Origin of the sequence: Devosia sp. 2618, from assembly GCF_040546815.1 — a bacterium.
Lineage (GTDB): Bacteria > Pseudomonadota > Alphaproteobacteria > Rhizobiales > Devosiaceae > Devosia.
In genome coordinates, this window is sequence record NZ_JBEPOO010000001.1 from 2579065 (window position 1) to 2805950 (window position 226886).

General features: G+C 61.6%; 213 protein-coding genes, 4 tRNA genes, 1 pseudogene and 1 riboswitch (2 of these 219 only partly in view). Of the genes and pseudogenes, 98 read left to right on the plus strand and 120 right to left on the minus strand.

The window, feature by feature from the left end; translation table 11 throughout:
• Together ABIE28_RS12950 and cobA are read right to left on the minus strand one after the other, a co-directional pair.
• A protein-coding gene (locus ABIE28_RS12950) for a cobyrinic acid a,c-diamide synthase CobB (protein WP_354063551.1) crosses the window boundary here: on the minus strand, window positions 1-463 show its 5' end (the start). 839 nt of this gene lie to the left of the window's left edge; 463 of the gene's 1302 nt are visible here — the first part of the coding sequence; its start codon is at window positions 461-463; the stop codon falls past the left edge of the window.
• Window positions 450-1286, minus strand: coding sequence for a uroporphyrinogen-III C-methyltransferase (gene cobA, locus ABIE28_RS12955; protein WP_354063553.1), 837 nt, complete (start codon window positions 1284-1286; stop codon window positions 450-452). The genes ABIE28_RS12950 and cobA overlap by 14 nt, the downstream gene beginning before the upstream one ends.
• A 68-nt stretch (window positions 1287-1354) precedes the next feature.
• On the opposite strand from cobA, the gene ABIE28_RS12960 reads away from it, so the two are divergent.
• Window positions 1355-2080 (plus strand): cobalt-precorrin-6A reductase, encoded by a 726-nt coding sequence (locus ABIE28_RS12960; RefSeq protein WP_354063555.1) that lies wholly within the window; start codon window positions 1355-1357, stop codon window positions 2078-2080.
• Here the strand turns inward: ABIE28_RS12960 and ABIE28_RS12965 are convergent.
• Window positions 2017-2514: a cobalamin biosynthesis protein gene (locus ABIE28_RS12965; protein ID WP_354063557.1), complete on the minus strand. Its 498-nt coding sequence runs from the start codon at window positions 2512-2514 to the stop codon at window positions 2017-2019. The two genes, ABIE28_RS12960 and ABIE28_RS12965, sit on opposite strands and share 64 nt — an antisense overlap.
• Before the next feature lie 286 nt (window positions 2515-2800).
• Here ABIE28_RS12965 and ABIE28_RS12970 point away from each other — a divergent pair, with 286 nt between their 5' ends.
• Together ABIE28_RS12970 and ABIE28_RS12975 are read left to right on the plus strand one after the other, a co-directional pair.
• Entirely contained in the window at window positions 2801-3694 is an 894-nt protein-coding gene (locus ABIE28_RS12970; RefSeq protein WP_502913436.1) for a cation diffusion facilitator family transporter, read from the plus strand.
• 211 nt (window positions 3695-3905) lie between these two features.
• On the plus strand, window positions 3906-4376 hold the full coding sequence (locus ABIE28_RS12975; RefSeq protein ID WP_354063561.1) for a hypothetical protein: 471 nt from the start codon (window positions 3906-3908) through the stop codon (window positions 4374-4376).
• 213 nt (window positions 4377-4589) lie between these two features.
• Here the strand turns inward: ABIE28_RS12975 and cobO are convergent, their stop codons facing one another.
• From cobO to ABIE28_RS13020, 9 genes are all read right to left on the minus strand, one after another.
• On the minus strand, window positions 4590-5231 hold the full coding sequence (gene cobO, locus ABIE28_RS12980; RefSeq protein ID WP_354063563.1) for a cob(I)yrinic acid a,c-diamide adenosyltransferase: 642 nt from the start codon (window positions 5229-5231) through the stop codon (window positions 4590-4592).
• Window positions 5228-5794 (minus strand): P-loop nucleotide/nucleoside kinase family protein, encoded by a 567-nt coding sequence (locus ABIE28_RS12985; RefSeq protein WP_354063565.1) that lies wholly within the window; start codon window positions 5792-5794, stop codon window positions 5228-5230. Before ABIE28_RS12985 ends, cobO begins: the two co-directional genes overlap by 4 nt.
• The gene (locus tag ABIE28_RS12990) at window positions 5791-9753 is read right to left on the minus strand and encodes a cobaltochelatase subunit CobN (protein WP_354063567.1); all 3963 of its coding nucleotides are present in this window, start codon (window positions 9751-9753) and stop codon (window positions 5791-5793) included. Before ABIE28_RS12990 ends, ABIE28_RS12985 begins: the two co-directional genes overlap by 4 nt.
• Window positions 9753-10199 (minus strand): hypothetical protein, encoded by a 447-nt coding sequence (locus ABIE28_RS12995; RefSeq protein ID WP_354063569.1) that lies wholly within the window; start codon window positions 10197-10199, stop codon window positions 9753-9755. Before ABIE28_RS12995 ends, ABIE28_RS12990 begins: the two co-directional genes overlap by 1 nt.
• Entirely contained in the window at window positions 10199-10417 is a 219-nt protein-coding gene (locus tag ABIE28_RS13000) for an alkylphosphonate utilization protein (protein WP_354063571.1), read from the minus strand. Before ABIE28_RS13000 ends, ABIE28_RS12995 begins: the two co-directional genes overlap by 1 nt.
• A gap of 198 nt (window positions 10418-10615) precedes the next feature.
• Entirely contained in the window at window positions 10616-11674 is a 1059-nt protein-coding gene (gene cobW, locus ABIE28_RS13005; protein ID WP_354063573.1) for a cobalamin biosynthesis protein CobW, read from the minus strand.
• Window positions 11671-12414 (minus strand): CbtA family protein, encoded by a 744-nt coding sequence (locus ABIE28_RS13010; protein WP_354063575.1) that lies wholly within the window; start codon window positions 12412-12414, stop codon window positions 11671-11673. The genes cobW and ABIE28_RS13010 overlap by 4 nt, the downstream gene beginning before the upstream one ends.
• A gap of 102 nt (window positions 12415-12516) precedes the next feature.
• On the minus strand, window positions 12517-12702 hold the full coding sequence (locus ABIE28_RS13015; RefSeq protein WP_354063577.1) for a CbtB domain-containing protein: 186 nt from the start codon (window positions 12700-12702) through the stop codon (window positions 12517-12519).
• A gap of 36 nt (window positions 12703-12738) precedes the next feature.
• A riboswitch (cobalamin riboswitch) is annotated at window positions 12739-12985 on the minus strand.
• A 35-nt stretch (window positions 12986-13020) separates the two neighbouring features.
• A complete protein-coding gene (locus ABIE28_RS13020; protein WP_354063579.1) occupies window positions 13021-13716 on the minus strand; it encodes a hypothetical protein in 696 nt (231 codons plus the stop codon).
• 146 nt (window positions 13717-13862) lie between these two features.
• Here ABIE28_RS13020 and ABIE28_RS13025 point away from each other — a divergent pair, with 146 nt between their 5' ends.
• Window positions 13863-14117 (plus strand): DUF2164 domain-containing protein, encoded by a 255-nt coding sequence (locus tag ABIE28_RS13025; protein ID WP_354063581.1) that lies wholly within the window; start codon window positions 13863-13865, stop codon window positions 14115-14117.
• Window positions 14118-14243: 126 nt separating this feature from the next.
• The gene (locus ABIE28_RS13030) at window positions 14244-14600 is read left to right on the plus strand and encodes a DMT family protein (RefSeq protein ID WP_354063583.1); all 357 of its coding nucleotides are present in this window, start codon (window positions 14244-14246) and stop codon (window positions 14598-14600) included.
• 174 nt (window positions 14601-14774) lie between these two features.
• On the opposite strand, the gene aztD is transcribed toward ABIE28_RS13030, so the two are convergent.
• Window positions 14775-15947, minus strand: coding sequence for a zinc metallochaperone AztD (gene aztD, locus ABIE28_RS13035; protein WP_354063585.1), 1173 nt, complete (start codon window positions 15945-15947; stop codon window positions 14775-14777).
• Between the two features lie 203 nt (window positions 15948-16150).
• A complete protein-coding gene (znuA, locus tag ABIE28_RS13040; RefSeq protein WP_354063587.1) occupies window positions 16151-17098 on the minus strand; it encodes a zinc ABC transporter substrate-binding protein ZnuA in 948 nt (315 codons plus the stop codon).
• A gap of 166 nt (window positions 17099-17264) precedes the next feature.
• On the opposite strand from znuA, the gene ABIE28_RS13045 reads away from it, so the two are divergent.
• From ABIE28_RS13045 to ABIE28_RS13055, 3 genes are all read left to right on the plus strand, one after another.
• Window positions 17265-18095, plus strand: coding sequence for an ATP-binding cassette domain-containing protein (locus tag ABIE28_RS13045; RefSeq protein ID WP_354066450.1), 831 nt, complete (start codon window positions 17265-17267; stop codon window positions 18093-18095).
• 104 nt (window positions 18096-18199) lie between these two features.
• Window positions 18200-19018 (plus strand): metal ABC transporter permease, encoded by an 819-nt coding sequence (locus ABIE28_RS13050; protein ID WP_354063589.1) that lies wholly within the window; start codon window positions 18200-18202, stop codon window positions 19016-19018.
• Window positions 19008-19421: a Fur family transcriptional regulator gene (locus ABIE28_RS13055; protein ID WP_354063591.1), complete on the plus strand. Its 414-nt coding sequence runs from the start codon at window positions 19008-19010 to the stop codon at window positions 19419-19421. Before ABIE28_RS13050 ends, ABIE28_RS13055 begins: the two co-directional genes overlap by 11 nt.
• Before the next feature lie 201 nt (window positions 19422-19622).
• On the opposite strand, the gene rsmD is transcribed toward ABIE28_RS13055, so the two are convergent.
• The 6 genes from rsmD to ABIE28_RS13085 all read right to left on the minus strand — a co-directional run bounded on the left by rsmD (window position 19623) and on the right by ABIE28_RS13085 (window position 27500).
• On the minus strand, window positions 19623-20180 hold the full coding sequence (rsmD, locus tag ABIE28_RS13060) for a 16S rRNA (guanine(966)-N(2))-methyltransferase RsmD (RefSeq protein WP_354063593.1): 558 nt from the start codon (window positions 20178-20180) through the stop codon (window positions 19623-19625).
• Between the two features lie 148 nt (window positions 20181-20328).
• Window positions 20329-22311, minus strand: a complete 1983-nt coding sequence (locus ABIE28_RS13065) for a pseudouridine synthase (RefSeq protein WP_354063594.1) — start codon at window positions 22309-22311, stop codon at window positions 20329-20331.
• Between the two features lie 128 nt (window positions 22312-22439).
• Window positions 22440-23069, minus strand: a complete 630-nt coding sequence (locus tag ABIE28_RS13070) for a hypothetical protein (RefSeq protein WP_354063596.1) — start codon at window positions 23067-23069, stop codon at window positions 22440-22442.
• A 205-nt stretch (window positions 23070-23274) separates the two neighbouring features.
• A complete protein-coding gene (lspA, locus tag ABIE28_RS13075) occupies window positions 23275-23850 on the minus strand; it encodes a signal peptidase II (protein ID WP_354063598.1) in 576 nt (191 codons plus the stop codon).
• Window positions 23851-23913: 63 nt separating this feature from the next.
• Window positions 23914-26880, minus strand: a complete 2967-nt coding sequence (gene ileS, locus ABIE28_RS13080) for an isoleucine--tRNA ligase (protein ID WP_354063600.1) — start codon at window positions 26878-26880, stop codon at window positions 23914-23916.
• Window positions 26881-27092: 212 nt separating this feature from the next.
• Window positions 27093-27500, minus strand: a complete 408-nt coding sequence (locus ABIE28_RS13085; RefSeq protein WP_354063602.1) for a hypothetical protein — start codon at window positions 27498-27500, stop codon at window positions 27093-27095.
• 173 nt (window positions 27501-27673) lie between these two features.
• Here ABIE28_RS13085 and ABIE28_RS13090 point away from each other — a divergent pair, with 173 nt between their 5' ends.
• Window positions 27674-28792, plus strand: a complete 1119-nt coding sequence (locus ABIE28_RS13090) for a helix-turn-helix transcriptional regulator (protein ID WP_354063604.1) — start codon at window positions 27674-27676, stop codon at window positions 28790-28792.
• Here ABIE28_RS13090 and ABIE28_RS13095 read toward each other — a convergent pair.
• The 3 genes from ABIE28_RS13095 to ABIE28_RS13105 all read right to left on the minus strand — a co-directional run bounded on the left by ABIE28_RS13095 (window position 28770) and on the right by ABIE28_RS13105 (window position 31946).
• Window positions 28770-29744 (minus strand): bifunctional riboflavin kinase/FAD synthetase, encoded by a 975-nt coding sequence (locus tag ABIE28_RS13095; RefSeq protein ID WP_354063606.1) that lies wholly within the window; start codon window positions 29742-29744, stop codon window positions 28770-28772. The genes ABIE28_RS13090 and ABIE28_RS13095 overlap by 23 nt on opposite strands.
• A 5-nt stretch (window positions 29745-29749) precedes the next feature.
• The gene (locus ABIE28_RS13100) at window positions 29750-30616 is read right to left on the minus strand and encodes a TIGR01459 family HAD-type hydrolase (protein ID WP_354063608.1); all 867 of its coding nucleotides are present in this window, start codon (window positions 30614-30616) and stop codon (window positions 29750-29752) included.
• 118 nt (window positions 30617-30734) lie between these two features.
• Entirely contained in the window at window positions 30735-31946 is a 1212-nt protein-coding gene (locus ABIE28_RS13105) for an EAL domain-containing protein (protein WP_354063610.1), read from the minus strand.
• 243 nt (window positions 31947-32189) lie between these two features.
• On the opposite strand from ABIE28_RS13105, the gene ABIE28_RS13110 reads away from it, so the two are divergent.
• Entirely contained in the window at window positions 32190-33614 is a 1425-nt protein-coding gene (locus ABIE28_RS13110) for a sigma-54 interaction domain-containing protein (RefSeq protein WP_354063612.1), read from the plus strand.
• Here the strand turns inward: ABIE28_RS13110 and ABIE28_RS13115 are convergent.
• The 3 genes from ABIE28_RS13115 to ABIE28_RS13125 form a co-directional block, all read right to left on the minus strand.
• Window positions 33611-34519, minus strand: coding sequence for a DMT family transporter (locus ABIE28_RS13115; protein WP_354066451.1), 909 nt, complete (start codon window positions 34517-34519; stop codon window positions 33611-33613). The two genes, ABIE28_RS13110 and ABIE28_RS13115, sit on opposite strands and share 4 nt — an antisense overlap.
• Window positions 34520-34604: 85 nt before the next feature.
• Window positions 34605-34799, minus strand: coding sequence for a hypothetical protein (locus ABIE28_RS13120; protein ID WP_354063613.1), 195 nt, complete (start codon window positions 34797-34799; stop codon window positions 34605-34607).
• Window positions 34800-34984: 185 nt separating this feature from the next.
• The gene (locus tag ABIE28_RS13125) at window positions 34985-35347 is read right to left on the minus strand and encodes a DUF427 domain-containing protein (RefSeq protein ID WP_354063614.1); all 363 of its coding nucleotides are present in this window, start codon (window positions 35345-35347) and stop codon (window positions 34985-34987) included.
• Between the two features lie 182 nt (window positions 35348-35529).
• Here ABIE28_RS13125 and ABIE28_RS13130 point away from each other — a divergent pair, with 182 nt between their 5' ends.
• The 3 genes from ABIE28_RS13130 (at window position 35530) to ABIE28_RS13140 (ending at window position 38049) form a co-directional block, all read left to right on the plus strand.
• The gene (locus ABIE28_RS13130; RefSeq protein ID WP_354063616.1) at window positions 35530-35820 is read left to right on the plus strand and encodes a co-chaperone GroES; all 291 of its coding nucleotides are present in this window, start codon (window positions 35530-35532) and stop codon (window positions 35818-35820) included.
• A 145-nt stretch (window positions 35821-35965) separates the two neighbouring features.
• The gene (gene groL, locus ABIE28_RS13135) at window positions 35966-37606 is read left to right on the plus strand and encodes a chaperonin GroEL (RefSeq protein WP_354063618.1); all 1641 of its coding nucleotides are present in this window, start codon (window positions 35966-35968) and stop codon (window positions 37604-37606) included.
• A gap of 212 nt (window positions 37607-37818) precedes the next feature.
• Complete coding sequence (locus ABIE28_RS13140) at window positions 37819-38049, plus strand: BrnA antitoxin family protein (RefSeq protein ID WP_354063619.1); 231 nt, start codon at window positions 37819-37821, stop codon at window positions 38047-38049.
• A 189-nt stretch (window positions 38050-38238) separates the two neighbouring features.
• Here ABIE28_RS13140 and ABIE28_RS13145 read toward each other — a convergent pair whose 3' ends face one another.
• The 8 genes from ABIE28_RS13145 to ABIE28_RS13180 form a co-directional block, all read right to left on the minus strand.
• Entirely contained in the window at window positions 38239-38988 is a 750-nt protein-coding gene (locus ABIE28_RS13145) for a TSUP family transporter (protein ID WP_354063621.1), read from the minus strand.
• A 14-nt stretch (window positions 38989-39002) separates the two neighbouring features.
• Complete coding sequence (locus ABIE28_RS13150; RefSeq protein ID WP_354063623.1) at window positions 39003-40214, minus strand: glycosyltransferase family 2 protein; 1212 nt, start codon at window positions 40212-40214, stop codon at window positions 39003-39005.
• Between the two features lie 100 nt (window positions 40215-40314).
• Window positions 40315-40566, minus strand: coding sequence for a hypothetical protein (locus ABIE28_RS13155; protein ID WP_354063625.1), 252 nt, complete (start codon window positions 40564-40566; stop codon window positions 40315-40317).
• A gap of 2 nt (window positions 40567-40568) precedes the next feature.
• A complete protein-coding gene (hisG, locus tag ABIE28_RS13160; protein WP_354063627.1) occupies window positions 40569-41276 on the minus strand; it encodes an ATP phosphoribosyltransferase in 708 nt (235 codons plus the stop codon).
• Window positions 41273-42337 carry an ATP phosphoribosyltransferase regulatory subunit gene (locus ABIE28_RS13165; RefSeq protein ID WP_354063629.1) on the minus strand — a complete coding sequence of 355 codons (1065 nt, stop codon included), beginning with the start codon at window positions 42335-42337 and terminating at the stop codon, window positions 41273-41275. The genes hisG and ABIE28_RS13165 overlap by 4 nt, the downstream gene beginning before the upstream one ends.
• Window positions 42338-42506: 169 nt before the next feature.
• Window positions 42507-44003 carry a histidine--tRNA ligase gene (hisS, locus tag ABIE28_RS13170; RefSeq protein WP_354063631.1) on the minus strand — a complete coding sequence of 499 codons (1497 nt, stop codon included), beginning with the start codon at window positions 44001-44003 and terminating at the stop codon, window positions 42507-42509.
• A gap of 310 nt (window positions 44004-44313) precedes the next feature.
• Window positions 44314-44574, minus strand: a complete 261-nt coding sequence (locus ABIE28_RS13175) for a hypothetical protein (protein ID WP_354063633.1) — start codon at window positions 44572-44574, stop codon at window positions 44314-44316.
• A gap of 360 nt (window positions 44575-44934) precedes the next feature.
• Window positions 44935-45558: a DNA-3-methyladenine glycosylase I gene (locus ABIE28_RS13180; RefSeq protein WP_354063635.1), complete on the minus strand. Its 624-nt coding sequence runs from the start codon at window positions 45556-45558 to the stop codon at window positions 44935-44937.
• Between ABIE28_RS13180 and ABIE28_RS13185 the strand changes: the two genes are divergently transcribed.
• Both ABIE28_RS13185 and ABIE28_RS13190 read left to right on the plus strand, forming a co-directional pair.
• Window positions 45557-46426: a L,D-transpeptidase gene (locus ABIE28_RS13185; protein ID WP_354063637.1), complete on the plus strand. Its 870-nt coding sequence runs from the start codon at window positions 45557-45559 to the stop codon at window positions 46424-46426. The genes ABIE28_RS13180 and ABIE28_RS13185 overlap by 2 nt on opposite strands.
• A gap of 66 nt (window positions 46427-46492) precedes the next feature.
• Window positions 46493-48331 (plus strand): TadE/TadG family type IV pilus assembly protein, encoded by a 1839-nt coding sequence (locus ABIE28_RS13190; protein WP_354063638.1) that lies wholly within the window; start codon window positions 46493-46495, stop codon window positions 48329-48331.
• 24 nt (window positions 48332-48355) lie between these two features.
• Here the strand turns inward: ABIE28_RS13190 and ABIE28_RS13195 are convergent, their stop codons facing one another.
• The gene (locus ABIE28_RS13195; protein WP_354063640.1) at window positions 48356-49945 is read right to left on the minus strand and encodes a GMC oxidoreductase; all 1590 of its coding nucleotides are present in this window, start codon (window positions 49943-49945) and stop codon (window positions 48356-48358) included.
• Window positions 49946-50124: 179 nt separating this feature from the next.
• On the opposite strand from ABIE28_RS13195, the gene ABIE28_RS13200 reads away from it, so the two are divergent.
• Entirely contained in the window at window positions 50125-51045 is a 921-nt protein-coding gene (locus ABIE28_RS13200; protein ID WP_354063642.1) for a glycosyltransferase family 2 protein, read from the plus strand.
• Window positions 51046-51153: 108 nt separating this feature from the next.
• The gene (locus ABIE28_RS13205; protein ID WP_354063644.1) at window positions 51154-52428 is read left to right on the plus strand and encodes a hypothetical protein; all 1275 of its coding nucleotides are present in this window, start codon (window positions 51154-51156) and stop codon (window positions 52426-52428) included.
• A 12-nt stretch (window positions 52429-52440) separates the two neighbouring features.
• On the opposite strand, the gene rfbC is transcribed toward ABIE28_RS13205, so the two are convergent.
• The 4 genes from rfbC to rfbB are packed head-to-tail and all read right to left on the minus strand — an operon-like array spanning window position 52441 to window position 55827.
• Window positions 52441-53025 (minus strand): dTDP-4-dehydrorhamnose 3,5-epimerase, encoded by a 585-nt coding sequence (gene rfbC / locus ABIE28_RS13210; RefSeq protein ID WP_354063646.1) that lies wholly within the window; start codon window positions 53023-53025, stop codon window positions 52441-52443.
• Window positions 53022-53906 (minus strand): glucose-1-phosphate thymidylyltransferase RfbA, encoded by an 885-nt coding sequence (gene rfbA, locus ABIE28_RS13215; RefSeq protein WP_354063647.1) that lies wholly within the window; start codon window positions 53904-53906, stop codon window positions 53022-53024. The genes rfbC and rfbA overlap by 4 nt, the downstream gene beginning before the upstream one ends.
• Window positions 53903-54787 carry a dTDP-4-dehydrorhamnose reductase gene (rfbD, locus tag ABIE28_RS13220; RefSeq protein ID WP_354063649.1) on the minus strand — a complete coding sequence of 295 codons (885 nt, stop codon included), beginning with the start codon at window positions 54785-54787 and terminating at the stop codon, window positions 53903-53905. Before rfbD ends, rfbA begins: the two co-directional genes overlap by 4 nt.
• Entirely contained in the window at window positions 54784-55827 is a 1044-nt protein-coding gene (gene rfbB / locus ABIE28_RS13225) for a dTDP-glucose 4,6-dehydratase (RefSeq protein ID WP_354063651.1), read from the minus strand. The genes rfbD and rfbB overlap by 4 nt, the downstream gene beginning before the upstream one ends.
• A gap of 251 nt (window positions 55828-56078) precedes the next feature.
• Between rfbB and ABIE28_RS13230 the strand changes: the two genes are divergently transcribed.
• Window positions 56079-57500, plus strand: coding sequence for an O-antigen ligase family protein (locus ABIE28_RS13230; RefSeq protein WP_354063653.1), 1422 nt, complete (start codon window positions 56079-56081; stop codon window positions 57498-57500).
• On the opposite strand, the gene ABIE28_RS13235 is transcribed toward ABIE28_RS13230, so the two are convergent.
• The 3 genes from ABIE28_RS13235 to ABIE28_RS13245 are packed head-to-tail and all read right to left on the minus strand — an operon-like array spanning window position 57405 to window position 60605.
• Window positions 57405-58364 carry a glycosyltransferase family 2 protein gene (locus tag ABIE28_RS13235; RefSeq protein ID WP_354063655.1) on the minus strand — a complete coding sequence of 320 codons (960 nt, stop codon included), beginning with the start codon at window positions 58362-58364 and terminating at the stop codon, window positions 57405-57407. The two genes, ABIE28_RS13230 and ABIE28_RS13235, sit on opposite strands and share 96 nt — an antisense overlap.
• Entirely contained in the window at window positions 58358-59650 is a 1293-nt protein-coding gene (locus ABIE28_RS13240; RefSeq protein ID WP_354063657.1) for a rhamnosyltransferase WsaF family glycosyltransferase, read from the minus strand. Before ABIE28_RS13240 ends, ABIE28_RS13235 begins: the two co-directional genes overlap by 7 nt.
• On the minus strand, window positions 59643-60605 hold the full coding sequence (locus ABIE28_RS13245) for a glycosyltransferase (protein ID WP_354063659.1): 963 nt from the start codon (window positions 60603-60605) through the stop codon (window positions 59643-59645). Before ABIE28_RS13245 ends, ABIE28_RS13240 begins: the two co-directional genes overlap by 8 nt.
• Before the next feature lie 233 nt (window positions 60606-60838).
• Between ABIE28_RS13245 and ABIE28_RS13250 the strand changes: the two genes are divergently transcribed.
• Both ABIE28_RS13250 and wecC read left to right on the plus strand, forming a co-directional pair.
• Window positions 60839-61678, plus strand: a complete 840-nt coding sequence (locus ABIE28_RS13250; RefSeq protein WP_354063660.1) for a WecB/TagA/CpsF family glycosyltransferase — start codon at window positions 60839-60841, stop codon at window positions 61676-61678.
• Window positions 61679-61700: 22 nt separating this feature from the next.
• Complete coding sequence (gene wecC / locus ABIE28_RS13255) at window positions 61701-62960, plus strand: UDP-N-acetyl-D-mannosamine dehydrogenase (protein WP_354063662.1); 1260 nt, start codon at window positions 61701-61703, stop codon at window positions 62958-62960.
• Here the strand turns inward: wecC and wecB are convergent.
• On the minus strand, window positions 62933-64108 hold the full coding sequence (wecB, locus tag ABIE28_RS13260) for a non-hydrolyzing UDP-N-acetylglucosamine 2-epimerase (RefSeq protein ID WP_354063663.1): 1176 nt from the start codon (window positions 64106-64108) through the stop codon (window positions 62933-62935). The two genes, wecC and wecB, sit on opposite strands and share 28 nt — an antisense overlap.
• A gap of 502 nt (window positions 64109-64610) precedes the next feature.
• On the opposite strand from wecB, the gene ABIE28_RS13265 reads away from it, so the two are divergent.
• Window positions 64611-65198, plus strand: coding sequence for a sugar transferase (locus ABIE28_RS13265; protein WP_354063665.1), 588 nt, complete (start codon window positions 64611-64613; stop codon window positions 65196-65198).
• A 15-nt stretch (window positions 65199-65213) separates the two neighbouring features.
• Here ABIE28_RS13265 and ABIE28_RS13270 read toward each other — a convergent pair whose 3' ends face one another.
• A complete protein-coding gene (locus ABIE28_RS13270) occupies window positions 65214-66503 on the minus strand; it encodes an SLBB domain-containing protein (RefSeq protein ID WP_354063667.1) in 1290 nt (429 codons plus the stop codon).
• 211 nt (window positions 66504-66714) lie between these two features.
• Between ABIE28_RS13270 and ABIE28_RS13275 the strand changes: the two genes are divergently transcribed.
• Window positions 66715-68259 (plus strand): GumC family protein, encoded by a 1545-nt coding sequence (locus ABIE28_RS13275; RefSeq protein WP_354063669.1) that lies wholly within the window; start codon window positions 66715-66717, stop codon window positions 68257-68259.
• A complete protein-coding gene (locus tag ABIE28_RS13280; RefSeq protein WP_354063671.1) occupies window positions 68256-69035 on the plus strand; it encodes a CpsD/CapB family tyrosine-protein kinase in 780 nt (259 codons plus the stop codon). Before ABIE28_RS13275 ends, ABIE28_RS13280 begins: the two co-directional genes overlap by 4 nt.
• Before the next feature lie 7 nt (window positions 69036-69042).
• On the opposite strand, the gene ABIE28_RS13285 is transcribed toward ABIE28_RS13280, so the two are convergent.
• Both ABIE28_RS13285 and ABIE28_RS13290 read right to left on the minus strand, forming a co-directional pair.
• A complete protein-coding gene (locus ABIE28_RS13285; RefSeq protein WP_354063673.1) occupies window positions 69043-70392 on the minus strand; it encodes an HlyD family type I secretion periplasmic adaptor subunit in 1350 nt (449 codons plus the stop codon).
• Window positions 70385-72064 carry a type I secretion system permease/ATPase gene (locus ABIE28_RS13290; RefSeq protein ID WP_354063675.1) on the minus strand — a complete coding sequence of 560 codons (1680 nt, stop codon included), beginning with the start codon at window positions 72062-72064 and terminating at the stop codon, window positions 70385-70387. The genes ABIE28_RS13285 and ABIE28_RS13290 overlap by 8 nt, the downstream gene beginning before the upstream one ends.
• Before the next feature lie 417 nt (window positions 72065-72481).
• Between ABIE28_RS13290 and ABIE28_RS13295 the strand changes: the two genes are divergently transcribed.
• Genes ABIE28_RS13295 through ABIE28_RS13320 form a run of 6 tightly spaced genes read left to right on the plus strand, consistent with a single transcriptional unit; the run spans window position 72482 to window position 77981 of the window.
• Window positions 72482-72985 carry an acyltransferase gene (locus ABIE28_RS13295; protein WP_354063676.1) on the plus strand — a complete coding sequence of 168 codons (504 nt, stop codon included), beginning with the start codon at window positions 72482-72484 and terminating at the stop codon, window positions 72983-72985.
• A complete protein-coding gene (locus ABIE28_RS13300) occupies window positions 72982-74019 on the plus strand; it encodes a Gfo/Idh/MocA family protein (RefSeq protein WP_354063678.1) in 1038 nt (345 codons plus the stop codon). The genes ABIE28_RS13295 and ABIE28_RS13300 overlap by 4 nt, the downstream gene beginning before the upstream one ends.
• Complete coding sequence (locus ABIE28_RS13305) at window positions 74016-75119, plus strand: DegT/DnrJ/EryC1/StrS family aminotransferase (protein WP_354063680.1); 1104 nt, start codon at window positions 74016-74018, stop codon at window positions 75117-75119. The genes ABIE28_RS13300 and ABIE28_RS13305 overlap by 4 nt, the downstream gene beginning before the upstream one ends.
• Window positions 75109-75795 carry an acyltransferase gene (locus ABIE28_RS13310; RefSeq protein WP_354063682.1) on the plus strand — a complete coding sequence of 229 codons (687 nt, stop codon included), beginning with the start codon at window positions 75109-75111 and terminating at the stop codon, window positions 75793-75795. The genes ABIE28_RS13305 and ABIE28_RS13310 overlap by 11 nt, the downstream gene beginning before the upstream one ends.
• Before the next feature lie 30 nt (window positions 75796-75825).
• Window positions 75826-76800, plus strand: a complete 975-nt coding sequence (locus tag ABIE28_RS13315) for an NAD-dependent epimerase/dehydratase family protein (protein WP_354063684.1) — start codon at window positions 75826-75828, stop codon at window positions 76798-76800.
• Window positions 76797-77981, plus strand: coding sequence for a DegT/DnrJ/EryC1/StrS family aminotransferase (locus ABIE28_RS13320; protein ID WP_354063686.1), 1185 nt, complete (start codon window positions 76797-76799; stop codon window positions 77979-77981). Before ABIE28_RS13315 ends, ABIE28_RS13320 begins: the two co-directional genes overlap by 4 nt.
• Here ABIE28_RS13320 and ABIE28_RS13325 read toward each other — a convergent pair.
• A complete protein-coding gene (locus ABIE28_RS13325; protein WP_354063688.1) occupies window positions 77978-79519 on the minus strand; it encodes an O-antigen translocase in 1542 nt (513 codons plus the stop codon). The two genes, ABIE28_RS13320 and ABIE28_RS13325, sit on opposite strands and share 4 nt — an antisense overlap.
• Window positions 79520-79996: 477 nt before the next feature.
• On the opposite strand from ABIE28_RS13325, the gene ABIE28_RS13330 reads away from it, so the two are divergent.
• Window positions 79997-81775, plus strand: coding sequence for a M10 family metallopeptidase C-terminal domain-containing protein (locus ABIE28_RS13330; protein WP_354063690.1), 1779 nt, complete (start codon window positions 79997-79999; stop codon window positions 81773-81775).
• 11 nt (window positions 81776-81786) lie between these two features.
• Here ABIE28_RS13330 and ABIE28_RS13335 read toward each other — a convergent pair whose 3' ends face one another.
• Window positions 81787-82770 carry an FkbM family methyltransferase gene (locus tag ABIE28_RS13335; protein ID WP_354063692.1) on the minus strand — a complete coding sequence of 328 codons (984 nt, stop codon included), beginning with the start codon at window positions 82768-82770 and terminating at the stop codon, window positions 81787-81789.
• 247 nt (window positions 82771-83017) lie between these two features.
• On the opposite strand from ABIE28_RS13335, the gene ABIE28_RS13340 reads away from it, so the two are divergent.
• Both ABIE28_RS13340 and ABIE28_RS13345 read left to right on the plus strand, forming a co-directional pair.
• On the plus strand, window positions 83018-83815 hold the full coding sequence (locus tag ABIE28_RS13340; protein ID WP_354063693.1) for a response regulator transcription factor: 798 nt from the start codon (window positions 83018-83020) through the stop codon (window positions 83813-83815).
• A 436-nt stretch (window positions 83816-84251) separates the two neighbouring features.
• A complete protein-coding gene (locus ABIE28_RS13345) occupies window positions 84252-84860 on the plus strand; it encodes an AfsR/SARP family transcriptional regulator (RefSeq protein WP_354063695.1) in 609 nt (202 codons plus the stop codon).
• Here ABIE28_RS13345 and lhgD read toward each other — a convergent pair.
• Both lhgD and ABIE28_RS13355 read right to left on the minus strand, forming a co-directional pair.
• Window positions 84857-86053, minus strand: coding sequence for an L-2-hydroxyglutarate dehydrogenase (gene lhgD, locus ABIE28_RS13350; protein ID WP_354063697.1), 1197 nt, complete (start codon window positions 86051-86053; stop codon window positions 84857-84859). The two genes, ABIE28_RS13345 and lhgD, sit on opposite strands and share 4 nt — an antisense overlap.
• Before the next feature lie 252 nt (window positions 86054-86305).
• A tRNA-His gene (locus ABIE28_RS13355) sits at window positions 86306-86382 on the minus strand.
• 274 nt (window positions 86383-86656) lie between these two features.
• On the opposite strand from ABIE28_RS13355, the gene ABIE28_RS13360 reads away from it, so the two are divergent.
• The 7 genes from ABIE28_RS13360 to ABIE28_RS13390 all read left to right on the plus strand — a co-directional run bounded on the left by ABIE28_RS13360 (window position 86657) and on the right by ABIE28_RS13390 (window position 97282).
• Window positions 86657-89221 (plus strand): sensor histidine kinase, encoded by a 2565-nt coding sequence (locus ABIE28_RS13360; protein WP_354063699.1) that lies wholly within the window; start codon window positions 86657-86659, stop codon window positions 89219-89221.
• Between the two features lie 214 nt (window positions 89222-89435).
• Entirely contained in the window at window positions 89436-90482 is a 1047-nt protein-coding gene (locus tag ABIE28_RS13365; protein ID WP_354063701.1) for an extracellular solute-binding protein, read from the plus strand.
• 35 nt (window positions 90483-90517) lie between these two features.
• A complete protein-coding gene (locus ABIE28_RS13370; RefSeq protein ID WP_354063703.1) occupies window positions 90518-92152 on the plus strand; it encodes an ABC transporter permease in 1635 nt (544 codons plus the stop codon).
• A gap of 150 nt (window positions 92153-92302) precedes the next feature.
• The gene (locus tag ABIE28_RS13375; protein ID WP_354063705.1) at window positions 92303-93784 is read left to right on the plus strand and encodes an ABC transporter substrate-binding protein; all 1482 of its coding nucleotides are present in this window, start codon (window positions 92303-92305) and stop codon (window positions 93782-93784) included.
• A 162-nt stretch (window positions 93785-93946) separates the two neighbouring features.
• Window positions 93947-94900 (plus strand): ABC transporter permease, encoded by a 954-nt coding sequence (locus ABIE28_RS13380; protein ID WP_354063707.1) that lies wholly within the window; start codon window positions 93947-93949, stop codon window positions 94898-94900.
• A complete protein-coding gene (locus tag ABIE28_RS13385) occupies window positions 94897-95736 on the plus strand; it encodes an ABC transporter permease (RefSeq protein ID WP_354063709.1) in 840 nt (279 codons plus the stop codon). Before ABIE28_RS13380 ends, ABIE28_RS13385 begins: the two co-directional genes overlap by 4 nt.
• The gene (locus ABIE28_RS13390) at window positions 95723-97282 is read left to right on the plus strand and encodes a dipeptide ABC transporter ATP-binding protein (protein WP_354063711.1); all 1560 of its coding nucleotides are present in this window, start codon (window positions 95723-95725) and stop codon (window positions 97280-97282) included. Before ABIE28_RS13385 ends, ABIE28_RS13390 begins: the two co-directional genes overlap by 14 nt.
• A gap of 132 nt (window positions 97283-97414) precedes the next feature.
• On the opposite strand, the gene bglA is transcribed toward ABIE28_RS13390, so the two are convergent.
• The 8 genes from bglA to ABIE28_RS13430 form a co-directional block, all read right to left on the minus strand.
• On the minus strand, window positions 97415-99082 hold the full coding sequence (gene bglA, locus ABIE28_RS13395; RefSeq protein ID WP_354063713.1) for a beta-galactosidase BglA: 1668 nt from the start codon (window positions 99080-99082) through the stop codon (window positions 97415-97417).
• A gap of 103 nt (window positions 99083-99185) precedes the next feature.
• Complete coding sequence (locus ABIE28_RS13400; protein ID WP_354063714.1) at window positions 99186-100493, minus strand: GH1 family beta-glucosidase; 1308 nt, start codon at window positions 100491-100493, stop codon at window positions 99186-99188.
• A 96-nt stretch (window positions 100494-100589) separates the two neighbouring features.
• Complete coding sequence (locus tag ABIE28_RS13405) at window positions 100590-100820, minus strand: hypothetical protein (protein WP_354063715.1); 231 nt, start codon at window positions 100818-100820, stop codon at window positions 100590-100592.
• A gap of 30 nt (window positions 100821-100850) precedes the next feature.
• Window positions 100851-101924, minus strand: coding sequence for an Mrp/NBP35 family ATP-binding protein (locus ABIE28_RS13410; RefSeq protein ID WP_354063716.1), 1074 nt, complete (start codon window positions 101922-101924; stop codon window positions 100851-100853).
• A 169-nt stretch (window positions 101925-102093) separates the two neighbouring features.
• The gene (fsa, locus tag ABIE28_RS13415; protein ID WP_354063717.1) at window positions 102094-102747 is read right to left on the minus strand and encodes a fructose-6-phosphate aldolase; all 654 of its coding nucleotides are present in this window, start codon (window positions 102745-102747) and stop codon (window positions 102094-102096) included.
• A 70-nt stretch (window positions 102748-102817) separates the two neighbouring features.
• Complete coding sequence (locus ABIE28_RS13420; protein WP_354063719.1) at window positions 102818-104002, minus strand: amino acid aminotransferase; 1185 nt, start codon at window positions 104000-104002, stop codon at window positions 102818-102820.
• Window positions 104003-104147: 145 nt separating this feature from the next.
• A complete protein-coding gene (locus ABIE28_RS13425) occupies window positions 104148-105071 on the minus strand; it encodes an electron transfer flavoprotein subunit alpha/FixB family protein (RefSeq protein WP_354063721.1) in 924 nt (307 codons plus the stop codon).
• Window positions 105071-105829, minus strand: coding sequence for an electron transfer flavoprotein subunit beta/FixA family protein (locus ABIE28_RS13430; RefSeq protein ID WP_354063722.1), 759 nt, complete (start codon window positions 105827-105829; stop codon window positions 105071-105073). Before ABIE28_RS13430 ends, ABIE28_RS13425 begins: the two co-directional genes overlap by 1 nt.
• A gap of 270 nt (window positions 105830-106099) precedes the next feature.
• Between ABIE28_RS13430 and ABIE28_RS13435 the strand changes: the two genes are divergently transcribed.
• From ABIE28_RS13435 to ABIE28_RS13455, 5 genes are all read left to right on the plus strand, one after another.
• Window positions 106100-107269 carry a M20 aminoacylase family protein gene (locus tag ABIE28_RS13435; RefSeq protein WP_354063724.1) on the plus strand — a complete coding sequence of 390 codons (1170 nt, stop codon included), beginning with the start codon at window positions 106100-106102 and terminating at the stop codon, window positions 107267-107269.
• Window positions 107270-107465: 196 nt separating this feature from the next.
• The gene (locus tag ABIE28_RS13440) at window positions 107466-107837 is read left to right on the plus strand and encodes an endonuclease domain-containing protein (RefSeq protein WP_354063726.1); all 372 of its coding nucleotides are present in this window, start codon (window positions 107466-107468) and stop codon (window positions 107835-107837) included.
• Window positions 107838-107911: 74 nt separating this feature from the next.
• A complete protein-coding gene (locus tag ABIE28_RS13445) occupies window positions 107912-108964 on the plus strand; it encodes an AbrB family transcriptional regulator (protein WP_354063728.1) in 1053 nt (350 codons plus the stop codon).
• Window positions 108965-108985: 21 nt separating this feature from the next.
• Entirely contained in the window at window positions 108986-109288 is a 303-nt protein-coding gene (locus tag ABIE28_RS13450; protein ID WP_354063730.1) for a hypothetical protein, read from the plus strand.
• Window positions 109289-109438: 150 nt separating this feature from the next.
• A complete protein-coding gene (locus ABIE28_RS13455; protein ID WP_354063732.1) occupies window positions 109439-109717 on the plus strand; it encodes a PepSY domain-containing protein in 279 nt (92 codons plus the stop codon).
• A 41-nt stretch (window positions 109718-109758) separates the two neighbouring features.
• Here ABIE28_RS13455 and ABIE28_RS13460 read toward each other — a convergent pair whose 3' ends face one another.
• Window positions 109759-111396 (minus strand): alpha-glucosidase, encoded by a 1638-nt coding sequence (locus ABIE28_RS13460; protein ID WP_354063734.1) that lies wholly within the window; start codon window positions 111394-111396, stop codon window positions 109759-109761.
• A gap of 109 nt (window positions 111397-111505) precedes the next feature.
• On the opposite strand from ABIE28_RS13460, the gene ABIE28_RS13465 reads away from it, so the two are divergent.
• Window positions 111506-111967, plus strand: coding sequence for a GNAT family N-acetyltransferase (locus ABIE28_RS13465; protein WP_354063736.1), 462 nt, complete (start codon window positions 111506-111508; stop codon window positions 111965-111967).
• A gap of 259 nt (window positions 111968-112226) precedes the next feature.
• Here ABIE28_RS13465 and ABIE28_RS13470 read toward each other — a convergent pair whose 3' ends face one another.
• A complete protein-coding gene (locus ABIE28_RS13470; protein WP_354063737.1) occupies window positions 112227-113156 on the minus strand; it encodes a 2-hydroxyacid dehydrogenase in 930 nt (309 codons plus the stop codon).
• Window positions 113157-113330: 174 nt separating this feature from the next.
• On the opposite strand from ABIE28_RS13470, the gene ABIE28_RS13475 reads away from it, so the two are divergent.
• From ABIE28_RS13475 to ABIE28_RS13485, 3 genes are all read left to right on the plus strand, one after another.
• A complete protein-coding gene (locus ABIE28_RS13475; protein ID WP_354063739.1) occupies window positions 113331-114752 on the plus strand; it encodes a circularly permuted type 2 ATP-grasp protein in 1422 nt (473 codons plus the stop codon).
• 178 nt (window positions 114753-114930) lie between these two features.
• Window positions 114931-115881: an alpha-E domain-containing protein gene (locus ABIE28_RS13480; protein WP_354063741.1), complete on the plus strand. Its 951-nt coding sequence runs from the start codon at window positions 114931-114933 to the stop codon at window positions 115879-115881.
• Window positions 115881-116711 (plus strand): transglutaminase family protein, encoded by an 831-nt coding sequence (locus ABIE28_RS13485; protein WP_354063742.1) that lies wholly within the window; start codon window positions 115881-115883, stop codon window positions 116709-116711. Before ABIE28_RS13480 ends, ABIE28_RS13485 begins: the two co-directional genes overlap by 1 nt.
• Before the next feature lie 6 nt (window positions 116712-116717).
• On the opposite strand, the gene blaOXA is transcribed toward ABIE28_RS13485, so the two are convergent.
• The 4 genes from blaOXA to ABIE28_RS13505 all read right to left on the minus strand — a co-directional run bounded on the left by blaOXA (window position 116718) and on the right by ABIE28_RS13505 (window position 119967).
• Window positions 116718-117527 carry a class D beta-lactamase gene (gene blaOXA, locus ABIE28_RS13490; RefSeq protein ID WP_354063744.1) on the minus strand — a complete coding sequence of 270 codons (810 nt, stop codon included), beginning with the start codon at window positions 117525-117527 and terminating at the stop codon, window positions 116718-116720.
• A gap of 81 nt (window positions 117528-117608) precedes the next feature.
• Complete coding sequence (locus ABIE28_RS13495; RefSeq protein WP_354063746.1) at window positions 117609-118562, minus strand: ornithine cyclodeaminase family protein; 954 nt, start codon at window positions 118560-118562, stop codon at window positions 117609-117611.
• The gene (locus tag ABIE28_RS13500) at window positions 118559-119197 is read right to left on the minus strand and encodes a hypothetical protein (protein WP_354063748.1); all 639 of its coding nucleotides are present in this window, start codon (window positions 119195-119197) and stop codon (window positions 118559-118561) included. The genes ABIE28_RS13495 and ABIE28_RS13500 overlap by 4 nt, the downstream gene beginning before the upstream one ends.
• A gap of 71 nt (window positions 119198-119268) precedes the next feature.
• Entirely contained in the window at window positions 119269-119967 is a 699-nt protein-coding gene (locus ABIE28_RS13505) for a L,D-transpeptidase family protein (protein ID WP_502913389.1), read from the minus strand.
• A gap of 309 nt (window positions 119968-120276) precedes the next feature.
• Between ABIE28_RS13505 and ABIE28_RS13510 the strand changes: the two genes are divergently transcribed.
• Window positions 120277-120531: a phage head completion protein gene (locus ABIE28_RS13510; RefSeq protein ID WP_354063750.1), complete on the plus strand. Its 255-nt coding sequence runs from the start codon at window positions 120277-120279 to the stop codon at window positions 120529-120531.
• A gap of 71 nt (window positions 120532-120602) precedes the next feature.
• The gene (locus tag ABIE28_RS13515; RefSeq protein ID WP_354063752.1) at window positions 120603-121073 is read left to right on the plus strand and encodes an SRPBCC family protein; all 471 of its coding nucleotides are present in this window, start codon (window positions 120603-120605) and stop codon (window positions 121071-121073) included.
• A gap of 125 nt (window positions 121074-121198) precedes the next feature.
• Here the strand turns inward: ABIE28_RS13515 and ABIE28_RS13520 are convergent, their stop codons facing one another.
• Window positions 121199-122134 (minus strand): AEC family transporter, encoded by a 936-nt coding sequence (locus tag ABIE28_RS13520; RefSeq protein WP_354063754.1) that lies wholly within the window; start codon window positions 122132-122134, stop codon window positions 121199-121201.
• A 171-nt stretch (window positions 122135-122305) separates the two neighbouring features.
• Here ABIE28_RS13520 and glpD point away from each other — a divergent pair, with 171 nt between their 5' ends.
• Both glpD and glpK read left to right on the plus strand, forming a co-directional pair.
• Window positions 122306-123802, plus strand: a complete 1497-nt coding sequence (gene glpD / locus ABIE28_RS13525) for a glycerol-3-phosphate dehydrogenase (protein ID WP_354063756.1) — start codon at window positions 122306-122308, stop codon at window positions 123800-123802.
• A 201-nt stretch (window positions 123803-124003) separates the two neighbouring features.
• Window positions 124004-125491, plus strand: a complete 1488-nt coding sequence (gene glpK, locus ABIE28_RS13530; protein ID WP_354063758.1) for a glycerol kinase GlpK — start codon at window positions 124004-124006, stop codon at window positions 125489-125491.
• Between the two features lie 183 nt (window positions 125492-125674).
• Here the strand turns inward: glpK and ABIE28_RS13535 are convergent, their stop codons facing one another.
• Entirely contained in the window at window positions 125675-126178 is a 504-nt protein-coding gene (locus ABIE28_RS13535; RefSeq protein WP_354063759.1) for a CAP domain-containing protein, read from the minus strand.
• A 12-nt stretch (window positions 126179-126190) separates the two neighbouring features.
• On the minus strand, window positions 126191-127042 hold the full coding sequence (locus tag ABIE28_RS13540; protein ID WP_354063761.1) for an aminoglycoside phosphotransferase family protein: 852 nt from the start codon (window positions 127040-127042) through the stop codon (window positions 126191-126193).
• A 214-nt stretch (window positions 127043-127256) separates the two neighbouring features.
• Here ABIE28_RS13540 and ABIE28_RS13545 point away from each other — a divergent pair, with 214 nt between their 5' ends.
• Window positions 127257-127433, plus strand: coding sequence for a hypothetical protein (locus ABIE28_RS13545; protein ID WP_354063763.1), 177 nt, complete (start codon window positions 127257-127259; stop codon window positions 127431-127433).
• A gap of 173 nt (window positions 127434-127606) precedes the next feature.
• On the opposite strand, the gene uxaC is transcribed toward ABIE28_RS13545, so the two are convergent.
• Window positions 127607-129013, minus strand: coding sequence for a glucuronate isomerase (gene uxaC / locus ABIE28_RS13550; RefSeq protein ID WP_354063765.1), 1407 nt, complete (start codon window positions 129011-129013; stop codon window positions 127607-127609).
• 216 nt (window positions 129014-129229) lie between these two features.
• Between uxaC and ABIE28_RS13555 the strand changes: the two genes are divergently transcribed.
• The 4 genes from ABIE28_RS13555 (at window position 129230) to ABIE28_RS13570 (ending at window position 133199) form a co-directional block, all read left to right on the plus strand.
• Window positions 129230-129394 carry a hypothetical protein gene (locus tag ABIE28_RS13555; protein WP_354063767.1) on the plus strand — a complete coding sequence of 55 codons (165 nt, stop codon included), beginning with the start codon at window positions 129230-129232 and terminating at the stop codon, window positions 129392-129394.
• A gap of 94 nt (window positions 129395-129488) precedes the next feature.
• The gene (locus ABIE28_RS13560; protein ID WP_354063769.1) at window positions 129489-130160 is read left to right on the plus strand and encodes a response regulator transcription factor; all 672 of its coding nucleotides are present in this window, start codon (window positions 129489-129491) and stop codon (window positions 130158-130160) included.
• A gap of 192 nt (window positions 130161-130352) precedes the next feature.
• Window positions 130353-132821 (plus strand): sensor histidine kinase, encoded by a 2469-nt coding sequence (locus ABIE28_RS13565; protein WP_354063771.1) that lies wholly within the window; start codon window positions 130353-130355, stop codon window positions 132819-132821.
• A 207-nt stretch (window positions 132822-133028) separates the two neighbouring features.
• Window positions 133029-133199, plus strand: a complete 171-nt coding sequence (locus ABIE28_RS13570; RefSeq protein ID WP_354063772.1) for a hypothetical protein — start codon at window positions 133029-133031, stop codon at window positions 133197-133199.
• 322 nt (window positions 133200-133521) lie between these two features.
• On the opposite strand, the gene ABIE28_RS13575 is transcribed toward ABIE28_RS13570, so the two are convergent.
• The 3 genes from ABIE28_RS13575 to ABIE28_RS13585 are packed head-to-tail and all read right to left on the minus strand — an operon-like array spanning window position 133522 to window position 136511.
• Window positions 133522-135069, minus strand: coding sequence for a tripartite tricarboxylate transporter permease (locus ABIE28_RS13575; protein WP_354063773.1), 1548 nt, complete (start codon window positions 135067-135069; stop codon window positions 133522-133524).
• Window positions 135070-135084: 15 nt separating this feature from the next.
• Entirely contained in the window at window positions 135085-135570 is a 486-nt protein-coding gene (locus tag ABIE28_RS13580) for a tripartite tricarboxylate transporter TctB family protein (protein WP_354063774.1), read from the minus strand.
• Entirely contained in the window at window positions 135567-136511 is a 945-nt protein-coding gene (locus ABIE28_RS13585) for a Bug family tripartite tricarboxylate transporter substrate binding protein (RefSeq protein ID WP_354063776.1), read from the minus strand. Before ABIE28_RS13585 ends, ABIE28_RS13580 begins: the two co-directional genes overlap by 4 nt.
• A gap of 525 nt (window positions 136512-137036) precedes the next feature.
• On the opposite strand from ABIE28_RS13585, the gene ABIE28_RS13590 reads away from it, so the two are divergent.
• The 4 genes from ABIE28_RS13590 (at window position 137037) to ABIE28_RS13605 (ending at window position 140486) form a co-directional block, all read left to right on the plus strand.
• Complete coding sequence (locus ABIE28_RS13590; RefSeq protein WP_354063778.1) at window positions 137037-137480, plus strand: pseudoazurin; 444 nt, start codon at window positions 137037-137039, stop codon at window positions 137478-137480.
• Between the two features lie 347 nt (window positions 137481-137827).
• Complete coding sequence (locus ABIE28_RS13595; RefSeq protein ID WP_354063780.1) at window positions 137828-138580, plus strand: ABC transporter permease; 753 nt, start codon at window positions 137828-137830, stop codon at window positions 138578-138580.
• Between the two features lie 32 nt (window positions 138581-138612).
• Complete coding sequence (locus tag ABIE28_RS13600; RefSeq protein ID WP_354063782.1) at window positions 138613-139626, plus strand: ABC transporter substrate-binding protein; 1014 nt, start codon at window positions 138613-138615, stop codon at window positions 139624-139626.
• The gene (locus ABIE28_RS13605; protein ID WP_354063784.1) at window positions 139623-140486 is read left to right on the plus strand and encodes an ABC transporter ATP-binding protein; all 864 of its coding nucleotides are present in this window, start codon (window positions 139623-139625) and stop codon (window positions 140484-140486) included. The genes ABIE28_RS13600 and ABIE28_RS13605 overlap by 4 nt, the downstream gene beginning before the upstream one ends.
• On the opposite strand, the gene ABIE28_RS13610 is transcribed toward ABIE28_RS13605, so the two are convergent.
• From ABIE28_RS13610 to ABIE28_RS13660, 11 genes are all read right to left on the minus strand, one after another.
• Window positions 140478-141278, minus strand: coding sequence for a substrate-binding periplasmic protein (locus ABIE28_RS13610; protein WP_354063786.1), 801 nt, complete (start codon window positions 141276-141278; stop codon window positions 140478-140480). The two genes, ABIE28_RS13605 and ABIE28_RS13610, sit on opposite strands and share 9 nt — an antisense overlap.
• Before the next feature lie 3 nt (window positions 141279-141281).
• Window positions 141282-142148, minus strand: coding sequence for an ABC transporter permease (locus ABIE28_RS13615; protein ID WP_354063788.1), 867 nt, complete (start codon window positions 142146-142148; stop codon window positions 141282-141284).
• Complete coding sequence (locus tag ABIE28_RS13620) at window positions 142145-143140, minus strand: ABC transporter ATP-binding protein (RefSeq protein WP_354063790.1); 996 nt, start codon at window positions 143138-143140, stop codon at window positions 142145-142147. Before ABIE28_RS13620 ends, ABIE28_RS13615 begins: the two co-directional genes overlap by 4 nt.
• On the minus strand, window positions 143137-144069 hold the full coding sequence (locus ABIE28_RS13625) for a DUF58 domain-containing protein (protein WP_354063791.1): 933 nt from the start codon (window positions 144067-144069) through the stop codon (window positions 143137-143139). The genes ABIE28_RS13620 and ABIE28_RS13625 overlap by 4 nt, the downstream gene beginning before the upstream one ends.
• Window positions 144069-145067, minus strand: a complete 999-nt coding sequence (locus ABIE28_RS13630) for an AAA family ATPase (protein WP_354063792.1) — start codon at window positions 145065-145067, stop codon at window positions 144069-144071. Before ABIE28_RS13630 ends, ABIE28_RS13625 begins: the two co-directional genes overlap by 1 nt.
• Complete coding sequence (locus tag ABIE28_RS13635) at window positions 145064-149302, minus strand: VWA domain-containing protein (RefSeq protein ID WP_354063794.1); 4239 nt, start codon at window positions 149300-149302, stop codon at window positions 145064-145066. The genes ABIE28_RS13630 and ABIE28_RS13635 overlap by 4 nt, the downstream gene beginning before the upstream one ends.
• Window positions 149303-149369: 67 nt before the next feature.
• The gene (locus ABIE28_RS13640) at window positions 149370-150758 is read right to left on the minus strand and encodes a hypothetical protein (RefSeq protein WP_354063796.1); all 1389 of its coding nucleotides are present in this window, start codon (window positions 150756-150758) and stop codon (window positions 149370-149372) included.
• Window positions 150755-151327 carry a zinc metalloprotease gene (locus tag ABIE28_RS13645; protein WP_354063798.1) on the minus strand — a complete coding sequence of 191 codons (573 nt, stop codon included), beginning with the start codon at window positions 151325-151327 and terminating at the stop codon, window positions 150755-150757. The genes ABIE28_RS13640 and ABIE28_RS13645 overlap by 4 nt, the downstream gene beginning before the upstream one ends.
• Window positions 151324-152223, minus strand: coding sequence for a substrate-binding periplasmic protein (locus ABIE28_RS13650; protein WP_354063800.1), 900 nt, complete (start codon window positions 152221-152223; stop codon window positions 151324-151326). The genes ABIE28_RS13645 and ABIE28_RS13650 overlap by 4 nt, the downstream gene beginning before the upstream one ends.
• Before the next feature lie 134 nt (window positions 152224-152357).
• A complete protein-coding gene (locus tag ABIE28_RS13655) occupies window positions 152358-154118 on the minus strand; it encodes a pyrroloquinoline quinone-dependent dehydrogenase (protein ID WP_354063802.1) in 1761 nt (586 codons plus the stop codon).
• A gap of 106 nt (window positions 154119-154224) precedes the next feature.
• Complete coding sequence (locus tag ABIE28_RS13660) at window positions 154225-154773, minus strand: c-type cytochrome (protein ID WP_354063804.1); 549 nt, start codon at window positions 154771-154773, stop codon at window positions 154225-154227.
• Between the two features lie 498 nt (window positions 154774-155271).
• On the opposite strand from ABIE28_RS13660, the gene ABIE28_RS13665 reads away from it, so the two are divergent.
• Window positions 155272-157020, plus strand: coding sequence for a hypothetical protein (locus ABIE28_RS13665; protein ID WP_354063806.1), 1749 nt, complete (start codon window positions 155272-155274; stop codon window positions 157018-157020).
• A gap of 248 nt (window positions 157021-157268) precedes the next feature.
• Here ABIE28_RS13665 and ABIE28_RS13670 read toward each other — a convergent pair.
• From ABIE28_RS13670 to ABIE28_RS13680, 3 genes are all read right to left on the minus strand, one after another.
• A tRNA-Ser gene (locus ABIE28_RS13670) sits at window positions 157269-157341 on the minus strand.
• Between the two features lie 32 nt (window positions 157342-157373).
• Window positions 157374-158558, minus strand: a complete 1185-nt coding sequence (locus ABIE28_RS13675; RefSeq protein ID WP_354063808.1) for a tyrosine-type recombinase/integrase — start codon at window positions 158556-158558, stop codon at window positions 157374-157376.
• Window positions 158555-158962, minus strand: a complete 408-nt coding sequence (locus ABIE28_RS13680; protein WP_354063810.1) for an Arc family DNA-binding protein — start codon at window positions 158960-158962, stop codon at window positions 158555-158557. The genes ABIE28_RS13675 and ABIE28_RS13680 overlap by 4 nt, the downstream gene beginning before the upstream one ends.
• 115 nt (window positions 158963-159077) lie before the next feature.
• On the opposite strand from ABIE28_RS13680, the gene ABIE28_RS13685 reads away from it, so the two are divergent.
• From ABIE28_RS13685 to ABIE28_RS13760, 16 genes are all read left to right on the plus strand, one after another.
• Window positions 159078-159251 carry an Arc family DNA-binding protein gene (locus tag ABIE28_RS13685; RefSeq protein ID WP_354063812.1) on the plus strand — a complete coding sequence of 58 codons (174 nt, stop codon included), beginning with the start codon at window positions 159078-159080 and terminating at the stop codon, window positions 159249-159251.
• A gap of 71 nt (window positions 159252-159322) precedes the next feature.
• Window positions 159323-159733, plus strand: coding sequence for a hypothetical protein (locus ABIE28_RS13690; RefSeq protein ID WP_354063814.1), 411 nt, complete (start codon window positions 159323-159325; stop codon window positions 159731-159733).
• Between the two features lie 2 nt (window positions 159734-159735).
• Window positions 159736-159981, plus strand: a complete 246-nt coding sequence (locus tag ABIE28_RS13695; protein ID WP_354063816.1) for a hypothetical protein — start codon at window positions 159736-159738, stop codon at window positions 159979-159981.
• The gene (locus tag ABIE28_RS13700; RefSeq protein WP_354063817.1) at window positions 159974-160237 is read left to right on the plus strand and encodes a hypothetical protein; all 264 of its coding nucleotides are present in this window, start codon (window positions 159974-159976) and stop codon (window positions 160235-160237) included. Before ABIE28_RS13695 ends, ABIE28_RS13700 begins: the two co-directional genes overlap by 8 nt.
• Window positions 160234-160419: a DNA-binding protein gene (locus tag ABIE28_RS13705; RefSeq protein WP_354063819.1), complete on the plus strand. Its 186-nt coding sequence runs from the start codon at window positions 160234-160236 to the stop codon at window positions 160417-160419. Before ABIE28_RS13700 ends, ABIE28_RS13705 begins: the two co-directional genes overlap by 4 nt.
• Before the next feature lie 237 nt (window positions 160420-160656).
• Window positions 160657-161295, plus strand: coding sequence for a hypothetical protein (locus ABIE28_RS13710; protein WP_354063821.1), 639 nt, complete (start codon window positions 160657-160659; stop codon window positions 161293-161295).
• The gene (locus tag ABIE28_RS13715) at window positions 161288-161587 is read left to right on the plus strand and encodes a DUF6074 family protein (RefSeq protein ID WP_354063823.1); all 300 of its coding nucleotides are present in this window, start codon (window positions 161288-161290) and stop codon (window positions 161585-161587) included. Before ABIE28_RS13710 ends, ABIE28_RS13715 begins: the two co-directional genes overlap by 8 nt.
• A gap of 165 nt (window positions 161588-161752) precedes the next feature.
• Window positions 161753-161989, plus strand: coding sequence for a hypothetical protein (locus ABIE28_RS13720; protein WP_354063825.1), 237 nt, complete (start codon window positions 161753-161755; stop codon window positions 161987-161989).
• Window positions 161986-162192, plus strand: a complete 207-nt coding sequence (locus ABIE28_RS13725; protein ID WP_354063827.1) for a hypothetical protein — start codon at window positions 161986-161988, stop codon at window positions 162190-162192. The genes ABIE28_RS13720 and ABIE28_RS13725 overlap by 4 nt, the downstream gene beginning before the upstream one ends.
• A 68-nt stretch (window positions 162193-162260) precedes the next feature.
• Window positions 162261-162404: a hypothetical protein gene (locus ABIE28_RS13730; RefSeq protein ID WP_354063829.1), complete on the plus strand. Its 144-nt coding sequence runs from the start codon at window positions 162261-162263 to the stop codon at window positions 162402-162404.
• A gap of 297 nt (window positions 162405-162701) precedes the next feature.
• A complete protein-coding gene (locus tag ABIE28_RS13735; RefSeq protein ID WP_354063831.1) occupies window positions 162702-163139 on the plus strand; it encodes a DUF6950 family protein in 438 nt (145 codons plus the stop codon).
• A 201-nt stretch (window positions 163140-163340) separates the two neighbouring features.
• Window positions 163341-163934, plus strand: coding sequence for a hypothetical protein (locus ABIE28_RS13740; RefSeq protein ID WP_354063833.1), 594 nt, complete (start codon window positions 163341-163343; stop codon window positions 163932-163934).
• A complete protein-coding gene (locus tag ABIE28_RS13745; protein WP_354063835.1) occupies window positions 163931-164215 on the plus strand; it encodes a hypothetical protein in 285 nt (94 codons plus the stop codon). The genes ABIE28_RS13740 and ABIE28_RS13745 overlap by 4 nt, the downstream gene beginning before the upstream one ends.
• A complete protein-coding gene (locus tag ABIE28_RS13750; protein ID WP_354063837.1) occupies window positions 164212-164589 on the plus strand; it encodes an HNH endonuclease in 378 nt (125 codons plus the stop codon). Before ABIE28_RS13745 ends, ABIE28_RS13750 begins: the two co-directional genes overlap by 4 nt.
• A 304-nt stretch (window positions 164590-164893) precedes the next feature.
• Window positions 164894-165247 (plus strand): hypothetical protein, encoded by a 354-nt coding sequence (locus tag ABIE28_RS13755; RefSeq protein WP_354063839.1) that lies wholly within the window; start codon window positions 164894-164896, stop codon window positions 165245-165247.
• A 144-nt stretch (window positions 165248-165391) separates the two neighbouring features.
• Entirely contained in the window at window positions 165392-165766 is a 375-nt protein-coding gene (locus ABIE28_RS13760) for a VOC family protein (RefSeq protein WP_354063841.1), read from the plus strand.
• Between the two features lie 245 nt (window positions 165767-166011).
• On the opposite strand, the gene ABIE28_RS13765 is transcribed toward ABIE28_RS13760, so the two are convergent.
• The 6 genes from ABIE28_RS13765 to ABIE28_RS13790 all read right to left on the minus strand — a co-directional run bounded on the left by ABIE28_RS13765 (window position 166012) and on the right by ABIE28_RS13790 (window position 173126).
• The gene (locus tag ABIE28_RS13765; RefSeq protein WP_354063843.1) at window positions 166012-167487 is read right to left on the minus strand and encodes an amidohydrolase; all 1476 of its coding nucleotides are present in this window, start codon (window positions 167485-167487) and stop codon (window positions 166012-166014) included.
• Window positions 167488-167577: 90 nt separating this feature from the next.
• On the minus strand, window positions 167578-168597 hold the full coding sequence (locus ABIE28_RS13770) for an ABC transporter ATP-binding protein (RefSeq protein ID WP_354063845.1): 1020 nt from the start codon (window positions 168595-168597) through the stop codon (window positions 167578-167580).
• On the minus strand, window positions 168594-169604 hold the full coding sequence (locus ABIE28_RS13775) for an ABC transporter ATP-binding protein (RefSeq protein WP_354063847.1): 1011 nt from the start codon (window positions 169602-169604) through the stop codon (window positions 168594-168596). The genes ABIE28_RS13770 and ABIE28_RS13775 overlap by 4 nt, the downstream gene beginning before the upstream one ends.
• Window positions 169601-170515 (minus strand): ABC transporter permease, encoded by a 915-nt coding sequence (locus tag ABIE28_RS13780; protein WP_354063849.1) that lies wholly within the window; start codon window positions 170513-170515, stop codon window positions 169601-169603. The genes ABIE28_RS13775 and ABIE28_RS13780 overlap by 4 nt, the downstream gene beginning before the upstream one ends.
• Window positions 170515-171489, minus strand: coding sequence for an ABC transporter permease (locus ABIE28_RS13785; protein WP_354063851.1), 975 nt, complete (start codon window positions 171487-171489; stop codon window positions 170515-170517). Before ABIE28_RS13785 ends, ABIE28_RS13780 begins: the two co-directional genes overlap by 1 nt.
• 56 nt (window positions 171490-171545) lie before the next feature.
• Window positions 171546-173126 (minus strand): ABC transporter substrate-binding protein, encoded by a 1581-nt coding sequence (locus tag ABIE28_RS13790; protein ID WP_354063853.1) that lies wholly within the window; start codon window positions 173124-173126, stop codon window positions 171546-171548.
• A gap of 432 nt (window positions 173127-173558) precedes the next feature.
• Here ABIE28_RS13790 and ABIE28_RS13795 point away from each other — a divergent pair, with 432 nt between their 5' ends.
• Window positions 173559-174482 carry a LysR family transcriptional regulator gene (locus tag ABIE28_RS13795; protein ID WP_354063855.1) on the plus strand — a complete coding sequence of 308 codons (924 nt, stop codon included), beginning with the start codon at window positions 173559-173561 and terminating at the stop codon, window positions 174480-174482.
• Between the two features lie 676 nt (window positions 174483-175158).
• On the opposite strand, the gene ABIE28_RS13800 is transcribed toward ABIE28_RS13795, so the two are convergent.
• The 10 genes from ABIE28_RS13800 to ABIE28_RS13845 form a co-directional block, all read right to left on the minus strand.
• Window positions 175159-175623, minus strand: coding sequence for a nitrate reductase associated protein (locus tag ABIE28_RS13800; RefSeq protein WP_354063857.1), 465 nt, complete (start codon window positions 175621-175623; stop codon window positions 175159-175161).
• A 41-nt stretch (window positions 175624-175664) separates the two neighbouring features.
• Window positions 175665-176825, minus strand: a complete 1161-nt coding sequence (locus ABIE28_RS13805) for an amidohydrolase (RefSeq protein ID WP_354063859.1) — start codon at window positions 176823-176825, stop codon at window positions 175665-175667.
• Window positions 176826-176894: 69 nt separating this feature from the next.
• Complete coding sequence (locus tag ABIE28_RS13810) at window positions 176895-178487, minus strand: ABC transporter substrate-binding protein (protein WP_354063861.1); 1593 nt, start codon at window positions 178485-178487, stop codon at window positions 176895-176897.
• Complete coding sequence (locus ABIE28_RS13815) at window positions 178480-179919, minus strand: amidase (protein WP_354063863.1); 1440 nt, start codon at window positions 179917-179919, stop codon at window positions 178480-178482. The genes ABIE28_RS13810 and ABIE28_RS13815 overlap by 8 nt, the downstream gene beginning before the upstream one ends.
• A 297-nt stretch (window positions 179920-180216) precedes the next feature.
• Window positions 180217-181059, minus strand: coding sequence for a LysR family transcriptional regulator (locus ABIE28_RS13820; protein ID WP_354063865.1), 843 nt, complete (start codon window positions 181057-181059; stop codon window positions 180217-180219).
• A gap of 91 nt (window positions 181060-181150) precedes the next feature.
• The gene (locus ABIE28_RS13825) at window positions 181151-182176 is read right to left on the minus strand and encodes a M14 family metallopeptidase (protein WP_354063867.1); all 1026 of its coding nucleotides are present in this window, start codon (window positions 182174-182176) and stop codon (window positions 181151-181153) included.
• Window positions 182176-183345, minus strand: coding sequence for a cystathionine beta-lyase (gene metC, locus ABIE28_RS13830; RefSeq protein WP_354063869.1), 1170 nt, complete (start codon window positions 183343-183345; stop codon window positions 182176-182178). Before metC ends, ABIE28_RS13825 begins: the two co-directional genes overlap by 1 nt.
• A complete protein-coding gene (locus tag ABIE28_RS13835; RefSeq protein WP_354063871.1) occupies window positions 183342-184958 on the minus strand; it encodes a rhodanese-like domain-containing protein in 1617 nt (538 codons plus the stop codon). Before ABIE28_RS13835 ends, metC begins: the two co-directional genes overlap by 4 nt.
• Window positions 184959-185042: 84 nt before the next feature.
• Complete coding sequence (locus ABIE28_RS13840; protein ID WP_354063873.1) at window positions 185043-185651, minus strand: cysteine dioxygenase family protein; 609 nt, start codon at window positions 185649-185651, stop codon at window positions 185043-185045.
• Between the two features lie 139 nt (window positions 185652-185790).
• The gene (locus tag ABIE28_RS13845; RefSeq protein WP_354063875.1) at window positions 185791-186807 is read right to left on the minus strand and encodes a YeiH family protein; all 1017 of its coding nucleotides are present in this window, start codon (window positions 186805-186807) and stop codon (window positions 185791-185793) included.
• A 33-nt stretch (window positions 186808-186840) separates the two neighbouring features.
• On the opposite strand from ABIE28_RS13845, the gene ABIE28_RS13850 reads away from it, so the two are divergent.
• The 8 genes from ABIE28_RS13850 to ABIE28_RS13885 all read left to right on the plus strand — a co-directional run bounded on the left by ABIE28_RS13850 (window position 186841) and on the right by ABIE28_RS13885 (window position 196693).
• Window positions 186841-187821 (plus strand): LysR family transcriptional regulator, encoded by a 981-nt coding sequence (locus ABIE28_RS13850; protein WP_354063877.1) that lies wholly within the window; start codon window positions 186841-186843, stop codon window positions 187819-187821.
• A 142-nt stretch (window positions 187822-187963) separates the two neighbouring features.
• On the plus strand, window positions 187964-190276 hold the full coding sequence (locus tag ABIE28_RS13855) for a molybdopterin-dependent oxidoreductase (protein WP_354063879.1): 2313 nt from the start codon (window positions 187964-187966) through the stop codon (window positions 190274-190276).
• A 318-nt stretch (window positions 190277-190594) separates the two neighbouring features.
• Window positions 190595-192184, plus strand: a complete 1590-nt coding sequence (locus ABIE28_RS13860; protein ID WP_354063881.1) for an ABC transporter substrate-binding protein — start codon at window positions 190595-190597, stop codon at window positions 192182-192184.
• A 123-nt stretch (window positions 192185-192307) separates the two neighbouring features.
• A complete protein-coding gene (locus tag ABIE28_RS13865; protein WP_354063883.1) occupies window positions 192308-193288 on the plus strand; it encodes an ABC transporter permease in 981 nt (326 codons plus the stop codon).
• Complete coding sequence (locus ABIE28_RS13870) at window positions 193281-194108, plus strand: ABC transporter permease (protein ID WP_354063885.1); 828 nt, start codon at window positions 193281-193283, stop codon at window positions 194106-194108. The genes ABIE28_RS13865 and ABIE28_RS13870 overlap by 8 nt, the downstream gene beginning before the upstream one ends.
• Window positions 194105-195121 (plus strand): ABC transporter ATP-binding protein, encoded by a 1017-nt coding sequence (locus ABIE28_RS13875; protein ID WP_354063886.1) that lies wholly within the window; start codon window positions 194105-194107, stop codon window positions 195119-195121. Before ABIE28_RS13870 ends, ABIE28_RS13875 begins: the two co-directional genes overlap by 4 nt.
• Window positions 195114-195884: an ABC transporter ATP-binding protein gene (locus ABIE28_RS13880; protein WP_354063888.1), complete on the plus strand. Its 771-nt coding sequence runs from the start codon at window positions 195114-195116 to the stop codon at window positions 195882-195884. The genes ABIE28_RS13875 and ABIE28_RS13880 overlap by 8 nt, the downstream gene beginning before the upstream one ends.
• A gap of 2 nt (window positions 195885-195886) precedes the next feature.
• On the plus strand, window positions 195887-196693 hold the full coding sequence (locus ABIE28_RS13885) for a VOC family protein (RefSeq protein WP_354063890.1): 807 nt from the start codon (window positions 195887-195889) through the stop codon (window positions 196691-196693).
• 90 nt (window positions 196694-196783) lie between these two features.
• On the opposite strand, the gene ABIE28_RS13890 is transcribed toward ABIE28_RS13885, so the two are convergent.
• A complete protein-coding gene (locus tag ABIE28_RS13890; protein WP_354063892.1) occupies window positions 196784-197566 on the minus strand; it encodes an SDR family NAD(P)-dependent oxidoreductase in 783 nt (260 codons plus the stop codon).
• A gap of 421 nt (window positions 197567-197987) precedes the next feature.
• On the opposite strand from ABIE28_RS13890, the gene ABIE28_RS13895 reads away from it, so the two are divergent.
• A complete protein-coding gene (locus ABIE28_RS13895; protein ID WP_354063894.1) occupies window positions 197988-198443 on the plus strand; it encodes a hypothetical protein in 456 nt (151 codons plus the stop codon).
• Here the strand turns inward: ABIE28_RS13895 and ABIE28_RS13900 are convergent.
• The 12 genes and pseudogenes from ABIE28_RS13900 to ABIE28_RS13955 all read right to left on the minus strand — a co-directional run bounded on the left by ABIE28_RS13900 (window position 198394) and on the right by ABIE28_RS13955 (window position 206611).
• Window positions 198394-198648, minus strand: a complete 255-nt coding sequence (locus tag ABIE28_RS13900; protein ID WP_354063896.1) for a hypothetical protein — start codon at window positions 198646-198648, stop codon at window positions 198394-198396. The two genes, ABIE28_RS13895 and ABIE28_RS13900, sit on opposite strands and share 50 nt — an antisense overlap.
• Before the next feature lie 137 nt (window positions 198649-198785).
• A complete protein-coding gene (locus tag ABIE28_RS13905) occupies window positions 198786-199904 on the minus strand; it encodes a Fic family protein (RefSeq protein WP_354063897.1) in 1119 nt (372 codons plus the stop codon).
• A gap of 234 nt (window positions 199905-200138) precedes the next feature.
• On the minus strand, window positions 200139-200810 hold the full coding sequence (locus ABIE28_RS13910) for a type VI secretion system-associated protein TagO (protein WP_354063899.1): 672 nt from the start codon (window positions 200808-200810) through the stop codon (window positions 200139-200141).
• Window positions 200811-201046: 236 nt separating this feature from the next.
• Window positions 201047-201122, minus strand: a tRNA-Phe gene (locus tag ABIE28_RS13915).
• A 512-nt stretch (window positions 201123-201634) separates the two neighbouring features.
• Window positions 201635-202564, minus strand: coding sequence for an ABC transporter substrate-binding protein (locus ABIE28_RS13920; RefSeq protein ID WP_354063901.1), 930 nt, complete (start codon window positions 202562-202564; stop codon window positions 201635-201637).
• A 97-nt stretch (window positions 202565-202661) separates the two neighbouring features.
• Complete coding sequence (gene yacG / locus ABIE28_RS13925; RefSeq protein ID WP_354063902.1) at window positions 202662-202859, minus strand: DNA gyrase inhibitor YacG; 198 nt, start codon at window positions 202857-202859, stop codon at window positions 202662-202664.
• On the minus strand, window positions 202859-203497 hold the full coding sequence (locus ABIE28_RS13930) for a Maf-like protein (RefSeq protein WP_354063904.1): 639 nt from the start codon (window positions 203495-203497) through the stop codon (window positions 202859-202861). The genes yacG and ABIE28_RS13930 overlap by 1 nt, the downstream gene beginning before the upstream one ends.
• 9 nt (window positions 203498-203506) lie before the next feature.
• Window positions 203507-203725, minus strand: coding sequence for a translation initiation factor IF-1 (gene infA, locus ABIE28_RS13935; protein ID WP_035082742.1), 219 nt, complete (start codon window positions 203723-203725; stop codon window positions 203507-203509).
• A 181-nt stretch (window positions 203726-203906) separates the two neighbouring features.
• Entirely contained in the window at window positions 203907-204329 is a 423-nt protein-coding gene (locus tag ABIE28_RS13940; protein ID WP_354066453.1) for an arsenate reductase/protein-tyrosine-phosphatase family protein, read from the minus strand.
• Window positions 204330-204386: 57 nt separating this feature from the next.
• Window positions 204387-204860, minus strand: a pseudogene (locus ABIE28_RS13945) (UPF0262 family protein); the annotation flags it as partial.
• Window positions 204861-204868: 8 nt separating this feature from the next.
• Window positions 204869-206161 (minus strand): histidinol dehydrogenase, encoded by a 1293-nt coding sequence (gene hisD / locus ABIE28_RS13950; protein ID WP_354063907.1) that lies wholly within the window; start codon window positions 206159-206161, stop codon window positions 204869-204871.
• A gap of 15 nt (window positions 206162-206176) precedes the next feature.
• Complete coding sequence (locus ABIE28_RS13955; RefSeq protein WP_354063909.1) at window positions 206177-206611, minus strand: DUF2948 family protein; 435 nt, start codon at window positions 206609-206611, stop codon at window positions 206177-206179.
• A 177-nt stretch (window positions 206612-206788) separates the two neighbouring features.
• On the opposite strand from ABIE28_RS13955, the gene ABIE28_RS13960 reads away from it, so the two are divergent.
• Entirely contained in the window at window positions 206789-208291 is a 1503-nt protein-coding gene (locus ABIE28_RS13960; RefSeq protein WP_354063911.1) for an FAD-binding oxidoreductase, read from the plus strand.
• A gap of 63 nt (window positions 208292-208354) precedes the next feature.
• On the opposite strand, the gene murA is transcribed toward ABIE28_RS13960, so the two are convergent.
• The gene (gene murA / locus ABIE28_RS13965; protein ID WP_354063913.1) at window positions 208355-209647 is read right to left on the minus strand and encodes a UDP-N-acetylglucosamine 1-carboxyvinyltransferase; all 1293 of its coding nucleotides are present in this window, start codon (window positions 209645-209647) and stop codon (window positions 208355-208357) included.
• A gap of 269 nt (window positions 209648-209916) precedes the next feature.
• Window positions 209917-210081 carry a hypothetical protein gene (locus tag ABIE28_RS13970; protein ID WP_354063915.1) on the minus strand — a complete coding sequence of 55 codons (165 nt, stop codon included), beginning with the start codon at window positions 210079-210081 and terminating at the stop codon, window positions 209917-209919.
• A 156-nt stretch (window positions 210082-210237) separates the two neighbouring features.
• Here ABIE28_RS13970 and ABIE28_RS13975 point away from each other — a divergent pair.
• The 6 genes from ABIE28_RS13975 (at window position 210238) to ABIE28_RS14000 (ending at window position 214865) form a co-directional block, all read left to right on the plus strand.
• Window positions 210238-210312 (plus strand) — tRNA-Thr (locus ABIE28_RS13975).
• An 80-nt stretch (window positions 210313-210392) separates the two neighbouring features.
• A complete protein-coding gene (locus ABIE28_RS13980; RefSeq protein ID WP_354063916.1) occupies window positions 210393-212156 on the plus strand; it encodes a DUF6538 domain-containing protein in 1764 nt (587 codons plus the stop codon).
• A 137-nt stretch (window positions 212157-212293) separates the two neighbouring features.
• Window positions 212294-212551 (plus strand): hypothetical protein, encoded by a 258-nt coding sequence (locus ABIE28_RS13985; protein WP_354063918.1) that lies wholly within the window; start codon window positions 212294-212296, stop codon window positions 212549-212551.
• A 5-nt stretch (window positions 212552-212556) separates the two neighbouring features.
• A complete protein-coding gene (locus ABIE28_RS13990; protein ID WP_354063920.1) occupies window positions 212557-212754 on the plus strand; it encodes a hypothetical protein in 198 nt (65 codons plus the stop codon).
• 163 nt (window positions 212755-212917) lie between these two features.
• A complete protein-coding gene (locus ABIE28_RS13995; protein WP_354063921.1) occupies window positions 212918-213805 on the plus strand; it encodes a ParB/RepB/Spo0J family partition protein in 888 nt (295 codons plus the stop codon).
• Window positions 213806-214280: 475 nt separating this feature from the next.
• A complete protein-coding gene (locus ABIE28_RS14000; protein ID WP_354063923.1) occupies window positions 214281-214865 on the plus strand; it encodes a recombinase family protein in 585 nt (194 codons plus the stop codon).
• 75 nt (window positions 214866-214940) lie between these two features.
• On the opposite strand, the gene ABIE28_RS14005 is transcribed toward ABIE28_RS14000, so the two are convergent.
• Together ABIE28_RS14005 and ABIE28_RS14010 are read right to left on the minus strand one after the other, a co-directional pair.
• Window positions 214941-215537 (minus strand): Swt1 family HEPN domain-containing protein, encoded by a 597-nt coding sequence (locus tag ABIE28_RS14005; protein ID WP_354063925.1) that lies wholly within the window; start codon window positions 215535-215537, stop codon window positions 214941-214943.
• Window positions 215530-216165, minus strand: coding sequence for a DUF5343 domain-containing protein (locus tag ABIE28_RS14010; protein ID WP_354063927.1), 636 nt, complete (start codon window positions 216163-216165; stop codon window positions 215530-215532). The genes ABIE28_RS14005 and ABIE28_RS14010 overlap by 8 nt, the downstream gene beginning before the upstream one ends.
• A 318-nt stretch (window positions 216166-216483) precedes the next feature.
• Between ABIE28_RS14010 and ABIE28_RS14015 the strand changes: the two genes are divergently transcribed.
• Window positions 216484-219504, plus strand: coding sequence for a class I SAM-dependent DNA methyltransferase (locus ABIE28_RS14015; RefSeq protein WP_354063929.1), 3021 nt, complete (start codon window positions 216484-216486; stop codon window positions 219502-219504).
• A 269-nt stretch (window positions 219505-219773) separates the two neighbouring features.
• Here the strand turns inward: ABIE28_RS14015 and ABIE28_RS14020 are convergent, their stop codons facing one another.
• A complete protein-coding gene (locus tag ABIE28_RS14020; RefSeq protein WP_354063931.1) occupies window positions 219774-221039 on the minus strand; it encodes a D-amino acid dehydrogenase in 1266 nt (421 codons plus the stop codon).
• Between the two features lie 168 nt (window positions 221040-221207).
• Here ABIE28_RS14020 and ABIE28_RS14025 point away from each other — a divergent pair, with 168 nt between their 5' ends.
• Both ABIE28_RS14025 and ABIE28_RS14030 read left to right on the plus strand, forming a co-directional pair.
• Window positions 221208-222176: a TAXI family TRAP transporter solute-binding subunit gene (locus ABIE28_RS14025; RefSeq protein WP_354063933.1), complete on the plus strand. Its 969-nt coding sequence runs from the start codon at window positions 221208-221210 to the stop codon at window positions 222174-222176.
• Window positions 222177-222262: 86 nt separating this feature from the next.
• Window positions 222263-224890 (plus strand): TRAP transporter permease, encoded by a 2628-nt coding sequence (locus ABIE28_RS14030; RefSeq protein WP_354063935.1) that lies wholly within the window; start codon window positions 222263-222265, stop codon window positions 224888-224890.
• A gap of 95 nt (window positions 224891-224985) precedes the next feature.
• On the opposite strand, the gene ABIE28_RS14035 is transcribed toward ABIE28_RS14030, so the two are convergent.
• Window positions 224986-226886, minus strand: partial view of a prolyl oligopeptidase family serine peptidase gene (locus ABIE28_RS14035; protein WP_354063937.1) — the 3' portion only. Its footprint extends 169 nt past the window's final position; 1901 of the gene's 2070 nt are visible here — the last part of the coding sequence; the start codon falls outside the window, past its right edge; it ends in the stop codon at window positions 224986-224988.

Consider the following 226886-nt stretch of genomic DNA (forward strand, 5'->3'; position numbering starts at 1 on the left):
AGGCGACGCGATTGAGGATGACGCCCGCAATGCGCACACCGGGGCGCCAATTGGCGAAGCCCGCGACGAGGGGTGCGACGGACTGGCTCTGGCGTTCGGCATCGACGACGAGGATGACCGGGAGTTCGAGCAGTTCGGCAAGATCGGCGGTGGAGCCGGTATTGTCGGCGGCGCCATCGAACAGGCCCATGACGCCCTCGACCAGCAGCAGATCGGCGCCGGTGGCCTGGGTGGCGGCTAGGGATTTGAGGCGGGCAGCGCTCATCGACCACGGATCGAGATTGACCGCATCGCGCAGGGCGGCGCGGGAGAGAAAGGCCGGGTCGATGTAGTCGGGGCCGGTTTTGGCGGGCGCGACGACGGTGCCACGACGGCGGAGCGCCGCGAGCAGGCCGAGGGTGATGACGGTTTTGCCCGAGCCGGAACGTGGGGCAGCGATGACGAGGCCCTTAGCCAAAGACATGCCCTCGCGCTTGGTCGACGTACCAGTCGAGGGATTGGCGGTAGGCGCTGACGGGGCCGAGGACGACGATGGCGGGGGTGGGAACGTTGGTGAGCGTGGGCGCGTCCGCGAGGGTGGTTTCGATGACGGATTGGTTTGGTGTCGCCGCGTGGGACACTATGGCGACGCGGTCGGAGCCGTCGCGGCCGGCGGCTAGCAGTTTTTCGGCGATGGAGCCGAGATGTTTGACGGCCATGAACATGACGATGACCGGGGCGGCATTGGCCACGGCGTTCCAGTCGACGCCTTGCGGGACCGCGCCGGATTCGTCGTGGCCGGTGAGGAAAATCACGGCGTGGTTGGTGTCGCGGTGGGTGACGGGAATGCCGGCATAGGCAAGGCCACCAAGGCCCGAGGAAATGCCGGGGACGATGCGGAAGGGCACGCCTGCCCGCGCCAGGGCACCGGCTTCTTCGCCGCCGCGACCGAACATGAAGGGATCGCCGCCCTTGAGACGCAGGACGCGTTTGCCGGCTTTGGCGAGGTCGATCAATTGGAGGGAAATGTCGGCCTGCTTGGGCGATGGCTTGCCACCGCGCTTGCCGGCGAACAGCTTTTCGACCCGGCTGGGCGCCATGGCGAGGAGGTCGGGCGAGACGAGGGCGTCGTGGACGATGACATCGGCCTGAGCGAGCGCGTGATAGGCGAGCAGGGACACGAGACCAGGGCCGCCGGGCCCGGCGCCGACCAGCCAGACGCTGCCCGGTTCGAGCCTGGGGAAGTCGGCGTGATCGAGCGCGGCGAAGTGGCCGGGGCGCTTTGATTTTTTGATCCAGCCAAACATCAGTGCAACAACTCTTGAGACGGCGCTTTGAAATAGGCACAGTGGGTGGGTGGAGCACCGATAGGCCGATGAAGATATTGATCCTTGGAGGGACAGCCGAAGCGCGTCAACTGGCCAATCGGCTGGTGGCGCTGGGCCATGACGTGACGACCTCGCTGGCGGGGCGGACGCAGGACCCGATTTTGCCCGAGGGCGGGTTGCGCATGGGGCGGTTCGGCGGCATTCCGGGGCTGGCAGCTTATCTGCGGGCGGCGGGGATCGAGCGGCTGGTGGATGCGACGCATCCCTATGCGGGTCAGATTTCGATCAATGCCGTGGCGGCGGCCCGCGCGACCGGCGTTCCGCTGGTGCGGTATATGCGCCCGGCCTGGGAGCAGGCGGTTGGCGATGACTGGATGACTGTGGAGACGGCGGCCGAGGCGGCACGCGCCCTGCCCTGCAATGCCGATGTGCTGCTGACCACGGGCCATACCGGGCTGGAGCATTTTCTGGAGCGCGACGATTGCCAGTTTGTGGTGCGGACCATCGAGGCCCCGGCGGTGGAGATGCCGCGCCATGCGACGCTGCTGCGGACGCGACCACCCTATAGCGTCAGCGACGAAATGGCGCTGATGGAGCGCGAGGGGACCACTCATGTGGTGACCAAGAATTCGGGCGGCGCGCAGACGGCGGCCAAGCTGGAAGCCGCGCGGCGGCTTGGCGTAAAAGTGGTCATGATCGAACGGCCTGCCTATGGACCGGCACTGGAAGTAGCGAGCATCGACGCTGCCGTGGACGCACTAGTGCTGGGCTGACCGAAGGCAAGCGGCTCGAAATCGGGCGCGCAGCGCGACAGCGCGCAGGTGACATAAGCCGATTTTTGCTTGGCGAGGATGAGAGCACCGGCGGCACTGGCGGCGGCCTCGGCGACAGAGGTGAGGCCAATGGCGGCGACGACCTTTGCCGATGGGTTGGGGACGGCCAGCCCCAGGTCGGCATCGCCGAAGTAGCAGACCGGCACATCGAAATGGCGGGCGGTTGCGAGCAGGTTTGCGTCGCCGGCTTTGCGCTGGTGGGTGGCGATGGCGGCAAGGGACGTTTGATCCGCACCGAGGCAGGCAAGGCTCTGTTCGATCAGCGTGATGATTTCGGCAGCGGTGGCGGCGCTGGAATAGCCGATGCCGACCACAAGCCTTGGAAACTCAATACTGAATGAACCGGGAATGGACCCGGCCAGAACCATCGACATGATCGCCTCTCAACACCAAGAGGCAGGTTCGCTCAAGACCGTTGCAGCTCCGGAGTTGGTCCCCGATTTGGGTCGACCGCACCGAATTCTGTTTCAGTTCCATCACGGGAACTCTGCGCCCAACTGTTCTAGGCGGACAGAAGCGCGTGGTCAATCAACGGCTTGGCCGCAGCCTGCTCCAGATCAGAATGCTTCTGAAAATGATTTGCAAATTCAATGACTTGCGGGCTGGCGACGTTCGGTTTATGGCCAACCTATCCAAGATTTGAAAGATTCCCCCGTGAGCATTACCGCAAACAGAACGCTGGCAATCGCTGCGTGCAGCCTGCTCGTCGGCGTTATCGTGCTCGGGCTGAAGCTATTGGCCTGGTACATCACCGGTTCGGTGGCGCTCTATTCGGACGCGCTGGAATCGATCGTCAATGTGGTGACGGCCATCGTCGCGCTGATCGCGGTGAAGCTGGCGCAAAAGCCGGCCGACGCGGGCATGCCCTATGGCTATTACAAGGCCGAGTATTTTTCGGCGGTTATCGTCGGCGTGATGATCATCGTGGCGGCGATCCTGATCCTGCGCGAGGCCTATTTTGGTTTCATGTCGCCAGAATTGCCCGAAGCGCCGACGCAGGGCCTGTTGATCAGCGCGTTTGCGACCGTGATCAACCTGATCTGGGCGCGGGTGCTGGTGCGGCAGGGGCGCAAGCTCCGTTCGCCCGCCATTGAGGCCGACGGCAAGCATTTGATGACCGACGTGGTGTCGACCATCGGCGTGCTGATCGGGCTGGGACTGGTGATTTTGACCGGATGGGCGGTGATCGATCCGATTCTCGCGGCGCTGGTGGCGCTCAACATTTTGTGGTCGGGCTGGGGCGTGATCCGCGAAAGCGTGGGCGGGCTGATGGATGTGGCCGTGCCACCCGAAACCGGCAAGACCATCCGCGACATCATCGCCGGCAATGCCGATGGCGCGCTCGAAGCCCATGACATCCGCACCCGGCAGGCGGGGAAGATGACGTTCATCGACTTTCATCTGGTGGTGCCGGGGACGATGACGGTGGATGCGGCACATTCGATCTGCGATTCCCTCGAGGCGAAGCTGCGCGAGGCGGTGGAGGATGTGCAGATTACGATCCATGTCGAGCCTGAGGCTAAGGCCAAGCATAGTGGGATTGTGGTGCTGTAGGGGGCTTCCTTGCAGTGATTGCTAACCAGCGTCATTACCCGGCTTGGCCGGGTAATCCATCTTTTCACTCGCGCCGAGGGATGGATTGCCCGGACAAGCCGGGCAATGACGATTGGACGGCGGTATTGTGCCCGACCTCGTGGTTCGACAGGCTCACCATGAGGTCTCAAGACGGCTTGCGTGAAATCGGCGATGCAGGCAGATTCGGTTCATGCGCACCTTTCTCATCGTCATCTTCGCCCTGTTCGCAGCTCCAGCTTTTGCGCAGGAGTGGCAGCATTATAGCAATGCGCGGTTTGGCTATGAGGTCGACATTCCGCCAGGCTTTGACGGCAGCGGCGAGAGCGAGAATGGCGATGGGCAGAGCTTTTACAATCCGGACGGGGCCAAGGGGCTGCTGGTCTGGGGCGGTAATCTGCTGGGGAGCTTTGAGCAGGAAGTCATGGACCGGCAGGGCTATGCGCAGAGCGAAAACGGCGTGGCGATCACCTATCAGGCGACGACGCCACGCTGGGCCAGCTTTTCGGGCACTGGGGGCGGGCAGATCATCTATCAGCGCATGATCTTGCTGTGCGGCGGGACGAGCTATGCGGCGTTCCGGGCACAATATGCGGTGCGCGATGTGGCGAAAATGGACCCGGTGATCGCGCGGCTGGTGCAGAGCCTTGAGGGGAATTGCTAGCTTGTTCAGCAAATACACTGGGCTGTCCTCGGACTTGATCCGAGGACCTTTCGTAGTGCGCGCCGGGCCCTGAGTGGCCCTCGGGTCGAGCCCGAGGGCAGCGGCGGTGGGTTTTTCGAGATAGAAGACAGGCCCCCTCACCCGGCGTTGCACGCCGACCCTCGGGTCAGGCCCGAGGGCAAGCCCTCTCCCCCGACGGGAAACGTAGGGAAACTAAAACTCGATGCCCTTCTGGGCTTTCACGCCGGCGCGGAAGTGGTGTTTGATTTCGGTCATTTCGGTGACGAGGTCGGCGATTTCGATGAGTTCGTCCTTGGCGTTGCGGCCGGTGACGATGACGTGGGTGTCGACCGGCTTGTTGCGCAGGAATTCGACGACTTCATCGATGGGTAGGTAGTCGTAGCGCAGGACGATGTTGAGCTCGTCGAGCAGCACCAGCTTGTTGGACGGATCGGAGATCAGCGCCTTGGCCTGTTCCCAGGCGTTGCGGGCGGCGGCTAGATCGCGCTGGCGGTCGGCGACGTCCCAGGTGAAGCCCTCGCCCATGGCGTTGATGGTGACGAGCTCGGGAAATTTCATCAGCACATCGCGCTCGCCGGTTTCCCAGACGCCCTTGACGAACTGCACGACGCCGACCTTGTAGCCGTGGCCCAGCGCACGGAACACCATGCCGAAGGCGGCGGTGGATTTGCCCTTGCCCTTGCCGGTATGGACGATGAGCAGGCCCTTTTCCTCGGTCTTGGTGGCGAGGATCTTGTTGCGCGCCTCTTTTTTCTTTTTCATCTTTTCGGCGTGATAGGCGTCGCGTTCGGCCTCGCTCATCAGGTCGGTTTTCTTGACGGGCTTGTCGGTCATTGCAGGCGCTCCGCGTGTTCGATGATCGTGCGTGCCGCCTGATCGGGCGGCAAATGGGTGGTGTCGAGTTGCAACAGGTTTGGGTGGTCGATGGCCAGCAATGGCCGCGTCTGGCGCACGTGCGCGGCGCCGGTCACGTCGGTCATCTTCAGGCGCTGTTCGCGATCTTCCGAAGGGATGCGTTCGGCATGGGCAGCGTCGGATGCGGAGAGAATTACCGGCACGAAAACCCCGTTTCGGCGGGCAGCCATATCGGCGATCTGGGCATAGACTTTGTGGTCCAGCGGATCGTCCTCCATCAGCGCATTGGTCAGAACGAAGCTGGCGTCAGGGCGGGCGATTTCGGCGATGGCGGTGATGGCTTGATCGCGCACAGTCATGATGAGGTCCCAGGCGCGGTCGGGGATCGGCGCGCTGCCGTCTTCGCGGATCAGCGAGAAAATCACGTTATTGACCAGATGGTTGTCGAATAGCCGTGCGCCGCTGGTGGCGCAGAGTTGTTTGGCAATGGTCAGCTTGCCGACGCCATAATGGCCGATGAGATAGATGATGGTGTTATTCATTGTTCCCCCGTCAGCAGAGCGTAGGTGGAGTTGGACCGTGGGGTCCAGAGGCCGCGCTGGCGGGCATCGTTGAACTTGGCGATGAGCTCGTCATAGCCATAGGCATTGGCGGATTTGATGAAGTCGCGAATGGCGTCGTTTTCAACGAAGGCTTCGAAGGCCAGATCGAAATGGTGCGTCTTGACCGCGCCGGTGGTGGCGGCGAAGGCGAACATGAAATCGACCGTAGCGATGATTTCGAAGGCGCCGCGATAGCCGTGGCGCTGAATGCCGGCGATCCATTTTGGATTGACGACGCGCGAGCGCATGACGTGGGAGATTTCCTCTTCCAGCGTCTTGATCAGCGGGCGTTCGGGACGGGAATGATCGTTGTGATAGGCGGCGGGCTGTTGACCGGTCAGCGTTTCGGCGGCGGCGGAAAGGCCACCGGCGAACTGGTAGTAGTTGTCGCTATCGAGCAGGTCGTGCTCGCGATTGTCCTGATTGTGGATGATGGCGTCGATGTCGCTGAGGCGGGCGGCAAAGCGGGCGCGCTCGGGCGTGCCGGCGGACTTGGCGCCATAGGCGTATTGGCCCCAATCGAGGGCCTGATTGCCGAGGTCGGCCTTGGTGGACCAGGCGCCGGAATCGATAAGCGCATTAAGGCCGGTGCCATAGGTGCCAGGTTTTGAGCCGAAAATGCGGTGGCCGGCGCCTTGATCGGGCTGGCCGGCGGCGATGAGGCCGAGGGCATCGGTGCGCATGGTGGCGGCGATGGGATTGTCTTCGGTCGGTTCATCGAGCGCGCCGATAGCGCGGATGGCGCGGTCGAACAGGGCGATCTGGGCCGGGAAGGCATCGCGGAAAAAACCGGAAATGCGCAGGGTGACATCGACGCGGGGGCGGCCGAGCTTGGCCAGCGGAATGATTTCGTAGCCGGAGACGCGCAGGGAACCCGGGTCCCAGACGGGCTTGGCACCGATGAGGGCGAGGGCTTGCGCGATGTCGTCGCCGCCGGTGCGCATATTGGCCGTACCCCAGACGGAGAGCGCGACTGAGCGCAGGTGGTGGCCGTGATCCTGCAGGTGGCGGAGGACGAGGCTTTCGGCTGACTTTTTGCCCAGTTCCCAGGCCGTGGGCGTTGGGACGGCGCGGGCATCGACGGAATAGAAATTGCGGCCGGTGGGAAGGACATCGAGGCGGCCGCGTGAGGGGGCGCCGGATGGGCCTGGCGGCACGAATTTGCCATCGAGGCCGTCGATGAGGGCGGACAGTTCGGCAGGGCCGGAGGCGGCGAGGCGGGGGCGGATGGTGGTGCGCACGGTGTCGAGGACGGCGGCGGTGGCGTGCCAATCGGGCTCGGGGGTGCAGGTGCCGTCGACGAGGGTGGCGGCGATGGATTCGAGGTGTTCGACGACGTCGCCGTTGGTCCGAAGCATTGAGGCCGCCAACGTAACAGTCGTCCTCCCTCCCCCTTGCGGGGAGGGTTGGGGTGGGGGTTTGGAGCCATCCGCGACATTGAGGGCTTTGGAGGAACCGTCGCCCCCACCCTTGATCCCTCCCCGCAAGGGGGAGGGTGTCGACTGCGCGATTTGTGGTCCCGTCCAAGGCGCGCCGAGCTTTGCCGTCAGTGGATCAAAACCGAGCTTGAGATCATCCGCCAAGGCGCGGATCAGCGAGTTCTCCCCTGCCCCGTCGCCGCGGGGGACGCGGGCGAGGGCGACGATGAGGTCGCGTTCGAGATCCCCTTGCGGCGATTGGCCGAAGATGTGGAGGCCGTCGCGGATCTGGGCTTCCTTCAAATCGCAGAGGAAGTTGTCGATCTTGATGAGAGCTTCGGTTTCGTCTTCGGGCAGGCCGATGTCGCGATCGAGGCGGCTGTCGCGGGTGAAATCGAGAATGCGGCGCTTGAGGTCGGCTAGACGGCGGCGGTCCATGCCGGACGCGGCGTAATACTCATCGAGCAGCGCTTCGAGGTCCTTGAGGGGACCGTAGGTTTCGGCGCGGGTGAGCGGCGGCACGAGGTGATCGATGATGACGGCGCCAGTGCGGCGCTTGGCCTGCGTGCCCTCGCCGGGATCGTTGACGATGAACGGATAGAGGTGCGGCAGCTGGCCCCAGAGGGCGTCGGGGTAACAATCGGCATCGAGCGCCGTGGCCTTGCCGGGGAGCCATTCGAGCGTGCCGTGCTTGCCATTGTGGATCAGGGCGTGGGCGCCGAATTCGTGGCGCAGCCAGAGATAGGCGGCGATATAGGCGTGCGGCGGCACCAGCGCAGGGTCGTGATAGCTAAGGGTTTCGTCGAGGTGATAGCCGCGGGCGGGCTGGATCAGGATGGCGACGTTGCCGAAGATGAGCGCGGGGAGATGGAGGGTTTCGTCGCGCACGAATGGGTCAGTGGAGGGATCGCCCCAGCGGGCGGTGACGGCGGTGCGGATGTCTTCGTGCAGATTGGCGAAGAGGGCGCAGTAGCGGGCGAGCGAGAGTGTGGCGGGGGATGAGCCGCGGGATGGGTTGGCGTTGGTCGGGCCGGACTGGAGGGCGGCGATGAGGTCTGTGGAGGTTTGGGGAAAGGCCCCCTCACCCGTTGGCTGCGCCGCCGACCTCTCCCCCGAAGGGAGAGGTGAAGAAAGGTCGTAACCGGCCCTGTCCAGGGTCTGGAGCATGCGGACGGTGGATTCGGGGGCGTCGTAGCCGACGCCGTTGGCGAGGCGGCCGTCGCGGATGGGGTAGTTGGCGAGGACGAGCGCGATTTTGCGCTCGGCGCGGGGAGTGGCGCGAAGCGTGGCCCAGTTTTTGGCGAGGACGACGGCGCGGGCGATGCCGGAGTGGTCGGGGGTGTAGGCGGTAAGCGGGATCTGGCAGCGTTCGTGCCAGACGGCATCGGCCTTGTGGCCGACGATCAGGCCACCGAGGCGGCCGTCGACTTCGGGCATGACGAGGTACATCGCCATATCCTTGGAGGAGAGGCCCTGCGGATCGGCGGCCCATTGCGCTTCGGAGCGGCCGGACTGGATCAGCTGGATGACTGGTGCGTCCGAGCCGGAGAAGGGGTTGGACTTTTCGTCGAGCCCATCGATGCCGAGGGCGAAGGCGGTGAGGTTGAAAATGGCGGAGGGCGGGAAGGCGGCCAAGGCGTTTTGCACAAAGCGGACGCAGGGAGCTTCCTTGAGGGAGGAGACGAGCAAAGGCACGGGCGCGAGGCCCTGGGCTTCGAGCTCGGTGATGAGGGCGGCGATGGTGTCGGTGCCGGCGCCTTCGAGGGCGGCCCGGTAGAAGAGGATGGGGATGTTTGGTGCCATGCCCTCGTGGTTCGAGGGTCGCTGCGCTCCCGCCTCACCATGAGGGCCACTCGCGTGGATTGCGCGGAGGCCGGGTTCGTCGGTCATGCCGGTGGCGGGGTGCCAGAGGCCGAAGCGGGCGAAGGGTTTGGGGGAGAGGTCCGCTAAGGCCCCCTCACCCGGCCTCGATGCGGCCGACCTCTCCCCCGAAGGGAGAGGTGAAGAAAGGAGATTGAACGCCTGCAAGATCGTGTCGGCGTTGTCGGGGCCGCCGGCGATGAAGAGGCTGTGGAGGCGGGACCAGTCGTCGGGGTGGATGGTCGAGCGCGATTGCAGGATCGGGTCGGGGTTGGCGTCGCCGGGGATGAGGGCGAGCGGGATTCTGCGGTTGGTGCAGAGGGCGCTGATTTCATCGACGCCATACTGGAAATAGGCCGCGCCGCCGATAAGGCGGAGCACGACCAATCTCGCGTGCCCGACGGTGTCTTCGAGCCAGAGATCGACGGACATATTGTTGGAGAGGCGCAGCGTATTGGCGAGGCGGAGTTCGGCCTCCCCCGCCCGGTCGGCGGCACCGGCCAGCATGGCCAGTTCGCTATCGGCGGAGCTGGCAAAAATCAGCGCGCCGGGGCGCTGGGCGAGGTCGATAGCCTCGCCTTCCTGCTGGATGGCACCTGCCTGGGCGGAGAGAAGATGCATCAGCGGACGCTCCAGCGGACGCCGGTCACCAGCAGAGCCACGGCGCCGGAGAATGAGACAGCAAATGCGAAGCCCCAACCGAACTGCCCTCCACTCGTTAGAAGGATGATGCCGGGGATGCTGCTGACTATGTTCATTGTTGCGCCGATTGCGACACATGCCAATGCGCGCAACCCACGCGAGGGCAAGCGAGGGGACATGGCGTAGAGGCTTATGCCGGACAGCGCGGCAGGCAAGAGACCAAATACCCATCCAATGGCCAGGATGCCGGCGGCAAAATCTGGATGGTCCCAAAGTACGTCGACTACGCTACCAGGCGCAACCACCCTCATTGTCAGAACCAGCACTATTAGGCTGACCAAGGGCCATAGCAACGCGATGACGATCCAGTTCCCAAGAGGGTTGGGCTGTTCCGAAGGATACGGCGTAGTGTCGACTTCAGCCATCAGGCTCTCTTGAGGAACTCGGTGCGCAGGACCAGTCCCTTTACCTTTTCGGCGTTGCATTCGATTTCGGCGGTGTCGCCGGTGAGGCGGATGTTTTTGATCAGCGTGCCGCGCTTGAGGGTGACCGAGGTGCCCTTGACCTTGAGGTCCTTGATCAGGGTCACGGCATCGCCATCGTTGAGTTGGGTGCCGTTGGAATCCTTGGTGATCTCGGTCATGGCGAGTGCTCTTTCGTTAGGGGGATGCCCCCACCTGCCATTCGACCACAGGTCTCATGGCCTTCTCACCTAAAATCACGCCACTGGCGTGATTTTGCCTTCGGGCGGTTCGAAGTCCCCCTGATGAGGGGGAGGGACAGATCGGGGCCAACCCTACCAGGGTCAGTCAGTTCGAACTTTTAGCCGCTCACCAGCCGCTTAGGCGGCGACGGCTACGGCGCGTTGCAGGCTGGCGGTGATGGCGGCGTGGTCGAGCGGGCTTTCGCCGATGACGACGAGGGCCGTTTCGCGCTTTTCGCCGTCTTTCCAGGGGCGGTCGAAATAGGCGGTGACGCGGGGGCCGACGGCCTGGATGGCGAGGCGGGCGGCGGCGCCGGGAACGGCGGCGAAGCCCTTGAGGCGCAGCACGTCATGATCGCGGATCGTCGCTTCGATGACTGCGAGCAGCTCGTCCTTGCTGCCGATGGATGGCAGGCGGACCGAGAAGCTGTCGAAATCGTCGTGCTCGTGGGTTTCGCCGCCATGTTCCAGCTCATGATGGCTGGGGCGGTTGGCGATGTCGTCTTCGGAGGACATGCCCATGCCGAGGAGCGCGGCGATATCGACGTGACCGTTACGGGCATGGATGACGCCGACCCCGGGGCGCAGTTCGGCGCGGATATTGGCTTCAACCTTGGCGAGCGTGGCCGCGTCGACCAGATCGGCCTTGTTGATGATGACCAGATCGGCGACCGAAAGCTGATCTTCGAACAGTTCACCCAGCGGGGTTTCGTGATCGAGCATTTCGTCCTGGCGGCGCTGCGCATCGACGGCGGCTTCGTCAGAGGCGAAACGGCCTTCGGCGAGGGCTGCGGCATCAGCCACCGTCACGATGCCGTCGATGGTGACCTGGGCCTTGATCTCTGGCCAGTTGAAGGCGCGGATCAGTGGCTGTGGCAAAGCAAGGCCCGAAGTTTCGATAACGATGTGATCGAACTTGTCCGGGCGGGCGAGCAGCGCCTGCATGGTGGGGATGAACTCATCGGCCACGGTGCAGCAAATGCAGCCATTGGACAGCTCGACCATATCCTCTTCGCGGCAGGTTTCGTCGCCGCAACCGGCGAGAATGTCCTTGTCGACGCCCAGATCACCAAACTCGTTGATGATCAGCGCGATGCGCTTGCCCTTGGGGGCGTGCGCCAGAAGATGGCGCACGAGGGTGGTTTTACCGGCGCCGAGAAAGCCGGTGATGACGGTGGTTGGGATCTTGGCGGTCATGCGGGCACTCCGGCCGTTGCGGTGACGCGATTGCGCGCGAACACGTCGTTCAGTTTGCCGAACAGAGTGCCGAGCACCAGCCAGAACACGGCGGACGTGCCCAGGGTGATGGCGGCAAATTCGGTGGCGAGATGGGCTGGCACGGCGCTTGGCTCATCGGGGCCGATCGGTGCGCCGATGATGTGGGGCGCAATGACCAGTGCTGCAGCAACCGCAAAGGCCCAGCCGGCGCGGGTTTTGGCGAGCAGCAGGATGGCGCCACCCGTGGCGAGCGCCGTACCGACCCACCAGAGCTGGCGCGGGAAGACTTCGGCGGCCGGCATGCCCGGCAATTCGGGCGCGAGGCCATAGGCCGGGGCCAGCGAGAAGGCGAGGAAGCCGGCAATGCCCCAGAGGTAGCCGTTGGCGAAGGTGATCGGAATATTAGCGAACATCGAGACGGCGCCGATGACCAGCGCGAAGCCGGCGGCGGCGAGGACGGTGGCGAGCGTGGTATAAGCGGTGCGCTCAAAGCCATCGGCGGGGGCCCATTCTTCGGGCTCTTCCTCAAGGGTGGCGATGGCGTCGTGGGTGTGGTCCTGCGCGACGGCTTCTTCGCCGTGGCTATGACCGCCGCCTTCACCTTCAAAGGTTTCGGCGTGGAGAATGAGGGGCGTGACGCGGAAATGCTGGATGACGGCGGTCAAAAGGCCAGCCGATAGCGCTGCGATAAGCGCAGCGGCAAACAGATTGCGGATCATGATGTTTCTCTCGATTTCCTGGTGGTCGCGCTTCCGATCCTCGGATCAAGTCCGAGGAGCAAACCGGTTCCCACTTTTGCTGGAAGCGCTCCGGACCCTGCCTTAGTGGCAGGGAAAGCCCATGGCATGACGGGTGTCGTGTGCGCCATTATGCAGGCGGAAATCGCCAGCAAAGCCAGTGCCGACCAGCAGGGTCAGACCGAGCAGCAGCGCCAGCGAACCGGCAACAACGCGTTGGGAAATCGAGAGTGACTGAGTGGCAGTCGTCGCTTTAGTCGTTGCATTCATAGCAGCACCCTCCGTGCGCGGAACAGATGGGCTTTACGCCCGGCGTTTGTATTGGCAGGTCTCCTGGCTTGCGGTGGAGACAGCGCCCTCGCCTTCCCAGCAGCCTTTCGGCCACCAGTGGCATAGTGAGAGCGCGCACCGCATACAGTTGCGGGGGCAGCCACGGAGTTGGTCCCTAATGGGTACGCCTCACCGTGTTCCCTTTCCTTCCCAACGAAAAATCGTCGGTCCGGGTATCCCCTTGCCGCTACGGACGCGGGGAACCAATACAGTTTGACATGTACGCCGCCCCTTGAGGGCGGTCAATCCGCCCTGCGGTTACTCGTCGCCTTCGGGGCCTTCATAGCTGATGCTGAGCACCTGGACCTGAACGGCCAGATCCTTGAGCAGCGGCTCGCTGGTGGGGATGGAGACTTCCCCGGATACAGGGTTCACATCGAGATCATCGGTGTCTTCATTGGTGGGGGCGAAGCGCAGCGAAATGTAGCAATTGCCCTCGACGTGGGCGAGCGTGCCGTCTTCGATACTGGCGTAGCCGCCATAATCCCACCAGAAGCCGCCAATGGTGAAGGGCGCCTGGTTGATGGCAACCACATCCTCGACGCTCATGCCGACGCGCACGCCCTGCGGTCCTTCCATGGACGGCGACAGATCAGCGTAGCTCAGGTCGGTCAGATTGGTTTCGTCCCACCAGCCAAATTCCATGGTCTTTTGCGGATCATTGGGGAAGACGGTAGTGGCGAGAATGGTGGTGCCCTCAGGGCCATCGACATTGCCGGTGACGACGTTTTCCTTGCCATAGGTCTTGATCAGCAGCGCTTCGGAACTATCGCGGCCAAACACGCCATCGCAGGCAAAGGTCGATGGGTCCTGGGCAAAGGCCGGGGATGCAAGGGCAGCACAGACGACAATGGCAGACATACGCAGCAACATGGCCGAACTCCTTGAGGCGGGCGCTACATCGCCGACGCCATCGACCTGGCGCCAATGGCCGACGGCGGCGAAATCTGCCATCAAATGGTCGTTGCCGCAATCGGGCTCGGTAGGAAGAACCGGTTTTGGTCAAGCGCCTCGTTGGTGGGCTGAAGCAGATTTGCGCGCGGCGGGTGGATGCGACTCGCACTAGGCAGAGAGCACGCTCAAGAGCAGAGGACCCCAGGATGAAACCCATCAAGTTTGACCGCGACGAGACCAAGGCCATTGTTGGAGAAATTCAGGACTATTTCCGCAACGAGCTGGATCAGGATATCGGCGTCATCCCGTCCGAAATGCTGATGCAGTTTTTCGCCGACAAGATGGGCGCCTATTATTACAACCGCGGCGTTTATGACGCGCAGGCGGCGCTCAAGGCCCGCATGGACAGCCTGCACGACGACCTGTTTGCGCTCGAGCAGCGCACCAAGCATTTGCGCTAGACAGCAAGTGGGGCGGCGACCGGGCCACTCTTATTGTCGAGAGTGATGCAGTTTCGCGCTTTTCCAAAAATGGCGTGGTGATATCTGTGAGGCGCCGGGTTCGTCCGGTGTCTTCAGGAGGAAGCCTTGGGCTTCAATTTCCCTACGCTGGCCCCAATCGGGCTGTTGGTTGCATCCAATATCTTCATGACCTTTGCCTGGTACGGGCACCTGAAATGGCCAACCTCGGCGCTGTGGGCCGCGGTGCTGATCAGCTGGGGCATCGCGTTTTTCGAGTATTGGCTGGCCGTGCCCGCCAACCGGATCGGCGAGGCGGTCTATTCGCCATCCGAACTCAAGACCATCCAGGAAGTCATTTCGCTTTCGGTATTTGCGGTGTTCACCGTGTTTTACTTCGGCGAGAAGCTGACACTGAACCACGGTGTGGGGTTCGGGCTGATCGGGCTTGGGGCGTTCTTTATATTTAAGGGGCCGTTGAAGTAGGCGGCTGGGGCGGGTCTTTGGAGGGGATACCCCCACCCGCCGTTCGGGCATAGCCCTCACGGCCTTCTCACCTAAAATCACGCCACTGGCGTGATTTTGCCTTCGGCCGGATCGAAGTCCCCCTTTTCAGGGGAAGGTTAGGTGGGGGTATTCTTGCTTTAGTGCACGTTACCCCTAGTGCACCGTCCCCGAGCCCCCGACCGCGACGATATTGTATGGCGCTCCATCGACCGGCAACTCGCCCGTCTTGGCGAATGTCGCGATGTCGATGAGGTGTACCTTGCCCGCATTGGGATCGGTCACGGCAACCACGTTCCCTGCGACGGCGATGCGAGGACGTGGCAGGCTCCATTCGCCGTCCATCGAATATGGATCGGTGACGGAAAGCGACTGGACCAGTTTGCCGGAGACCACGTCGAGCTGATTGAGCTTGCCGTCTTCGGTAAAGACATAGGCAAACTTGGGCCGGATCGGATCGACCGCGAAATGCACGCGGCGGGTTGGCAGGTCGACGAGGCGGAATGCGGTTGTCTCCGCTGGGTCGATAATGGCGACGTTGTCGGCACCGTAATTGCCGAGGAAATACTGCAAGCCGACACCACCAAGAAAGGTGGTGGATTTGCCGTCTGGCAGGCCGGCATAGGGCAGTTTTTCGATCTTGGGCTCACCCGAACCGGAGACGATCAACACGCCGTCGCCACAACCGATGATCACCAGATTGCCTGAACTGGCTTCGCCATGGAGGTCTGGGCAGGCATGGATATCGCCGACCTGATTGCCGGCGCTGTCGAGAACTTTCAGGCCGATGCGGGGCTTCTTTTCATCATCGGCATTGGCGGCCGAGCTTAACGTGTAGTCGCCCCACGGGACAGCGACGCCGTGATGGGGTGTGCCGCTGTCGAGCTCGACAGGTTCGATCTTGCCGTCGTGCGCCCAGTCGTGGCTGCTGAACAGGTTGATCTTGCCGGAGCCGTCGAAGAACAGCGCAGTCTTGCCACCGTGCTCCACCACGTGGGCGGGCTTTTCGCCGTCAAGGGTCGCGCCGACAAGAACTGGATCGGTGATGGTGATGTCGCCGTGGTCACCATGGTCGTCGACGCTGATGCCGCTGTTGATGACAGCGACCTGGTTGGCCGCGCCCTGGACGGCGAAGACGGCACCGTCGATGGCGTAGAGTGAGGCCGGGCCGGTCAGGGGGAAGGTGGCGAGGTTTTCGCCGGTAGTTGCGTCGAGGGCGATGACGGTGGGGTCGGCGTGATCGGCGATGAACAGGCGCCAGGTTGTGATGTCATCGGCGAAGGTGGGGGTGACGAGGGCGGTGGCGGCGAGGAGGATGCGGGCGAGCATGTGAGGTCCGATATGTTAGCACGTTACGTTTGCGGAGAAGTTTGGGCGTGGGGACGGATTAAAGAGTCTTTGTCGGATACCCCACCCGGCCTCCCCCTGATAGGGGGAGGAGTTCGATCGAGTTTGGGCACTAATGGCGACAATCACCGGCCGGATTCCTCCCCCTTTTCAGGGGGAGGTTAGGTGGGGGTATTCTTGCTTTCTTAGCCCAGGCAATCGACCAGGCTGGTGGCGAGGCCACGCAGGAGGGTTGGGTAGAGGTCGGGCCCCTCAGTCAGCGCCCCACCCTCGGGGTCGAGGACGCCGGATTTGGCGGTGGAGCCTTCGGTGATGGCCGAGATGATGGTGGGTTCGAAATTGGGTTCGGCGAAGACGCAGGTGGCGCCGAGTTCGGCGACCTTGGCCTTGAGCTGGTCGATGCGGGCGGCGCCGGGCATGACGTCTGGGGTTACGGTGACCGAGCCAGCCAGTGACAGGCCGAAGCGCGCTTCAAAATACTGGTAGGCGTCGTGGAAGACGACGAAGGGCTTGTCCTTGATCGGAGCGAGGATCTGGGCGATCTGGTTTTCCAGCTCGTCCAGCTTTACCAGTTCGGCTTCGGCATTGGCCTGATAGGCGCTTGCGTTTTCCGGATCGGCTTCGGACAGGCTCGTCGCGATCTGGGTGACCATCAGCTTGGCATTTTCCGGATCGAGCCAGAAGTGCATGTCGCCTTCGCCATGTTCATCATGGGCGTGGTCATCGTGGCCTTCGTGATCGTGGTCGTGATCCTCGTCGCCATGCGAATGGGCTTCAAAGGCGCCGCCTTCGCGGACGGGGAGCAGCTTGATGCCGGGGGAATCGGCAAGTTCGACGACGGTCGCGTTCTTGGCGAGGGTATCGAGGGAATCGGCGAGGAATAGTTCCATGCCGTGGCCGGTCCAGAACACGATATCGGCGGATTCAATGGCGCCGGCATCGGAGGGACGCAGGGCATAAGTGTGGGGCGAGGCGGAGCCTTTGACGATGAGCGTGGGTTCGCCGACGCCCGCCATGACGGCGGCAACCAGCGAGTGAACGGGCTTGATGGAAGCGACCACATTGGGCGCGGCGAAGGCGGTGGAGGTGAGCAAAGCCGTGGACAGCAGGGCAAAAGGGGCGAGCAGCTTCATCGGCAGGAGCCTCGTATTGTTTCGGTGACGTCGCGTGATATGTTATGTTATTACGCTTGCGGTGATGTTATGCTATAACGTATTGAAGGGCGTCAAGGTCCGTTGCGCAGAAATTTTGCGGCAGCGTCGGACCCCACCCTGGCCTCATAGAGGGTGCGAAGGAGCGATAGTTTTGAATGCGATAGTTCCCAAGGAAACGCTGATCACGCTGCGCAATGCCGGCGTGTCGCGCGGCGGGCGGACGCTTGTGAGTGGCGTTGACCTGACCATTGCCCGCGGCGAAATCGTGACGCTGATCGGGCCGAATGGCTCTGGAAAATCGACGACAGCCAAGATGGCGACGGGCGTGTTGAAGCCATCCACCGGCACGGTTGTGCGCAAGCCGGGGCTCAAGATCGGCTATGTGCCGCAGAAGCTGACCATAGACTGGACGCTGCCGCTGACGGTGGAGCGACTGATGACGCTGACCGGACGGTTTTCGGCTGGCGAGATCGATGCGGCGCTCGAAGCTGTCGGCGCAAGGCGGTTGCTCAAGGCTGCGGTGCAGGAATTGTCGGGCGGAGAATTTCAGCGCGTGCTGTTTGCCCGGGCGATGATCCGCAAGCCAGACCTGCTGGTGCTGGACGAGCCGGTGCAGGGCGTCGATTTTTCCGGTGAGGTGGCACTTTACGAACTGGTGCGGCAGATCCGCGATGTGACGCAGAGCGGCATATTGATGATCAGCCACGACCTGCATGTGGTGATGGCAGAAACCGATACGGTGATCTGCCTTAATGGCCATGTGTGCTGCCGGGGCACGCCCTCGGCCGTGAAGCGGAGCCCGGAATATCTGCGGCTGTTCGGCGAGCGGGCCGCCGGGTCACTGGCGATTTATCAGCATCATCACGACCATGAGCATCATGACGATGGGTGTGTGGTGGCTGAAGGTGAGGCGCATGAGCATTCCCATGGGCATGATCATGCTCACGAGCATAAGGGGCATAGCCATGCGGATTGAGGTCCTGGCTGGCTCCGTCCCCCCCTCCCTGGCCCTCCCCTCGAGGGGGAGGGTGAGATCGGGTTTTGGGCGAAATTTTGTGCCGTCCCGCGTGGAGAATGCTGATGTTCGGTGATTATTTCTCTCGCGCGCTGGTTGCTGGTGTGGGCCTTGCCCTCGTGACAGGCCCACTGGGGTGTTTCGTCGTGTGGCGGCGGATGGCCTATTTTGGGGATACGATGGCCCATTCTGCGCTGCTGGGTGTGGCGCTGTCGATCATTTTGTCGATGAACATGACGCTAGGCGTGTTTGCAGTGGCGGCTTTGGTTGCCGGCGCGCTGATCGTTTTGCAGAAGCAGGCGACACTGTCGACCGATGCGCTTCTAGGGATATTGAGCCACTCGACGCTGGCCGTGGGGCTGGTGCTGGTGGGCTTTTTGACCACGGTGCGGATCGACCTGATGGGGTTCCTGTTTGGCGACATTCTGGCCGTCTCGATGCAGGATATTTACGTCATCTATGGCGGCGGCGTTGCCATCGTGGCGATACTCGTTCTGGCATGGCGACCGCTGTTGGCGTCGACCGTAAGCCCGGAACTGGCCGAGGCCGAAGGACTGCGGCCGGAGGCGAGTCGTCTGGTGCTGATGATCCTGATGGCCAGCGTTATCGCCATTGCCATGAAACTGGTCGGCGTCTTGCTGATTACCTCGTTGCTGATCATTCCGGCGGCGACGGCGCGGCGGCTGAGCGCGACGCCGGAGATGATGGCGATCGTCGCGGCGGTGTTGGGCGCCATTGCGGTGGTTGGCGGGTTGTTCGGATCAAGAACGTGGGATACGGCGTCTGGGCCCTCGATTGTGGTGATGGCGCTGATTATATTTCTGGTGTCGCTGACGGTTCCCGTTTCGCGGCTGTTCGGCAGGAGAGAGACCCATGGCGCATAGTCACGACGTACCGACCGATCTGACGCGCAATCAGGGGCTGGTGCTGGGCGCGCTCAACCATTCGGTGGGGCCGCTGAGCGCCTATGACATTCTCGACAAGCTGCGCGCCGATGGGCTGCGGGCGCCGTTGCAGGTTTATCGCGCGCTGGACAAGCTGGTGGAACGCGGGCTGGCGCATCGGCTGGAATCGCTCAATGCGTTCGTCGCGTGTGCGGACGAGCACTGCCATCGCAAGGGGCTGATTGCGTTTGCGATCTGCGAGGGGTGTGGGAAGGTGGATGAATTTGCCGACGCGGTGATCGAGGATCGGCTGGGCGACTGGGCAGGGGCCAAGGGCTTCAAGGTCGAGCGGACGACGATGGAAATCCGGGGCAAGTGCGCGGAGTGTGCGCTGGCGGCTTAGGGGCACGCTACCACTTCCTTCTCCCCTTGCGGGAGAAGGTGCCCCAAGGGCGGATGAGGGGCTCCTTCAGGATGTCTGGCATGGGATGGCTTACGCCATTCGAGCACAGCTCTCATGGCCTTCTCACCCTGTCATTTCTGCTGAACGCAGAAATGCCGTCGCTCTCCACAAGGGGAGAGGGGAAGAAGTGAGCGGAACGCGCTATTCCCCGAACGTCAAAAAATGCACGGCGGCGGAGCCGTATTCGCGGCGATCATCGAGGGTGAAGCCGGTCGGAATTTCGATCTCCGCATCGACGCTTTCTTCGAAGACGATGGTGGCTTCCGGGGCGAGCCAGCCGCTGGCGGCGATGCCGGCAAGGGCTTTTTCGCCCAGGCCGTGGCCGTAGGGCGGATCGAGAAACACCAGATCGAACTGACCGAAGGTGCCGGAAACGCCGAGATCAGTAGCGTCGCGGCGCAGAAGCTTGGTGATGCCCCCTGCCCCGAAGGCTTCGATGTGATCGCGGATCAGGCCACGCGCTTCGGCGCCCATATCGACGAAGGTGACGTGGCTGGCGCCGCGTGACAGGGCTTCAAAGCCCAGCGCGCCGGTGCCGGCGAACAGATCGAGGACGCGCACGCCGTCAAAGACCGGGCCGATGCGGCTGGAAAGGATGTTGAACATCGATTCACGGACGCGGTCGGCCGTGGGGCGGATGGACTCGTCGGATGGCGAGTTCAGCTGCTTGCCACGGAATTTGCCGGCAACGATGCGCATAACAAGACTTCCTCAGTAGCCCTCATGGTGAGCTTGTCGAACCACGAGGGCGTGACATCTTTGTGCCACGACCTCGTCCTTCGACAGGCTCAGGATGAGGTCTGTTGTTGCTTCAGGCTCAGCATGAGCTTCTCTGTTGCTTCAAGCCTTACTTTGGACGACGTGGGCCGCCCGAGGATGGACGACCACCGCCGGAGGGGCGACCGGCACCGCCGGAGGGACGACCACCACCAGATGGGCGGCCTGCCCCACCGGATGGACGACCTGCGCCACCAGTCGGACGACCACCGGGCTTGCCGAAGCCGCCTGGCTTACCGCCGAAACCACCGGGCTTGCCGCCGGCGCCGCCTGGGCGCGGACCGCGCTGAGGGGCTGCACCGTCACGCTTTGGCGCTGGCTTGCCATCGGCACGCATGCGGGGCTTGCCGTATGTCTTGGCCTCGGAGCCGAACTCGTCACGACCCGGACGGGCTGGACGGTCGCTGCGCTGCGGACGCTCACCGAAGGACGGGCGCTCGGAACGTTGTGGACGCTCACCGAACGATGGGCGTTCCGAACGCTGTGGGCGATCGCCAAAGGATGGACGCTCGCCGTCCTTGCGGAAGCGGACTGGCTTTTCGGAGAAGTTGCGGCCGGGACGCTTGGCTTCGCCCTTGAAGGCTGCGCCTTCGCCGCGCTCGCTATCGGGACGCAGACGCGGCTCGAATACGCGCTCGGCGCCAGCCTCTTCACGACGTGGACCGCGTGGCGTGCCGGTGAACTCGCGACCGCGTGGCGGACGTGCGCCGCCCTCTGGACGGGGCGAGCGTGGACGATCACCAAACGACTTGCCGCCGCTTGGGCGCTCGCTGCGATCGCCGGATGGACGACGATCATCGTCGCGACGCGGGCCGCGTGGCTTGTCGCCGAAGGACTTCTTCTCGAAGGGCTTCTTGTCGCCAAAGCTGGGCTTGGCACCGAATGGCTTTTTGCCGCCGGCTGGGCGCGGGGCGCTTTTGCCGAAGGTCAGTGCCGACTGATCGTCGCGATCGGGGCGCTGCACGATGCGGGTATTGCGCTTGGCGACGAACTCTTCGGGCGCGCGGCCATCTTCGTCAAAATGGATGTGACGGGGTGGTGGCGCGTATTCGTCGTCCTGCGACTCGTCGCGGCGTGCCATTGGCTTGCGGCTGTCGAAACGGCCGGGGCGATCCTGACGCGGACGCTCAGCGCGGAGTTCTTCTTCGGTCTTTTCGGCGTGATCGGTGAAGCGGAAACGCTGGCTGTCGATCTCGACGGTATTGGTGCCGCGACCGGTGAGACGGTCACGCGTTGGCTTGCCGACGAGGGCGTTGGCATTGATTTCGGACGGCATTTCGCTATCGAAATCGACGTCGGCAGCGTCGGCAAGCTTTTTGCCGAGCTGGTCGCGCAGCATCTTGGCCTTGACGGTTTCGACAGCGCCGACCGGAATATCGCCGAGCTGGAACGGGCCATAGCTGACGCGGATCAGGCGGTTCACTTCAAGGCCAAGCGCGCCGAGCACGTTCTTGACTTCACGGTTCTTGCCTTCGCGCAGCGACAGGACGAGCCAGACGTTGGACCCCTGCTCGCGCTCAAGCGTGGCTTCGATGGCGCCATACTTGATGCCGTCGATTTCGATGCCGTCCTTGAGCTTGTCGAGGGCAGCCTGGGTGACCGAACCGTGGGCGCGCACGCGGTAGCGGCGCAGCCAGCCGGTGGCAGGCAGTTCGAGAACGCGCTTGAGGCCGCCATCATTGGTCAGCAGCAGCAGGCCTTCGGTGTTTATATCGAGACGCCCAACCGTGACGACGCGCGGCAGGCCGTGGACTTCGAGGGCCTCGAAAATGGTCTCGCGACCTTCAGGGTCCTTCTCGGTGACCACGAGGCCAGCGGGCTTGTGATAGAGCCAGACGCGGGTGCCCTGACGGGCAGCAAGCGGGGCGCCATCGACGATGATCTTGTCGCGGTCGGTGACGTTAAAGGCTGGCGTCAGGACCTTCTTGCCGTTGACCACGACGCGGCCGGCGGCGATCCACACTTCGGCATCACGGCGGGAGCAAAGCCCCGAGCGGGCGATGACTTTGGCGAGACGGTCACCGGTATCGGGTTTGGCTGGAGCGTCGCTCATTGAGGCGTACTTTCATGTCATGCGGGACCCATATGCCGGAGACATCTCTGGCGGGCGGCGCGGAAAAGACTAAGCGGCCGGATCATCCGGCCGCTTGATATTTGGAGCCAGGCGAATGCCTAGCTGATCTAGTTTGTAATGTCGCTTTTGTTCAGGCGCGCGTCCTGCGAACCGATCATGCCCGAGCTGGTGACACCCGGTGCGGCAGCAGCGCGGAGCGCCTTGCGCACGGCTTCGGGGCACTTCGGATCGTTGATCGACACGACTTCGCCATTGCCGACGGCACAGACCAGATCGGCATTGCCGACGCGGGTGAAGTACTCTTCGGGTGGCAGGTAAAGCGGGCGGTTGCCATTGGTGCGAACGGCGATATTGGCGGCCTGCATGCGGGCGGTCAGGTGACGGGCTTCGGCCTCGGTCAGCGGGCGACCGGCGGTGGAGCGCAGATCGACGACCTTGGCATTGCGCAGGCGCTGCAGATCAGCCTCGGTCAGATTGCTGGTATCGATGCGGACGGTGTCGCTATTGGCAGGCAGCTGGGCGGATGCAACCTGGGTGGTTGGCGCAGGCAGAGCCTGACCCGACTGTGGCAGCACAAGCGGCGCACGCGCAGTGGTGAGATCTTCCTTAGGCGCACTGCCTGGTAGTAGCCCGATGCCGCGTGCCGTGCTCGACATGACTTCGCGCTCAAAGGTGCCCACATCGGTCAAGGCATTGGTGCCTTCGACGGTGGTGCATGCCCCAAGAGCCACAGCCATGACCAGGCCCAGAGCAAGCAAACCAGCCCGGGATACGGCCCGACGAGCAGAGTGCTGCCCGGTCAATCCATTACGCATGAAACGTCCTTCAAGATGTCGGCCGCGCTTATAGCGCATTCTGGCGACTAAGACCAGATTCTGGCAGGAACGTGTTGTTCAAGCCGATCCGGCGCAAACCGTTGCCCCGAGGCAACGATCTCTGGCCCTAGTCCTTGGCGGTTGATATGGCGCGCTTGGGCCTGCCGAGGCCGAGCAGATCGGCGATGAGCAGCACGACACCAATGGTGATGGCGACGTCGGCGACGTTGAAAATATAGAACGACCACTCGCCCCAGTGAAAATGGAAGAAGTCGGCCACGCCGCCATAAATCAGGCGATCCAGCGCATTGGACAGCGCGCCGCCGATGCAGAAAGCCAGACCCAGACGTACCAGCGCCGAATCGGCGCGGACCCACCAGATCGACAGCGCGATGATGGCGAGGACCATCACAGCGCCCAGCGTCCAGACCGGCAAGCCATCAAGCAGGCCGTAGGAAATGCCGGTGTTCCAGACGAGGACGTAATCGAAAAAATCGGTAACGCGGAGCACTTCGCCGCCGCGCCAGCCGGTCATCGAGAACGGAATGTAGCTGCTGAAGACTTCGATGCAGTTGGAGCCGCCGATGGAAATACAATCGGCCGAGACCTGATAGGCCTTGTGGGCACGATCCAGCCCGAACGCGAGAATGGCCGCCGTCAGGGAGACGTAGACGGAGGGGTCGGTCAGAGATTTCAGATTCATTTCGGGTACCCCCTCCTAACCTCCCCCTGATAGGGGGAGGAACATTGCTGTGGCTCTCAGACGTTACAGGCCGGCCGCAGCGCGTTCGCGCAGGGCCTGAGCGTCGCGGGGCGAGACGTCGGGGAATTCGGGGTCCGAGCCCACTTCCGGCAGGATTTTCCACGAGCGGGCGCAGCGGGTTCCCTTGGCCAGTTCTGGTACGACCGAGATGCCCGACACGTCGTCGAGGGTGAAGCCTTCGCCGGTGCCCGACACCACTTCGATATCCGAAGTGATGGCGATTTCGGCGAGGTCCTGGCCCTTAAGCGCCTCGATGTAGCGCGCATCGGCGATGAACACCTTTGGCGCGGCTTCGAGCGAGGAGCCGATACGCTTTTCGCGGCGTTCAACTTCGAGCGCCCCGGTGATGACGCGGCGCACCGAGCGGATCAGGTTCCACTTGGTGGCCAGCTCATCATTGAGCCATTCGGACGGCACTTCGGGGAAGAGGCGGAGGTGAACCGAGGAGCCCTCCTCGGGATGACGCTCAAGCCAGACTTCTTCCATGGTGAAGACCAGGATTGGCGCCAGCCAGGCGGTCAGGCAATCGAACAGGTGATTGAGCACCGTGAGCGAGGCGCGACGCTTTACCGACGAGATCGGGTCGCAGTAGAGCGCGTCCTTGCGGATGTCGAAGTAGAACGCCGACAGCTCGATGTTCATGAAGTTGGTGAGGAGCGAGACGATCTTGCGATAGTCGTATTCCTTGTAGGCCGCGCGGACCTGCATATCGAGTTGGGCCAGACGATGCAGCATCAGCTGCTCAAGCTCGGGCATTTCCGCAAAGGACACGGCATCCTTGGCATCGTAATGGGCAAGATTGCCGAGCAGCCAGCGCAGCGTGTTGCGCAGCTTGCGGTAGCCATCGACCGTGGTCTGGATGATTTCCTTGCCGAGGCGCAGGTCTTCCGAATAGTCGGAGGACGCGACCCAGAGGCGCAGGATATCGGCGCCGTACTGCTTGATGATGTCCTGCGGGGCAACCGTATTGCCCAGCGACTTGCTCATCTTCTTGCCGTCGCCGTCCATGGTGAAGCCATGCGTCAGCACGCCTTCATAGGGCGCGTGGCCATTGGTGGCGCAGCTTTCGAGCAGGCTGGAATGGAACCAGCCGCGGTGCTGATCCGAGCCTTCGAGATAGAGCGAGGCCGGGAACTTGAGGTGCGGCCACTTCTGCTTGTTGCGCAGAACGAAAGAGTGGGTTGAGCCACTGTCGAACCACACGTCGAGCACGTCCTTGACCATCTCGTAATCGGCCACGGCATAGTTGTCGCCCAGATAGCGCTCGGCAGCGCCAGGCTTGAACCATGCATCAGCGCCTTCTTCCTCGAAGGACTGTGCGATGCGGTGATTGACGACCTCGTCCTTGAGGATTTCGTTGGTCGCCTTGTTGACGAACACCGTGATCGGCACGCCCCAGGCGCGCTGACGCGACAGCACCCAATCGGGGCGGTCGGCGATCATCGAGCGCAGGCGGTTCTGGCCGGCAGCCGGGTAGAACTTGGTGGCGTCGATTGCATTGAGCGCGCGTTGACGCAGTGTATCGCCCGGTGCACCCATGATGTCGCGGTCCATATAGACGAACCACTGGGGCGTATTGCGGAAGATGACCGGCTTCTTGGACCGCCAGGAATGGGGGTACGAGTGCTTGACGCGGCCACGGGCGACCATGGCGTGACGCTCGGCAAGAGCGGTGATAACTCGGTTATTGGCGTCGCCCTTCTTGCCATTGTCATCGATGACGCGTGCGCCGTCGAGGCCGGGGGCTTCGTTGGTGTAGAAACCATCGTCGCCGACGACATACGGGATGGCGCTGTCGATGCCCTTTTCGGCCAGCAGTCGGCCGGAATTCATCCAGATTTCAAAGTCGTCGAGGCCGTGGCCGGGTGCGGTATGCACAAAGCCGGTGCCGGCGTCGTCGGTGACGTGTTCGCCATCGAGCAGCGGGACTTCGAAATTGTAGCCGTCGCCGAAGCCACGCAGCGGATGGTGACACTGGAGGCCCGACAAGACGGCTGGTGGCACGTCCTGCAGGCGCACGAAGGTTTCTACCTTGGCCTTGGCGAACGTTTCGGCGGCGAGCTTATCGGCCAGCACGTATTTTTCACCGACCGAAGCCCAATTGCCGTCTGGCGCGCCGGTGACCTCATAGAGGCCATAGGCAACCTTGGACGAGAAGGAGATCGCGCGGTTGGCGGGGATGGTCCAGGGCGTCGTGGTCCAGATGACCACCGACGCGCCGGTCAGGTGTTCGCGGCGTTCGAGATTGTCTTCGACGCCCGAGCCGGCGGTTGTGGCGATATGCGAGGTCGGGAACTTCACCCAGATGGTGTCGCTCTCGTAGTCGGCATATTCGATTTCGGCTTCGGCCAGCGCGGTGCGCTCGACCACCGACCACATGACGGGCTTGGAGCCGCGATAGAGCTGGCCGGAGTTCGAGACCTGCATCAGTTCGCGCGCGATCTGGGCTTCGGCATCAAAGCTCATGGTGAGGTAGGGATTGTCCCACTCGCCGAGCACGCCGAGGCGCTTGAATTCTTCGCGCTGGATATCGACCCACTGCTCGGCAAAGGTCCGGCATTCCTGACGGAATTCGACGATCGGAACGTCGTTCTTGTCCTTACCCTTGGCGCGGTACTGCTCTTCGATCTTCCATTCGATGGGCAGGCCGTGACAATCCCAGCCCGGCACATAGGCCGAGTTGAAGCCCAGCATCTGCATCGAGCGGGAGACTATATCTTTCAGCGTCTTGTTGAGCGCGTGACCGATATGGATGTTGCCATTGGCGTAGGGCGGGCCGTCATGGATGGTGAACAGCGGCCGCTGCGCAGCCTGATCGCGCTGCAGCTGGTAAATGTCCATGTCTTCCCAACGCTTGAGCCAGATCGGCTCGCGGTCCGGCAAGCCGGCGCGCATAGGAAAGTTGGTCTCTGGCAAAAACAGCGTGGCCGAATAGTCGGTTTCGGCGGCACCCGTGGCGGTATCGGTCATGAAAAGCGGCAATCGATAAGGAAGATTTGGCCGCCTTTTAGCAAGGCACGGGCGATGGGGCAAAGCTTGATTTTTGCCACCTGGCGAGCGGCCCCTTGCAAGGGAGGGCGCGAAGGGCCGGACCGGAGCATGGGAGCGGGCGATTTATGGCATCCAGCCCGTTCCCGATGCTCAACCAATCGTGTGTCGGTGGGCAGCCAATTGCTGTGCTTTCAAGCGAAGTCGAACTGACCGACGACGGCCAAAGAAGCGTCCACTGCCTGGACAGGAGGCTCGTCCTGCGCGGGCTGCTCTGGTTCTTCGACGGGCTCTTCAGGCTCTTCGACAGGTTCTTCGGGCTCCTCAACAGGCTCTTCGGGCTCCTCTTCGGCAACAACGGGATCGCCTGCCGAGCCGGTCATGGAACTGATGCTGCCATATTCGGTATGGACATTGTTGGGCAGGCATTGCTGCGCATGGACATCGGGTTTGCCGATCATCAGTCCGAAACAGTGGACGAAGTGCCGGGTGCCGATGACCACGGTTTCAAATGCATTGGCCTTTGGCATGGCAACGGCGACGGCGGATGCGCTGACCAGCAGAATCGCTGCCAGCCTCAGGCGCTTTTTCAAGGATTTCATGGTGTCTCCTGGCGTTAGATCCAGGGCAGCCTAGTGTTGGCGAGCGACGGCCACATCGAACACATGTCCGATTGGTGCGGGGCAGATTCCGTGGCAATCAGAGGTGGCTTGATATGCTCGAAGATTGAGTATCCACTGCCGTGGCGCGGTCAGGCATGCCGGGAGGCACATCCTTGGATCAGGTACTCTCGCTTATCGAGCATATCTATGAGGCCGGAGCGCACCCCGAGCATTGGAAAACGGCGCTGGTCTCGTTGGCCGATGTGACGGGCAGTCTTGACGCGACAATGGGCGGACAGACGGCGGCCCTGGTGCCGCTGCTGGTCAGTGCGCGGGCCGACCCCGAATATGTGCGCCAATATGCCGACCACTATCACCGGCGCAATCCGATGCAGCTGGCCATGCACAGCCTGCCGGTCGGGCAGCCGGTGGTCGATGCCGATATCATCGATGTCGAGGCATTCCGGGCGGGCGAGTTCTACAATGAATGGTGCGTGCCCCAGCAATATCTCAACGGCGCGGCGCTCAATATGGCAACCTCGCAGGGGTGGCGCGCAACGCTGATGATCTCGGGGCCGACTGAATATGGTCGCGACCAGCTGCGTATTCTGTCCATGGTCACGCCCCATCTGATCCGGGCGTTTCAGCTCAACCAGTTGCTGCATGAAACCAAATCCGTGGGCATGGGGATTTTCACCGCGCTCGAATATCTCGACCGCGGCGCGCTGCTGGTCGGGGTGAGCGGGACGGTGCGAACGGCCAATGGCATTGCCGAGCGTATTCTGGCGCAGGGCGATGGGTTGCGGCTCAACAATGGGCAACTCAGTTGCATGACGACCACTGAGACGGCGGCGCTGGACAAGCTGATCGGACGCTGTGCGCGCGGGCTGGTGACAGCCGACGAGGGGATTATGCAGGTTTCGCGTGGCGAGGGACGCAGTCCACTCTGGGTGCAGTGCCTGCCATTTCCGTCGAGCAATTGGTGGCCGGGCTTTACCCAGCAATTGGCGATGGTGTTCGTGACAGATCCCGATGCGCGGATGGAGCAGATGGTGCAGCGCCTGCGGCAGCGTTTCGGCCTGACACCTGCCGAGGCAAGTCTGGCGTGGGAGATCGTGCGCAGTGGCGGGCGCAAGACAGCCGCGTTGCAACGCGGCGTTTCGGTCGCGACGGCGCGCAGCCAACTCACCAGCATTTTCGACAAGACAGGCGTGCGGCGGCAGGCGGAACTGGTGCGGCTATTGCTCGATGATCAGGCCGACAAACCGATCACCCGACATAGCCCAATCTAGCGTCGAGGTCGCTCAGCGGGCGGGCTTCGGCCAGCGCGGCGCGGGCCTTCTTGCTGTCGCGGTCCATGGCGACGATCAGCTCGTCGAGGCCGGCGAAGACTTCCTGGCCGCGAATGTGGGCGACCAGAGCAACGCTGATGGTCTGGCCATAAATGTCTTCGTCGAAATCGAAGAGGTGGGTTTCAAAGGGCGGGCGTTGATTGTTGAACATCGGCTTGCCATAAGCGGCGACGCCGTCGAACAGCCGATCACCAAGTCGGGCGCGGACGGCGTAAACGCCCTGGGCCAGCTGGAAATTGGCATGGGTCATGGTGTTGGCGGTTGGGTAGCCAAGCTCCCTGCCCCGCTGGTCGCCTTTGACCACGCAGCCGTTGAAGAACCAGTGATAGCCGAGCAGGCGATTGGCGGCGGTGACCGCGCCTTCCGATAGTGCGGCGCGAATGCGCGAGGAGGAAATGACCTCGTCGCCTTCATCCATCAGGTCGAGCTTTTCGACGGCAAAGCCATAGGCCTCGCCGGAGGCCTGCAGGAAATTTGGCGTGCCGCGACGCTGGCGACCGAAGTGGAAATCGGAGCCGACGATAACTCCGGTGACGCCGAGCGCACCGACCAGGAAGCGCGAGACGAAATCCTCGGCTTCGATCTGGGAAAAATCGCGGTCGAAATTGAGGATGGCGATGGCATCGACGCCAAAGGCTTCGGCCAGCCGCGCCTTGGCATCGCCGTCGGTGAGACGGAACATGAAGGGCGCGGGCGCAAAAACGTCGCGCGGATGCGGCTCGAAGGTCAGGATAATGGCGGGCACACCGGCCTCGGCCGCGCGGGCCTTGAGCCGCGCGATGACGCGCTGGTGGCCGCGATGGAAGCCATCGAAATTGCCGATGGCAACAAAGGCGCCGCGCAGATCTGCGGGCACGGCATCGAGATTGGACAGACGCTGAAAACCGGTCACAGGGATCACCAGGCCAGACGGGGCAGGAAGCCGGCCATGTGGGCTCGGCTGGGCGCGACCAGATCGGCAATGGCTTGCGGATCGGGCTTGCCGAAGGCGTCGAGCTCGGCCGCGTGGATTGAGCCGGTGACGAACAGCAGGTCGATGCCGAACTGGGCGGCGCCGGTGGCGTCGGTGCGGACGCTGTCGCCAATGGCGAGGACGCGGGACTTATCGAGCGGGCGACCGGCAGCGACTTCGGCCAGACGGAAGGCTTCTTCGTAAATCGGCTGATAGGGCTTGCCGGCCATCAGCACCATGCCGCCCATGGCGGCGTAGAGATCGCCGAGCGCGCCGCCGCAATAGATGATCTGGTCGCCGTGTTCGACGACGCGATCGGGATTGGCGCAGATCATCGGCAGCTTGCGGGCCAGCCACTGCCTGGCGCGGTCGCGGTACATTTCGGGATTGTCGTGATCGGTATCGAGATCGGTGACGACGACGACTTCGGCATGATCGGCATCGGTGCGGTGCACGTCGAGACCTTCATAAAGCAGATCGTCTTCGGTTGCCGGGCCGACGTGGTGGATGTTCCTGCCGCGATATTTTTCGATCATCACGCGGGTCGCGTCGCCGGAGGAGACGATGGCATCATAGGCGTCGCGATGCACGCCAAGCCGGTCGAGCATTTCGACAATCGGGCCCGAGGGGCGCGGCGCATTGGTGATGAACACGGCCTTGCCGCCGGCTTTGCGGAACTCGGTCAGTGCCTCAACGGCAGTCGGGAAGGCCGCGACGCCATTGTGGACGACGCCCCAGACGTCGCTCAATACAGCGTCATAGCGGCCGGCGAGGTCGGAAAGGCCGGTGATTGAAGGTAGCGGGCTGGTCATCGCGATATTCCGATGCGGACAGGATGGGCGTTGTATGTGGCAGCTTGCCCCTCGGGATCAAGGGGAAACGGGAATGTGCTTTGGTATCATCAAAGCCAGCCTACGTGGATCGGGCGTTTTACCGGGCGGTCTGGCGCAGCGGCTCCATGCCCAGATCGGAGCGCACCGGACCGGCCGCGGCGATATAGGGCCCCTGGATCAGCACGATGCCATCTTCGAGCAGTTCAACGATCTGGCGCTCGCTGACGACACCGGTGCCGAGCAGCTTGATATCGAAGCGGGCGACGTAGTTGGCGATATCGGAGGCGTGGAAATCGGTGAAGACTTCGGGCTCGGCGATGAAGCGGGCCGCGTCGATGCGCAGCGAGCGAACGCCCTGCGCGGCGAGTTCGGCAATGTCGATCCGCAGCGAGCGAACGTCAGAAATTGAAAAGCCGGCGCCCTTTTTGGCGACGGCATCGGCGATGGCGCGTTCGCCGGTGGTGAGATCCTGCCAGTCGGCTTCGCTGATGGTGAAGGTGAGGCCCGAGGCGATGGCGCGATTGGCTTCGAGCGAAACCAGCAGCTGCTCGGAGGCGGTCGAATCACCAATGGTGGCGCGCGACAGCGGCGCATAGACGGTAACCTGCTGCGCATTGGCGCGGGCGCGGCGGCAGATGGTGACGGCTTCGAGCAGGCCGACGCCTTCGATATGGCGCAGCACATCTTCGCCACCACGGCGCGGCATGAAATCGGCGCGGTCAGCCAGATCGCCATTTTCAAGCATCAGGCGCGGCACAAGGTCGAAGCCCTGGGTCCGGCGCTGCGGTAGCGTAACCACGGGCTGCATGTGATAGATGAGGCGGTTTTCGGACACGGCCTGACGCAGCAGCGGCAGCGGAATGAGCGGCTCGGGCTCATAGACGACCGGCGCGGACGGGGCCGTAATCAAGCGGTCATTGCTGACCGGGGCAGGCTTTGCCTTGCGTTCTTCGAGATCGGCCACCGCTTCGGCGACCTGACGGATAACTGTTCCCAGAACCGAGATATCGGCTTCGACGCCTTCAAGGCGCGCACCGGCGTCAACTTCGGCAATCGAATTGATGCGCTGGCCGAGCACGGCACCGGCCTGCGCATCGGTTGCGAGCAGGCGCGACAGGTCTTCGATGGCGCGTTCGAGGCGGTTTTCGGCGCGCAGTCGCAGGGTGCGTTCCATCAGTACGACGCAGACGCAACCGAACACCAAAGCGGCCAGAATGGCATTGGCGGGGGTAAAGGTCAGGCCAAAATAAGCCGCCGCGCCGACGGCGACAGCAGCTATGGCGATGAACGTGTAGACCAATGCCTGCACGGGCGGACCTCAGAGACGCCGGGATTCGGCACTTCTCTCATAGCATCGCAGCCGAGCAGGAAAAAGCGCGCTGCGGCGGCTCTCCCAAGCCTATTTACGGCCGAAATACGTCGATTTACGCAAAATGCGAGTCAGCGGAACGGAATATTTACCCTGTTGCTGAACAATCGAAGGCCTGGCGGAGAACTTTGGCGTCAAGCCGAAGCGCATCGACCAGCGGATTAGAAGCGAGGACTGGGCTGCATGGCGATGCATACTCTTGGCGACGGCGAGCCCCATGGACAGCTGTTGCTCATCGACGAAGCCCATGCCCATGCGCAGCTGGTTGTCGAAACGCTGAACCAGAGCCTGAGCAATCTGCGCGTGACCATCGCCAATGGCGGCAAGCAGGCATGCGAGCTGCTGCGCGACAGCCGTTTCGATATCGTTCTGGCCGACCTTGCCAGCCTTAAGGATCTTGGCGCGCGCAGCGATGACGCGGTGGCGCGACTGGTGCGACTGGCCGATGGCGCGCTGCTGATCGCCGTATCCGATGGCGCTTCGGTGTCGGCATCGGTGGGCGCGATGCGGGCCGGGGCGCATGATTATGTGGTCAAGCCGATCAATGGCCCGGCGATGGCTGCGCGGATTGGCGAATTGGCACAGCGCCACGGCAAGGGGCGTTCGCTGAGCATTGAAGCCTGTGGCGAAGGGCTGGCCGATTTTGCCGGCTTTATCGGCTCATCGAGCGCCATGCAGTTTGTCTATGAGCAGATCGGGCGCATTGCCCCCTCCTCCGCGCCCGTGTTCATCACCGGCGAAAGCGGCACCGGCAAGGATGTGTGCGCCGAGGCGCTGCATGAAAAGGGTCCGCGCGCCGGCAAGCGGCTGGTGGCGATCAACTGCGCGGCGATCCCGCGTGACCTGATGGAAAGCGAATTGTTCGGCGTGGCGCGCGGGGCCTTTACCGGCGCGCATGACGACCGCAAGGGCGCCGCCGAACTGGCCGATGGCGGCACGCTGTTCCTCGATGAAATCGGGGAAATGGATTTGTCGCTCCAGAGCAAATTGCTCCGATTCCTGCAGACTGGAACGTTGAGCCGGGTTGGCGAGGCAGCGGTGCGGCGGGTGGATGTGCGGGTGATCTGCGCGACCAACCGCAACCCGATGCAGCTGATCACCGAAAAGAAGTTCCGCGAAGACCTGTTCTACCGCCTGCATGTGCTGCCGATCCATCTGCCGCCGCTGCGGCAGCGGCCGAGCGACATCATGGTGCTGGCCCGCCATTTCCTCGCGCGCTATGCCGCCGAGGAACACAAGCGGTTTGGCGGCTTTGCGCCCGATGTGGCGTCGCTGCTGACCTCGGCCGAATGGCCGGGCAATGTGCGCCAGTTGCAGAACCTGGTGCGGCGGATGGTGGTGATGGGCGATGGTGGCGAGATCACCATGCCCATGCTCAATGCCGCCGACATCGAGTCGCGTGGTGTGGTGGCGCCGGTAGAGGCGACGCCGAAAGCAGAACGTCGGCAAGTCATCTTGCCGATGTGGCAGCAGGAACAGCGCATTATCGAAGATGCCATTGCCAGCTTTGGCGGCAATGTTTCGCTGGCCGCCGCAGCGCTCGAAATCAGCCCATCGACGATCTATCGCAAGCGCCAGGGCTGGGCGGAAATGGCCGTCGCGAGCTAAGGCGTATTGGCTTCACGGGCCTTGACGCGGTCAAGGCCCAGATAGTGCTCGCGCAGGATGACGGCGATGCCGGAGCAGACGATGATGATGGCGCCAAAGATCATGGCGGCCGTTGGCACGTCGCCGAAAATGGTCATGCCGATGACCAGCGTCAGCAGCAGCGAGACATATTCGAACGGCGCGATCACTGACATATCGGCATAGCGATAGCATGAGGTCAGCAGCAGCTGGCCAATGCCACCGGCAAAGCCCGCGCCGACCAGCAAAGCGGCCTGTTGCGGCGTCGGCATGACCCAGCCGAAGGGCAGCGTCAGCAGTGACAGCACGCTGGCGCTGATGAAAAAGTAGATGACGATGGCTTCGGTGCGCTCGGTTTGCACCAGCTTGCGCACCTGCATCATGGCAAAAGCGGTGACGATGGCGCCGGCAAAGGCCGCAATGGCACCGATGGCTTCGCTATCGCCCGCGGGCTGACCGCTGGAGAACAGCGTCAGGCGCGGCCACAGAATGATGAGCACACCCACGAGCCCGACGATAACCGCCGTCCAGCGAAACAGATGTACCTGCTCCTTGAGCAGCAGGGCGCTGAACACGACGATGAGCAGCGGCGCGGCGTAACCGATGGCGGTGGATTCCGGCAGCGGCAGCCGGGTCAGCGCGAAAAAGCCCAGCCCCATCGATGTGGCGCCAACCAGCGCACGCACAACGTGACCGAACGGGTTCTTGGTGTGGAGGGCAACGCGCAACTGCCGCCGCCACAGCAAATAGGCGACGACGGGCAGAATGGCGAAAAAACAGCGGAAGAAAACCAGCTCGCCGGTCGGGATGGTCCCGGTGGCCTTGAGCATGGTGGCCATGACCACAAAGCAGCAGACGGAAAAGACCTTGAGCACGATGCCACGCATTGGCCCACCCCGATGTTGCGCGGGGCTATGGGACAGGGTGGGCTTGGAAACGGTCACGGCAGTCTCTTAAATCCGGCGGCCGGGATCAATTTCCGGAGGCTTGCTCCAGCTTTTCCTTGGCAATACGCGCGGTGGCGAATGCCTTGTGCTCAGGGCCGACAGCACTGCCGGTCTTGAGGATTTTGCCTTCGGCATCGTGGATTTCCCAATGCCAGTTAGCGTTCGGGCCGCTGCCGCCCTTGAGGCGCAGCTTGATCTGTAGAGTGTTATCCTGGGTCATGCTTGCCTTATGGCTCAGGTTGCGGTGGCTTGGAAGGGGGAAAGTGGGTTTGTGCCACGCCCTCGTGGTTCGAGGCTCGTGAAGAACTCGCACCTCACCATGAGGGCTACGAGGACATTGCGACTAGAGCAGCCCTCAAGGTGAGGCGGGAGCGCAGCGACCCTCGAACCACGAGGGCATGCCCTCTAAACCTCGGACGTCCGATACTCGATGCGGTCGCCCCAGAAGGCGAGGTGGTCGCGGATGGGTTCAACCAGGGGGCATGGGTCGGGGTAGTACCAGACCTGGTCGGGGCCGTCGGCGGTTAGGGTTTTGAGGGTGTAGTAGTGCGCCTCGCCCTTATAGGGGCATGTGGTGCGGATTTCGGAGCGCTCCAGCACGTCCTCGCGGATGTCTTCGCGCGGAATATATATGCGCAGCGGCGCGCCGGGCTCGTCGAGTTCGAGGGCGTTCAGCGAGCTGCCGATTTCGGCGTCGTCAAACAGCACATGGACCCGGCCTTTGGCGGGTGTGATCTTGATATCTTTGTCCAGACATTGACGCGTCATGATGACCTGCCATTTAGAGTTTTGAGAGTGTCCGAGATCAACGCACGAACACAAACTCGGTTCACCCGACCTTGACTCTAAAGGGGGTGCGCCATATATCCCCTGCACTGCATTAGCACTCTACAATCGTGAGTGCTAACAGCGCGAAATTGCATTTCAGTTTGATGCTAATAGGAGCAATCATGAGCTTCCGTCCCCTGCACGACCGCGTGGTCGTCCGTCGCCTCGACAGCGAAGAAAAGACCAAAGGCGGGATTATCATCCCAGACACCGCCAAGGAAAAGCCATCCGAAGGCGTGATCGTTTCCGTTGGCCCCGGCGCCCGCGACGATTCCGGCAAAGTAACCGCGCTTGACGTCAAGGCCGGCGACCGCGTGCTGTTCGGCAAGTGGAGCGGCACCGAGGTCAAGGTCGACGGTGAAGACCTGCTGATCATGAAAGAATCCGACATCATGGGCATCGTCGAAGCTTAAAAACGCGAAGTGTTCCGGAAATCCGGAACCGCGTTTTTATTTTTGAACGCGTCTGAATTTCCCAAAAACCGCTTTGCACTTTTTGGTCAGACGCTTCTGCTTCCTCATCCCTTTCTTTTTGTCTGCACTTTAAGGAGCGCCCTCCATGGCCGCTAAAGAAGTAAAGTTCTCCACTGACGCGCGCGACAAGATGCTGCGTGGCGTCAACATCCTGGCAAACGCAGTCAAGGTGACCCTCGGCCCAAAGGGTCGTAACGTCGTGATCGAAAAGTCCTTCGGTGCGCCACGCATCACCAAGGACGGCGTGTCGGTTGCCAAGGAAATCGAACTCGAAGACAAGTTCGAAAACCTCGGCGCACAGCTGCTGCGTTCGGTCGCTTCCAAGACCAACGACGTTGCTGGCGACGGCACCACCACTGCGACCGTTCTCGGTCAGGCCATCGTTGTTGAAGGCGTCAAGGCTGTTGCCGCCGGCTTCAACCCAATGGATCTGAAGCGCGGCATCGACCTCGCTGTTGAAGAAGTTGTGGCTTCGCTCAAGGCTTCGGCCAAGAAGATCACGTCGTCTTCGGAAGTTTCGCAGGTCGGCACTATTTCGGCCAACGGCGAAACCTCGATCGGCGAGATGATTTCGGAAGCCATGCAGAAGGTCGGCAACGAGGGTGTCATCACCGTCGAAGAAGCCAAGACTGCTGAGACCGAACTCGACGTCGTTGAAGGCATGCAGTTCGACCGTGGCTACCTGTCGCCATACTTCGTGACCAATGCCGAGAAGATGACCGCCGTTCTGGAAGATCCAGTGATCCTCCTGCACGAAAAGAAGCTGTCGAACCTTCAGGCTATCCTGCCGATCCTCGAGTCGGTTGTTCAGAGCCAGCGCCCACTGCTGATCATTGCTGAAGACATCGAAGGTGAGGCTCTTGCGACCCTCGTCGTCAACCGTCTGCGTGGCGGCCTCAAGGTTGCTGCCGTCAAGGCACCAGGCTTTGGCGATCGCCGCAAGGCAATGCTCGAAGACATCGCCATCCTGACCGGCGGCCAGGTGATCTCAGAAGATCTCGGCATCAAGCTCGAGAACGTGACCATCGACATGCTCGGCACTGCCAAGCGCGTTGAAATCACCAAGGAAAACACCACGATCGTCGACGGCGCCGGCACCCAGGAAGACATCCAGGGCCGCGTTGGTCAGATCAAGTCGCAGATCGAAGAAACCACTTCGGACTATGACAAGGAAAAGCTGCAGGAACGTCTGGCAAAGCTCGCCGGCGGTGTTGCCGTGATCCGCGTTGGCGGCTCGACTGAAGTTGAAGTCAAGGAGCGCAAGGACCGCGTCGACGACGCGCTGAACGCTACCCGTGCTGCTGTTGAAGAAGGCATCGTCCCCGGCGGCGGCGTCGCTCTGCTGCGCGCTGCACATGCCATCACCGTGACCGGCATCAATGCTGATCAGGCTGCTGGTATCGCGATCGTTCGTCGTGCCCTGCAGGAACCAGTGCGTACCATCGCCAACAATGCTGGCGCTGAAGGTTCGGTTGTGGTCGGCAAGATCCTCGAGAACAACTCGCCAAACTTCGGCTACAACGCTGCCACCGGTGAATATGGTGACCTCGTTGCACTCGGCGTTATCGACCCGGTGAAGGTCGTTCGTCATGCCCTGCAGGACGCAGCTTCGGTTGCATCGCTGCTGATCACGACGGAAGCCCTGATCGTTGAAGCCCCTAAGCATGACGCACCGGCAATGCCAGGCGGCGGCGGCATGGGCGGCATGGGTGGCATGGACTTCTAAATCGCTTAGCGATTTAGATTCTCCTTTTCGCTCACGGGCGGATACGTCCCACGGCCGGGCGGCATTGCCGCCTGGCAGAAATTACGACTTCAAGGTTCGTTTCTTCCCAGTCACGAACTTTGTGGAAAGGCGCTGTGGCAACACGGCGCCTTTTTTGTTGCGCCCTGCCCGCCGCCCGGCAATAGACTGCCCAAAATCACGAGGAAGATTCGATGCGGACACCCCGACGCGGCAGCGCCTTTGACCAGGCCGAAGCCGCTTTCAAGAGCGCCACCACCAAGCCAGTTGCGGCAGCGCCGGCCAAGCCAGCTACGCCGCCCGAGGGCAAGGAAATGGTGTCGCTGCGGCTCGACCGCGCTGTGCTAGAGCATTTTCAGGAAGATGGTCCGGGTTGGCAGGACCGGATCAATGCCGCGCTGCGTGGAGTGGCGGGGCTGGATTGAGGGGTTGGGTAGATCGTGCCACGACCTCGTCCTTCGACAGGCTCAGGATGGGTCTGTTGGGGGGATCGGGTTCGGGATGCGGTCGGTTGGGGTGTCAATCTCGGAGGCTCATCCTGAGGTATGCACTTAGAGCCGCCTAATCTCAGTAAGCCTCATCCTGAGCCTGTCGAAGGACGAGGCCGTGTCCGCTCAGCGGAAGAACAGCAGGCGTAGCGCCAGCGCAATCGACACCACCACAACCACCGGACGGATGATCTTGGCGCCGTAGCGGATGCCGGTTCGGGCTCCGAGATAACCGCCGACCACCTGCCCCACCGCCATGGCGATGGCTGCTGGCCAGACGACGTCGCCGGCCGGGATGAAGATGGTGAGCGCGGCCAGGTTAGACACCAGGTTCAATATCTTGGTGTTGCCCGAGGCGCGGGTCAGGCCCATGCCAAACAGCATGACAAAACCGATGGTGAAGAATGAGCCCGTGCCGGGCCCGAAAATTCCGTCGTAAAAGCCGATGGCAAAGCCCATGATCGGCACGAAGAGGCCAAACGGCAGGCGTGCCGACTTGTCGGCGTCGGAGAGGTTTGGCGCGAACAGGAAATAGAGCGCAATACCGATCAGCGCGACCGGCACGGCCGTATCGAGCAAACTGACATCGATTTGTTTGACCACCAGCGCGCCGATCAGGCTGCCGGCATAGGTGAGCGCGATAGCGGGGATCAGCGCTTTGAGCGAGACAAAGCCCCGCCGCCAGTAGGTGAGCGCTGCCATGCCGGTGCCCACCACCGATTGCAGTTTGTTGGTCGCCAGCGCCGAAACGGGCGGCAGACCAACCGACAGCAGCGCCGGCAGCGCGATCATCCCGCCTCCACCTGCAATCGCGTCAACAAAACCGGCCAACAGGCCGACACCGGCCAAGGCCAGCAGGATCAGGGGATCGAGCATAGTGCTCCGGGGCGTTATAGGGTGCGGATATGCGTCGTGCTGTCGGGCAAGGGTGCCTCGGCCACACGGCGCTCATAGATGGGAATGTTGATCATGGACGACATGAAGCCGCTCATCATCATCTGGAAACCGGACACGAGCGCGGTCATGGCCAGAATGACGGCGCGCATGGTGCTGGTCTGGTTGAGCGGTCCGAAATCGCGCTTGGCCCATTCGGACAGGCCCCAGCCCAATGCGCCGAGGCCGATCAGCATCAGGACAACGGCAACTAGCAGGATGCGTTCGAGCGTGAGGGCCTCGAGCAGGCGGTCGTGATTGCTGGAGCGCGGGATGAAGCCGTAGCGCGAGGCAAAGCGTCGGCCGATGACCGCAAAGGAAATCGACTGTAGCCCAACGATAATGCAGAGCGCGGCGACGAGGAACGTGTGGACGTCGAAGCTGACGTTGCCGACACGGAATGGACCGGGCAGGAGTAGCCCGCCGACCACGAGACCGACGGCGAGCAGCGCGAGGCCGGGATAGAGGAACAGCCAGCGCGGCGAGAACAGCAGCAGGAAGCGCAGGTGGCGCCAACCGTCGCGGAACGAGCGCAGATGCGGCGGGCGGGAGCGACCGTCCTTGGCGAGCGTCGTGGGCACTTCGCGCACGTCGAGTTGAGCCAGTGTTGCCTTGACCACCATTTCGGAGGCGAATTCCATGCCGGTGGTGCGCAGGTTGAGCGCCAGGATCGCCTCGCGCGAGAAGCCGCGCAGGCCGCAATGGAAGTCGCGAATGGGGGTGCGGAAGAACAGGCGTCCGAAGGCGCTGAGCACCGGATTGCCGATGTAGCGGTGATGCCAAGGCATGGCGCCGGGCGCGATGCCACCGGCAAAGCGATTGCCCATGACCAGATCGGCACCATCGCGCAATGCGGCGACGAAGGCGTCGAGCTTGGAGAAATCATAGCTGTCATCGGCATCGGCCATGATGATGTAGCGACCGCGCGCCGCCTGAATGCCGCCGCCCAGTGCTGCCCCATAGCCGCGTTCGGGCACCGGCACGACGCGGGCGCCGAGGCCTTCGGCGATCTCGCGCGAGCCATCGGTCGAGCCGTTATCGGCGATGACGACTTCGCCGGAAATGCCGGTGCGGTCGAGATACGATTGCGCCTTGTTGATGCAGGTCGCCAGCGTCTCAGCCTCATTGAGGCAGGGCATCAGGATGGTGAGTTCGATGCTATCAGTCAATTCCGCCCCGCCCCGCAATGCTGTCTAAGTCTTGTGCCGTGAATCGGGGCCTCAGGCAATGTTGCCGCAGTTTATGGGGAGCGCGGCTATCGAGGCGCCGTCAGTCACCTCCACCACCACCGCCATCTCCGCCGCCGCTATCGCTGGAGCTGTCGAAGCCAGTGTCATGGGTCGTGTCGTGACGTCCGCTTGAAGGGGTCGGGCCCGCGTCGCTGGATGATGCGGCACCGTCACCCGATGTCGGGTTGCGGCCACGGCCATTGATGCGGCCGCGCGGGGTGCCGATCAGCAGGATGAGCAGCCCGCTGACCAGCGTGATGGGAATGAGAAAGAGGAGCCATTGCCACTCCATGCTTATGCGCCCGCGTTTGCACCCAGCTTTGCCAGGACGGTGTAGAGCAACGCCTTGCGCTCTGCTGGCCAGTCGGCGGTGCGCGAGACGATGAGGCAGGCTTCGCTTTGCAGCATGACGCCATCTTCGAGCACGCGAAGGCCATTGGCCGCGAGGGTTGAACCGGTGGTGGTGATATCGACGACGATATCGGCCACGCCCGATGCCGGGGCTGCTTCGGTGGCGCCGAGGCTTTCCACCGTGCGGTATTCGGCAATGCCGGCCTTGGCGAAATGCTGGCGGGTGATGGTGATATATTTGGTGGCGATGCGCATCCAGCGGCCGTGACGGCTGCGGAAATCGGAGGCGACGTCGGCCAGATCGTGCATGTGGGTGACGTCGATCCAGCTATCGGGAACGGCGACGACGCAGTCGGCTTTGCCGAAGCCGAGTGGCTTGGCGATGTGAACGGCCGAGGGGCCAATTTCGCTGGTTTCGTGGATCAGATCGAGGCCGGTGACGCCGATATCGATCGTGCCGCGGATCAGTTCGCGGGCGATCTCGGAGGCGGGAAAGAACCGCACCGTAATATCGGGGTGGCCTTCAACCGCGCCAAGATAGGAGCGCGCGCCGCCGGGGCGGGTAATGGTCATGCCGTTCGCGGCAAACCAGTCACGGGTGAGTTCTTCAAGACGGCCCTTCGAGGGGACGGCGAGCGTAATGCCGGTCATGCGCGGACCTCCGCTTCGAGGCGATCGACCCAGACCGAACAGCCGGAAGCGGCGATGGGCGCGGTGGCCCCGAGGCGTTCGAGCAGGCGGTCATACTGGCCGCCAGAGGCCAGAACATCGCCGGATGGGCTGGTCATTTCAAAGACAATGCCGGTGTAATAATCGAGACGCGGCGAGAAACTGGCATCGAAGCTGACGCGGGCTTCGCCGAGGCCATTGAGATGGCGGCGGATGGCGCGAATCGGCGCGCCCAGCATCAGGCGGTGTTCGGCGGCGAGCTTTTCGACCTGAGTCAGTGCCTGCAACACCGGACCGGAAATCGCCAGGTATGAGCGCAGCAGCTTGAGCGTTTTGGCAGGAACGTGGGCCGCATCGAGCGCCTGCTGTTCGAGATAGCGCTCGGCGATCTCTTCGGGCGAGCGACCTTCGGAGAGGCTGAGGCCAGCGGCGACCATCTGTTCGGTGACCGACTGCACCAGTTCTTCGCGCGAGGGCTGCTGTTCGCGCGCGACATTCGGCGCAGCTTCGAGGCGGGTCAGCAGCCGGTCGAGCGCTTCCGTGTGGCCGAAGCGATTGCGGATACGCGGACGCCAGGCGTCGGGCATGTCTGCTTGCACCAGCAAAGCCTCGAACAGGCCGACGCCGCCGAGGCGGATGTCGGGGGCAACGCCGAAAATGGAGAGAGCCGCGCGGGCGAAGGTCAGAACCTGATCGAGCGCCACATCGCCATCATGCTGAGCGAGCAATTCGATGCCGGCCTGATCGAACTCGGCGGGGCCGGTTTCGCGCTGGCGGAAAATCGGGCCCAGATAGGAGAAGGCGGCCGGTTCGCCGACTCCATCATCGATGTAGGATTTAACGATGGGCAGGGTGAAATCGGGGCGCAGGCAGTATTCGGCGCCATTGCTGTCGGTGGTCAGCAACATGCGACGGCCGAACTCTTCGCCCGCGAGATCGAAATAGGGATCGGCGGAGAGCAGCAGGGGCGGGGTAGCGCGGCAGGCGCCCTGGGCCTCGACGAGGTCTTCGAGCTGTGTGCGTCGGAAAGCGGCGTTGGTCATGGGGTCGCCCTCTTCACCTCTCCCTGGGGGGAGAGGTCGGCGCAACGCGCCGGGTGAAGGGGCCTGCCCCGAGCACCGCATCCAGAAAAGGCCCCCTCACCCGACCCAAAAGGGTCGACCTCTCCCCCAAAGGGAGAGGTGAAGAAGCGGTGGGGGAGAAGCCGCACGCTCATTGCTCGCTCAGCAGTTTCTGCACGGCGGTGACGAGGTCTTCGCGCTTGATTTCGAACTGGCCGGGGCGGGCGGCTTTCCATTCGGCGTTGTCCGTGATGGCGGCGGCGGCCTGCTTGCCGGCGATCAGGTCCTTGATCTGGAGGATGCCCTGCTCGCGCTCCTGGCTGCCCTCGATGATGACGGCAGGCGCATTGCGCTTGTCGGCATAGGCGACCTGCTTGCCGAAATTCTTGGTGTTGCCCAGGAACATTTCGGCACGGATGCCGGCATTGCGCAGTTCGGCGACCATGGCCTGGTAGCCAGCCATTTGGTCCTTATCCATGACGAGGACGACGACCGGGCCGACGGGCTCGGCGGCGCCCAGATTGCCGGAGAGCTTGAGCGCATTGGCAAGGCGCGAGACGCCGATGGAGAAGCCGGTGGCCGGCACGGGCTCGCGACGGAACCGGGAGACGAGGCCGTCGTAACGACCGCCGCCGCCGACTGAACCGAACACGACGTCCTGGCCCTTTTCGTTCTGCACCTTGAAGGTCAGTTCGACTTCGAAAACGGCGCCAGTGTAATATTCGAGGCCACGCACGACGGAGGGATCGAGGATGACGCGACCGCCAAAACCGGCGGCGCTGACGAGACCAAAGATCGAGGCCAGTTCCTGCACACCGGCAAGGCCGGTTTCGGAACCGCCGATCAGGCCGGCCAGTGTGTTGATGGTCGAGACGACATGGGCGTTGCTGCCCTTTTCGACGCCTCCGGCGGGAACGCCGCTATCGACATAGGTGAGGATCGGTTCGATCTGTTCGGGGGTGAGGCCAGCGCCCTTGGTGAAGTCGCCGCTGTCGTCCTTGCGGCCCGCGCCGAGCAGCAGCTTGACGCCTTCGGCGCCGAACTTGTCGAGCTTGTCGATGGCGCGGAGAACAGTGAGCTTTTGCGCATCGGTGGTGACGCCGGCTGTCGCCAGCACGCCGTCGAGCACCTTGCGATTGTTGACGCGGACGACGTACTGCCCCTCAAGGCCCAGCGCATCCATGACGTCGGCCATCATCATGCACATTTCGGCGTCAGCTTCCGGCCCGCCTGCCCCGACGGTATCCGCGTCGAACTGCATAAACTGGCGGAAACGGCCCGGACCGGGCTTTTCATTGCGGAACACATAGCCCTGCCGATAGGAGCGGTAGGGCTTGGGCAGGCTCTCGAAATTCTCGGCAAAGTAACGGGCGAGCGGCGCGGTGAGATCGTAGCGCAGGCTCATCCACTGCTCGTCATCGTCCTGCAGCGAGAACACGCCGGCATTGGGCCGATCGGTGTCCGGCAGGAACTTGCCGAGCGTTTCGGTGAATTCGAAAAGCGGGGTTTCGACGGGGTCGAAGCCGTAGCGCTCATAGACTTTCCTGATCTTGTCGATCATGGCGCCCACGGCGGCGATTTCGCCGGGCGTGCGATCCTCGAAACCGCGTGGCAGGCGCGGGGCGATCAGCTTGGTTTTTTCGGTCATTTGAGTAGCCTCAGGAAGTCGCGCCGTTCCTAGCGGATCGGGGGGATGGAAACAACAGGCGGCTGGGGTGAGACGCAATCGTTCTGCACCACCAGATACGTAGTCGGCACCCTCCCCATTGCGGGGAGGGATCAAGGGTGGGGGTGATGTCTTCTCCATCGCGTATGCGGAGAGATACCCCCACCCGGCTCGATCACGGACTTAGCTAAGGGCTAAGTCCTACCTCGCTTCCCTCCCCGCAAGGGGGAGGGTGGACGACTGATAGCTTTGTGGTTGGGAGGGTTGGGTTTTCCCACTCCTCCCCCAGCTCTTACATCCCGGGTCTCCGCAGGGGGCCGGGTATGCTGGAGTTTGCCCTGATGTCCAGCCAATGGCTGGGGTTTGCGTCGGGCGGCAGCCCGATGTCCTCGCGCAGATAGCCGGGAACGTTGGATGGCAGGCGGGGTCGGTTCCACCAGGCGGAGATGGCTGCGCCCATGACGGCGAGCAGGCCACGTTGGTGTACGGCGTCGGCGATGTTGAATTCCAGGCGCAGGACAACGCTGCCCGGCGGAATGGGTTCGTACGACATGATGATTTCCGGGCGCGTCAAAACGCGGACCGGCCTCTGATGATGTGAATGGTGACGCAAGGAATCGCGGTCGCAGAACGACCCGGTTTCAAAACGTCACGGCATGGTGGCTAGAAAAATGTCCGCGGCTGGTGAGCCGAGGCGACGAAAGGGCGGAGCGTCAGGCTCGGCGCTGATGTCGCGAAGTAGGACCCTGATGGTGGCGTGTGAACATGTCTGTCATGTGCTGCCTCCCTCGGGTTGGCGTTATTGGACGAGGCGCTTCTAGCTCGCGCTTCCGTGATCGGCAAGCAATGATGTGGCGCCGTGTCGCAGAGCGCGCTGATTGTTGCGCGAAGGCAACAGCGAGGGCAGCCGGGCCTAAGCCGGCCGCACCAGTGCGTTGCGTTCTGCCTCGACCTCATCGCGGCAGAAACAGCCTTCCATATGGTCGTTGACCAGGCCCATGGCCTGCATGAAGGCATAGCAGGTGGTGGGGCCGACGAAGTTGAAGCCGCGCTTGCGCAGATCTTTGCTGAGGGCGCGCGAGGCGTCGGTCTGACCGAGCAGACGCAGCGAGGCCCAGCTCAGATCATCGGGGCGATGTTCGGCGCGGGTTTCGAAACGCCAGAAATAGGCGGCGAGGGAGCCGAACTCTTTTTGCAGTTCGAGCGCGCGCTTGGCGTTGTTGATGGTGGCGTTGATCTTGCCGCGATGGCGGATGATGCCGGTGTCCTGCAGCAGGCGCTCGACGTCCTCATCGGTCATGGCAGCGACCTTGGCGATGTCAAAGCCATGGAACACTTCGCGGAAGCGCTCGCGTTTGCGCAGGATGGTGATCCAGGAGAGGCCTGACTGGAAGCCTTCAAGACAAATCTTTTCGAATAGCCGCGTGTCATTGGTGACCGGGCGGCCCCATTCGCGGTCGTGATAGTGACGATACAGCGCGTCGTCGCCGGCCCAGGGGCAACGTGGCAGGCCATCGGCATCGGCGACAATCGACATGGCTGCTGCACCTTTGTTGCAAATCAAGCAGATGCTTAGACCGGCATCGCCTGCAATGGAATGCAAAGCCCAACATTTCGACAACACAATTGCTGGCCGCTACGCCGTGCTCGGTTTGCTTAGCGATGCGCTAACCATCAGTTCGATCAATGGCTTAACCATGCCAATTCACCCCATATTGGCCAATTATCGGCAACAATCACAGCAAGCTGACACCTCGTCGGCATGCAATGTGGATGTCGTCATGATCGGGACCAAGTCTATCGCCAAGGGTTTGATTGCTCTGTTGCTTACAAGCGCAATGCTGCTGCCGGCAGCAGCGCAGGGACTACAGCCGGGCTGGCGCTTCGCGCCGCCTCCAGGTGTCACGCTGACATCGGGCAAGCCGCAGCACGCGCTGATGCTGCAGGGTAATGGGCAGGTGAACCCGATCTATCTGCGGCAGGTCGTGAGCTACCCGACCAATGAACGCAGTGGTACCCTGGTGATCGATACCGGCGCGCATTTCCTCTATTTCGTGCTCGGCGATGGGCGCGCGCTGCGCTACGGCATCGGCGTTGCCAAGTCGGGATTTGAATGGAGCGGCACCCATCAGGTGAGCCGCAAGGCCGAATGGCCAAGTTGGACGCCGCCGGCAGAAATGCTGAAGCGCCGCCCCGAATTGCCGCGCTTTATGGAAGGTGGTACCAACAACCCGCTCGGCGCCCGCGCGCTTTATCTTGGATCAACGCTGTATCGCATCCACGGCACGACCGAGCCATGGACTATTGGGCAAAACGTTTCTTCAGGTTGCATTCGCATGACTAACGCGGACGTGATCGACCTTTATGAACGTGTCAAACTTTATACGAAGGTGGTGGTCCTTTAATAAGGATTTTCCCTGAGTATCGGCAGCGCCAACACTTTCTGCGCCCTCATCACGGATACTGCACTTATGAATCGCTTCCTCGCATTGGCCGCGCGTTTTGGACGCGATGAGCGCGGTGTCTTTGCGGTCCTGTTCGGACTAATGGCCATCGTCCTGATCGCTTTCGGCGGAGCCGTGGTCGATTATGTGCGGCTTGAGCAGACCAAGAACCAGGCACAGGTGGCGCTAGACGCTGCGACGCTGGCGCTGCAGCCCGACATTACCGTGGCCGGGTTCAACCAGGAAACGATCCGCAAGAAGGCGGAAGATCTGGTGCGCAATCGTATCGGCGATGCTTCCGTCGTCATGAAAGTCGCCAAGCCTGAAATCGACACGAAGGCCGGCTCGCTGACGTTGAGCGGCGAGCTGACGATCCCAACTTACTTTGTGAACCTGGTCGGCGTGCCCACCATGAGCGCGGGCTTCAGGTCGCAGGCCGTGCGCGGTGCGCTCGACATGGAAATATCGGTTGCGCTGGATATTACCGGTTCGATGAAAGGTCAACGCATCGCTGACCTCAAGGCATCGGTGCTTGAGCTGATCGATTCAGTGGTAGCCGACGACCAGAGCCTCAATTACTCGAAGATGGCCCTGGTGCCTTATGCGCAGGCCGTCAATGCCGGTGTTTACGCCGACGCTCTGCGTGGGCCCATTCGTGGTCCCAAGGGAATCAAGACAATCGCCTGGACAACAGGCAACACCAAAGCCATCACGGCTGTCGACAGAACGACGTCAACCAACAACCCAGCGATCGTCACAGCCAATGGACATGGCTTCTCCAACGGAGACTGGGTCTACATTTGGAATGTGTCGGGCATGTCGAGCATTAACAACCGGATCATCAAAGTCTCCAGTGTGACGACCAACACCTTCCAGTTGGCTGGGATCAATGGCAGAAACAATGGATTTTCCGGCAGCGCATCGGTGGTCAAATGCACGTACGATAACTGCGCGCTCCTTGTTACTTCGAATCTTCACGGCTACAAGAACAATGAGTATGTTCGGGTCACCAATGTTGGTGGTTTGACTGCCGCAAATGACGTGACATTCCAGGTCTCGGAAGCGCAGACCAATACGTTAAAACTGACCGGTGCGCTCAATGGCGCGGCTGGCGCATATGTCGCCAATACTGGCGATCTCCATTGCACCTGGCAGAGCGCCACGGAGGGGTGCACATACTACTATTTCAGTACGGCAGGTGGGGGAACCAATACGCTCGCCGGCTCGACCTGCGTCACAGAACGCGCCATAAACGGAACAAACGATGCGCCGCCGACAACAACTCTGGTCGGGCGGAATTATGCCGGTTCAAACAATCCATGCATTCCCAATGCCATTGTGCCGCTCACTGACAACAAAACGACGCTCCGTGCGACCGCAAACGCACTGACTGATGGCGGTTCGACCTCAGGATCGCTGGGTACCCTTTGGTCCTGGTATATGTTGTCGCCGGAATTTGGCTATGCTTGGCCATTTGATAGCCGGCCAGCGGCCTATAACCATGAGAACCTACTAAAGGCTGCCATCATCATGACGGATGGCGAATACAATACCGTGCACTGTGAAGGGGTCGTGGCCCGTAACTCTACATCGGGTAGCGGCGCCACCACGGATCAAACTAATTGTAACGCGCCCAACGGCGACGCCTATCAGCAGGCCCGCGCCTATTGCGATGCGATGAAAGCCAAGAATATCACGGTCTACACGGTGGCCTTCTATATTCCGGCAAATACTCCGGCCCGTGCGATCATGGATTACTGCGCTACGTCGCCCCAGCATGCCTTTACAGCGGACAACGGCGCTCAGCTCAGGGACGCCTTCCGCCAGATTGCCCGCATTCTGTCATCGCTCCGCATCGCGCAGTAGGGACGGCGGGACTATCATCTGCCTTCAGAGCAGCGGCATCTGGAGGTAGGAGTCGGCGAGCCATAGGGCCAGCTTCATGATAGTGAAGGTGGGGTTGGCGCTGCCGGCTGTGGGGAACACCGAGGCGCTGGCGACGGCGACGTTGGGCACGTTGTGGCAGCGCAGGTCGGGACCGACCACCGAGGTTGCCGGGTCGGTGCCCATGCGGGTTGAGCCGGATGGATGGGCGCAGGCTTCCGCCCGGTCGATGATCTGCACATTGGGGTCGCCAACGCCGGGCGCCCAGGTCAGCGGGCATAGACTGTCAAAGCCCGAGCGTTCCCAATAGCGCCGCAGGTGGCTGATGGTGGACTGGAAGGTGCGCTCATCGGGGGCGCGAGGTTTCCATTCAAACAGCGGTTTGCGCACGCCGAGGCGGTCGGTTTTGGCCGACAGGCGGATGCGGTTTTGTGGGTCGGGCAGTTGCTCGATCGAGGTCATCAGTCGGAAATTGATACCGGGCGGCACATAGAGCTGCTTGTGCCAGAGCCGCCAGAACGCGCCTTTGGCGATCAGGCCGACGTCTTTGGCGGCGGTCCGAATGTCCTCGGGGTTCACTTTTCGGCGCTGCAGTCCGTGGGCGATGTTTTTGACCGCCGCGAGGCCGCTATTGCCCAGATCCATCGAGACATAGACAAACGAGCTCGACACGGCATCGCCCTGCTGCGCGCCGTGCGACAGTTCCAGATGCAGGTCGCGGCGTGTACCCTTGATGAAACGGTAGCTGAACAGGTGATTGGTGAGGTCCGCTCGCTGGCGTTCGACGACGGCGATCTCGGCCTTGAGGTGATCCTGAAAATAGCGGCCCAAAGCGTCGGTGCGCTCGAAAGCGTGGTTACCGCTGGCTTCGTCGAGCAGCAATAGAAGCCGGGTCGATTCAATCGTTCCGGCGGCGATGGTGAAATCCCTGGCCCGGATGGTGATGCCCTGCCCCGTCAGGCTCAGCGCCTTGACCGCCTTGAGCCGACCCGTTTCGGTATCAAGTTCGAAGTCGCAGACGGTGGCGCCGAGCCAGACAGAAATGTTGGGGCTGGAGCGAATTTCATCGCCGAGCATGGTGACGATATTGCAGCGTTTAAAGGTTGGCACCTTGGCCCAGCGGGCCCTGAAATCGTCCTGATCGGCAAGCAACAGACCCGACGAGCCGGGCGCGATGTCCTCGATGCCTTCAAAGGAATCGTGGCCGACGGAAAACAGCTCTTCCAACTCGTTCTGATAGCGTCCGAGTGCCTGCGGGGCGTTGGGCCATTCGGGTTGGGAGACATGCTCGCGCAGACCTTGATCCTCGTCACTGATCGGGATCATGCGGCCGCCCCAGCGCGAGGATGAGCCGCCAAGGCCCCGGTAGCGACCGGTCAGCGCGCGGTCATAGCGCCCGCCGGGATCGTCAATTTCATTGAGCGCGTGGATGTCTGCGTCATGGCTCATGGTGCCGCTTTCGAGCACGATGACCTTGCGGTTCTGGCGGGCGAGGCGGGTGGCGAGCAGCAATCCGGCAATGCCACCGCCGACAATGCAATAAGCGGCCGCGTCAGTCTGGCCCTCGGCCGCCGTGGCAAGGTTGCGGATGGTCATCTGCTTGGCTCCACTCGTCGTTCAGCGGAAAACCCTAAGCCTGGGGCGCGTCAAAGGGTGCTGCACACAACGGCGCAAAACGACAGTCTTTAGAGCTAGTTGGGCGGGATGGTCGGGCTATTGCCGCCTGGGCCGGCAAAGTCGCAGTCTGACGGCTTGGCCGTGTGGAGTAGGTGGACATGGATGACCGTCCCAGTGTCAGCATCATCATTCCGAATCTGAACGAGCCCGATCTGCTGGTGTGTCTGCGGGCGCTGGATGTGCAGCGCATTCACGGGATTCCGTTCGAGATTTTGGTCGTCGATAACGGCTCGCGCGAAATGCCTGAAATGGCGGTGTCGCTGGTGTCTGGCGCGCGTCTGTTGCGGGAGACCACGCCCGGCCCCGGCCCGGCACGCAATCTGGGTGTGGCGCAGGCGCGCGCGCCCATTCTGGCATTCATCGACGCCGACTGCGTGGCATCGCCGAACTGGCTGCGGGTGATCGTTGAATATTTCGACGAGCATCCGGAGGTGGACTTTATCGGCGGCGACATCAGGATCAGGCCGGCGAACGCCGATCGGCTCACCGCGGTGGAGGCCTATGAAAATGTCTATAGCTACCGGGCGCGCTCCTATGTCGAACAGTATGGCTTTGCGGCTAGCGGCAATATGGCAGTGCGCGCCGAGGTGTTTCATTCGGTGGGGCCGTTCGGGGGGATCGGCACCATGGAGGACACCGAATGGGGCCAGCGCGCGACGGCAGCTGGATATCAGATCGGCTATCTCGAAGGTGCGCGGGTTTACACGCCATCCTGCAATTCTTTCCCCGAACTGGCGCGGCGCTGGGACCGGCATGTGGCACATGAATTTCGTCATGTGGGACACAAGCCGCTGGCATTGGCCAAATGGATCGGCAAGAGCGTGGCGATGGCTGGTTCCCCGGTTTTTGAGACGATCCGTATCTGGCGCTCGGACCGTGCGAATGGCACACGCGAGCGCCTGCTGGCGCTGAGCTGTGTCACCCGAATTCGGCTCTATCGCGCCCGCCGTATGCTGGGGCTTGCCTGGCATCATAACACGGCCGGCATGGTCGATATGTGGAACCGCGAAAGCAAGTAGTGTGGGCCATGCATCCATCGGCTTAGGCCGTTCCGACCACTACTTCTCCTGCAGGACCATGAGGCGCGCTGCTCCATCGCAAGAGCGAAGTGCGGCGCGAAAATCGCCATGCCAAGCTCGACAGATGCAGGCGATCTGCGCGATCTGACGTTAGAGCAAGGGACGAACATGCTGCAGGACTATGTTGGGCTTCCTGGCCCCGAAGACACCCCTGACGCCGAGATGGACCGCATTGTCCTGCTCGACCCGTTCTGCCCGCCTGTCGGCAATTGCGTGCCGGCACTTTGCGATCTGGCGGTGCGCGGGCTCAAGCGCATGGCAATGAGCGATCTACGGTTTCCGCATACGATGCGCAGCGTGGACAATCGCGATGGGTCGGGCACGCGAGCCGAGGGCGACAACCTGCGCTATACGATCAACGTGGCTCAGGGGCTGGCCTGGACGCCTGATGCCGTGCAACGCACGGTGCTCAAGGGCGCTACGGCGCGAGATGTCGCGCTCGATTGCATTGGTCGCGCGGCGCAGTCCCGTGAACCGGGTGCGGTGGCTTTGGCAGCCTGGGCGGCGGCGGAAACGGCTGGGGTCTTTGCGCCGCAGTTGTTCGAAATTCTCCGCGATGTGCTGCGCAATGATCCATCGGTTGAGACGGTATCCTGCGCCTGGGCGCTCACTGCTGCATTGGCCGCGCGGCATCTTGGTGACACGCACGAGGTGCTGCAGTTGGCCTATCGTCGACTACTCGATGGGCAGTCTGCCAGTGGCCTGTTTCCGCACGTGACGCCGACCAAAGCACTTGGCTGGGGGCGCAGCCATGTCGGGTGCTTTGCCGATCAGGTCTATCCGATACAGGCGCTGGCCCGGCTTGGCTTTGCCGATGGCGACAAGGTCGCGTTGCGGGCCTCCGAGGCTTGCGCGGCACGGATCGTGCACTTGCAGGGCACGTCCGGGCAATGGTGGTGGCACTACGATACGCGCGACGGCAGCGTGGTCGAGGGCTATCCGGTTTATAGTGTGCATCAGCACGCCATGGCGCCGATGGCCCTGCTCGATCTGCAGGAGGCCGGGGGCACCGATCATCGTGGCGCATTGGTAAAGGGGCTGGGATGGCTCGATAGCCGGCCAGAAACCAAGGAAGCGATGATCTCGGTCGATGATGGCGTCATCTGGCGCAAGGTTGGTCGCAACGAGCCACCCAAACTGGTGCGCCGGATTGCGGCGGTGACGACGGCGCTGAAGACGGGTTGGCACCTGCCGGGGCTGGACGCGCTGATGCCCGCCGGCAAAGTGGATAGGGAATGCCGGCCCTATGAATTTGGCTGGATGCTTTATGCGTGGCGTGCTCGCGGCGTGGTGCAGCACTTACGCGAGAACCGGCCCGTCTAAGCGGGCACCTTGTCAGAGGGCCAGGTGGGTGGCCTCTAACACCGGTGGAAATGTGGCCGGCGCCACCAGATCATGCAGTGCGCCGGCCGCCTGATCCTTTGGCGACAGACGCGGTTGGCCGCTGAGAGGCCAGGCGATGCCGACGTCGGGATCGTCCCATTGCAGCGACCGCTCACGCGACGGATCGTAATAGGCGTCGGCCTTGTAGAGCACTTCGCAATCGGTGAGCGCCAGAAAGCCATGCGCGAAGCCGGGTGGAATCCAGAGCTGCTTGTGGTTTTCGGCCGACAGCAGAATACCGGCCCAGCGCCCGAAGCTTGGCGAATGGTGGCGGACATCGACAGCAACATCAAAGATCGAGCCCCGGATGGCGCGCACCAGCTTGCCCTGTTCGCTGGGGGCCAGCTGGTAATGCAGGCCGCGCAGAACACCGTCGCGCGAGACCGAATGATTGTCCTGCACAAAGTCATGCTGCTGGCCGCTGAGATTGCGGAACAGCGCATTGTTGTAGCTCTCAAAGAAGGTGCCGCGCTCGTCGGTAAACAGGCGCGGCTCAAGCACCATCACGCCATCAAGATCGAGATAGGTGGTCTTCATGATAATTGCACCTCCATGGCCAGACTGCGCAGGTAGCGGCCATAGCCGCTGTTTTCGAGGGGCGCTGCCAGCGCCAACAAGTCGACCGTATCGATCCAGCCATTACGCCAGGCGATCTCTTCGGGGCAGGCGATTTTCTGGCCCTGCCGGTGTTCGACAGTGGCGATGAATTGTCCGGCTTCGAGCAGGGAGTCATGCGTGCCGGTATCGAGCCAGGCATAGCCACGTCCCATGACCTGCACATGCAGCTGGCCGCGTTCGAGGTACAGGCGGTTGAGATCGGTGATCTCGAGTTCGTTGCGCTTGGATGGCTTGAGGCACTTAGCGAGCGCCACCACGTCGGCGTCGTAAAAATAGAGCCCGGTGACGGCATAGTTGGACTTGGGCTGGGCCGGCTTCTCCTCGATGCCGATCACTACGCCGTTCTTGTCGAACTCGGCCACGCCGTACCGGCTGGCGTCATCGACGTGATAGACGAAGATTGTTGCGCCGTGGTTGCTGAGGTCTGCGCGGCGCAGCAGCGGCTGGAAGTCGTGGCCGAAGAAGAGATTATCCCCCAGCACCAGCGCGCTGGCCTCCTCGGCAATGAACTCTTCGCCAATAAGGAACGCTTGCGCCAGCCCGGCGGGGCTGGCCTGTTCGGCATAGCTGAACGAGACGCCCCATTGCTCGCCGCTGCCCAGCAGGCGCCGGAAGCGCGGCAGATCGTCCGGGGTCGAAATGACCAGCATTTCGCGGATGCCCGCGAGCATCAGCGTGGTCATCGAATAGTAGATCATCGGCTTGTCGTAGACCGGCAGCAATTGCTTGGACATGGCGAAGGTCGCCGGGTGCAGCCGCGTGCCATTGCCGCCGGCGAGGACGATGCCACGCCGGCTCATGCTGCCACCAGCCCGGCGACGGTGCGCTCAACTCCGTCGTGCCAGTCGGGCAAAGCCACATCGAAGGTGTGGCGAAACCTGGTGGTGTCCAGTCGCGAATTGAGCGGCCGCGCGGCGGGCAGCGGATAGTCTGCGGTGCCGATGGCGTCGATCGCTTCGGGTCGGAGGGTGAGCACTGCGCCGCGCTTGCGAGCTACAGTGACGGCGAATTGGGCCACCTCGTGCCAGCTCGTCTCGCCAGCTGCAGTGACGTGATAGGTGCCGGAGATCTCGTCGTTGGCCAGCGCCCGCCGCAACGCGATGGCGGTGACGTCGGCGATAAGCGCGGCGCTGGTCGGGGCGCCGTGCTGGTCGGCCACAACGCGCAGATGGTCGCGGTCAGCCGCGAGCTTGAGGATGGTGCTCACGAAGTTGCGCCCTCTCGGTGCGTGGACCCATGATGTGCGAAGGATCAGATGGCGGCATCCCGAGGCGACAATGGCCTCGTCGCCGGCCAGTTTGCTTCGGCCATAGATGTTGAGCGGTGCTTTCGGCGCGCTCTCATCGAACGGCTCGGCACCCTGTCCGTTGAACACGTAGTCGGTGGAGTAATGCACCAGCCAGCCGTGGTGGCGTTCGACCAGTTGCGCCAGAATGTCGACGGCGCGATGATTGATGGCATCGGCGTGATCAGAATGGGCCTCGGCGTCATCGACGGCGGTGTAGGCTCCGGCATTGACGACGGCATCGGGGCGATACTGCTCCCAGACCTGCGCGATGCTGTTCGGATCGGCTAGATCGAGGTGCGCTCGCGACGGCGCCATGATGTCGCCCAGTGGCTCCAGCGCACGCTGCAAGTCCCGGCCCACCTGCCCCGTGCCGCCCACGATCAGGATTTTCATGTGTATTGCTCGGCAACCCAGTCCCGGTAGCTGCCGCCAGTGACGGCCGCCGTCCAGGTGGGGTTTTCCAGATACCATTCGACAGTTTTGGTGATGCCCTCGTCAAAGCTCAGGAGCGGCGACCAACCGAGCTCTGAACGAAGTTTGGTATTGTCGATGGCATAGCGGCGATCGTGGCCGGGTCGATCGCGCACCAGCATGATCTGGCTGCTATAGGAGCCGCCATCGAGCAGGGGCAGATAGTCGTCGAGCATGGCGCAAATGGTGCGGGCCACCTCGATATTCTGCCGCTCGGCATTGCCGCCGATATTGTAGGTCTGGCCCGGCCGCCCATCGGCCAATACCATGCGCAGAGCCCGGCAATGATCGCCGACATAGAGCCAGTCGCGGACCTGCATTCCGTCGCCATAGAGCGGCAATTGCTTGCCGCTGGTGGCGTTGTGAATCAACAGCGGGATCAGCTTTTCGGGGAAGTGATACGGCCCGTAATTGTTCGAGCAATGGGTGATCAAGACCGGCAGTCCATAGGTCTCGCCATAGGCGCGCACCAGGTGATCCGACGCCGCTTTGCTGGCGGCATAGGGGCTATTGGGGCGGTACGGGCTGGACTCGACGAAGGGCGCATCCTCGGGTTCGAGCGAGCCGAACACTTCGTCGGTCGAGACATGGAGGAAGCGAAACGCGTTGCCGCGGTGCCAGTGTTCAAGCGCTGCCTGCAGCAAATGGGCGGTGCCGAGGATATTGGTTTCGACGAACCCCATCGGACCCGAGATCGACCGGTCGACATGGCTTTCGGCAGCGAAATGGACGAGTGCGCGGACCTTAAAATTGGTCAGCAGTGCGCGGATGCGGTCGACTTCGGCGATGTCTCCACGCACGAACATGTAGTTGGGCTCATGTTCGATGTCGCGCAGATTGCCGAGGTTGCCGGCATAGGTCAGTTTGTCGAGATTGATGACAGTCTCATCAGTGCTGGCCAGCCAGTCATGGATGAAATTGGACCCGATGAACCCAGCGCCGCCCGTCACGAGAATGGTCATCGAGGCACCCTATTCGGTGATGCATTGTGCCGGCCAGAAGCCGCTTAATGTTTGAAGTAAATCGGTAATTTCAGGGCGCCACAATTGCCGGAGTTGCTTAGGCCTATCGAGCTAGCGGCGTCGGAAGGCCTGTCAAATGCTGACCAGACGGGGCGGACTGATCCGCATTGGCTTGGGCCTAGCTCGTTTTAGCAAGCGTTGTGATCCGATGGGACCCAGTAGGTTTGACGCTCCTCCTTTGGAACGCGTCCATGTCGGCTTCCGCCACCAGTCGTCCCGTCAGGCCCAGCCGCATTGCGGCGCGGGACCGCGGCATGCGTCCGAGGACATTGAACATCGCCATCACGCGGCCACGGGTGCATTGGGCGGTGATCCTGCTGCTGGCGACCTGGGTGATGCCTTTCGTCATCTATCTCGGCGGCGTGCGGCTATCAGCCTACCGGTTCACGCTGATCATCCTGTTTGTGCCGTGCCTTGTGTGGCTGGTGCAGGGGCGCGCCGGGCGTGTGCGGCTGCCCGACATTCTGGTCGCCCTGTTTGCCCTGTGGTGCGTCATAAGCCTTACGGCGGTGAACGGGCTTGGCACCGGGGTGCAGACTGGCGGCATCCAGGTACTCGAAACCATCACGCCATACCTCATCGCGCGGTGCTGTATTCGCACGGCCGATGACTTTCGAGCGCTGGGGCGGCTGTTGACCGGCATCGCTCTCGTGCTGCTGCCGTTCGCGCTCTACGAGGCGATCAGCGGGCACAATATCTACCTTGAAATTGCGTCGCACATTTTCCCGAGCATCGAGATTGCCGACAAGGAGCCGCGCTGGGGTCTGCGGCGCGCCCAGCTGTTTTTCGAGCATCCCATTCTGATGGGGGTTTGCCTCGGGAGCATCGTGGCGCTGACCCATATGGTGGTGGGACGCGAGCTCAGTTTCGGCCGCCGGTGGATGCGCAGTGTGATGGTGGGACTAACCGGGGCGCTGTCGCTGTCGTCGGGGCCGATCAGCGGTATTCTGGTGCAGATCATGCTAATGGGCTGGAACTGGGTGCTGCACTGGTTCCGGGCGCGATGGATGTTACTGATCTCGCTTGCCGGTGCCTTCGTTCTGGCGGTGCAGCTGTTTGCCAAGCGGCCGCTGCCCAACATCCTGTTCTCGTTTGCCTTCGAGCAGGAGTCTGCATTTTTCCGCATCGTGATCTGGGACTTTGGCACTCAATCGGTGGCCAATCATCCGCTGTTTGGCGTCGGCATGGGCGATTGGGAGCGGCCATCATGGATGCCGCCGAGCATCGACATGTTCTGGCTCTACAATGCCATTGTCTACGGCATTCCCGGCGGCGCGCTGATGCTGGCGTTTTTCCTCGCCTCGGTCATCACCGTTGGTCGCGTCAAGGGCCTCGACCAGCGCCACTATGACTATCGGGCGGCCTATCTGATCTCGATGTGCTCGTTCTTTTTGACCGGCTGGATGGTGCACTTCTGGAACGGCACCTACGTGTTTTTCATGTTCATGGTGGGAGCCGGCATCTGGTTGCGCGACGCACCGTTTAGCGCGCCAGCGGTCGCGGTTCGGGTTGCTCCGTCAACGGATGGCGGTCAGCGATTGGCGGCGCATGGCCTGCTTGGCCAAAAGCCTCACCCAGCCCAGCGACAGGCGCGCGGTCGGCGAAACCGCTAGACCATAATCCCTGAACTGACGGGCCGTATTGGCTTCGCCACGGTTGAGCGCCATGCGCGCCTGGCGGAAGGCCTCACCCGAAAAGCGATGCAGGCACTCGCGCTGCAGGGCGCCCGACGGGTCCATTTTCTTGGCACCATCGGCAAAGAAAATGTTCAGCGCCTTGCGCCGCGCCTCTAGGTCGTCGATCCCCTCATAGGCAATCGACATATTGGTGCCGTGTAGCCGATAGACTGCCTGGTCGGCATCGATATAGCCAACCGATCCATAGGCCGCGAGCCGCAGCCACATTTCCATATCGCCGGTATGCGGCAGTTCGGGCCGATAGCCGCCGGCGGCCAGTTGGACGCTGGTACGCACCACCGCGGTCGGCGTCGGCACGATATTGAGGGCGCTGCTCAGCTCGACAAAGCGGCGGCCGGAAAGGACCGTGTCGCCATCGTGCACGATGCCACGCGTCAACGGTACCCAGGGTTGCAGCGGACGCTCGTTGGCCGAAAAGAAGGCTCGACCGAATACGAAGCTGATCTCCTTATGGGCCTCCATCAGCCGGACGGCGCGGCCCAATGAGCCGGGAAGCAGATAGTCGTCGGCGGAGAGCAGCAGGAAATAGTCGCCGGTCAGTTCGGCGATGCCTTCGTTGAAGGTCGCGACATGGCCCTTGTTTTCGGCATGCCGGCGGAAGGTGACCCCAGCGAATTCATGGGTCAGTTCCCGGCCGACATCGGGCGTCAGATCGGTGGAGCAATCATCGATGATGAGGACGCGAACCTCGACATCATCCTGATGCATGGCGCTTTCGACCGCATGGCGGAGAAATCGAGCGTAATTGTAGCACGGCACGACGATATCTACGCTTACCATTTGGCTGTGTCCGGTTGGGCCTGCAGCACATTGCGGAGGGCGGTATCGACCGCTTCGCCCGCCCCTTCCCAGCGCAGGCCATGCTGGCTTTGGGCGGCGGCATTTGAATAGGCGGTGAAGTCGGGCATCGAGACCACTGTCTCGAGGCTCCGGGCCAATGCCTGCGGGGTCGGCGCCGCGTAGTGCACATGCGGATCGTCGATCACCATGCGGTTGTGGACGGCATCGTTGAGTATGGGGATGCAGCCCGAGGCCAGCATTTCGAGCGGCACGAGCGACACATTGGTCAGCGATAGGCTGAGGCCGGCAAAGCAGATATTGTAGAGATCGTTCAATGCCTTGGGTGAGGACAGGCCGTGATCGGTGGCTTTGAAGGGTAAGGGGCCGACGGCTTCGCCGTAGAGGTGAATGTCGATATCGGGTCGTCTGGCTGCGAACAGTTGCAGCGCGAGAAGACCGAGCTCGTAGCCGCGGCGTGGTGTGCCAGGGCGCGCGTAAAAGGCGATGCCGGTGCGGGGTTCGTTGCGGTTGAAATAGCTGGTGGTGTCGCAGCCGAACTCAAAAGGATCGGCCGCCATGGCGAACTCGATGGAAAGCTTTTGCGCCAGCCAGCGTCCGGCGGTGATGGCATGGAAGCCCATGTGATAGGTGTTTTCGGCGAGGATGCGGTCGGCGCTGACGGCGTAAAAATCTGGTTCGAAGTCTTGCACGAAGTAGAACCGCTTGCCGAGGCTGGCGGTGGAATAGGCAGCGTAGGCAGTGGGCCAGCTGGTAGCGACGACGCCATTGGCATCAGCCATGGCGCCGTTGAAGCGCTCGACCGGGCCGTGAAAGCCATAGTAGTCGCGCAGCACGGCGACGTATGGCTCGATGCTGGCGAGGCGGGCGTCGTAGAAATAAACACGGTTGCGATAGCCGTTGGCTTCCAAGTGACGGATGATCCGGAAAATCGTCGTGTGACCGCCAGAGCCAGCATTGGGGGCGGTCATGATCCAGTTGAGGGTGATGATTTCATCGGGGCCGGGGCGCTCGAATGGCTGAGGCACGTGATTGTCGAAGTCGGCGCGGAGGATGTCCTCATCGCGGACAATGGGGCGTGGGGTGCGCGGCTCAAGGGCGGTGGCGGCTTTGGCGCGCAGACGGTCCACCGCGCCGGCCATGCCTTCGTGGCGGAGTATCCAGGCCATCTGCTGATAGCGCCGCCAGGCGGGTTGCTGGCGGATCGAGGTCAACAGCCGCGACTGGGTTTGGCTGGCCTCGCGCTTTGCGGCGAACTGGTCAAGCATTGTTGGCTTTCGGGATGAAGGAGGCAGGGCGGCGTTCGCGAAACTGCAGCGCTGCTTTGGCGCCCGCGCGATGGACGGGCGAGCCGCCGACACTGCGCAACGCTTCGCCGGTCAGGACTGCCAGCCGGAATTGCAGGGTTGAGAACGCGCTGTGATGGCGGGCATAGTCGCGGACGCGGTTGGCCGTGAGGATCGAGTAGAGCTGCGCGTTGCGGCTGTATTCGCCACCGATATGGACGACCCTGGCCTGTGGCACATAGACGATGTGAAAGCCGGCGGCCCGGGCGCGCCGCTGGTAGTCGACCTCCTCGCTATAGAGGAAGAAGCTTTCGTCCCAATCGCCGATTTCGGCGCGGGCGCGTGCGGACACGGCGAGGGCCGCGCCGCTGGCCCAGTCGACCACGTCGTTCGTCTCGTAGCGGCTATCGGCGCAAACGCATTCGCCGCGATCAAGGCCATAACCGAGCCTTGTGCCGAGCAGCGCATCGGCCCAGGCCGTCTGCAGCGAGGGCTCGCGGCGGAGGGAATGAAACAGCGTGCCATCCTCGTGCAGCATTTTGGGTACCGTGATGGCGACGCTGGCTTCTCGGAGGGGCGCGACCAGCAGGGCCGCAACGCCCGGCGAGAGGCGAATGTCAGGATTGAGAACCAGGAGGTCGGCATCATTGTCGATGGTTGCGACGGCCGCATTGATGCCTGCCGCGTAGCCACCATTGCGGCCGGTCTGCACCACGCGCGCGCCTACGGGATGTTTGCGCACGATGGCGACTGAGTTGTCGGCCGAGGCGTTATCGACGACGACGATTTCGGTTCGGGCGATGCCGCGCAACCCGTCTGCCAGCGTATCGAGCAGGCCGCACAGCGTGTTGGCGCTGTTATAGGTGACGATGACGACGGCCAAGGGGCGGTCGTTCACCCGGTCATGGTCCGTGTGATTTGCGGTAGCGAACCTCACCACTGCCTCCTGACAAATAGAGAGGGCAGCTAAGCTTTGCGGCACTGGCAGGTGAATTAGGGATTTAAGGCTAAGCGAGCGCCGTTCTGCTTAGTCGCTAGTCATCGCTAGTCACAACGCGCCCGTTTCCGGAGGGCCGAGCATCACTAGTATTCAACCCCGGCGCCTGTCCGATTGATTGTTGGCAGGCTGAACACGCTTCTAGTCTTTGCCCGGACAACCGGGAGGCTTGAATGGCATTCGAGCTTGAAAGACTGACATTATCGACGGCACCTCGACGGGCGGAACGGCCGGAACGCCGCCTGCTGTTCGGGCTGACGATCGACGGCATGCGGATGGAACAGGCGGTCGATCGCTGCCGCGAGGCGATCAGGACGCGCCAGCCGTTACTGGTCGGCGTGCTGAACGCGGCCAAGATCGTCAACATGCGGCACGACCCGGGCCTGCGCGATGCGCTGCTCGATTGCAACATGCTGTTGGCCGATGGGCAGTCGGTGGTGTGGGCGAGCTGGCTGCTGGGACGCCCCCTGCCCGAGCGCATTGCGGGCATCGACTTGTTCGAGCAATTGCTGGTGCTGGCGCATGGTCAGGGGCGCAGTATCTACCTGCTAGGTGCCAAAGCCGAAGTGTTGGCCGCGCTTGAGCGCACCATCGCCGAGCGCTGGCCAGGCCTGCGGATCGTCGGCAGCCATGATGGTTACTTCAACGACAGCGAAGCCGAACACATCGCGGCAGACATCGCCGGGTCCAACGCCGACATGCTGTTTTTGGGCATGGCGTCGCCCAAAAAGGAAATTTTCCTCCGCCGCTTCCAACGCGAGTTGAAGGTGCCGGTTTTGCACGGCGTCGGCGGCTCATTCGATGTGATGGCAGGCATCACAAAGCGTGCACCACGCCGCTGGCAGGCACTGGGGCTGGAGTGGGCCTATCGCCTGCTGCAGGAGCCGGGGCGGATGTGGAAACGCTACCTCGTCACCAACACCGCCTTCATCGCCCTCACGCTGCGCGAAGCGCTGCGCCCGAGCACGGCGCTGCAACCGGGCGAGACCGCCGACATCGCGTCCTCACACTAACACCCCTGACAGGAATAAACCCATGTTGAATGAAGTTTTTAGCGGCAAGCTGGCCGTGGTCGGTATGGGCTATATCGGCCTGCCGACGGCAACGGTGTTGGCCACGCGCGGCGTGCAGGTCATCGGTGTTGATGTTAATCCGCGCATCGTGGAAGCCATTTCGCGGGGCGAAACGCCGTTTATTGAACCTGATCTTGCCGTCGCGGTCAGCGGCGCGGTGGCGATGGGGCGGCTGTCGATGGCGCGCGACATGCCGGAGGCCGACGCGTTCATCATCGCGGTGCCGACGCCGTTCAATGCCGATCACACGGCCGATCTGTCCTATGTGAAGGCTGCGGCCGAACAGGTGGCACTCAAGCTCAAGCCGGGCAATATCGTGGTGCTGGAATCCACCAGCCCTCCCGGCACGACCGAAAAGGTCAGCCGCTGGATCGGGGCGGTGCGGCCTGATCTCAAAATGCCGCATGTGGTTGGGGGCAGCCCGGACGTTTTTGTCGCCCATTGTCCCGAGCGGGTTCTGCCGGGACGCATCATGATCGAGATGATCACCAACAACCGCGTCGTCGGCGGGCTCACCACCAACTGCGCCATCAAGGCGGCCAGTATTTACCGGGTGTTCGCGCAGGGGGAGATCCTGATTACCGACGCAGCCAGCGCGGAAATGGCCAAGCTGGTCGAGAACGCCTATCGCGACGTCAACATCGCCTTTGCCAACGAGCTGTCGCTGATCACGGAGTCGCTGCGGCTCGACGTGTGGGAGGTGATCCGCCTCGCCAACCAGCATCCACGTGTCAACGTGCTGTCACCCGGGCCGGGTGTGGGTGGCCACTGCATTCCGGTCGATCCGTGGTTCATCGTGGCGGCGGCGCCAGATCTGGCTAAGCTGATCCGCACGGCGCGCGAGGTGAACGATCATAAGCCCCATCACGTGGCCGATCAGGTTGTCGCCAAGGCGAAGCGGTTTGTGTCGCCGTCGATTGCGTGCCTGGGCCTGACCTTCAAGGCCAATGTCGATGACATTCGGGAAAGCCCTGCCGTCGATGTGGTGAGCCTGATCGCGGGCGCGCTGCCGGAGGTCGAGATCATGGTGGCCGACCCCTATGTCGATGTGCTGCCACCCAAGTTACAGAGCAATGCCAATCTCAAGCTGGTCAATGCCGGCGACGCGGTGGATCAGGCCGATATCATCGTGCTTCTGGTGGAGCACGATGCGTTCAAGGCGCTGCGCCACACCCGGCACAACGGCAAGGTGGTCTACGACACGCGCGGCGCGTGGGCCTGAACGCCGGCAAGGCTCGGCACAAAATCCATTGGCCGGGCCCCGTCGCCAAAGAAGTGCTCGATCGCCATGACGCAGCGATCCGATGCAAGGCCGTCGCCGTAAGGGTTGACGGCCTTTGCCATGGCATCATAGGCCGCCTTGTCGGTCAGCAAGGTGCTGACTTCGCTGACGATGCGGTCCTCGTCTGTCCCCACCAGCTTGACGGTTCCGGCCAGCACGGCCTCGGGGCGCTCGGTGGTTTCCCGCATGACCAGCACCGGCTTGCCGAGGCTTGGCGCCTCTTCCTGCACACCACCACTATCGGTCAAAACGATATCGGAAGCCTGCATGGCGGCGACGAAATCGCTGTAGCCGAGGGGTTCAGTGATCAGCACGTTTTCGAGGCCCTGCAGGTGCGGCAGCAGGATTTCGCGCACAGCCGGATTGAGGTGGGCTGGGAGCAACAGCTGCACATCAGGGAACATGCGGGCCAGACGCGCTATGGCCCGGGCGGCGTTGGCCATCGGTTCGCCCCAAGACTCTCGGCGATGGGCGGTGATCAGAATGGTGCGCCGACCGGCGAGTTTGAGCACATCAGGGTTGGTCGGTGGCTTCATCCGGGCAGCGACTTCGAGCAGGGCGTCGATGACCGTATTGCCGGTGACCGCGATGGCTTCGGGCGCGATTGCCTCGGCCAAGAGGTTTTGGCGCGACATGTCGGTGGGTGCCAGATGCAGCGCCGCGATGCGCGACACCATCCCGCGGTTCACTTCCTCGGGGAACGGATTGTAGGGGTTGCCAGTGCGCAGACCGGCCTCGAGATGGACGACCGGAACCTTGTGGTAGAAGGCGGCCAGCGCGGCGGCGAAGCAGGTGGTCGTGTCGCCCTGAACGAGCACCGCATCGGGCAGTTCCTGTTCGATGACGCCGGCGACACCCTCCAGCGCCCGGCAGGTGATGCCCGACAATTGCTGGCGTTCGGTGATGATGTTGAGATCGTGCTTGGGCACGATGCCGAACAGGGCATTGACCTGGTCCAGCATCTGCCGGTGCTGGCCAGTGACGGCTATGATCGGCTCGATCCGGTCGGAGAGCGCCATCGCGGCAATCAGCGGCGCCACCTTGATGGCCTCGGGACGGGTTCCATAGACGACAAGGATTCTGCGCATCGAAATTGTCCCCGTTCACGCCCGAACGCGGGCGACGGAGAAACGCTAGAGCGCTGGCTTTCCAACCAAAATACCTACATCGCCCTAGCCGATTGCGAGGCAAAGCGGCCTTGCGTCCTTGGGTCTAGCCCTGCGCAACTACTTAGATAGCCCGCTCAATCCGCGCTGACGCAGTATGAACTTGGCGGGCGAATTTCATAATTCGTTAAGATTATCGAAGCCGCGCCGCGCGTCCGAAAACACTATGCATGGAGCCCAATGGCCTAGATTTGCCATTGGCCGACCGGTCGCGCGGGCGACGGCTAAATCCCGTGGCCAGTTTTCAGCATTTGCCAAACGGCTAGCCTTTGTCCCCAGCGCGTCCGATGCCGCAGGCCGACGTGCTTCTGCAACAGGCGAGGCCACTATGTTTGAGAGCATACACGGCAGGCACACGAGCGCAGCTGACACACTGGCTCAGACAAGGCTCAGACTTGCGTCGTCGCATCGGGTCTATCCTTTGGTGAAACGGGCCATCGATCTCGCACTGGTTCTCATCGGCGGACCATTTTTCCTGCCGCTGATCTTACTGCTGGTTATTCTGATCAAGCTGGATGGTGGGCCGGCGTTTTACCTGCAGCCGCGCATTGGCCGAAACGGTCGCGTGTTTCGGCTGTGGAAGCTCCGCTCCATGGTTCCCAATGCTGATGCGGCACTGGCGAGTTATCTGCAAAGCGATGCCGAGGCGCGGGCTGAGTGGGAAACCAACCAGAAGCTTAGGCATGATCCGCGCCTGACGGCGATTGGCCGCCATATTCGTCGCTACTCGCTCGATGAGCTGCCCCAGCTGTGGAATGTGCTGGTGGGCGATATGAGTCTGGTGGGGCCGCGCCCGATGATGCCCAATCAGCGGACGCTCTATCCGGGCACCGCCTACTACGACCTGCGGCCTGGCCTGACCGGACTGTGGCAGATCAGCGAGCGCAACAATTGCACCTTTGCCGACCGCGCCGCCTACGACAATCTCTATGCCCAGACGATCTCGTTGCGCACCGATTTCCGCACGCTGATGTGCACGTTCAAAGTGGTGTTTACCGGGACGGGCTGCTAGGCCCGCCGTCTCGCCTCATGGCGTGGCCGTTGCCTGAGCAGCGGCGGCCGTCGTCGCCATTGGCATCTGCATTTGCATCGTCACCTTCACCAGATCGCCGGGCAGCAGAACGCTGTCCTCGGTGGCGGCGACGGTTGCGGGCTGACCATCCTGCTGGCGCAGGATCGAATAGCCCATGATCATCTGCGCGGTGCGGGCCAGCGTGGTGTTTTCGTCTGACTCGACCGACTGGCGCAACATGCGCATGGTGGTGGTCTGGTTGAGCGTCAGCTGCTCAAGATTGGCCTGCTCCTGCTGCAATTGCGCGGCGCCATCGGACTGTTGCTGGTCTTGCAGCTTCGCCAGATCGCGCTGCGCATTGCTGAGGTTTTCGCGGGCGCTCATGGTGGCGATGATGTTGTCGAGTTTGCTCGATTGCAGGTCGGACAGAATGCGCTGCGCATCGGTCAGGCGAGCAACGGTCGCCGAACCAGAACTGACCAGTCCAGTGATATTGGTCACCTGCTGGGTTGCACGCGTGATCTGATCGTCGATGGCCGTGGCCTTCTGCCCGAGCGCGTCGATCTCGGCTGTGAACAGATCGGCGAGCTGTTTGAGCCCATCTTGCTGCCGCGCGAACTCATTGGTGTGCGCCTCAAAGATACGGCGCTCCTGCTGCAGGATTTCAGCCGTTGTCGGATCGGTCGTATCGAGCACCGCCGGGAAGGTGATCTGGGTGCCGCGATCGAACTCAGTCTTCAGCCGTGCCAACCGCGCGGTGATGCGCAGGATGTCATTGCTGAACCCGTCGAGGTCCGATTGCAGCTTGATGGTCTCGGAGAGTCCGCCCGAACTGTCCAGCCGCCGTTCGCCACCGGCCAACGCCAAGGCCTGCGCCACGGTCATGCCGGGGCGGAAAGGATATTGGCCGGGCGTCGACACGCTGCCGACGACATAAACCGGCGGATATTCGAGCACCTGCACCGAGGCATCGGGCGCGTCAAGCAGGCCGAGCTTTGCCTGCAGCCGCGCGGAAATATCGGCACCCAGCGCATCGGCGCTGAGGCTGGAGACATCGATTGGCCCCAGCGTCGGCACGTTCAGCGTGCCGTCGGCCGCCACCTCGAAATCGCCGCCCAACGCGTCCCAACGTTTGTAGTCGCCAGTGGAGGCGATGAACTGGACCACGGTCAGCCGCAATTTGGTCAATGGGGCCAGTGGGGCTGGCGCCGCACTGGCGATGGTGGCGAACGAAACGGTGGTGAGCAGGGCCGCCCAGAACCTGGCCCGGTGCAGATGCGCCCCCGATAGCTGAAAGTGCGACATGGTCGTAGCCGTCCTGTGGTTTGGGAAACGCCCGGGCATCGTATCGCGCCAGGGGCACGGTAAGAACCGACTACAGCGGCTTAGCTCAACAGGCCTACTGCGCCGCCCGGCCTCACCCGTGTTGACGATGGAGCCCCCCTACGGCGCCGCATTATGGTTCGGTCACAAGACCTTGGCTGCGGCGACGGAAGGCCGCGAACGAGAGCGGGGGATGGATGTGGACGCACTGAGCAATATCGATTTCCGCTTCTACCTGTCGCTGTTTCGGCGGCGACTGCCGCTGCTGCTGAGCGTGGCCGCCCTCGTCGCGATCATTGGCGTGGCGGTGACCTTTCTGCGCCCAGCGGTTTATGAGGCTACGGCCAAAATCCTCGTTGAATCAGCGCAGATTCCGACCGAGCTGGCCAAGTCGACAGTGCCCACTGGTGCAGCTGAACAGTTCCAGATCATTCAGGAGGACGTGCTGTCGCGAGAGAGCCTGCTGGCTTTGGCGGATCATTATGGGATCTATGCCAGCCAGCCCAATCTGTCGCAGTCGGACAAGTTCGATGACATGGAACGCCGGGTTTCGATTGCGCCGATTTCGGTCGACAGTGCCGGTGGCACTGCGGCTACGGTGATCCAGATTGCCTTTAAGGCCGACGATCCCAATACCGCCGCCAATCTGGTCAATGACCTCGTGACTATGATCCTCAACAAGGATGTGCAGTTGCGCACGGCGCGGGCGACCGAAACGGTGACTTTCTTTGATGGCGAAACCAAGCGCCTCGACGACGAGATGAGCGCGCTGGACGCCAAGATACTGGCGTTCAAGAACGACCATATCAACGCCATGCCCGACAGCATGGATTTCCGTCGCAACCAGCAGACCGCCAGCCAGCAACGCCTTCTGGTCCTGTCTCAGGAAGAGGCGACGCTGCGCAAGCAGCAGACGGACCTGCAGACGCGGCCATTCGAGGGGACAGCAGCGCCGGTGACGCCCGAGGAACAGAACCTTGCGGCGCTGCGCCAATCGCTTGTGCAGCAACAGGATCTGTTCTCTGACACCAGCCCGACCATCATGACCTTACGCGCGCGCATTGCGGCGCAGGAGGCGGCAATGGCGGGGACCGGAGCCGATGACGCCAGTGGGAAGCCGATCACCAGTCGCGATTTCCAGATCGACGACATCAAGGATCGGCTGGCCGAAATTGCGTCGGAGCGGGCCAGCATCGTTCAGACCGTCGCTGACCTTGATACGTCTATCGCCGCTACGCCCGCCAATGAGACGGTGTTGAATGCGTTGCAACGGGACCACCAGAACGTGCAGGCACAGTATGACTCGGCCGTCGCACGCCTCGCCGAGGCTTCCACCGGCCAACAGATCGAGTTGCTGCTCAAGGGCGAGCGCCTGTCGCTGATCGAGCGCGCAGTGCCGCCCCAGACGGCGCAAGGTCCGAGCAAGAAAGTGCTGCTGGCGGGGAGCGCCATCGCCGCGCTATTGCTTGGCCTCCTGGCCGTGATCGCGCCAGAATTTCTCAACCGCCGCATTCGCCGGCCGGCCGAGCTGACCTCGCGGCTGCAGATCGTGCCCTTTATCACCGTGCCCTACATCGAAGCCAAGGGCCGCAACTGGGCTGGTCCGGCGCTGGGTCTTGGCGTGGTCGCCGCACTGACTCTGTTGATGGCGACGCAGAACAATGCCGTGCCGCTCAGTGAACTCAACAGCATGTCGATGGCCAGTTTCGCCTCCGCAGTTCCCAGGATCCAACCATGATCTACAGCACCGAGCCGACAGCACTCGATCAAGCCAGTGTCCATCTGCATCCCGCAGTCGGCCAGCAGGTGAACTGGTCGCAGCTAACGTCCTTGCCGGTTGATCCGGCATGGATGGAAAGCCAGCGGATCGTCTCGTTTCAGCGTCGCCACAAGGCGGCTCTGGCCTATGACATTATGCGCACCAAACTGCTCAAGGATGCGCGCGAGAACAATTGGCGGACCATTGGTATTACCGCGCCCACCGCCGGATGTGGCAAGGCAACGGTTGCGGCTAACCTGGCGATCAGCCTGACCAAGCATGACAAGCTCAAGGTCGCCATCATCGACCTCGACCTGCGGCGACCGCACATCGCGCAGATCTTTGCGCATAACGGGCACTTTACCACCGATGAGTTTTTGCGCGGGGAATGCCTGATGGAGGACTTTCTGGTGCGGATCGGCGACAACCTTGCCATCGGCGCCAGCCCCGACCCCATCAGTTATCCGGCCGAGCTGCTGCATGGTCAGGGCGCGGCGCATATTCTTGAGCGGCTGCGCGATCAGCTGGGCGCCGATATCATCATCTACAGCCTGCCCTCGCTGCTTGAGAGCGACGATTGCCTTGGCCTGCTGCCACTGATGGAGGCGTCATTGCTGGTGGTCGGCGCTGAATATAGCACCGTGGCCGACATCGATATTACCGAGCGCGAGTTGCAGGCGCAGACGCGCCTGATCGGGGTGGTGCTGAACAAATGCCGCTTCACGTCCGATCAGAACACCAATTTCCAGATCTGATTTTCGATCAGTTCTCGCGGAAGGTGTGGATGAAGCGATCTTCCAGCGGTCCCATCAGATAGGACCACACGGTACGCTCGCCCGTTTGGAAAAAGCTCTCCGCCGGCATGCCGGGAACAAGCGATGCTCCGGCCGGCAGTTTGTCCAGTTCGCTATCGGCCACGTCGACCCGCACCGAGAAATACTGCACGCCGGTGGAAGGGTCCTGCAGCAGATCGGGCGAGATGGTTTCGACCGCGCCCATCAGATCGGCGGTTTTCTTGGTGTCGAAATTGAGCAGCCGGATTTCGGCGGTCTGGCCGATATGCAGATTGCTGATCTGCATCGGACTGACGCGCATATCGACCATCAGGTGATCTTCCTGCGGCACGATCAGCATTAGCGTATCGCCCGGTGCGATCACGCCGCCGACGGTGCGCACGGTGGATTCGTGGACGGTGCCGGAGATCGGCGCGCGAATTTCCAGCCGCGCCAGGCGGGCCTCGGCAGCGATCTTTTTCTGCATCAGTTCGGCGACTTTTTGCGACACGACCTGAAGTTCGGTCAGCGCATCGGAACGGAAGTCGCTGACGGTCTGTTCGGACTGCATGCGCAGCTCGGAGATCGAGCTTTCGGTGCCGGTGATCGAGGCCTGGATGCTGGCCACCTGCCCGGCCAATTCGGCCTCGCTGCGCTTCATTTCGTTGAGCCGCTGGGCCGAGACGAGCTCCTTGCCGTGGAGGGTTTCGAGTTGGGCAAGTTCTTCGCGGACCACACTGATCTGGCTGTCATAGGCAGCCGCCTGCGCCTTGTAGCCCTCGATGACCGAGCCTTTTTCGGCGATCAGCTCGTTGAGCCGCGCCACCTTGCTCTCGAGCGACAGTTTGCGCGACTCGCGGAGGCCCTGTTGCACGGCCATGATGACAGATAGATCGGGATCGACGGGCCAGTCAGCGGCCAGCGGCGACAGATGGATCATGCTGGTGCCCGAGCTTTCGGCCGCGAGGCGCGCCTGTGTGCCGAGGGCCTCGCGCAATTGGGCCATTACCACCGCCAGTTCTGCGCGCACCGACACATCGTCGAGCGTCAGCAGGACCTGGCCGGCTTGGACATGGGCGTTATTCTCCACCAAAATCTGGCCGACAATGCCGCCTTCGGGATGCTGCACCTTGCGCGAGCCGCCTTCGGCCACAACGACGCCATTGGCGACGACGGCGCCCTGCACGCGCGTGGTTGCCGACCAGCCGCCGAGCCCCACAACCAGCGCTGCCATGACGCCAATGCCGAGCAGAGCGTGACGCCGCAAGCTTTTAAGATTGCGGTCGTGCGCCATGGCGGGCACGCCACCGCGACGGTTTACGTTGACGGCATTAGGCACTCTGTTTCCTGTCTATCGACTGCGGGAGAGAGATCTGGTGCAGCACGGCATCCTTGTTGCCAAAGGCAACCTGTCGGCCGTCGCGCATGAAAAGCAGTTTGTTGATGGCCGCGATGGCGCTGGGACGATGGGCCACGACGACAACGATGGCACCGCGCATGCGGGCGTCGGCAATAGCCTCGGTCAGCGCCTGATCGCCCTCCATATCGAGGTTAGAGTTCGGCTCATCGAGAACGATGAGGAACGGTTTGCCATAGAGCGCACGGGCCAGCCCGATGCGTTGACGCTGCCCGGCCGACAGGGCGGAGCCTTGCGTGCCGATATGGGTTTCGTAGCCATTGGGCAGCGTGACGATAAAATCATGCACCCGCGCAGCACGGGCGGCGGCGAGAATGGCGTCGGTGTCATGCGACGGGGTAAAGCGGCCGATGTTTTCGGCAATGGTGCCGTCAAGCAATTCCACCGTTTGCGGCAGATAGCCGATGGTGCCACCCAGCGCGGTCGGATCGAAATGGGCGAGTTCAGAACCATCGAGCCGAACCGCACCGCGCAGCACCGGCCAGACGCCGACCAGCGCCCTTGCAATAGAGGATTTGCCCGAGCCTGAGAGCCCGACAACGCCGAGGCCATCCCCGGCATCGAGTCGGAAATTGACATCCATCACCGCCGGACCACGCGAGGGATCAACGCCGGTGGCGAGGTTTTCAACGGCGAGGGTTTTCGTCGGCAGCGGCAGCTGCGTTGGGCGTTCGCGAACCTGTGTCAGCGGCAGCATTTCGGCCAGTCGACCGGCGGATTGCCGCGCATTCACAAAGCCGCGCCATTGGGACACGACCTGTTCGATGGGTGCCAAGGCGCGAGAGGTGAGAATGGACGCGGCGATCATGATGCCGCCCGTCGCCTGCCCCTGAATGACCAGATAGGCACCCACCGCCAGCACGGCCGACTGCAGCAGATAGCGCACGCCCTTGGTGATCGAACCATAGAACGCGGTGCGGTCCGAGGAGGTCTGCTGCGTCTGCATCAGATTATCCGCAGCCTTGCCCCAGCGCTGGGTGACCGCGTCCAGCATGCCCATGGCGACGATGGATTCCGCGTTCAGTTCCGCGTCGCTGGCTCGGGCGGAGCGTTCGCCTGTGGCGGCCATGGTTGCCATGGCGGGGCGGCGCGAGTGCTTTTCGTTGATCACCAGCAGGCCAACGATCACCAGCCCACCAGCCAGCGCAAAGGTGCCGAGCAGCGGATGGAGGAAAAATGCCAGCGCCAGATAGATCGGCACCCAGGGCACATCGAGCAGCGAAATTGCGCCAGGCCCGGACACGAACAATCGCACCACATCAAGATCGTGGATCGGGGTGGCACGATTTCCTTGCCCGCCGGCCAATTTCAATCGAACGGTCAGTGGAAAAAGCGCTGTGGCGAAGCGATCGTGGATCATTCCCCCGAGGCGAATCGCCATTCGTGCCCTGATCCACTCGATCATCGCGTAGAACCCGTAGAGCACCACGACGATCCCCGTCAGCGCCAGAAGCGTGTCGGTTGACCGACTGGGCAGCACCCGGTCGTAGACCTGCAGCATGTAAACGGATCCGGTCAGCATCAGTATGTTAGACGTAATACTGAGTGCGAACAGGACGGCGATCTGGCCCCGTGCCAGGCGGATAAGATCCACTACCGGCTTGGGTCCGATCGCATGATCAGATGACTTCAAAAATACGGCCCCTTGGCTTGCTCCGGCTCTAAGCAGTGCCGCGCCGGGCTTATGAAATGCCAAAAAATGTCCCAATTGAGGACAGTTCTGTGCACAGCAGTCATGCAGTAGTGCTTCGGACTATTAGGGGCCCAACCGCTCGGGAGCACCCCGATCAAAAGAGCATGGGGGCGGCGGGAGTACATCTTCCAGCCTATATTTCCGGGGTGCGGAAGCGCCCATTATCACAACTATAACCCGGCACTCCCCAAGCCGCGTAACTCTATAGCTCCATTGAGAAATTGCTGCAGACACGCAGCCTGCTAGCGTCTCTCAACGACGGGAAAAACCGCTGCTTAAAGCTGCGAAAAGACCCGCCTCCGTCGCTGGGGAATTCACATGTTGAAACGGGTTTTGCTGGGCAAAGAAGTGGTCATACACCAGCCCGATCTCGTCAATTTGTACGATTGCACAATTGGTGATGGCAGCCGCGTCGGTGCCTTCGTCGAAATCCAGAAAAACGCGGTCATCGGCCGCAACTGCAAGATTTCCAGCCACAGCTTCATCTGTGAAGGCGTGACGATTGAGGACGGCGTGTTCATCGGCCACGGCGTGATGTTCACCAACGATCTTCACCCGCGCGCCACCAATGACGCCGGCGAGGTTCAAGGCAGCGACGACTGGGCCGTGGTGCCCACCGTCGTTCGTCGCAATGCCTCGATCGGCAGCAACGCGACCATCCTGCCTGGCCTGACCATCGGCGAAGGTGCGCTGGTCGGCGCCGGCGCGGTCGTGACGCGCGACGTGGCGGCAGGGGCGACTGTGGCCGGCGTCCCTGCCCGCCCGCTTCTGGCGCAGGCAAAAAACGCCTCAACCCAGCACTACGGAAGGCTGCAGCAATGATCGGCGTTGGCGTTATCGGCTATGGCTATTGGGGCCCCAATCTCGTCCGCAATTTCGCCGACCTGTTATCGGTCGACCTGCGCTGGGTGTGCGATCTGCAGACCGAGCGACTGGCGCGGTTGCGCTCACGCTATCCGGCGGTGAGCATTACTGAAGACATCGCCCAGGTTTTCAACGACCCCAAGGTGGACGCGGTAGCCATCGCGACGCCGGTCTCGACCCATTTCGATCTCGCCATGCGGGCGCTTAAGGCCGGCAAGAGCGTGTTCGTTGAAAAGCCGATCACGGCCACCGCCGAACAGGCCGAACGGCTGATCGAGGAAGCGGATCGTCGTGGCCTTGTGGTCGCAGTCGATCACACATTCATCCATACCGGCGCGGTCAAGAAGCTGCGCGAGGTGATCCAGAGCGATCTGGGCGAGGTCTATTATTACGACTCCGTGCGGGTGAATCTGGGGCTGTTTCAGCACGATGTGAGCGTGATGTGGGACCTGGCGGTGCATGACCTGTCGATCATGGACTATGTGCTGGGCGCCCGGCCCCGCGCCGTTTCGGCCACCGGCATGTCGCACTTCGCGGGGTCGCCAGAGAACATCGCCTACCTGAACCTGCATTTTGACTGCAAGCTGATGGCCCATGTCCACGTCAATTGGCTGGCGCCGGTCAAGGTGCGCCGGACACTGGTTGGCGGCAGCAACAAGATGGTCGTCTATGACGATCTCGAGCCCAGCGAAAAGATCAAGGTTTACGACCGGGGCGTAACGCTCGACCCGATGGCCCCCAAGGCCGGCGAGCGCAAGAACCAGATGCGCATCGGCTACCGCGCCGGCGACATGTTTGCCCCCCAGCTCGACATTACCGAGGCGCTCGGCGCTGAACTGGCCGAGTTTATCGCCTGCGTGCAGCGCGGCACCAAGCCCACCGCCGACGGCGCTGCGGGCCTGCGGGTGGTGCGTATTCTCGAAGCAGCGACTGCATCGATGGCAAAGGGCGGCACGCTTGTCGAACTGCCACAGGAGCGCGTCTTCGCATGATCCCGTTTCTCAATATCAAGGCGCAGTATGCCAGCATCCAGCCGCAGATCGAGGCGGCGGCGCTGGGTGTGCTGCGGTCTGGCCGCTACGTGCTGGGCGAGGAAGTCGCGGCGCTTGAGGAAGAGTTCGCGGCCTATTGCGGCACGCGCCATGCGATTGCCGTCAATACCGGCACCAGCGCGCTCCACCTCGCGCTGCTGGCGGCGGGCGTCAAAGCGGGCGACGAGGTGATCACGTCGCCTTTCACCTTCGTCGCGACGGCGGCTGCCATCCGCTATATCGGCGCACGGCCTGTGTTCGTCGATATCGATCCTGCGACCTTCTGCATTGATCCGGCGCTGATCGAACGCGCCATCACGCCCCGCACCCGGGCCATCGTGCCGGTGCATCTTTATGGCCAGATGGCCGACATGACGCCGATCATGCAGATCGCCGAGCGGTATGGCCTGGCGGTGATCGAGGATGCCTGTCAGGCGCATGGTGCGCGCTATGAGAGCCAGCGCGCCGGTAGCATCGGGGTATCCGGATGCTTCAGCTTTTACCCCGGCAAGAACCTTGGCGCCTGTGGCGAGGGCGGCATGGTGGTGACCAGCAATGACGATCACGCCAAGCAAATCCGCATGCTGCGCGACTGGGGCCAGGACCGGCGCTATCACCACGTTGTCGAGGGTTACAACTACCGGATGGATGCCATTCAAGGCGCGATCCTGCGGGTGAAGCTGCGTGAGCTGGAGGGCTGGACCGAGGCGCGTCGTGCGCGGGCGCGGGACTATGCCCAGTTGCTCGGTGGCGGACCCGTCGCAGTCCCCCGTGAAGCGGCCGGTCGTCGCCATGTCTGGCATATTTTTGCCGTGCGAACGCGCGACCGCGACGCGTTGCAGCGCTTTTTGGATGGCGAGGGGGTCGAAACCGGACTGCATTATCCGGTGCCGGTGCACTTGCAGCCATCCTACGCCGACCTTGGCCACGTGGTGGGGGATTTCCCGGCCGCAGAAGCGGCGGCGGACAGCGTCTTGTCGCTTCCAATTTACCCAGAACTCAGCACGAGAGAGGTGGAAATCATCTCCGAACTCGTGCGGCAGGACGCCTATGTCAGTTGAGGATATTGAAACCGGCCGCCTGACCCGCTCGGTGCATGGACGCCGGGGCCTTGAGTTTGATCCGCCATTCGAGGACGGTTTTGCCGAATGGCTGCGCGAACACTATGGCGCCGTCGCGCTGCACGACGTCTATGCCCGCTTCTCCTTTGGCGATGGCATGCTCGATGCGCTGATGCGCAAGATGATCTGGAAAACTCATGCCAAAAGCTGTGGCTCGGGCCTCCATGTCGGCAGTCAGGCCGGCTTCAAGCACCTCGAGACCTTCGATATCGGCGCCAACGTCTTCATCGGTACCGGCGCCTATATTCAGGGCCGGTTCGATGGCACCTGCAAGATCGGCAACAACGTATGGATCGGGCCGCACGCCTATTTCGACGCGCGCAATATGATCCTCGGCGATCATGTCGGCTGGGGTCCGGGCGCCAAAATTTTGGGATCCCAGCATACCGGCTCGCCGATCCATGAACCGGTCATCGCAACCGACCTCGAAATCAAGCCGGTGCGGGTCGGCGCCGGTGCCGATATCGGCACCAATGCCACCATCCTGCCCGGCGTCACCATCGGCGAAGGCGCCATTATCGGCGCGGGCGCGGTCGTGACGGCGGACGTTCCGGCCTATGCGATCGCGGCCGGGGTGCCGGCGCGGATCATCCGGCTGCGCACCGATACCGACTGAACAAATCCACCATTACGCGAGGAGCACATCATGGACGGCAAACGGGTTCTCATCACCGGAGGCGCAGGCCTGGTCGGTTCCCATATCGCGGATCTGGTGGCCGCACAGTCCCCGGCCGAGATCGTCATCTACGACAATTTCGTGCGTGGCCGGATGGAGAACTTGGCGGAGGCGCAGGCCATCGCGCCGATCACCGTGATCATGGGCGACATTCGCGACACCGACCTGCTCGGCAAGGCGATGGACGGTATCGACGTGGTCTTCCATCAGGCCGCCATTCGCATCACCCAATGCGCCGAAGACCCGCGCCTCGCCCATGATGTGTTGGCGACTGGCACCTTCAACGTGCTGGAAGCGGCGGTCGCGGCCAAGGTGGAAAAGGTCGTTGCGGCATCGTCGGCGTCAGTGCTGGGCGCGGCGGAGGTTTTTCCGACCACCGAACAGCATCACCCCTATAATAACCGCACCATCTATGGCGCTGCCAAGACCTATAACGAGGCGCTGCTGCGCAGTTTCAATGAGATGTATGGCCTGCCCTATGTCGCGCTGCGCTACTTCAATGTTTATGGGCCGCGCATGGACGTTTATGGCGCCTATACCGAGGTGCTGATCCGCTGGATGGAGCGCATTGCCAGTGGGCTGCCACCCATCATCATGGGCGATGGCAGCCAGACCATGGATTTCGTGCATGTGCGCGATATTGCCCGGGCAAATGTGTTGGCCGCCAGAGGCACGGCGTCGGACACGGTGTTCAATGTGGCCAGCGGCACGGAGACCAACCTTAGCGAGCTGGCGCGCATCATGCTCAATGTCATGGGGTCGTCGCTGTCGCCCATCCACGAGCCTGCGCGCAAGGTGAACCCGGTGGCGCGTCGTTTGGCATCGACCGAAAAAGCATCGCGAGAGCTGGGGTTTAATGCCGAGATTTCGATGCAGGATGGTTTGCGTGACCTCGTCGCGTGGTGGCGGGCAAGCCGCGCGCAGGAGCGGAGTGATGTGGCATGAGTAACGGCACCCATCAGATCCCCGTCGCCAAGCCCGTGCTCGATGAGCGCGAGGTGGAGGCGGCGCGGCGGGTCATCCTATCGGGCTGGGTTACGCAGGGGCCCGAAGTCGCCCAGTTTGAAAAAGAGTTCGCCGCCTATGTCGACGCGCCGCATGCCTGCGCGGTTTCCAACTGCACCACGGCGCTGCATCTGGCCCTGATGGCGGTTGGGGTCGGGCCCGGCGACGAGGTGATTACCGTCAGCCATTCGTTCATCGCCACCGCCAATGCCGTGCGCTATTGCGGCGCAACGCCCGTGTTTGTCGATATCGAAGCCGATGGGTTCAACATCGACCCTGACAAGATCGTTGCGGCCATCACGCTGCGCACGCGAGCCATTTTGTGCGTGCATCAGCTTGGCATGCCCTGCGATCTGGCGCGCATTCTGCAGGTGGCGCAGCAATATGGCATCAAGGTCGTCGAAGACGCGGCCTGCGCGACGGGCAGTGAAATCCTGTGGGACGGCAATTGGGAACGCATCGGGCGACCGCATGCCGACGTCGCCTGCTTTTCATTTCATCCGCGTAAGGTCGTCACTACCGGCGACGGCGGCATGTTGACGACGCGCGACGCTGGTTATGACCAGTCTTTCCGCCTGTTGCGACAGCACGGGATGACCGTGCCGGATACGGTGCGGCACGGCTCGCGCAGTGTGATTTTCGAGAGCTATGACGAGGTTGGATACAACTACCGCATGACCGACCTGCAGGCCGCTATTGGTCGCGTGCAGCTTGAACGGTTGCCGGAGATCATTGCATCAAGGCGTCGGCTGGCAGCGCTTTATGCGAGCCTTCTTTCAGAGATCGACGGACTTCGCCCGCCTGCCGAACCCAGCTGGGCGCGCAGCAATTGGCAAAGCTATTGCGTCAGCCTGCCACCGCATGCCGATCAGGTTGAGGTGATGCAGAAGTTGCTCGATTGCGGTGTATCCACCCGGCGCGGTGTGATGAACACGCACCTTGAGCCCGCCTATCGGGGCAAGGCGCAGCACCGGATTGCTGAAACGCTGGACCACTCCGAATATGCCCAGAGCAGCTCGATCATGCTGCCGCTGTTTGTTCAGATGAACTCTGAGGATGTGCGCTACATCGTAGCCGCGCTCGAACTGGCGCTGGTCCGCGCCCCCGAACTCGTCCACTAGGCGGGTTTGACCGAAGGCTCGTGCCGCAGCACGAAATAGACGACGGGCCGGAGCGTCTTGGGTATCCAGTGCTCCGGCACAAGGCGGATCAACTGGGCCAGCGAAAACCAGCAGGCCAACGCAGTTCCTACCATTGCCACGACAAAGCCCGGCCAGAATGGCAGCAGTTCCACCGCCAGCAGCACCAGGCAGGTCAGCCCCACAAACATGGCGCCCAGGATGAAATTCTCGCGCGACCAGCGAAAGCCGCTGAGCCGACGCACCAGCACGTAGATGATCACTCCGTGCCAGACATAGAGCCCGACAAAGGCGATGCCGGCGCCCGCCAGGCCTATGACTTGCAGCAGGACCCAGGCCAGCCCCAACTGCACGGCTGCAGCGGCCATTTCGGTCCAGAAAAAGATGGTCTGATTGCCCTTGGCCAGAATGACGAAGCCCATCGGCCAAGCCACCACACGCAACAACATGCCGAGACAGAACCACCGCAAGAGCGGCACGGCAGCATCGAACTGGCTGGAATAAAACAGCGTCATCACCAGCGGTGAGAGGGCCAGAGTTGCCAATAGACCCGGGCCGGCAAGCAGGATGCTGATGCGGGTCTGTTCGTTGACCATCCGGTTGCAGGCGGCGTTATCATCGGCCACGGCCGACAGTCGCGGGTAGAAGTCTGTGCCCATCGCCTGCAAGATGAAGCCGACATAGATGCCGCCCAGCGCCCATGCTGCCTGATAATTGCCCGCGGCGTCGACGCCCAGTTGCTGGACAACCATGATGCGGATGACGAAAGCGGTGCCGGCAACCAGCAGGCCGCTGACCATGAAGGCAAAGCCCAGTTGCAGCAGCAGTCGCGTTTCGCTGGTGAACTCAGCCAGCGACAGGTGGACCTTGGGCAGGTCGATTTTGTGATAGTACCACTGCGCAGCGACCCAGGTGGTCAGCGCCACTGCGACCAGCGACGGCACGACGCCAGCCTCGCCGAAGAAATAGACCAGTGGAATGGCCGCCAGCGTGTTGAGCACGGCCCCGGCCACCGTCATGCGGGCGAGATCGCCGATGCGGCGGTTGCCCTGAATGATGGCAATCGGCGCGCCGGCCAGAACGCGCAGCAAAACCGCTGCCCCGATCAGCATAACCGCAGACGCCCGCGCCTCGGTGCCGAAGGACAGGGCCGAGATTGGAGCGGCGAAGGCCAACAATAGTAGTGCCCCTATCACGCCCAGCACCAGTGACGTCAAAGTCAGCACCTTGGCGACGCGGGCGATCTTGGCTCGATCACCGCTCGACATGGCGACGGCAACCTGGCGGACACCGCTCGATTGTACGCCGAAGCCGACAAAACTGGCCGCCAGATCGATGATTATGTTGAAAATGCCGAAGAGCCCTACGCCCGCAGGCCCCAGCAGAATGGCCAGCACCTTCAGGCGGACCATGGACATGACGATGTTGATGACCGAGGAGGCGCCGATCAGGGAGGTGGATTTGAGGATTTCGCCGTAACGGGAATCGGCTTTGTCAGGCTCGATTGTGTTCTCGCTCACCACATTCCCCGACGGTTTTGGGATCGAGAAACAGTGTAGGCGGCGCCCTGCCCTTCGCAATCGCACCAAAATGGCAAACCGCAATAATGACTTAGATCGAACGGACTATGACAATCTGCACCGTATATATCGAAAGATGTAGTGATGTAATCATTTCGATGTAGCGCCCCACAATTTGTTGCCGATTGATCACAGTTCCAGCCGGAATCCCATAAATCTTCACAATCCGTCGATTTATCCGATAATTAACCAATCGAATCGAATCTTCAGTTTTTTAGACTCTTCAATTGCTTAGATGCCGGGCAAAACGCGGGTCGCTTCGATTTGGGCGAAAACAGGGCTCAAATGCTCATATTTGGCCGCATCCCGTCGCTCGACAGCCCAATTCGCCCCTCAAGCAGGGAGGGTGAGAACAATTAGAAGGATCACCTAATGGCGACATGGCCAGATTCAACAAACACAGGCGTACCTGATGGCGTGAAGCTGCTGCCCTCGGGCGGGCTCGTCATCACCAAGCCGGGAACGGTAATTTCCGGGCTGAACATTACCGGCACCGTCTATATCGCTGCCGACAATGTCACGATCGAGAATTGCAAGATCACGGCAGCCAGCTTCTCCGTTGTCCAGATCAAGGTCGGGCAGACCGGCGTTGTAATCCAGGACTGCGAGATCAACGGCGTTGGCACCAACAATGCAGGCAGCAACGGCATTACCGGCGTAGGTACGTTCCTGCGTAACGACATCTACAATGTCGAAAACGGCATCAATGTTGCGGCTGGCAAGGGCACTCTGATCGAGGGAAACTACATCCACGATCTGAAGGCCTCCGGCGCTCCGCACTATGACGGCATCCAGATCGATGGCGGCCAGTCCGACGTGGTTATCCGTGGCAACACGGTGATCAACGACCACGACCAGACTGCGGCCGTGATGATCGACAACTACTTCGGCCCGGTTTCCAACGTGCTGGTCACCAACAACCTGTTGGTTGGCGGCGGCTACACGGTCTATTCCGATGCCCAGTTCAACAGCAGCCCCCTCAGCAACATCAAGATCACCGACAACCATGTCGGCGGTGGTCATTGGGGCGACCTCAACGCCAATAGCAACTCGCCCGTCTATACCGGCAATGTGAAGGACGGCGTCGCCCTGGCCGCGACGCTCGAACACCAGACCGGTTCGGGCGGCGGGACGCCAACTGAGCCTGCCAAGCCCAACCCATCGGAGTCCACGACAGCAACGGAAGGCAATGACAAGCTGACCGGCGATGCCAAGGACAATGTGATCGACGGCAAAGGTGGGAACGACGTTATCGATGGCCGTGGCGGCAACGACACCATCATCGGTGGCGCTGGTTTCGATACCTTGACCGGTGGTGCGGGCAACGATGTGTTCGTGTTCCGCAGCGCCAGCGAAATCGGCAACAAGCTTGGTGCGCGTGATATCATCACCGACTTCACGCCGGGGCAGGACAAGATCGACCTGTCAGCAATCGATGCCAACAGCAAGCTGGCCGGCGTTCAGGACTTTACGTTCCTGGCTGGCAACAATGCCGCCTTCACGAAGACCGCTGGCGAACTCGCCTGGCACACCGAAGCCGGCACGGGCAAGACCATCGTTCAGGGCGACACCAATGGCGATGGCGTGCATGACTTTGAAATCGAAGTCAGCGGGCTGTTGTCGCTGAAGGCGTCCGATTTCCTCGGCATCGCCAAAGCTCCGACCACCGGAGGCGGTACGCCACCGACGTCACCGTCCCTTGAGGGGCTCAACAAGGTTATCGGCACTGCTGGCGCCGACAAGCTGGTGGGCACGGCAGGGCATGACTATCTCGACGGCAAGGCTGGCAACGACACGCTCAGTGGCGGGGCTGGCAATGACGTTCTCTATGGCGGCGCAGGTCGCGATGTCATGACCGGCGGTGCCGGCAATGATGTCTTCCTGTTCAAGTCAGTTGCGGAGATGGGCTCCACCGGCGCTACCCGTGATGTCATCACAGACTTCACCAAGGGGCAGGACAAGATCGACCTATCGGGCGTGGACGCCAACACCAAGACCGCTGGCGATCAGGCCTTTACCTTCCTGACCGGCGACGGCCAGTCGTTCACGCACAAGGCTGGCGAATTGGCCTGGCATTACGAAGCGGCCCAAAACCGCACCGTTATCCAGGGCGACACCAATGGCGATGGCGTGCATGACTTTGAAATCCAGTTGACCGGGCATATCCAGCTCGGTGCTGGCGATCTGGTTCTCTAGACCTTTCGGCCTTACGACCCACCGGCGGCAGATTTCCCCATCTGCCGCCGACGGGGCTTTTCCGGCGCTGTTGTTTCCGTCAGCGGCCGCACGTCGATGACGCCAGCAACCAGTGAGCCCAATGCGGCATCCCGGATGGCGATGATATGGCGCGCCGGCCAGGGGCGATGCGAGAGCACTGAATCGGCATCGAACCGCGTCACCTCGAACAGCGTGCGCTGGCGAGGGTGATAGTAAAAGAAGCGGTAGCCCAGTGCCGCGATGGCTGCGTAGTGCGGCAGCGATGGCAGCCCCAAGAGCAGGATCATGATATCGACCCGGCCAGCCGCAAGGCTTTGCATGGCACCCTCAAGCACCGCGGGCTCGAACCCGGCCACGTTAATTTTCAGAACATCGACATGGTGCAGGCTCAGCGCATCGAGCATGGCGTCGAGTGTTTCCACCTGCACGATTTCAGTGCCGGACGCATCGGCCCCTTCGGGTGCGAGCTGGCTATTCCAGGAGTTGGGCGCTGTAACAAAGCGCGCTACGTCCTTGCGGTTCGACAGCGCGAGCTGATGCACGCTCACGCATGCTCCCACATTATTGCGCGAAATGTTGCGCCGCAGGGTCGCGACATTGGCGCTGCTAGGTTCAAATGCCTCAACTTTGACATCGCTCAGGGTGGTCGCAACGAAGATCGAAAAGTGCCCGATTGCCGCCCCGGCGTCGACCACACACCAATGTGTTCCCGCGACATCCCTAAGAAAATAAAATTCCGGGTCAATATAGTCGCCGAAAATGATAAACGCGGGCGGAAACTGGCTCGGAAAGTCGAATTCCAGTATCTGTCCGGACTTTAACAACACTTCGGCATTATCAGGACTTTTGAATACAAGAGCCGCATATCGAGCCATTCCCTGCAATGCAGCCATGAGGCCAACGACTTTTACGCCCCAGCTCAATTTCTCTGCTGCTGCGCGAAAGCGCCGGGTTGGCAAGGTGAAATATGTCATGCGGCGCCCCGAAGCAAAGCCTGCTTTTGCGCAGGATTTCCTACACTTAGCGAAGACGAAGGCGCAGATCGTTTGTCAGTTTGACCTAGCAACAAGCCGGGATGATGTAGGCAATCTAGCCCCGTTATAGGCGACCAGATCACCCGCCCTGCCGGGTGCCCGAGTCACGGCTCTGTCACGCGGTCTATGTTCTTTTGCATGGCGTCGGGAACAATAATGACTACGAGGCCGTCAATCGGGGAACGAAATGTCGGAAGTAAACAGCCTAATTACGGAGCAAGGCATATATGCCGTGTGGAACACTACACCCTCCCAGGACAGCGAGGGCCGCGACGGTATCCTGATTTTAGCGGACACGGGCGTCACCTTTCAGAGCCTGTTGAAAGCCGCCCAACAATGCTTTCCACGAGTTGGCGTCACGCTCGCCAACCAATTGCCGGATGATGACTCGGCCCTCTTTACGCCCCGCCTCATCCTGCTCGATGCGTTTGCATTTCGTAATATACCTGGGGTGATCTCGCAATGCCGTGATCGCTATCCCAATATTCCAATCGCATTGCTTGTCGAGAGCGGCTGGAACGAAGACCCAGCGCTTCGGGCAGTCGTTGCCGAGCGGGCGATTCAGGGACTGGTTCCTTTCAACCTGCAGATCAACGTCTGGCTCGCCACCATCTGGTTGCTCCTCAACGGCGGCGAATACTTCCCAAGCGCGTTGACGCCGCGATCAGCCGCGAGGGGGTTTCTCACGCGCCGCAACCAACATCTTGGCTCCGATCCCGGATCGGGCACTGACTCGGCTGGCATCCTGTCCAGCCGGGAAGCGGAGGTGCTGGAACTAATGTCAGATGGGCTGCAGAACAAAATAATCGCGGTAAAAATGGAACTGTCCGAGCACACGGTCAAAGTCCATGTGCACAATATCATTCGAAAACTCAAAGTGCATAATCGAACACAGGCAGCGGCGGTCTTCCGCTCTTTTGATCGGCGGCCCGGTTATGACGCCATTCAAACCAACAGCGTCCTGACGGCGGCTCACGTTAGCTAGACTATATCGCCAGATCGATCTGCATCTATTTCCAGATCGCGGCAAAGAGCGCCTCCAGAGGGAGATGCCAGCGCTCAAATTGTCGTGGCATCCACTACTTGGCGGAGCAAAGACGTCAGGCAAGAACGTCAAGCTTGCTGCCGAGAATAATTACCTATAAAATTGACACAGTTTTACTGCACAATGCGAATACAGTTCGGGGGAGCTGGCGAACTGATTATCTAACTGAAGAACAAAAAAGAATATTTTCTTGCAGAAGGATGATCGTTAACAAAGTTGGACTGCCATGTACGCAATAGACGGACAAACGGCTCAAGTATCCATCCTGACGTTCGGTGACTGTCATGTTCTGTCATCGGGGCGTTTGATAAGCCCGCCGTTCAGCTTTATGCGCATTCTTGCATATGTGCTGTTGGAGGGACGCGGAAAGCCGGTAATGCGCAGACGCATCGGCGATTTGATCTGGTCAGACAATGGCTCGGAACAGGCAAATGCCGATATTCGTCAAGCGGTATCCCGCATCAGGCGATTTCAGGAAGACCACCATTTTCAGATTTTGTCCGCCGACAATCATATGGTGTGGCTGAATCTCGATCAGAATATCTATTTCGATCTAGCCGAGTTCCTGGATCTGGTCGCGAACCCCGGCCCCAAGGCGTGGGTGCGGATGTGCGAGATCTATGTCGGCGATCTGCTAGCCTCGTCACGAACCGCCGGTGAGGGATTCGAAGAGTGGTTGAGCTATCAGCGCTCGGAACTGCAATACGAATTCGTCACCAACATATCGCAGGCAGTTTTGCCCACAAGCGGCTTGACGCCCCAGGAACGGCACTTCTGCGCTACGAGGCTACTGCAGGTCGACCCCTATCACGAGGGCGCGCAACGCGCGCTGATGTATGATGCCGCCGCCAATGGTCAATTCACCTTCCTGCGGCAGTTATATGAAGAAGGCAGTCGCAAGCTACGCACCGAGCTCGGCATCGATCCCGATGATGAGACGGTAGAGCTCTATCAACGCCTGATCAGCCGCGCCCCCGCGGCTTAGGCAGCATCGCCCAATAGTCTTCGGGCGATGTGCTCTCCTATCGGCAGAGCCGACGTCGCGGCCGGAGATGGCGCATTGCAGACATGCAGCATGCGCCCCGCCTCCAGCAGCAGAAAATCCTGCACCATTGACCCGTCCCGCCGCACCGCCTGCGCCCTGATGCCTGCGGGCATCGGCGTCAGGTCTTCCAGTTCCAGCGACGGGCAGTATTTGCGGCACGCTGCAAGATAACGGCGCCGGAACAGGCTATTGGCCATTTCATCGAGGCCGGATTTGAGGTTCTTGCCCAAGCTGCGCCAGAAGCCCGGAAAACGCGCGGCTTCGGCGAGATCGGCTATCGACAGCGCGCCCTTGGCATAGCCCTCGCGCGCCATGCCCAGCACGGCATTTGGCCCGACGCTGATGCCGCCGTCGATCATCGGCGTCAGGTGAATGCCGAGAAATGGCAGGTCAGGATCGGGTATGGGGTAGATCATGGCATTGACGATGCCGTGGCGGCGATTGGCCAGCCGATAATACTCACCGCGAAACGGCACGATGGCGAAGTCCACATCGAGCCCGGCGAGTCGGGCGACACGGTCCGATTGCAAGCCGGCGCAGGCCACCAGTCGGTCAACTGTGAAGGCGCCACTGGCAGTATCGACATCGACGCGCCCCTGGCGCTCTCGAATGGCCGTTGGCGTGGTGGAATAGAAGATTTCGGCGCCGCTACCGCCAAGCTCGCGCGCCAGTGCGGCGAGTATCTGCTTGTAGTCGACAATGGCCGCCGTCGCGACCAGTAGCCCGCGCAGACCTTCGATGTTCGGCTCACGCGCCGATATGTCGGCCGCCGTCAGAACCTCGGCCGCAATGCCGTTGTCAGCCGCCCGATTCTCTAATGCCGCGAGACGTTCGACTTCCAGTGGCGTCGTCGCGACGATGAGCTTGCCGCGTTCCTCAAACTTGATGCCGTGCTCGGTGCAGAATGCTTTGGTCCGCAGCATTCCCTCGGCACAAAGCCGCGCCTTGAGGCTGCCCGGCGTGTAGTAGATGCCGGAATGAATCACCCCGGAATTGCGCCCGGTCTGGTGCAGGCCGAGTTGGGCTTCCTTTTCGAGAATGACCAGACTCGCTCCCGGACGCGCGGCGAGCAGCGCACGCGCCGTGGCCAGGCCGACGATGCCGCCGCCAACCACGCAAAAATCGTAGTGCATGTATTTGCCCAGTCATGCCCGGAGTGACGCCCTACCATGCGCGCATTGGCGCAATCGGCAAAGCCATCCAAGCGGCTGAGCAAGTCATTGAGACAACGCGGCAAGAACGATGGGCACAGCCCAAAGGGCTAACGACCTAGCCCGAACATGTAGGGGGGCGCACGAGAATCAACCAGCCGGTGCCGCGAGCGACACGCATCGACTTCCCTCAACGCCGGGGTGGAGGAAAGCGCAATGATTTCAAGGAAAGAATGGTACCACCTCTCGGGATCGAACCGAGGACCTCTAGATCCACAATCTAGCGCTCTAACCAACTGAGCTAAGGCGGCAAATGCTCTGCGAGGGAGACCTTGGCTGGCTCCCGAAAGCGGGCGGAACATAGGTCGAGAAATCCGGGATGACAAGTCCCGATTTTCCTGTGGAAGAACCATGTTGCCTGAGGGCCGACTTAACCATCCCAGACGAAGGGTAGGCCCAGGCTTTGCGCTAGGCTGGACCCCGGCAAACGCACCCTATATTGAAGAAACCTTAAGGCCCCGGGCTTAGTTGTGCCGGAATGGTACATAATTACCTGTGTATCCGGACGGGAGAGTTTTATCGCAGATGGATGCTGACTGGATCACATCGCCGAGCGCTCGCCGCGTGCAGCAGCACGCAGCAGATTCGCGACCGGCCTGGCTGTGGTCTCAGGACGGGCAGCTCTTGCTGTGGCAGAATGACGCCGCCTCGCTGTTTTTGGCCAAGCTGAAAAAGCATGGTCTCAAGCTCGCGCCGGGTGCTATCCCCATAAAAGGCCAGATTGCGCGCAATATCCGGCTCGGTTCGGTTGGTCGCACAAGCCTGGCGCGCATCCAGTTTCTGGCCGGCGACAAGCCTGCATCGAGCACTTGCGCCACCACGCCCCTGACCTGGCAGGACGGCCAGAACGTTTTGCTGGTGGTCGGGGTCGACCCGATTGCGCCCGAGATTTTGGAAGCGGCCGGTGAGTCGAAGCAGCCTGGGCCCGCTCCGGTGGCAGAGGTGGCAACACCAGTTGTCGTTGCCGACGCTCCAACTGATTCTCCGCTGAGCGACGACATCCCTGAAGACAGCCTTGCCGCTGCGCAGGCCGCGCTCGATGAGGCGGACAATGAGGCGTCACAGCCTGACGAGGACCATGTCGCAGCGATCATCGTTGCCGACGAGGATGCCTATGCGCGTGAGCTGGAAAACTGGCGCGAGGCCGAACAAGATTCGCGGCCAGCGTTCGAACTGGTGCCGCAGGCTGCCCCAGAGGCGGAGATTGAGCCTGCCGCCGAGCTTGATGCCGATGTGCCCGCAGTCACGACAAGCAGCCGGCTGAGTCGGCTTGTCGATCGGCTGGCCGATGATGACGCGCTTTATTCGCCGCTGACGGATGAAGACGACGTGCCGCCGGTTCTCGCGCTGAAGGAAGATGCTGCGCCGAAACAGTTCTATCGCCTGACCGGAAGCGGCTTTGTGGCGGATGAGCCGGAGCAGACCGAGGCTGAAGCCGATCTCGATGATCTGGTGACGCTCGATGGGTCGGTGACCGAGGACGAAGTGCCGGTTGTCGAAGACATCCAGAACACCGCAGAAGAGACGCCGCAGCCGGATGTGGAATCGGTCGAGCGCGTATCGCGCTACAATTTCGATGAGCTGTCGCGCATTCTCAATGACCGGGTCGGCGATCCGCAGCAATCGGCTGTGATGACTGCCGCTCCCTCTGAGCCTGCCCGCACTGGCGCGCTGATCAATCTTGGTGGCGAGACGCTGGTGCTTAACCGACTGCCGCTGGGCATTCTGGTGTTCCGCGATCAGCAGATCCTGTTTGCCAACCGGGCCATCACCGAAATGGTGGGCTATGACTCGGTGGAAAATCTGCGCGCTGCAGGCCTCGCCGCCGTATTCCCCGCTGCCGGCAATGACAGCGCGGGGGCCGGACCGGTCAATCATCTGATGCAGCGCGATGGTACGCTGGTGCCCGTCACGGCGCGGCTGCAGTCGATTTCGTGGCAGGGGCGCCCTGCCCTGATGCTGTCGGCCAGCACCACCGAAGTGCGCACGGGCCATGAGGCTGCCGTCAACGCCTTCGCACAGAGCTTTGCAGAAGTGCGCGGCGACGGATTCCTGGAAGCGACGCGTGCGGGCGTGGTCAGCGCCATCACCCCGCTGGGCGCCACGCTGCTCGATACCGACGGCATGGTGGAAGGCAAGGCGCTATCAGCGCTGGTCGGTCCTAAGGACGTGCCGCATCTGCAGGAATTCCTTGAACGCCCGGCGCGCTTCGCTGAAACCGCCCGTCCCTGCCTCACACTGCGGTCAGCGTCAGGACGTGCGGAGATCATTCTGTTTGCCCAGGGCCAGGCGGGTGTCGTCACCGGCTATTTCGGGTTTGTGCGCACTCGCGAAGCGGCTCCCGTCCGGTTGTCGGCGCCATCTGATGTCGATCCGGCGCTGCTCGCGCGGATCAGCCGTGGCGTGCGGCGTCCGCTCAACACAATCATCGGTTTCTCCGACCTGATCCGCAGCGAAGCCTTCGGCAAGCTGCAGAACGAGCGCTACGAAATCTATGCGCAGGATATCACCACTGCCGGGCAGGAGATCGCCGCGCTGGTCGATGAACTCGACGACTATGCCCGCCTCCGCGATGGCCGTTACCTGCCACAGCGTGCCAGCATCGAATTGACGGCGCTGCTTGAAAGCTGCGTGCTGCGAATTCGCCAGCAGGCGAGCAATGCGCGCGTCATCGTGCGCAACGCGATTTCGGAAAGCCTGCCGCGCATCACGGCGGACCGCGCCTCGCTGGCTCAGGCGGTGCTCAATCTTTTGGCGAGCGCCATCGACCAGACGCCGACCGGTGCTGCCGTGGTGATTTCGGCGCAGCGCGAGGATGACGGCGGCATTGCTATTCATGTGCGCGACAGCTCCAACACCGTGGTCGACATGGCCGAGCGGTTTGTCGTGTTCCGCGATGGCGTGGGCAAGGACGGGCAGATGATGACGCCAGTTCGCTCTAGTGTCGGGCTGGCGCTGACCCGCTCGCTGCTGGCGGTCAACGCCTTCTCGCTATCGGTCGATCCAGCCGGCGAACGCGGCATGTTGTTTACGCTGATTATTCCGCCCGATCTGGTTGATCGACCGGCTTTGCCACCAGCAACAGAGTAAATCCGACGATCTGAACTATTTGTCGCACCTTGTGAAGCTGACTTTGACGATCAGCTAACAAGTTGAATCCGCTTGCTATTCAGGCTGGATGTTTGAACAGTTCTAAACTGTAAGTCATTGTAATTATTAAGTTTTATTGACACCCAGCGGCAAAATGTAAACAAGGACGCCATTCGGACGGGACCTTGAACCCCGTTCTCAATGGGAGAATGACATGAACAAGACCACGCGCCTTGCCCTTGCCCTGCTCAGCACGGTCGCTTTGACCGGGATTGCAGCCCCAGCTTTCGCCCAGAGCGGCGAAGTCAACATTTACAGCTATCGCGAGCAGAGCCTGTTGCAGCCACTGCTGGATAAGTTCAGCGCCGAAACCGGCATCAAGCCAAATGTGCTGTTCGCGGGCGACGGCCTGCTGGAACGCGTTGCGGCCGAGGGCGAACTGTCGCCAGCCGACGTCGTCCTCACCGTCGACATCGGCAATCTGGTCGGTGCTGAAGAGCAGGGCCTGACCCAGAAGATCACCACCCCAGTGCTCGACGAGCGCGTGCCACAGGCATTCCGCGCCACGGACGACAACTGGACCGCGCTGTCGCTGCGTTCGCGCGTGTTCTACGTGTCCAAAGATCGCGTCGACGCCACCGCGCTGACCTATGACGATCTGGCCACCCCAGAGTGGAAGGGCCGCATCTGCACCCGTTCGGGCAACCATGCCTACAATATCGGCCTGATCGCCCACTACATCGCCGAGCACGGCATTGACGCGGCCCGCGTGTGGCTCGGCAAGGTGCGTGACAATCTGGCCATGGCGCCGAGCGGCAATGACCGCATTCAGGTCAAGAACATCCTCGAAGGCACCTGCGATCTGGCCATCACCAACACCTATTACATGGGTGCGATGCTGCACAACGAAGCTGAGCCAGAGCAGAAGGACTGGGCCAATTCCGCCCGGATCATCTACCCGGACGCAGAGACCGATGGCACTCAGGTGAACGTGGCCGGCGGCTTCATTGCCAAGTATGCGCCAAACGTAGAAAACGCCAACACGCTGATCGCCTTCCTCCTCTCGGATGAAGCTCAGGCAATCTATGCCGACACCAACTACGAGTTCCCCGTCGTGCCAAGCGCACCAATCAACGAGCTGGTTGCCAGCTGGGGCACGCTGAAGCCATCGCAGGTTTCGCTGGTTGACGTCGCATCGCACCGCGCCGAAGCTGCCGCTCTGGTTGACGAGCTGAAGTTCGACGAAGGTCCGCAGAACTAAGGAACACGCGCATCGCGACCCAAGACAGCATCGCGGTGACGAAACAGACCGGCAGGGGATTTCCTCTGCCGGTCGCTTCGCTTTTTCTGGTGGCCGTGATGGGCCTGCCGGTTTTATGGCTGGCCTATAGCGGGCTGGTTGCCACCAGCAGCGGCAGCAACGGGCTCGCCGCCACCATGTTGCCCACCGCCCTGCGCGAGACCGGGCTGCTGATGGCCTCGGTCGGCATCATTACCGGCGTTACGGGCCTGTTGGCGGCGTGGCTGGTGTCACATTTCGAGTTTCCGCTGCGGCGCGTGTTTGACTGGGCACTGGTACTGCCGCTGGCGGTGCCGACCTATCTTGCCGCCTATAGCTACGTGGAATTTCTGGGCTTTACCGGCCCGATCCAGACCTTCATCCGCTCGATCAACGGCGCGACGACGCTCAAGGAATACTGGTTCCCCGACATCAAGAGCCAGTGGGGCGGCGCGCTGGTGCTGTCCAGCGTGCTGTACCCCTATGTCTATGTGGCGTGCCGCAGCTTTTTCCTGATGCAGTCCACGAGCCTGACCATTGCGGCACGCACGCTGGGTGCGGGTAGCCTGCGCACGTTTTTTACGGTGACGCTGCCCCTATCGCGGCCGCCTCTCGTGGTGGGCATGACGCTGGCCATGATGGAAGTGGTCAACGATCTGGGAGCGGTGCAGTATTTCGGCATCAACGCCATTACCGCGATCATCTATTCCACCTGGATCAACCGCTCGGACTTTGGCGGCGCGGCGCAGCTTGCCGTCACCGTCGTGCTGGTGATTGGCCTCCTGATCATCGCCGAGCAGCGGGCTCGACGTGACCGGGTTTATCTCGCCAATCGCGACAACCGCGTGCCGCCAGCGCGGGCGCAATTGCGGGGCGCGGGCAAATGGGTGGCATTTGGCTTCTGCCTCGTGCTGTTCGCGTTCGGATTCGGTATTCCGGCCGGTGAATTGTTCTATCTCGCCTTCCGGCTGGTGCTGCCCGAAACGGTCAGCATGACGCTGACGGCGCTGGTGCCGACTGTGATGCTGGCCACCAGCGGCGCTGTTCTGACCGTCATCATCGGGCTTTTTGCCGCCAAGCAGGGACGCCGTGGGTCGGTCAGCGGCGGCGCGATCCGGCTGGCGACGCTGGGCTATGCCATTCCCGGAACGGTGCTGGCTTTGGGTCTGCTGCAACCGCTGGGGCAGGCCGATCTGTGGTTCAACCGTATGACCATGGCGCTGTGGGACTGGCGGCCGGGATTGATCCTGTCGGGCTCGATTGCGGCGCTGCTCTATGTCTATTCGATCCGTTTCCTTGCGGTCAGCCACTCAACGCTCGATGCCGCGATGAAAAAGCGGGGCGATGGCATGCTCGACGCCGGGCGTGTGCTGGGTGCGGGACGGCTGGAACTGCTGTTCAAGATTGATCTGCCGACGCTCTCCCCTGCGATCCTGAGCGCAGCCACCTTGGTGTTTGTCGAGATCGTCAAGGAACTGCCCGCGACGCTACTATTGCGGCCGCTCGGAATCGATACGCTGGCGACGATGGTCTACTCCCGCGCCAATGTCGGGCTTTTTGCCCAGGCGGCCCTACCGGCGCTGTTCATTGTGCTGGCGGGGCTAATTCCGGTCGTTCTTGCTACGCGGCTGGGTGATCGTAGGAAAGTATAACAGGGCGACGTACTGCCATGTTAGTGACGATCCCTTATATGATCGGGCCACGGGAGCCGGAGCCTCATGCGCCGGCACGGTTATGTGGCTATACGGGGCAATCCGGCCAACAGATCGACGGCGGTTTCCGCCGAAAATGGGAGCTACCCTATGAACAAGACGACGAAGGCTTTCGGGCTGGCGCTGGCGCTGACTACGGCAATGGCCGGGGCGGCCATGGCGCAGCCGACCGAAGTGCGGATCGGCGTGGCGCTGGAGCCACCAATTCTCGATCCCACGGCAGGCGCCGCTGAGGCCATCGATATTGTCGTCTATCAAAACATTTTCGAGGGTCTGGTTCGTGTCGACCAGAACGGCGAAGTCGAGCCGTCACTGGCCAAGGAATGGACCATTTCCGACGATCAGCTGACCTATACGTTCAAGCTCAACGAAGGCGTGACCTTCCATGACGGAACCAGCTTTGATGCTGACGATGTCAAGTTCACCTTCGACCGCATCGTGGCTGAAGACAGCGCCAATGCGCACAAGGAATTCTACACCCCGATCACCTCGGTGACGGTGATCGACCCGCTGACGGTCGAGTTCAAGCTCGATGAAGTCATCGGCCGTTTCCTGTTCGATCTGGCGCGTGGTGACGCAGTGATCGTGGCGCCGGAAAGCGCCGACAACAATGCCAATGAACCCATCGGCACCGGCCCCTTTGCCTTCGTGCAATGGGACAAGGGCAGCCGCGTGATCCTTGAGGCCTACCAGCCCTATTGGGGCACACCTGTGCACCTGACCAAGGCGACTTATGTCTTTATCAGCGACACCGCGACGATGACCAATGCGTTGCTGGCCGGCGACATTGACGGCGTCAACAATTTTGCCCCCGAAGCGCTGGCGGTGTTTGAGAACAATCCGCAGTTCCATGTGCTGGTCGGCACGACGGAAGGCGAGACGATCCTCGCCACCAACAACAAGAAGCCGCCCTTCGACAACCTCAAGGTTCGCCAGGCCATGGCGCATGCCCTTAACCGGCAGGCGATCATCGACGGCGCAACCTATGGCTACGGCACCCCAATCGGCGCGCCGTTTGCACCGCACAACCCCTACTATGTCGACCTGACGGCGACCTATCCGTTCGACCCGGAAGCTGCCAAGGCGCTGCTGGCTGAAGCTGGTTATCCAGATGGTTTCAGCGCCACGCTCAAGCTGCCACCGGTCGCCTATGCGCGCCTTTCGGGGCAGATCATTGCCAGCCAGTTTGCCGCCGTCGGCATCAAGCTGGAGCTGATCAATGTGGAGTTCGCGCAGTGGCTTGAGGACGTGTACACCAACAAGGATTATGACCTGTCGATCATCAGCCATGTTGAACCCTTCGACATTGGAAATTACGCAAATCCCGACTATTACTTTAACTACGACAACCCCACATTCCAGGCGCTGATCAGGACTTTGAATGGCACGACTGACGAAGCCAAGCGCAAGGAACTGGCCATCGAGGCCCAGACCATCCTCGCCAAGGATGCCGTCAACGGCTACCTGTTCGAGCTCGCCCAGACCGGCGTGTGGAACGCCAAGCTCACCGGCATGTGGCAGAACTCGCCCATCGAAGGCCTGGTTCTCCGCGACATCCGGTGGACTGAATAGTCTTTCCAACATTGAACGCCTGACGCCCCCCCACCCAACCTCCCCCTTAAGGGGGGAGGTGCTGTTCAGAGTCTGGGGCGCGATGTTGCCCTACATGCGGACCGGCACCCTCCCCCTTGCGGGGAGGGCTGGGGTGGGGGTCGACGGGCCACAAACGAACGCATGATCCTCTTTACACTCCGCCGCTTTCTTGGCTTCGCCGCGACGCTGTTCGTTGCGGCGCTGGTTATTTTCTGGCTGCTCGATCAACTGCCGGGCGATCCCGCGCAGTTCATGCTCGGCATCAATGCGACGCCCGCTTCCGTCGCGAAACTCCGTATCCAGATGGGGCTCGACGCCCCGGCCTATGAGCGGTTCTTTGGCTGGATCTGGGGCATGCTGCAGGGCGACTTCGGCACGTCCTATTCGCAGCGTGCGCCTGTCGCCGGACTGATCTGGGGCCGCCTCGGCGTCACCCTGCCACTGTCGATTTTTGCCATGATTATTTCGATCGTGGTTGGTCTGCCACTGGGCATTCTTGCGGCCCGCCGTCGCGGCAAGGCGCTCGATACCATCGTCATGGTGACAGCCCAGACCGGCATCGCCGTTCCCAATTTCTGGTTCGGCATGTTGCTGACGCTGCTGTTTGCCGTGGTGCTGCGCTGGCTGCCGCCGGGCGGCTTTACGCCATGGCATGAAAATCCGGGCCTGGCGTTCCGCGGGCTGATCCTGCCCAGTCTGGCGCTTGCATTGCCGCAAGCCTCGATCCTGGCGCGTGTGATGCGCACTGCGCTCGTCGATGTCACCAATCAGGATTACATCCGCACCGCGCGGGCCAAGGGGCTCACCATGGGTGAGGCCGTGTGGCGGCATGGCGTGCGCAATGCGCTGCTGCCGGTCCTGACCATTCTGGGGCTGCAGTTTGCCTATCTGGTGGCGGGCACGGTCATCGTCGAGAACGTGTTTTACCTGCCCGGTATCGGGAAGCTGATCTTTACCGCGATCTCCGAGCGCGACCTGATCCTGGTGCGTGGCGCGACGATCATTCTCATCATCACGGTTACGGCGACTATGCTGCTGACCGATCTGGCCTATGCAGTGGTCGACCCCCGCCTGCGGGAAAGGAGCGCGCCATGAAGCGGTTTTTTGCGCATCCGAGCCTTGCCATTGGGCTGATTGCCACTGTGATTTTTCTCGCTATCGGGCTGATCTCTCTGGTCTGGACGCCCTACCCCATCGAGCAGATCGACATCCCGCGTCGTTTCCTTGCGCCGAGCGCGGCCCATTGGCTGGGCACGGATAATCTGGGCCGTGACATGGCATCGCTGATCATGTCGGGAACCTGGACCAGCTTTCTGGTTGCAGCGGTTGCCGTGGCGATTGGCGTGGGCATCGGCGTGCCGATGGGGCTTGCGGCTGCGGCATGGGGTGGGCCGGTCGAATGGGCGGTACTGCGGCTGTCCGATTTCGTGTTCGCCTTTCCATCGGTGATCGTTGCGATCCTCATCACCACGTTGGTCGGCCCCGGCGCCGTCAACGCCGTCGTTGCCATTGGCGTGTTCAACATCCCGGTGTTTGCCCGCGTGGCCCGTGGCGGCGCATTGAGTGTGGCAACGCTCGATTTCGTCGCGGCGGGCCGGCTGGCCGGGCTGGGCAGTGCCGCGATCGCCTATCGGCACCTACTGCCCAACATCATGAGCCTGATCATCGTGCAGGGCACCATCCAGATGTCGCTGGGCATTCTGGCTGAGGCGGGGCTCAGCTATATCGGATATGGCACGCAGCCGCCCGCGACCAGCCTTGGCCTGATGCTCAAAGACGCGCAAGGCCTGTTCCTGATCCACCCCTGGCTGACCCTGGCGCCGGGCATTGCCATCGTACTGATCGTCATTGCACTCAACATTGCCGGTGACGGTTTGCGCGACGCCATCGACCCACGCCTCAAGCAGGGAAATACCAATGTCCTTGCTTGAAGTTTCCGGCCTTTCGGTGCGCTTCGGCGCGAGCGAAGCGGTGGCCGATGTCAGCTTTTCGCTGGAGCGCGGCGAGCGCTTCGGCATCATCGGGGAAAGCGGCTCGGGCAAGACCCTGACCGCCATGGCCATCACTGGTCTTCTGCCCGAAGGCGCAGCCATGGGCGGCACGATCACGCTCGACGGCGCGCCGATGCCAACGAACGAGCGCGCCATGGCGCGGCTGCGCGGCAAGCGCATCGGCATGGTGTTTCAGGAGCCGATGACGGCGCTCAACCCGCTGATGCGGGTAACCGAGCAGATCGAGGAATCCATCCGCCTCAACACCCAGCATGGCGCGACCCATATCGAGGTTCCAAACCTGCTGACCGAAGTGGGGCTGGAGCAAAAGCACGGCGACCGCTATCCCCATCAACTGTCCGGTGGGCAGCGACAGCGCGTGATGATCGCCATGGCGCTGGCCAGTCGGCCCGACATTCTGATCGCCGACGAGCCGACATCAGCGCTCGACCTTATCACGCAGCGGCGCGTGCTCGATCTGATCGCCGAGATTTGCTCGCGGCGGCAGATGGCCTTGCTATTCATCAGCCATGACCTCAAGGCCGTTGGCGCGCTCTGTTCGCGTGTCGCGGTGATGCACAAGGGACGATTGGTTGAGAGTGGACCGGTCAGGACGGTGTTCGCGGCCCCGACCCAGCCCTATACGCAAAAGCTGGTGGCGGCCTCGCGGTTTGACGTGCCGACGCCGGCGCGTCCGCCCATCGGCGAGACGCTACTTGAGGTCGACGGCATCAGCCGCGACTACCATCAGGGCGGCACGTTTCTGTTCAGGCAAAAGCCGATACGAGCGGTCGATACCGCGCGCTTTAGTGTCGCGTCGGGGGAATGCCTGGCCCTGGTCGGCCCGTCGGGTTGCGGCAAGACGACCTTGGCAAAGATCATTGTCGGACTGGACAAAGCGACGTCCGGCGAGGTGCGGTTGGAGGGCGTGACCTATCACGGCTCCGACCTGCCCAAGACGCTGCGGCGCGATATTTCGCTGGTGTTTCAGGACCCGTTTGGCAGCTTCAATCCGCGCCTGACTGTGGCCAATTCGGTGAGCGAGCCGCTGCGACTGGTGCCGGGGCTAAGCCGGGAAACAGCGCGCGAGCGGCTGGTGGAATCGGTCGAGGCCGTGGGGCTGAGCGCGGCGATGCTGGAACGCTATCCGCATGAATTCTCCGGCGGGCAGCGGCAGCGGCTGGCGATTGCCCGGGCGCTGGTGACACGCCCTCGCCTGCTGGTGCTCGACGAGCCGGTCTCGGCGCTCGACGTGTCGGTGCGCGGCGAGGTGCTGGCGCTGCTGGCGCGGTTGCAGGCCGATTTCGGGCTGACTTATCTCATCATCAGCCACGACCTCGACATGGTGCGCGCCATGGCCGACCGGGTGCTGGTGATGGATGCCGGCAAGATCGTCGAAGAGGGCAAGCCCGAGCAGATCTTTGCCAATCCGCACCATAGACTGACGCGGGATCTGGTGAGCGCACGGCTGCCGGATATTGGGTGAGGGATCTCAGTACCCCCACCTAACCTCCCCCTGATAGGGGGAGGAACCCGGCCGGTGATAGGGTCGAGATTGGGCTTCAAGCTAGATCAATTCCTCCCCCTATCAGGGTGAGATTAGGTGGGGGTATCCCCGCTAGATCAAACCCAAATAAGCCGCAAACGGCCCCAGTGCGATCTTGCCGTTATTGGGCACTGCAGTCACGCCCGGGCATCCCGCATCGCGCGGGGAGAGACCGCCGGGCAGGCTATATTCAACCGGGTCGTGGCCCATGTTGAACACGCACAACATGCTTTCGTTGTCGTCTTCGCGGGTGAAGGCGAGGACATTGCCGGTGGTATCGAGCACGGTGATGGTGCCCTTGGCCAAAGCAGGGTGTTCGCGGCGGAAGCGCAGCATCGCGCGGTAGTATTCCAGCACCGAACCATCGACGCCGTCCTGCGTATCGACGGCATGGGTCAGGTGTTCGGCTGGGACTGGCAACCAGGTGCGGTTGGCGGTCGAGAAGGCGCCGTTGGAAGCGTGTGACTGCCAGACCATTGGTGTGCGGCAGCCGTCGCGGCCCTTGAATTCGGGCCAGAACTCTATGCCGTAGGGATCGACCAGATCGGCGAAGGAGAGCTCGGCTTCCTTTAGGCCCAACTCTTCGCCCTGATAGAGGCAGACCGAACCGCGCATCGACAGGATCAGCGTTGCGGTGAGTCGGGTGAACTCGGCTTCCTGCCCGTGCACACCCCAGCGGCTGATATGGCGCACCACGTCGTGGTTGGAGAAGGCGAGGCAAATCCAGCCATCCGGCGCATAGCGTTCGGTGGCCTCGATCGATTCCTTGAAGTGATCGGCCGAGAAGGCGCCGCCGAGATAATCGAAGGTGTAGGCCATGTGCAGGTGGTCATCGCCCGAGGTGTATTGGGCCATGATTTCAAGCTGATGCTGACTATCGCCGATTTCGCCGACCGTGGTGCGGCCGGGATATTCGTCCATCAGCGAACGCAAACGCTTGAGGAAACCAAGGTTTTCCGGTTGCGACTTGTCGTAGAGATGTTCCTGAAAATTGTAAGGGTTCACCGCCGGCGCGGTCGAGGCGTTGAAGTCTTCTGGCTTGACCACCGGATTGTTTTCAAAGGCCAGCGAGCAGAAGTAGAAATTGACCGTGTCGAGGCGGAAGCCGTCGACGCCGCGTTCGAGCCAGAAGCGCATTTCGCCCAGCAGCGCGTCCTGAACTTCGGGATTGTGGAAGTTGAGGTCGGGCTGGGAAACCAGGAAATTGTGCTGGTAATATTGCATGCGGCGGCTGTCCCACTGCCAGGCCGAGCCGCCAAATATTGAGAGCCAGTTATTGGGCGGCGTGCCATCGGGCTTGGGGTCAGCCCAGACATACCAATCGGACTTGGCATTGGTGCGCGACTGGCGGCTTTCCGAGAACCAGGCATGTTTGTCGGACGAGTGCGAAATCACCTGATCGATGATGACCTTGAGACCACGCGAATGGGCCTTCTGGACCAGATTGTCGAAGTCTTCGAGCGTGCCAAAGCTGGGATCGATGTCGCGATAGTTCGAGACGTCGTAGCCAAAGTCCTTCATCGGCGAGGTGAAAACAGGCGACAGCCAGATGGCGTCGACGCCGAGATCAGCCACGTAATCGAGGCGGCTGGTTATGCCCACCAGATCGCCGACACCGTCCCCATCCTGATCCTGAAACGAGCGCGGATAGATCTGGTAGATCACCGCGCCACGCCACCAATCGCTATCAATTGCGGCGTCTTCGATCGTCTTCTGCTCAGTCATCAATGGAGACGTCATAGTCTGCTCCAGCGCGCGGAATAACAGCAGTTAGCCCGGCTCGCTGGGCATAAGCAAGGCAGTGAAATACTTGCCTTTTTCTTTGACCAAGACGTCGCCTATTTTAGCGGGTGTTGTGAAGCATGCCCTGGAAGGCGCGGTAGCTGGATTTTGGGGTGCGGACCTGGGTTTGGTAGTCGACATGGACAATGCCGAAGCGCTTGTTGTAGCCCTCGGCCCATTCGAAATTGTCGAGCAGCGACCAGGCGAAGTATCCGCGCACATCCGCGCCCTGTTCGCGCGCTGCCAGCACGGCCTTGAGATGGTCGTCATAGTATGTGACGCGGCGTGGATCGTCGTCGCCCTCGACCTCGGCCATGCCGTTCTCGGTCACGTAGAGCGGGATCTTGGTGTATTCGTTGGAGACGCGGACCAACAGGTCGGTCAGGCCCTTAGGGTAGATTTCCCAGCCGATGTCGGTGCGCTCGAGCGGTCCATCGACCTTTTGCGGCAGGCCGGCGGGCGAGGCTTTGTAGATGCCGCGCGTGTAGTAATTGATGCCCAGCCAATCGAGCGGGCGAGACACGACTTCCATGTCGCGCTCGTAGCCGGACGGGAGGTGTTCGCCGAGCCAGTTGGTGACTTCCTCGGGATATTTGCCCTTGAGCACGCCGCCCAGATACCAGCGATTAGCCAGCGCATCGCCCATATTGGCCGCGGCAAGATCTCCCGGCGCGTCGCCGGCGGGTTCGGACTTTTCGAGATTGAGCACGATGCCGAGGTTCCTGGCGCCATTGGCGCGGAGCGCATCGACGGCGGTGCCGTGGGCGTAAAGCACGTGGTGCATGGCGCGGGCGGCGGCGCGAATATCGCGATAGCCCGGGGCGTGCGCGCCGATGAAGTGGCTGAGGAAAGCGACGCACCATGGCTCGTTGATGGTGGCGGTAGCTTCGAGGCGGTCGCCGAACTTGGTGGCGACAAGGGCCGCATAGTCGCCAAACCAGCCGGCAATGTCGCGGTTCATCCAGCCGCCGCGATCCTGCAGCGTCGATGGCAGGTCCCAGTGGTAGAGCGTGGCATAGGGCTTGATGCCGCGTTCGAGCATGCCGTCGATCAGACGATCATAAAAGTCGAGCCCAGCCTGATTGACGGCGCCCGTGCCTTCGGGGATCAGGCGCGGCCAGGCGAAGGAAAAACGGTAGCCGTCAAAGCCACCGTCGCGGATAAGATCGAGATCCTGCGGCCAGAGTTCATAGTGATCGCAGGCATTGCGGCCGGTATCACCGTTGTGGACGTTGCCGGGGGTGGCAGAAAAGCTGTCCCAGATCGAGGGGCCGCGTCCATCGCCCTGCCCGCCTTCAATCTGATAGGCGGCCGTGGCGACACCGAAGGTGAAACCGGGACCGAAATCCTTGCGATCAATGGAAAACACGGGCGCGCTCCTCAGGCTGCAATTGCCGATGAGCTAGCGGAATAGCGCAGCCGTGAGCGTTACGCAATCGATTGCATAGCAGAGTTGATAGCGCGGTCAGGCGGTCTTGTTGATCGCGTTGAGCTTGACCTTGGCGCTATCGGCGGATTTCGAGCGCAGCAATTGGGCGGTCAGATCGACCTGGCCCTGCACGGCCGAATTGATGTTGCCGACCATGGCTGAGCGCAGCGATTGCGACTGGGACAGGCCGTGCTGCGCCAGCTGACGGCGCTTGGCCGTCTGCTGCATATGGGCGCCATAGATCGATAGTTTTTGAACACCAGCCATCCCCAAGGGTGGCCGGTGATGCTTAAGATATCATGAATGCGGGCTGGGCGTGGATGCCAGGATGTTGCGGGCAATGGCGCGGAAGGCCTGGGCCTCCGGACCATCGGGGTTTGCCACCATGGGCGGCAGACCGGCATCGGAGTTCTCGCGGATCGACATCACCAGCGGCACCGCGCCCAGGAAGGCCAGCTTGAGTTCAGCCGCAGCAGCCTCGGCGCCGCCGCTACCGAAAATGTCGTAGCGAGTGCCGGTATCGGGGGCGATGAAATAGCTCATGTTCTCGACCATGCCGAACAGCGGCACATTGAGCCGGTGCAGCATGTCGATGGCCTTTTTGGCATCGATCAGCGCCAGTTGCTGGGGCGTCGACACGATGACGACGCCATCGACCTCGGCCTGCTGGAACAGCGAGATATGGATGTCGCCGGTGCCCGGTGGCAGGTCGACGACCAGAACGTCGATGCCGCCCCAATCGGTTTCGCGCAGCAGTTGGCGAAGGGCAGACGTGGCCATGGGACCGCGCCAGACGACGGCCTGATCGGGATTGAGCATGGAGCCAATCGACATGGCCTTGATACCAAAGGCTTCGTGCGGGGTGAAGATGCCATCTTCGCGGATGGCTGGGCGGCCTTCTATGCCCAGCAGCTTGGGAATGGATGGGCCATAGAGGTCAGCGTCGAGCATGCCAACCTTGAGGCCTTCGGCGGCAAGCGCCAGCGCGATATTGACCGCGACAGTGGACTTGCCGACGCCGCCCTTGCCCGAGCCAACCGCGATAATGCGCTTGATGCCGGGTACGGGGGTCTTGCCAGCTGGGACCGGTTTGCCGTGCGAGAAAGTGGGGCCGGCCGGTGGCTTGCCGCCGGTCAGCGAGACCATGACCTTGCGCGTGCCAGCAACCTTTTGGGTAACGGCAACGGCCTGTTCGCGGGCGGGGCCGAAAGCGGCCTCCATGCCTGTGGCGACAGCAATCGCGAAGGCGACGGCGCCGGGCGTGACGATGATTTCGGATAGGCCGGCATAGCCCGCCAGATCACCCCCGCCGGGGATTTCGACGGCGGAGAGTGCGGACTTGATGGCGGCGGCGAGTTCGGTATCGGCCATGGGCAGGGTCCCTATTGCTGGCCGTCGTCCCCTCTCCCCTTGTGGGAGAGGGTGGATCGGCCGCAGGCCGAGACGGGTGAGGGGCGGTTCAGCTCGCATATGGCGGCAGAAGACCCCTCATCCGCCCTACGGGCACCTTCTCCCACGAGGGGAGAAGGGAAGAGGAAGACTAGAGGATCGACTGACCCGTGGCTTTCCAGTCCTTGAGGAAGCCATCGATGCCCGAATTGGTCAGCGGGTGGTTAGCCAGCTTGCGGATCACGTCGGGTGGGATGGTGGCAACGTCGGCGCCGGCCAGCGCGACCTGGGTCACGTGGTTTGGCGAGCGGATCGAAGCGGCCAAGATTTCGGTCTCGTAGCCATAGTTGTCGTAGATCTGACGAATGTTTTCGATCAGTTCAACGCCATCGAGGTTGATGTCATCGAGACGGCCGAGGAATGGCGAGATGTAGGTCGCGCCGACCTTGGCAGCGAGCAGTGCCTGGTTGGCCGAGAAGCACAGCGTGACGTTGGTCTTGATGCCGCGTTCCTTGAACGACTTGGCAGCCTTGAGACCATTCAGCGTCAGCGGCAGCTTGACGACGACGTTGTCGGCGATCTTGGCGAGGTGCTCGCCTTCGGCGATCATGCCGTCATATTCGAGCGAGGCGACTTCGGCCGAAACCGGACCTGGCACCAGCGCGCAGATCTCTGCGATCACTTCCTTGAAGTCACGACCGGACTTGGCGATCAGCGATGGATTGGTGGTCACACCGTCGAGGAGACCGGTCTCGTAGAGCTCCTTGATGTCCTTGATTTCCGCAGTATCGACGAAGAACTTCATGGTTCCCTCCTAAATGGCTTTAATTGAGATGTAGCACGACCCGACCCCTCTGCAAGGGTCGGCGCCGGGCTTATTTGATGGCAGCAAGCATGGCATCGGCCAAATCGTCGATGCGATCTTCCGGGATGCCTGCGACATTGATGCGACTGTCGCCGATCATATACACGCCGTTGTTGGCCTTAAGATGTTCAACAACCGAATTTTCAAGGCCAAGCAGCGAGAACATGCCGCGATGGTCGGCGATGAAATCGAAGTCTTCCGAGTTCGATTTCTGGCGAATTGCTTCGCTGAGCTTTTCGCGCAGACGGATCATGCGGGCCCGCATGGCGTTGAGTTCGGTTTCCCACTCGGCACGCAGTTCGGCATCTTCGAGAATGGTGCGGATGATTTCCGCGCCATGATCGGGTGGCTGCGAATAGGCGCCACGGATAATGTTGAGCAGCTGCGAATTGGTGACGTCCGCTTCGGCCGCATCGCGGGCGACGAGGATGGCAGCACCAACGCGCTCACGATAGAGGCCGAAATTCTTGGAGCCCGAGAATGCTACCAGAGCTTCAGGCACCGAGGATAAGATTTTGCGCGTGCCATAGGCGTCTTCGAGCAGGCCATCGCCAAAGCCGAGATAAGCCAGGTCGATGAACGGCAGAGCGCCGGTGCGTGCAAGGCTGGCAGCAACCTTATCCCATTGATCGTTCGACAGATTTGCGCCGGTCGGGTTGTGGCAGCAGCCATGCAGCAGCACGACGTCGTCCTTGCCCAGCTTGTCGAGCGTGGCAAGCATTTCGGCAAATTTGACGCCGCGCGTCTCGGTGTCGAAATAGGGATAGGTTTTGACCGCAAGGCCGGAATTGATGGCGATCGGGTTGTGGTTTGGCCAGGTTGGGTCAGAGACCCAAACGGTGGCGCCGGGCTTGGCGCGGTTGATCAGCTGCATCAGGACCCAGAGCGAGCCGGTGCCGCCGGGAGCCTGTGCGATGCGCACGCGGCTGCGGTCGACGCTATCGGCCAGAGCAAGATCGAGCACGGCCGCGCCATAGCCCTTGTTGCCGGCGATGCCGAGGTAAGTCTTGGTCTTTTCGTTTTCCAGAATGCGCTGTTCGGCTTTGCGAACAGCCGACATGACGGCGGTAACGCCCTTTTCGTCTTTGTAGACGCCGACGCCGAGGTCGATCTTGGTGGGGCGCGGGTCGGCCGCGTATTCGCCCATCAGCGCCAAAATCTTGTCGCCGGGGGCCTTCGTGAGGGTCTCGAACATGTCAGGGTCGTTCCGAAAAGAGAGCGGGGTCTTTATAGGCGGCAGGCAGGAATTTGCAACGTTTTGCAGGGCCTCATCCTGAGTGTGTCGAAGGACCAAAGCCGGTGTGCCCGACCTCGCAGTTCGACAGGCTCACCATGAGGTCCTACGGGATGCGCTGATTCAATTCCGAGATCAATTGCGGGATGATTTCGAACAGGTCGCCGATCAGCGCGACATCGGCCAGCTTGACCAGCGGGGCTTCGGCGTCGGTGTTGATGGCGATGATTTTTTTGGCGCCCTGGATGCCGGCGAGATGCTGCAAAGCGCCGGAAATGCCGATGGCGATATAGAGATCGGGCGCGATGATCTTACCGGTCTGGCCGATTTGCCAGTCATTGGGGGCGTAGCCCGCATCGACCGCAGCGCGGGTGGCGCCGACCGCTGCACCGAGCTTTTTGGCAAGGTTTTCAATGAGCTGGAAGTTTTCGGCTGAGCCGAGTGCGACACCGCCGCCGACCACGATCTGTGCGGTTGCGAGGTCTGGCGTGTCGCTTTCGGTACGGTGTTCGGCGATCAGACGGGCGGCGGAGGCCACAGCGCCATCAATGGCTTCGATGGGTGCGGCGTTGCCGGTTGCGGCGGGGCGGAAGGCCGAGGCGCGCAGCGTGAGGATATGCCTGGCCTGATTGTCGGTAACGGTTTGCACCGCGTTGCCGGCATAGATCGGGCGCTCGAACCGGTTGGGGCCGAGAATGGCGACCACGTCAGTGACCGGCATCAGATCGAGTTTGGCGGCGAGGCGCGGGATGACATCCTTGCCAACACTTCCGGCGCTTGCGGCTACATAATGATAACGGACTGCTAACCCCGACAGTAGCACTTCGAGGCTATCTGCTAACACATTGCCCTTGGCAGTCAGCACTTTGGCGACGCCAGCAAGGGTCGAAACGGACTGTGCGATTGCGGTTGCATCGTCGGCGACGACCAGCACATCGACCGGGCCCAGTGCGCTGACGCCGGCAATGATGCGGGCAGTGGCGGGCGAGAGGACACCGAGGTCGTGATCGGCGAGGACGAGTACGCTCATCACAGCGCCTCCATCTGGGAAACTTCGGAGGCGATGTAGGCGGCGAGCTCGGAGACGGAGCCGACAGTCTTTCCTGCCACTCGCTCGGCGGGCGGGGATATCTTTTCGACGGTCAGGCGCGGCACCAGATCAACCCCGAACTCGGCGCCGGTGCGAACGGCCAGCGGCTTGGAGCGCGCCTTCATCACCATGGGGAGCGCAGCGTTGCGCGGGGTATTGAGGCGCAAATCGGCGGTGACGATGGCGGGTAGCGGCACGGAGATGGTCTCGCGGCCGGTATCGACTTCGCGGGTGACTTCGAGCGACTGGCCGGTGACCTTGATCTCGGAGGCGAAAGTGGCCTGCGGACGACTGGTCAACGCTGCCAGCATCTGGCCGACATGATTGCTGTCGTCGTCGACGGCCTGCTTGCCGAGCAGCACAATGTCCGGGTTTTCCTCGGCAACAACCTTGGCTAGCAGTTTGGCGATAGCGAGGGTTTCGAGCGCGGCATCGGTTTCGATCAGGATGCCGCGATGAGCGCCCATGGCGAGCGCTGTCAGGATCACATCATTGGCGACTTTGGGGCCGATCGAGACGATGACGATTTCATCGCCGTGCCCGGCTTCCGACAGCTGCACCGCAGCCTCGACCGCGTGCTTGCAGAACGGGTTCATCGACATGCGAACGCCAGTGGTTTCGACGCCACTGCCATCGGGACGAACCCGGATGCGAACGTTGTGATCGACGACGCGCTTGATGGCGACCAGGATTTTCATGGGCAGCTCCGCAAGTTGGGCGTGTCATGGCAAATATGGCCGATGCGGGCAAGCCGCGCGGGCAGAAATTTGGGCTAGTTGAGTCAGGTTTGTTGGAAAAGGGTACTGGGGGGGTATGGGGCACGCCCCCTCATGCGGCAAGTCTGCTGAACGCAGAATTGCATCCCTCTCTCACAAGGGGCGAGGGGAAGAACAGAAAACCATGCTAAGGTTGACGGCAACGATTGGGGCAGCGAAACTGACCCAGAATTGACCGCTTTGGACTATTTTATGCCCGTTCTTAACCGTATCGCCGAGTTCCACGAAGAGATCGCCGCCTGGCGACAGGACTTTCACGCCCATCCGGAAATTCTCTACGAGGTGGTGCGGACGGCCGGGATCGTCGAGCAGAAGTTGCGGGAGTTTGGCTGCGACGAGGTTGTTCCCGGAATCGGGCGGACGGGTGTCGTTGGCATCATCAACGGGCGCACAAATACCAGCGGCCGTACCATTGGCCTGCGCGCCGATATGGACGCCCTGCCCGTCACCGAAAAGACCGGCAAGGACTATGCCTCGACCGTCGACGGCAAAATGCATGCCTGTGGCCATGACGGGCACACCGCCATGCTGTTGGGCGCAGCGAAGTATCTCGCCGAGACGCGCAATTTCGATGGCCGGATCGCGGTGATTTTCCAGCCGGCGGAAGAAGGCGGCGCGGGCGGCAAGGCCATGCTCGATGACGGGCTGGTCGACCGGTTCGGCATTGAAGAATTTTACGGCATGCACAATTGGCCCGGCATGCCCGTCGGCCATTTCGGCATCCGCGCCGGCGGCATCATGGCGGCGACGGACAGGTTTTATATCGACATCACCGGTCTGGGCGGTCATGCGGCGCGGCCGCAGACCACGATTGATCCGATCGTGGTGGCGGCCAACATGATTGTCGGGCTGCAGTCGATCGTCTCGCGCAATGTGGACCCACTGGCCAATGCTGTGCTGTCGGTGACGATGGTTGAGGCTGGCGAGGCGGACAATGTGATTTCGCGCACGGCCAAGATCACCGGCACGGTGCGCACGCTTGATTTGGGCATCCAGGATCTGATCGAGCAGCGGCTGGTCGATTTCGTGCCGCAGTTTGCCAGGAGCTTTGGCGCTGAAGCCAGCGTTCGCTATGCGCGCGGCTATCCGGTGACGGTCAATGCCGTCGAGCAGACGGCGTTTGCCGCCAAGGTTGCCGCCGAAGTAGTGGGCGCGGACCGGGTGGACGCCGATGCGCCACCATCAATGGGCGGCGAGGATTTCTCGTTCATGCTCGAAGAGCGGCCGGGCGCGTATATTTTCATCGGCAATGGCGACAGTTCCGAGCTGCATACCAATACTTATGACTTCAATGATGACGCGATCCCGGTGGGCGCGAGCTATTGGGTGAAGCTGGCGGAGCGGGCATTGCCGGTGGGGTAGGTTTGCTCGGTTTGTGGGTGGTCCACAGGCCGGTGTTTTTGGCTCACCCCCTCCCTGCCCTCCCCTCAAGGGGGAGGGTCAGATCGAGTGTTTTGGACGATTGTGCCACATAGTGCATAGGCGTGAATTTGACTGGATAGTGCCGCTGAGTGGAGTTCACCCTCCCCCTTGAGGGGAGGGCCAGGGAGGGGGTGGGATGTCGACGCGGGCGCAGCGTTTGAGGAAGAACCCGACCCCTGCCGAAGTCCGGTTTTGGCGCCTCATCGAACCGCTTAGGCTTGGCGGTTATCACTTTCGCAAGCAGGTTCCGCTTGGGCCCTATGTTGCTGATTTCGCCTGCCATCGCGTCAAGCTGGTCATCGAGATCGATGGCGATACCCACTTTACTGAAACAGCGTTGGCCAAGGATCGTGAGCGCGAGGCGGCGTTAGCCAAGCATGGCTTTGCTGTTTTGCGGTTTACCAATGATGAGATCATGAGCAATGGCGAGGGTGTGTATGCCGTGCTGACCTCTGCGTTGGCGGAGCGAAGTCCCCCTCCCTGGCCCTCCCCTCAAGGGGGCGGGTGAGTTCGGTGGTGGTGGGACGATAGTGCCACTAGCAAGGGCTTGCGGATCACCGCGTCCGACGCCAAAACAATTTCATGTTCCTCACCACCCTCCTCCCCACGCTGCTGACCATTGCCATTTCTGCCATCGGCGGCGGGTTGGCGACGTTTGTTGGCATCCCGGCCGGGTGGTTGATGGGTGGGGCGGTGGCCGTGACGGTGGCGGCGATGATCGGGGTGCCGATTGCGCTGCCGGGGTGGCTGCGGGATGTGACCTTTGTTTTGATCGGCATGTCGATGGGCGCCAGCGTGGCGCCCGATAGTCTGACGCTGATTTCGAGCTGGCCGGTGAGTCTGGTGGCGCTGGCGCTTGAACTGGTGCTGATCATTACGCTGACCGGGTGGATGCTGGCCAAAGTGTTCAAGCTCGATGCGGGAACGGCCTATCTGAGCTCGTTTCCGGGGCATTTGTCGTTTGTGCTGGGCATTGCGGCGGCGGGGGTGGGTAATCCGCACCAGATCGTGATCATTCAGGTGATCCGGATTTTGATGCTGACGATCTGCGTGCCGATCGGGGCGGTGTTTTTGCCGATCGATCACTTTGCGCCAGCGGTGACGACTGAGTTTTTGAGCGTCTGGCAATTGCTGGCGCTGGCGGCAGGCTGTGTGGCGGTGGGGCTGGTGTTCATCCGCCTCAAGGTGCCGGCGGGTCTGGTGCTGGGCGCGATGGCGGCGGCAACGGTCGCCAAGCTGGGCGGGCTCTATGTCGAGGCGGTGCCGACCCCGCTGGTAACGGCGACCTTTATCTGCACCGGGGCGTTGATCGGATCGCGTTTTGTCGGCATCACGCGTGCCGAGTTTTTGACGGCGGCAAAGGGCGGGCTGATCGCCACGTTGATGACCGTCGCCATCGTGACGCTGATGGCCTATGGCGTCAGCCTTCTGGTAGACATGCCGTTTGGCCAGATCTGGCTGGGGCTGGCGCCCGGGGCGTTGGAGGGCATGGGCGCGCTGGGCATCGCGCTGGGTTATGATACGGCGTTCATTGCGGCGCATCACGTGATCCGGCTATTGTTGCTGAGTTTTGCTATTCCGGCGGTCGCATTGCTGCTGCGCCGGCGCGAGGCCGCCACAATCGCACGGCAGTAGATCGGCAAAGGAGATTCTCGAATGCTTAGAACTGCACTCCCCCTCGTCGTCGTCGGGCTGCTTGCCAGCGTTGCGCCCGCCATGGCCGGGCCGATGTGTTTTGGCAGCAGCAGCGGCGTTCAGGTCAGCGTCGGCGCAGCCTTTGGCGGCAAGTTTACCGAGGACGACCAGAACAAGTTCGACCAGATGCGCCTCAACCAGATGGGCATCGAGGCGACGCGTGTCGAGCGCTGGAACAATTGTATCCGCGCCTGGGTGCGGCAGGCCGATGGTCGCGAGACCATGGAATTTTATGATCCGCAGTCCTATGAGCGCGTGCAGTAAAGTCCGCGCCGAAATAAGATGAATATAACAGTCATCTAATTGACGAGCACGATCGGCTAGGTCGTTCCAACTGTTGCAGTTTTTGGAACCAAGTGGCGTGGCATTGAGTTACAGTGCCAACCACTGCAATCCAAACAAAGGATGGACGGAATGATCAAGATCATCATGGCAACTGCTGTTGCTGCAACCAGCCTTGCCTTCGTCACCCTGCCCGCGCAGGCCCAATCCGAGATGGCCTGCAATGCCAGCCATTCGATCGTGGGACGCGAGAACACCATTTCGCGCCAGCTTGAGCGCATGGGCTATGACGTGCAGAGCGTGGAGGCCTGGAACAATTGCGTCCGGGCCTATCTGGTGAACCCGGACGGGTCGCTTGAGATGGCGTTCTTCCAACCGGGCTCTCTAACCCGGATCAACATCAACGACTGATCATTGATCGCCCCGGCTAAAACCGGGGCGATTTTTTTGGCTTATGCAGAGGCGACCGTGACGCCAGCCGAGACCGGGATGAAGGCATAGCCATTGGCGGTGAGGGTCAGCGTGTCGTCGGCCAGTGCGGCGTTTTGCGAGACGGGCTCCAGCACTGTGGTCGGGCCCAAGCCGCCGATCTTGATCTGCTGCGGTTCGGCCGAGAGGTTGAACAGACAAAGCAGGCTCGCATTGCCCTCGGTGCGCAGGAATGAGAGCACCGGCTCGGCCGTGTCGTAGAACAGGATATCGCCGGTTTTGAGCACGGGCTGGGTTTTGCGCCAGGCAAGAATGGCGCGGTAAAAGGCGAGCGTCGAGCCTGCGTCAGTGTTCTGGGTGGCGACGTTAAGCACCGATTGGGCCGACTTGACCGGCAGCCATGGCGTGCCGGTGGTAAAGCCATTTGGGGCAGAGCCGCCATCCCATGGAATGGGCGTACGGCAGCCATCGCGGCCCTTGTCTTCGGGCCAGAAGCGGATGCCGCGCGGATCGGTCAGTTCTTCAAACAGCAGGTCGGTTTCGGGCAGTCCGAGCTCTTCGCCCTGATAGAGGCAGACCGAGCCCTTAAGCGACAGCACGAGCGCCGCCGACTGGCGGGCCAGCGCGTTTTGCGCCTCGGCATGGGGCGCCCAGCGGGTGACGTGACGCGGCACGTCGTGATTGGAAAAGCTCCAGCACGGCCAGCCATCGGGGCCTTCGCGGAAGAACTGTTCGATGCGGGTGCGAAAGTGGGCGGCGGTGAAATCGTCGCCAAGGAAATCAAAGCCGTAGCACATGTGCAGCGTGTCGCCGCCCGAGGTGTATTCGGCCATCAGCGCCACGGACTTATGGCTATCGCCGACCTCTCCGACCGAGGTGGCGCCGGGAAATTCGTTGAGCAGCGAACGGACGCGGCGCAGGAAATCGACATTTTCCGGCTGGCTCTTGGAATAGACATGCTCCTGCATGTCATAGGGGTTCACGGCATAGGCGAGGTGTTCGCTCTTGATCTTGTTGGGCGGATTGGAGCGCAGCTGCTTGTCGTGGAAGTAGTAGTTGACGGTATCGAGGCGGAAGCCATCGATGCCGCGCTCGAGCCAGAACCGCATGATATCGAGCACCGCGTCCTGCACGTCCGGATTGTGGAAGTTCAGGTCAGGCTGGCTGGCGAGGAAATTGTGCATGTAATATTGGCCGCGCGTCGGGTTCCATTCCCAGGCGCGGCCACCGAACACGGCGGGCCAATTGTTTGGTGGGGAGCCATCGGGCAGCGGATCGGCCCAGACATACCAGTCGGCTTTGTGATTGGTGCGGTTGAGGCGCGATTCCTGGAACCACGGATGCTGGTCGGAGCTGTGGCTCACCACCTGATCCATGATGACCTTGAGGCCGCGGGCATGGGCCTGGGCGACGAGGCTGTCGAAATCCTGCAGCGAGCCGAACAGCCGATCAACCTCGCGATAATCGGACACGTCATAGCCCATATCGGCCTGTGGCGACTGGGTGATCGGCGAGAGCCAGATGCAGTCGACACCAAGGCCGGCAATGTGATCGAGGCGCGCGATGATGCCCGGCAGATCGCCGATGCCGTCGCCATTGCTGTCCTGAAACGAGCGGGGGTAAACCTGATAGATCACTCCGCCGCGCCACCATTCGGTCATACCGGACTCCTGCCCCGATTCATTGCCACGTTGAGGCGACGCTATCTGGTTGCTGGTTCAGATGGAATCGCCGTCTGGTGCAGGTAAGCCGTGCGAGAGAGGCAGGACGATGGCGCTTGAAACAGGATTATTGATCGACCACGCAGAGACCATCGAGCGGCTGACGGCGCTGCTCGATGCGCAATGGCCCGATTGGTACAATCCCCGCGGGGCATCGGCGCGGACGGATCTAAGCGAACGAATGCGACGGGATGGATTGCCGCTGGGCATAGTGGCGCTGGTGGATGGCGAGGTGGCGGGCACCTGTGCGGTGACAGCCGGATCGGGTGGCGTGGTGACGGAACGGTCGCCGTGGCTCAGCGGGCTGGTAGTGGCGCCGGAAATGCGGCGACGGGGCGTGGGGCGGGCGATGCTGGGTCGGGCCCGGCAGGAGGCGCGGCGGCTGGGGCATCAGTGGATTTATGCACTGACAGCGGATGCGGCGGGGTTGTTTGAGGCCGAGGGGTGGGTGGAGGTCGATCGGATCGAGGTTGCCGGAGTGCCGCACCGGGTGTTTCGGGCGCGGGCTTGAGGGGCGGTGGTCCGCGAGGTTTACAGTGGGCGCGGGTGGGCCTTCACCCCTCACCCTAGCCCTCTCCCCTGAGGGGCGAGGGGATACGATCGGGGGGTGGGGCGGTATTGACGGTCGAATTGAACGGGCTGCTTCCGAGCTGCCCCCGGGTTAAGCCCGAAGGCAAGCCCGGGGATTTGGAATCGCGCGCCACCCTTGATCCCTCCCCGCAAGGGGGAGGGTGTTGACTGCTCTATCCAGCTACTTTCAAGAAAGCCCCTTACACCACCGCGCTGATCAGTGGTTCGCCCGCGAAATGGGCGTCGAGGTTGGCCACCAATAGGGCGCCCATGGCGTCGCGGGTTTGGACTGTGGCGCTGCCCTGGTGGGGGGAGAGGACGACGTTTTCGAGGGCGAAGAAGGCTTCGGGGACGTTGGGTTCGTCGTCGAAGACATCGAGCGCCGCGCCGCCGAGGGCGCCGGACTGGAGGAGTTCGAGCAGGACCGGTTCATCGACGAGGCTCCCGCGGGAGATGTTGACGAGGTTGCCCTTGGGGCCGAGCGCTTCGAGCACTTCGCGGTTGACGATGTGTTGGGTGCCTTTGCCGCCGGGGGCGATCAGGACCAGCCAGTCGCTGTCGCGGGCCATGTCGACCAGCTTGTCGTAAAAAACATGCGGTTCGTTGGGCTGGCGTTTGCGGCCGTGATAGACGACGCGCATTTTCATGGCCTGGGCACGGCTGGCGATTTCCTTGCCGATACGGCCGAGGCCGACAATGCCGACGGTCTTGCCGGTGAGTTCGCTGAACAGGCCAATCTGGCCCTTGGTCCATTTGCCCTGCCGCACGAACTGGTCGGCCTGGGGAATGCGGCGGGCCAGCGCGATCATCATGCCGATGGTCAACTCGGCGACGGCATCGTTGAGCACGTCCGGGGTATTGGTGACGCGGATGTTGCGGGCCTTGGCGGTCTTGGTGTCGATATTGTCGTAGCCGACGCCGAAACCGGCAATGATTTCAAGATTTGGCAAAGCATCCATCATATCGGCCTGCACGCCTGAACCGGCATGGGCGCGAATACGCGCACCGTTCTCGGCCAGCCAAGCCTTGGGGTCTGCCTGCTCAAAGAGTTTGTGCACTGTATAGCGCTCGGCCAATGCGGCTTCACAACTGGCAAGCAGCTTGCCGGTCTGGACAATCTCGATGGTCATGGGAACTCTCTACACAGGTCAGGAATTGAAAAGAAATAACCGTGACTTCCATTCAAGTCGACCCGCGCTACACAAAAAGCAAGTCTAACGCACAAGTCAGCGGCTGGACGCGGCTCTACAAATGTGTAGCAATGTGAAGGCGATGGGACGCGCCGCATTACCACTCGGAGCACAATGGCCGATAAACCGCCGTTCGACGAAATGTACAATCCGGATGGTTCCGTCCGAGAACCATATCGCGCTCTAGCGCAATGGCTTGAGGAGCAACCGGACAAGGCACTGACGCTGATGCAGTCCGATGCCGAGGCAATTTTCCGCAAACTGGGCATTACCTTTGCCGTTTACGGGTCTGAAGAAGGCACAGAGAAGGTCATTCCCTTCGACGTGATCCCCCGCATCATAGCGGCGCAGGAATGGCGCCGGCTGTCTAAGGGCATCGAGCAGCGCGTCAAAGCGCTCAATGCCTTTCTCTACGACATCTACCACCGCCAGGAGATCCTCAAGGCCGGTCGGGTGCCCGAGAAACTGATCCTGCAGAACTCCGCCTTTGCGCCGGAAATGATGGGGCTGGAGCCCGCCAAGGGCGTTTATGCCCACATTATCGGCGTCGATATCGTGCGGGTTGGGCCGGACGAATTCTATGTGCTGGAAGACAATCTGCGCACGCCGTCGGGCGTTTCCTACATGCTGGAAGACCGCGAGGCGATGATGATGCTGGCGCCGGACCTGTTCCAGCGCAGCAAGGTTGCTCCGGTCGAAAACTACCCAGAAAACCTGCGACGGACACTGGAAAGCGTGGCGCCGGCGGGTGCCGGAAGCTCGCCCAATATCGTGGTGCTGACCCCCGGCATCTATAACTCGGCCTATTTCGAGCACTCGTTTTTGGCCGACCAGATGGGCGCGACGCTATGCGAAGGGCCGGACCTGTTTGTCGATGGCGGCAAGGTTTACATGCGGACCACGATGGGCCCCGAGCGGGTCGACGTGATCTACCGCCGCATCGACGATGATTACATCGATCCACTGACCTTCCGGTCGGACTCGATGCTGGGCGTGCCGGGGCTGTTCAATGCCTATCGCGCTGGCAATGTGACGCTGGTCAATGCGCCGGGCACGGGCATTGCCGACGACAAGGCGGTCTATACCTATGTGCCGGAAATCATCGAGTTCTATCTCGGTGAAAAGGCGCTGTTGCAGAACGTACCGACCTATAATTGCACCGACGACGACCAGCGCAACTGGGTGCTGGAAAACATCGCCGATCTGGTGGTGAAGGAAGTGCACGGTTCGGGCGGCTACGGCATGATGGTGGGGCCGACTTCGACCAAGGCCATGCATGCCGAGTTCAAGAAAAAGATCGAGGCGCGGCCGGACAACTATATCGTCCAGCCAACCTTGGCGCTCTCCACCTGCCCCACGTACGTCAATGCCGGCATCGCGCCGCGTCACGTCGATCTGCGGCCTTATGTGCTGGTGGGTGACGAGGTGCGGATCACGCCGGGCGGCCTGACACGTGTGGCACTCAAGAAAGGCTCGCTGGTGGTCAATTCAAGCCAGGGCGGCGGCACGAAGGATACGTGGGTGCTGGAAGATTGATGATGGATCAGCACGCAACGACGTTAGACGCCACGCCCTCGTGGTTCGAGGCTCGCAAAGAGCTCGCACCTCACCATGAGGGCTACTTTGAACTCGATGCTCCAACAGCCCTCATGGTGAGGCGGGAGCGCAGCGACCCTCGAACCACGAGGGCGTGGCAAAGTGATCGGGTGTCGCCATGAGCATGCTCGGACGGACTGCACAGAACCTGTTCTGGCTCAGCCGCTATGTCGAGCGGGCGGAGAATATGGCGCGCCTGCTTGAGGTGGGCTATCGCATGAGCCTGACCAGCCGCCGTGAGGGTGGCTCGTCGGAGCATCTGATTTCGATGATGAAGGCCGCCGAGGTGGACGAGGACTTCGCCAAGAAGGACAAGCCCGCCGACGTCGATACCGTCGCCAATTTCATGATGTTCGACCCGACCAATCCGAGCTCGGTCTATTCGTGCCTGCAGGCGGCGCGGACCAATGCGCGCTCGGTGCGCACGGCCATCACCAGCGACATGTGGGAAAGCATCAACTCAGCCTGGCTGGAATTTTCCCAGATCAAGCCGCGCGATGTGCGGGGGGCAAAGCTGCTGGGCCTGCTTGAATGGGTCAAGCATACCAGCCACCAGTTTCGCGGGGCGCTGCTCGGCACCATTCTGCGCGACGATGGCTATGCGTTTTTGCAGGCGGGCAATTTCATCGAGCGGGCGGACAACACCGCGCGTATTCTCGACATGAAATATTACGTGCTGCTGCCGCGCGCAAAAATGGTGGGCGGGGATCTCGACATCCAGCAATGGACGCTGATCCTGCGGGCCGCTTCGGCGCATCGCAGCTACCGGCATGTTTATCATGACCGCTACAAGGCCCATAACATTGCCGATTTCCTGATCCTGCGGCCCGAAATGCCGCGCTCGCTGATCTCCTGTGCTCGCTTTGTCGAGCAGCAGGTGGACACGCTGGCCGACTTTTACGGCAAGAAGCAGGACTGCAACAATTCGGCCGGCAAGCTGCGCGCCATGGTCGAAAGCACCACGATGGATTCCATTTTCGCCAACGGCCTGCACGAGTTTTTGACCGAGTTCATGGCTCGAAACAATCGCGTGTCAGACAGCCTTTCGGAAAGCTACAACTTCTACTGATGCGTATTTCCATCCGACACCAATTGAGCGTTACGCCACCACCGGGCAGTGCCCATGCGGTGCTGCAACTGTTGCTGACCCCGCAGGGCGCATCCACGCAGAGCGTGGAAAGCTGGAGCGTGGAAAGCTGGAGCGTGGAAATGGCCGGCATTGGCAATGCCGGGCGTTTTCAGGATGCCTATGGCAATCAGGTGCATCTGGTGAACCAGACCAAGCCGGAAGGTGCGCTGCTGGTGACGGTCAAAGGCGTGGTGGAAACCACCGATAGGCACGGCGTGCTGGGCAAAGGCGGCGTCGGGCCGGTTCCGGCGCTGTTCCGGCGCGTGACGCCCCTGACCAAGGCGCCGGTGACGCTTTATGGCAAGTATCGCGGCAGCAAGGACAGCCGCCTCGATATCCTCCACGCGCTGATGGCGCGGGTGGGCGAAACGCTGGGCGTGATCGAGCAGGCCCAGACGCAAAGCCAGATGGGCGCCGACGGTTCGCAGTCGCAGTCGCAAAGCCAGGGTAGCGAGGCCAAGCCTTTGCCGCCGGCCAGCGACTACGCGCATGCCTTTATCGGTGCAGCGAGGGCACTCGAAATTCCGGCGCGCTATGTGACTGGCTATCTAGCCGGAGCCGAAGAGGGCCAAGCGCCATTTCACGCCTGGGCCGAAGCCTATGACGAGGGGCTAGGCTGGATCGGCTTTGATCCGCTGCTACAGCTGTGTCCGACTGACCGGCATGTCCGGCTGGCGGCGGGGCTCGATGGGCTGTCGACGGCGCCGATCCGCGTGGTTCCGGCCGGCGATGGCGTCAGCACGATTGAGGTCAGCGTCGAGGCCGAATAGCAGGCCTTAGGGGCCGACGAGTTTAGGCCATTCAGCCAGCAGTGCGTCGCGGGTGCGGAGGCCACCGGAGACGGATTGGCGGACTTCGTCTTGCGTGAGCCGCACGACGATCAGCGTACGGTCACCTTTGGTAGCCATGCCGACATACCAGCCCCAGCCGCGCGCCCGATCGAAATTACCGTCGGCTTTGCGCGGAAAGGCGGAGCCGGTCTTGCCGACGAACTGCCAGCCATTGCTGGTTTCCCGCCGCTGCATGATGGCGATTGTGGTGTCCATGGCCGTGCGCGACACTGGCAGCTGACGGGTGGCGAGCTTTGTCATGAAGGCCAGTTGCTGGCGCGGCGTGATCTTGAGCGAGGAGCTGATCCAGCTGCGTTCAAGACCGTTATTGGCGCCGGGATCGTCGGCAAAATCGGCATTGCCGTAGTCGAAGGAGCGGGCATATTGCGCCAATTGGTCGGCGCCCAGCGAGCGGGCGATCACCTGCGAATACCAGACGACGGAATAGTCCATCCAGCGTAGCGGGTCGGTGGTTTGGCGCCATTCGGCGCCTCCCCAATCGGCATAGCCTTCAACGAAAGGCAAGGCCGGGTTGTGCGCGTCAGCCAGCAGGCGCGCATCAAATCCCATCACCGCCAACGGCACTTTAAAGGTCGAGGCTGGGGTGGTGGGCATATCGCAACCACCGCCCTCTTCGATCAGAACCTGCCCCGTCGTCGCATCGGCCACCAGCGTGCAAAGCGTTGCCGCCTGCGCGGGGATGGTCAGCATCAGTGCGGCGAGGGCAAGGGAAATCAGGGTTTGGACTAGACGCATTGAGCCAACTCACGAATTTGGCCCTGAAACGCAGGTCCGACCAGAACATGAAGCGACGATGGCAAAGGAAAACGGCTGCCGTTAGGCAGAGCTCACCGCGTTGACGATGTAGTCGGCAATCATGAGATCGAGGTGTGCGCCGCCGCCGTTTTTGAACAGGGTAATCTGGTCGTCAGACTGACGGCTTGAGGCATTGGCGGCGACGAGGTCGTAGAGATCGCCCCGCACATGATCGCGCGTGATGACGCCGGCGGCGATTGGCTGCATTAGTTCGCCGATCTGGTCGACGACAGTGTCGACGTAGTCCACATAGACCAACGCTGACGCGATCAGGTCGTCGTCGGCCTCGCGCATGTCGGGGGTGAACGCGCCGATCAGGTCGATATGGGTGCCGGGGCGCACCCACTGGCCAAGGACGACGGGCTGTTGGGCCATGGTCGCGGCCGCAACGATGTCGGCCTCGGCGACGGCCTTGGGAAGATTGACCACGGCTGAGACATTGGACCGGAGTGTGTTGAGGCTGGCGGCCAACGCCTGCGCCTGTTCCGGGCGACGCGACCAGATCGAGATGCGCTCGATGCTCTGAAAGGCGGCGTCATAGGCCTTGGCCAGAGTGGACGCGACCATGCCGGCGCCGATAATGACCAGATGGCGACTATCAGGGCGGGCAAGGCATTGGGCGCCCAAAACGGAGTCTGCGGCCGTTTTGAACTGCGTCACCAACCGGCTTTCGATGATGGCGCGGAGCGAGCCGTTTTCTGGATCATAGAGCAAGACCGCGCCCTGTATGGATGGCAGGCCTTCCTGTGCATTTTGAGGGAAGACGCTTTCGCCCTTGATGGCAAAGCCGAGGCCGTCCACCTGTGCGGCGCGGTTGACCAGCCTGGCGTTGGGCGAGCCAAGGAACAGATCGCCCTGCTGGGGAGGCGTGAGCTTGTGTCCCTGGCGCAAAGCGTCGACAGCGCCAGCCCAGGTCAGCGACTTCACGCAGTCGTCATAGGTCAGGAGTTGCGGCAGTCCGGAATAAGGAGTCAACGCAGGGGGCCGTCTCGTTCGAACTCTTCCCAGCCGAGCAGTTTGGGACGGGGCGCGGTGTCGCTGTCTTCGGGCGTGGCTACCATCTTTTCGGCGGCCTTTTCTGACCGTTTCAGCTTTGCCTTCCAGGCGGCACGACGGCGGTTTTCGGCGGCGGTTTCAACGTCATCTTCGCGCCAGGTGGCAATCAGTTCGCCGTCGAGCATGTCCTCGACCTTGCGTGGATCAAAGACGTGGAACGTGATCTTTTTGGCGCGACCGCGCAGTTTGACGGTGCGCGTTCCGGCGCTTGGCAGACGGCCATCCTTGAGCCAGCGATGGCGCTCGGTGGTGGAGATGGTCAGGATGTCTTCGATCTCACGCGGGATCACGGGCAGGTTTTCGATGCCTTCAAGCGTTTTGACGACGGTTGTTGAGACGGCGCGAAACTCGTCGGCTGAGTTCTCCGGCAGCTTAAGGACGAGCACCCCGGCCTCGACATCGAGCGACTTCTTGAGCGGCGACGGCAGGCGCGCCCGGATTTCGAGCAAAATGCCTTTGATCCGCACCGACGAGCCGAGCGTGGCGGCGGCGGGCAATGTCCACTGCTGAACCAGCCACGCATCTGTATTCGGTTTTGGTTTGGGCTTAGCCATGAGCGCAAAGTAGTGACTTCGCGCTGCAGCTTCAACAGAGCGCTTGGGGTATCGGCTGTCGCGCCAAGAGTTTAGGCAGGCAGGACGATCACCTTCGTGTCGACCGGGGTCTTGCTGTAGAGATCGACCATGTCCTGCGTCAGCAGGCCAACGCAGCCGCTCGACACACCCTTGCCGATCGTTTCGGGCATGATGGTGCTGTAGATCGTATAGAGCGTGTATTTGCCATTTTGGTAGAGGTAGAGCGTGCGCGCGCCGAGTGGATTGTTGAGGCCGGGTGGCATGCCGCGCGCATAAGGGGCCGCTTCGGGCTGACGAAGGATCATTTCCCGCGGTGGCGTCCAGATCGGCCACTCCGCCTTGCGGCCGATATAGGCATCGCCGCTCCACAGGAAGCCAGCGCGGCCCACATTGGCCCCATAGCGCGTGGCCATGCCGTTGCCTTCGATGCGGTAAACGTAATAATGGCGCGGGTCGATAATGATGGTGCCGACGGCTTCCTTTGACGGGTAGCTCACTGTCCGGCGAAGATATTTCGGATCAACCTTGGCGATATTGACGGCGGGGACCGGGAAGCGCTCGTTGGGCAGCGCGCCGTAAACTCGCGCGGCTTCTGCCGGGCTCATACCGCCGGTGGTGGCGCAACCGGCCAGACCCACCGCGCCGAGAATAGCGGCAGAGCCGACGAGAAACGAGCGACGGTTCATCGGCCCGGGGCGAGCTGTTGAGTCCATCGCGCCCTCACCCAAAACATCACCGTTCATGCTCATGACGAATGCCCCTCCGGACTCGACAACCCAATGTCCTGCTGCTGCGAGATTGATCCAACACAGATCAATTGGCAAGCGGGGTTACCGCCGTCATTGTTCGGAATACAGCATCGATAAATGTTAACGGCCGGAGACTGTTTGGCTTACTCATGATGACAAAAGCTATGCTGGTGAGTTTGCGGTCCACGGCCTACTAGACCGCGTTTATCGAGGAATTTCTTCTCCAATAAGCTCTTACCCCTAGGCCATGGATGCACTACACAGGCGTGCCGCTGTTAACTATTCGCAGTGGTTGCACTGGGGGGACAAGTGCCGGGACTGAATAAGCTGATCAGCATCGAGGGGCGCGGAAAATTCCGGCTGCTGGAGCGCTCAATTTCAACGACCACCGACATCGACACCATGACCGAAAAGCACGTGTATCACTTTCGGGTGGCGTTCTCTCCCGGCATTTCGGTGGGCCATCGCGTGGTCTATATGGGGCGCCGCTATACGATCACGGCCGTGGACGACACCGACCAATCCAATGGCCTGACGCTGACGACCGCACTGCAAAAGGCGTAGGCTGGCGGCTGCGATCTGGGAAGCCCGCACCGATCGGCTGGAACAATTCGTCACCAATAGGGAGACGCAAAATGACGCTTGATGCAGAACGCGACCTCGAAATTACCCGTGTCATCAAGGCCCCGCGCAGCGCGATCTGGGCGGCCTGGACGACGCCGGAGCAGTTTGCAAAGTGGTGGATTCCCGCGCCCATGACCTGCAAGATCGTCGAACTGGATGTTCGGCCTGGCGGCGCGATGGTGACGGAGATGAGCGAGGACGGCACGACTTTTGGGCCGCATATGGACGCCTGCTACCTAGTGGTCGAGCCCGAGCGCCGGATCGTCTTCACCAACAATCTGGTGGGCGGCTGGCGGCCGGCGGACAATCCGTTTCTCGCCATGAGCGCGGAAATCACGCTGGAAGATCATCCCGACGGCACGCTCTATCGTGCCGTGGCCAAGCACGGATCAGCTGAAGCGCGCGACAAGCATGCGGAACTCGGTTTTTACGACGGCTGGGGCGCGGTGACGGAACAGCTTGCAGCGCTGGTGGAGAGATAAGGGTACGCCCTCGTGGTTCGACAAGCTCACCATGAGGGCTATTTGTGTGCCATACCAGGGCAGCCCTGAGGGTAAGGCGGGCGCGTGGCGACGTTTGAGTCACAAGGTCTTGGCACGGATAGCGGCTACAAGCTCAACACATATAACCAGCCAGACACCGTTATCGCCGAAGCAATCGTGCCGATGAGGATGGCGTTGGCGGCGACGCTGGTGCCGCGATTGTAGTAGGTGGCGAAAACGTAGACGTTGACGCCGGCGGGCATGGCGGCCAGCAGGATGCCGTAGCGGGCGATTTCCATGGGGACGTGGAACACCCAGATCATCAGCACATAGGCAATGGCCGGGTGGACGATCAGCTTGATGATGGCAGCGACCAGCGCCTGTTTCCAGTTGTCGGATAGCTTGAACTCGTTGAGCGCGCCGCCGATGCCGAACAGTGCTGCCGGAACGACGGCAGAACTCATCATGATGAAGAAGGCTTCGGCCGGCTCGATCAGGGTAAGGCCGGAGAAATAGCCGATCATGCCGGCGGCAATGCCCCAGATCAGCGGATTGGACGCGACGCGACGAACAGCGGTGAGCAGGGTCTTGCCGAGCGAGGCGCCATCGCGACGCATCAGCTCCATGGTGATCATGCCGATGGTGAGCAGGATCGCGCCATGAAGGCCGATGATCGAGAGCGTCACCGGCAGGGATTCCACGCCATAGGCGCGTTGCATGATGGGCAGGCCGACCAGCACCGTATTGGTGAAGGTGCCGGCAAAACCGACCGACACCCCCTCGCACCGCGTATTGCCGAACAGTTTAACGGCGATAACGATGCCGATGACGAAGCAGATCAGCGCGCCCAGATAGAACGGGCCGATAATGGCGGGGTTGAACGCGGCGCTGAAATCGCTGGTAATCAGCGAGTAGAACAGCAGGCACGGTGTCGCGAAATTGTTGACGAAAGCGATTAGGCTTTTGATGCCATCGGCGGGGAACAGGCGAAAGCGCACCGCGCCATATCCGAGTGCCATCAACGCGAAAATGGGCGCGATGACAGTAAGAATGGCAAGCATGGCCGCGAACTTCCCGGAAAGGACAGACCCCCTGCCCTAGCCTCCTGAGACGGAGCGGTCAATTGCGGTCTGGTATGGCAGTCTTCATGCTGGACAATCGCAATAAACGAAAGCCTGATGCTTGAAAACGAAAGCCAAGCGCGTATAAACGAAATGACTGGAGACCGCAGCATGGCCACGAGCGACAGCGTCGACATTTTCGTTATTGGCGGGGGCATAAACGGCGCGAGCATTGCCCGCGACGCAGTGGGGCGCGGCTATAGCGTGGCGCTGGCCGAGATGAACGATCTGGCCTCGGGCACCTCGTCGGCCGCCACCAAGTTGGTGCATGGCGGGCTGCGCTATCTCGAGCACTACGAATTCCGGCTGGTGCATGAGGCATTGGCCGAACGTGAAGTGCTGTGGGCCGAAGCGCCGCACATCATCAAGCCGCTGCGGTTTGTGCTGCCGCATCACAAGGGCCTGCGCCCTGCCCTGGTGCTGCGCGCGGGGCTGGCCATGTATGACTATATGGGCGGCCGTCGCCTGTTGCCGCCGACCAAGACGCTAGACCTGACCAAAGACATCACCGGCAAGCCGCTGAAACCCGGCTATCGGCTGGGCTTTGAATATTCGGACTGCTGGGTGGACGATGCGCGCTTTGTGGTGCTGAACGCGCGCGATGCCGCCGACAAGGGCGCGGCGGTGCATGTGCGCACCAAGGTGACCAGCGTGCGCCGCGATGCAGGCGGCTGGCTGATCGAGCTGGATGGAGAGGCCGGGCGGCAGAGTGTGCGGGCAAAGCTGGTCGTCAACGCGGCGGGGCCATGGGTCGACCACGTCATCACCGGGGCGATGGGCAGGAACGGCGCGCATAATGTGCGGCTGGTCAAAGGCAGCCATATCGTGGTGCGCAAGCTCTATGACCACGACCGCTGCTACATGTTCCAGAACGCTGACGGCCGCATCATTTTCTCCATCCCCTATGAGGATGATTTCACCCTGATCGGCACCACCGACGAGGATTATCCGGGCGATCCGAAGGACGTTAAAATCTCGGACGCCGAAACCGATTACCTGCTGGGCGCGGCCAGCGAATATTTCGCCAAGCCGGTGACGCGCGACCAGATCCACTGGACCTATTCGGGTGTGCGACCGCTGTTTGATGACGGCGCCAGCGCTGCGCAGGAAGCGACGCGCGATTATGTGCTCAAGGTGGATGGCGACGCGGAGGCCGGCGCCGCAATCAATGTGTTTGGCGGCAAGCTGACCACGTCGCGGCGGCTGGCGGAATCGGTGCTGGAAAAGATCGAGGGCGTGCTGGGCGCCAAGGGCAAGCCATGGACCAAGACCAGCCGTCTGCCGGGTGGCGGGTTTGAGCCGCTGGCGTTTGACGCCGAAGTGCGTCGGCTGGGCATGGAATATAGCGGGCTGCCGGGTACGCTATTGCGCCGGTTGATGCGGCAATATGGGACCAAGGCCAGGGACGTGCTTGGCGATGCCAAATCGGTGGACGATCTGGGGCGGCACTTCGGCTGGGATCTCTATGCACGCGAAGTGGTTTATCTGGTTGAACACGAGTGGGCACGCACGGCACAAGATGTGTTGTGGCGGCGAACCAAGGTTGGGCTGCGGGTGAGTGCCGAGGACGTGGCGGCGCTGGAGGCGTATCTGGCTAGCCGGAAGTAGCGCTGAAGCATCAGTCAATACCCTCCCCCTTGAGGGGAGGGATCAAGGGTGGGGGTGAGTCAGGACCACCGGACTCGCGGAGAGATACCCCTTCCCTGCTCGATTCAACGGACTTAGCTGAAGCTAAGTCCTATCTCACTTCCCTCCCCTCAAGGGGGAGGGTGGACGACTGAGAGACCGGGAAGCGGTCCTGGAGGAACTATGAGCGACTACATTCTGGCGATCGACCAGGGGACCACATCGAGCCGGGCTATTGTTTTCAACAAGGACCGCACGATTGCCGGCGTCGGCCAGAAGGAATTCACTCAGATTCTTCCGCGCGATGGCTGCGTGGAGCATGACCCGGAGGAAATCTGGGAGAGCGTGGTCTGGGCGGTGAAAAAGGCGCTCGCGGCGGCCAAGGTCGAGGGCAAGGACATTGCCGCGATCGGCATTACCAACCAACGCGAGACGACGCTGATCTGGGACCGCAAAACCGGCAAGGCGATCCACAATGCTATTGTGTGGCAGGATCGGCGGACGGCGTCCCATTGCGCCAAGCTCAAGAAGACCGGGCACGAAAAGGTCGTGACCAAAAAGACCGGGCTGCTGCTCGACCCCTATTTCAGTGGCACCAAGGTCAAATGGCTGCTCGACAATGTGAAGGGCGCGCGCAAGCGGGCCGAGAAGGGTGAGCTGGCTTTTGGGACGGTCGACAGCTTCCTGATCTGGCGGCTGACCGGTGGCAAGAGCCATGTGACCGACGCGACCAATGCCGGGCGGACGCTGCTGTTCGATATCGGCAAGAACGCTTGGGACAAGGGCCTTCTGGAGCTGTTCGAGGTGCCGGCCGCGCTGCTGCCCGAGGTCAAGGATTGTGCGGCCGATTTTGGCGTCACGGACGAGAGCCTGTTTGGCGCGGCTATTCCGATTTTGGGCGTTGCGGGCGATCAGCATGCGGCGACTATCGGGCAAGCGTGTTTTGAGCCGGGCATGTTGAAATCAACCTATGGCACGGGCTGCTTTGCGCTGCTCAATACCGGCAAGGACATGGTGCGCAGCAAGAACCGGCTGCTGACGACCATTGCGTACCGGCTCGATGGCAAGACGAGTTATGCGCTGGAAGGCTCGATCTTTATCGCGGGTGCGGCGGTGCAATGGATCCAGGATGGTCTGAAACTGGTGAAGAATGCCAGCGAAACCGGGCCTTTGGCGCAGACGGCCGACCCGAGCCAGAACGTTTATATGGTGCCCGCCTTTGTGGGTCTGGGCGCGCCGTGGTGGGATGCCGAGGCGCGGGGCGCAATCTATGGGCTGACGCGCAATTCGGGGCCGGCGGAAATCGCCAAGGCGGCGCTGGAAGCGGTTTGCTATCAGACGCGCGACCTGCTGGAGGCCATGCGCAAGGACTGGAAGGGCGGGCAGGACACGGTTTTGCGCGTCGATGGCGGCATGGTGGCTTCGGACTGGACCATGCAGTTTTTGGCAGATGTGCTGGATGCGCCGGTGGATCGACCGGTGATTTTGGAGACCACGGCGCTGGGGGCGGCTTGGCTGGCGGGATCGCGGGCCGGGGTGTGGCCGGGAATGGCAGAGTTTGCCAAGAGCTGGGCACGGGATCAGCGGTTTGAGCCGGTGATGGGGGCGAAGGAGCGCCGGGCGAAGATCAAGGGGTGGGATGTGGCGGTGCGGCGGACGTTGAGTGTTTGAGCGCTACTGATCGCAGGCTGGCGAACTACGCTTTAGGCTGAAAGTGGATACCCCCACCTAACCTCCCCCTGATAGGGGGAGGAATCTGGCTGGTGGTGAGAGATGATTTTGCCCCATGCACGATCTAGTTCCTCCCCTTTTCAGGAGGAGGCTAGGTGGGGGTATTCTTTCTAATCTAGCTTCCTACCCTCGCCACGCATCAAAGCTACCACCGGCAATCATCGTCCAATAGACCTTGCCACTCGACGCGCGGGCGCTGGCCAGGCCGAATTCGGTGAACTTGCTGCTGAGCAAAGTGGACCTGTGGCCGGAGGAGTTCATCCAGCCTTCGATAGCGCCCTGCAGGTTGGTGTAACCCTTGGCCACGTTTTCGCCGACGGCGCCGAGATAGCCAGCAGTCGTAACGCGCTGGCGAAGGGTGACGCCGAGGTCGTGGCTCATGGTGTCTTTTTGCGCCATCAGGCGGGCCTGTGATCTGGCAGCGTCTTCAAGACGTGGATTATAGGTCCAGTCTGGCGCGCCATTGGCTTTGCGGACGGTGTTGATCGCCGTCAGGATTTCGGACTGGGTCAGTTCTTCCGGGCGGCTGGCGGCGGCTTTGGGCAGCACCGGGACGGTGGTCGAGCAGGCAGCTAGAACGGCAGCGGCGCTGACAAAGAGAAAACCGCGTCGGGTCGGATTGAGCATTCTGGCTCCGGATTAGGCCTGATCGTAGGCGCTGAGCAGATGGGGCAGCACGGCAAGATCGGTGGTAATGGGATTGCCGGCGGCCAGATCCCAGCAGGCACTGAGCGCTGAGTGGGCGGCAGCATAGCCTAGGACGCGCTTGCGCGGAAAGCCCAGCCGGGTTTCGAAGGCTTCGACCAGCGCATTGATCCGCTTGGGATTGGCGGACAGTTGGATAGCGCCGGGCGGATTGCGGAACACGTTGGCCACTTCATAGAGCGGGTCGCCGATCAGCCCCTTGGGGTCGATGGCCAGCCAGCCGCGGTCGGAGCTGAGGATATTGTCGTGGTGCAGATCGCCATGCAGCGGGATTTGTGCGCTGGGGCGGTCGAAGAGTTTGAGCGCTATGCCGCTGGCGCGGGCATAGAGATCGCGGGCGGTGTGGGGCCAGGCGCGGACATCGGTATCAAACAGCGCCTTGAAGCGCTGTGGCAGCGGCATTAGGCCTTCGGGGGCATCGGCGCGGGGGCGGTGGAGATTTGTGACGACGGTGCAGATGGCGATAGTGCCTTCGTCATCATGGCCGGCGCGGACCGGTTCGCTCAACGTGCCGCCATCGAGCCATTCCATGAATATGGTGTCGCCATGCATGTCAAAGACAGTGGCGGCACCCTCCCCGCCATACCAGTTCATCAACTGGGCGCCGCGACGTTCTTCCTCGGCGGCGAGGGATTTGAGGATTTTGAGGGCGGCGAAATTGCGCCCGTTCTGTTCGACGCGGAAAATCCAGCTGGTCGCGGTTTCGGCCACGAGCGTCGACTTGGTCAGGGACCAACGGATCATGGCACGGTTGAGCGCGGTTTCGGCGGGCGACTGATTCATCATGGAGCCATTAGAGCAGAAGGAGCGGCGAGTTTCGACAGCCAGCCGCTTATGGACGGTAAAGTTGATGAGATGGTGGCGGTAGCGGTCGGTTAAGCCTATGCGTTGGCCGGATGGCAACCCTAATGACGGGAACAGCTCGGGGCGCAAGGTTTCATTACAATTGTAGGTTCAGCATGGCCTCAGGCGAAACGACGACCTGCAGGGAGGCATCTGGATGGCGCATCTACCTTATGACGACCAGCGTGGCGCGAGCCGGCTCGACGATATCATCGCGGCCGACGAGGCCCATCCTACACTGGGCAAGCAAATGCTCAACGGGCTGGGTGGCCTCGTGGTGCTGCTGGCGACCGGCGTGGTGATTGTGCTGCTGGTGCTGTGGAAGTCGCCGTAAGCGCATTCCGCTGGGCGCACCTGGCCCCATCCGGCATCGTCATCACCCGGCTTGTCCGGGTGATCCATTCTACCGCAGCGCAACAGCTGGATTGCCCGGACGAGCCGGGCAATGACGGCTGAACGATAACGCTGCGGAGCGGACATCCTCTCCCAAAAGGGAGAGGGGAAGAGTTACTTGATCCGATAGGCGTCTTTGGCGGCTTGGTAACTGAGGTGTTTGGCTATTTCCCGCGCGGTGGATTTGCTGAGGCGGTTTTCGCCGACCCAACGGCCGAGGAAGCCGCAGACTTCACGGCGCCAGACGTCGTGGCGGGCGGGGATGGACAGTAAAGCGCGGGTGTCGTCATTGAAGCCGGCGAGGTTGTAGAAGCCGGCGGATTCAACCACCTGATCGAGATAGCGACGAATACCCTGCGGGCTATCGTGGAACCACCAGGGCGGGCCAACCATCAGCGATGGCCAGTAGCCAGCCATGGGCGCGAGCTCGCGGGCATAAGTGGTTTCGTCGAGCACGAACATGATGATGCGCAGGTTCGGCTCGTTGCCGCAGCGCGACAGCAGGGCCTTGAGGCCGTTCACATAATCGGTGGTGCCGGGGATATCGGCGCCAAGGTCTGGGCCGCGTTCGCCAAACAAGAGCGGATCGGTGTTGCGGCGCGAACCGGCATGGATCTGCATGACCATGCCGTCTTCGACCGAGAGCAGCGCCATTTCGGTTAGCATCTGGGCACGGAACAGTTCGGCGTCCGCCGCGTCATGCTTGCCCGACAGCACCTTGTCGAGCAGGGCTTGCTTGTCGACCAGCGGCAGGTCGGCGGTGTTGGCGCTGGGCACGCCGTGGTCGGTGGCGACGGCGCCGAAGCGGCGGAAATATTCGCGGCGCTTGCGGTGCGCGTTGATCAGGCCATCCCAGGTGGTGATGTCTTCGCCGGTGATTTCGCCGAACTTTTTGAGGTTTTCGACGATTGCCGGGCGGCTCGGATCGGTCACGTCATCGGGGCGGTAGGTGGTACGAACGCGGCCTATGGTGCCGTTGGTTTCCATCTTCTGGTGGTGCACCAGCGGATCGAGCGCAAATTCGGTGGTGGCGATGACCTCGACGCGGGCGCGGTCGAGCAGGGCGTGCGGCAGCAGGTCGGGCGTGGCCAAAGCGGCGTCGATCTTGTCGTAAATGGCGTCGGCGGTATCGGGCGACGGTTCATCGGTTATGCCGAAGGCCCAATCGAGCGAGTGGTCGATCCAGGTTTTCGATGGGGTGCCGGCGAACAGGTAATAGTTGGCGGCAAACAGGCGCCAGGCCGCCCTGCCCTCGGCGACGGGCTTGCCATCCTTACGGGGCACGCCCAGATCGTCATAGCTCAGGCCCCGGCTGCGCAGCATACGCAACACGTAATGATCCGGCGTCAGGAACAGCGCGGCCGGATCGGAAAACCGGCCATTGTTAGCGAACCATGCCGGATCGGTATGCCCATGCGGGCAGATCAGCGGCAGGTCGGCCACATCGGGATAAAGCTCGCGCGCGATGGACTGGGCGGGCTCGGAAGCGGGGAACAGACGGTCTGGGTGCAGGTGGGTCATGCGATGTTTTTGCCATGAAGTGCGCGGCAGATCAATCATCTTCCATACAAGATAAGCGCCTGTGGTATTTTATGTAAATTAACTGCATTCCGAGGATCGAATTCGCTGAAATCCAATGCCGCGCTAGCTTCCTTGCAGCGGGTGAGAAACAGCGCAAAAGCGGCTGCCCAAATGTGAAGTCTGGCCATGATGGCCGGGGCAACGGAGGGCGATCCGATGGCACATATTTACGGCAGCGACGACACCGCAATCATGGCCGCGCGGCGTATAGCGCGCCAATCCACCCATGTGCAGCGCGCAAAGATGATGCTGGCGGCAGCAGGCATCGCCGCCTTCGGCATTGTGGTGGTTGCAGCAACCATGATGACGACGCTGTTTTAGAACACGACACTTGTTTGTCGGGGCGGGATCAAAAACCCAGTCCCACTTTGTTGCTGCTTGCTCTAGTGTGCGCCGGGGAGAACACCGGCCGCTCATGCGAATATTGCTCGTTGAAGACAATGAAGATCTGGGCGAGGCGATTGAAAAACGCCTGCGCAGCGCCGGTCATTCGGTGGAATGGGTGCGCGACGGCAATGACGTGGTTTCGGCCGCCGAGGGCGATGATTTCGATGCCGTAGCGCTCGACCTGATGCTGCCCAATCGGGATGGCATTTCGCTGATTGCCGAATTGCGGCGCCACAAGTTCAATGCGCCGATCCTGGTTATTACAGCCCGTTCGGAAATCGACGACAAGGTGAGCCTGCTCGATCTGGGCGCGGACGATTATCTGGTCAAGCCGTTCGACCTGCGCGAACTCGAAGCACGGCTGCGGGCGCTGATCCGGCGCACCGGCGGGCAGACCACAAGCACGCTGGGCGTGGGCAATCTCGAAATGGATCTGGCGGGGCTCAATGCGAGCGTCGAGGGACGCTCGCTGGAGCTGGGGCGGCGCGAATTCCGGCTGCTGGAAATCCTCGTCACCAATGCCGGCAAAGTGGTGCCCAAGGAGCGGCTGATGAACCAGTTGTTCAATTTCGATGAGGCGGTGTCGGTCAACGCGCTGGAGCTGCATATCTCGCGGCTGCGCAAGAAGCTGGAAGCGGCCAATATCGAGATCGGGACGGTGCGCGGGGTTGGCTATGTGGTGCGGGCGCCGAATGGGTAGCGGGATTTGGCCGCAACCACGAAGCGGTACCTCCCCCTTGATGGGGGAGGCTAGGTGGGGGTGGAGCCACAAGCGCCGGGTTCGCGGAGAGAGCCCCCCTTCCTGCTCGATCACGGACTTAGCTGAAGCTAAGTCCTATCTCGCTTCCCTCCCCTCAAGGGGGAGGGTGGGCCCTGTGGTTGGGGTGCGATAGTGGCAGTTCCGCAGAAATCTTTCTCCATCCGCCGTCGCATCCTCGCGCTGGCGCTTGCCTTGCTGCTCGCGGCGGCGGTCATCCTGATCGTCTTTATCCGCGACTATGCCGAGCGGGCGGCGGATCGGGCGTTTGATCGGTTACTGGCGGCTTCGGCGCTGACGATTGCGGGTGCGGTGCAGGTGGAGGACGACAATGTGATCGTCGAACTGCCGTTCGCATCCTTCGGCATGTTTTCGGGGCGGGACCGGGTGTTTTATGCGGTCGAGACGCCGAATGGTCGGGCGGTGACTGGGTATGAAGACCTGTCGGCGACGCTGCCGGAGCTGACATCGGCAGGACCGGTTTTTGCCGATACGATGTATCGCGGCGAATTAGTGCGGGTGGCCAGCGTTGGGCGCCTGACCTCGTCGGGCGGCGATGCGGATTGGGTGACGATCCATGTGGCCGAAACCCAGAATGAGCGCGAGGCGCTGGCGGCGGAGATTTTGGGCAATGCCATTGTGCCGGTGGTGGCACTAACGCTGCTGGCGATTGCACTGGTGTGGTTTGGCATCGGGCGCATGTTTGCGCCGCTTTATCAGCTGGAACGCGAATTGCGCGGGCGGGCGCCCGATGATCTGAGCCCGGTGGATGTGCCGGTGCCGACCGAGGTGCGGCAGCTGGTGGCGGGGCTAAACGCCTTCATGGCGCGGTTGGGCAGCGCGATGGAACGGGTGAGCGGGCTGGTGGCCGAGGCGGCCCATGAAGTGCGGACGCCGCTGGCCTCGTTACGCGCTCAAGCGGAAGTGGCGATGGATGAGCAGGACCCTGAGGCGCTGCGGCGACGGGTGGGGCGCATTCATCAGGGCGCGATCCAGGCGAGCCAGCTGGTCAGCCAGTTGCTGATGGAAGCGACGATTACCCATCGCCTCGAAAATCAGGAAACGGACGCCACTGTGTTTGGCACGGTGGTGGACGAGGTGGTGCAGCGGCTGGACCCCGATCAGGCTGGGCGCGTGACGGCCAGCTTGCCCGAGGGCGTGGCGACGGCGCTGATCCGGGGCGACAGGGTGGCGCTGCGCGAGATGGTGCGCAATGTGGTGGACAATGCGCTGGTCTATTCGGACGGCCCGGTGCAGATCGGCGGCAGCGTGGGAGATGGCACGATGATGCTGACCGTCAGCGACCGGGGGCCGGGCATTGCCGACGCGGAAAAGCCACTGGTGCTGGAGCGGTTCAAGCGCGGCGCGACGAGCGGGGCAAAGGCAGGGTCCGGGCTGGGACTATCCATCGTCAAGCGGGTGGCGGAGGCGCATGGTGGCGCGCTGCGGCTAACCGATCGCGCGGGTGGCGGGCTGGTGGTGGAGATTGACCTGCCGCTGGTGGGTCGCAATGCAAAGGTGGAGCAATTGCGCAAAGCCTTGGGGAGCCTCTCGGCGCTGGTGATCTGCGTGTTGCTGATCGATCCGCGTGGGGCGCAGGCGGCGACCTCGACCTATCCGGCACCCGATGGCAGCGCCGAAACGGTACTGACCATTGTGGGCACGACGGACACGCCGCTGTTTGCCGATTTCGTGGCCGGATTTCAGAGCCAGCGGCCCGACGTGACAGTGGAATATGACGAGCAGGATTCCCTGCCGATGTATGAGAATTTTCTGTCCGGCGTGATGGCGCCGCCAGACCTTTTGATCAGCTCGGCGGCGGACCTGCAGATCAAGCTGGCCAATGATGGCTATGCCACCGCCTATGACAGCCAGTGGCTGGGCGATCTGCCGGATTGGGCGCATTGGCGCAATGAGGTGTTTGGCTTCACCTTCGAGCCGGCGGTGATCATTTATAACCCCGACCGGATCAGCGCCGCCGAAGTGCCGCGCACGCATTTGACACTGGCGGAAATGCTGGAAACGCAGACCGAGCGGTTCCGGGGGCGGATTGCGACCTATGACATCGCGCTGAGTGGCGTAGGCTATCTGCTGGCGTCACAGGATCAGGTGATTTCGTCGAACTTCTGGCGGCTGGCGGCAGCTTTTGGGCGGGTCAATGCGCAGTTTTCGGGGTCGAGCCCGGCCATTCTCAACGGTGTGGCCGATGGATCGCTGTCACTGGGCTACAATGTGCTGGGCTCCTATGCCTTCGCGCGCAAATCGGCTGGGGCCAATATCGAAATCGTGGTTCCCGATGACTATGTTCTGGTGCTGACGCGCTCGATGCTGATCCCGCGAGACGCCAAATTCCCCGACCTCGGCCGGGCGTTTGTTGACTTTGCGCTGTCGCCCAGTGGACAGGCGATTGCGGCGGGGCGAACGGCGCTTGGGTCGGTGGTGCGGGGCGCTGACGGCGAATGGACCAGCGAGGCGATTTCGGCGCGGGGGCGCGGCGTGATCCAGCCCATTCCGCTCGGGCCGGCGCTGATGGTGTCGCTCGACCAGCAGCGGCGCAGCCGTTTCCTTGAAAGCTGGGGCGAGATCGTCTCGCCCAAGCCATGACACCCATGCACCCAACGCATGGATTAGCCCTTGGTCGTAGCGATTTTGCCCATTTGGGGTGAATATTGTGGTTAGCGCCGCGTTAATTGCATTGAGCGCATGGCTGCGATGAGGTTTGCGGCCTAGCAAAACAAAGGCATTGGCCCCATCTGTCTACTCATGAAAGCGGCCCGGCAATTCGGTTGGGCCTTTTGAGGACCTGGACAAATGAGCACCCCCCGCAAGTCGATCTTTGCGACCCTTGGCACCTTCGTTGAAGTGTTCGGCAGCGCTGCTGCCGTCTCCAACGCCGTCGAGGCTGGGCGTACTCCAAAGGCCAAGCACCTCAAGGCCCTCGGTATCGATGCCGACGCTTTCCGTTCGATCGGCAAGCGCTAAAGTCTCCTTGGCTTAGGGCGCCGCACCCTCCGCGACCTGAGCCGCGCTATCGATTGACGTGAGAAAGCCCGGATGCCCTGAACAGGGGCATCCGGGCTTTTGCTTTTTTGGAGTGTATGTCTGGTCGTCACTACCCGGCTTGTCCGGGTGATCCATCGTTCAGCGCGTGCTGCGATATGGATTGCCCGGACAAGCCGGGCAATGACGGGGGGTGGAGGCTTTGGTTGCCCGACCTCGCCCTTCGACGGACTGAGGATGAGGTCTACTGCTGAATCAACAGTAGACCTCATGGTGAGCTTGTCGAACCACGAGGGGGTGACCCCTAGTCTTCGTCGCTTGCGAGTTGGCCCAGGACCTGACCCTTGCCGCAGAGGCGGAAGTAGACGGGGACGAGGACTACGGCGGCGGCCAGCACATAGAGTGTGATGGCAATGGGCGAGTGGAACAGGATCAGCGGGTCACCCTGGCTGATTGCCAGTGCACGGCGGAGCTGTTGTTCGGCCATGGGGCCAAGGATCAGCCCGACCACCACCGGGGCAATCGGATAGCCGAAGCGGCGCAGCAGATAGCCCAGCACACCAAACACCAGCAGCAGCATCAACTCGAACGAAAAGCGGATGCCAAAGATATTGCCCGACATGGCGCCATTGGCACCCAGCGTGCCGAGCGTCGCGAACACCAGAATGCCGCCATAGAGCCATGGCTTTGGAATGGTCAGCAGCTTCACCCACAGCCCGATCAGCGGCAGATTGAGCACGATCAGCATGAAGTTGGCGACGAGCAGGCTGGCGATCAGCGCCCAGACGAGGCTTGCATTGTTGGTGAACAGCAATGGGCCGGGCTGAAGGCCAAACTGCTGGAAACCGGCCAGCATGATGGCGGCGGTTGCCGTGGTGGGCAGGCCCAGCGTCAGCAGCGGCACGAGCGTACCGGCAGCAGACGCGTTGTTGGCCGCTTCCGGCCCCGCGACACCTTCGATGGCGCCGTGGCCGAACTCTTCGGGACGCTTGGCGAAGGTCTTTTCGGCGCTGTAGGACAGGAAGCTCGAGACGTCGGCGCCGCCCGCCGGCATTGCGCCGATGGGGAAGCCGATGGCCGTGCCGCGCAGCCACGGAACCCAGCTGCGCTTCCAGTCTTCCTTGGTCATCCAGACCGAGCCCTTGACCGCCAGAACCCCTTCGTTGACCGCAGAACGGTCCGAAGCGATCTTGAGCGTTTCGCCGATGGCGAACAGCGCCACGGCAAGGGTGGTGACCTCGATGCCGTCGAGCAGATCGGGAATACCGAAGGACATGCGGGCCTGACCGGTCTGCAGGTCGATGCCAATAATGCCAAGACCCAGACCGATGAACAGTGCCGTCAGACCACGCAGCGCGCTATCGCCAAAGGCGGCGGATACGGTGACGAAGGCCAGCACCATCAGGGCGAAATATTCGGCTGGACCGAAGGCCAGCGCGAATTTGACGACCCATGGCGCGACGAAGGCCAGCGCCAGCGTCGCGATCAAACCAGCAACGAACGAGCCGATGGCGGCGGTAGCCAAAGCGGGTCCGCCCCTGCCCTTGCGGGCCATTTTGTTGCCTTCGAGCGCGGTAACGATCGAGGCGCTTTCGCCCGGCGTGTTGAGCAGGATGGAGGTGGTGGAGCCGCCATACATGCCGCCGTAGTAGATGCCGGCAAACATGATGAGCGAGCCGGCCGGATCGAGCTTGTAGGTAACCGGCAGCAGCAGCGCCACGGTGAGCGCGGGGCCAATGCCGGGCAGCACGCCAACGGCCGTGCCGAGCGTTACGCCGACCAGCGCATAGAGCAGGTTCTGCCACTGCAGTGCAGCGACAAGGCCCTGGGCCAGAAGTCCGAAAGTGTCCATGTCAGGGTCTTCCGATCAGGGAATGAGACGTTCGATGGGACCGGCTGGCAGCGACAGCTGCAGGCCCTTGGCAAAGGCGATCCAGACGATGAACGCAAACAGCGCACCGGCAGGAATGGTCTTCCACAGGGGGCCGCGCCCAAAACCCTTGGCGGTGAACGCAAACAGCACGCCCGTGGCGATGGAGAAGCCGGTCGTCGAGAGCAGCAGGATCTGGCCGATCAGCCCACCCAGAATCCACAGCATCGGGATGTAGTTGTCGTTGGTCCGCTCCGGAAAGCCATTGCGCAGGGCCGAAAACACCGTGCCGATGGCGAGCAGGATCAGGGCGCCCGCGATGATGTAAGGAAACACCGTGGGGCCGACGCGTGCCTGGATCGGGGGGACGCGCATCTGGCTGGTCTGCCAGATGATCACCGCCGCGATGCCAGCCAGAATGGCCGCTATGACAAGCGCCGCCCCATCGGGGCGGCGCGAGAGATTTGGTTGGCCGGAGCTCATTGGACGAGGCCAATGTCTTTCAGGATGGTTTCAGTGGCGGCGGTGTCAGCAGCGAGCTGAGCATCGAACGCGTCACCGGCGAGGTAGGTGTTGACCCAGCCCTTGGTCTCAAGCGTTGCCTTCCAGGCGTCGGAATTGACCATCTTTTCGATGTCGGCCGAGATCGCAGCCTTCTGCTCGGCAGTGATGCCGGGGGCAGCGGCAACCATGCGCCAGTTCTGCAGCGCCATATCGACGCCAGCTTCACGCAGGGTCGGTGCGTCAACGCCGGGGATGCGCTCGTCGCTGGAAACAGCGAGCAGACGCAGTTCGCCCGCAGCGATCTGGCTGGAGAACTCGGAGTAGCCCGAGATACCCACAGTCACCTGGCCGCCGAGAAGGGCTGCGAGAGCTTCGCCACCGCCCGAATAGGCGATGTAGTTGACGGTGGTTGGATCGACACCAACGGTCTTGGCGATGAGGCCAGCCGTGATGTGGTCGGCGCCACCAGCCGAGCCACCAGCCCACGAAACCGAACCGGCATCGGCCTTGAGCTTGGTGATCAGGTCGTCGAGGGTCTTGAGCTCGGACGCGGCTGGCACGACGATGACCACGGATTCACCGGTCAGACGAGCGATCGGGGTAACCTGCTCGAGGGTAACCGGGGATGCGTTGGTGAGGATTGCGCCGACCATCACGTAGCCGCCAACGATGAGTGCGTTTGGATTGCCTTCTTCCTGATTGACGAACTGGGCAAGGCCAATGGTGCCACCAGCGCCGGGAACGTTGGTGACCTGCACATTGCCCGAGATGCCGTCGGCCTGAAGGGCTTCCTGCATCGAGCGGGCCGTCTGGTCCCATCCGCCGCCGGGGGCAGCAGGCGCCATGATGGTATAGTCAGCGGCAAAAGCGGGGACAGCCATTGCGCCAGACAGCAGCGCAGCCAAGAACAGCTTATTCATAAGTCCTCCCATGTAAAATCCTGAACGTCGTTGCGTCCGTGGGAGGAACCATAGGCTCGGTCCCTGTCACCGTCCTGTCATGGGGGCGGGAGTTTTGAGGTGCGGATACTGCACGCGAAGCTGCGGGTTTCCGGTGGCGCCAAGGCTTGGGGAGCCCTTGCCGATCAACTTGTCGACAAGATCGCATTAGACTTTAGTCGGATCCCCCCTACCCCACACTGCCTAAAAGACAGGACCGTTGTCATAAAACCAAGCAATTTCCAGTGTCTGGCAGCGACTCCGTCAGCGGCGGGAATTGGCTTTATGTGTTTGACTGACCAAGAAAAACTACATCCGCGCGTCTTGCTAGCGGAGTTCGGGCGTCTTATCGTCCGGGCCGGAGGATAGCTGAAAGTTAGGCCAGCAGATTGCGACACTATATGTGTTGACGGACTGACGGCCTTTGGGCTTTCCACGGTGACCGCACGGGCGGGCGGCGTGTTGTCTATGTTGCGCGTGAAAGCGCATTAATCAGGAGTATTCAACTTGAAGTTTTTTGGTCTTCTTGCATTCGCGGTCGCCACGGCCGCATCGACCCTGTCGCTGTCGGCGGCTGAGTTCGAAGTGCACATGCTCAATAAAGATGCCGCTGGCAATACGATGGTGTTCGAGCCTGCGTTCCTGCAGATCGCTGTTGGCGACACCGTCAAGTTTATCCCGACCGACAAGGGCCACAATGCCGAGACCATCAAGGGCATGTTCCCTGAGGGCGGCAATGAGTTCAAGGGCAAGATCAACGAAGAGTTCAGCGTGACCTTCGACGTCGCCGGTGCATATGGCTACAAGTGCGCGCCGCACCTGGCCATGGGCATGGTTGGCCTGATCGTCGTTGGCGACGATCCAGCAAACCTGGCTGACATCGAAGCTGCCCGCGTGCCGCCAAAGGCCAAGGCAACCTTCGAAGAACTGGTCGCCCTGATCGGTCAGTAAGACTTTGCGCTTCATGCCGGGGCATTGATGGCCTCGGCATGAGCCTTATCATCGCGGCGCATGTTCAGCGTGGCCATCCGAAATCCCACATTCCCCGCAGCATTTGCACAACCGACCCGACGAGGTCGCGATTGCGGGGGTATTGTTCGTGACCTGCTGCGCTAAGGCGCGATGGTTCAGAAAACAGATTGTGCTGATCGGCTGGGGGCCGATGAAAACCTCGATTTCCGTGCCTGCGTCTATAAGGTGAGCGTCAACGAGCGCCGACATGGCATCAAAGCCAGACTGACGGGCACAGATCGCAGGCTAGGTGTTCGCGGGGCGGCGAACCGTAGAGGGGAGACTTCATGAGGATTGCGGTTTATCGCCTGCTGTTTCTGGCTGGCCTGATCGCACTGTGGTGGCTGGCGTCCACCATGGTGACGCGCAATCTGGTGCCTTCTCCCTGGGCGACGGTGGAAGCGGCGCAGCGGTTGATTGCCGAGGGGCGGCTGCTGACGGCGCTGGGCGATAGCCTGTCGATTTATCTGGGTGGCTATGCCATCGCCATTCTGGTCGGCGTGCCGCTGGGCCTGATCATGGGCACCATCAAGCCGCTGGGCAAAACGCTCGAGATTTTCGTCTATGCGCTGTCGGCAACGCCTCGCGTGGCGTTCATTCCGCTGATCATCGTTTTTCTGGGGCTTGGACCGCAGGCGAAAATCCTGATCATCTTCCTTGGCGCGGTGATGCCGATCCTGATCAATACCTATGCCGGTGCGCTCAATTCCGATCAGGAACTGGTGGAGATGGCCCGCTCGGTGGGCGCCAAGCAGAAGCGTATTTTTACCCAGATCATGCTGCCGGGTGCGGTGCCGTTCATCATTGTCGGCCTGCGCGTGGGCGCGACCATCGGGCTGATCAATACAGTGGTGGCCGAACTCTATACCGCCGTCAAAGGGCTGGGTGGGCTATTGGCGATTTACGGCAATACATTCCGCATGGCGGAGTATTTCGTCATCGTCCTGACGCTGGCGTTGATCGGCGTGCTGGTCACCGAAGCGCTGCGGTTCGTCGAAGTTCGGCTGGGACGCTGGCGTCGAAGTGAAGTAACTATCTGACAGACCAATAAATAACGCTTGAGGAGATTGTTATGAAGATCACATTGCTGAGCACTCTGGCCGCTGCGTTGATGGCTTCGACGATGGCCGCACAGGCCGCGCCGTTTCGACTGATCGTCACCGATCTGGAAACGCCGCTGGTGCCGAACTCCGTTATGGATCTGGCGCTGCAGGAAGGCTATTTCGAACGCGAAGGCGTGGATGTGGAACTGGTGCGCGTGCAGCAGACACCATCGGCGCTGGCCGCCATTCAGGCTGGCGATGGCGAGATGGCCAATATAGGCACCGACGCCCTGTTGTTGCTGGTGGCCGGTGGCGCGGACGATCTGCGCGCCGTGGTTTCGCCCAACAAGTCGCTGCCCTTCCTGATCGCCGCCAAGGATGCGGTCGCAACGCCGGCTGACCTGGCCGGCAAGAGCTTCGGCATTGGCCGGCCGGGGAGTCTCGATCAATCGCTCAGCACGCGCGTGATGATTGCGCAGGGTGTAGATCCCGAGACTGTCGAGTTCGTCGCGCTCGGCCAGCCCAATGTCCGCGCGCAGGCGCTGATGGCCAACCAGATCGACGCGACCACCATTTCCATCGGCGTATGGAGCTCCCTGCCCGACACGACGGGCCTGCATGTGCTGGTGTCGCAGGACGACTATTATGCGGCAGCGCCCTTGGTCAGCAAGGTCAACATCGTGACCGCCAAGGTGCTCGAAGAGCGCCGTGACGAGGTCAAGGGCGTGATCACCGCGCTGGTCAAGGCGTCGCGCGACTTCGCCGCCGATCCGGCCGTGTGGGTTGCCGCCATGGAAAAGGCGCGCCCCGATGTCGACAAGGCCACGCTTGAAACGCTGGGCGACAGCTTTGCCAAGAGCTGGAGCGTCAATGGCGGGCTGAACAAAGCCGAGCTCGATTACACGGCCGGCTCGCTCTATGAGGGCGAAGACTTCGCCAGCGTGCGCAAGGTGGAACTGTCCGAATGGGCCGATTTCAGCGTGCTCGATGAGGTGCTGGCCGAGCTTGGCACCGATGCCGCCGCGGACAGCGTTTCGCGATGATCGATGACGCCCCGCACCGGATCGGATCTGCCAAAGGCGCCGTAGAAGCGCCGCGCATCCTGTTGCAGGGCGTGTCCAAAACCTTCAAGGGCAAGAAAGAGGGCGACGGCACCGTCGCCCTCAAAAATGTTGACCTTGCGGTCAAGGACGGGGCCTTCGTGTCGTTGCTTGGCCCGTCGGGCTGCGGCAAGACTACCGTGCTGCGCATGGTCAACGGGCTGCTGACGCCCGATAGCGGCACCGTCACCGTGTCGGGGCGGACGCCGACACCGGGCCCTGAAATGGGCTTTGTGTTCCAGTCGTTCCGGCTCATTCCGTGGTCGACGGTGCGCGGCAACGTGGAATTTGCGCTGGTTGAATCCATTCCCGACAAGGCCGAGCGCCGCGAGCGCGCCGACCGCTATATCGAACTGGTCGGCCTGCGCCGCTTTGCCGATGCCTATCCGAGCGAGCTTTCGGGCGGCATGAAGCAGCGCGTCGCGCTGGCCCGCGCGCTGGCGTCCGAGCCCGATATCTTGCTGATGGACGAGCCGTTTGCCAGCATTGATGCGCAGACGCGCGAGCTGATGCAGATCGAGCTGATGCGGCTGTGGACCGTGCGCAAATCGGTGGCGCTATTTGTGACGCATAGCGTTGACGAGGCCATCCTGCTGGCCGACCAGATCGTGCTGATGGGCCCCCGCCCCGGCCGCGTGCTGGAGGTGATCGACGTCGGGCTGGAACGGCCGCGCTGGACCTATGACGTGCGCGCCGAACCGCGCTTCATCGAGCTCAGAAGCTATTTGTGGGATCGTATCAGGACCCTGGTTCTGACCGATCCAGAGTCCGATTTCTACGGCCGCGACCTTGGGTCAGCGTAGCAGGCTAACGGCGATGCCGTAGTCCTCGGCGAAGCGGGCGATGGTTCCGTCCTTGTCCATCTGATCGAGCACCTCGTCCATATGCAGACGGAGCGTCGTGTCGCCTTTCCAGAAGCCGAGCGAGATGCCGGTTGACGCTGGTCCGTCCGGTAGAGGCGCGATCTCGAGACCCGTGTCGCGGAACAGGAAGGCGGCCATGATGGAGTCGGTGATGGCGACGGGTGCTTTGCCCGCATCAATGGCCGTAGCGACGTCGGCCGGCGTCTGCTCGGGCAGGATGTGGATACCGGCTTTGCGCAGGTAGCTGCCAAGAGCAACCCGATCCAGTGCGAAGACGCCGGGGGTGAACACCACTTCGGCCGGTGGCCAGACTGTGCCGGGCGCGGCGACCTGAACCCAGGAACTGGTCAGATAGGGCTCGCCCAGTTCCATCAGGCTGCGGCTCCACGAATTGTCGCGGAGGCCACCGACGATCATGCGGCAGGTCGCGCGGGTGATCCGCCAGTTGGCAGGATTGAACTCACGGGCCATGGCGATATTGGCCGTGACGGTGGCGCGCCAGCCGGAGCGGCGCGCGGCTTCTTCGACCAGCGCGATCTCAAAGCCCGGGCGATCCCGATCGCGCGTCACCAACGGCCCCATTTCGCGCGGGGCGCAGACGGTCAGTCGCCCAGCCGCCTGCGTTTCCTCCAGCGCCGTATCGGGCGGCAAGAGGTTGACGGCCAGTACTACCGCGAAGGACACAGCCAGCGGCGCGATGGTCAGCAGAACGGCGCGGAGCGACAGGGCCATCGGCTAGAGCCTGCGGAATTCGTACATGGCGAAGAGGAACAACACGACGGCCATGCCCCCGGTGATCTGCCAGCCCAGGATTGCCGGGAATTGGTTGAAGCCGATCAGAATGCCGCGCAGGGTATCAACCGCATAAGTCACCGGATTGGCCTCAACGAGCGCCACCAGCCAACGCGGATAGGTCACCAGCGTTTGGGCGCGGGTCAGCGCGGGATCAAGCGGGAAAACCGAGGATGAGGTGAAGTAGAGCGGCAAGACCAGCGCGTTGGAGAACACGCCAAAGCCCTCAAAGCCCTTCACATAGTTGGCGATGACGATGCCGAGGGACGTCATGCCGAAGGCAAGCAGGAACATCAGCGCCATGGCGGCGCCGACATCGGGCAGGCTCATCTGGATATTGGCGAAGCGGGCGACGGCCAGCACCAAGAGACCGTGCACGACTGCCGTGGTGGCGCCACCCAGAACCTTACCCAGGAGGATGAAGTTACGCGGCAGCGGCGACACCAGCACTTCGCGCAGGAAGCCGAATTCCCGGTCCCAGATAAGCGACACCGCCGACTGGATCGAGGTGTAGAGGATGTTGAGGACGATCACGCCTGGGAAGATGTACTGGAGATAGGTGTAGGGCACGATGAAGCGCACATCGCCCATCACCTCGCCACGGAAGAACGGGTTGAGGCCGACGCCAAGGATCAGCACCCAGAGCAGCGGGCGCGATACGCCGCCGACCAGTTGGCCACGATCGGTCAGCGAGCGTTTTACTTCGCGCCACCAGATGGCCTGCACGCCGCAGGCGATGTCCCAAATGTCCTTGAACCCACCCGGAGCGGGGCGGCGGCGCATGCCGTTATTCGCCATCTCGTTGCTCATCTTCGTCCTCCGGCTGGGGGTCTTCCGCGACCCGACGTTGGAGCTTCTTCGCGCAGGGCGCGGCCCGTAAGGTTGAGGAAAACGCTTTCAAGGCTTGGCGGCTCAAGGGTCGCGAGCCCGATTTTGCCGCGCAGGGCAGCGAGCGCGGTTTCAGCTTCGGGCAGCGTGTCGAAGCGCACGAGGATATTGCCATCGGGCAAGGTCAGAGCATCAGGATGGACGGCAAGAATTGCGGCGCGGCCCTCGGTGCCTTCTGGCTGCAAGCGCAGGAGTGTTGTGCCATGCGCGGCCTTGAGGTCCGCTGGCGTGCCTTCAACGAGGATCTTGCCCTTTTCGATGACGCAGACCCGGTCGGCGCCGCCCACTTCGTCAATGTAATGGGTGGTGACGACGATGGTGAGGCCGGTCTTTTCGCGCAGGTCGGACAGGTATTGCCAGATATTGGCGCGCGACTGCGGATCGAGCCCGACGGTCGGTTCGTCCATGAAGAGAATTTCGGGGTCGTGCAGCAGACCGCGCGCGATCTCCAGGCGCCGTTTCATACCGGCAGAAAGCGTGCGCGCCGGGGCATTGCGCCACTCGGACAGTTGCACGAGTTCGAGCATTTCGTCGATCCGCTGCCGTCGTTCGGCGCGACCCATGGCGTGCACGCGACCGTGGAATTCGAGATTGTCGAACACCGACAGGCGGGTGTCCAAGGTGGAGTTTTGGAAGATCACGCCGATACGACGACGCACGCCGCGTGGATCGCGCGATACGTCCAACCCGGCCACCAGAGCGCGACCGGAGAGCGGCGCGCGGATGGTGCAGAGGATATCGATCAAGGTCGATTTTCCCGCGCCGTTCGGCCCGATCAGGGCAAACAGGCTGCCCATGGGCACGGTTAGGCTGACATCGTCGAGCGCGAGCATGCGGCCATAGCGTTGCGAGACGCCTTCGATGGAAATGGCGGAGAGGATTTCCCCGTTTTGCGGGGTCGCAGCTTGGCTCATGCAATCACTCCCGCCACAGGCAGCCGCTCGAGGCAGACATCGCTGAGCTGCGCTTCGGCGTCAACTGGAAGAAAAACGTTCCACCCCGACAGCGATTCGACAAGCGTATCGGTGTGGCGACCGAGCGCAGCGCGGTAGCCGGTCAGGGTGGTTTCGTCGATGGTCATATCGCGCTCGCGGCCAGTTTCGGCATCCACGAGCCGGATGATGCCCTGCCCCAGCGACGATGGATCGCGTTCGGACGCTGACAGAACATGGAGCGCCGTCACCGTGGCAGGGGTCGATGCAAGCGACGCCAGAGCTACCGCCACGTCGGCCTCCCAGAAGTCAGACACGATGAAAATCAGTGAGCCGGCGTCGCTGCTGGGGATGAGTTCGGTGAGGGCCGCCGCCAGCGATGCCGAGGCGTCGCGCTTGCTGGCGTCTTCCCGGTCACGGGGGGCCTCGATTTGTGGTTCGGCGAAGGCGAACATGTCGGGGGCACGGGTGCGGCCCTGCCATAGGGGCGAACGCCGGATGCCGTTTTCGCCTTCCAGCACGACCAGACGCACCTTGTCCTGTCCGGACAAAGCCACGAAACCCAGCGCCCGGGCAACGCCGGTGGCGAGCGCGGCTTTGGTGTCAGGCTGCACCATCATCGACGCCGTCAGATCCAGCACGATGGTGACAACGAACTGGCGACGTTGCACATATTTGCGGGTGAACGGATCGCCGCGCGCGATACTGCGCGGATCGACATGACGCAGATCATCGCCGGCCCGATAGGTCCGGAAATCGGCGAACTCCATGCCCGGCCCGCTGGTGCGCGACGCGCGTTCGCCAACGCCCGTCGTGGCGCGCGCGCCCGGCGGCACGAACCGCATTGTTGACAGTCGATCCATCAACTCGGGCGACGGCATTGCCCGCCCTGATGCGGCTGGTCTTGCCATCAGATGCTGCCCAGATGCTTGTCAAAGAGGCGCGTCAACAGCTTGGTGACGGCCTGTGGATCGGCACGCGCCTCAAAGCGTGGCTGCAGGCGGTGCAGTAGCGACGGCATCATGACGGCGCGGAGGTCTTCAATCGAGACATGATTGCGGCCAGCGATGAACGCGTGCGCCTTGGCACTGAGCAGCATCGACTGTGCGCCGCGCGGACTGATGCCATAGCGTAGAACGCGACCCGCTTCCGGATCGGCACCCGGAGCGCCGGGCTGTGTCGCGCTGGCCAGACGGGCAACGGCCAGCGGGATGGCGGACACAACCGGCATTTCACGCACGAGGTCGCGTACGGCCAGAATCTGTGCCGGGGTCAGAACCGGCGACAGCTGCGGGCGTTCCAGACCGGTGGTGGCAATCAGAATTTCGGCCAGAATTTCGGGCGTCGGGTAATCGACATCGATACGCAACATGAAGCGGTCGATCTGCGCTTCGGGCAGGCTATAGGTGCCTTCCATTTCGATCGGGTTCTGCGTCGCCAGTACGGTGAAGGGCTGGGGCAGCTGTTCGGTGCGACCATCGTGCGAAATCGCGCCGTCCTGCATCGCCTCAAGCAATGCCGACTGGGTGCGCGGGGTGGCGCGGTTGATTTCGTCGGCCAGCAGAAGCTGGGTGAAGATCGGGCCGCGACGGTATTCGACGCGCGGACGGCCTGTGCCGTCATCGACCAGCGTCATGCCGCCGGTAATGTCGGCCGGCATCAGGTCGGGCGTGAACTGGATGCGGGCGAAATCGAGCCCGGTTGCGGCGTGGACGCTCTGCACCATCAAGGTTTTGCCGGTGCCGGGCGGGCCTTCGAGCAGCACGTGACCGCCGCAGACGATGCCAATCAGGGTCAACAGGATCGCCCGGTCTTGCCCTCGGACGGCCTTGCCAATTTCGGTCCGCGCAGCCGCGATGGCGGCACGCACTTCCTCGGGGTCGATATTGATGCTTGCGGGTGCGTTCACGAGGCAATTCCTTCGTCTGAGCGGGTATGAGCGTCTGGCACGGTGCGACGAGAAGTTGGACGGGCGGGACGCATGTAAAAAACGAGAGCAGTCAAAAAGGCGAGCAGAGCCAGCACGAGCCAAGGGGCCGTAACGCCGGGAACCAGACGAACGCCCCAGCCCGTGGGCACGGACGCGGCGCCGCCCGCGACGAGCAGCGGCTGGTCGACCAAAGGCTCGGCCCAGAATGGCCGGGAGCGATAATAGGCGGTTTCAGCGATCTCTTCGGTCGGGGCGGTCTGGCCGCTGACGGGGCGGCGTGATTCGGCCGGCAGAGCGACGCGGGCGGCGATGCGACCGGCCTTTTCGGGAGCAAATGAAGCTTCGTAGATGCCGGGTTTGATTTCGGTCATCTGTAGATTGAGTGCGGCAGCGCCGTCGATCTCGATGGCTGCGATGGCGGCAAGACCTTCGCGGGGCGCGCCTTCGGAATCGAGGGCCTCAAGCGTGAGCAGCATCTGCTCGCCGGTGTCGGCGAGACGCAGCCATGGGCCATTTGCGGGGCGGGTGGGACGGATCTGGCGCAGGACATGTGGCCAGAGCGCCGCCAAAGACGGATCGGCCTGCCAGTTGCGGGTCCAGTTGCCGGTGACATCGCTGGAAAACGCAAGGACCTGACCATTGCCCTGACGCCAGGTGGCAAGGAGCGGCGCTTCTTCGCCATCCGGCGTGGTGGTGGTGAGGGCAACGCGCGCGTCGGGCTTGGCCGTGGTCAAGACAACGCCATCGACCGGCGGCAACCGGGTGGGCAGGCCGCGCAGGAGCGGGTCGGACAGATCGCCGAGTTGTGGCTGCCCCTGCCCTTCGCGAACCGGCGACGACAGCAGCATCGCTTCCTGCGAGAGGATGGACGGTAGCGTGGCGAAATCGTCGGAGGCATGCACGGAACCGCCGCCTGCCGCGGCGATTTCCGCAACGGCCTTTGCGTCGGCGCCGGTGCCGACGGCCACGGCGGAAACGGTGATCCCTTCGGCCCGCATAGCGGTCGCGATGCCGGTGAAGTCGCCCGGCGTGCTCAGACCATCAGTCATCACGATCATATGGCGGGCCTGCGCCTCTGAGCCACGGAGCAATTCCCAGCCGGCCAGAAGACCCGGCGCGATGGCGGTGCCGCCGCCGGTATCGACGGTGGCCAATGCGGCGCGCACTGCGTCGGCGTCGCTGGCAATGGTCAGTGGCAGGACAATGCGGGCTTCGGTGTCGAAGACCACGATGCCGACACGGCTTTCGGGATTGAGAAGGGCAATGGCGCCTTGCGTCGCCTGTCGCGCCATTTCGAGGCGCGTGCCGCCGGCGACCTGCTGGTTCATGCTGCCGGAGCGGTCGAGCACAAAAACCATCGTCACCTCGGGCGCTTCGCGCGGAACGCGGGCCGAAAGGGGGGACAACTTTTCAAACGGCGTGGCAAAATAGCCGCCGGGGCCGAAGGCGTTGCCGCCACCGAGCATGACCAGTCCAAGGCCGTGACGCGTTACGGCGCTTTCGATCAGTCCGGCTTCGCGGCTGGTGACGGCGCGGGCCGGCATGTTCAGCAGGACCACGGCGTCGAAATCGAGCCAGTCGCGCAGATAGTCCGGCGCATTGGCAGGGTTGACGACGGCAAGACCGGGCTGGCCGTCGGGAGGTATGCCGGGAACGGTGGCTGTCGCAAGCTGGGCGAAAGCCTCGCCATGCACAGCGTCGGATGCGAGCACGAGGACGGGACGACCGACACGAGCGATTGCGATGGCGGACAGCGACGAGGTTCGGCCGCCCGCGATGCTGACCGTGACGGTGAACAGGGTTTCGCCGACGGCCAGTGGCGGCAGTTCGGTTTCGATCCGGTTCATGCCGTGCTGGAGCGTCGCGTCTTCCACCACAAGCTGAGTGCCATTGGCATGGAAGGCGATCTGGACGGGGATCTCGATGTCGGACTGGACCAGTGCCGTCAGCCCGAGCCGGTCGCCGGGTGCGGCATCGGCAGGCAGGGCTAGCGCGGTGATCATCGGGCCAGTGGCGGGGCGAAGCGGCAGCGAGGCGGGCTCGAGATAGGCGTTGGCGGGCAGGTTTAGCTGGCTATTGCTGAAGGCGGGGATGGCGGAGCGGACAGGTGCGCCCGCAACGATGTCTGCCACCTGATGCGATGGGACCAGAGCTGATGCCAGATTCAGGGCAACGGCGGGATGGGTGATCGTGGTTGGCAGTGGTTCGGATAGGCCGCCGACCTGTGCGGGGGCGGTCGGCGCCTGCACTCCGTCTCGCAGGATACGTGGCGATGGGCCTGCGGCAATGGCGAGACCGGTGGCGGCCGCATTGCCGCCTTCGGGAACCAGTTCAACGCGCACGCTGCGCTCGAAGGGGAGCGGGAATGCGAGGCCAACGAGCGCTGCGGCAACAAGGATCAGTGCGCCAAGGGCAGGCAATGCGCGCTTGCCGCTGCTGCGGAACCGCAGGGCTGCATCGGCGGCCAGGAACAGGGCAGCGGCGAGCAGCAGGTACCACATGAGGCCGAGGGGGGGCGCATCGACCGGAGTGGTCGCGGGTGCCTCTGCCAGCGTGTTGCCGAAGCGGTCGGGCGCAGAGTTGATGGCCAACAGATCACCAGATGGAACGCGGAACAGGCCGGATACGAGCGGGGTGAAAACCGTTGCATCGGTATTGAACGTGGTGCCGTTCGCGACGGCAACATAGGTGCCCGTTTCGGCTGCGCAGGGCAGACCGACCTGGCAGTTGGCGCGGGGAAGGTCTGTCAGGCGCAGCCAGTCGGTTATTGCGCCGGTCAGAAGCGGCAGCACGTCGCCGCTGCTCCAGTTGACTCGGCGCGGGTCAAACTTGAGGTGGATGTCCTGAAATGCGCCGCGCGTACTGACAGCCAGCAGCGGATAGCTGGCACCAGCAACGAGGACCTCATGGCCATCGGGAAGCGGGCGGGTGGAGACGGAACTGAAGCTGGGCGTTTTCCAGTCTTCGGCACCAGTCAGCGGGTGAAACGGGTGCCAGAAATCTGCGTCGGCGACGACGGCCGTATCCCTTAAATCCTCGCCGACACCGGCGCTGCCGATCCACAGCGTGGGGGCTTTGGGGGCCTCAGGCAGGGTGATGCCATCGACAACCACCAGCGCATAGTCGGCGATATCTTGTGGCAGCGCGTCGGCGCGGAACACTTCGAGACCATCCTGGGCCATGATGGCACGGACAAGCGGCTGGTCAGATGCGGTGGTCGACGCAATGTAGAGGACACGTTGGGGCGCCAAGGACGCCGTGAGGAAACGGGCTTCGGCGCCGGGCCATGCCTGCCGATCTTCGGCTTGCGCGTTGACGGAGACGAGGCCGGGTTCCTTGAGGTCGAGCGTTTCGTCGATCCGGGCAGTCCCGTCAGTCAGCTTGAGATCTAGGCGCTTCCACGGCAGCGGCGGACGTGCGCCGATATCGGCGGTGACGGTGAAGCCAATCGAGACTGTGGCGTTGGTGAGGTGCTGATCGGCGCGCAAAGTGCCCTTCAGCGCCCATTTCTGCCCGTCTATCGGGACGAGGCGGAGATCTAGGCTTGGGGCCAGTGGTGGGACCAGGACAGGCAAGTGGGTGAAGGCAGGTAGTGCGCCGGTTTCCGTGGCGAAAACAGACGGCGTGGCACCGCCAACAATGAGGCCTGTCGCGGTTTCGGTGGGATCGAGCGTTTGGCGTACTAGGCTTGCGACGGCGGTCCAGTCGGTGGGGCCGTCGCTGGCGCTTGCTTGGTCGAGCAGCGGGACGAAGGCCTCGGGCTCATAGGCGTGGCGGGCGGCAAGAAGGCGTGGCTCAGGCCCGGCAAGGATCAGCGACACATGTTGTGGTGGAGCGCCTTTTTGGTCGGCCAAATTGCGCGCGAGTTCGGCACGGGCGACGTCGAACAGTGTCCCCTGCCCGCTTGCCGTGCGCATTTGCGCCGAGCCGTCGAGCACCACGACCAAATGGGCTGGCGGCGGAGCGCCCAAAAAGGGCTGCGCCAAAGCCAACACCAGCGCCGCGAGCGCTGCAAGTTGCAGCAGCAAAAGCGCGGAAAGCTTGGGGAGCTTGCGGCGGCGACGGGCGGCCCCCGGCAGGTCCGGCAGCGTCAGCCATATTTGGATGCTGGGCACGACCCGGCGCTCGGGGCGCGTTGTGTGCAACCAGATGACCAGCGCTGCAAATGCGAGCAGCCCAAGCATTGCGGGGGCAAGAAGGCCGAAACTCAACACGCATATACCCCGAAAAGACTTGCATTACCGGGACAGGCGTCCCGGCGGTCGGCCAAATAAAGTGCGATCATTCGCCCACCCTCTCGAAATAGCGCGCCAGCGACGGGCGGCTTCCGGCGGGGAGCGATGGGCGTTCGACGGTGCCATTCGTGGTCGATCCGGCGCCTGCGCCAGCCGCGCCGCCGGCGCCATTGGCAGCCTGTTCGGCTTCGGATGGCGGGAGGGTGACGCGGATGCGCCGACCGGTTTCCTGCGCGGATTGCGGCAGGGCCATCGGATCGTCACCGCCAACGCCATCGACCATGGAGTCGCCTTCAAGCGCGCTGGTGCCGGCGCCGGCCTGATCGGCAGGGCCTTTGCCGGACTCGGCGGCGGCGCCAACGGACTCGCGACCGGCGGCTTGCAATTGCTGGGGTTCGATCTTTTCGGGCGTCATGCCCGATCCTGCGGGCTTGTTGTCGCCCGGCACGATCTTGCCCAAAGCCTCGGTTTCTTCATCGGCGCTGCGGCCATCGGCTTCGAGCGTGGCGATTTCCTGATTGCGGCGGGCGCTTTCGATGTCTTCGAGGTTGATGGCGAAAACGTCGATTCCCTGTTGCACGTCTGGATTGCGCGGGCCTGAACCACCGGCAGTGGCGGTCGCGCCGTCTGGGAGTTGCGAGGCCTTGCCGCGTTGGTTCAGCCAGCTCGGCGCATTTTCGCCGAAGGCGTCGCGGGCCTGATCGGCGAGTGCGGACAGCTCGTTTTCCAGGTCCTCGGCGCTGACTTCTGGCGCTGCGTCGGCCACCCGTTCCTCGATGGCGCGGGCGATGGCGGCCAGCATCGGGTCCTGCCGCAATACGGCTTCGCGGTTCAACCGGTCGGCCAGATCTTGCGCATCGGTACGGATGCTCTCGGCGTCGGTGGACGCTTCCAGAGACGCAGAGGTTTCCAACAAGGGGGGCTGTGCAAGGGTGATACCCAGCGCCGCCGCTGCTGCAATGAGCCCGGCGATGAGCATGTTTCGCAGCGGCTTCACGCCGAGCGGCCATAGGCGGCGGAGATCGAGGTTCGCCGAGCGTTCGCGCGCGCTCGACAGGAGCGATTGGGCGACTGGCCCCTGCGTGGGCGCAGCGGCGACTTCGAGGGCGGTGGCATAGGCGAGGTCCATGCCGCCGCGTCGATCAATGGCCAGCGCCAGAGAGCCGGGTCGCAGGAGCGCACGGTTCCAGACACAATAGATGGCGGCAGCGAGCGCACCGAGAATGATGGCGGCGAGGGCTGCTTGCAGGACTGGCAGCGGAGCGGAAAGCGCAGTCCATCCCAAGCGTCGGGCGCCTTCCAGCGCGCCGATGCCGAGCCAGACGAGAGCGCCAGCCGCCAGGCCGGTGACGGCGACCAGCAGTGCGGCGCGGGTCAGCAATCGGCTGCGGCTGCCGTCCAAAACTGAGAAGAGTGGGTCTGAATGAACGCTCATCGCCAGATCCAGATCTTGATCGCGAGGGCCAGCACCAAGGTCAGGCCCGACACGACTGCACCCGTGCTGCGGAGGCGTTCGGGCAGGAATTCGCGCAGGGCATGGGCGGCGGTCAGCGAGAGAACGGGCAGCAGGTTGAATGCCGCGATGCGTTCGGACATGCGCGCGAAGGTGAACAGCCAGGCTTCGGCGATCTGAAGCAGATCGGGCGGCGTTATGGCGATGACTAGACCGCGCCCTGCCATCGCACCGCGACCGACGAGCCAAGTGCCAGCCAGCGCCAGAAGCACGACGAGGATCAAGCCGGCAATACCACCCTTCAATTCGCGTGAGCGGATATCCATCGGGCGGATCCAGCCGAACTGCGCGACGACAACGCCGATCAGCGCGAAGAGGTCGATATGGGCCATCGGGTTGAGCGTCTGGCGACCGTCATGGGACGGGCCGGCGTCGCCAAAAGCCTTGGCGAGCAGGGCCAGAAAAAAGCCATGGATCGCCAGAACCACGAGCCCGGCGCTGCCGTCGACCATCATGCGGACAGGGTTGAGTTCACTGAGCAGCGTATTCATGCCGGGTCGGGCCACACGATCTTGTGGCGCTCGGCCAATTGGGCAAGGGTTCCGTCGGCTTCAAGCGCAGCGATGGCTTCGTCGACCAAGGCACCGAGGACATTATCGCCAGCGCGAACGGCTGCGCTGATCTGGACGGTATCGACGGGGAAAGGCAGGCTTTCCATGGCGTAGTATCCAGCCGGGTTGCCCTCCGTGCCCGCCATCAGCGCGCCTTCCCACAGCAGCGCCGCATCGACCTGTTCGTTGGCGAATGCCTTGAACAGCGCCTCGTTGTCGCGGAAAATAACGCGCAGCGGCGCGGTGTCCGCCGGCACGGTGCGCAAATAGCTCGTCAGAGCCGAATCACCGGCGGCCATGGCCTGCGCGCCGATACGGGCGCCGGGCTTGAGATCGGACAATGTCTTGACCGATGGATCCCGGGAAATGCCGAGCATCCGCGCCACGATGTAGGGGCGCGACAGGCGCAGCCATTCGGGGGACGCCGACGACAGGTGCATGCCCAAAACGACGTCGCAATGCTCTGCCATCATGATGAACATCTGCTCGTCAGTCAGGCCGAACAGGTAATCGTAGATCGAGGGGCGAACGGGGAAGTTCTTTTCGCCGAGCGTATAGGTGCGCACATCGGTCAGCAGCACCTGGCCAATGGCTTCCGCTAATTCGCCTTCGTAGGCGGCCAAGGGACCGTTGGGGCGCAGGCAGAATGCGATGCTGTTTCCCTCGTTGCGGCGGCGCTCTTCGTACAGATCGCGCGGCACAACTTCTTCCTGCGCAATGGCAGCCGCGAACGGCAGCAGCAATGCAGCCGACAATAAAGTGAGCATGAATTTGGTGAGTGGCCGCGCATGGCCAAGTGGACGATGCGATGGCGTCAGGCAGGATGTCGAATACATAGGCCGAGCCTTTCGCATCGGGTGTCCAGTATCGCGCTGGACCCGGTGCGCGGGGGACAGGGCACGAAGGCCCTCGTTGATAGAACCGGCGCGGGGTGAGCCGCGCCGGTCCGTATTAGGTGTGCGAACTAAACTTAGTTCGGCAGAGCAAAGACCTGGATAGCAGCGCCGAGCGAGCTCAGATCAGCAGATTCAGGAACCAGACGGGTCATCAGCGTACCGCCGTAAGCAGGGTTGCCCGAAACGATGGCGATGTACTGCTTGCCGTCGACTTCGTAGCTGATTGGAACGCCCATGGCGCCAGCAGCAAGACGGGTCTGCCAGACCAGCTCACCAGTCTTCTGGTTGATGGCCTTGAGGTAACGATCAGCACCGCCCGAGAACAGCAGGTCCGACGCGGTCGCCAGAAGCGATGCGTAGTTCACTGCGGTCTGCTCGTAGCGCCACACGGTCTCGCCGGTTTCGACGTTCACAGCGTCGATACGGCCAGCATTGGTCATGCCATCTGGCAGGGAGTAGACCGATGTCTGGTTGTACGAGTTGGCTGGAATTGGAGCGTCCGGACGTGGAGTCATGGTCATGCAGGCGTTCGTCAGTGGGACGAACATGACCTTGGTCTCTGGGTTGTAGGCCGTACGGGGCTGGTCACGACCGCCGAGGAAGGTCGGGCAGTGCAGGATTGGCGCATCGCCTTCCTTGTGCACGACTTCTTCGTTGACCGTCACGATGCCCTTGTCGTCGATGCTTTCGATCAGGTTCTGGTGAGCCGTATCACGAGCATAGATGAACTCGCCGGTTGCGGCGTCGAACTGCCAGACGGTACCGGTCTTGCACGGCACGCCGGTCAGCACGCGACGCTCGCCCTTGGCAGCGTCAGGGTTGATCGACTGCAGGTCTTCCATCGTCGCGCTCGGGTTCACGTTCACCGTGTCCACGATCATTTCGAAGGTGCATTCCTGGTCCCAGTTATCGCGGGGCAGGGTCTGATGGCGCCAGACGATTTCACCGGTCGATGGCTTAACAGCGAAACGCGTGTTGGTGCCATACTGAGTGCCACCAACGGTGCCGCGCTGAACTTCGGAAGCTGGGCCCGTCGAGGACGAGCCGTAGAACACCAGATCCAGCTCAGGATTGTAGGTGAACTGGCCCCAAGCGCCGGTCATCCAGCGAGATTCATAGGCGCTGCCGCCCCACGTCTCGTCGCCTTCTTCACCTGGCTTTGGAATGAAGTAGTTGCGCCAGAGTTCTTCACCAGTCTTGGCGTCGTGGCCGGTCGCATAGCAGCCGAAACCCGAATACTGGCAGGACGAACCGAGCACGATGATGCCGTTGGCAACGATTGGACCCGAAGAGTTCGAGATACCTTCGTCGCCCTGGCCGCGGTCGATATCGAACGCAACCTGACCGTCGCGCATGTTGAGCGCGATGAGGTGGTTGTCCCATGTCGAGAAGTAGATGTTCTCGCCATAGATCGCGATGCCGCGCTTGCGGTCACGGGTAATCGAGTTGAGCAGTTCTGGCTCGATCTCGACGCGGTGACGGTACTGCCACAGCAGGGTGCCGGTGACGGCGTCGATCGCTTCAACCGTTTCGTTCGGGCTGGCGAGGAACATGATGCCATCATAGACCAGCGGAGCGGTCTGGGTCTGGCCGGACTCGATGCCACGGGCCCAAACGGACTGCAGCGTGCCGACGTTGTCGGGCGTGATGTCGGTCAGCGGGCTGAAGCCGAAATTGCGCACGTCGCGGCCGTAAGCAAGCCAGTTGCCGGGAGCAACGTTCTGAAGGTCCTCGTCGGTGACGGGCTTCAGATCGGCCAGGCCAGCGGCATAAGCCGGGGCCTGTGCCATCGCCAGCGTTGCTACGGTGAGCAACAGTAGACGTCTAAGTTTCATGCGTGTCGTCCTCCAGTCTAAAGATCAGAGCCAAGGCCCTGTTTACGCGGTCCGTATCCGGACCCGATTGCTGAGCCGGCCGAATGATCGGCCGGCCAGGTGATGATTAGTGCCCGTCGTTGGCAGGCTGAGGCGCAGCTTCTGCTGGCTTGGATGGAGCGGCAGGGGCCGCTGCTGGCGCGGCGGGAGCGTCTTCGCCTTCAGGCTTGGCGACGATCTCGATATCGTCGAGATCAGCCACCTTGGGGGGGAGCTCGGTGTCACCAGCTGGCGCGCCATGCAGCTTGAGGATGTATGCGAGCACATCGACATATTCGCGCGTACGCAGCTTGCCGGGGCTTTCTGGTGGCATGGCCGCGATCATGAATTCGACGCTGTCGGACAGCATCATCGTTTCCTTGGCGTCGAGTGCGCTGCCGGTCAGCGGGGGAGCTGCTGGACCGCCGCCGCCCTGAGAGCCGTGGCAGCTGGCGCAGTTTTCACCATATAGCTTCTTGCCGCGGTCTGCTTGCGCTTCGGTATAGACGCCGTCAAAAATGGTCTTGGGGCCTTCGGTCAGCGCCACTGCGGCCGGCTGCGACAGCACCACCGTCGTTGGTACCACAGTGGCCAAGAGGCCAGCTGCGAGCAACGTGACAACTTTCTGTCTGGTCAAATATTTCAACTTAGTGCCTCACATTCTTAGGTATTACGCACGCGGCAAGTTGCCACGCAGATTGCTCGGCAAGTGGCACTTTTCAGCGTCGGTAGCGGCCTCAGGACACCTCGTCCCTGCCGCGCCTGATCTACGGAAAGCGACGTAGCGTCGCACATTCGCTCCCCACAAAATCCCCCAAACGCATCTGCCAACGCTTGTTGCGCCATGCAGAAAATCCAATCGCAGGATTGGTTTACGCCTCCGAGCCGATATCCAAAGGAAACACAACTCCGCGTCAACCTCGACTAAAGTCTACTTGCCAGACATGTCGACCGATTCATGCGGGCAGCCATCCCAATGAGAGGATGCTGAGAGACGGTTGTGCTACTTGGCAGAGCCTTGTGGTTGCGAGCCGCCTCGCACGCACTGCCATGCAGCGCGTCTATCTGTAGCTCTCTTCAGCGCGGCTTAACCGGTCACGGCTAATTCTGTGTCCAGACAAAATCGGGTGCAGGCATGGGCTGGGTCGATCGGAAATGGGTTCAGATCATCCTGATTTGGGCCGTCATTGCGGTTGCGCTCGTTATCACAGCCCTGCGGGCCGGAGGCGCGCCTGTTGTCACCGGCGACGATGCCATGCGACTGGTCGGCGCAATCGATCTGTTCCATGGCCAAACCTGGTTCGACACGACGCAATACCGCGACAACACGCCCTTTGGCGCCCCGATGCACTGGTCGCGCCTTGTCGATGCGCCGCTCGTGTTGCTCATGGCCATATTCACGCCGTTCGCGCACGAAGCAGCGCCCTATTGGGCGGCGTTCGTCTGGCCGCTGTTGGTGCTGCTTGCTGTGGTGGCGCTATTGGCGGAACTGACCGAGCGTGTAGCAGGTCCCGCAGCGCGCTTTCCGGCACTCGCCCTCCTCGCACTGGCCGTCGCCGTCTACACCGAGTTTGCGCCCGGTCGGGTCGATCATCACAACGTCCAGATCGCCCTCACGTTGGCGCTGATCCTGGCCAGCATGGAAGGCCGCAATAGCGTGGTCTGGGCCGCCATTGCGGGCATCTTGGCGGCAACGGGCCTGGCCATCGGGACGGAGTTTCTGCCGTCAGCGGCTGCAGCGCTGATCTGCTTTCCGCTCTATTGGCTGGTGCAGCCGGTTCGCAATCGACCACAACTGCTGGCCTTTGTCGGCAGTTTTCCAGTTGCCCTCATCCTTCATCTAGTCGCAACAAGTCCTGTTCAAAACTGGTTTGTGCCGGCCTGCGATGCGCTTTCGTCAACCTACGTGGTGACGGGGATGCTTTACGGCGCCGCCATGCTGGTTGCCGCACTGATCGGGCCCGCCTTGCGCCATCCCGCGCTTAGGTTGCTGGCGCTGATGTTACTGGGCGTCGCCACGCTGTTTGTGGTGCTTTGGCTGTTTCCGCAATGTCGCGGCGGCCCTTACGGCGATGTCGATGCAGATCTCGCCGCGATTCTCTTCCCAGACATAGGGGAGGCACAGCCGGTCTGGATTTGGGCCGCAAACATGCGACACCAACTCGCTTTGGTGGTGATGCCGGTGAGCGGTTTGGCCGCGGTGCTGATGGTTGTTGCTTTGGCCCCGAAAGATCAACGCTGGCGTTGGTTAGTTCTAGCTGGTTTTTGCTTGGCGTTGTTTGCAGTGTTCTGCTTGCAGGTTCGCGGCTTTCGCCTTGTTAGCGTAGCGGTTTTGCCGGGCCCGGCATGGCTGGTGGCGCGCGCATGGGCGTGGTTCCGCCAGCGCCAAACGGTTGGGTCAGCGGCCACTGCGGGCCTGACCTTCCTCGCCTTTACCGGCGCGGTGCATTGGAGCCTTTTTACCTACGCCTATGCGTTTGTTCCACAGGAAGCTGCAGAAGAAACCGTAGATGACTGGCGAGCCTGTGGGCTGGGGCCCGCCTATGAACAACTGGCCGCCCTGCCCCCCGCTCGCCTGATGTCCTACCTGCTGATTGGCCCAAAATTGCTATTGGAAACGCCGCATTCGGTGGTCTCCGCCGGCTATCACCGTAACGAAGACGGGCTGCGCGACATGGTTCGCTTCTATGGCGGCGGCGAGGCCGAAGCCCGCGCAGTGGCCGAGGAACGCGGGCTGGAATACCTGGTGTTTTGCCGCGGCATACCGCCCAACCAGGCGCTCGCTGGAGTACCCGACTTCAAAGAGCCGTCGTGGCCGTGGCTGGTTCCGGTAAGTGCGCCAGACGCGGATCTGCAGATCTACGCTATCGATCTTGAGCGGTAGAGCGATAGCATCCTAGGACGCGCGAGCAGGTTCGTCGGACGACAGCTCATCATTGGCGAGACCCGGCCAACATGCGCCTACGCAATTTGCCCAAAGCATTCTCGCGCCAAGTGAAAGCGTCCTGGAGAACCTCGACACCATCATAGCGAGACGCCAGCAGCGTGGGATCCACTTCAGGACGAACGCCTACCTTGGGAAGGCCAATATTTTGCGATGTGTTTGATTGCCTTACGCTTCTTTGAAGCGAATGGTGCCCGGGACCGGAATCGAACCAGTGACACGCGGATTTTCAATCCGCTTAAAACACCCGGAAACACTGGCAATATGGCTCGCATGTCGCGCCCTTGTTGCATTCATGTCAGCGAAAGCGCCAACCGTTCTGCTCTTTCCCGCCGCTCAAGCTCGGCCGCATCATCCCTGAAAAGCGACGCATAAGTGTCCATCGTCACGGCGATCGTGGCGTGGCCAAGCTCCGCCTGAACCTCCTTCGGATTGGCGCCGTCGGCTATCAGCAGGGAGGCCCGGAAGTGTCTCAGGGCGTGGAAGGTATAGCGAGCAGTCTTCTTGCCGTCCTTGCCGACACCACACACCCCGGCGGCTATCTGCAGCGGCTTCCATGCCCTCGTGTGGATGTTGGCCAGCGCCTCCACGCTGCCCTGCCAGTTTGGGAATACCAGATCGCCTGGAGGGCATTCCGCCTTCCATTCACGCAAGCGTGCCACCAGCGGCGCCGGGATGCTGATCTTGCGTCGGCTTTCCTTCGTCTTCGGCGGGCCGATGACGCCATTCTCATCGGCGCGCTGGCGAACTTCGATGGTCCCGGCTTTCAGGTTGACCGCATCCCAAGGCAGCCCGCGCAGCTCACTGGCACGGAACCCGGTATGCACGGCGGTGGCGATCAGCACACGATACCGGCGCCAGGCCTTGGCCCGCTGCTGGTTCGTCTGGCCGGCGAGTTCGTCAAGCTTCACCAGCATTGACCGCACCTCATCGCGCGTCGGGATTTCGATGTCGACCTTGTGGCGGCTGTCGCCTGCCGAGTGGATCGAGATCGCCGCGGCAGGATTGGCGATGATGTTGCCGCGGGCTTGAGCCTCTTTGATGACGCTTTTGAAGCTGGTCAGCACCTTCTTTGCCAGCGCGCGCGACATGCTTGCCAGCAGATGATCGCGATAGGCCGCGATTCGCGGACCGGTGAGCTTGGACAGCTTCAGATCGCCCATCTCCGGCACGATGTGCAGATCCACATGCTGGCGGTACTGGCGCAGCGTTGAGGCTTCGGCCGGCGAACGGCCATTCCTGCCGACGGCGACGGCTTTCATCCAATCCTCCGCAGCGTCCTTGACCGAGATCGACACCGTATCTGAGACGTGAGTGCCGCTGCGCACCTCAACGGTGGCGATAGCGGCGAACTGGTCCGCATCCTTTTTCTTCGCGAAGGTCTTGAGCCGGCGCGTGTCCTGGCCGTCGGTGTAGTCGACCACCCATGCGGTCTTCTCGACGCCCTTAGTCGTCCAGCTGCGCTTGCGGACGCTCATTGTCTTTCTTCCGGAGGCAGCCAGTTAGGGTCTTTCGCTAGAAGACGGCAGCCCTGCAGCACTTTCTCCCTGAGTATGGGTACAAAATCAGCAGGGACATCTTCGAGGTTTGCCATGCCCATTTGCCAGAACTGTTCTGGCGTCATCTCAATGACGGCGTTCGGGAAGTGAGCGTTTAAAAGACTTGCGAGATCCTCCCGAAAGTCATCGAGCTTGTCCTCTGTCGCCTTCGCCATCGCTTGCTGAAACTCCAAGCCAACGGTGATCGAAAACTCAAGAGACTGCTCCAGGCGAGCGACGATCTCCGCATTCATCGAGCGATGACTCTCATCGGCTTTTGCCTTCAGCACATCGCGCAGCTGCTCTGGCAGCCGCAATTTCATTTGAGGATCTTCGCGCGACATCGTTTTGTCCCTAGTTTTTTCTCAATATGAACCACGGTGGTCTTGACATCAATAGACCACCGTGGTCCCATGTTTAATGAACCACCGTGGTTCCATTTAAAGTTGAGGTGATCTAGTGAAAATTTTTGAATCCGAGGATGTTACGCAGTTCAGTTTGCGAGCTCCTGCAAAGCTCATGAGCCGAGTGCGCCACAACGCCAGGGCAAACCGACGCTCTTTGAATGCAGAACTGGTGGTGATGATCGAACAGTCGCTGCCTGTTGAAAATGAAAAGGCCGACGCGGCGTGAGCTGCATCGGCCTCAATGAGTACCGCCCGGCAAGGCGGCCCCTATCAACCCACGACAAAATGGAATTGATGATGAGCATCAATATCACCACGCCCGCCTTGGGCGCAATAACCCTTGCGTCGGGCAAGACCGTCACCCCCGACCACGTCCTGCGCCTGGAAACTAACAGCGAAACGCTGCGCCCAGACGAAACCATGAAATTCGATGTCTGGCTCGACGATCAGCCGGTGGTGCTTCGGCATCGCGTCCCGATGTATGCGTCATGCCGCGTCTTGGCCGATTGGGGCTATAGCGGCCTCGCCGCTTTCATCCGCCCAGATCGCCTTGTTGCCATGGTGATCGACATCGCGGCTGGCGCCAAGCTCACGGTGGTCGAGAACGACGTCGGTCCAGTAGTGCGCAAATACGCCCCCTTTCCTTCCGGTTCCGTCACCAGCGGCCGGAAGGCCATCGTCGGCACCGATGTGGCAGAGGAGGCATAGACATGACCACTGCTACAGAAAGCAAGCTGATCACTATCGATCGCCATCAACTGACCATGGCCATTGATGAGCTGGATGCGGCGACGATCCGCTGCGAGGCAGCGCATATGGCGGCGCTCGCCCTCGATGGCACCCACCGCGACGCCGTCCAATTCCTCGCGGCCGACGCTCAAAATTGCATCGAGGTCGCAAAGGATCGTTTGGAGGAGATGCGCAACACCCATCGCTTGGGAGGCGCAAATGGATGACCGCAAGGACGGCGCTCGCGGCTACGCCATCGTCTCCGACATGGAAAATGATCTGTGCACCCTTCGGGATCTAGCGCGCTTGCTCACCATGTCGGTTGAGACGAATACCAACATGCAAGAGGAGCAGGCTTCTGCGTTGCAGCGGCTTGGCTGGCTGATCAATGATTGGGCCGGCTCCGCCGAGAGCAAGCGTTGCGAGGCGCTTGAGGCGCTCGCCAGCTACCGCGCCCCGCTCCCGGCAGGAGCAGCGGCATGACCGAGCCACTCACGCTTGATCTACTCTGGGGCGCCGAAAATATCGCCGCCTATATTGGGCGCACCGAACGCCAGACCAAAGATGCGCTCGCAAAAGGCCATCTGCCCGGGCGGAAATGTAACGGCCGATGGGTGGCATCACGCGCCGAACTTCAGCGCTTCTTCGGTCAGGTCGCAGCATGATGGCCCGCCTCATCGAACTGGGCTGGGCCGCTGCATGCGGCCTGGCGGTGGTCTATGTGGCCGCGATCATTTTGTTTGGGGGGCAGCCATGACGGAAGATCGGCTGGACACCATCATGAGAGCCGTCCGACCCTGTGATCGGGCGCCAGCATGAGGCAAAGAAACTTCATCGCATCACGTGATGACGCGGGCCAAGCCCGCGCCGTCGTCCGAGGAATCTATGCCGATACCCCGGCCATGGATCCGCTGCTGCACAACCCTGAAATCACCATGGGCCTCGAATTGAGGAATAACCTCAAGGCAATCTATCGGGGCCGCCTTGCTCAAGGCCATGCTGTCGGCAGCCTCGAGGGTTGGGCACGATCAATCGCATTCGCGTCGGCACGCATCGACGCGGAGGTCACCACGGGCACCGTCGCCAAACACATGCAGTGGATTGGCATCGATATTCCCGAATCCTTCATCACCAGAGTTTCGGCTGAAGTCGCCGCCGCCAAGGCGGCCGACGCCCTCCAGTTCGATCCTCAGATGATTGGGGAGATGGTACAACTCACCGCCGCCGAGCGCGAGGAGTACCGAATTCGTCGGCTCATCGAGGCCTGCGATGAGAATCAACGCGAGAGGATCAACCGTCAACGCCGTGAGAAGCGCGGGGCTCGGCCCCGCTCTCACTCGATCACTGCAACCCAGCCATGGGTGCGGGATGGGTACCGCTGCCGTCGCACTTGGGAGCGGAACGGCAAGTCCCCGAAAGTGTCGCAGAAACGGTCGACCACTAAAGAGATTCATAAGGAAGAATGGTGCTCGACCAAAGTTGCGACAAATGACGGGTTCTCGACCAAACCTGCGACACTTGGAGACTGCGAAGATGAGTGAGCAACTTGACCTCCTGTCATGGCAACCGCCCGCGGCAATAGTGCTGCCTTTTCCCCAGCGCCGGAACATCGGTCAGGCGCGCCGGGTCGCGGCCATGATCGACAAACGCAAGTCGCAACAGAGCCGGCAGCGATGCTTCGATCAGGAGCTCTGGAAGCTGTGCCAAAGCCTCAAGACATCAGGCCTGTCGGGCGACCAGATCAACCGTCAGCTCGATGACTTCACTGCCGCGGTCAATGCCGAGATTTGGCGGCTCGATCGACATGAGCAGCGGCCAGGCGGCGCGGCATGATTGCGGCACTTCGTGAGCGTCGACGCAGGGGCCGCCACGCCTTGCATGACGCCCTGAGCCTTGAGCTTTATCAGCTTCATCCTTCGCGCGCCGGAGGGGCGGCTTAGCCGCCCTCCTCAATGAAACGGGTGGCGACGCCACCAAAAGCACCAACGGAGCCCGAATATGAACAATCAGAGTTTTGCCGCAGCCAATATCAGTGGCGCCATCATCGAAGCCGCCATCGACCAAATGAAGCGGGCCGATTTGCCACTTCATGTCGTGGTCAATCAGCTTGCGACCTATGCCGCCTTCATGGCCGTCAAGGCCTACGCCGCTGTCTGTCTTGCACGAAAGATCCGTGTCGAGAATGCTGCGGCGGACAAACTCGCTGTTGAGCGAGGGTTCAGGAGTGCTGATTGAGCACTGCGCAGGACTCCCGAAACTACCGCAGACGTCGAGACGCAGGCGATATCGTCCTGAAGGTGCGGGTGCCGCAGGTTGATCTGGCATTGGCATTGATCGAGGTGGACCGCCTGCATCCTCGCGACGAAGACGATCGAGAAGCCCTCACCCGCGCGGTGGAGAAGCTGCTCCGCTATCTCATCGAGGCCTGTGAGGACTGACCGGCGTCACCGGTGACTCCGCGTGTTTTCGGGACTTGCTACACTAGGTCACGACACGGAGTTGCGAATTGGAAAAGCGCAAAACACGATTGGGCCGGATGATCGAAGCTTTGGAAGCTCCGATGATCGATCCTGCGAAGATCAAGGAACTGCTGCGGCCGGCGGACAACGCCGATACCGATGCTGATGCCCCCGGAGGGCGTGCGGCATGACCGAGAAGAAGCCCACTCTCGTCACGGCCAAGGCGTCCTTTGTCCGCGTCAGGGATCATTCCGCTCGATCCAGAATGGGTCGCGGCAAAGCCCGCCCAAGCCACTGCGGGCTTTGCTGAACGGGTCGGCCGCTCTCCCACCACCAAGGAGGTCCGGATGATCGTTTCGGCCGTCATCCGTCATGGCCTGGCGCCTAGCGCACCAAGCCACGCCCTTCAATAGCGCGGGACGATCGCTCCGCTCCCCATCCCGGCGTATGGGCGCCATGCACGAAATTTATCCTATCAGGAGGTCTTAATGGCGACTGCTACAATTGCCCCCGGTCAAATCCAGATAGACTTCTTCAACAAGGCATTGGGTCGCACTTTCCAGTGGGGCGAAGAAGATTGCTCAATGTTCCTCGCGAACTGGTGGCGCCATGTCCACGCAGTAGATCCCGCGCGCTGGCTGCGAGGTACCTATAGGGATGCCATTGAAGCAGACATTGTGGTGATGGCCAATCGCGGACTACAGCGCCTAGTAGCTCGAATTGCTAGTGAGGCTGGGGCTGTGCGCACGCGTGCCCCGACCTTCGGCGACTTCGGCTTGGTGGTAGTCGGAGGAAAACCGTTCGGCGCAGTAAGTTGCTGCCCCATGGTTCCGAGTAACTCATGGGTCATTAGGACGGAAAGCGGCCTTGTCATGGTGCACAAGCCACGCATGCTCCGCACCTGGTCCATAAACTTTCCAAATTGAGGAGACCGAAATGGCCTTGGAAACTGGTATCTGGTTTTTGGTGAACATTGGCTACGGGGGACCATTAGACGAGGCGGCGGTTTCAGGCATGACTTGCCCCACACTCCACATTTGGCCACCGCTCGGGCTCACATCTGAAACACGCCAAGATAGGCTTATCGCCCAAGTGCTGCAGACGGCGCCTGCCTGGACGGCGCTGATGTGTTGATTGCGGCGGTTGACAAGATTGCCGTCGTTCCGACCATGCCAGTTGCAATGACGGCACGTGGTGATATGCGGGAAGCGGGGGTGATCTTTCGAGACTTCACCGTCGCGTTTCTCGCCGCCAACAGCGTGGACGCTGGCCTTGTTAAGCTGGCTCGCAGCTTGCCTAGGCATGCCACCCTGTCGACGTGTCGCCCCTATGAAATCGTCATGGCGTGTTTCTCCGAAAGCCGTGGGCCGGAGGTCTGGTATTTTTCGACCGTCGATCGCAATATGCCAAGCATTCCGGCTCGTACGCTCGCCCGATACGATGGCATTGGCGCGGCCGGCTCATGCCTGAATGCAAGCCAGGTTGCAGCGTTAGGCGTAACGGCCGGATCGTTCACCCATGGCGCACTGGAGCCAGGCCTCGCGCTTATGGAGGCCTGGCGCAGCAACAGGGGTACTACCCTAGATGGAACGCAGGCCGGGTTCTGCATCGGCGCTCATGTCGATCACGCGATTGTCTCAGCCGCGGGCGCAACAGTCGAGCGAGTGCATCGCTGGCCCGATAAAGTCGGCCAGCTCATTAATCCGGAGGTTGTGTCTTGAGCCACAATGATGAGCATCTGGCCCACTGCGAAGCCAGTATCCGAGAAGCTATTGAGCGCTGGCGCTCGGAGAATGGCGATAGGATGTTCACCGTCGAACAGGTTGTCGCCGACATCACGCCAGATCAGCGCGCGGTCTACCTCTTGGTGCACAGCGCGGAAGGTGCAGAGATCCATCTGCATCGGACCTTCGACGAAGTGCTATTTGATTACGGTGCCTTTAGTCGACGGGAATGGAGCTTGGCTTTGCGCACAGCGCTGACAAACGCGGCGGCCGAATGACCAAGCGCAAGCCGCTCCGCACTCTAAGGCCTCGCCTGTCGCCAATGGCGCCGAGGCTCAAGACCACGCTGGGCAACGAGCGCCTTCGCCTCAACGATCGCGAGAAGACCCAGCCTTGGCGCCGCTGGTACCATAGCGCGGAGTGGAAGCGGCTCCGCATGTCGGTACTGGTGCGCGATCTATTCACCTGCCAGATGTGCGGCAAGTTGGAGAGCAACACGTCCATGCTGATCGGCGATCACCGAGTGCCCCACCACGGCAACCGGCAGATGTTCTTCAACGAGGCGAACATCCAGTGCCTCTGTAAGCCCTGTCACGACAGCGAGAAGCAACGTCGAGAGCGCAGCGATCCGACGGGTTGGGGTTTCGCCTGACAGGAGGGGGGGGCGTTCAGAAGTTCGCAAAGCCCCTCTGCCCTGCACCCGCGTCCCCCCACCAGCATATTTTTTTCATGTCGGTGACGTTTCAGGTGCGAACCAAAGAAATACCCTCCGCCAACCCCAGCTGAAAGCCCCGTGAACTATGGTCTTTCCGTGTGAAACCACATCTGCCCATTTTCCCATTTTTCACGCACTTGGTTCGCATCCCACTCCGTCAGCGCGAACCAGCGCTGATGGTGCGGCTGAAGTCGTGAGAGGCGCCTATTTGCCGCCCGCAGGGGGCAATGCCGGCTCAGACATGCAAACGCCCGCCAGTACCCGTTTCACCCCACGCAGATCGAACCTTTGGGCGTTGCGGCTGGGGTATTGGTTCGGTCGCGGATACAGCGCGAAAGAGGTGGCGGAGCTGACCGGTGAGGGGACCTCCGAGGGCACTGCTAAAGGTCAGCTGCGCCGCGCGGGACTTTGCCCGTCGAAACCTCGTCAGGTTGTGGTGCCCATCGCGTTGCCTTCATGGCAACGCGATGCTGTCTCGTTGAAGGCGGCCGAGTTGGGGATATCGATGGAGGTGCTGCTGCAGCGCATCATCGAAAGCGGGTTGGTCTTGGATGATCTCTATTCGGCGATCTGCGATGATCGGTATGAACAATGAGCGCGCTCGCGACGCAATGCGACGATTTGGGATGAATTGACGGAGGTCCGCAAGGCGCCCCATTCCGGCCGTTGCGATACGTCTTTTTATTCCCCAGGAGCGGACATTCGTTCTACCAACATGAGTCAATCATTGGAGGCGAAAATGTTCACTCATGTCATGATCGGGAGCAATGACCTGGAACGGTCGCGACGCTTCTTTGACGCTACTTTTGCAGCTCTGGGAGGCAATGCTGGCGAGATGGACCTAAGGGGGAGGCTCATCTACGCTCATGAGGGCAGCCGGCTCATGATTACAAAGCCGATCGATGGCAAGCCGGCCACTTCTGCTAACGGTGGGACGATCGGAATTCTCGCTGCAAATTCCGAACAGGTGTCCGCGTGGCATGCGGCAGGCGTCCAGCATGGCGGCACGGCGATCGAGACCCCGCCTTCGCAGCGTCCGAACGGTTCATTCGTTGCCTATCTTCGAGATCCCGATGGAAACAAACTCTGCGTGAGAACGCTCCCCTCCAAGTGAGCATGGGAGTTGGCGCGTGTTTCTGTGGACGCAGTTTGCGCTCAGAAGCCAACATCAAATCGAGCTGGTTTCCAGGCGTCGGTTCAACCGCCAAAAAAATGATCGATGGCCCCTTCGCAAGCCGCCTACGCACCTACTCCCTGCAGGCGGCGCCTTTCGTTAATGCCGCGGACCGCCCAAAAGCCAACAAGCAGCCAAGAGGTTTGGGCGGAAATATTTGTCACCATGCGATTTCGCTTTTGAGATTAGTTGGCTTCGCGAGTTCGGCCTGATGTTGAATCGCTGGGCGGGCTGACTGCGTCCGGCAAGGGTGACTGATAGGGGCCGGGACCGCGTTTGGCGTTGAGTTCGGCTTTGGCGCGCTGGCGCAGTTCGGGATCTCGCACGACACGCGCTGCGGTGGCGGCCATCACTTTTGCCGCCGTCACCATGGCTTTGTGTGCAGCCGGGAGCTTGCCCTGTGTAACCGTTTGCCAAGTGTGAAATGGCGTGCCGATGGCAGCTGTCGCCGTTAGGCATTGGGCGGTGGGGACGATGCAACTGACGTCGCCCACATCGGTCGAACCAAAAAACAGGCGCGGCTGCTGCGGCAAGGGCAGTATTTCGTCGTGTAACGATTTGGGGAAACCGTGCGGTGCGCCGAAAGCATCGGCGCTTGCACGCCGATCGGCGTCCGAGAGCGATGCAGCGCTCAGCTTCTGGGCAAACTCGAAATCGGCTGCGTCGAATGCTGGTGCACCGATCGTCTCAAATTCGGCATGCATGGCTTCTTCGAGCGCGCGATTTGGAATGATGCCCGAGGTGGCGCGGTCAAAGATCATCTCAACGGACGTCTCCGTTATTAGGGCCGCACCCTCGGCAATTTTGCGTACGCGATTGAACAGCTCGTGCACATCGCTCAGACGGGGCGCACGCACCAGATAGAGCCCCTCCGCAAGCGCCTGGACGACGTTGGGTGATACGCCACCGGTTTCAGTGATGGCGTAATGCACACGCGCATCCGATGGCATGTGTTCGCGCATGTAATTGATGCCGACATTCATGATCTCAATCGCATCAAGCGCGCTGCGTCCGACCTGCGGACTGACCGCTGCATGCGCTGCGCGCCCGGTGAAGCGGAAATAGGCTTGAACATTGGCTAGCGTTGCTGCCGACATGACGGCGTTGTAGTCGCTCGGATGCCAGCAGAAGGCTGCATCGAGGTCGTCGAAGACGCCCTCGCGCGCCATATAGGTCTTGCCCGACCCGCCCTCTTCTGCCGGGCAGCCGTAGTAGCGAACGCGCGCTTCAATGCCTGCCTCAGCGAGGGCGTCACGCAGTGCGACAGCAGCCAGCAACGAAGCGGCGCCGAGCAAATTGTGGTGGCAACCGTGGCCGTTGGTCTGCCCCACAATTGGCCGTGCCTCGGTCAGCCCCGCTTCCTGCGACAGGCCGGCCAGTGCATCGAACTCGCCGAGAAACCCAATGGTAACGTCGCCTTGGCCAGATTCAGCGATGAAAGCGGTAGGCATACCCGCAACGTTGCGCGTGATGTCAAAACCTTCGGCCTCAAGTGCTGCGATATGCTCCTCGACCGAGTTGTGCTCTTCAAAGCGCAGCTCCGGCATGCCCCAGATGCGGTCACTCAGGGCAATGAAGTCGGCCGCCTTCCGGTCAGCGCAGCGCTCTACGTGGTCGGTACCCAAAAGGTCATTGCTGTTGGCAAACGTGGTGCGGTCCATATTCTTACTCAAAGTGTTTCGGCAAATTTCGACCGGCAGGCTTTTGGGTGCGAACGCACCATCCTGAGAATCCTGGCCGATGCGGCTGGCTTAGGCGGCGTCGTTGAGGTGGCAGGCAGACAATCGGTCCGGACCGATTGTCTGCAGGGGCGGCATTTCAGTGCGGCACCGATCCATGGCGTGCACGCAGCGCGGGTTGAACGGGCAGCCGCTTGGCGGGAAAAGTGGAGACGGCAGTTCGCCAACGATGGGCTGGTAGTCCCGCTCGCGCGCTTCGAGCACCGGCAATTGCTCAAGCAACAGCTGCGAATAGGGATGGTTTGGATCGGAGAACAAAGCTTCGGTTGGCGCGATCTCCACCACGCGGCCGAGATACATGATCACCACCCGGTCCGAGAGATGTTCCACCACGCCAAGATTGTGCGAGATGAACAGGTAAGTCAGGTCGAGCTCTTCGCGCAGATCCATGAACAGGTTGAGCACCTGCGCCTGGATCGAGACGTCGAGCGCCGCCACCGCTTCATCGCAGATGATAAGGGAGGGCTGGACTGCCAGTGCCCGTGCGATGCCGATGCGCTGCCGCTGACCACCAGAGAATTGGTGCGGATAGCGGTCCGCATAGGCGCCCGACAGGCCAACTTTTTCCATGAGCCCAATGACGTAGGCTCGCATGTCGGATCGCTTGACGATGCCATGCACGACCGCCGCTTCACCGATGATGTCGACGACGCGCATGCGCGGGTTGAGGGAAGCGAACGGATCCTGAAAGATCATCTGTACGCTCAGGTCGAAATCCTTGCGCTGCTGGCGCGTCATGGTTTTGGTGTCGACGCCGCGATAGGAGACATCGCCAGACGTAAGGCTGGTGATGCCGGCGAGCATGCGGGCCACGGTGGACTTGCCGCAACCGGACTCCCCGACGATGCCGACTACTTCGCCCTTTCGCACCTCCAGATCGACACCGGCCACCGCCTTGATTTCGATCTTTTTGGTCTTGGCGCCAAACAGGTTGGCAACATGGCCCGTGAGGCCAATGGGCGTGGTGAAGGTTTTTGTCAGCCCACGGAAAGCCAGGATCGGGGTTTCTAAGCCCGCGCTTTGAGTACTCATGCCTCAACTCCACGTAAGGGGTGCCAGCAGCGATAGGTTCGGCCATCGGCAAGCACAGTGTTGGCTGGTTCGATGGCGCAGGCCGAGGTCGCGCGATCGCAACGGTCCTTGAACGAGCAGCCCTGCGGAAGATTGAGCAGCGACGGCGTCATGCCGGGGATCTGGTGAAGGCGCCTGCCGCGCGTGGCATGCGATGGCACCGAGTCAATCAAACCGCGCGTATAGGGATGTTGCGGTGTTTCGATGATCTCTGCCGCCGTGCCCATCTCAACGATACGCCCCGCATACATCACCGCAATACGGTCGGCGAGACCTGCGACGACCGCCAGATCATGGGTGATCCAGATCAGCGCCGTGCCCGTCTGGCGGCAGAGTTTTTTGACTTCGTAGATGATCTGGCCCTGGATCGACACGTCCAGTGCCGTCGTCGGCTCGTCTGCAATGATGAGCCGGGGCCGGTTTATCAGGGCAATTGCGATGGCGATGCGTTGGCGCATGCCGCCCGACAGCTGATGTGGGTAATTCTTGAGGCGCTCGTCTGGAGACGGAATGCCGACCATCACGAGCACCTCGCGGGCCCGGGCAAGCGCGTCCGCATTGCTGACATTGGCGTGCGCCTGGATCGTCTCAATCATTTGCGTGTCGACGCGCAACACCGGATTGAGGGTCATCGACGGATCCTGAAAGATCATCGCGATGTCGTTGCCACGCAGTTTGCGTCGACTTTCCTCATCGAGGGCGACCAGATCGATGCCGTCGTAAGTGATCGAACCTTCGACCACCCGGCCGGGCGGATCGATTAAGCTGATGATGGAAAAGCCGGTGATGGATTTGCCTGATCCGGACTCGCCGACCAAGCCGACAATTTCGCCGCGTCCCAAGGCAAGATCGACGCCATCGACCGCTTTGACGATCCCGGCGCGGGTTGCGAACTGCGTTTTGAGCCCCTGGATTGACAGGAGCGTATCGGCACCGACAGGCGCAGAGCTATGGGGCGCCGGGCTCATTGCTCATTCCTTGGGTTGAGGATGTCGCGAAGATGATCGCCCACCAGGTTGATGGCGACGACGAGCAGAGCCAGCGCAATGCCTGGAAAGAACGAAATCCAGTATTGGCCGGACAGCATGAACTCGAAGCCGTTGGCGATCAACATGCCGAGCGACGGCTGGGTGACCGGGACGCCTATGCCGAGATAAGACAGCGTGGCTTCTGCGGCGATGGCATGCGCCAGATCGATGGTTGCGATAACGATTAGTGGGGGCATGCAGTTGGGCAGCATGTGACGGAAGATGATGCGCCAAGGGCTCAGCGCGAGACAGCGCGCGGCCTGGATATACTCGCGGTTGCGCTCGACAAGCGCTGTTCCGCGCGCAGCCCGCGCAAAGTAAGCCCATTGCACGACGACAAGCGCGATGATCACCTTGTCGACGCCCTGCCCGAGCACCGACAGCATGATCAGCGCCACGAGAATAGCCGGAAACGAAAGCTGCAAATCGACGATACGCATCAAGATCGCGTCGACCTTGCCGCCGAAAAATGCCGCGGAAAGACCAACCGTCGCGCCGATCAGCAATGCTGCGCCGACGGACACAAAAGCCACCAACAGGCTGGTCCGCATGCCATAAAGCACGGCGGATAGCACATCGCGCGCTTGGCCGTCGGTGCCGAGCCAATAGGTCATGCCGTTCGTTTCAGCGACGCTGCCGGGCGGAAGTTGGGAGTCAAAGATATCGAGCTTGCCGATATCAAACGGATTCTGCGGCGCGATCCACGGCGCAACGATCGCTGGCAGGATTAGAATAGCCAGCAATATCAGCCCGGCTACCGCCAGCTTGTTTTCTACGAACTGGCGGGCAAAGCGCTGGAAGGGGCGCTCGACGGCCACTACGGATTGCGTCGGTTCTTGCGTTATGGTCATCAGTCACGCACCTTTTCGCGAGCGGTCGGGTCGATCAGCATGCAGACGATGTCAATCAGCAGGTTGAGGGTGATCAGGAAGCCAACCATCAGCACGAGGTAGGCGACCACGACCGGCCGATCGAGCGTGATGATGGAGTCGATCAAAAGCTTGCCCATACCCGGCCAGGAAAAGACCGTCTCGGTGACGACCGCAAAGGCCACTGCCTGGCCGAATTCGAGACCGGCAACTGTGATGATCGGGATGAGGATATTCTTGAGCAGATGCACCCGCAGAATGCGCGGTGACCGCAGGCCCTTGGCACGGGCAAACTTGATATAGTCCATCGGCAGGACTTCGCGGGTGGCGGCGCGGGTCACCCGGATGATGAGAGCTGCCTTGGCCAGCCCAAGCGTCAAGGCGGGCAAAATCAGGTGACGCCAGCCGTCAGCTGTCAGAACGCTCAGCGAGATATTACCGAGCCGAACCACTTCGCCGCGCCCCGACGCTGGCAGCACGCCAAGATAGACGGAAAACAGCATGATCAGCATAAGGCCGATCCAGAAATTGGGCAGGCTGAAACCGAGGATGGACGTGGTCATGACGGCCTTGGACGAGATCGCCTTTGGCCTTAGGCCGGCCAGCATGCCCAGCGGAACACCAACAAGCACGGCAAAGCCCATAGCAACGACGACCAGTTCGAACGTGGCAGGCATACGCTCGAAAATCAGCTGCATGGCCGGCTGCCCGGTCAGAAAACTGCGGCCGAAATCACCGCGCAAGGCGTTGCCGGCAAAGGTGAGATACTGCACCCATATCGGCTGATCGAGGCCGAGAGACTGGCGCACGGCATCGCGTTCGAGATCGGTAGCCTCGGGGCTCACCAGCATCGAGGTGGGATCTCCCACCAGATAAAGGCCCACGAACACCAGGATCGACATGATCAGGATCGCGCCGGCGGCCTGCATCAAGCGGTTGAGGATGAAAACGGGCATGCGGGTTCCTTCAAGACGGGCCGGCCCCAGGCCGAATGGCAGGGGCCGGCTGCAGATTACTCGACGGAAACCACGCCTTGCGGCAGCGTGTACTGGTCGGCACGACCATCAATGGTGATGCCATTGCGCATCGCCCATACCGGCACTTCAAAATGCAGGGGAAGGATGCCGTAGTCGTTCATCACCATGCCATCAGCCTGCTCGAGCAGCGCCTTGCGTTGGTCATCATCCATGGTGGCATTGGCCAGCGTAATCAGCGCATCGACCTCTGGATTGGAATAGCGACCACCATTCGCCGTGCCCGTGCCCTGTTCGCGGTTGAATGTCGACGCCTGTGCATTGAGCGTGGTGAGGTTTTCGCCGGTGCTGTTGCCCCATGATCCGAGATAGGCGCTGTACTGCAGTTCGTCACGGTTCTTGAAAAAGACCGGCGGCGCAGCCGCGTTGACTTCGGTCGTTACACCAATCCGGCTCCACATGGCGGCCACCGTCTGGGCGATGCGGGCATCGTTGACATAGCGGCCATTTGGCGTGCCAAGGGTGATCGTGAAGCCGTCGGGATAGCCGGCTTCAGCAAGCAGGGCCCGGGCCTTCTCAACATCGACCTTTGGGGCCGTGGCATGATCCGGGCTGGAGCCAAAGAAAGTGGAGGGGATCATGTCGCCTGCGGCCACCGCGACGCCACCCATGACTCGGCTGACAATGCCCTCGCGATCGATGGCCAGCGACAGCGCTTCGCGCACTCGTTTGTCGGTCAATGGATTGGCACCTTCGGCACCGCCAATGCCCGGGCTCTGGCGATCCTGCTGATCGAGCGCGATGTAGATGACGCGCCCCGCCGGTGCTTGTTCGACGGTGAAGGCCGGGTTGTTCTTGAAGTCGTCCAGGTTTGCCGTTGGTGGATCTTCCATCAGATCAATGTCACCGGCAAGAAGCGCTGCGGCGCGCGCAGCGGGATTGGTCATCGGGCGGAAGATAACTTGATCCCATTCAGGTGCATTACCCCAATAATTGGGATTACGAGCGACGACTAGGTCCGCGCCCTTTTGCCAGGACACGAAGGTGAACGGGCCCGTGCCGATCAGGCCCTCGCCGCGATTGAGTTCGGTTGTCGTCTTGCCTTCGGGAGCAGGACCTGACGCCGCCGCCTTGGACATGATGGGGATCGAGGTGATGTCCGTCAGCAGCAAGGGGTGCGGCCTGAGCGTGGTGATGCGCACCGTCTGATCATCAACCGCCTCGACCTTTTCGATCTGGCGCGTGAACAGGGTGAAGGAAGTCGGGCTGTTGGGTACCTTGGCGACACGCTCGAAGGTAAAGACCACGTCTTCGGCAGTCAGCGGCGATCCATCCGAGAACGTGACCCCATCGCGCAGATGGAACAGCCATTCGGTGGGGCTGACATTTTCCCAACTATCGGCAAGCGCGGGCTGTGGCACCACTTCGGCATCCATCATCACCAGCGGCTCAAACATCGTGAAAGCCACCTGCATGTTGGTGGCAAGGACGTGAAATTGGGGATCGAGTGAGCTTGGCTCGGACTTTACGCCAATGGTCAGATCAGCCGCAGATAGCGGCATGGTTCCCAGAATTACGGCAGCAACGGTAGTCATTAGCTTGGCTTGTAAAAAGCGCATCTGTTTCTCCTTCTTGCCCTCGCCGCTATCGTGACGAGGCGTTCCCTGACGGCTGGTCGACACAATCCAAGACGTGCGGCTACCCGTTGCTTGCGAATGGATCGGGCGAAGCCATCCAATCGGCGCACGTAGCCCCAAACCCACTCTTGCACGTGATCGCAAACCCCTCGTCTGCGTCCCGCATGAGTATCTCGGGTCCCACCAGATCCATGCAGGATCGGGTTGAGGACCGCCCCATACTTCGTTCAGAAACCGGTCCAGGCAACGAACTTACGAGGCAGCCATCATGAGTTTTGGTTATATTGACACGGACAAAATGCTGCCGAAATCGCCAGAGTGCATCAAAATACTGCACTTTGGCGCTAGACGACGGCGATCTTACGCGCCAAGATCATTTCCGCCGGTCATGTTGCGGCCGTCAAGGAGACATGAGTGGACTTGCGACAGCTGCGAAATCTGGTTTTCGTCGCCCGGCATGCCAGCTTCGGCATTGCGGCCGACAAGCTCAATGTCACCCAGCCAGCGCTGAGCAAGAGTATCAGGGCACTTGAGCAATCGGTGGGCGTCCGATTGTTGGACCGAGGGCCTTGGGGCGTCAAGCCGACCGAGTATGGTCTTCGCCTGATCGAATATGGCGAGCTTGTTCTGACATTGACCGACGAGGCGCGCAGCGAGATGGATGCGATGCGCGGGGCCCGGCGCGGCGTACTCCGTGTCGGCGCGATCGCGACCGCCATGCGCGAAATCGTGCCTCGGGCGACGCGACAGTTTTTGTCCCGGCAGCCCGATGTCGCCGTCACCCTGAACGAAGAGCTGAGTTCGGCTCTGCTGGCCATGCTGGTCAACGGCTCGATCGACATGGCCATCATCACCCGACCGCGTGACTTTCCAAGCGATGAAGTCGAGTTTCGCGAGATCCTCGAACTGCCGATGGATATCGTCGCGGACCGCAAACATCCACTCGCCCAACAGCAAAGAGTGAGCCTATCCGACCTGACACAGTATCAGTGGATCATTCCCGCACGCCCCGATCCCGACCGGCTTGCATTGGATACCCTGTTCTCATCGGCCAGGCTGTTGCCACCGCAGGCGGCATGCGAAACGACATCCTCGACGCTTCAGATTGCAATGCTGACCAATTCCTTGTGGCTCAGTTATCTGACGCGGAGCAGCGCCTATACCCAAAATCCCGATGCCGCGCTGATGCCACTCAAGATCGAAGGCCAAACCTGGACCCGCCGCCTCGGCATCGCCACCCGCAAACGCAGCGTCGTTCGCCCGGTGGTGAGTGCGTATCTGAACGAGGTCGAGGGCATCTGCAGCGAAATTGGGATGCGCAGTGTAGTCAGCAGATGAACTCTGCGCCAGCGGACCGACTTTAGGCAGCCATAACTGGGCTTAGTCTTTTGTAGTAATGTCCTCAAAGCTAGTAACTTTCGAATTTTTCTTCTAGGACAACTAGCCTGACCTCGTCTCGAATGGATTCCCGCCGCTTCAGAACGTCTGGTTTCGGTACCTCGTCCCCCAAAAGCGGACTGACCGCTTCCGGCCCCATTCTGGACATTGGCAGTCATGCTGGTGAATGGCGGAAGTGGGGCCGAAAGCGGAATGGTATGTTTTGGGCGGCGGGTCTAAAGAGCAGACTCTCGCCAATTGAATGCCCCGCAGACCACCTTGGGCCGACGTTGATCTGCGCTGGATTGGCGACTGCCACAGCTATTTTTCAGCCGAACGTTCCAGTAATTCAGTTACGTCAGTCGCGGGCGTGCAGGTTCAATGCATTGTGGGCGGCCATCATTGCCGTCTTCGCGTTTCCGGAGCGCGCCGAAACTTAATCATGCCTGAGATCTCGAAGGCCGTTTTAGACGTCGAGTAGTAGCATATCACAATCATCTGGACCGCCGTACAAGCCCAGTGGCCAAGTTCCGTGGGCCTCTATTCGGATCGAACCTACAACGCCCACAATCAATCTGCCCACAATAGACGTTACCTTGCGCCGATAAGGTCTTGTCTTCAAGATCAAGCGGTTCTCTCAATCAGCCAGAAAAAGGCCGAATTCCCGCATAGCCGGCACGAAGTTCTTGTTCTCGTGTCCTGGGCGGGTGAGCTTGATGAGTGCAAAGCGCTGTTGGTCGGTGAGGGCGCGCCACTGCGATAGCGACGGAGCTGATACGTCTTCTCCCTTCGCTTGAAGTACTACGACCTCAGGCACCGTATTGGTGTTGGACCAGTTTGCGCTATCGGCCGGATCGATCCGGTCGATGGTTCCGCCGGTCGCTGTCACCCATTCTTCGATCATCGCGCCGATTGTGTGCCGATCGGCAGCACCACCGCATGGCACCTCCAGCAATCTGCCGCGCTGATCGCGGTCCAGACGCGACCATTGTCGCAGCGAGAGCTTGATGCCGACCAGATCCAGCTTGAGCCGAACTGCCATTGGGATGCAGCGGAGGCTGCCGGCGAAATCCTTTTCGAAGTCAAAAATCCTATCTGGCATGGCTTTTCCCGGGGTTTGGTGAGCTCGATTGGCGCCTGCGCTCAGGCCAGCCTGCACTCGACGATCGCTGCCATCATCGCCGCGCCGGGAACGATGGCGTCGTCGTTGAAATCATAGGCGCCATTGTGCACAGGGGCGCTATTCTCCCCATTGCCGATGAAAAAATGTGCGCCAGGCCGCTGTTCTAGCATGAAGGCAAAATCCTCGGATCCCATGCCGACAGGCTTGTCAGGGTTGACGTTTTCCCTGCCGAACAGGCTGATGGCGACATCGGTGACCACGTCCACCTCATGCAAATCATTAATCAGAGGCGCAAATATCAGGCGAAAACCGCAGCTTGCCGAGCATCCCGATGCTTCGGCCATGGCCTTTGCGGTCTGTTCAATCTCGCTCTGCAATCGTTCCAGCACAGCGCGCGAATGCGCGCGGACCGTGCCGGACATGGTCATCGCCGCGGGAATGATGTTGTAACCGCCATCAGCCTGAAACCTAGTCACGCTCAGGATCGCCGGTTCCAATGCGGAAATCCGCTGAGCGACAAGCGTATTAAGGGCCGCCGCGATCTGGCATCCGGCTAGGATCGGGTTGGTTCCCAGATGCGGACTGGCCGCATGAGCGCCTTTGCCGGTCACGCTGATATCGAAGAATACGCCGCCGGCGCTGGACCGTCCCCGGCAAATGGCGACTTTGCCGACAGCCAGCATCGGCAGATTGTGCAGTGCATAGATCGTGTCGCAGGGAAAGCGCTCGAACAAGCCGTCTTCCAGCATTGCGACGGCACCGCCCAGCCCTTCTTCGGCAGGCTGAAAGATCAGGTTCACTATACCGTCGAACCGTCGCGTCTCGGCCAGATAGCGCGCCACGCCCAACAGGATCGCCGTGTGCCCGTCATGCCCACAGGCATGAGACACGCCCGCGACCGTGCTACGGTAAGGCAGCGCGTTGTGATCTTCCTGTATGGGCAGGGCATCCATATCGGCGCGCAAGCCCACGCTGCGGGTTCCATTGCCGGAGCGGAGCACGCCCACCACGCCGGTGCCGCCGACCCCGCGATGGGTTTCGATGCCGAGGCTTTCAAGCTCAGAAGCGACCACATCGGCGGTCTCGAACTCCTGCAACCCAAGTTCCGGATTGGCATGGATCCGATGGCGGATCTGCATCAGATCGGCTTTGAAACCGGCAATATGGTTGGCAATCGTCATCTTGAGCATCCATATCCCGCGGGTTCGCAGGCAGCGCCAATCAAAGCGGCGCTACCCACGGGTTCGAACTTACTCGTCCAGCCAGGCGTTGCCCCAGCGGCCGTTGCCCATCCATCCCCACAGGCCATGCAGCTTCTGGGAGGAGCCATCGAAGCCGCTGAGTTCATGCAGCATCACCAGCGGCAGGTCTCGCACCAAGATGGGCGTGATCGACTGGTAGATGCGGGCGCGCTCTTCCTCCGATGTCGCCTTGGCGCCATCGGTGAACAGCTGATCGACTTCGGGGTTGGAATAGCCGGGGGCATTGCCGGATACGCGGCCGATAGCATCGGTGATAAAGGCTCGGGCAATACCAATGGCCGGGTCGCCGTAGGAACTGAAGTCATTGAGATAGATGTCGAAATCGCGCTCGACGAAGACACGTGGCATCACCACAGCCAGATCGAGAGGCTCGAGCGTGACATCGACACCCACTTCACGCCAGTTTGCCTTCAAGGCCAACGCGGCCAGGTGCCGCTCGGGAATCGCACCGCTATAGATCATCTTCACCCCGAAGCGCGTGCCGTCTGGGCCGGCTTGATACCCCGCCTCGTCCAGCATCTGCGCTGCTCTCTCTAGGTCGAAGGGATGCGTTTGATCGTAGTTCACGTCCGGATTTGCTGCCCAGGCGATTTCGATCGGCCATGGCGCGCGGCCCGGTTCGCCATAGCCGGAAAAGGCGTTGTCGTGAATGAACTGACGATCCGAAGCGCGGAGAAGGGCATCGCGCACGCGAACATCGCTCATCGGCTCGCGTTCGAGGTTGAACGACATATAGGTCATGTTCGGGGCAAAGCCCGATTTCGTAACCTTCAGGTCCGGATTGCTTTCGACCAACTTGGCGTCATTGAGCGGGAAATAGACCATTGGAATGAAGTCGATCTCGCCCGATATCAGTGCCTGAATGCGCGATGCGGCATTGGGCAGGTTGCGAATGATCAAGCCGTCGAGATACGGTTTGCCCTCGTCCCAATAGGTCTCGTTACGCACCAGCGTGATGTGGCTGCCGCGTTCCCAGCCCTCGAAGCGGAACGGCCCGGTGCCAACCGGCTGCTGGTTGGTTGCCGGATTGGTTTTGACATCAGTGCCCTTGAACAGATGGGCGGGCAGGATGGGGGCTGAATAAGTGCAGTTCAGCGTCTTGAGCAGCGGAGCGTAGGGTTCCCTGAGGCGGATGACCGCGGTGTGCTCGTCCGGAGTCTCGACCGCCAGCAGGTTGGAGCCGACTTGCGTCGAGAAGATCGGGCTGAATTTCGAGACGACTTCTTCAAGAGTGTAGCGCACATCTTCCGACGTGAACGGCTCGCCATCCTGCCAGTTCGCCTGGCGCAGGTGGAAGGTATAGGTCAGCCCATCTTCGGACACGTCCCAAGACTCGGCAAGTAGCGGCTGGATGGTCTCCACGCCATTGTCGTTGGCGGTCGTGACCAGGCCCTCATAGACCATGCAGCCGGTCAGCGCGTCGGGCGTCGCGCTGGTTAGTGCCGAATTGAAGCCTTGCGGTTCAGCGCCCAGACCGATGATCGCCGTGCCGCCTGGGCGCGGTGCAGACTGTGCCAAGGCCGGTGCGGTGAGAAGAAGTGCTGCGAGAACCGCAGCCGATGTCGCAGTGAATTCACGCATGCTGTGCGTCCTTTTGTGCCGACAGATAGGCGGTCGGCCGGGTGGTGAACGGGCGGATGTTTTCGAATCTTGCTGAGGCCTGCAGGACGGTGAGCTCGTCCAGCCGGCGCCCGACGATCTGCAGCCCCACCGGTAGGCCTGCCTTGTTCAGCCCGGCGGGTATAGAAGCCGCGGGGCTGCCCGAGAGGTTGAAGGGGTAGGAGAATTCCGCCCATTGCAGCCAGTCCCAGCTGTGCCGCGGCCAGTCGTTCGGCATCAGGTCTGGAAGCGGGAAGGCAGGGATGGAGACGGCGGGCGTCAACAGCAGGTCATAGTCCTCGAACCAGCGATGAATCTCGGTGACGTATTCGTACTTGCGCGCCTTGCCCGCCATATATTGGCTCATGGTGATGCCGATGCCGTCTTTTATGCAGGCGACAAGTCCCGGGTCCATCTGGCTTTCCCATTTTGCCAGGTTCGGCTCCGCCCGAGTCATGTGCGCGGCCCAAAGCAAGCGCTCGATATCGGGGCCTTTCGGACCCCATTCGGGCGTCACCATCTCAAGCTCGCAGCCAAGGTCTTTGGCAAGGTCCTGCGCCGCCGCTAGGCTGATCTCGGCGACCTCGGGGTCGACGCGCGCATGGCCCAGGTCTGCGCTATAGGCGATGCGGCGGATGACGGGGCGCTCGCCGAGGCGCTCGTAGTAGCTGTATGGCGGTTTTGGCAGCGTAGTGAAATCGGCGGGATGATCGCCGGCCATGACGTCGAGCATAAGGGCCGCATCGGCCACGCTGCGGGTCATTGGGCCGACGGTGGCCGTCAGATCGCTCAGGGCAACCGGCGAAATCGGCACGCGGCCATAGGTCGGCTTCAGGCCGTATATGCCGCAGAAATGCGCGGGCATGCGGATTGAACCGGCGCCATCGCCGCCCTGGTGCAAGGGGCCGTAACCGGCAGCGGCCGCGGCTCCGGCTCCGGCCGAGGATGCCCCCGCGTTCATGCCGAGTTGCCAAGGATTGTGGGTTTTCCCGGTCTGCGGGCACCAGGAAACCCCCGACCAGCCGTATTCGGACGTCGTGGTCTTGCCTAGCACCACGGTGCCTGCATCGACCAGCCGCTGTGCGACGGGCGCATCGCGCGCCACTTTGGCTCCAGCTGTCGTATTGGACCCACTGCGCGGCGGCATATCCCTCATGGCAACAGTGTCCTTGATCGTGACGGGCACACCGAGAAGCGGCTTGCTGGCGTCTCCGGTCCCCCAAAGCGCTTCTGCGTTCCGCGCATCTTCCAGCGCCCGTTCCGGAGCAAACTGGGCGAATGCATTCAATGCCGGATTGGTCTTTTCGATATGGTCGAGGATAGCCTTCGTTACCTCGACGGGCGAAATCTTGCGATCACGATAGGCCGTCAGCAGGTCGACGGCTGAGGTGTAAAGCAGGTCCTGGTTTTTCATTGGTCGCTCGGCCTTCTTCTCGCCGCGCGGAAACATCCGGAGCGGGCCGGATAGGCGGCTGCAATAACCACTACTTCAAGGGTGAAGGATCGCCGATGGACATGCCGATCAGCGTGCTGGGAAGCCGGACCTCACTCACCCCCCGGTCCATTCCTGCCTTAAGCTAGCACCCGATTTTCGGAGCGAACAATCAAGAACATTCGGGGTCGCACTTAAGGCCAGCTGATGTATCCTTCGATGAAGACTATTCAGCGCATAGACAGCGCACGCCTCGCTGCTGTGGCGGTGGTAATCTGCCTAGACGACGCGCAGGGTCTCGAAGACCTTTTCGGTCATGGTGCCCTTGTCACGCGGCCGCATGAACAGCTTGAAGGCAACGTCCGGCATGGAGGGCATATCTTCGGCCGAGCCCAGTACCCGCATGTCTTCAGCGACCTGGTTAAGGCTTCTGGCGGTTACGCCCAGACCGGCTCGTACGGCAGCGCGCACAGCGCCCAAATTTAGCCCCAGATAGGCGATGAACCACTTCTTGCCAGCCCCTTCCAGCGCCTCTATGGCCAGCGATCGGAACAGGCTTGGTTCGTCGGGCAGCACGAGTGGCAGAGGACGTGAGGGGTCGAAAGAAAAGCCGTCGGCACAGATCCAGACGGTCGGCGTAACCCGCAGGGTTTCACTGATAAAGCTGTCGTCCGAGCGGGTAGTGATGGCCAGATCCAGGTTGCCCTGAGCAAGGGCGTCCATCAGGAAAGGACTGCGCTCTGAATGGACTTCGAGCAGAATGTTCGGATGCGCCTTAGCAACCTTCTGCAGCAGCAGAGATAGGAATGTCTCCGTCACGTCGTAGCAGGCGCCGACGCGGAGCACGGTGAACTTGCCTCCCGCCGCAGCCGTCGACATCAGTTCGTCGTTTAATTCAACGATGCGGCGCGCATAGTCCCTGACCTTGACGCCATTCTCCGTCAGCACCTTGGTTCGCCCCTTCTTCTTGAAGAGGTCATATCCAAGCAATTCCTCGAGCCGCTGCATCTGCTGACTTACGGCGGACTGTGTACGAGAAACGTGGTCCGCCGCGGCGGCAAACGACTCTTTGTCCGCAATGGCCACAAAGGTTCTGAGGATGCTCAGATCAAGGTTTCGCATGATATCTCCTGCGGTGCGCCGCCCCGGCTTACATTAGTTACGCTAAAGCAAGAGGGGGGCCAAGCAAAGTCGCTCCATGCAGCATGCCTTGTCAGGGTATGTCCCGCCACTCGAGCGCTAGGAAGGAGAGCCGGTCACCCTCATGCACCACCGGATCGCGACGCGACATGATGACGATAGAGTCGCGGGCGGCGCAAACCAAATCCTTGTCCTCGAAGAAGTCCACGATGCGGCAGAGCGGCTCGCCGGCCTTGACCAGCGCGCCGGCAGGCGCACAGTCGACGAGCATGCCCGCCGTATCCGCATAGGCGAAGGTTCGCTTGGTGACGATCTTCCGACCGGCCGGGCCTGGAGCATCCTGTTTCGCGTCGACCATGCCAAGATGGGCCATGACGGCCTGCGTACCGGATAGGCCCGCCGCGATGGGCCCTTGCTGGAAGTCGCCACCCGAACCGACTTCGGCCATGAAGGCGGTGATGCCCTCGGCGGCGCAGGCCGCATCGATGCCGCCATTTACGCCGCCGGCAATTTCACCGGTGGCGTTGGCGAGGTCGACGCGACAGTTCAGCTTCGTGCCGAAGGACAGCGCCATGGCCTCGGTGCGTCGACCGAGGTCGGGCGACATGCCAGCATGCGCCTTGTAGACAGTGTACGGCTCGGCGCCATAGGCCGTGCCCACCGTATGAAAGCTGATCAGATGCGTGGCGTAGCGGCGCACCACCTCAAACAATATGTGGGCAACACGCTGCGAATAGGTGCCGTCTGCTCGACCCGGAAATTGCTGGTCAAGATCGAGCCAGTCCAGATTGTTGATCTTGCTGCGCCAGTTCACCGATGCAGGGTTGCTGAGCGGCGTGCAGACCACTGCCCCCCGCAACGTCTCGGGGTCTAGCTCGGCGATGAGACGACGCATAACCATGAAGGCGTTGACCTCGTCGCCATGTACTGCGCCGTTGAGCCAAAGCGTCGGGCCGGGCGCGCGGCCGTTCACAATGCAAACCGGCATCGTCAGGTCCGAGCCGCTCGAAAGCCCACCTACCCGTAGCTGACCCTTGGCAACCTGACCCGGCGCGGCGGTCGCCGAGCCGACAGAAATGACTTCGTCCCTGCTCGTCATCATGGTGCCCCTGCGCTTGAGGCAACTGTGGCGAAAGCCTGCTCGATATCGGTTTCAAGGTCCTCCACATCCTCAAGGCCGACATGTAGCCGCACCATCGGCCCGACCGACTGCTGTGGTGGATAGAGCCGCTCGCCATAGGGGGAAATCGGCATCGCCAGGCTTTCGAAACCACCCCATGAGCTGCCCACGGAAAAGAGCTGAAGCGCATCGATAAAGGCCACACTTTCAAACCCAGGCCGAAACTCAACAGAAAACAATCCCGCAGCGCCAGAAAAGTCGCGCACGAACAAATCGTGGCGCGGATGATCAGGCAGTCCAGGATGCAACACACGCACAACCTCTGGACGTGCAGCAAGCTGGGCCGCAATAGCGAGCCCGGCCTGGTGATGTCGTTCATACCGAAGGCCAAGCGTCCGCATGCCACGTAAAGTGTTGTAGCTCTCGTCGGGCGCCAGCGTCTGTCCGATCATGTTTACATGCTTGCGTAGCACAGCGTGGGCATCACCCTTTGCAACGGCGGCTCCCATCATCACGTCCGCATGGCCGCCGAGATATTTCGTGCCGGCAATGATGGAAACGTCGCAGCCCAGTTCGAGAGGGCGGTAGAGCCAGCCGGAGCCATAGGTGTTGTCGATGATGACTGTCACGTCGAATCCACTCACCTGTGCGGTTAGCATGGGGACATCCAGCAGGTCGAATGTTTGAGAACCCGGCGATTCAAGGAACAGGACCCGGGTGTTGGGTTTGAGATGGACCGACAGGTCCCGGGCGTCGGCAGGGATGTAGTCTACCGTCACGCCCATGCGAGACATCAGCACGTCGAACAGCTTTCGGGTGGGGGAGAAGACAGTGTCCACCACCAGTGCATGGTCGCCTGCCGACAGGAAGGCACCGATCGTGCCGGCCAGGGCGGCCACGCCGGTGGGAAACAGATAAGCGGCGTCGCCTCCCTCGAGATCGGCAAGGGCCGCCTGGAGCGCGTGCGCGGGTGTGGTGCCGCGCCGGCCATAGGAGAGCAGAGTTTCGTCCGTTTCACGCCGCAGTTTAATGTCGTCGTAGGAGGCAACGGTGTCGTGTAGGATAGTCGAGGCCCTCACCACTGGTGGATTGGCCGGGCCGGGACGCGCCGGAGCGCCGTAGTGCAGAAGCTTGGTTTCTCTCTTCATGCTGGTACCTCCGCGGCCGTCGATACGGGTAGTCTCACATCGAACACCGCATGCTCCTGTTCGTCCATCTGGTCTGTCAATCCACGCTCCCAGGCCAGATAGGCCCTGGCCGCGTCGAGGCCGCCCGAATGGCGGTTATGGACGAAGAAGAGGTAGTCGATCAGGTCTTCGTCCGGAGGGGTATGGGGCGTTTGCTCGAGGGCAAGGCCTGCCGACACCCAGTCGTCGCGCGTGCCGTCCAGTATCCTTATATCGGCGAAACCCGATGTCGCCAAATCGTGCGCAACAAGCGCGGCGCGCCGGCCTTCCCCGCAAACCAGGATGGTTTGCGCGCGGTTGGCCGCGATGTGATCCAGGCGCGGGCGGATCACCCATTGCGCGCCCACGATATGTGCGTTGCGATAATCGGTCCCGGGGGAAGCATCGAGCAGCACGACCCCATCTGTGCGCATCCGCGCAAATTGTCTGGCGGTCAGATGCAGCAGGCTAGCGAGTTTGCTCACCTCCGCACGTGGTGCTTCGGAGGAACCCACTATCGTCGACACGTCGAGGTCTAGGACATAAGCGTCGTGTCCCATGGCGCGGAGCCAGTAGCAGGTGCTGACGGCGCGTGGCCCAAGATCGCAGGTCAGCACAATGCGCGCGCGTCTCGTTGCAACCCAGTGGTCGGTCGCCTGAACCAGCTGGCCGCCCGGTGCATGCACGGCACCGGGCAGATGATTGGCAGTGTACTCATCCGCCGTTCGCACGTCGAAGATATAGAGGCTGCGCTCAGTTTCGGCCGTCCAGAATTTGAGCATATCCATGCTGATGCGCGGCACGCCATTGGCATTGCCGAAAGCGACAGCGCGAGCGCGCACGTGCTCCAGCTGCTGGGCAGCCAGCGGTTTGCTCTCATCGGGCGTGCTGCCATAGTCCAACGTCAGCCCGGACAACTGCCAACCCTGCGTGCCGTTGCGCAACGCAAAGATCGGATTGCGGAGTCCCAGATTGATCAGGGTCTGCGCACCGATGATCGACCGCGTGCGGCCGGCGCAGTTGATGACAATCTTCGTCGTGTCGTCCTTGAGGAGGCTATCCACGCGATAGCCCAGCTCGGCATTGGGGCACGACAGGGCGGTAGGAATGTTCATCCGCGCATACTCCTCGGGCGGACGACCATCGAGAATGACCATGTTTTCCCCCGCCTTGATCATGGAGCTCAGCTCGTCCGCCGACACCGACGGCGTTTGCATCGCGTTTTCGACGATCTCGCCAAATGCCTTGGAAGGCACGTTCACGCCCTTGAAGAGTTCAAAGCCTGCAGCGGCCCAGCCGGCCGCTCCGCCATCGAGGATACGCACATTCTGGTAGCCAAGCGTTGCTAGATGGTCGGCGGCCCGCGAAGCGATGCCGTCTCCCGACTGGTCAAAAACGACCACGCGAGACCGGATTGAGGGCACGAGCCCCTGCACCTGATATTCAAGCGTACTAAACGGGCAATTGACTGAAAAGAACGGATGGCCTTCCCCATATTGCCCATGTTCCCGAACATCCAGTAATGCGATCTCGCCGCCGTCCGAAAGGGCTGTCTTCAGTCCGGTCGGGCTGATGTAAGCGTGTGTTGCAGGCATAAAAAATCGGTCCTCGTCGCCCAGCCGGGCGAGGCGTGGGACGGTATGAAATTCAGTATGTCGATTGCTTGAGCGAGCGGGCCGTCAGCGGCGGGTCGCTACGCCAACGGTCATGGGCCTGCAGGTGCCGGCTTCCGGGTCGTAGACTGTGCGGTTCGAAAGGGTTTCGAGTGGCTGGCCATACATGTGCAAATGGCGGATGATGGCGTCGCCCCTGATTTCCACCGAATGAATGTCGTCAGGCATGAGCGCGATGGAGCGGGTCTTGGCCGAACCCAGTTCAACCACGTCGCGCTGCTGCAGTTGGGCCTTACCGGTGACGGCGCCATTGTCGAGACGATCCCAAATACCGTTATGCTCAATGCCTTCGACCCCAGCGACACAGGCCCAGGTCGTGTGATCGTGTGGCGGTATCTTCTTTCCAGGCCGCATGACGTTCAGATAGAGCGTCAGACCCTTTGGGTCGTCCTGCGCGATCATGTACCGGGCCTGCGTCTCGCCGTCCTGGGGCGCTGGATAGTCCTGTTCGGTCCACAACCACGTATCAGCCGCCAGCTTGTCGAGCGCGGCGCGCGCGGTGTCCAATGTCCCCCGTGTGACGCCGCCGGCAAGTGCGCTGCGCGTGGCAGACAATGCGGTCTGGACTGCGGCATCGCGCGCGCCGGCCTGTGTCTTGGGTGGGGTTGAGGACATGTTACGCTCCTGTCGGGCTTATGTTTCCGCGTGAGCCTAGCCGTTCGCGGCGCGGGAATTCAAATTCATAGTTTTCGCGCGTCGCTTAAACATCACTTATGTATAGGCGTGGCCTGAACAGCGCATCGGCAGCTGTCGATCAGATGGCGCTTAGCGCGACAAAGGCCAGCCCGGAGATGAATATCGAGCCGATAGCGCCCAGTGCCAAGGCGCGCCAGCCCGAGGCTCGCAGCTTGCGTGTGTCGGTCTCCAGTCCCATGGCTGCGAGGGCGATAGTCAGCAGAAGCGTCGTAATCGCCACGATCACCTCCTTGGTTATACCCATTACCGGCCACACAGAGTTGACCGCGACCACGGCCAGGAAGCCGAGTACGAACCACGGTATTGGTGGTGACTCAGCGCCGCCGGCATGCCCGCGCCACCGTGCCAATGCAGCCAGTGTGAGGATCAATGGAGCGAGCAATACGACGCGGCTGAGCTTGGCGACGGTGCCCGATTGTGTCGCCTCAAGGCCGCCTTGAAAGGTGGCCGCTGTGACCTGCGCTACTTCATGGATCGAGGCGCCGGCCCACCAACCGAAAGCGCCTCGCTCGATGCCCAACAGCGGAGCCAGAACCGGCAACGCCAGCATGGCTATCGAACCGAACACCGTGACGCAGGCAATGGCATACGCGACATCCTCGTCGGATCCGCGTGTCACAGTATTCGTCGCGATAACCGCAGAGGCGCCGCATACTGCGGTGCCTACAGCGATCAGTTCCGCCAATGCGGGTGCCACGCCGAGGAGGCGCCCGACCAATTTGATAAAGACTAAGGTTGCAATCAGGATGCCCGCCACCGCAGCAAAGCCGGCAAGACCCATCTCCGCGATCTGGGTGTAGGTGAGCTGGAAGCCCAGTAGCATGATCGACAGGCGCAGGATGCGTCGGAGCGAGAACTTGATGCCCGGCGTCGCCGTCGAGCCGACGCCTACCAGGTTGCGCACCGCCATGCCCAGGACCATGGCTAGCATCAGAGGACTAAGCGCATTCAACCCACTGGCGCGCTGGATGAGCACCGCTAGGCACGCCAGCCCGATCGTCAAAGCCAATCCGGGCAGGAGGCTTTGGACTACCGGCGCCGATACGCCAGTCGTGGTCTGGGCAGGGTGGGGCATGCGATCCGTCCTTATGCGTGGTTGACGCGCTAGGTGGACCAACAAGATCAATCATTCTATCATATTGTCTTGACCGTATTGATCGACAGAATCGATAAAGAAATGACTCTGGAACAGCTCCGCATCTTTCTCGCAGTGGCCGACGGCCAGCATATGACGCATGCCGCGACAAAGCTGGCGCTTTCCCAGTCAGCGGTCAGCGCAGCGATAGCGGCGCTCGAAACGCGCCACGACGTAAGGCTGTTCGATCGCATCGGTCGGCGGGTCAGCCTGACCGAGAATGGACGAACCTTCCTGCGCGAAGCCCGCTCGTTGCTCAGTCATGCCGAGAGCGCCACCCTGGTCTTGGACGATCTGTCCTCCAAGTTACGCGGCAAGCTGCGGGTTCACGCAAGCCAGACCATTGCCAGCTACTGGCTACCGACACGGCTTGTGGCTCTGCATGACCGCCATCCAGAGATCGCAATTGTGATGACTGTTGGCAACACCGCAAGCGTGGCCGAGGCCGTTCACGAGGGTCGCGCCGATCTTGGGCTTGTGGAAGGTGAAGTAACTCAGGGCAATCTTCGGCGTCAGGTAATCGCGCGCGACAGGCTCGTGCTGGTGATGGCAGCAGGCCACACACTCGCCGGGGCACAATCGGTACCGCACGAGGCATTCGCCGAATGGGGCTGGGTGCTCAGGGAGCAGGGGTCGGGTACCCGGTCCGAATTCGAGAGCCTGCTCACAAAGAATGGTATAAAACTATCCGACCTTAACGTTGCCCTTGAGCTCCCCTCGAACGAGGCTGTACTAGCTGCCGTGGCGGCCGGCGAGTTTCTCAGTGTGCTGTCGGAGCGAGCTGTCGCGGCGATGGCGACGGCTGGTTGGGTCCGCACATTTCCCCTCGCGCAGGCCGAGCGCTCTTTCGCCGTTCTGGTGCATCCCGATCGCCACATGACGCGTGCCAAGCAGATGCTGCTTGGCCTGCTCCCCGAGGGAGAAGGGACGATCCCGAACTCGGCCATTAGTTGAGCTGTGCATTAGAGCCGCTTCACTATTGCGCCAGATAAATCGCATTGTTTCAACGGGAAGCGCGCTCTAGCCCTTAGTTGCCAAACTAAGCGGGAACCGCAGATGTATTCATCTCCGGGTCAGCGTCAGCAGGGAGCGGCATATGGGCAAGCGGATAAGTCAAGGCGTTCCCCACAGCTCGCATTGGGGTGCGTTCTCCGTCCAGTCTCATGGCGACAAGCTGGAGGTCACACCGCATCCGGACGACCCCATGCCGTCGCCGATCCTGCCTAATCTCAATGACGCGGCATCACCCGACTGTCGCATCGGCCAGCCAATGGTGCGCAAGGGATGGCTCGAACATGGCCCTGGGCCCGACAAGAGCAGGGGTAGCGATGCGTTCGTTCCCGTCACCTGGGAACGCGCCTACGACCTTTTGGCCAGCGAGTTGCAACGTGTCGTCGACCGATACAGCAATGAGGCGATATTCGGCGGGTCCTATGGATGGTCCAGCGCCGGCAGGTTCCACCACGCGCAAAGCCAAATTCACCGCTTTCTCAATACGACGCTGGGTGGCTATTGCCGATCCGTCGGTAACTACAGCGCTGGAGCGGCTCAGGTTATCGCGCCCCACGTCTTCGGAACGCTGGAGGAAACCAACCGAAGATCGCCGATCTGGGGCCCAATGCTCTCCAATACCGAGCTTGTCGTCTCTTTCGGAGGCATGGCGCTGAAGAACAGCTCAGTCAGCGGTGGCGGAAACTCCAACCACAATGTCGCTGGCGTGTTTGAGCAACTGCAGGAGAGGGGTGTCAGGTTCGTGCTCTTCAGTCCGCTTAGGGCGGACCTGCCTGAATGGGTCCGTGCCGAATGGCATGCCATCAGACCCGCCACGGACACTGCTGTCATGCTGGCGCTCGCCCACGTGCTCATCGCTGAAAATCTGCTCGATCGCGTCTTCCTTGCAGAGCACTGTGTGGGTTTCGAACGTTTCGAAGCCTACATTCGCGGCCAGTTGGACGGCATCGCAAAGACACCCGCGTGGGCGGAACCCATCGCGCAGTTTCCTGCTGCCGACATCGTCGACCTTGCGCGCTCCATGGCGGCCAAACGTACTCTGATCACCGTCAGCCAGTCCGTGCAGCGGGCCGAACATGGAGAGCAGCCGGTCTGGGCGGCGATTACGCTCGCAGCGATGCTGGGTCAGATCGGTTTGCCGGGTGGCGGGTTTTCATATGGACTGGGCTCGATCGGCAATGTCGGTAAGCCGCCCGTGGCTGTGCCGCTGCCTACCTTGTCCCAAGGCAAGAACGGCGCTAGGGGCTTCATCCCGGTAGCACGGATTTCCGACATGCTGCTGAATCCGGGCGCGCCCTTCTCGTTCAATGGGCAAAAGCTGGTCTATCCGGACGTAAAGCTCATTTATTGGGCCGGAGGCAATCCCTTCCATCACCAGCAGGACCTAACCCGACTGGCAGAGGCCTTCTCGCGGCCGGACACCATCGTGGTCCATGAACCCTATTGGACATCCAGCGCCCGCCATGCCGATATCGTTCTGCCGGCGACGATCACCATGGAGCGGGATGACATCGGCGCTGCCGGCAACGACCCCAAAATGATCACTATGCGGAAGGCCATTGAACCATTCCAGCAATCGATGGACGAATATGATATCTTCGCCGAGTTGGCGCGGCGGCTGGATCGCTATCAGGAATTCACCGAGGGCAGAACAGCGCGCGAGTGGATGGCGTTTATCTATGAAACAACGCGAGTAGCTCTTGCCGAAAGAAGTTTGCCTTCGCCTGACTTCGATGAGTTCTGGGCGGCGGGCGAACTCGAAGTTCCCACCTCCGACAGGCTCAGTATCCTTGAGAAGTTCCGCCATGACCCACAGGGCGCGCCGCTTCCGACACCCAGCGGCAAGATTGAGATTTTTTCCGAGGTCATAGCTAGCTTCGGGTATGACGATTGTGCTGGCCATGCCGCTTGGTTCGAGCCGGAGGAGTGGCTTGGCGGTGACATCGCCGAGCGCTTTCCTGTTCAGCTGGTGGCTAATCAACCTGCATTCCGTCTGCATAGCCAGCTCGATTTCGGGCGAGCCAGCCTCGGGTCCAAGATTGCCGGACGCGAACCGCTAACCATCCATCCTGACACAGCAAAGGCGCGCGGCATTGTCCAGGGTGCGATCGTGCGTGTGTTCAATGACCGGGGGTCTTTCCTTGCCGGAGCCAATATCTCCGAGGCGATCCGCCCGGACGTCATGCAGATTGCAACGGGCGCTTGGTATGACCCGCAGGACATAGCGCCGTTCGGCACAGTCTGCGTGCATGGCAATCCCAATGCTGTCACCCGTGATCGCGGAACATCAAGCCTTGCGCAGGGGTCAACGGGCCAACTGACCATGGTCGACGTCGAACTGTTCCATGGGCCACTTCCCGAACTGCGCTGCCACAAGCCCCCGCGCCTCGACGCCTAGCGACCCCATGCGCGTGACGGGACCCGCTGAGGGGCGGGACAGCTCCTATCCGTTTGTCGGACCTGCCTGTGGATGATCGACCACACACCGCCAAACGCCAAAACATTACATTCCCTTATGGGTGACTGATAGAAAATCGATTTGTTTCGTCATTATCACCATGCTTGCATGGCATTATCGGAGCTTAGCCTTCCGCCCCGGACCGCCAAACCCATCAGCGCTGTCAATGCAATCCTTGGAGGGAGCATAACGCGCCGGACGCTGGTCATATTGCCCTAGGCATCAAGACAGGGAGTTAGCATGTTGAAGAAGAGCAGAATGAGCAGGGTCCTGCAGTGGACCCTCTTGGGAAGTCTGTGTATCGCGCCCGTAGTGGCACAGACGGAAGCACAACCGGAAATTGGCGGTACTGCCATCATCGGCCTTGCGGCCGAACCAAAGGGCTTCAACTCCGCCCTTACCAGTTCCACTCCCGACACCGTCGCGGGTTGCATGGTCTATGAGGGGCTTCTGACCATCGACACAGAAGACGGCAAGGACGAGATTTCGCCGCTGCTGGCCGAGTCTTGGGAAGTCTCGGACGACGGGCTGACCTACACCTTTCACCTGCGTACGGCGAACTGGCATGACGGGCAGCCGTTCACGTCCGAAGATGTCCGCTACACGCTTGAAGAGGTCGCTGCGAAGTTCAGCCCGATGTTCTCAGCCCAGGTCGGCGCGAATCTCCTCAAGGTCGAGACGCCGGACGAGCACACCGCCATCATCCAGCTCGAGCGGCCCTATCCCACCTTGCTGCGAACCCTCAATTGCACCTACTCTGCGCCGATCCTGCCCGCGCACATCTTCAAGGATACCGATGTGGCCACGAATCCGGCCACGACATCGGAGCCGATCGGTACAGGCCCGTTCAAGTTCGAATCCTGGCAGCGCGGCAGCCATATCAACCTCGTCCGCAATGAAGACTACTGGGAAGAGGGCAAACCCTATCTTGATGGCCTGATCATTAGGGCCCTTCCAAACGCTGCCTCGCGTATTCAAGCTCTGATGGCCGGCGAGATCGACTTCATCCCAATGGTCCATTTTCCGCTGAACGATGCGCGCATGGTCGAGAGCAATCCCAGCCTGCAGATCGTCAGGTCCGGCTTTGCGCCAGGAATGACCTATGCCGCGTTCAACCTGAAGCGCCCCCCGCTCGACGACGCCCGCGTCCGCAATGCGCTGCTTATGGCGACCGATCGTCAGTTCATTCACGACACTGCCTTTTCCGGCTTCGGCGATCTGGGCCGGGCGCCTTGGCCCTCGGGCATTGAATGGGCAGCAAATCCGGACGTAAACTACGACGTCTCCAACCCATACGACCCTGAACTTGCAGCAGCGCTTCTCGACGAAGCCGGCGTTGTTGCCGGTGCAGACGGCACCCGCTTCAGCGTCAACATCATCTATGACAGCGCCATTGCCGAACGGAACCAGGTTGCCAATGCGCTTAAGGCAAACTGGGTTTCCATCGGCGTCAATGCAAATCTGCAGCCGCTCGAGATTGCCGTGGTGATGCCGCGTGTCTTCCAGGAGCACGACTTCGACGTCTATCTGCACGACAACAACTCGTATGGCGATCCCGCAATCGGTGTCAGCCGTATCTTCGTGACCGAGTCGATCGGCCGTATTTCCGGCAATGCGGCGCAGTATTCTAACCCGGAGGTCGATGCCCTATTTGCCGCCGGTGCGAAGGAAATCGATCCGGCCAAGCGTGCCGAAATCTATCAGTCGATCCAGCCGATCCTTGTTCGCGACATGCCCGAGATGATGCTGCATGAACTCAGCGGTTTCGACGGCGCTTCCCGCAGACTCCATGGCCTCTGGGGCTGGATCGGCAATGGCCGCTGGGCTCATGCCTGGCTGGAGCAGTAATCCGCCAACCGCCTCGGCCTGACAAACACAAGCGACGCGCCGCCAGCCTCGGCGACGCGTCGAATTAAGTCGCCGCTGCCGCGCTCTGGCGCCGCGGCAGGCACATATCAAAAGGTCCACCCCATGTGGCAGTATTTTCTGAAGCGCGTGTTTTGGTCGATCGTCACGATCTTCGTGATCATCATCGTCAATTTCGTGCTAATCAAGTTGGTTCCAGGTGATCCGGTCCACGCCATGATCGGCGACTTCCCGGCGCCGCAAGACTACATAGATCAGCTCCGGCGCGACTTCGGCCTCGACCAGCCGCTTCATGTTCAGCTCTGGCTTTATCTTGGCAACCTGACCCAAGGCAATTTCGGGTTTTCCTTTGCCAACCGGCAACCGGTCCTCGACCTGATCCTGGGGCGCACCTTCAACACACTGATTCTGATCCTGCCGGCAATTGTGTTTTCGGCGATCATTGGTATCGCGCTATCCTTGGCCGCAGCGTCGCGCGGAGGTGGCTTTGATATGGCCGTTTCTGCCATCACCCTCTTTGGCTATTCCATCCCGGTTTTCTGGCTCGGCCAAGTTCTCGTTCTGATCTTCGCCATAATGCTGGGCGTTTTGCCGACGTCTGGAATGTACTCGCTGCGGGCCCCACAGAGCGGCTTCGGGGCCTTCCTCGATCTGCTGCAGCACATGATCCTGCCACTGGCCTGCATCATGGCTTTCAAGATCGCCGTATTCTCGCGCACCGCGCGCGCCAGCATTCTGGGCGTGCTGAATTCGGATTTCGTGATGACCGCGCGCGCCAAGGGGCTTTCCCGCGGCTACACGCTGTGGCGCCACGTCCTGCCCAATGCGGTAATTCCGGTCATCGCCGTCTTCGGCTACCAGTTCGGCCACGCCCTGACGAGTTCGCTGCTTGTGGAGACCGTATTCGCCTGGCCAGGCGTCGGCCAGCTGTTCGTGACGGCAGTGGGCCAGCGCGATTTCCCTGTTCTCCAGGGCATCCTCCTGCTCTCCACCATTCTCGTCGTGGTCGCCAACGTGCTTGCCGACCTGCTCTACACCATCGTCGATCCCCGGATCCGCCGCAGTTTGGGAGCGCGTCATGCGTGAGCTTTTTCAACGACTCGCCGGAAGCCCAGCAGGGTTCATCGCCGGCGGCTTTATCCTGCTGCTGATCCTGATCACGATCATCGTGCCATTGATCTACAGCGTGAACCCGATGGCGATCAGCAGCAATGCGCTGTTTCCCCCTTCTCCCCAGCACCTACTCGGTACCGACGAGCTTGGCCGCGACGTCCTGCAACTGCTGATCCACGGCGTTCGTGTGTCTTTGTCGGTCGGGCTGATATCGGCGCTGGTCGCCTCTGTACTCGGTGTACTGATCGGCGCTTGGGCCGGCTATTTCGGCGGTAGGATCGACATGTTCCTCATGCGCGTCGCCGAAATATTCCAGGTCCTGCCGACGTTCGTGCTTGCGGCGGTGATCGTTGCCATGCTCGGGCCCGGCACCACCCGCGTAATTGCCGTTATTGCCATCCTGGCCTGGCCGCAGATTGCACTGGTGATGCGCAGCGAAGTCTATCGCGTCAAGCAGATCGATTTCGTCGATGCGGTACGCTGCCTCGGCTACAGCGAAATCTACATCTTGGTGCGCGAGGTCGTCCCCAATGCGCTACGTTCGGTTGTGGCGTTGGGAACCCTCATCGTCGGCCAGGCCATCCTGATCGAGGCATCGCTCAGCTTCCTCGGTCTTAGCAGCCCCGACGTCATCAGCTGGGGCGGCATGCTCAACAGCGGCCAGCGCTATCTGTTCAACGCCTGGTGGCTATCCGTATTGCCCGGTATCGCGATCTTCCTGACCGTGCTGGCCTTCAATTTCGTCGGCGACGCGCTGAACGCCGCACTCAACCCGAAGGACACTGGACGATGACCAGCCCTCAAGTAAAGCCGCTTGTTGAGATCAGCGACCTCCATCTTTCCTATACGGTGCAGCGGGCGACCATACAGGCCTCGCGGGGCGCCAGCCTCACAATCGCACCTGGCGAGGCCGTTGGCCTGGTTGGTGAATCAGGCTCGGGCAAATCAACATTGGCCCGCGCCCTTCTTGGCTTGAACGACCCCAAAAACACACGGATCGACAGTGGATCGATCTTCGTCGATGGTACCGACGTGACGGGCTTTGGCGAGCGGGATTGGCGCGTGCTGCGCGGCTCGTCGCTCTCCATGGTGTTCCAAGACCCGCTGTCCTTTCTCAATCCGGTCATGCGCATCGACAGGCAGATTGTCGAGGGGATCCCCAAATCCTTGCGCGCCGAGGGCGTGTCGGAGCGCGTCGATGAGCTGCTCCGGCTGGTGAAGCTGCCCGAGGCGGCCCGCCGGTCCTATCCGCATGAATTGTCGGGGGGGATGCGCCAACGCGTACTGCTGGCGATGGCGCTGGCGAGCAAACCCAAGCTGCTGGTGGCCGACGAGCCGACGACTGCTCTCGATGTGACGACACAGGCCGAGATTATGGATTTGCTGGGCGAGCTGCGCCAGCGGCTGGGGATGGCAATGCTGCTGATCAGCCACGATCTGGGTCTTGTCTCCAAGGCCTGCGAACGCATCTACGTCATGTATGCAGGGCGAACCGTGGAATGGGGCCCAGGCGCCAGCATCCTGAAGACCCCAGCCCATCCCTACACCAAGGGCCTGTTCGACTCTGCGCGCGCCCTGCGCCTGCCCAATGGCCTGTTCGCCACCATCGGCGGCGACGTGCCCAATCTCGCTCACAAGATCGAAGGTTGCCCCTTCCGCATGCGCTGTCCTCTTGCCATGCCGAAATGCACGACCATGAGTCCGGCCACCCAAGTCTTGGGTCAGGATGGTCATTGGGTCAGGTGCTGGGCAGCTCAGGATAACGGTATCGCTCCGGCCCAAGGGACCGACGTTCAAAATGCATAATTCCGGCCCAATTCTGTCCATTCAGAACGTCACCAAGCGGTTCCGCAACAATGCGGGCGACTGGTTCCACGCCGTCGATGATGTTAGCCTGTCCGTAGCGCAGGGCGAGATCGTCGCCCTTGTCGGTGAAAGCGGCTCCGGCAAGTCGACGCTCGGCCGTATCGCGCTTGGCCTCATCCGCCCCGACAGCGGTAGCGTCTACCTCGATGGACGTGACCTTGCTAGTCTGAGCCCGGGCGAACTGCGCATCGCGCGCCGCGGAATGCAGCCCGTCTTTCAGGATCCCACCGCTTCTCTCAATCCGCGCAAGACGATCAAAGCCTTGCTGGCCCAGGCATCGCATCCGGATGCCGGCGAACTTGCACCCTATGCCATCGGCTTGTTGGAGAGCGTTGGCCTCACGCCCGGCAGTGAATATCTGGCCCGTTTCCCCCATGAATTGAGCGGCGGACAGCGGCAGCGTGTCGCCGTTGCACGGGCGCTGGCCATGCAACCGGCGCTTATCCTGGCCGACGAAGCCCTCTCGGGTGCTGACGTGTCCATTCGCGGACAGATCTTGAACCTGCTGCTGGATATCCGGCAGAAGCGAAACGTCGCCTATCTGATGATCACCCATGATATTTCTGTGGCTCGTGCCTTCGCGGATCGGGTGGCCGTGATGATGCGCGGTCGCATCGTCGAACATGGACCGGCGGGGGAGGTGCTTACCAATCCCACGCATGATTATACGCGCTCCCTCCTCGCCGCAGTGCCGGAGCTCTGAGTATGGCAGCACCCAGAATCGACCATCTGGTCCTCGGCGTTGCGAGCCTCGAGCAGGCAGGGGCGGATTTTCGCAATAGCGGCTTTGATGTGCTCGACCGCGGCGATGCCGCCGGCCCCATGCAGAACCGCCTCGTGCGGTTCGCAGACGGGAGCTTTCTCGAGCTTCTCGCTTTCTCGGGCGACAGCATGCACCGGTTTGCCCCGCGCTGGATCAAAGGAAGCGGCTGGATCGACTTTGCCCTCAACGCCAGCGACTTCAGTCGCCAGACTGAAGCCTTGCGAGCAGCGACGGGGCGTGACCTGCCGCGGCGCTCACTGAGCAAGCATGCGCCGACTGTGGGCAAATCCTGGGAGCTCGACCTGATCGAACCCGGCGTCGGGGCATTCGACCCCGTTCTGCCGTTTCTCATTGAAGAAAAAACGCCCACTGACTGGCGTCTGCCCCCATTAGGGGGCGACATTCGTCAGCCGCATGGCATCAGCGGGGTGCGCGGCGTGACCTGTGTCACCGATGATCTGGAACGCAGCAAGACCCTGTTGACGGCCATGTTTGGAAAGCCTGCCGCCATTTCCTCGCGTCATGGGGCCGGGACAATTGCCGTGCTGTTCGAAGACGAAAGAATTTGGGTCGAGCTCGTCCAGCCGATCAATAGCGCCACCGCGATCGGCACGCACATCCAGAAATATGGCACCGGCCTGTATGAGGCCACTCTGCTCGGCAGCGAGGTGATCGAGTCACTGCCCGCAGCAGCTAGGCACCGGGCAAAGCTGCGCGTGTCCAGCGTAGATGGCTTTCCCTTCCCCTAGAAAAGCGAAACGTCGCGCGGCATGGAGATGTTCGTCGCGCGACGGAGGAGGGCATCGGCGACAGGGCGCCCAGATGAGGATCAGCCGATCCTATTGGTCGTCGCTGACCGGAACGGTCAGGTTGAGGCAATTGCGGCCGCCGTCGATATAGATAACCTGACCCGTGACGTAAGATGCATCGTCGCTGGCCAGGAATGAGACGACGCCCGCAACCTCTTCGGTGCGGCCGAGCCGCGCCATCGGAATGCGCGACAGCACGCTCCGCCGTGCAGCGTCATTCTGCAACACACTCCGCTGACTGGCCGCGGTCAGGATGGTGCCCGGGCCCACAGCATTGACGCGCACGCCCTTGGGAGCCAGCGCAACAGCGTTGACCCGCGTCAGCTGATTGATGCCTGCCTTGGTGACCCCGTACGGCAGCTGGTCGGGAATGACCAGGGCGGCCTGCATGGACGACATGTTGACAATGGCGCCGGCGCCCTGCTTCACCATCCGCCGCGCCGCTTCCTGGGTGCCATAGAACGCGCCCATGAGATTCACGTTGAACAGGCGCCGCATGTCCTCGCCATCGACGTCCAGCACGTCCTTCTTGAGGGAATAGCCGGCATTGTTGACCATGATGTGCAAGCCGCCGCCGTGGGATTCGGCCAGATCGATCGCCGCCACGATATCGGCACGGCTGGACACGTCACACCGGATCGCCGCCGCCTTTAGCCCTTGGGCCACCAGTGACTGCGCTTCGGCTTTCGCCTTGTCGATGTCGATATCTGCCAAAACGACACTAGCCCCCTCGCTGGCCAGCCGGACTGCACAAGCCAGTCCTATGCCGTTCGCCGCACCCGTGACGACCGCAGATTTTCCCCGGTGTTTCATGACCTAACCTCATATTTTCTGCGGTGAAACTAAGGCCACACTCTGTTACGAACAAACAAAACGTGACGCGCTGTTTTATAAGTCCTGCTAATGTTTTCGAGGGGCGTCACTAAGAATATGCGGATACTCCGGTGTATCGGGCCAACAAGCAAACCGGCAGTTCTTGAGAAATCACCGACGCCATACGAACGTCCGAATGGGGCGCGTTGCGGCTGTTGCCCAGCCGCGAAGAAATGGCAGCTTCTAGCATTTCGAGCGGAGGGCCGGAATGACAGACCTGATTTCGATTACCGCCGAAGTCATCGCGAGTTGAGCAATCGCTTCGTGGTGCCGCCGCCTTGGTACCTTGATGAGTTCTCGTCCCAGCCGACGCGGTGAGATTCCAGCGAGCTATCGATCTGGCTGCCCAGTAGGAAGGCCTATGCATCTGACCCTTGCAAGCTGGTGTCAAACCAGGCGTCATATTGTGTTGTCGGGTTCGCAGCCAGCGGCCGAAGTGCGTACCGGGCACGGCAGTGCCCGATTTGCGCCGCTTTGGTCGAACCTATGGGCGATCGAGGTGGGGTACTGGCTGGGCCGCGGCCACTCGGCCAAGGCGGTCGCCGAGATCGTGGGAGACGGTACCAGTGAGGGTACGGTCAAGGGCCAGCTGCGCCGCGCCGGCCTGTGTGGATCAACGCCGCCCCGGGTGGTGGTGCCGGTTGAGATGGCGTCCTGGCAGCGCGACGCGATCGTCACTAAAGCGGCCAAGTTGGGTATCGAGCCCAATGTCTTGATCATGCGAGTGGTGGAAAGCTCGATCTTGCTCGATGATCTGTACGAGGTCGTCACTGACGGACGGTACGCGGACGCCCCTTTGCCCTCGGCTCGGAGCTGAAGTTCTCCTTCGCGAGCTCGGCCTCGCGATCGTATTCGAGGTGCGTTGCGACCAGTCCTGCGCGCTGATCGAAGTAGTGATCAACCGCCTTGCTATCGGTCTTGCCGATCAGTGCATCCTTCTTTGGGAACTTGCCCGTCATGCGTAGGCGCTGCAGCGCGCGCTCGCTGAGGCCAAAATAGGCGCGGAGTTCCGCGTCGATCATAAAGCGCGGCCAATGTGAGGGCTTCTCCATATTGCATCCATACGAATTGCGTCCCACGCAATAACAACTACAAACTTATCGTCTCACATTTCGCACTTTATGAGACGCAATGCATTTAGCTACTCATGCATGATACGCTAAAGGATATCCCTCCCCTCAGCGACATTGATCAGGCTCGGGAATGCGAAGATCGCCGGCCGCCGGCCTGACCCTTCTTGGATTTGCTGCAAGATTTCGTTGTCTCTCAACAAAGTCAAAAACCGTAACGCTGTCGCTCTTGGGATACCTGACCCGTCTGTAAAGGCCGTACTAGAGAATATTGGGCGTGAGAAAATGAAATCCACCGCCCGGGCAGCGAACTGTGAGTGTGTAATATCGACAACACGAGCCAATGTTCCTTGGTGAAGCTTGAGAATACTCTGCGCCTTGTGCTGATTTTCCGATGCCTGATCGATGATTCCTTCCAAAAAGAACGCGCACCATTGTGTCCAAGCATCGTCGCGGGAAATACCCCTCATGGATTCGACGTATTCCTCGCGCCGCTCTTCTAAATATCCGCTCATATAAAAATTCGGACCGCTAAGAATTTTTCGGGAAAACAGGAAAAGCGGGATAATCATACGCCCGAGCCGCCCGTTCCCGTCCTTAAATGGATGTAAGGCCTCAAATTCAGCATGAACGATCGCGAGCTGTACCAGGGGATCCGGCTCTTTTTCGCTCGACATGAAACCAGACCAAATGTCGAGCCCCGCCGTAAGGTGCTCTTGTGGGATCGGAACAAAGTTCGCTTCTTCGATCGTGCAGCCTTGAGGGCCAATCCAGTTCTGCTCGTTGCGGAACGCGCCCGGATCTTTGTCCCGCCCACGCACACCTTCCATGAGCAAAGCGTGAACTTCGCGGAGTAGGTGCTGGGTTAAGGGGCGCTCACGGATAGCATGCGCAGCGAAGCTTAGCGCTCGCCTGTAATTGCGAATTTCCTCGGCATCTTCGCGCTTAGGTTGACCGAGATTTCCATCGCCACCTGCTTCAATCTCAAGGACCTCGCCCATGGTAACATTGGTGCCTTCGATTTTTGAAGACAGAACTGCCTCTTGAGTAGTCAATGGGGACAACAAGACGGAGGCATTGGGTATGGCCGCAACTAAGCCATCATATCGCGCCAGAGATGCATTTGCCCGGCCAATAAGTGGGACCAAATCTGCCCACTCGATCTGCTTCGGCGGGAACTTTCCAAGATGGTAACGAACAGAAGGCACTGGCATCTCTCGATTTATTTTCGATCACCTTAACAGGCTTCGCTCTTCCGCTGCCAGTTCATCCTGATCCTCGCCGGAAGACAGGTAAGAATAAGCGTCCAAAGTCAAGTTGATGGTGAAGTCGCCTACGCGATCCTGCACCCGAGGCGTAGAAGTGGCGCTGCGCACCGTCGCTGAGGACGAAAACGCGCGCAACTCGACATAGTTGATGAAGCGCGGCGCTCGTGACGGTACCTAACTGTGCAAGTTCCAGTTGCAAGCAGCGGCCACCTGTGCCGCTACTGATCGAACGTCCGTCAGTGCGAATTCGGCGTCAAGTCGATCGCGCTCTTGCACCCTGACAACCAACTTTGAGGCAGAGGCCAAGTCGCGGACGAAGGGAATTGCCTTCGATCCATTCCACAGTCCCAGTGCCTTGTAATTTGTTGACCGGACCCAACTGGTGGTCTGCGCCGGGAGATCGTCAAGACGAATGGTGACCTCGACATTCTCGCTGGTCATGAACATCGTGGTGGACAGAACAACCGACGTGGTGTTCTCCACGCAGCGCAGAATGATGGCCAATCCACCATCGCCAATCCCCGTTCCGCTGGATGTCATCGGCATGAGCAACGCGGTAACCGAGGGCGAATCGTCGATTGCCGACTTGGTACTTTCGACCTCCCAAGCCGATGGTGATGTCGCCACGACAGATCCGCTATCGGTTTCACCCGTAGTTGAGTTGGATTGATCTAAACTTGCGACAGCGCCGGCAGGAAAAATTCTGTCAAAGCACGTTAGCCGCGCCAGCGAGTCCGTGATCGCCGAGCATGTCGCCGCTTTTGTGGACGGATCATCTTGCCCCAAAACCGCGCTGGTCATAGCAAGCAACGAAACGACTGCAAGTCCTCTGACAATTTTCTTCATATCGGCTCCCCCAGATCCCGCAAAACTTGCGCATGCTCTCAACAAAGGCAAGCGTCGACCTCAGGTTACGGTCGTTGGTATATGCCCATGTTGCATCTCATGTTGCATGGCCTCGCCGTGCGCCCAAGTTCGGGCAAGGATTCTCGGGGCTTTGCCGGTGCGACACGACGCGACATCAACCCAAGCCATCGTCCGGCCACAAGGGTAATTATTCCAACAATTTCAATGAGATATGATGGTGCCCGGGACCGGAATCGAACCAGTGACACGCGGATTTTCAATCCGCTGCTCTACCAACTGAGCTACCCGGGCAACAGGGCGGAAGGTCCGCCCGGCTGAAAGCCATGGGCCTTATAGGGGAAGGGTTTTTGGCGCGCAAGCGGGAAAAGGGCATGTGGAAAAGGAGATTGTGCAAGAAATGTGAATAGGCCGGTTTCGCTGGGGTTTGAGGGGGTGATTGGCTGTGAATTTGGGTGCGTTCGGGGGAGCTCAGCGTTCGCAATGGCCCAGAACTGCAGCTCGGCGACGGAATCTAACATCTGAGGATGGGTCCCGGCTCAAGGCCGGGATGACGCCGAATGCGGAAGCGGTCAGTGGACCGACACCTGTTGCGGCCGAGATGTGTGGCGAATCTGACCGCAACAGTTAGCCAATTATGGCCGGTCGGTCGTTGGTGGGTGCAACTGACTTCACGCACCCAGTCAAGGCCCCTGGGGCGGGTGGGTGCGGGATCGGTGAGCAAGTCACTCGTTTGAGGGGCCGTCGGCCGACGTTTCGCTGAGACATCGGCAGCAGAGGCCGAAGCCTCTGCTGCTTCGCCTTGCCTACAGCAGCGCCGCGGCGACGTCGTCGATGACGACGGCGAAGCTGATGGGGCCGACCGATTGGTTCCAGGGCTCCATGCTGACGGGGTAGACGTGGCCGGCCTGGACGGCCGGGAGGCGCTGCCAGAGTTCGGTGGCTTCGATGGAGGTCATGCGGTCCTTGTCCTCGACCATCAGGAAGATGTGGTCGGCGGTCAGCTGGGGCAGGTTTTCGAGCGAAATTTCCTGATGCTCCTTGTCAAGCGGGACCATGTCGTGCGGAGTTAGACCCAGATCATCGAACAGGACCGGGCCGGCGCGGCGCGAGCCGCCATAGACGCGGATGTCCTTTTCACGGACCCGGAGCAGCAGCACTGTTTCGCCGGGGCGCTTTGCTGCCAGCGCAGCCTTGGTGGTGGCGGCTTTGTCGTCATAGGCGATAATGGCGGCCTCTGCGGCGTCAGCGCGGCCCAAGGCCCTGCCCAGGCCGCGATACCAGTCGCGCCATTCTGTTTCGGGTTCATCAAGCAGCAGGGTGGGTGCAATGGCGGTCAGGCGCTCGTAGTCGTCGCCCAGTTGACGCTTCTGGGCTAGAATCAGATCTGGTTCGAGCTTGAGCACACGTTCGAAATCAGGCGCCGAATGCGAGCCGACCGAGGTGGTGTCGGCGAGAGACGCCAGCAACTGGGCCGGCATGCCCGATGGACGGTCAACAGAGCCGATCGGCGACAGGCCGAGCGCCGACAGGGCTTCGGCAAAGACATTGTGCAGGGTGACGATGCGCTGCGGATCGAGCGGGATTTCGGTCTGGCCAGCCGCGTGCTCAATGGTTCTGGTGGTTGGCGTTTCGGCAATGGTCTGCGCGATTTGCGCCATGGATGGGGTGACGGACACGACAGTGCCGAGTGCGACCACGGTGAGGAGGCGCAGCCAGGTGCGGGAAACGAACATCGAAACTCCAGACGCTGAATAAACATGAATTATACAATCATGTTTATTGCGCTGGCTATAGCAAGCTTGTCAATCGCTGGCCCCGATGGGGTTGCGCTCAGATGTTGTCGTCTTCGTTGTAATCGGGGACGCCATTGCCTAGGTCGGGCAAGGGTTCGTCGTCGCGCGCGGGGATGACGTAGCTGCCGGTCAGCCAGCGGTTGAGGTCGACATCGGCGCAGCGCTTGGAGCAGAAAGGGCGAAAGGCCTCAACGCTCGGCTTGCCGCAGATCGGGCATTTCTTTTCCGTGAGCATCAGACGCCTGACAGACTGGCCTGATTGAGCCAGTTGAAATGCACCGGATAGCCTTCGCCAGCCAGCAATTGCGCGGTTTCGAGCAGAGGCAGACCGACGACGCCGGTATAGGAGCCGGACAGCTTGACCACGAACGCCCCGGCGATTCCCTGGATGGCATAGCCGCCGGCCTTGTCGCGCCATTCGGCCGAGGCCAGATAGGCTTCCATCTCCTTGGTGGAGAGGCGCTTGAAGCGGATGCGCGTTTCGACCAGCCGCTGGCGCTTGACGCCGGACGGGGTGAGCACGGTCAACGCGGTATAGACGCGATGCGCCCGGCCCGACAGCAGGCGGAGGCACTCGCTGGCCTCTTCCATGGTCTCGGCCTTGGGCAGAATGCGCCGCCCGACGGCGACTACCGTATCGGCAGCCAAGACCAAAGCGCCCTGCCCGAACCCGGCAGACCGCGCCTTGTGCTGGGCGGTCAGCGCCTTGAGATCGGCGAGGCGAATGGCCAGCTTGCGTGGCAGTTCGGCCTTTTCGGGAGTTTCATCGACATGGGCCGGCACCAGATGCTCGGGCTCGATGCCGATCTGATTCAGCAAGGCAAGCCGACGCGGCGATGCGGAGGCCAGGATCAAATCCGGACGACTGGCCATCTGCGGACCTTACTTGAAGCGATAGGTGATGCGACCCTTGGTCAGGTCGTAGGGGGTCATTTCGCACAGGACCTTGTCGCCTGCGAGCACGCGGATGCGGTTCTTGCGCATGCGGCCAGCGGTGTGGGCAATGATCTCGTGTTCGTTTTCCAACTTGACGCGGAACGTCGCGTTGGGAAGCAATTCTGTGACAACGCCCGGAAACTCGAGCACTTCTTCCTTCGCCATACTATCTCCTGATAAGACCCATAGGGGCATAGCTCGCCGGCCACGGGTCGGAAAGTGGCCTCTACCTACTTCAATTCAATGGATTTGTGAACCACTTGCGCCGCATCCGCGCCCAAGAGGCGAAACGGCGCAATTCGTCACGAGTTGCAGCGCCTCCGAAGAGCAAAATCGGCGGCCACTTTTACTGCGGGCGTTCATGAACCAGTGGCTCCAAACGCTCCCGCACGCGCTTGCGCAGACTGTCGCGCAGCTCGCGATAGGCGCTCAACACCACTTCGCGGTTTCCCTCGACGAGTGAGGGATCGGCCACGTGCCAATTTTCCACCGCATCGGCTTCGAGACCCTTGCGGGCCACGGCTTCTGGGGCATCGTCTGACAGGGTGATGACGAGATCAAAGCGGTTGGCAACCAGCTCATCGAGGATATGGGGGGTGTGGATGCTCATATCAATCCCGACCTCCTCCATCACCTCGTGCACGAACTGATCGGCCTTGCCGCCATTCACGCCCACCGAGCGCGCAATGATGCGGCCGGGGAAGGCCTGACGGGCCAAGGCAGCAGCGATGGGCGAGCGCACCGAGTTCATCGAGCAGACAAACAGCACCGTCGGCAGCTCGCTTTTGCTTTCATCGATCCGGCTGGCATAGGGCTGTACGGCGCAGATCAGCGTGAACAGGCGCCGGGCGGTGTTGAGATCGAGGATGATCTTGTTGGCCAGCCGTGTGCGCAGCAGTTCGGCCGCCTCGTTGTGCATACCGCGCCGGGCCATGTCGACGGTTTCGATCTGGAACGGCTGGGCCGAACGGATCGCTTCGTAATAGGCGTCGCGGATGCGGAAATAGTCGCGGATGAGGCGCCGGAACGGGGTCAGCGACAGATAGTGCGCGGCGATCGGCTGGAAGGTTTCGGGGTGGCGCACGTCGAGCACGATGAAATTGCCGACGATGGACATATGCAGCGCGAACGGCCCGGTCGCCGTGACGCGCGCGGGCCGAAAGCTGTTGTTTTCGAGCAGGTCATAAATGGCAATGCGCCACTCATGCACCTCGTCAGGATTGATCGAGGTGATGGTGTTGGGGTCGAGCGTGACGGTAACCAGGCGATCGGCTTGAGGGACCTTGGCCGGATTTTCCATCGATATGCTCACCGGTTCAGCCGGATCGAAATGGAGCGCCCATGACCGTCGAGGGCTTCCACTTCCGCCAGTATGACCGCCGCTTCGCTCAGCGCTGCCAATGACGATGGATCGCAACCAAGAATCGAGGTGCGCTTCATGAAGTCGAGCACGCCAAGGCCCGAGGCAAAGCGGGCCGAGCGGGCGGTGGGCAACACGTGGTTGGAGCCGCCGACATAGTCGCCAATGGCTTCGGGCGTGTGGTGACCGAGGAAGATCGCGCCGGCATGGCGAATGGCGCCAAGGATGATCTGTGGATCGTCCAGCGCCAGTTCGACATGCTCGGAGGCGATGCGGTTGGCGAGGTCGGCCGCTTCATGCAGCGAAGTCACGGTGATGACGGCGCCAAACTCGTTCCAGCCCTCGCGGGCGATCTGCTGCTTGGGCAACATGGACAGCTGACGGTCGACTTCGGCCTCGACCGCGTCGGCCAGACCCTTTTCGGTGGTGACGAGAATCGACTGGGCCCCTGCCCCGTGCTCGGCCTGCGCGATGAGATCGGCGGCGACCCAGGCCGGGTTGGCCGAACCATCGGCGATAACAAGCACTTCGGATGGGCCGGCGATCATGTCGATGCCCACCTGCCCGAAGACATGGCGCTTGGCCGTGGCGACATAGGCGTTACCGGGGCCAACGATCTTGTCGACCTTGGCGATGGTTTGCGTGCCATAGGCGAGCGCGGCAACAGCCTGCGCGCCACCGACACGGTAAATCTCGGTCACGCCGGCAATCTTGGCGGCGAGCAGAATGGCCGCGGCGATCTGGTTGTCGGGCGTCGGCACGACCATGGCGATGCGGCTGGCACCGGCAACCTTGGCAGGCACAGCATTCATCAGCACCGAGGATGGATAGGAGGCAAGGCCACCCGGCACGTAAATGCCGACGGCGTCCACTGGCGTCCAGCGCGTGCCCAGCGTCACGCCAAGATGGTCCTGATAGATGTGATCTTCGGGCTTCTGCTTTTGGTGATGCGCCAAAATGCGGTCATGCGCGGTCTGTAGCGCCGCGCGCACTTCGTCGGTCACGCGGGCAGCGGCGGCGTCGATCTCGGCTTCGCTTATGCGCAGGTTTTCGACGCTGTAATGGGTGCGGTCGAACTTGTTGGTATATTCGAGCAGCGCCTCATCACCGCGCGACTGGATGTCGGCGATGATGCGCGTGACGGTGTCGTTCACGTCCTGGCTGGACTCGCGCTTGCTTCCCAGCAGCTCCATAAAGCGCTGTTCGAAATCGGTGTCCTGGCTGTCGAGACGGATAGGCATGGATATAGGCAGTCCTTAGTCGAGCGAGTGGGCTGGTTTGGCGGCAGCCGCCCAGGCGGCGCCAAGATCGGCAAGGCGGGCTTCGAGGCATTCAACGCCGAGGCGGACAGTGCCACCCCCGGCAAAGCTGATTTCGATGATGCCGGCGGGGCCGTCAATCGGCATGAAGGTGATCGCGAGGAGGTTCAGCACGCCTTCGGGCGCGGCTGGATCGAACCCATTGGTCACCACCGACTGCACCGCATCGAAATGCAGCGCGGCGCGCTTGCGCAAGCCTTTGTCGCGACGGCTGGCGCCTGATTCCCAGTCGAACCGGTTCATCAGCAGCGCAAAGCGGTGATCGCCGCGCGCATAGCCCATATCGGCAACACGCACGACGGCGTCCTGAACATGGGCGGAGATGACTTCGAGGTCTTCGGTATCAAGCGCGAGTAGTTTCAGGTCGGTCATGTCTGGTCGGCCCATGGCTGCGTAGAACGAGATTATCTGGTCACGCAGCTACCGATCTACAAGTTTGACGCCGCGCGGGCAATGCCATGCGCGGCAGACACATGCAGATCGCAGCGATTGACTGCATCCCTCATTAACGCCCGCCGTGGCAAGAAAAGGCGTTACCTGGGGGCCGTCATGACAATGCATAAATCTCTTTCACGCCGCAGTTTTCTGGCGGGCAGCGCGGCTGCTGCGAGCCTGGTGATGGTGCCGCCAAGCCTTGCGGAAACCGCCATTGTTGCGCCCGCCCCTGCTTTGCCGATGCCGCCTGATCGCTGGGAAACGCTCAAGCGGCTGACGGCCGACCATCTGGTCCGTCCGGGCGACGCCAGCTACGCCAAGGCTGCGCTGCCCAACAATTTGCGCTTCAGCGACATCCGCCCGCAGGGCGTCGCCTATTGCACCAGCCCGCAAATGGTTGCCGATGTCATCAGCTGGTGCCGCGACTACGACATGCCCTTCGCGATCCGCGGCGGCGGGCATTCCTATGCCGGTCGTTCGAGCCATCATGGGCTGGTGATCGACATGCGCGAAATGCGGAAGATTGCATATGACACCAATACCCAGACCGTCACCGTCGCGGCAGGCGCGCTCAACGGGCAGGTCTATTCGGCGCTGAACCGCGCTGGCCGGATGATCACGCATGGCCGCTGCCCCAGCGTGGGCGCGGCAGGCTTTCTGCTCGGTGGCGGCATCGGGTTCAACATGCGTCGCCTCGGTATGGGCTGCGACAACGTCATCGCTTCGGAAATCGTCACTGCGGACGGCCGCGTGCTGACCCTGTCCGAGAATGAGAACAGCGATCTGTTCTGGGCCATTCGCGGCGGCGCGGGCGGCAATTTCGGCGTCAGCACCAGCTTTACGATCAAGACGGCACCGGCCGATGAGCGCATCACCGTATTCCGCATGGTTTGGCGCGAAAATACCAGGGACGTGGCACGCGTGCTGTTTGCCACCGCCGACGCAGCGCCAACCACCCTTGGTTCGCGCATTGCATTGGGCGGGGTGACGCGGGAACAGGCCGAGCGCGGCCGGCAGGTGCCGGTGACGCTGCTGGGCCTGTTTGCCGGCTCGCAGGAGGACTTCATGGCGCTGATGGCGCCGGTGCTGGCTGTCGGCACGCCAGAATTCAGCGATGTGCAGGAGCTGCCCTATTGGGAGGGCCAGAATTTCCTCTCCGAGCCCGGCGCACCAGCATGGTTTCGCGAGCGCTCGACCTTTTTGCCCGAAGCGCCCGATGGCGATTTCATCGACGCTGCGTTCGAACGGCTCTACCAGTGGCCCGGTACCGGCGCGCATGGAGATCTGTTCTTCTTCCAGACCGGCGGCCAGATCAATGCGCTGGCCAGTGACGCCACCGCTTTTGCCCATCGCAACAGCCGCTGGCTATCCGTGGTCGGCTTTAGCTGGAGCGAGGACGACGCAGCGCGCCCGGACGTCGTGCGCCGCGCCAGCGACTGGCAGGACGGCTTCTACCAGCAGGTCAGCACCCATGGCGCGGGCGCTTTCCAGAACTTCCCCGACAATGCGCTGGTCGATTGGCGACAGCGTTACTACGGCGCCAATCTGGCGCGCCTGGAAGCCGTGAAGGCGGCGGTCGATCCGACCAATATCTTCCAGCATGGCCAGTCGATCTGACAGGCATAAAAAAATCCCGCGACGCCTGCGCCGCGGGATTTTTGTTTAACGCCCGATACCAGACTAGCCGGCGAGGCGTTCGATTTCCGCGCCGCAGCGGCTCAGCTTGTTTTCGAGGCCTTCAAAGCCACGATCGAGGTGATAGATGCGGTTGACGATGGTTTCGCCTTGCGCTGCAAGGCCGGCAATGACCAGCGACACCGAAGCGCGCAGATCGGTTGCCATCACCTGTGCGCCGCGCAGCTTGGACTTGCCGTGCACCGTGGCGACCTGACCATCGACCGCGATATCGGCACCAAAGCGCGCCAGTTCGGCGACGTGCATGTAGCGGTTCTCGAAGATCGTCTCGCGAATCGTGCTGGTGCCCGCGCTCATGGTCATCAACGCCATGAACTGCGCCTGCAGATCGGTGGGGAAGCCGGGGAATGGATCGGTTTCGACGTCGACCGGCTGAATGCCATTGCCGTTGCGATAAACGCGCAGGCCTTCCGGTTCGACCGTCAGGTCAACGCCGGTGCGGCCAAGAATGTCGAGCGCCGACTGCAGGTGTTCAGGGCGGGCGCCCTTGAGCAACACATTGCCGCCCGTCATGGCCACGGCCATGGCGAAGGTGCCGGTTTCGATACGGTCGGGAATCACGTCCACGGTGGCGCCGTGCAGCTTTTCCACGCCTTCGATGGTCAGCGTGCGCGTGCCGATGCCACTGATCTTGGCGCCCATGGCGACGAGGCATTCGGCAACATTGGTGATTTCAGGTTCCTGGGCAGCGTTCTCGATCACCGTGGTGCCACGGGCGAGCGTTGCCGCCATCAGGATGGTGTGCGTTGCGCCCACCGAAACCTTGGGGAAGTGGATGGTGGTGCCGACAAGGCCACCCTTGGGCGCCTTGGCGACCACATAGCCTTCATCGATATCGATCTCGGCGCCGAGCGCCTTGAGGCCATAAAGGAACAGATCGACAGGGCGCGTGCCAATGGCGCAGCCACCAGGCAGTGAAACGCGGGCTTCATGGCAACGGGCCAGCAGCGGGCCAATCACCCAGAAGCTGGCGCGCATCTTGGACACCAGATCATAGGGGGCAGTCGTGTCGACGATATCGGCGGCATGGAACGTCATGCGCTGGCCGACAACGTCGTCCTCGCCACGGCGACGGCCATGCACGGCGATATCGACGCCGTGATTCTCAAGGATGCGCTCGAGCTGCTTGACGTCGGCTAGGCGTGGCACATTTTGCAGCACCAAAGGCTCGTCGGTCAGCAGCGAAGCGATCATCAGCGGCAAAGCGGCATTTTTGGCGCCCGAAATCGGGATTTCGCCGTTGAGTTCATTGCCACCGATCAAACGGATACGGTCCATAGTCTTGTCCTATATGGCGGGCGCAAAACGCCCATCTACCTGTGAATGGAGGTAGGCCAAGTCCTAGTTGCCACGTAAGCCAGACTCGCCGCACTCAGCGTCTGACGCTTGGAACTCTCGGTTGGCTGGGCTGCAAACTGCGTTTTCCGATTCCGTCGCTGGCGTATCGCAATACGCTTCGCTCCGGCTTTCGGAAGCCACACTTCTCGCCGCATCCAGACGAGAATCTCGTCGCATCAGCAGTTAGTCGATAGTCACCCGAAACTGGTTTACGGTTTATTGACCGTATCAGCTTCTGGGGCCGATTGAGGATCGGGCGCCTGCCGCTCGGAATCGGCCCGAGCCTTGGCCTGTCCCTTGCGGCGTTTGAGGTTCTCACGCAGCTTTGCGGCCAATCTTTGCTCACGCTGGGTGGCTTGTTCGGATTTGCTCATTTGCCCCAAAGGGGAATCGTGTTGGCCATCAGGTGGTGATAGGCGTTTTTTAGCCTTGCGTCGAGGTTTGGGCTATGGCAGTAGAGCCCCCGTCGCGGCGGGCAAGTGCCCCACGACAAATCAGCGGCCTTGCTCACCAGCCAGACCGCCCCAGATGCTGCCGTAGCTCAGTGGTAGAGCACTCCCTTGGTAAGGGAGAGGCCGACAGTTCAATCCTGTCCGGCAGCACCAGTCTACCCCGTTGAATTCCCAGAAGTATCTGGTTTTGTTAGGTGATTTGAAACTGCCGGTGATACACACAGGTAGTCCACATGGTCCTTTCAATGCCCCGTCCCTATAAGCACCCGAAGACCGGCGTGTACTGGTATCGCCAACGCACCCCAGCGTTGATTAGGGCGGTAGCGGCGGGCAAGTCCGTGATTGTCACAATCGATTGCCGCATATCACAGCCCAAGATCGGTGCCACTGTGCAGGTGTCGCTGGGGACGAAGGACGTAGCGGAGGCCAAGCGGCTCGCTGGCGAAGCGCAGTCGCAGTTCGACCAAGTCTGGCTGAGCTTCAACAATGCCCCGGTCAAGCTGAGCCTCAGGCAGATTGTCGCCTTGGCCGGGGAAGTCTACCGCGCCTGGAAGCTGATGCTAGAGGATGAGCCCGGCAGCGCTGTTGATTGGGCAGCAAGGCGTGAACGGCGCGAGAGATGGGACGGCAAGCCGCAACCATTACCGACGCAACGAGCGCTCATGATTGATCCCCCGCCCAGCCTGCGAGAAAAATGGGGCTCATGGGTAGATGGGGCGCTGCTTGAACATCACCTCACCGTCGATACCGAGACCTACCAGCGCCTCCTGGTGGAGTTCGACAGGGCGCTCAGGGACGTGTTCGATCTGTTGGAGAGGCGAGCCAATGGGGACTACAGCCCCGACCTAGTCGGTCAACGCTTTCCCACCGTAGAACTGCCAGCGCAGGCCGAGAAACGTACCGAGGTTGGGGGCGGAAACCAGGATGCGTTGACCTTATCCGCATTGCTCGATCACAAGCAGGCCACGCAGTCAAAGAAGGCGCGGACCTTCGATACCTACCGGGCCAAGATTGCCGACCTAGTGAAGCTCATCGGGCACGAGGACGCCGCAACCATCACCCGTGATGATGTGCGGAGGTGGCGAGACGCGCTCATTGGGCGGGGCCTGGCAACCAAGACTATCAATGATCAGTATCTTGCGGCGCTCAAGTCCACCCTCCGCCATGGGGTCAAGGAATTCAGCTTGGCGTCCAATGTTGCCGACCTAATCCGCGATGAGCGTGATGCCCCTACCACCGATGGCGGGAAGGGCTACAGCGCGGAGCAGGCCAAGGCCATATTGGCCGCCACGTTCCGTGGCAGTCAGAAGTCACTATCAGCACCTCACCAGCGGGCGGTGTTTTGGGTGCCATGGATAAGCGCCTACACCGGCCTGCGTGTCAGTGAGATTACGCAGTTTCAGGGACGCCATCTGCGCCGCGAGGACGACGTTACGTTCATGCTCATCACCCCGGAAGACGGCAGCACCAAAGGCGGCAACGCCTGGACCATGGCCATTCATCCACACCTGATCGAGATGGGCCTGATAGACATGTTCCAGGCCATCGGTGATGGGCCTGCCTTCTACACCCCCTATCCGGCCGGGACGGACCTGAAAGCGCTGGAAGATCACAGGGCCGGAGAAAGCGCTGGCAAAGTTGCAAACTGGATCACCGAAGAACTGGGCATCGCCGCACCGGGAGGCAGGCCAAATCATGCTTGGCGGCATTCGTTCACAAGCCTGTGCCGGAAGCACAGAGTAGATAAAGAGCCGCGCGACTTCATGCTTGGCAGCCGGTCGCAGACGGACGCCCGCGAGGGCTATGGGGATTGGCCGCCAGATGTCATTGACGCAGAAATCAGGAAGCTGCCCCGATTTGAAGTGGCAATGACGGACTGGCGACCAACACTGGAAACGGTTCGTCCCGAGCCGATCAGGAACACCGCGAAGTCACCTAAAGCACAGCGCCCAAGCCTTCGATTGAGAAAGCCAAGGGCCATCAAGGAGCGCCTGTAGCAGCCCCATGGCGGGCTCATGGGCGGCTTGATGCAGACTGGCTGGCATTGCCCGGCCGGCTGCTTGTTGACGCCTGTGGGCCTCTTCGGGGGCTGCTTTGGCCCGGTCTTTCGACCACCAATCTCAGGAAATTTCTCATGCGTAGTATCGCTAATTTCGTTCACAACGCCGGTCTCGATCTACGGGAGACGCTGGCTCAACACTTCGACCTTTTCCATGATGGCCACAAGCCAGTCGCCATCTACCTGCGCATCCCCTTCACCCCCATCAGCGCCTTCATTGAGCTTGTCACCGCCCCGGTAGGGTTTGGCCATAAGCGCGGTGCCGGGCAGTGGGAGTTCTTCGCTGGGCGGCTCCAGGGCGTCTTCTGCATTGAACCAGCAGCGGGGCAGTGAGCGCCATGAGTATCATTGCAGGTATCGCCACGCTCATCGGCTTGACCGTGTTGCTGGCGCTTCTTCATGGCATCCTCCGGGGCTCCAGTCAGTTCATGAACATGCTGCTGGCCTATAGCTATCTCAGCCTGCCGATCAAATGCCTCGGCTGGTTTGGGGCGGCATGGGCTGGGATGTCAGTGTTTAGCGCCATGGGCGGCTAACGGCCTCAGTCGGGGCGTCTTCAAAAGTGGATTTCCACTCACCTTAGGAGGCCACTCACTACGGGGCTATAATGGCCCCCAGCATAGCGGCCTCCGAATGCCACCCACCTTAGGAGGAATGCCCGAAATCCGGGCTCTTCATGACCATAAACCCGAGAACAGCATGCACGAATTACAAATCCGAACTGAGCGGGACGTGACCCCCGATTTGGCCGCGCAGATCGAGGTACTGGACGGCGAGGCGCTCGCTGGCCTTCGCGAAATAGAGAAACTGGCCATGCAGCCGGACGGTGATGTGCCGTTGCCGAGGCGTCTGCCCTTCAAGCAGATCGGGTGTTTGCCGGTCTTCAACAACAGGGCGATGGCAGACGAGCAGGCGATTGCCGCTCTGGCCAAGGTTCTGGCCAATGGTGAAAAGCTACCACCGCTCACGGTATTGATGGCAGGAGGCCGGGCCTTCCTCGTGGACGGGCACCAGCGGCTGGAGGCGCACCGCCAGCACGCCAGCAAGAACGGGCGGGGTCAGTCCTTCACCGTGCCTGTCGTCTACTTCACGGGGACGCCAGCAGATGCCGTGTTTGCCAGCATCGAACGGAACAGCCAGCACGGCGTCAAGCTGACCTCCAGCGAGCGCACGGACGCGGCCTGGAAGCTGGTGCTGATTGGCGAGAAGAACCGCCCCGAGATCATCCGGGCGACCGCTGTGACCCGGTCCTGGGTGACCAAGATGCGTTCCGTAAAGCGGGCTTTGGGCGAGGAGGCGGCTGACTATCCACGCTGGCTGCATGCCCTGCATGAGGCCGAAGGCAAAGACATGGAGCCGCTGACTGACGAAGAATTTACGGAGAAGAAGCGCATGCGTGCCGAGACGATAGCAAACCAGATCACACGACATATTGGCGGCCAGCACTCCGATGATCCGGAACTGATGGCGATGGTCATGGACATCTACATGGGCCGCAGAACGGTCGATCTTATCCAGCACCTCAGTGCCGGGCGGCAGGACGAGCTGGCCGATGCCCGCGAACTGGAGGTCAATTCCCCGTTCTGATGGAACCAGAATATCGCGGGCTGTCTATGCCAAGAATTTGGGAGCCAGCAAGATCGAGAAGGGAGCGGCGCAATACCCCCTCCGCCCCTCTCGACGCTGGGGTGCGGGCGTGGCCATGACATTTCTTCGGCATGTTCTTGGTGGCAGCTCGCCGGGCCGACAACGTCATGTTGAGCCCGAGCTGGGCCTACCTTTCACGCTGCGGCGGCGCGGCGGTCAGCGGCAACAACGTGTCAGTTCAGGCTGGCACGCAGACTACCATCAATGCTGGCTGAGCGTAGCGCCAGTTCCACCCGCACCCAGCGCGCTCGCATCTAACCATCCGTCCGTCTTTGACCGCCGCGTGTGGCCATACCGTAATCCCCTATGAATATGGCTGATTGCGCCCCTGCATTTCCGGGCCTCTCCGATGCGGCTTGACGGCATACGGTAAACATCTGTATTCGGTATATTCATTGAAGCTTGGGATTTCATCATGACTAGACGAGTTGCCATCTACCTGCGTGTCTCCACCAAGGACCAGACGACGCTCAACCAGCGGCTGGAGCTGGAGCAAGTGGCCGCGCGGGCGGGCTGGGATGTGGTCACCGTCTTTGAGGATGCTGGCGTGTCAGGGTCGAAGGGGCGGGACAAGCGCCCGGCCTATGATGCCCTGCTCAAGGCCGTTGCACGGCGCGAGGTGGACATGGTGGCGGCATGGTCGGTTGATCGGCTAGGTCGGTCGCTTCAGGACCTCGTTGGCTTCCTCGAGGACCTCAGGGGCCATGGTGCGGACCTCTATCTGCACCAGCAGGCACTCGACACCAGTTCATCATCCGGCCGGGCTTTGTTTGGGATGATGGCCGTCTTTGCCGAGTTCGAGAAGGCCATGATCGTAGAGCGGGTCAACTCTGGCTTGGCGCGAGCGAAGGCCGAGGGTAAGCGGCTGGGTAGGCCAACAGTAGGAGCGGCAATAGAGGATAAGGTCCGAGCCATGCGAGTGAAGGGGATAGGTCAAATCAAAATTGCAAAAGCGCTCGGCATCGGGGTATCAACCGTCCAACGCGTAATCGCGCAATAATAAGAGTAAGATGTGAATATAGCCGCCTTGCACAAAGGCGAACACATCAGTCAATGAACACTCTTTAGAGCAGCCTCAAAGGCCAATAACTTTATTCCAGTCGGATACATACATATAAATTCTCTGAAACTCTGATGGCAGCAGCATTCTGTTATGGGCAACGAAATTTCGTGCCTTTTCGAGTTCGTTCATTCTTTGCTTTATCCAGTCCTGACCTGGACCAAGGTCCTTGAAGTGCTCCCAACTCTGGAGAATTATCAAAGCAAGATCGCCGAAGTCGGCAAATTCAAGTTGGTCGCCTTTCGAGCCTTCCAGCCAGGAGTCAGCTTCGGCCACCTTCTTTCTTGCATCCGCATTGGTTCGAACTTTGTTTGGGACGGATGCGGTGGATTCCCACCAGTCAGCTCCCACTTTCTCCGTCAATGTGTCCCGGATTAATGACCGGACCTCATTTTCGAAGGCATGAAGGACAGCATAAAGTCTTGCCATCTCCATTGCCTGGTTTCGGCGTTGAACGCCAAATGGAGAAAGCGCCTCAACCAGTAAACTCTCCTCAGTCTGGCCAAGATCAATTCCGACCTTTATTCCCGCCTGCCGAAATACTTCGGACTCCGACTCAAAGAGCAATCCTCTAAAAACGAAATCTCGCAGTTCTTTCCCTGAATTACTCAACTAAATGAGTCCGTAGCGATTTGAATATGGCATTGTAGACCTCAACATCTTTCGTCGCTGGCAGGTGAATTTGAATGTTGTAGTGCAAGCCTACGCCCGCCGAATTGTGTCTCAAAGCCTCGTCGGCCGGCTTGATCACCGCTTGTACTGGCAGCGGATTAGGGGCAGACGCCTCTTTAACTTCTATATGAGCGCCGGAAGATGCCAACGCCGCTGGATCACAAAGGGCGAGCAACGCCAAAAATGTCCCTGCACTTCGGTCAGCAGAGTTCTCGGATACGTTATACGTAGTCTTGATCTTCCCCGCTATCATCTTTCGATCAGAAGCATCTGGCTTGGCTTTTAGGACGAATATATCGCTGTAAGCATCTTTTACGGCCTCAGCCAGAACCTTTTTCCACTTGGTCCCGTCCAGAAATTCTTTGTATCGCAGTGTGGGAATCCCGTCCTCCGTCAAAAAACCTAGCCCCTTAAGCAGCGGGATAAAGGCATGATGGTTTGAAGAGCTAAACCCGAGGTCTTTCAGAAATTCTCGATTAAACTTCTCAGGAGCTTGGCCCTGCCGCAATTTCTCAAACAAGTTCCCGAGTTGCCCCGATACCTGCAAAGGCTGATTAAGCAGCGCCATACGTCCCCCGTAATTTACCATCTCGTCGATACCGCACACTATGAGGTTTCTTCGAAGAGTCCAGAAGTCGGAAGGTCAGTCCGGCAGAACTTTGCACTATGGCTTGCCTGATAATGTCAGGTGACACCTGTCGAGGGAAAGAACATAGGCAAGCAACGAACGAGTTTGCAGCCGCTACGGATAAAGTCCCCCTACTGTGTCTTTGTGGAGGGGCGTCTATTGATTTTGAGTTTGATCGATGGCGTACGTGACGGGCGGGCGATAATCAGCGACCTTCGCGGCATCAGCTACCGAATCGAATAGCGCTAGGAATCAAGAATGGCACTGACGCCTCAAGCCTTCATAGCCAAGTGGCAGAACTCTCCGATCAAGGAGCGGGCCGGAGCGCAGGCCCATTTTCTCGATCTTTGCCGCATGCTGGATGAGCCGGAGCCAGCCGATGTTGACCCCACGGGCAAGGACTACGGCTTTGAAGTCGGCGCGACCAAGACCACGGGCGGCAATGGCTTCGCGGACGTGTTCAAGCGAGGGCACTTCGGATGGGAATACAAGGGCACCAAAGCCAACTTGGACGATGCCTTTGCCCAGCTCCAGCGCTATGCCGTGGCCTTGGACAATCCCCCGCTGCTGATCGTGTCCGACATCGGCACCACCATTCGCATCCACACCAACTGGACCAATTCGGTCTCCAAGCGCTACGACATTGCCATTGCTGATCTTGCCGACCCGGTAAAACGGGGCTGGCTCAAGTCCGCTTTGTCTGACCCCGAGGCCCTGAGGCCCACCAAAACCCGGCAGGAATTGACGGAGGAGGTAGCGGGTGAGTTTGCCGTGCTAGCCCGGTCGCTTCGGGAACGCGGTCACAAGCCAGAGGAAGTGGCCCACTTCATCAACCGACTGGTCTTCTGCATGTTCGCCGAGGATGTGAAGTTGTTGCCCGATGGCATGTTCACCCGGATGCTTGACCAAGCGCTGGGCAATCCCACAGAGTTCGAGGACTTCGCGCGCGTGCTTTTCGCGGCCATGACCAAGGGCGGGCGTGTCGGTTTCGAGCTAGTGAAGTGGTTCAACGGTGGTTTATTCGATGGAGACCTTGTCTTTGCCCTGACCAGAGACGAGGTCAAAATTGTCCGCAAGGCCGCCGGGCACTACTGGGGAGACATCGACCCTTCAATTCTTGGGACCCTGTTCGAGCGTGGTCTGGACCCGGATAAGCGCAGCCAGCTAGGGGCTCATTACACCGACCGCGAAAAGATCATGATGATCATTGATCCAGTGATCGTGGACCCGCTCAGCGCCGAGTGGGACGCTGCCAGATTAGCAATTGCTGCGCTTCTGGAGCGGGGCAGAGAGGCGGACGAGGCAGCGAAGACAATCAAGGGAAGGAAGGGCGCCGCAAGGTCCGGCCAGGCAACACTGGCTATTGGTCAGGCACAACAACTGCTGGATCAATTCCTAAAGCGCCTTCGAGCCTACCGCGTTTTAGACCCAGCATGTGGTTCCGGGAATTTTCTGTACCTCGCGTTAAAGGCGCTAAAGGACTTGGAACACCGAGCGCAGGTGGAAGCTGAGGCGCTTGGTCTACCGCGACAGTTTCCAGAGATAGGACCAGAAGTAGTCAGCGGGATCGAAATCAATCCCTACGCGGCAGAACTTGCTAGAGTTTCGGTCTGGATGGGTGAAATTCAGTGGATGCTCAGAAACGGCTTCGCCGCCGCAGAGAACCCCATTCTTAAGCCACTGGATAACATTGAATGCAGAGACGCTTTAATGTCGTGGGCTGCGGACGGTAGCGAAGAGGGCGGCCACTGGATTGAGGCAGAATGGCCGGACGCGGATGCGATCATTGGTAATCCTCCTTTTCTGGCCAGTCGAAAGCTAAAGCCTGATCTTGGCGATGACTACGTTGACGCACTCAGAAAGGTTTACAAAAAGACAGTCCCCAAGGGGGCCGACCTTGTCTGTTTTTGGTTTGCCAAGGGAAAAGCATCGCTTGATGGCCGAACAGAGCGGCTAGGGCTGATTGCCACCAATTCCGTTGGGGGAGGAAGCAGCCGAAAAGTACTAGATCAGCTGTTTGCCGCCCACTTTGCATTCTCGGTTTGGAACAAGGAAAGCTGGACAGTCTCAGGTGCCGCCGTGACGGTAGCATTGGTCTGCATTTCCAAGACAGCCATCGAACCGGTGCGGCTGAACGGCAGCCCGGTGAACGGCATCTATTCCGACCTCCAAGCCAAGTCTGCGTCTCAAGGCGCTGAGTTGAGCCTCAGCCGGAAACTTCGAGAAAACTCAAATGTAGCTCATCAGGGTGTAGTTGCTCGCGGTGCGCTGAACAAAGCGGCCGCGAAACTGCACAAACTGCCCCCAGCGGACTTTCTTATAGGGGCCGACCAAGGGCGAGCAATGCTTTTGGAAAGCGGAAATCCAAATGCTCGGCCCAATTCTGATGTCGTCGTGCCATTCTTGATTGCTCGCGACGTGACGAGAAGAAATTCTGATCGATTTGTGGTTAACTTTGGTGAGCTCGACGAAGAAAGTGCTGCCCTTTACGAGAAGCCGTTTGAATACCTGAGACCGGTAATGCTGCATCGGGCGAAGATGTCGCAACCGGATGCGCTTGCCCGATGGTGGCAGCTGTGGCGGCCACGGCCGGAGATGGCGGCTGCTCTTTCGTCGTTGGATAGGTTCATCGTGACGCCTGGTGTTTCGAAACACCGAGTTTTTGTTTGGTCAACTTGGCCGGTCCTCGCCGACCATGCGTTGGTAGCCATTGCCCGCAACGACGACACAACGTTCGGAATTCTTCACTCCCGCTTCCATGAAGTCTGGGCACTTCGCATGGGCACGGCCCTTGATGATCGACCCAGATATACCTCGACTACCACGTTTGAGACGTTCCCATTTCCCCACGGCCTCACCCCCAACATCCCGGCTTCCGATTACGTTTCGGACCCCCGAGCGATGGACATTGCTGTGGCGGCAAGGCGGCTTATCGAACTTCGGGAAAATTGGATTAATCCGCCAGAACTCGTGAATCGAGAGCCAGACGTAGTGCCAGGGTTTCCTGACCGCATTCTGCCCGTAAGCGACAACGCTGCCAAAACCCTGAAGAAGCGGACGCTGACCAATCTCTACAACGCCCGCCTGCCATGGCTACAGAAAGCCCACAAGGTTTTGGATGACGCGGTCGCTGCTGCCTATGGTTGGCCATCCGACCTTACGGACGATGAAGTGCTAGCGAAGTTGTTTGCTCTAAATCAGGAGCGTGCGGCCGACGGGGCAGAGAAAACAGCTCCTGACGCTCGGATAAAAAGGCCCCGCAAGGCGGTTGCTGGTTGAGCACACCGGTGATACACACCACTCTAAAGCGGTTGCAAATTACCTAGCAATATCAACGCCGACTGACGACGCGGACCAAATTCAATCCTGTCCGGCAGCACCAGTTTTCTTAAATGAATTGGCATACTTAGACGGTTCAAGCTTTTTGAGCCCGGTCCTATTCGGACGTGCGTATGCACCCTACCGCCAGGCAGGATGCTACAGCGCACCATTAGGTGGTGGATTCGTGCTCGACGCCGGTTGGCTACGGCCAGATATCCACAGCCGCCTTACCACCAGTTCGACAGATCCACGCCTCCTGCTTCGCCGCTGATGTGGCGGGCGATGCTTTCTGCCGCACCGAGGGCGAGGGTGAAGCCCAGGGCGCCGTGGCCGGTGTTTAGGATGAGGTTGTCGGCGCCCTTGGGGCCGAGGAGGGGCATGCCGGTGGGGGTGGCGGGGCGTTGTCCGGCCCATAGGCGTGACTGGTCCCAATCGGCGGCGTCGGGGAAGTCGGTTTTGGCGTCGGCGATGAGCTTGTCGGTGCGCTGGCGGTCGATATCGAGGCTGTGGCCGACGAGATCGGCGGCTCCGGCGAGGCGCAGGGTCGATCCCAATCGCGCATAGACGACTTTGCGGGCGGCGTCGGTGATGCTGAAGTCTGGGACTGCGGCTTCGGCGCCGATGGGGGCGGTCGCGCTATAGCCTTTGAGGGGATAAATCGGCAGGTCGAGGCCGAGCATGCTTCCCAAGGGGCGCGAGGCAATGCCCGCGGCCAGAATGAACAGGTCGGCCTCCATGTCGCCCTTGTTGGTCCGGACGGCTTTGACCGTCCGCCCGTCCCGCACAAATCCGGTGACTTCGGTGCCCAGCAGGATGGACCCGGGCTCCAACAATTTGGCCATGCCTTGCGTGAACAGATAGGTGTCGCCGGCTTCGTCGCCTGGGGAATAAAGTCCGCCGACCAGTCGGTGCGCGATGGAGGCCAGAGCAGGCTCCAGCGACAGGCATGCCTCGGCCGACAAAGCGCGCTTATCGGTGCCATTGGCGGCCTGTTGTTCGGCATAAGTGCGCGCAGCAGCGAAGCTTTTTTCGCTAGAATAGACCACCAGTTTGCCGGTCTGCGTCCAGTCAAACGCGAGGCTGGAGAGCGCAGCATTGCCGTGCAGAACCTGCTTGCTCAGATCGGCCAGACGGCCCAGCTGATCGATGGTTCGAGCCGCGCGCCTCGGTGTACAGGCGGCCATGAACTGGGCCAGCCAGCGGTACTGAAACAGCTCAAATCCGGGGCGAAAGCGGACCGGGGAATCAGGGTCGGTCAGCAGCTTGGGCAATTGACCCCAGACCGACGGATCGGCCAGTGGCGCGACGTAGGAATAGCTCAGCTGACCGCCATTGGCGAAGCTGGTTCCCGTCGCAGTATCGGAGGCCTTGTCCAGTATGCGCACGCGGTGGCCATCTTGTGCCAAACGCCATGCGCAACTTACGCCCACAACGCCAGCGCCTATGACAATAATATCCAATCTATCCCTCCCAATGGCTCGTATATCTGACAACTAGTTCCGACAATTCGCCGAGATGTAATGCATTAGACTATTTCGTGAGGTCATTTTATCCCGGATCATGGGTTGTCGTCAGGAAATTTTTCTCCTCTAATAGTGCAAGGGCCACAAGGTCCACATGCATAAGGGCGCTACCAGACGTCCATCAGGAAGGAAAACCGAATGAAGCAATTGCTTGTTCCAGCCATGGCCGCGACCGCGCTTTTTGGTCTGGCGCTGCCAGCCGCCGCCCAACAACAGCAGTTTATCACCATCGGAACGGGTGGCGTCACGGGCGTCTATTATGCCGCCGGTGGTGCTATCTGCCGCCTCATGAACGAGACCCGTGCCGATCACGGTTTCCGCTGCTCGGTCGAATCCACGGCCGCTTCGGTGTACAACCTCAACGCCATCCGCCAGGGCGAACTGGACTTTGGCGTCACCCAGACCGACGTGATGTATTACGCCGTCAACGGCGAGGCCGACTTTGCCGAACGCGGCGCCTGGGACGGCCTGCGCGCCGTGTTCTCGCTGCATCCTGAGCCGTTCACACTGGTGGCACGCGGCGATGCTGGCATTGCCAATTTTGAAGACCTGGCGGGTAAGCGCGTCAATATCGGCGCACCGGGTTCGGGCACCCAGACGTCGATGGACATCATCCTCAACTCATCAGGCATGTCGCGAGATGACTTCTCCCTGACTTCGGAACTGCGCCCTGACGAGCATGGCGCCGCGCTGTGCGACAACCAGATCGACGCGTTCTTCTACGGCGTCGGCCATCCGTCCGCCAACATCGCCGACCCAACCACCACCTGCAATGCGAAGCTTGTGTCACTGCAGGGCGACTTCATCGATAGCCTCGTGGCAGACAATGCCTACTATGCCAGCGCCACCATTCCAGGCGGCACCTATTCCAACAATCCGGACGATGTGAACACGTTCGGCGTGCTGGCCGCTCTGGCCGTGTCGGAAGACACCTCGGAAGACGCCGTCTATGCGCTGGTCAGCTCGGTGTTTGAAAACTTCGCCTCGTTCAAGGCGCTGCATCCAGCACTCGCCAATCTGAGCGAAGCCGACATGATCGTTGATGGTCTGTCTGCGCCGCTCCATCCGGGCGCTGCTCGCTACTACACAGAGCGCGGCTGGCTCTAAGCCCCAGCCCGTTCCCTCAAGACCGCCGGCGACCTGGAAACGGGCCGTCGGCGCATGTCCCTCAGTAGTGATCGACGGAACCACACATGACAGATCGCGCCACCTCTCCCGCCGCGTCGGCCGCAACGCCAGACGAGTTGGCCAAGATCGTCGCCGAGGCCGATACCGGTGGCCGCGCGCCGCGCAGTCGCCCGGCCCAGCTCGTATTGTTCGTGGTGCCGCTGCTGTGGGCGCTGTTTCAGCTGTGGTACGCTTCACCACTGCCTTATCAGTTGCGCATCGGTGTGTTCAACGCCACCGAAGCGCGGGCGATCCATCTGGCCTTCGCGCTGTTCCTCGTGTTTGCCGCGTATCCGGCCACCAAGAATGCGCCGCGCGATTATGTGCCCTGGTATGAGTGGTTCCTGGGCCTGCTGGCTGCAGGTTGCGCCGCCTATATTTTCGTTTTTCAGGCCGAGTTGGCGCGTCGCCCCGGCCTTGCCACCGCCATGGATCTGGGCGTTGCCATTGTCGGCATGCTGTTGCTGCTGGAAGCCGCGCGGCGTGCGCTTGGCCCGGCGCTGCCGATCGTGGGCATCCTGTTCCTGTGCTACGCCTTCTTTGGCCCGTATCTGCCGGATTTGTTCGCCCATCGTGGCGCATCGATTCCGCGCGCTGCGACGCAATACTGGCTGACGTCTGAGGGCGTGTTCGGCGTGGCGCTGGGCGTTTCCACCGCCTTCGTGTTTCTCTTCGTGTTGTTCGGCTCGCTGCTGGAAAAGGCCGGGGCCGGCAATTATTTCATCAAGGTTGCCTTTGCGCTGCTCGGCCACTTCCGGGGCGGTCCGGCCAAGGCCGCAGTGCTCGGCTCGGCTGCGACGGGCCTGATTTCGGGTTCATCGGTCGCCAATGTGGTCACCACCGGCACCTTCACCATTCCGCTGATGAAGCGCGTCGGCTATCCCGCCGTCAAAGCGGGCGCGATCGAGGTTTCGGCCTCGGTCAATGGCCAGATTCTGCCACCGGTGATGGGCGCTGCGGCGTTTCTGATCGCCGAATATGTCGGCATTCCCTATTCGGAAGTGGTGCGCCACGCGATCATTCCGGCGGTGCTGACCTATATTTCGCTGTTCTACGTCGTCGATATCGAAGCGCGTAAGCACCACCTCGTCGGCCTGCCGCGCCAGCGCCACCGCTCCAACCTGATGAGCATGGCGCTGTTCGGCATGACGGCAGCGGCCTTTGTCATCTTCTGCTGGCTGGTGGGCTTTGCGCTCGGCTGGACGCGCGAACTGTTTGGCCAATACGCCACCTGGGGCGTCGTCATCGGCACCACCGTGCTCTATCTCGTGCTGTTGGCGATCCGCTCGCGCTTCCCCGATCTGGCAGAAGACGATCCGAACGATCCCGATCTCACCCTGCCCGATACCGTCAAGGTCGCGCCGACGGGCATCCACTACATCCTGCCGGTGTTCATCCTCGTCTGGTGCCTGATGGTGGAACAGATGTCGCCCGGCCTCGCGGCGTTCTACGGCATCTGTGCGCTGATCATCCTCGTGGTCACCCAGAAGCCGCTGCTGGCCATGTTCCGCGGCACCGCGAACCTGTTTGGCGAGTTCAAGTCGGGCGTCTCGGACCTGCTCGAGGGCATGGTTGCCGGTTCGCGCAACATGGTCGGCATCGCCATCGCGACCGCCGCCGCCGGCATCATTGTCGGCACGGTGTCCCTCACCGGCATTGGCCTCGTCATGACCGAAATCGTCATCTCGGTTTCGGGCGGCAATCTTTTGATCATGCTGCTGATGACGGCGCTGATCTGCATGATCCTTGGCCTCGGCATGCCGACCACGGCCAACTATGTCGTCGTCGCCACCCTGATCGCTCCGGTCATCGTCGATGTGGCGGCGCTCAATGGTCTCGCCGTCGCTTTGGTGGCGGTCCACCTCTATGTGTTCTATTTCGGGCTGATGGCCGACGTGACGCCCCCGGTGGGGCTTGCGTCCTTTGCCGCATCGGCCATTTCGCGCGCCGATCCGGTGCGAACGGGTGTGCAGGCCTTCCGCTATGAAATGCGGACGGCCATCCTGCCGCTGATCTTTATCTACAATCACCAATTGCTGATGATCGGGGTGACCAGTTGGTGGGGATTGGGGCTGACAATTATCATGTCATTGATCGGCATGCTGGTCTTTGTCTCGGTGACGCAGCAGATCTTTATTTCGCGCAGCCGCATCTGGGAAAGCGCGGTGCTGCTGGTCGCCTGCGTCATGCTGTTCGTGCCCGGACAGGTGATGGAACGACTGGTGCCAGGCACCATCGATTCCCCCGCCGATGAGATCGTGCTGCGCGCCGAAGAGGTGCCGGCCAATGGCTTCCTCACGGTCGAGTTTGCCGGCTTTGACATCTCCGGTAATGACTATACGCGCGTCGTTCGCCTGCCGATGGGTGAACCCGCCGATGGGGCGACCCGCCTCTCCAATGCCGGTGTGCAGATCACCGAATTTGGCGGCACGGTTCAGGTGGTCAATGTCCGCTTCCGCAGCCAGGCCGAACGGCTGGGTGTGGCGATCGGCGACGATGTCGAGCGCGTGCTGGTCGACAACCCCGACCGCGCGCCTGAAGAACTCGTCTTCATCCCGGCCCTGCTGCTGATCTTCGGCGTCGCGTTCCTGCAATGGCGCCGCCGCGAATGGGATCAGCCGGGACTGCCGAAAATTCGCCCGGCAATGGCGTAGGCTGTCCGAAAGACAGACGTCAGAACAAAAATCGGAGGGCGAAAGTGCCGCCCTCCGATTGGTCAATTCAGGTGTTTTCTACCGCGCCTGCCAAACTACGCCTTCAGAGCAGTCTCGAAGAAATCTGCCAGCTTGCCATAGGCGAAGCGGGTCAGGGTTCGGCTGTGTTTGGACCAGGCATGGCCGGTGCCGGGTAGGCTGACCAGTTCGAACTTCTTGCCCTGGGCGATCAGTTTTTCCACCAGCGCAATGGTGTCGGCATAGAGGACGACTTCGTCCTTGGTGCCGTGGATGATGGTCAGTTTGTCCTCTAGCCCCTCGCTGTGGAACAGGGCCGACTGGGCGCGATAGCGCTCGATGAAGTCTTCGCCTTCGGCCAGACCCATGATCCAGCCCTGTTCGGGATAAGCGTGCCAGACATTGGTGGCGGGGGCGCCGGCAAAGCCTGCTGCATAAAAGCCGGGCTTTTTGAACAGCGACATCAGCGTCATCAGGCCACCATAGCTGGAGCCCCAGAGGCCGACGCGCCTGGCGTCCGCATAGCCGAGATCGGTCAGCGTGGTGACGCAATCGGCGATGTCGTCGATGTCCTGCGTGCCATAGCTGTTGAGCATGGCGCGGTTCCACTCACGGCCGCGACCGAAGCTGCCACGGATTTCGGGGCTGACGACCACAAAGCCGCGCGAGGCCAGATATTGGTCAATGCCCCAGCTTGGATGGGCCGCGCGACCGCCCCACTGGTTGAGCAGACCATCGGAATAGACCGAGCCGACCACCATGGGGTGCTTGCCGTTGGCCTCAAAGCCATGCGGCAGCATGACCCGCGCCATCAGCTCGGCGCCATCGACATGGCTCTTGAACGGCACATAGCGCACCTCGGCCCAGCGATGTTCGGCAAAGGCAGGCAGAGGTGAGTGCGTCACCTGCACGGGTTCGTTTGTGCCGGGGAGAGCCTGCACGAACAGTTCGGGCGGCGTCATGTCATCGCTGAAGAGATCTGCGAAGGCGCTGAAATCGGCGGTGAAGGTTGGAACGTGGATGCCAGCGGCACCAGTCAGGCGCGTGACTGCGCCGCCGGTGAGGCTGACCGAATAAAGGTGCCGCTCGGCCGGATGGGCTTCGTTGGCAGTGAAATAGATCAGGCCATTGCCCGCATCCACGGCGAAATCGGCGATTTCCCATGGGCCGGAGGTCAGCGGCTCAAGCGCTGCGCCTGCGGTCGGCAGGGCATGGAGATGGTTGAAGCCATCGCGGTCGGTCAAAACGATCAGGCCATTGCCATCAGGCGCGAACGCAACCTGCCAGTCCGGGCGGATTTTGACCGGGTCGTGCACGGCGTAAAACACCGAGCGGGTGCTCGTCGCCACGTCGAACATGAAAATGGTGTGGTGCTTGATCGAGAGGTCGCTACTGCTGACAAACAGCGATGCGCCGTCGGGCGACACGCCATAACCCCAGATGGCATCCTCGGCGTCTGGCCGCTCGAACCAGCGTGTCGCGCCGCTTGCGACGTTGACCAAGCCGACACGACGGCGCGTCAGCAGATCGCCGGGGAAGGCTCGGGTGAACCGGTCCTTGTGCGCCTCGCCGCCGGAGTCATAGGCGATTTCGATCTTGCGGGTATTGGTGTCATCGGCCTCGACGAAGACGATGTCTTGTCCATTGGGCGCCCAATTAAAGGATTCGACACTGACGAAGCCTGCGCCGGCGACGAGGATTTTGGCCGGTCCCGCAGCGTCGACATCGATGGACAAGAGGGCGTTGCCGCTCAGGAAAGCCAGAGCGCCAGTCTTGGGCGAGACGGCGAGGGCGCGAACGCTGCCCTGCCCGGTTGCCAGTGGCTGGACGGAGCCGTCTGGCTTGGAAAGATAGAGCTGGCCATCCAGCACGAAGGCCAGGCGGCCTGCACTCAGCCAGGCTAGTTCGGCGATGCCGGCTGGCTCGCCGCTGGTGTGCCCAGCGCCAAGGTTTGTCAGCCGCTGCAGGCCCTTGCTGT

Excerpts from the sequence above, each read along its gene's own strand:
- cobA (WP_354063553.1), bottom strand. The coding sequence starts at position 1,286 with ATGTTTGGCTGGATCAAAAAATCAAAGCGCCCCGGCCACTTCGCCGCG.
- ABIE28_RS12960 (WP_354063555.1), top strand. The coding sequence starts at position 1,355 with ATGAAGATATTGATCCTTGGAGGGACAGCCGAAGCGCGTCAACTGGCC.
- ABIE28_RS12965 (WP_354063557.1), bottom strand. The coding sequence starts at position 2,514 with ATGTCGATGGTTCTGGCCGGGTCCATTCCCGGTTCATTCAGTATTGAG.
- ABIE28_RS12975 (WP_354063561.1), top strand. The coding sequence starts at position 3,906 with ATGCGCACCTTTCTCATCGTCATCTTCGCCCTGTTCGCAGCTCCAGCT.
- cobO (WP_354063563.1), bottom strand. The coding sequence starts at position 5,231 with ATGACCGACAAGCCCGTCAAGAAAACCGACCTGATGAGCGAGGCCGAA.
- ABIE28_RS12985 (WP_354063565.1), bottom strand. The coding sequence starts at position 5,794 with ATGAATAACACCATCATCTATCTCATCGGCCATTATGGCGTCGGCAAG.
- ABIE28_RS12990 (WP_354063567.1), bottom strand. The coding sequence starts at position 9,753 with ATGCATCTTCTCTCCGCCCAGGCAGGTGCCATCCAGCAGGAAGGCGAG.
- ABIE28_RS12995 (WP_354063569.1), bottom strand. The coding sequence starts at position 10,199 with ATGGCTGAAGTCGACACTACGCCGTATCCTTCGGAACAGCCCAACCCT.
- ABIE28_RS13000 (WP_354063571.1), bottom strand. The coding sequence starts at position 10,417 with ATGACCGAGATCACCAAGGATTCCAACGGCACCCAACTCAACGATGGC.
- cobW (WP_354063573.1), bottom strand. The coding sequence starts at position 11,674 with ATGACCGCCAAGATCCCAACCACCGTCATCACCGGCTTTCTCGGCGCC.
- ABIE28_RS13010 (WP_354063575.1), bottom strand. The coding sequence starts at position 12,414 with ATGATCCGCAATCTGTTTGCCGCTGCGCTTATCGCAGCGCTATCGGCT.
- ABIE28_RS13015 (WP_354063577.1), bottom strand. The coding sequence starts at position 12,702 with ATGAATGCAACGACTAAAGCGACGACTGCCACTCAGTCACTCTCGATT.
- ABIE28_RS13020 (WP_354063579.1), bottom strand. The coding sequence starts at position 13,716 with ATGGCAGATTTCGCCGCCGTCGGCCATTGGCGCCAGGTCGATGGCGTC.
- ABIE28_RS13025 (WP_354063581.1), top strand. The coding sequence starts at position 13,863 with ATGAAACCCATCAAGTTTGACCGCGACGAGACCAAGGCCATTGTTGGA.
- aztD (WP_354063585.1), bottom strand. The coding sequence starts at position 15,947 with ATGCTCGCCCGCATCCTCCTCGCCGCCACCGCCCTCGTCACCCCCACC.
- znuA (WP_354063587.1), bottom strand. The coding sequence starts at position 17,098 with ATGAAGCTGCTCGCCCCTTTTGCCCTGCTGTCCACGGCTTTGCTCACC.
- ABIE28_RS13050 (WP_354063589.1), top strand. The coding sequence starts at position 18,200 with ATGTTCGGTGATTATTTCTCTCGCGCGCTGGTTGCTGGTGTGGGCCTT.
- ABIE28_RS13055 (WP_354063591.1), top strand. The coding sequence starts at position 19,008 with ATGGCGCATAGTCACGACGTACCGACCGATCTGACGCGCAATCAGGGG.
- rsmD (WP_354063593.1), bottom strand. The coding sequence starts at position 20,180 with ATGCGCATCGTTGCCGGCAAATTCCGTGGCAAGCAGCTGAACTCGCCA.
- ABIE28_RS13065 (WP_354063594.1), bottom strand. The coding sequence starts at position 22,311 with ATGAGCGACGCTCCAGCCAAACCCGATACCGGTGACCGTCTCGCCAAA.
- ABIE28_RS13070 (WP_354063596.1), bottom strand. The coding sequence starts at position 23,069 with ATGGCTGTGGCTCTTGGGGCATGCACCACCGTCGAAGGCACCAATGCC.
- lspA (WP_354063598.1), bottom strand. The coding sequence starts at position 23,850 with ATGAATCTGAAATCTCTGACCGACCCCTCCGTCTACGTCTCCCTGACG.
- ileS (WP_354063600.1), bottom strand. The coding sequence starts at position 26,880 with ATGACCGATACCGCCACGGGTGCCGCCGAAACCGACTATTCGGCCACG.
- ABIE28_RS13085 (WP_354063602.1), bottom strand. The coding sequence starts at position 27,500 with ATGAAATCCTTGAAAAAGCGCCTGAGGCTGGCAGCGATTCTGCTGGTC.
- ABIE28_RS13100 (WP_354063608.1), bottom strand. The coding sequence starts at position 30,616 with ATGACCAGCCCGCTACCTTCAATCACCGGCCTTTCCGACCTCGCCGGC.
- ABIE28_RS13110 (WP_354063612.1), top strand. The coding sequence starts at position 32,190 with ATGGCGATGCATACTCTTGGCGACGGCGAGCCCCATGGACAGCTGTTG.
- ABIE28_RS13115 (WP_354066451.1), bottom strand. The coding sequence starts at position 34,519 with ATGCGTGGCATCGTGCTCAAGGTCTTTTCCGTCTGCTGCTTTGTGGTC.
- ABIE28_RS13120 (WP_354063613.1), bottom strand. The coding sequence starts at position 34,799 with ATGACCCAGGATAACACTCTACAGATCAAGCTGCGCCTCAAGGGCGGC.
- ABIE28_RS13125 (WP_354063614.1), bottom strand. The coding sequence starts at position 35,347 with ATGACGCGTCAATGTCTGGACAAAGATATCAAGATCACACCCGCCAAA.
- ABIE28_RS13130 (WP_354063616.1), top strand. The coding sequence starts at position 35,530 with ATGAGCTTCCGTCCCCTGCACGACCGCGTGGTCGTCCGTCGCCTCGAC.
- groL (WP_354063618.1), top strand. The coding sequence starts at position 35,966 with ATGGCCGCTAAAGAAGTAAAGTTCTCCACTGACGCGCGCGACAAGATG.
- ABIE28_RS13140 (WP_354063619.1), top strand. The coding sequence starts at position 37,819 with ATGCGGACACCCCGACGCGGCAGCGCCTTTGACCAGGCCGAAGCCGCT.
- ABIE28_RS13145 (WP_354063621.1), bottom strand. The coding sequence starts at position 38,988 with ATGCTCGATCCCCTGATCCTGCTGGCCTTGGCCGGTGTCGGCCTGTTG.
- ABIE28_RS13155 (WP_354063625.1), bottom strand. The coding sequence starts at position 40,566 with ATGGAGTGGCAATGGCTCCTCTTTCTCATTCCCATCACGCTGGTCAGC.
- hisG (WP_354063627.1), bottom strand. The coding sequence starts at position 41,276 with ATGACCGGCATTACGCTCGCCGTCCCCTCGAAGGGCCGTCTTGAAGAA.
- ABIE28_RS13165 (WP_354063629.1), bottom strand. The coding sequence starts at position 42,337 with ATGACCAACGCCGCTTTCCGACGCACACAGCTCGAAGACCTCGTCGAG.
- hisS (WP_354063631.1), bottom strand. The coding sequence starts at position 44,003 with ATGACCGAAAAAACCAAGCTGATCGCCCCGCGCCTGCCACGCGGTTTC.
- ABIE28_RS13175 (WP_354063633.1), bottom strand. The coding sequence starts at position 44,574 with ATGTCGTACGAACCCATTCCGCCGGGCAGCGTTGTCCTGCGCCTGGAA.
- ABIE28_RS13185 (WP_354063637.1), top strand. The coding sequence starts at position 45,557 with ATGGCTGCTGCACCTTTGTTGCAAATCAAGCAGATGCTTAGACCGGCA.
- ABIE28_RS13180 (WP_354063635.1), bottom strand. The coding sequence starts at position 45,558 with ATGTCGATTGTCGCCGATGCCGATGGCCTGCCACGTTGCCCCTGGGCC.
- ABIE28_RS13190 (WP_354063638.1), top strand. The coding sequence starts at position 46,493 with ATGAATCGCTTCCTCGCATTGGCCGCGCGTTTTGGACGCGATGAGCGC.
- ABIE28_RS13195 (WP_354063640.1), bottom strand. The coding sequence starts at position 49,945 with ATGACCATCCGCAACCTTGCCACGGCGGCCGAGGGCCAGACTGACGCG.
- ABIE28_RS13200 (WP_354063642.1), top strand. The coding sequence starts at position 50,125 with ATGGATGACCGTCCCAGTGTCAGCATCATCATTCCGAATCTGAACGAG.
- ABIE28_RS13205 (WP_354063644.1), top strand. The coding sequence starts at position 51,154 with ATGCCAAGCTCGACAGATGCAGGCGATCTGCGCGATCTGACGTTAGAG.
- rfbC (WP_354063646.1), bottom strand. The coding sequence starts at position 53,025 with ATGAAGACCACCTATCTCGATCTTGATGGCGTGATGGTGCTTGAGCCG.
- rfbA (WP_354063647.1), bottom strand. The coding sequence starts at position 53,906 with ATGAGCCGGCGTGGCATCGTCCTCGCCGGCGGCAATGGCACGCGGCTG.
- rfbD (WP_354063649.1), bottom strand. The coding sequence starts at position 54,787 with ATGAAAATCCTGATCGTGGGCGGCACGGGGCAGGTGGGCCGGGACTTG.
- rfbB (WP_354063651.1), bottom strand. The coding sequence starts at position 55,827 with ATGACCATTCTCGTGACGGGCGGCGCTGGGTTCATCGGGTCCAATTTC.
- ABIE28_RS13230 (WP_354063653.1), top strand. The coding sequence starts at position 56,079 with ATGTCGGCTTCCGCCACCAGTCGTCCCGTCAGGCCCAGCCGCATTGCG.
- ABIE28_RS13235 (WP_354063655.1), bottom strand. The coding sequence starts at position 58,364 with ATGGTAAGCGTAGATATCGTCGTGCCGTGCTACAATTACGCTCGATTT.
- ABIE28_RS13240 (WP_354063657.1), bottom strand. The coding sequence starts at position 59,650 with ATGCTTGACCAGTTCGCCGCAAAGCGCGAGGCCAGCCAAACCCAGTCG.
- ABIE28_RS13250 (WP_354063660.1), top strand. The coding sequence starts at position 60,839 with ATGGCATTCGAGCTTGAAAGACTGACATTATCGACGGCACCTCGACGG.
- wecC (WP_354063662.1), top strand. The coding sequence starts at position 61,701 with ATGTTGAATGAAGTTTTTAGCGGCAAGCTGGCCGTGGTCGGTATGGGC.
- wecB (WP_354063663.1), bottom strand. The coding sequence starts at position 64,108 with ATGCGCAGAATCCTTGTCGTCTATGGAACCCGTCCCGAGGCCATCAAG.
- ABIE28_RS13270 (WP_354063667.1), bottom strand. The coding sequence starts at position 66,503 with ATGTCGCACTTTCAGCTATCGGGGGCGCATCTGCACCGGGCCAGGTTC.
- ABIE28_RS13275 (WP_354063669.1), top strand. The coding sequence starts at position 66,715 with ATGGATGTGGACGCACTGAGCAATATCGATTTCCGCTTCTACCTGTCG.
- ABIE28_RS13280 (WP_354063671.1), top strand. The coding sequence starts at position 68,256 with ATGATCTACAGCACCGAGCCGACAGCACTCGATCAAGCCAGTGTCCAT.
- ABIE28_RS13295 (WP_354063676.1), top strand. The coding sequence starts at position 72,482 with ATGTTGAAACGGGTTTTGCTGGGCAAAGAAGTGGTCATACACCAGCCC.
- ABIE28_RS13300 (WP_354063678.1), top strand. The coding sequence starts at position 72,982 with ATGATCGGCGTTGGCGTTATCGGCTATGGCTATTGGGGCCCCAATCTC.
- ABIE28_RS13305 (WP_354063680.1), top strand. The coding sequence starts at position 74,016 with ATGATCCCGTTTCTCAATATCAAGGCGCAGTATGCCAGCATCCAGCCG.
- ABIE28_RS13310 (WP_354063682.1), top strand. The coding sequence starts at position 75,109 with ATGTCAGTTGAGGATATTGAAACCGGCCGCCTGACCCGCTCGGTGCAT.
- ABIE28_RS13315 (WP_354063684.1), top strand. The coding sequence starts at position 75,826 with ATGGACGGCAAACGGGTTCTCATCACCGGAGGCGCAGGCCTGGTCGGT.
- ABIE28_RS13320 (WP_354063686.1), top strand. The coding sequence starts at position 76,797 with ATGAGTAACGGCACCCATCAGATCCCCGTCGCCAAGCCCGTGCTCGAT.
- ABIE28_RS13335 (WP_354063692.1), bottom strand. The coding sequence starts at position 82,770 with ATGACATATTTCACCTTGCCAACCCGGCGCTTTCGCGCAGCAGCAGAG.
- ABIE28_RS13340 (WP_354063693.1), top strand. The coding sequence starts at position 83,018 with ATGTCGGAAGTAAACAGCCTAATTACGGAGCAAGGCATATATGCCGTG.
- ABIE28_RS13345 (WP_354063695.1), top strand. The coding sequence starts at position 84,252 with ATGCGCAGACGCATCGGCGATTTGATCTGGTCAGACAATGGCTCGGAA.
- lhgD (WP_354063697.1), bottom strand. The coding sequence starts at position 86,053 with ATGCACTACGATTTTTGCGTGGTTGGCGGCGGCATCGTCGGCCTGGCC.
- ABIE28_RS13360 (WP_354063699.1), top strand. The coding sequence starts at position 86,657 with ATGGATGCTGACTGGATCACATCGCCGAGCGCTCGCCGCGTGCAGCAG.
- ABIE28_RS13365 (WP_354063701.1), top strand. The coding sequence starts at position 89,436 with ATGAACAAGACCACGCGCCTTGCCCTTGCCCTGCTCAGCACGGTCGCT.
- ABIE28_RS13375 (WP_354063705.1), top strand. The coding sequence starts at position 92,303 with ATGAACAAGACGACGAAGGCTTTCGGGCTGGCGCTGGCGCTGACTACG.
- ABIE28_RS13380 (WP_354063707.1), top strand. The coding sequence starts at position 93,947 with ATGATCCTCTTTACACTCCGCCGCTTTCTTGGCTTCGCCGCGACGCTG.
- ABIE28_RS13385 (WP_354063709.1), top strand. The coding sequence starts at position 94,897 with ATGAAGCGGTTTTTTGCGCATCCGAGCCTTGCCATTGGGCTGATTGCC.
- ABIE28_RS13390 (WP_354063711.1), top strand. The coding sequence starts at position 95,723 with ATGTCCTTGCTTGAAGTTTCCGGCCTTTCGGTGCGCTTCGGCGCGAGC.
- bglA (WP_354063713.1), bottom strand. The coding sequence starts at position 99,082 with ATGACGTCTCCATTGATGACTGAGCAGAAGACGATCGAAGACGCCGCA.
- ABIE28_RS13405 (WP_354063715.1), bottom strand. The coding sequence starts at position 100,820 with ATGGCTGGTGTTCAAAAACTATCGATCTATGGCGCCCATATGCAGCAG.
- ABIE28_RS13410 (WP_354063716.1), bottom strand. The coding sequence starts at position 101,924 with ATGGCCGATACCGAACTCGCCGCCGCCATCAAGTCCGCACTCTCCGCC.
- fsa (WP_354063717.1), bottom strand. The coding sequence starts at position 102,747 with ATGAAGTTCTTCGTCGATACTGCGGAAATCAAGGACATCAAGGAGCTC.
- ABIE28_RS13420 (WP_354063719.1), bottom strand. The coding sequence starts at position 104,002 with ATGTTCGAGACCCTCACGAAGGCCCCCGGCGACAAGATTTTGGCGCTG.
- ABIE28_RS13425 (WP_354063721.1), bottom strand. The coding sequence starts at position 105,071 with ATGAGCGTACTCGTCCTCGCCGATCACGACCTCGGTGTCCTCTCGCCC.
- ABIE28_RS13430 (WP_354063722.1), bottom strand. The coding sequence starts at position 105,829 with ATGAAAATCCTGGTCGCCATCAAGCGCGTCGTCGATCACAACGTTCGC.
- ABIE28_RS13435 (WP_354063724.1), top strand. The coding sequence starts at position 106,100 with ATGCCCGTTCTTAACCGTATCGCCGAGTTCCACGAAGAGATCGCCGCC.
- ABIE28_RS13440 (WP_354063726.1), top strand. The coding sequence starts at position 107,466 with ATGTCGACGCGGGCGCAGCGTTTGAGGAAGAACCCGACCCCTGCCGAA.
- ABIE28_RS13445 (WP_354063728.1), top strand. The coding sequence starts at position 107,912 with ATGTTCCTCACCACCCTCCTCCCCACGCTGCTGACCATTGCCATTTCT.
- ABIE28_RS13450 (WP_354063730.1), top strand. The coding sequence starts at position 108,986 with ATGCTTAGAACTGCACTCCCCCTCGTCGTCGTCGGGCTGCTTGCCAGC.
- ABIE28_RS13455 (WP_354063732.1), top strand. The coding sequence starts at position 109,439 with ATGATCAAGATCATCATGGCAACTGCTGTTGCTGCAACCAGCCTTGCC.
- ABIE28_RS13460 (WP_354063734.1), bottom strand. The coding sequence starts at position 111,396 with ATGACCGAATGGTGGCGCGGCGGAGTGATCTATCAGGTTTACCCCCGC.
- ABIE28_RS13465 (WP_354063736.1), top strand. The coding sequence starts at position 111,506 with ATGGCGCTTGAAACAGGATTATTGATCGACCACGCAGAGACCATCGAG.
- ABIE28_RS13470 (WP_354063737.1), bottom strand. The coding sequence starts at position 113,156 with ATGACCATCGAGATTGTCCAGACCGGCAAGCTGCTTGCCAGTTGTGAA.
- ABIE28_RS13475 (WP_354063739.1), top strand. The coding sequence starts at position 113,331 with ATGGCCGATAAACCGCCGTTCGACGAAATGTACAATCCGGATGGTTCC.
- ABIE28_RS13480 (WP_354063741.1), top strand. The coding sequence starts at position 114,931 with ATGAGCATGCTCGGACGGACTGCACAGAACCTGTTCTGGCTCAGCCGC.
- ABIE28_RS13485 (WP_354063742.1), top strand. The coding sequence starts at position 115,881 with ATGCGTATTTCCATCCGACACCAATTGAGCGTTACGCCACCACCGGGC.
- blaOXA (WP_354063744.1), bottom strand. The coding sequence starts at position 117,527 with ATGCGTCTAGTCCAAACCCTGATTTCCCTTGCCCTCGCCGCACTGATG.
- ABIE28_RS13500 (WP_354063748.1), bottom strand. The coding sequence starts at position 119,197 with ATGGCTAAGCCCAAACCAAAACCGAATACAGATGCGTGGCTGGTTCAG.
- ABIE28_RS13505 (WP_502913389.1), bottom strand. The coding sequence starts at position 119,967 with ATGAGCATGAACGGTGATGTTTTGGGTGAGGGCGCGATGGACTCAACA.
- ABIE28_RS13515 (WP_354063752.1), top strand. The coding sequence starts at position 120,603 with ATGACGCTTGATGCAGAACGCGACCTCGAAATTACCCGTGTCATCAAG.
- ABIE28_RS13520 (WP_354063754.1), bottom strand. The coding sequence starts at position 122,134 with ATGCTTGCCATTCTTACTGTCATCGCGCCCATTTTCGCGTTGATGGCA.
- glpD (WP_354063756.1), top strand. The coding sequence starts at position 122,306 with ATGGCCACGAGCGACAGCGTCGACATTTTCGTTATTGGCGGGGGCATA.
- glpK (WP_354063758.1), top strand. The coding sequence starts at position 124,004 with ATGAGCGACTACATTCTGGCGATCGACCAGGGGACCACATCGAGCCGG.
- ABIE28_RS13535 (WP_354063759.1), bottom strand. The coding sequence starts at position 126,178 with ATGCTCAATCCGACCCGACGCGGTTTTCTCTTTGTCAGCGCCGCTGCC.
- ABIE28_RS13540 (WP_354063761.1), bottom strand. The coding sequence starts at position 127,042 with ATGATGAATCAGTCGCCCGCCGAAACCGCGCTCAACCGTGCCATGATC.
- ABIE28_RS13545 (WP_354063763.1), top strand. The coding sequence starts at position 127,257 with ATGGCGCATCTACCTTATGACGACCAGCGTGGCGCGAGCCGGCTCGAC.
- uxaC (WP_354063765.1), bottom strand. The coding sequence starts at position 129,013 with ATGACCCACCTGCACCCAGACCGTCTGTTCCCCGCTTCCGAGCCCGCC.
- ABIE28_RS13555 (WP_354063767.1), top strand. The coding sequence starts at position 129,230 with ATGGCACATATTTACGGCAGCGACGACACCGCAATCATGGCCGCGCGG.
- ABIE28_RS13560 (WP_354063769.1), top strand. The coding sequence starts at position 129,489 with ATGCGAATATTGCTCGTTGAAGACAATGAAGATCTGGGCGAGGCGATT.
- ABIE28_RS13570 (WP_354063772.1), top strand. The coding sequence starts at position 133,029 with ATGAGCACCCCCCGCAAGTCGATCTTTGCGACCCTTGGCACCTTCGTT.
- ABIE28_RS13575 (WP_354063773.1), bottom strand. The coding sequence starts at position 135,069 with ATGGACACTTTCGGACTTCTGGCCCAGGGCCTTGTCGCTGCACTGCAG.
- ABIE28_RS13580 (WP_354063774.1), bottom strand. The coding sequence starts at position 135,570 with ATGAGCTCCGGCCAACCAAATCTCTCGCGCCGCCCCGATGGGGCGGCG.
- ABIE28_RS13585 (WP_354063776.1), bottom strand. The coding sequence starts at position 136,511 with ATGAATAAGCTGTTCTTGGCTGCGCTGCTGTCTGGCGCAATGGCTGTC.
- ABIE28_RS13595 (WP_354063780.1), top strand. The coding sequence starts at position 137,828 with ATGAGGATTGCGGTTTATCGCCTGCTGTTTCTGGCTGGCCTGATCGCA.
- ABIE28_RS13600 (WP_354063782.1), top strand. The coding sequence starts at position 138,613 with ATGAAGATCACATTGCTGAGCACTCTGGCCGCTGCGTTGATGGCTTCG.
- ABIE28_RS13605 (WP_354063784.1), top strand. The coding sequence starts at position 139,623 with ATGATCGATGACGCCCCGCACCGGATCGGATCTGCCAAAGGCGCCGTA.
- ABIE28_RS13610 (WP_354063786.1), bottom strand. The coding sequence starts at position 141,278 with ATGGCCCTGTCGCTCCGCGCCGTTCTGCTGACCATCGCGCCGCTGGCT.
- ABIE28_RS13615 (WP_354063788.1), bottom strand. The coding sequence starts at position 142,148 with ATGAGCAACGAGATGGCGAATAACGGCATGCGCCGCCGCCCCGCTCCG.
- ABIE28_RS13620 (WP_354063790.1), bottom strand. The coding sequence starts at position 143,140 with ATGAGCCAAGCTGCGACCCCGCAAAACGGGGAAATCCTCTCCGCCATT.
- ABIE28_RS13625 (WP_354063791.1), bottom strand. The coding sequence starts at position 144,069 with ATGGCAAGACCAGCCGCATCAGGGCGGGCAATGCCGTCGCCCGAGTTG.
- ABIE28_RS13640 (WP_354063796.1), bottom strand. The coding sequence starts at position 150,758 with ATGAGCGTTCATTCAGACCCACTCTTCTCAGTTTTGGACGGCAGCCGC.
- ABIE28_RS13645 (WP_354063798.1), bottom strand. The coding sequence starts at position 151,327 with ATGAATACGCTGCTCAGTGAACTCAACCCTGTCCGCATGATGGTCGAC.
- ABIE28_RS13650 (WP_354063800.1), bottom strand. The coding sequence starts at position 152,223 with ATGTATTCGACATCCTGCCTGACGCCATCGCATCGTCCACTTGGCCAT.
- ABIE28_RS13655 (WP_354063802.1), bottom strand. The coding sequence starts at position 154,118 with ATGAAACTTAGACGTCTACTGTTGCTCACCGTAGCAACGCTGGCGATG.
- ABIE28_RS13665 (WP_354063806.1), top strand. The coding sequence starts at position 155,272 with ATGGGCTGGGTCGATCGGAAATGGGTTCAGATCATCCTGATTTGGGCC.
- ABIE28_RS13675 (WP_354063808.1), bottom strand. The coding sequence starts at position 158,558 with ATGAGCGTCCGCAAGCGCAGCTGGACGACTAAGGGCGTCGAGAAGACC.
- ABIE28_RS13680 (WP_354063810.1), bottom strand. The coding sequence starts at position 158,962 with ATGTCGCGCGAAGATCCTCAAATGAAATTGCGGCTGCCAGAGCAGCTG.
- ABIE28_RS13690 (WP_354063814.1), top strand. The coding sequence starts at position 159,323 with ATGAGCATCAATATCACCACGCCCGCCTTGGGCGCAATAACCCTTGCG.
- ABIE28_RS13695 (WP_354063816.1), top strand. The coding sequence starts at position 159,736 with ATGACCACTGCTACAGAAAGCAAGCTGATCACTATCGATCGCCATCAA.
- ABIE28_RS13700 (WP_354063817.1), top strand. The coding sequence starts at position 159,974 with ATGGATGACCGCAAGGACGGCGCTCGCGGCTACGCCATCGTCTCCGAC.
- ABIE28_RS13705 (WP_354063819.1), top strand. The coding sequence starts at position 160,234 with ATGACCGAGCCACTCACGCTTGATCTACTCTGGGGCGCCGAAAATATC.
- ABIE28_RS13710 (WP_354063821.1), top strand. The coding sequence starts at position 160,657 with ATGGATCCGCTGCTGCACAACCCTGAAATCACCATGGGCCTCGAATTG.
- ABIE28_RS13715 (WP_354063823.1), top strand. The coding sequence starts at position 161,288 with ATGAGTGAGCAACTTGACCTCCTGTCATGGCAACCGCCCGCGGCAATA.
- ABIE28_RS13720 (WP_354063825.1), top strand. The coding sequence starts at position 161,753 with ATGAACAATCAGAGTTTTGCCGCAGCCAATATCAGTGGCGCCATCATC.
- ABIE28_RS13735 (WP_354063831.1), top strand. The coding sequence starts at position 162,702 with ATGGCGACTGCTACAATTGCCCCCGGTCAAATCCAGATAGACTTCTTC.
- ABIE28_RS13750 (WP_354063837.1), top strand. The coding sequence starts at position 164,212 with ATGACCAAGCGCAAGCCGCTCCGCACTCTAAGGCCTCGCCTGTCGCCA.
- ABIE28_RS13755 (WP_354063839.1), top strand. The coding sequence starts at position 164,894 with ATGCAAACGCCCGCCAGTACCCGTTTCACCCCACGCAGATCGAACCTT.
- ABIE28_RS13760 (WP_354063841.1), top strand. The coding sequence starts at position 165,392 with ATGTTCACTCATGTCATGATCGGGAGCAATGACCTGGAACGGTCGCGA.
- ABIE28_RS13765 (WP_354063843.1), bottom strand. The coding sequence starts at position 167,487 with ATGGACCGCACCACGTTTGCCAACAGCAATGACCTTTTGGGTACCGAC.
- ABIE28_RS13770 (WP_354063845.1), bottom strand. The coding sequence starts at position 168,597 with ATGAGTACTCAAAGCGCGGGCTTAGAAACCCCGATCCTGGCTTTCCGT.
- ABIE28_RS13775 (WP_354063847.1), bottom strand. The coding sequence starts at position 169,604 with ATGAGCCCGGCGCCCCATAGCTCTGCGCCTGTCGGTGCCGATACGCTC.
- ABIE28_RS13780 (WP_354063849.1), bottom strand. The coding sequence starts at position 170,515 with ATGACCATAACGCAAGAACCGACGCAATCCGTAGTGGCCGTCGAGCGC.
- ABIE28_RS13785 (WP_354063851.1), bottom strand. The coding sequence starts at position 171,489 with ATGCCCGTTTTCATCCTCAACCGCTTGATGCAGGCCGCCGGCGCGATC.
- ABIE28_RS13790 (WP_354063853.1), bottom strand. The coding sequence starts at position 173,126 with ATGCGCTTTTTACAAGCCAAGCTAATGACTACCGTTGCTGCCGTAATT.
- ABIE28_RS13800 (WP_354063857.1), bottom strand. The coding sequence starts at position 175,623 with ATGCCAGATAGGATTTTTGACTTCGAAAAGGATTTCGCCGGCAGCCTC.
- ABIE28_RS13805 (WP_354063859.1), bottom strand. The coding sequence starts at position 176,825 with ATGACGATTGCCAACCATATTGCCGGTTTCAAAGCCGATCTGATGCAG.
- ABIE28_RS13810 (WP_354063861.1), bottom strand. The coding sequence starts at position 178,487 with ATGCGTGAATTCACTGCGACATCGGCTGCGGTTCTCGCAGCACTTCTT.
- ABIE28_RS13815 (WP_354063863.1), bottom strand. The coding sequence starts at position 179,919 with ATGAAAAACCAGGACCTGCTTTACACCTCAGCCGTCGACCTGCTGACG.
- ABIE28_RS13820 (WP_354063865.1), bottom strand. The coding sequence starts at position 181,059 with ATGCGAAACCTTGATCTGAGCATCCTCAGAACCTTTGTGGCCATTGCG.
- ABIE28_RS13825 (WP_354063867.1), bottom strand. The coding sequence starts at position 182,176 with ATGACGAGCAGGGACGAAGTCATTTCTGTCGGCTCGGCGACCGCCGCG.
- metC (WP_354063869.1), bottom strand. The coding sequence starts at position 183,345 with ATGAAGAGAGAAACCAAGCTTCTGCACTACGGCGCTCCGGCGCGTCCC.
- ABIE28_RS13835 (WP_354063871.1), bottom strand. The coding sequence starts at position 184,958 with ATGCCTGCAACACACGCTTACATCAGCCCGACCGGACTGAAGACAGCC.
- ABIE28_RS13840 (WP_354063873.1), bottom strand. The coding sequence starts at position 185,651 with ATGTCCTCAACCCCACCCAAGACACAGGCCGGCGCGCGCGATGCCGCA.
- ABIE28_RS13845 (WP_354063875.1), bottom strand. The coding sequence starts at position 186,807 with ATGCCCCACCCTGCCCAGACCACGACTGGCGTATCGGCGCCGGTAGTC.
- ABIE28_RS13855 (WP_354063879.1), top strand. The coding sequence starts at position 187,964 with ATGGGCAAGCGGATAAGTCAAGGCGTTCCCCACAGCTCGCATTGGGGT.
- ABIE28_RS13860 (WP_354063881.1), top strand. The coding sequence starts at position 190,595 with ATGAGCAGGGTCCTGCAGTGGACCCTCTTGGGAAGTCTGTGTATCGCG.
- ABIE28_RS13865 (WP_354063883.1), top strand. The coding sequence starts at position 192,308 with ATGTGGCAGTATTTTCTGAAGCGCGTGTTTTGGTCGATCGTCACGATC.
- ABIE28_RS13870 (WP_354063885.1), top strand. The coding sequence starts at position 193,281 with ATGCGTGAGCTTTTTCAACGACTCGCCGGAAGCCCAGCAGGGTTCATC.
- ABIE28_RS13875 (WP_354063886.1), top strand. The coding sequence starts at position 194,105 with ATGACCAGCCCTCAAGTAAAGCCGCTTGTTGAGATCAGCGACCTCCAT.
- ABIE28_RS13880 (WP_354063888.1), top strand. The coding sequence starts at position 195,114 with ATGCATAATTCCGGCCCAATTCTGTCCATTCAGAACGTCACCAAGCGG.
- ABIE28_RS13885 (WP_354063890.1), top strand. The coding sequence starts at position 195,887 with ATGGCAGCACCCAGAATCGACCATCTGGTCCTCGGCGTTGCGAGCCTC.
- ABIE28_RS13890 (WP_354063892.1), bottom strand. The coding sequence starts at position 197,566 with ATGAAACACCGGGGAAAATCTGCGGTCGTCACGGGTGCGGCGAACGGC.
- ABIE28_RS13895 (WP_354063894.1), top strand. The coding sequence starts at position 197,988 with ATGCATCTGACCCTTGCAAGCTGGTGTCAAACCAGGCGTCATATTGTG.
- ABIE28_RS13900 (WP_354063896.1), bottom strand. The coding sequence starts at position 198,648 with ATGATCGACGCGGAACTCCGCGCCTATTTTGGCCTCAGCGAGCGCGCG.
- ABIE28_RS13910 (WP_354063899.1), bottom strand. The coding sequence starts at position 200,810 with ATGAAGAAAATTGTCAGAGGACTTGCAGTCGTTTCGTTGCTTGCTATG.
- ABIE28_RS13920 (WP_354063901.1), bottom strand. The coding sequence starts at position 202,564 with ATGTTCGTTTCCCGCACCTGGCTGCGCCTCCTCACCGTGGTCGCACTC.
- yacG (WP_354063902.1), bottom strand. The coding sequence starts at position 202,859 with ATGCTCACGGAAAAGAAATGCCCGATCTGCGGCAAGCCGAGCGTTGAG.
- ABIE28_RS13930 (WP_354063904.1), bottom strand. The coding sequence starts at position 203,497 with ATGGCCAGTCGTCCGGATTTGATCCTGGCCTCCGCATCGCCGCGTCGG.
- infA (WP_035082742.1), bottom strand. The coding sequence starts at position 203,725 with ATGGCGAAGGAAGAAGTGCTCGAGTTTCCGGGCGTTGTCACAGAATTG.
- hisD (WP_354063907.1), bottom strand. The coding sequence starts at position 206,161 with ATGCCTATCCGTCTCGACAGCCAGGACACCGATTTCGAACAGCGCTTT.
- ABIE28_RS13955 (WP_354063909.1), bottom strand. The coding sequence starts at position 206,611 with ATGACCGACCTGAAACTACTCGCGCTTGATACCGAAGACCTCGAAGTC.
- ABIE28_RS13960 (WP_354063911.1), top strand. The coding sequence starts at position 206,789 with ATGACAATGCATAAATCTCTTTCACGCCGCAGTTTTCTGGCGGGCAGC.
- murA (WP_354063913.1), bottom strand. The coding sequence starts at position 209,647 with ATGGACCGTATCCGTTTGATCGGTGGCAATGAACTCAACGGCGAAATC.
- ABIE28_RS13970 (WP_354063915.1), bottom strand. The coding sequence starts at position 210,081 with ATGAGCAAATCCGAACAAGCCACCCAGCGTGAGCAAAGATTGGCCGCA.
- ABIE28_RS13980 (WP_354063916.1), top strand. The coding sequence starts at position 210,393 with ATGGTCCTTTCAATGCCCCGTCCCTATAAGCACCCGAAGACCGGCGTG.
- ABIE28_RS13985 (WP_354063918.1), top strand. The coding sequence starts at position 212,294 with ATGCGTAGTATCGCTAATTTCGTTCACAACGCCGGTCTCGATCTACGG.
- ABIE28_RS13990 (WP_354063920.1), top strand. The coding sequence starts at position 212,557 with ATGAGTATCATTGCAGGTATCGCCACGCTCATCGGCTTGACCGTGTTG.
- ABIE28_RS13995 (WP_354063921.1), top strand. The coding sequence starts at position 212,918 with ATGCACGAATTACAAATCCGAACTGAGCGGGACGTGACCCCCGATTTG.
- ABIE28_RS14000 (WP_354063923.1), top strand. The coding sequence starts at position 214,281 with ATGACTAGACGAGTTGCCATCTACCTGCGTGTCTCCACCAAGGACCAG.
- ABIE28_RS14010 (WP_354063927.1), bottom strand. The coding sequence starts at position 216,165 with ATGGCGCTGCTTAATCAGCCTTTGCAGGTATCGGGGCAACTCGGGAAC.
- ABIE28_RS14015 (WP_354063929.1), top strand. The coding sequence starts at position 216,484 with ATGGCACTGACGCCTCAAGCCTTCATAGCCAAGTGGCAGAACTCTCCG.
- ABIE28_RS14025 (WP_354063933.1), top strand. The coding sequence starts at position 221,208 with ATGAAGCAATTGCTTGTTCCAGCCATGGCCGCGACCGCGCTTTTTGGT.
- ABIE28_RS14030 (WP_354063935.1), top strand. The coding sequence starts at position 222,263 with ATGACAGATCGCGCCACCTCTCCCGCCGCGTCGGCCGCAACGCCAGAC.